206 protein-coding genes, 7 pseudogenes and 3 riboswitches are annotated in these 218,308 nt (G+C 41.6%); of the genes and pseudogenes, 129 read left to right on the top strand and 84 right to left on the bottom strand.

Translation table 11 applies throughout. From position 1 onward, the window contains the following. Positions 1–244: 244 nt before the first annotated feature. From ABID56_RS05000 to ABID56_RS04960, 9 genes are all read left to right on the top strand, one after another. Positions 245–592: a hypothetical protein gene (locus tag ABID56_RS05000; RefSeq protein ID WP_354219515.1), complete on the top strand. Its 348-nt coding sequence runs from the start codon at positions 245–247 to the stop codon at positions 590–592. A gap of 133 nt (positions 593–725) precedes the next feature. Further along, positions 726–834, top strand: a riboswitch (TPP riboswitch). 255 nt (positions 835–1,089) lie between these two features. Then, positions 1,090–1,195: riboswitch (TPP riboswitch) on the top strand. 37 nt (positions 1,196–1,232) lie between these two features. Further along, positions 1,233–1,919 (top strand): thiaminase II, encoded by a 687-nt coding sequence (gene tenA, locus ABID56_RS04995; protein WP_354219514.1) that lies wholly within the window; start codon positions 1,233–1,235, stop codon positions 1,917–1,919. Next, positions 1,916–2,716, top strand: a complete 801-nt coding sequence (gene thiD / locus ABID56_RS04990; protein WP_354219513.1) for a bifunctional hydroxymethylpyrimidine kinase/phosphomethylpyrimidine kinase — start codon at positions 1,916–1,918, stop codon at positions 2,714–2,716. Before tenA ends, thiD (ABID56_RS04990) begins: the two co-directional genes overlap by 4 nt. Beyond that, positions 2,713–3,453: a hydroxyethylthiazole kinase gene (thiM, locus tag ABID56_RS04985; protein WP_354219512.1), complete on the top strand. Its 741-nt coding sequence runs from the start codon at positions 2,713–2,715 to the stop codon at positions 3,451–3,453. The genes thiD (ABID56_RS04990) and thiM overlap by 4 nt, the downstream gene beginning before the upstream one ends. After that, on the top strand, positions 3,446–4,057 hold the full coding sequence (gene thiE, locus ABID56_RS04980) for a thiamine phosphate synthase (RefSeq protein ID WP_354219511.1): 612 nt from the start codon (positions 3,446–3,448) through the stop codon (positions 4,055–4,057). Before thiM ends, thiE begins: the two co-directional genes overlap by 8 nt. Positions 4,058–5,137: 1,080 nt before the next feature. Beyond that, on the top strand, positions 5,138–6,097 hold the full coding sequence (locus ABID56_RS04975) for an IS30 family transposase (protein WP_354219510.1): 960 nt from the start codon (positions 5,138–5,140) through the stop codon (positions 6,095–6,097). Between the two features lie 3 nt (positions 6,098–6,100). Further along, positions 6,101–7,273: a DCC1-like thiol-disulfide oxidoreductase family protein gene (locus ABID56_RS04970; protein WP_354219509.1), complete on the top strand. Its 1,173-nt coding sequence runs from the start codon at positions 6,101–6,103 to the stop codon at positions 7,271–7,273. 18 nt (positions 7,274–7,291) lie between these two features. After that, positions 7,292–8,401: a serine hydrolase gene (locus ABID56_RS04965; protein ID WP_354219508.1), complete on the top strand. Its 1,110-nt coding sequence runs from the start codon at positions 7,292–7,294 to the stop codon at positions 8,399–8,401. A gap of 60 nt (positions 8,402–8,461) precedes the next feature. After that, a complete protein-coding gene (locus ABID56_RS04960; RefSeq protein ID WP_354219507.1) occupies positions 8,462–9,139 on the top strand; it encodes a hypothetical protein in 678 nt (225 codons plus the stop codon). 841 nt (positions 9,140–9,980) lie between these two features. Here ABID56_RS04960 and ABID56_RS04955 read toward each other — a convergent pair. From ABID56_RS04955 to ABID56_RS04945, 3 genes are all read right to left on the bottom strand, one after another. Next, positions 9,981–11,159 (bottom strand): HNH endonuclease, encoded by a 1,179-nt coding sequence (locus ABID56_RS04955; RefSeq protein ID WP_354219506.1) that lies wholly within the window; start codon positions 11,157–11,159, stop codon positions 9,981–9,983. A gap of 589 nt (positions 11,160–11,748) precedes the next feature. Continuing rightward, positions 11,749–12,795, bottom strand: a complete 1,047-nt coding sequence (locus tag ABID56_RS04950; RefSeq protein WP_354219505.1) for a 5-methylcytosine restriction system specificity protein McrC — start codon at positions 12,793–12,795, stop codon at positions 11,749–11,751. After that, positions 12,782–14,884, bottom strand: coding sequence for a DUF8426 domain-containing protein (locus ABID56_RS04945; protein WP_354219504.1), 2,103 nt, complete (start codon positions 14,882–14,884; stop codon positions 12,782–12,784). The genes ABID56_RS04950 and ABID56_RS04945 overlap by 14 nt, the downstream gene beginning before the upstream one ends. Before the next feature lie 243 nt (positions 14,885–15,127). On the opposite strand from ABID56_RS04945, the gene ABID56_RS04940 reads away from it, so the two are divergent. Continuing rightward, positions 15,128–15,280, top strand: a complete 153-nt coding sequence (locus tag ABID56_RS04940; protein ID WP_354219503.1) for a small acid-soluble spore protein P — start codon at positions 15,128–15,130, stop codon at positions 15,278–15,280. Positions 15,281–15,401: 121 nt separating this feature from the next. On the opposite strand, the gene ABID56_RS04935 is transcribed toward ABID56_RS04940, so the two are convergent. The 3 genes and pseudogenes from ABID56_RS04935 to ABID56_RS04925 form a co-directional block, all read right to left on the bottom strand. Then, on the bottom strand, positions 15,402–16,415 hold the full coding sequence (locus ABID56_RS04935) for a hypothetical protein (RefSeq protein ID WP_354219502.1): 1,014 nt from the start codon (positions 16,413–16,415) through the stop codon (positions 15,402–15,404). Beyond that, positions 16,405–16,920: an RNA polymerase sigma factor gene (locus ABID56_RS04930; protein ID WP_354219501.1), complete on the bottom strand. Its 516-nt coding sequence runs from the start codon at positions 16,918–16,920 to the stop codon at positions 16,405–16,407. Before ABID56_RS04930 ends, ABID56_RS04935 begins: the two co-directional genes overlap by 11 nt. A gap of 114 nt (positions 16,921–17,034) precedes the next feature. Further along, positions 17,035–17,993, bottom strand: a pseudogene (locus ABID56_RS04925) (IS30 family transposase). Positions 17,994–18,169: 176 nt separating this feature from the next. On the opposite strand from ABID56_RS04925, the gene ABID56_RS04920 reads away from it, so the two are divergent. Continuing rightward, a complete protein-coding gene (locus tag ABID56_RS04920) occupies positions 18,170–19,252 on the top strand; it encodes a GGDEF domain-containing protein (protein ID WP_354219521.1) in 1,083 nt (360 codons plus the stop codon). A 223-nt stretch (positions 19,253–19,475) separates the two neighbouring features. Here ABID56_RS04920 and ABID56_RS04915 read toward each other — a convergent pair. Then, positions 19,476–19,782 (bottom strand): annotated as a pseudogene (locus ABID56_RS04915) (IS3 family transposase); the annotation flags it as partial. A 2-nt stretch (positions 19,783–19,784) separates the two neighbouring features. On the opposite strand from ABID56_RS04915, the pseudogene ABID56_RS04910 reads away from it, so the two are divergent. Then, positions 19,785–20,413 (top strand): annotated as a pseudogene (locus ABID56_RS04910) (IS3 family transposase); the annotation flags it as partial. Between the two features lie 124 nt (positions 20,414–20,537). Here ABID56_RS04910 and galE read toward each other — a convergent pair. Both galE and ABID56_RS04900 read right to left on the bottom strand, forming a co-directional pair. Then, complete coding sequence (gene galE, locus ABID56_RS04905; RefSeq protein WP_354219500.1) at positions 20,538–21,551, bottom strand: UDP-glucose 4-epimerase GalE; 1,014 nt, start codon at positions 21,549–21,551, stop codon at positions 20,538–20,540. Between the two features lie 127 nt (positions 21,552–21,678). Further along, positions 21,679–22,515 (bottom strand): glycoside hydrolase family 191 protein, encoded by an 837-nt coding sequence (locus ABID56_RS04900; RefSeq protein WP_354219499.1) that lies wholly within the window; start codon positions 22,513–22,515, stop codon positions 21,679–21,681. An 88-nt stretch (positions 22,516–22,603) separates the two neighbouring features. Here ABID56_RS04900 and ABID56_RS04895 point away from each other — a divergent pair, with 88 nt between their 5' ends. The 6 genes from ABID56_RS04895 to ABID56_RS04870 all read left to right on the top strand — a co-directional run bounded on the left by ABID56_RS04895 (position 22,604) and on the right by ABID56_RS04870 (position 30,857). Next, entirely contained in the window at positions 22,604–23,836 is a 1,233-nt protein-coding gene (locus tag ABID56_RS04895; protein ID WP_354219498.1) for a GAF domain-containing protein, read from the top strand. Further along, the gene (locus ABID56_RS04890) at positions 23,829–24,758 is read left to right on the top strand and encodes a tetratricopeptide repeat protein (protein ID WP_354219497.1); all 930 of its coding nucleotides are present in this window, start codon (positions 23,829–23,831) and stop codon (positions 24,756–24,758) included. Before ABID56_RS04895 ends, ABID56_RS04890 begins: the two co-directional genes overlap by 8 nt. A gap of 137 nt (positions 24,759–24,895) precedes the next feature. After that, a complete protein-coding gene (locus ABID56_RS04885) occupies positions 24,896–26,584 on the top strand; it encodes a DUF2194 domain-containing protein (protein WP_354219496.1) in 1,689 nt (562 codons plus the stop codon). Continuing rightward, positions 26,581–28,005, top strand: a complete 1,425-nt coding sequence (pelF, locus tag ABID56_RS04880) for a GT4 family glycosyltransferase PelF (RefSeq protein ID WP_354219495.1) — start codon at positions 26,581–26,583, stop codon at positions 28,003–28,005. Before ABID56_RS04885 ends, pelF begins: the two co-directional genes overlap by 4 nt. Continuing rightward, positions 27,986–29,455: an exopolysaccharide Pel transporter PelG gene (pelG, locus tag ABID56_RS04875; protein ID WP_354219494.1), complete on the top strand. Its 1,470-nt coding sequence runs from the start codon at positions 27,986–27,988 to the stop codon at positions 29,453–29,455. Before pelF ends, pelG begins: the two co-directional genes overlap by 20 nt. Before the next feature lie 352 nt (positions 29,456–29,807). Continuing rightward, entirely contained in the window at positions 29,808–30,857 is a 1,050-nt protein-coding gene (locus ABID56_RS04870; protein WP_354219493.1) for a 2,3-butanediol dehydrogenase, read from the top strand. Positions 30,858–31,455: 598 nt separating this feature from the next. On the opposite strand, the pseudogene ABID56_RS04865 reads toward ABID56_RS04870, so the two are convergent. Then, a pseudogene (locus ABID56_RS04865) lies at positions 31,456–31,955 on the bottom strand (transposase); the annotation flags it as partial. Between ABID56_RS04865 and ABID56_RS04860 the strand changes: the two are divergent. The 5 genes and pseudogenes from ABID56_RS04860 to ABID56_RS04840 all read left to right on the top strand — a co-directional run. After that, positions 31,939–32,613 (top strand): annotated as a pseudogene (locus ABID56_RS04860) (IS1595 family transposase); the annotation flags it as partial. The pseudogenes ABID56_RS04865 and ABID56_RS04860 sit on opposite strands and share 17 nt — an antisense overlap. Before the next feature lie 561 nt (positions 32,614–33,174). Further along, positions 33,175–34,116, top strand: a complete 942-nt coding sequence (locus ABID56_RS04855; RefSeq protein WP_354219492.1) for a metal ABC transporter solute-binding protein, Zn/Mn family — start codon at positions 33,175–33,177, stop codon at positions 34,114–34,116. A 1-nt stretch (position 34,117) separates the two neighbouring features. After that, complete coding sequence (locus ABID56_RS04850) at positions 34,118–34,876, top strand: metal ABC transporter ATP-binding protein (protein ID WP_354219491.1); 759 nt, start codon at positions 34,118–34,120, stop codon at positions 34,874–34,876. Next, positions 34,857–35,771, top strand: a complete 915-nt coding sequence (locus ABID56_RS04845) for a metal ABC transporter permease (protein WP_354219490.1) — start codon at positions 34,857–34,859, stop codon at positions 35,769–35,771. The genes ABID56_RS04850 and ABID56_RS04845 overlap by 20 nt, the downstream gene beginning before the upstream one ends. Next, on the top strand, positions 35,768–36,643 hold the full coding sequence (locus ABID56_RS04840; protein WP_354219489.1) for a metal ABC transporter permease: 876 nt from the start codon (positions 35,768–35,770) through the stop codon (positions 36,641–36,643). The genes ABID56_RS04845 and ABID56_RS04840 overlap by 4 nt, the downstream gene beginning before the upstream one ends. 355 nt (positions 36,644–36,998) lie before the next feature. Here the strand turns inward: ABID56_RS04840 and ABID56_RS04835 are convergent, their stop codons facing one another. Further along, positions 36,999–37,538 (bottom strand): hypothetical protein, encoded by a 540-nt coding sequence (locus tag ABID56_RS04835; protein WP_354219488.1) that lies wholly within the window; start codon positions 37,536–37,538, stop codon positions 36,999–37,001. A 251-nt stretch (positions 37,539–37,789) separates the two neighbouring features. Between ABID56_RS04835 and ABID56_RS04830 the strand changes: the two genes are divergently transcribed. The 4 genes from ABID56_RS04830 (at position 37,790) to ABID56_RS04815 (ending at position 40,872) form a co-directional block, all read left to right on the top strand. Continuing rightward, positions 37,790–38,338, top strand: a complete 549-nt coding sequence (locus ABID56_RS04830; RefSeq protein WP_354219487.1) for a phosphatase PAP2 family protein — start codon at positions 37,790–37,792, stop codon at positions 38,336–38,338. Further along, entirely contained in the window at positions 38,293–38,460 is a 168-nt protein-coding gene (locus tag ABID56_RS04825) for a phosphatase PAP2 family protein (protein ID WP_354219486.1), read from the top strand. The genes ABID56_RS04830 and ABID56_RS04825 overlap by 46 nt, the downstream gene beginning before the upstream one ends. A gap of 152 nt (positions 38,461–38,612) precedes the next feature. Further along, on the top strand, positions 38,613–39,485 hold the full coding sequence (locus tag ABID56_RS04820) for an EamA family transporter (protein ID WP_354219485.1): 873 nt from the start codon (positions 38,613–38,615) through the stop codon (positions 39,483–39,485). 64 nt (positions 39,486–39,549) lie between these two features. After that, positions 39,550–40,872: a DUF2254 domain-containing protein gene (locus ABID56_RS04815; RefSeq protein ID WP_354219484.1), complete on the top strand. Its 1,323-nt coding sequence runs from the start codon at positions 39,550–39,552 to the stop codon at positions 40,870–40,872. A gap of 167 nt (positions 40,873–41,039) precedes the next feature. Here the strand turns inward: ABID56_RS04815 and ABID56_RS04810 are convergent, their stop codons facing one another. After that, positions 41,040–41,429, bottom strand: coding sequence for a hypothetical protein (locus ABID56_RS04810; RefSeq protein ID WP_354219483.1), 390 nt, complete (start codon positions 41,427–41,429; stop codon positions 41,040–41,042). 223 nt (positions 41,430–41,652) lie between these two features. On the opposite strand from ABID56_RS04810, the gene wrbA reads away from it, so the two are divergent. Beyond that, a complete protein-coding gene (wrbA, locus tag ABID56_RS04805; protein ID WP_354219482.1) occupies positions 41,653–42,324 on the top strand; it encodes an NAD(P)H:quinone oxidoreductase in 672 nt (223 codons plus the stop codon). Positions 42,325–42,440: 116 nt separating this feature from the next. Here the strand turns inward: wrbA and ABID56_RS04800 are convergent, their stop codons facing one another. Continuing rightward, positions 42,441–44,090 (bottom strand): CoA-disulfide reductase, encoded by a 1,650-nt coding sequence (locus ABID56_RS04800; protein WP_354219481.1) that lies wholly within the window; start codon positions 44,088–44,090, stop codon positions 42,441–42,443. 243 nt (positions 44,091–44,333) lie between these two features. Here ABID56_RS04800 and ABID56_RS04795 point away from each other — a divergent pair, with 243 nt between their 5' ends. From ABID56_RS04795 to ABID56_RS04780, 4 genes are all read left to right on the top strand, one after another. Further along, positions 44,334–45,179, top strand: a complete 846-nt coding sequence (locus tag ABID56_RS04795) for a GOLPH3/VPS74 family protein (protein WP_354219480.1) — start codon at positions 44,334–44,336, stop codon at positions 45,177–45,179. A 21-nt stretch (positions 45,180–45,200) separates the two neighbouring features. After that, positions 45,201–46,043 carry a hypothetical protein gene (locus ABID56_RS04790; protein ID WP_354219479.1) on the top strand — a complete coding sequence of 281 codons (843 nt, stop codon included), beginning with the start codon at positions 45,201–45,203 and terminating at the stop codon, positions 46,041–46,043. Positions 46,044–46,118: 75 nt separating this feature from the next. Beyond that, complete coding sequence (locus ABID56_RS04785; protein WP_354219478.1) at positions 46,119–46,487, top strand: iron chaperone; 369 nt, start codon at positions 46,119–46,121, stop codon at positions 46,485–46,487. Between the two features lie 175 nt (positions 46,488–46,662). Continuing rightward, on the top strand, positions 46,663–47,400 hold the full coding sequence (locus tag ABID56_RS04780) for an SDR family NAD(P)-dependent oxidoreductase (RefSeq protein ID WP_354219477.1): 738 nt from the start codon (positions 46,663–46,665) through the stop codon (positions 47,398–47,400). Between the two features lie 74 nt (positions 47,401–47,474). On the opposite strand, the gene ABID56_RS04775 is transcribed toward ABID56_RS04780, so the two are convergent. The 4 genes from ABID56_RS04775 to ABID56_RS04760 all read right to left on the bottom strand — a co-directional run bounded on the left by ABID56_RS04775 (position 47,475) and on the right by ABID56_RS04760 (position 50,451). Further along, positions 47,475–48,131 carry a DUF4396 domain-containing protein gene (locus tag ABID56_RS04775; RefSeq protein WP_354219476.1) on the bottom strand — a complete coding sequence of 219 codons (657 nt, stop codon included), beginning with the start codon at positions 48,129–48,131 and terminating at the stop codon, positions 47,475–47,477. Positions 48,132–48,306: 175 nt separating this feature from the next. Next, a complete protein-coding gene (locus ABID56_RS04770) occupies positions 48,307–48,936 on the bottom strand; it encodes a DUF3784 domain-containing protein (RefSeq protein WP_354219475.1) in 630 nt (209 codons plus the stop codon). Positions 48,937–48,959: 23 nt separating this feature from the next. Then, a complete protein-coding gene (locus tag ABID56_RS04765; protein ID WP_354219474.1) occupies positions 48,960–49,397 on the bottom strand; it encodes an NUDIX hydrolase in 438 nt (145 codons plus the stop codon). A gap of 160 nt (positions 49,398–49,557) precedes the next feature. Then, complete coding sequence (locus ABID56_RS04760) at positions 49,558–50,451, bottom strand: fructose bisphosphate aldolase (RefSeq protein ID WP_354219473.1); 894 nt, start codon at positions 50,449–50,451, stop codon at positions 49,558–49,560. A gap of 247 nt (positions 50,452–50,698) precedes the next feature. Between ABID56_RS04760 and ABID56_RS04755 the strand changes: the two genes are divergently transcribed. The 10 genes from ABID56_RS04755 to ectB all read left to right on the top strand — a co-directional run bounded on the left by ABID56_RS04755 (position 50,699) and on the right by ectB (position 60,995). Beyond that, entirely contained in the window at positions 50,699–51,655 is a 957-nt protein-coding gene (locus ABID56_RS04755) for an ABC transporter ATP-binding protein (RefSeq protein ID WP_354219472.1), read from the top strand. Beyond that, positions 51,648–53,168 (top strand): ABC transporter permease/substrate-binding protein, encoded by a 1,521-nt coding sequence (locus tag ABID56_RS04750; protein WP_354219471.1) that lies wholly within the window; start codon positions 51,648–51,650, stop codon positions 53,166–53,168. The genes ABID56_RS04755 and ABID56_RS04750 overlap by 8 nt, the downstream gene beginning before the upstream one ends. A 14-nt stretch (positions 53,169–53,182) precedes the next feature. Beyond that, positions 53,183–53,674, top strand: coding sequence for a cupin domain-containing protein (locus ABID56_RS04745; RefSeq protein ID WP_354219470.1), 492 nt, complete (start codon positions 53,183–53,185; stop codon positions 53,672–53,674). A gap of 206 nt (positions 53,675–53,880) precedes the next feature. Next, positions 53,881–55,380, top strand: a complete 1,500-nt coding sequence (locus ABID56_RS04740) for a malate:quinone oxidoreductase (RefSeq protein ID WP_354219469.1) — start codon at positions 53,881–53,883, stop codon at positions 55,378–55,380. A gap of 291 nt (positions 55,381–55,671) precedes the next feature. Then, entirely contained in the window at positions 55,672–56,421 is a 750-nt protein-coding gene (locus tag ABID56_RS04735) for a methionine ABC transporter ATP-binding protein (protein ID WP_354219468.1), read from the top strand. Next, positions 56,414–57,076, top strand: a complete 663-nt coding sequence (locus ABID56_RS04730) for a methionine ABC transporter permease (RefSeq protein WP_354219520.1) — start codon at positions 56,414–56,416, stop codon at positions 57,074–57,076. The genes ABID56_RS04735 and ABID56_RS04730 overlap by 8 nt, the downstream gene beginning before the upstream one ends. Before the next feature lie 13 nt (positions 57,077–57,089). Next, positions 57,090–57,965 carry a MetQ/NlpA family ABC transporter substrate-binding protein gene (locus tag ABID56_RS04725; RefSeq protein ID WP_354219467.1) on the top strand — a complete coding sequence of 292 codons (876 nt, stop codon included), beginning with the start codon at positions 57,090–57,092 and terminating at the stop codon, positions 57,963–57,965. A gap of 187 nt (positions 57,966–58,152) precedes the next feature. After that, positions 58,153–58,851, top strand: coding sequence for a YybI family spore inner coat protein (locus ABID56_RS04720; RefSeq protein WP_354219466.1), 699 nt, complete (start codon positions 58,153–58,155; stop codon positions 58,849–58,851). A 255-nt stretch (positions 58,852–59,106) separates the two neighbouring features. Next, on the top strand, positions 59,107–59,640 hold the full coding sequence (gene ectA / locus ABID56_RS04715; RefSeq protein WP_354219465.1) for a diaminobutyrate acetyltransferase: 534 nt from the start codon (positions 59,107–59,109) through the stop codon (positions 59,638–59,640). A gap of 77 nt (positions 59,641–59,717) precedes the next feature. Further along, on the top strand, positions 59,718–60,995 hold the full coding sequence (gene ectB / locus ABID56_RS04710) for a diaminobutyrate--2-oxoglutarate transaminase (protein WP_354219464.1): 1,278 nt from the start codon (positions 59,718–59,720) through the stop codon (positions 60,993–60,995). Between the two features lie 21 nt (positions 60,996–61,016). Here ectB and ABID56_RS04705 read toward each other — a convergent pair whose 3' ends face one another. After that, entirely contained in the window at positions 61,017–61,916 is a 900-nt protein-coding gene (locus ABID56_RS04705) for a MerR family transcriptional regulator (RefSeq protein WP_354219463.1), read from the bottom strand. 361 nt (positions 61,917–62,277) lie between these two features. Further along, positions 62,278–62,907: an NUDIX hydrolase gene (locus ABID56_RS04700; protein WP_354219462.1), complete on the bottom strand. Its 630-nt coding sequence runs from the start codon at positions 62,905–62,907 to the stop codon at positions 62,278–62,280. Between the two features lie 391 nt (positions 62,908–63,298). Between ABID56_RS04700 and ABID56_RS04695 the strand changes: the two genes are divergently transcribed. The 3 genes from ABID56_RS04695 (at position 63,299) to ABID56_RS04685 (ending at position 66,934) form a co-directional block, all read left to right on the top strand. Then, positions 63,299–64,933 (top strand): BCCT family transporter, encoded by a 1,635-nt coding sequence (locus ABID56_RS04695; RefSeq protein ID WP_354219461.1) that lies wholly within the window; start codon positions 63,299–63,301, stop codon positions 64,931–64,933. A 189-nt stretch (positions 64,934–65,122) separates the two neighbouring features. Then, entirely contained in the window at positions 65,123–66,172 is a 1,050-nt protein-coding gene (locus tag ABID56_RS04690) for an SDR family oxidoreductase (RefSeq protein ID WP_354219460.1), read from the top strand. Positions 66,173–66,202: 30 nt separating this feature from the next. Continuing rightward, the gene (locus tag ABID56_RS04685) at positions 66,203–66,934 is read left to right on the top strand and encodes a GntR family transcriptional regulator (RefSeq protein WP_354219459.1); all 732 of its coding nucleotides are present in this window, start codon (positions 66,203–66,205) and stop codon (positions 66,932–66,934) included. A 46-nt stretch (positions 66,935–66,980) separates the two neighbouring features. Here the strand turns inward: ABID56_RS04685 and cshA are convergent, their stop codons facing one another. After that, positions 66,981–68,483, bottom strand: coding sequence for a degradosome RNA helicase CshA (cshA, locus tag ABID56_RS04680; RefSeq protein ID WP_354219458.1), 1,503 nt, complete (start codon positions 68,481–68,483; stop codon positions 66,981–66,983). A 431-nt stretch (positions 68,484–68,914) separates the two neighbouring features. On the opposite strand from cshA, the gene ABID56_RS04675 reads away from it, so the two are divergent. Beyond that, complete coding sequence (locus tag ABID56_RS04675; RefSeq protein ID WP_354219457.1) at positions 68,915–70,195, top strand: glucose-6-phosphate isomerase; 1,281 nt, start codon at positions 68,915–68,917, stop codon at positions 70,193–70,195. 591 nt (positions 70,196–70,786) lie between these two features. Here ABID56_RS04675 and ABID56_RS04670 read toward each other — a convergent pair. From ABID56_RS04670 to ABID56_RS04640, 7 genes are all read right to left on the bottom strand, one after another. Then, positions 70,787–72,406: a glycoside hydrolase family 13 protein gene (locus ABID56_RS04670; RefSeq protein WP_354219456.1), complete on the bottom strand. Its 1,620-nt coding sequence runs from the start codon at positions 72,404–72,406 to the stop codon at positions 70,787–70,789. Positions 72,407–72,419: 13 nt separating this feature from the next. Further along, entirely contained in the window at positions 72,420–73,442 is a 1,023-nt protein-coding gene (locus tag ABID56_RS04665; protein ID WP_354219455.1) for a LacI family DNA-binding transcriptional regulator, read from the bottom strand. A gap of 17 nt (positions 73,443–73,459) precedes the next feature. Next, positions 73,460–74,272: a carbohydrate ABC transporter permease gene (locus tag ABID56_RS04660; RefSeq protein WP_354219454.1), complete on the bottom strand. Its 813-nt coding sequence runs from the start codon at positions 74,270–74,272 to the stop codon at positions 73,460–73,462. Then, complete coding sequence (locus ABID56_RS04655) at positions 74,272–75,132, bottom strand: carbohydrate ABC transporter permease (RefSeq protein WP_354219453.1); 861 nt, start codon at positions 75,130–75,132, stop codon at positions 74,272–74,274. The genes ABID56_RS04660 and ABID56_RS04655 overlap by 1 nt, the downstream gene beginning before the upstream one ends. A gap of 82 nt (positions 75,133–75,214) precedes the next feature. Beyond that, complete coding sequence (locus ABID56_RS04650) at positions 75,215–76,516, bottom strand: ABC transporter substrate-binding protein (protein ID WP_354219452.1); 1,302 nt, start codon at positions 76,514–76,516, stop codon at positions 75,215–75,217. A gap of 187 nt (positions 76,517–76,703) precedes the next feature. After that, a complete protein-coding gene (locus ABID56_RS04645; protein ID WP_354219451.1) occupies positions 76,704–77,573 on the bottom strand; it encodes an ROK family protein in 870 nt (289 codons plus the stop codon). Between the two features lies 1 nt (position 77,574). Beyond that, the gene (locus tag ABID56_RS04640) at positions 77,575–79,182 is read right to left on the bottom strand and encodes an alpha-glucosidase (protein WP_354219450.1); all 1,608 of its coding nucleotides are present in this window, start codon (positions 79,180–79,182) and stop codon (positions 77,575–77,577) included. 339 nt (positions 79,183–79,521) lie between these two features. Between ABID56_RS04640 and ABID56_RS04635 the strand changes: the two genes are divergently transcribed. From ABID56_RS04635 to rlmN, 3 genes are all read left to right on the top strand, one after another. Beyond that, positions 79,522–80,688, top strand: coding sequence for a TraB/GumN family protein (locus tag ABID56_RS04635; RefSeq protein WP_354219449.1), 1,167 nt, complete (start codon positions 79,522–79,524; stop codon positions 80,686–80,688). A gap of 117 nt (positions 80,689–80,805) precedes the next feature. Beyond that, positions 80,806–81,864, top strand: coding sequence for a hypothetical protein (locus tag ABID56_RS04630; protein ID WP_354219448.1), 1,059 nt, complete (start codon positions 80,806–80,808; stop codon positions 81,862–81,864). Positions 81,865–81,951: 87 nt separating this feature from the next. Beyond that, positions 81,952–83,025: a dual-specificity RNA methyltransferase RlmN gene (gene rlmN / locus ABID56_RS04625; protein ID WP_354219447.1), complete on the top strand. Its 1,074-nt coding sequence runs from the start codon at positions 81,952–81,954 to the stop codon at positions 83,023–83,025. A gap of 262 nt (positions 83,026–83,287) precedes the next feature. Here rlmN and cudC read toward each other — a convergent pair whose 3' ends face one another. Beyond that, positions 83,288–83,845, bottom strand: a complete 558-nt coding sequence (gene cudC / locus ABID56_RS04620; protein WP_354219446.1) for a choline uptake/conversion transcriptional regulator CudC — start codon at positions 83,843–83,845, stop codon at positions 83,288–83,290. A 205-nt stretch (positions 83,846–84,050) separates the two neighbouring features. On the opposite strand from cudC, the gene ABID56_RS04615 reads away from it, so the two are divergent. Then, positions 84,051–84,389: a DUF4870 domain-containing protein gene (locus ABID56_RS04615; protein WP_354219445.1), complete on the top strand. Its 339-nt coding sequence runs from the start codon at positions 84,051–84,053 to the stop codon at positions 84,387–84,389. A gap of 6 nt (positions 84,390–84,395) precedes the next feature. Here ABID56_RS04615 and ABID56_RS04610 read toward each other — a convergent pair whose 3' ends face one another. The 4 genes from ABID56_RS04610 to ABID56_RS04595 form a co-directional block, all read right to left on the bottom strand. Further along, on the bottom strand, positions 84,396–85,103 hold the full coding sequence (locus ABID56_RS04610; RefSeq protein ID WP_354219444.1) for a hypothetical protein: 708 nt from the start codon (positions 85,101–85,103) through the stop codon (positions 84,396–84,398). Between the two features lie 63 nt (positions 85,104–85,166). Next, positions 85,167–85,886 (bottom strand): DUF421 domain-containing protein, encoded by a 720-nt coding sequence (locus tag ABID56_RS04605; protein WP_354219443.1) that lies wholly within the window; start codon positions 85,884–85,886, stop codon positions 85,167–85,169. A gap of 95 nt (positions 85,887–85,981) precedes the next feature. Then, entirely contained in the window at positions 85,982–87,223 is a 1,242-nt protein-coding gene (locus ABID56_RS04600) for an ABC transporter permease (RefSeq protein WP_354219442.1), read from the bottom strand. Next, the gene (locus tag ABID56_RS04595; protein WP_354219441.1) at positions 87,213–88,148 is read right to left on the bottom strand and encodes an ABC transporter ATP-binding protein; all 936 of its coding nucleotides are present in this window, start codon (positions 88,146–88,148) and stop codon (positions 87,213–87,215) included. Before ABID56_RS04595 ends, ABID56_RS04600 begins: the two co-directional genes overlap by 11 nt. Before the next feature lie 150 nt (positions 88,149–88,298). On the opposite strand from ABID56_RS04595, the gene ABID56_RS04590 reads away from it, so the two are divergent. From ABID56_RS04590 to ABID56_RS04570, 5 genes are all read left to right on the top strand, one after another. Further along, complete coding sequence (locus tag ABID56_RS04590; RefSeq protein ID WP_354219440.1) at positions 88,299–89,492, top strand: multidrug effflux MFS transporter; 1,194 nt, start codon at positions 88,299–88,301, stop codon at positions 89,490–89,492. A gap of 199 nt (positions 89,493–89,691) precedes the next feature. Then, a complete protein-coding gene (gene exaC, locus ABID56_RS04585) occupies positions 89,692–91,212 on the top strand; it encodes an acetaldehyde dehydrogenase ExaC (protein WP_354219439.1) in 1,521 nt (506 codons plus the stop codon). Between the two features lie 26 nt (positions 91,213–91,238). Then, positions 91,239–91,595: a DUF779 domain-containing protein gene (locus tag ABID56_RS04580; protein WP_354219438.1), complete on the top strand. Its 357-nt coding sequence runs from the start codon at positions 91,239–91,241 to the stop codon at positions 91,593–91,595. A 239-nt stretch (positions 91,596–91,834) separates the two neighbouring features. Beyond that, positions 91,835–92,152 carry an STAS/SEC14 domain-containing protein gene (locus ABID56_RS04575; protein ID WP_354219437.1) on the top strand — a complete coding sequence of 106 codons (318 nt, stop codon included), beginning with the start codon at positions 91,835–91,837 and terminating at the stop codon, positions 92,150–92,152. A 193-nt stretch (positions 92,153–92,345) separates the two neighbouring features. Then, complete coding sequence (locus ABID56_RS04570) at positions 92,346–93,053, top strand: DsbA family oxidoreductase (protein ID WP_354219436.1); 708 nt, start codon at positions 92,346–92,348, stop codon at positions 93,051–93,053. Positions 93,054–93,269: 216 nt separating this feature from the next. Here the strand turns inward: ABID56_RS04570 and ABID56_RS04565 are convergent, their stop codons facing one another. Together ABID56_RS04565 and ABID56_RS04560 are read right to left on the bottom strand one after the other, a co-directional pair. Further along, positions 93,270–93,905 (bottom strand): GDSL-type esterase/lipase family protein, encoded by a 636-nt coding sequence (locus ABID56_RS04565; protein ID WP_354219435.1) that lies wholly within the window; start codon positions 93,903–93,905, stop codon positions 93,270–93,272. 79 nt (positions 93,906–93,984) lie between these two features. Next, complete coding sequence (locus ABID56_RS04560) at positions 93,985–94,344, bottom strand: hypothetical protein (protein ID WP_354219434.1); 360 nt, start codon at positions 94,342–94,344, stop codon at positions 93,985–93,987. Positions 94,345–94,498: 154 nt separating this feature from the next. On the opposite strand from ABID56_RS04560, the gene ABID56_RS04555 reads away from it, so the two are divergent. Further along, the gene (locus ABID56_RS04555; RefSeq protein ID WP_354219433.1) at positions 94,499–94,738 is read left to right on the top strand and encodes a hypothetical protein; all 240 of its coding nucleotides are present in this window, start codon (positions 94,499–94,501) and stop codon (positions 94,736–94,738) included. 25 nt (positions 94,739–94,763) lie between these two features. Here the strand turns inward: ABID56_RS04555 and ABID56_RS04550 are convergent, their stop codons facing one another. Further along, positions 94,764–95,243, bottom strand: a complete 480-nt coding sequence (locus tag ABID56_RS04550) for a hypothetical protein (protein WP_354219432.1) — start codon at positions 95,241–95,243, stop codon at positions 94,764–94,766. Positions 95,244–95,579: 336 nt separating this feature from the next. Between ABID56_RS04550 and ABID56_RS04545 the strand changes: the two genes are divergently transcribed. The 4 genes from ABID56_RS04545 (at position 95,580) to ABID56_RS04530 (ending at position 99,505) form a co-directional block, all read left to right on the top strand. Further along, a complete protein-coding gene (locus tag ABID56_RS04545; RefSeq protein ID WP_354219431.1) occupies positions 95,580–96,527 on the top strand; it encodes an MBL fold metallo-hydrolase in 948 nt (315 codons plus the stop codon). Positions 96,528–96,669: 142 nt separating this feature from the next. Then, positions 96,670–97,929, top strand: coding sequence for a YeeE/YedE family protein (locus tag ABID56_RS04540; RefSeq protein WP_354219430.1), 1,260 nt, complete (start codon positions 96,670–96,672; stop codon positions 97,927–97,929). Between the two features lie 182 nt (positions 97,930–98,111). After that, the gene (locus ABID56_RS04535) at positions 98,112–99,185 is read left to right on the top strand and encodes an alanine racemase (protein WP_354219429.1); all 1,074 of its coding nucleotides are present in this window, start codon (positions 98,112–98,114) and stop codon (positions 99,183–99,185) included. A 68-nt stretch (positions 99,186–99,253) separates the two neighbouring features. After that, the gene (locus ABID56_RS04530) at positions 99,254–99,505 is read left to right on the top strand and encodes a hypothetical protein (protein WP_354219428.1); all 252 of its coding nucleotides are present in this window, start codon (positions 99,254–99,256) and stop codon (positions 99,503–99,505) included. Between the two features lie 38 nt (positions 99,506–99,543). Here the strand turns inward: ABID56_RS04530 and ABID56_RS04525 are convergent, their stop codons facing one another. Both ABID56_RS04525 and ABID56_RS04520 read right to left on the bottom strand, forming a co-directional pair. Next, a complete protein-coding gene (locus ABID56_RS04525; RefSeq protein ID WP_354219427.1) occupies positions 99,544–100,452 on the bottom strand; it encodes a pseudouridine-5'-phosphate glycosidase in 909 nt (302 codons plus the stop codon). Between the two features lies 1 nt (position 100,453). Beyond that, positions 100,454–101,545 (bottom strand): carbohydrate kinase, encoded by a 1,092-nt coding sequence (locus ABID56_RS04520; protein WP_354219426.1) that lies wholly within the window; start codon positions 101,543–101,545, stop codon positions 100,454–100,456. 230 nt (positions 101,546–101,775) lie between these two features. Here ABID56_RS04520 and ABID56_RS04515 point away from each other — a divergent pair, with 230 nt between their 5' ends. The 8 genes from ABID56_RS04515 (at position 101,776) to ABID56_RS04480 (ending at position 111,557) form a co-directional block, all read left to right on the top strand. Continuing rightward, entirely contained in the window at positions 101,776–103,365 is a 1,590-nt protein-coding gene (locus ABID56_RS04515; protein WP_354219425.1) for an ATP-binding protein, read from the top strand. A 2-nt stretch (positions 103,366–103,367) separates the two neighbouring features. Next, positions 103,368–104,048 (top strand): response regulator, encoded by a 681-nt coding sequence (locus tag ABID56_RS04510; protein WP_354219424.1) that lies wholly within the window; start codon positions 103,368–103,370, stop codon positions 104,046–104,048. Positions 104,049–104,220: 172 nt separating this feature from the next. Beyond that, positions 104,221–105,285 (top strand): tripartite tricarboxylate transporter substrate binding protein, encoded by a 1,065-nt coding sequence (locus tag ABID56_RS04505; protein ID WP_354219423.1) that lies wholly within the window; start codon positions 104,221–104,223, stop codon positions 105,283–105,285. Between the two features lie 76 nt (positions 105,286–105,361). Further along, a complete protein-coding gene (locus tag ABID56_RS04500; protein ID WP_354219422.1) occupies positions 105,362–105,820 on the top strand; it encodes a tripartite tricarboxylate transporter TctB family protein in 459 nt (152 codons plus the stop codon). 12 nt (positions 105,821–105,832) lie between these two features. Further along, positions 105,833–107,326: a tripartite tricarboxylate transporter permease gene (locus ABID56_RS04495; protein ID WP_354219421.1), complete on the top strand. Its 1,494-nt coding sequence runs from the start codon at positions 105,833–105,835 to the stop codon at positions 107,324–107,326. A gap of 12 nt (positions 107,327–107,338) precedes the next feature. After that, on the top strand, positions 107,339–108,742 hold the full coding sequence (locus ABID56_RS04490; protein ID WP_354219420.1) for an SLC13 family permease: 1,404 nt from the start codon (positions 107,339–107,341) through the stop codon (positions 108,740–108,742). Positions 108,743–109,272: 530 nt separating this feature from the next. Beyond that, entirely contained in the window at positions 109,273–110,796 is a 1,524-nt protein-coding gene (gene putP / locus ABID56_RS04485; protein WP_354219419.1) for a sodium/proline symporter PutP, read from the top strand. Positions 110,797–110,936: 140 nt separating this feature from the next. Then, on the top strand, positions 110,937–111,557 hold the full coding sequence (locus ABID56_RS04480; RefSeq protein WP_354219418.1) for a metal-dependent hydrolase: 621 nt from the start codon (positions 110,937–110,939) through the stop codon (positions 111,555–111,557). A 35-nt stretch (positions 111,558–111,592) separates the two neighbouring features. Here the strand turns inward: ABID56_RS04480 and ABID56_RS04475 are convergent, their stop codons facing one another. Next, positions 111,593–113,509, bottom strand: a complete 1,917-nt coding sequence (locus ABID56_RS04475) for a 3'-5' exonuclease (RefSeq protein ID WP_354219417.1) — start codon at positions 113,507–113,509, stop codon at positions 111,593–111,595. A 147-nt stretch (positions 113,510–113,656) separates the two neighbouring features. On the opposite strand from ABID56_RS04475, the gene ABID56_RS04470 reads away from it, so the two are divergent. The 3 genes from ABID56_RS04470 (at position 113,657) to ABID56_RS04460 (ending at position 118,469) form a co-directional block, all read left to right on the top strand. Beyond that, a complete protein-coding gene (locus ABID56_RS04470) occupies positions 113,657–114,067 on the top strand; it encodes a (deoxy)nucleoside triphosphate pyrophosphohydrolase (protein WP_354219416.1) in 411 nt (136 codons plus the stop codon). A 12-nt stretch (positions 114,068–114,079) separates the two neighbouring features. Then, positions 114,080–116,968 (top strand): DEAD/DEAH box helicase, encoded by a 2,889-nt coding sequence (locus ABID56_RS04465; RefSeq protein ID WP_354219415.1) that lies wholly within the window; start codon positions 114,080–114,082, stop codon positions 116,966–116,968. 649 nt (positions 116,969–117,617) lie between these two features. Then, positions 117,618–118,469 carry a patatin-like phospholipase family protein gene (locus ABID56_RS04460; RefSeq protein ID WP_354219414.1) on the top strand — a complete coding sequence of 284 codons (852 nt, stop codon included), beginning with the start codon at positions 117,618–117,620 and terminating at the stop codon, positions 118,467–118,469. Between the two features lie 35 nt (positions 118,470–118,504). On the opposite strand, the gene ABID56_RS04455 is transcribed toward ABID56_RS04460, so the two are convergent. Beyond that, positions 118,505–119,440 (bottom strand): NADP-dependent oxidoreductase, encoded by a 936-nt coding sequence (locus tag ABID56_RS04455; protein WP_354219413.1) that lies wholly within the window; start codon positions 119,438–119,440, stop codon positions 118,505–118,507. Between the two features lie 243 nt (positions 119,441–119,683). Between ABID56_RS04455 and ABID56_RS04450 the strand changes: the two genes are divergently transcribed. The 3 genes from ABID56_RS04450 (at position 119,684) to ABID56_RS04440 (ending at position 123,954) form a co-directional block, all read left to right on the top strand. Continuing rightward, a complete protein-coding gene (locus ABID56_RS04450; protein WP_354219412.1) occupies positions 119,684–120,619 on the top strand; it encodes an acetamidase/formamidase family protein in 936 nt (311 codons plus the stop codon). A gap of 515 nt (positions 120,620–121,134) precedes the next feature. Continuing rightward, on the top strand, positions 121,135–121,866 hold the full coding sequence (locus ABID56_RS04445) for a MerR family transcriptional regulator (RefSeq protein WP_354219519.1): 732 nt from the start codon (positions 121,135–121,137) through the stop codon (positions 121,864–121,866). A 474-nt stretch (positions 121,867–122,340) separates the two neighbouring features. Then, positions 122,341–123,954, top strand: coding sequence for a gamma-glutamyltransferase family protein (locus ABID56_RS04440; RefSeq protein ID WP_354219411.1), 1,614 nt, complete (start codon positions 122,341–122,343; stop codon positions 123,952–123,954). A 32-nt stretch (positions 123,955–123,986) separates the two neighbouring features. On the opposite strand, the gene ABID56_RS04435 is transcribed toward ABID56_RS04440, so the two are convergent. Further along, positions 123,987–124,436 (bottom strand): Lrp/AsnC family transcriptional regulator, encoded by a 450-nt coding sequence (locus tag ABID56_RS04435; RefSeq protein ID WP_354219410.1) that lies wholly within the window; start codon positions 124,434–124,436, stop codon positions 123,987–123,989. A gap of 134 nt (positions 124,437–124,570) precedes the next feature. Between ABID56_RS04435 and ABID56_RS04430 the strand changes: the two genes are divergently transcribed. The 3 genes from ABID56_RS04430 (at position 124,571) to ABID56_RS04420 (ending at position 126,308) form a co-directional block, all read left to right on the top strand. Further along, on the top strand, positions 124,571–125,131 hold the full coding sequence (locus ABID56_RS04430; RefSeq protein WP_377946417.1) for a chromate transporter: 561 nt from the start codon (positions 124,571–124,573) through the stop codon (positions 125,129–125,131). Beyond that, complete coding sequence (locus tag ABID56_RS04425; RefSeq protein WP_354219408.1) at positions 125,128–125,661, top strand: chromate transporter; 534 nt, start codon at positions 125,128–125,130, stop codon at positions 125,659–125,661. Before ABID56_RS04430 ends, ABID56_RS04425 begins: the two co-directional genes overlap by 4 nt. 488 nt (positions 125,662–126,149) lie before the next feature. Further along, positions 126,150–126,308, top strand: a complete 159-nt coding sequence (locus ABID56_RS04420; protein WP_354219407.1) for a hypothetical protein — start codon at positions 126,150–126,152, stop codon at positions 126,306–126,308. A gap of 310 nt (positions 126,309–126,618) precedes the next feature. Here ABID56_RS04420 and ABID56_RS04415 read toward each other — a convergent pair whose 3' ends face one another. Further along, the gene (locus ABID56_RS04415) at positions 126,619–127,518 is read right to left on the bottom strand and encodes a DMT family transporter (protein ID WP_354219406.1); all 900 of its coding nucleotides are present in this window, start codon (positions 127,516–127,518) and stop codon (positions 126,619–126,621) included. 18 nt (positions 127,519–127,536) lie between these two features. Beyond that, positions 127,537–128,136: a YczE/YyaS/YitT family protein gene (locus ABID56_RS04410; protein WP_354219405.1), complete on the bottom strand. Its 600-nt coding sequence runs from the start codon at positions 128,134–128,136 to the stop codon at positions 127,537–127,539. 420 nt (positions 128,137–128,556) lie between these two features. On the opposite strand from ABID56_RS04410, the gene ABID56_RS04405 reads away from it, so the two are divergent. The 4 genes from ABID56_RS04405 (at position 128,557) to ABID56_RS04390 (ending at position 129,962) form a co-directional block, all read left to right on the top strand. Continuing rightward, positions 128,557–129,036 (top strand): PaaI family thioesterase, encoded by a 480-nt coding sequence (locus ABID56_RS04405; protein WP_354219404.1) that lies wholly within the window; start codon positions 128,557–128,559, stop codon positions 129,034–129,036. A gap of 76 nt (positions 129,037–129,112) precedes the next feature. Further along, positions 129,113–129,352 carry a hypothetical protein gene (locus ABID56_RS04400; RefSeq protein WP_354219403.1) on the top strand — a complete coding sequence of 80 codons (240 nt, stop codon included), beginning with the start codon at positions 129,113–129,115 and terminating at the stop codon, positions 129,350–129,352. Further along, positions 129,322–129,666, top strand: a complete 345-nt coding sequence (locus ABID56_RS04395; protein WP_354219402.1) for a hypothetical protein — start codon at positions 129,322–129,324, stop codon at positions 129,664–129,666. Before ABID56_RS04400 ends, ABID56_RS04395 begins: the two co-directional genes overlap by 31 nt. A 38-nt stretch (positions 129,667–129,704) precedes the next feature. Continuing rightward, positions 129,705–129,962 (top strand): hypothetical protein, encoded by a 258-nt coding sequence (locus tag ABID56_RS04390; RefSeq protein ID WP_354219401.1) that lies wholly within the window; start codon positions 129,705–129,707, stop codon positions 129,960–129,962. 19 nt (positions 129,963–129,981) lie between these two features. On the opposite strand, the gene fni is transcribed toward ABID56_RS04390, so the two are convergent. The 8 genes from fni to ABID56_RS04350 are packed head-to-tail and all read right to left on the bottom strand — an operon-like array spanning position 129,982 to position 138,769. Continuing rightward, positions 129,982–131,007: a type 2 isopentenyl-diphosphate Delta-isomerase gene (gene fni, locus ABID56_RS04385; protein ID WP_354219400.1), complete on the bottom strand. Its 1,026-nt coding sequence runs from the start codon at positions 131,005–131,007 to the stop codon at positions 129,982–129,984. Next, entirely contained in the window at positions 131,004–132,494 is a 1,491-nt protein-coding gene (locus ABID56_RS04380) for a phytoene desaturase family protein (RefSeq protein ID WP_354219399.1), read from the bottom strand. The genes fni and ABID56_RS04380 overlap by 4 nt, the downstream gene beginning before the upstream one ends. After that, the gene (locus ABID56_RS04375; RefSeq protein ID WP_354219398.1) at positions 132,470–133,579 is read right to left on the bottom strand and encodes a glycosyltransferase family 2 protein; all 1,110 of its coding nucleotides are present in this window, start codon (positions 133,577–133,579) and stop codon (positions 132,470–132,472) included. The genes ABID56_RS04380 and ABID56_RS04375 overlap by 25 nt, the downstream gene beginning before the upstream one ends. Positions 133,580–133,598: 19 nt before the next feature. Further along, positions 133,599–134,270: a lysophospholipid acyltransferase family protein gene (locus ABID56_RS04370; RefSeq protein ID WP_354219397.1), complete on the bottom strand. Its 672-nt coding sequence runs from the start codon at positions 134,268–134,270 to the stop codon at positions 133,599–133,601. Continuing rightward, positions 134,254–134,958, bottom strand: coding sequence for a carotenoid biosynthesis protein (locus ABID56_RS04365; protein ID WP_354219396.1), 705 nt, complete (start codon positions 134,956–134,958; stop codon positions 134,254–134,256). Before ABID56_RS04365 ends, ABID56_RS04370 begins: the two co-directional genes overlap by 17 nt. A 10-nt stretch (positions 134,959–134,968) precedes the next feature. Further along, the gene (locus ABID56_RS04360) at positions 134,969–135,802 is read right to left on the bottom strand and encodes a phytoene/squalene synthase family protein (RefSeq protein WP_354219395.1); all 834 of its coding nucleotides are present in this window, start codon (positions 135,800–135,802) and stop codon (positions 134,969–134,971) included. Next, complete coding sequence (locus tag ABID56_RS04355; protein WP_354219394.1) at positions 135,799–137,256, bottom strand: phytoene desaturase family protein; 1,458 nt, start codon at positions 137,254–137,256, stop codon at positions 135,799–135,801. Before ABID56_RS04355 ends, ABID56_RS04360 begins: the two co-directional genes overlap by 4 nt. Continuing rightward, positions 137,246–138,769, bottom strand: coding sequence for a phytoene desaturase family protein (locus ABID56_RS04350; RefSeq protein ID WP_354219393.1), 1,524 nt, complete (start codon positions 138,767–138,769; stop codon positions 137,246–137,248). The genes ABID56_RS04355 and ABID56_RS04350 overlap by 11 nt, the downstream gene beginning before the upstream one ends. Before the next feature lie 665 nt (positions 138,770–139,434). On the opposite strand from ABID56_RS04350, the gene ABID56_RS04345 reads away from it, so the two are divergent. The 5 genes and pseudogenes from ABID56_RS04345 (at position 139,435) to ABID56_RS04325 (ending at position 142,954) form a co-directional block, all read left to right on the top strand. Continuing rightward, positions 139,435–140,346, top strand: coding sequence for an ABC transporter permease (locus ABID56_RS04345; protein ID WP_354219392.1), 912 nt, complete (start codon positions 139,435–139,437; stop codon positions 140,344–140,346). A 12-nt stretch (positions 140,347–140,358) separates the two neighbouring features. Then, positions 140,359–141,255 (top strand): ABC transporter permease, encoded by an 897-nt coding sequence (locus ABID56_RS04340; RefSeq protein WP_354219391.1) that lies wholly within the window; start codon positions 140,359–140,361, stop codon positions 141,253–141,255. 19 nt (positions 141,256–141,274) lie between these two features. Then, positions 141,275–141,454 (top strand): hypothetical protein, encoded by a 180-nt coding sequence (locus tag ABID56_RS04335; protein WP_377946414.1) that lies wholly within the window; start codon positions 141,275–141,277, stop codon positions 141,452–141,454. Between the two features lie 62 nt (positions 141,455–141,516). Further along, positions 141,517–142,014 (top strand): annotated as a pseudogene (locus ABID56_RS04330) (oligopeptide/dipeptide ABC transporter ATP-binding protein); the annotation flags it as partial. Next, complete coding sequence (locus ABID56_RS04325) at positions 141,977–142,954, top strand: ABC transporter ATP-binding protein (RefSeq protein ID WP_354219390.1); 978 nt, start codon at positions 141,977–141,979, stop codon at positions 142,952–142,954. The pseudogene ABID56_RS04330 and the gene ABID56_RS04325, both read left to right, overlap by 38 nt. A gap of 100 nt (positions 142,955–143,054) precedes the next feature. Here the strand turns inward: ABID56_RS04325 and ABID56_RS04320 are convergent, their stop codons facing one another. Beyond that, a complete protein-coding gene (locus tag ABID56_RS04320) occupies positions 143,055–143,903 on the bottom strand; it encodes a VOC family protein (RefSeq protein WP_354219389.1) in 849 nt (282 codons plus the stop codon). Positions 143,904–144,074: 171 nt separating this feature from the next. Between ABID56_RS04320 and ABID56_RS04315 the strand changes: the two genes are divergently transcribed. Further along, positions 144,075–145,067: an HNH endonuclease domain-containing protein gene (locus ABID56_RS04315; protein ID WP_354219388.1), complete on the top strand. Its 993-nt coding sequence runs from the start codon at positions 144,075–144,077 to the stop codon at positions 145,065–145,067. 23 nt (positions 145,068–145,090) lie between these two features. Here ABID56_RS04315 and ABID56_RS04310 read toward each other — a convergent pair whose 3' ends face one another. Continuing rightward, complete coding sequence (locus ABID56_RS04310) at positions 145,091–145,417, bottom strand: MazG nucleotide pyrophosphohydrolase domain-containing protein (protein ID WP_354219387.1); 327 nt, start codon at positions 145,415–145,417, stop codon at positions 145,091–145,093. A gap of 136 nt (positions 145,418–145,553) precedes the next feature. Here ABID56_RS04310 and ABID56_RS04305 point away from each other — a divergent pair, with 136 nt between their 5' ends. Further along, complete coding sequence (locus tag ABID56_RS04305) at positions 145,554–146,195, top strand: YusW family protein (RefSeq protein ID WP_354219386.1); 642 nt, start codon at positions 145,554–145,556, stop codon at positions 146,193–146,195. A 54-nt stretch (positions 146,196–146,249) separates the two neighbouring features. Continuing rightward, positions 146,250–146,945 carry an HAD family hydrolase gene (locus ABID56_RS04300; RefSeq protein ID WP_354219385.1) on the top strand — a complete coding sequence of 232 codons (696 nt, stop codon included), beginning with the start codon at positions 146,250–146,252 and terminating at the stop codon, positions 146,943–146,945. A gap of 38 nt (positions 146,946–146,983) precedes the next feature. On the opposite strand, the gene ABID56_RS04295 is transcribed toward ABID56_RS04300, so the two are convergent. Together ABID56_RS04295 and ABID56_RS04290 are read right to left on the bottom strand one after the other, a co-directional pair. Further along, positions 146,984–147,442: a nucleoside deaminase gene (locus tag ABID56_RS04295; protein WP_354219384.1), complete on the bottom strand. Its 459-nt coding sequence runs from the start codon at positions 147,440–147,442 to the stop codon at positions 146,984–146,986. A 366-nt stretch (positions 147,443–147,808) separates the two neighbouring features. After that, the gene (locus ABID56_RS04290; protein WP_354219383.1) at positions 147,809–148,240 is read right to left on the bottom strand and encodes a hypothetical protein; all 432 of its coding nucleotides are present in this window, start codon (positions 148,238–148,240) and stop codon (positions 147,809–147,811) included. 408 nt (positions 148,241–148,648) lie between these two features. On the opposite strand from ABID56_RS04290, the gene ABID56_RS04285 reads away from it, so the two are divergent. From ABID56_RS04285 to ABID56_RS04265, 5 genes are all read left to right on the top strand, one after another. After that, a complete protein-coding gene (locus ABID56_RS04285; RefSeq protein WP_354219382.1) occupies positions 148,649–150,031 on the top strand; it encodes an aspartate aminotransferase family protein in 1,383 nt (460 codons plus the stop codon). A gap of 15 nt (positions 150,032–150,046) precedes the next feature. After that, positions 150,047–150,904, top strand: a complete 858-nt coding sequence (locus ABID56_RS04280; protein WP_354219381.1) for a MurR/RpiR family transcriptional regulator — start codon at positions 150,047–150,049, stop codon at positions 150,902–150,904. Between the two features lie 684 nt (positions 150,905–151,588). Further along, a complete protein-coding gene (locus ABID56_RS04275) occupies positions 151,589–152,002 on the top strand; it encodes a RelA/SpoT-related domain-containing protein (RefSeq protein ID WP_354219380.1) in 414 nt (137 codons plus the stop codon). Position 152,003: 1 nt separating this feature from the next. After that, positions 152,004–152,405, top strand: a complete 402-nt coding sequence (locus tag ABID56_RS04270) for a hypothetical protein (protein WP_354219379.1) — start codon at positions 152,004–152,006, stop codon at positions 152,403–152,405. A gap of 34 nt (positions 152,406–152,439) precedes the next feature. Then, a complete protein-coding gene (locus ABID56_RS04265; protein WP_354219378.1) occupies positions 152,440–152,775 on the top strand; it encodes a type II toxin-antitoxin system antitoxin SocA domain-containing protein in 336 nt (111 codons plus the stop codon). Positions 152,776–153,037: 262 nt separating this feature from the next. On the opposite strand, the gene ABID56_RS04260 is transcribed toward ABID56_RS04265, so the two are convergent. From ABID56_RS04260 to ABID56_RS04250, 3 genes are all read right to left on the bottom strand, one after another. Continuing rightward, the gene (locus ABID56_RS04260; RefSeq protein WP_354219377.1) at positions 153,038–153,997 is read right to left on the bottom strand and encodes a glycine betaine ABC transporter substrate-binding protein; all 960 of its coding nucleotides are present in this window, start codon (positions 153,995–153,997) and stop codon (positions 153,038–153,040) included. A gap of 89 nt (positions 153,998–154,086) precedes the next feature. Then, on the bottom strand, positions 154,087–154,767 hold the full coding sequence (locus ABID56_RS04255; protein ID WP_354219376.1) for a cysteine hydrolase family protein: 681 nt from the start codon (positions 154,765–154,767) through the stop codon (positions 154,087–154,089). Beyond that, positions 154,757–155,314: a GbsR/MarR family transcriptional regulator gene (locus ABID56_RS04250; protein ID WP_354219375.1), complete on the bottom strand. Its 558-nt coding sequence runs from the start codon at positions 155,312–155,314 to the stop codon at positions 154,757–154,759. The genes ABID56_RS04255 and ABID56_RS04250 overlap by 11 nt, the downstream gene beginning before the upstream one ends. Before the next feature lie 249 nt (positions 155,315–155,563). Here ABID56_RS04250 and ABID56_RS04245 point away from each other — a divergent pair, with 249 nt between their 5' ends. The 4 genes from ABID56_RS04245 to ABID56_RS04230 all read left to right on the top strand — a co-directional run bounded on the left by ABID56_RS04245 (position 155,564) and on the right by ABID56_RS04230 (position 159,276). Beyond that, positions 155,564–157,267: a PrpR N-terminal domain-containing protein gene (locus tag ABID56_RS04245; RefSeq protein WP_354219374.1), complete on the top strand. Its 1,704-nt coding sequence runs from the start codon at positions 155,564–155,566 to the stop codon at positions 157,265–157,267. Between the two features lie 223 nt (positions 157,268–157,490). Then, positions 157,491–158,510: a sensor domain-containing phosphodiesterase gene (locus ABID56_RS04240; protein ID WP_354219373.1), complete on the top strand. Its 1,020-nt coding sequence runs from the start codon at positions 157,491–157,493 to the stop codon at positions 158,508–158,510. 21 nt (positions 158,511–158,531) lie between these two features. Further along, a complete protein-coding gene (locus ABID56_RS04235) occupies positions 158,532–158,966 on the top strand; it encodes an SRPBCC family protein (protein ID WP_354219372.1) in 435 nt (144 codons plus the stop codon). 19 nt (positions 158,967–158,985) lie between these two features. Further along, positions 158,986–159,276, top strand: a complete 291-nt coding sequence (locus tag ABID56_RS04230; RefSeq protein ID WP_354219371.1) for a 4a-hydroxytetrahydrobiopterin dehydratase — start codon at positions 158,986–158,988, stop codon at positions 159,274–159,276. Between the two features lie 226 nt (positions 159,277–159,502). Here the strand turns inward: ABID56_RS04230 and ABID56_RS04225 are convergent, their stop codons facing one another. After that, positions 159,503–160,855 (bottom strand): hypothetical protein, encoded by a 1,353-nt coding sequence (locus ABID56_RS04225; RefSeq protein WP_354219370.1) that lies wholly within the window; start codon positions 160,853–160,855, stop codon positions 159,503–159,505. A gap of 43 nt (positions 160,856–160,898) precedes the next feature. Then, the gene (locus ABID56_RS04220; RefSeq protein ID WP_354219369.1) at positions 160,899–161,366 is read right to left on the bottom strand and encodes an ASCH domain-containing protein; all 468 of its coding nucleotides are present in this window, start codon (positions 161,364–161,366) and stop codon (positions 160,899–160,901) included. 99 nt (positions 161,367–161,465) lie between these two features. Here ABID56_RS04220 and ABID56_RS04215 point away from each other — a divergent pair, with 99 nt between their 5' ends. Beyond that, the gene (locus tag ABID56_RS04215) at positions 161,466–161,849 is read left to right on the top strand and encodes a hypothetical protein (RefSeq protein WP_354219368.1); all 384 of its coding nucleotides are present in this window, start codon (positions 161,466–161,468) and stop codon (positions 161,847–161,849) included. Positions 161,850–162,153: 304 nt separating this feature from the next. Here the strand turns inward: ABID56_RS04215 and ABID56_RS04210 are convergent, their stop codons facing one another. After that, positions 162,154–162,984: a putative RNA methyltransferase gene (locus ABID56_RS04210; protein ID WP_354219367.1), complete on the bottom strand. Its 831-nt coding sequence runs from the start codon at positions 162,982–162,984 to the stop codon at positions 162,154–162,156. A gap of 217 nt (positions 162,985–163,201) precedes the next feature. Between ABID56_RS04210 and ABID56_RS04205 the strand changes: the two genes are divergently transcribed. The 4 genes from ABID56_RS04205 to ABID56_RS04190 all read left to right on the top strand — a co-directional run bounded on the left by ABID56_RS04205 (position 163,202) and on the right by ABID56_RS04190 (position 166,085). After that, positions 163,202–163,399 carry a hypothetical protein gene (locus ABID56_RS04205; RefSeq protein ID WP_354219366.1) on the top strand — a complete coding sequence of 66 codons (198 nt, stop codon included), beginning with the start codon at positions 163,202–163,204 and terminating at the stop codon, positions 163,397–163,399. A gap of 7 nt (positions 163,400–163,406) precedes the next feature. Then, positions 163,407–164,726: a M20 family metallo-hydrolase gene (locus tag ABID56_RS04200; protein ID WP_354219365.1), complete on the top strand. Its 1,320-nt coding sequence runs from the start codon at positions 163,407–163,409 to the stop codon at positions 164,724–164,726. Between the two features lie 311 nt (positions 164,727–165,037). Beyond that, complete coding sequence (gene queF / locus ABID56_RS04195; protein WP_167261178.1) at positions 165,038–165,445, top strand: preQ(1) synthase; 408 nt, start codon at positions 165,038–165,040, stop codon at positions 165,443–165,445. Beyond that, entirely contained in the window at positions 165,438–166,085 is a 648-nt protein-coding gene (locus ABID56_RS04190; RefSeq protein WP_354219518.1) for a queuosine precursor transporter, read from the top strand. Before queF ends, ABID56_RS04190 begins: the two co-directional genes overlap by 8 nt. 329 nt (positions 166,086–166,414) lie before the next feature. On the opposite strand, the gene pstB is transcribed toward ABID56_RS04190, so the two are convergent. The 4 genes from pstB to ABID56_RS04170 are packed head-to-tail and all read right to left on the bottom strand — an operon-like array spanning position 166,415 to position 170,070. Further along, a complete protein-coding gene (pstB, locus tag ABID56_RS04185; RefSeq protein ID WP_354219364.1) occupies positions 166,415–167,236 on the bottom strand; it encodes a phosphate ABC transporter ATP-binding protein PstB in 822 nt (273 codons plus the stop codon). Between the two features lie 16 nt (positions 167,237–167,252). Then, on the bottom strand, positions 167,253–168,101 hold the full coding sequence (gene pstA, locus ABID56_RS04180) for a phosphate ABC transporter permease PstA (protein ID WP_354219517.1): 849 nt from the start codon (positions 168,099–168,101) through the stop codon (positions 167,253–167,255). A gap of 19 nt (positions 168,102–168,120) precedes the next feature. Next, positions 168,121–169,065 carry a phosphate ABC transporter permease subunit PstC gene (gene pstC, locus ABID56_RS04175; RefSeq protein ID WP_377946406.1) on the bottom strand — a complete coding sequence of 315 codons (945 nt, stop codon included), beginning with the start codon at positions 169,063–169,065 and terminating at the stop codon, positions 168,121–168,123. Positions 169,066–169,095: 30 nt separating this feature from the next. Further along, a complete protein-coding gene (locus ABID56_RS04170) occupies positions 169,096–170,070 on the bottom strand; it encodes a PstS family phosphate ABC transporter substrate-binding protein (RefSeq protein WP_354219363.1) in 975 nt (324 codons plus the stop codon). Positions 170,071–170,198: 128 nt separating this feature from the next. On the opposite strand from ABID56_RS04170, the gene ABID56_RS04165 reads away from it, so the two are divergent. Then, positions 170,199–170,474, top strand: coding sequence for a hypothetical protein (locus ABID56_RS04165; RefSeq protein WP_354219362.1), 276 nt, complete (start codon positions 170,199–170,201; stop codon positions 170,472–170,474). Between the two features lie 127 nt (positions 170,475–170,601). Here ABID56_RS04165 and ABID56_RS04160 read toward each other — a convergent pair whose 3' ends face one another. Both ABID56_RS04160 and ABID56_RS04155 read right to left on the bottom strand, forming a co-directional pair. Beyond that, positions 170,602–170,919 carry a DMT family transporter gene (locus ABID56_RS04160; RefSeq protein ID WP_354219361.1) on the bottom strand — a complete coding sequence of 106 codons (318 nt, stop codon included), beginning with the start codon at positions 170,917–170,919 and terminating at the stop codon, positions 170,602–170,604. Continuing rightward, entirely contained in the window at positions 170,919–171,248 is a 330-nt protein-coding gene (locus tag ABID56_RS04155; protein ID WP_354219360.1) for a DMT family transporter, read from the bottom strand. The genes ABID56_RS04160 and ABID56_RS04155 overlap by 1 nt, the downstream gene beginning before the upstream one ends. 56 nt (positions 171,249–171,304) lie before the next feature. Then, positions 171,305–171,407: riboswitch (guanidine-I (ykkC/yxkD leader) on the bottom strand. 235 nt (positions 171,408–171,642) lie between these two features. Here ABID56_RS04155 and ABID56_RS04150 point away from each other — a divergent pair. After that, positions 171,643–172,446, top strand: a complete 804-nt coding sequence (locus tag ABID56_RS04150; protein ID WP_354219359.1) for an ion transporter — start codon at positions 171,643–171,645, stop codon at positions 172,444–172,446. A 234-nt stretch (positions 172,447–172,680) separates the two neighbouring features. Here the strand turns inward: ABID56_RS04150 and ABID56_RS04145 are convergent, their stop codons facing one another. From ABID56_RS04145 to ABID56_RS04105, 9 genes are all read right to left on the bottom strand, one after another. Beyond that, complete coding sequence (locus ABID56_RS04145; protein WP_354219358.1) at positions 172,681–173,301, bottom strand: spore coat protein; 621 nt, start codon at positions 173,299–173,301, stop codon at positions 172,681–172,683. A 75-nt stretch (positions 173,302–173,376) separates the two neighbouring features. Then, positions 173,377–173,859, bottom strand: a complete 483-nt coding sequence (locus tag ABID56_RS04140) for a GNAT family N-acetyltransferase (protein ID WP_354219357.1) — start codon at positions 173,857–173,859, stop codon at positions 173,377–173,379. A 155-nt stretch (positions 173,860–174,014) separates the two neighbouring features. After that, the gene (gene thiD, locus ABID56_RS04135; RefSeq protein ID WP_354219356.1) at positions 174,015–174,824 is read right to left on the bottom strand and encodes a bifunctional hydroxymethylpyrimidine kinase/phosphomethylpyrimidine kinase; all 810 of its coding nucleotides are present in this window, start codon (positions 174,822–174,824) and stop codon (positions 174,015–174,017) included. A gap of 72 nt (positions 174,825–174,896) precedes the next feature. Beyond that, positions 174,897–176,153, bottom strand: coding sequence for an MFS transporter (locus ABID56_RS04130; RefSeq protein WP_354219355.1), 1,257 nt, complete (start codon positions 176,151–176,153; stop codon positions 174,897–174,899). Between the two features lie 141 nt (positions 176,154–176,294). After that, positions 176,295–177,032: an ABC transporter ATP-binding protein gene (locus ABID56_RS04125; protein WP_354219354.1), complete on the bottom strand. Its 738-nt coding sequence runs from the start codon at positions 177,030–177,032 to the stop codon at positions 176,295–176,297. 3 nt (positions 177,033–177,035) lie between these two features. Continuing rightward, complete coding sequence (locus tag ABID56_RS04120) at positions 177,036–178,673, bottom strand: ABC transporter permease (protein ID WP_354219353.1); 1,638 nt, start codon at positions 178,671–178,673, stop codon at positions 177,036–177,038. A gap of 123 nt (positions 178,674–178,796) precedes the next feature. Next, positions 178,797–179,915 (bottom strand): Fe(3+) ABC transporter substrate-binding protein, encoded by a 1,119-nt coding sequence (locus tag ABID56_RS04115; protein ID WP_354219352.1) that lies wholly within the window; start codon positions 179,913–179,915, stop codon positions 178,797–178,799. A gap of 384 nt (positions 179,916–180,299) precedes the next feature. Continuing rightward, positions 180,300–181,241 carry a cysteine synthase A gene (gene cysK, locus ABID56_RS04110; protein ID WP_354219351.1) on the bottom strand — a complete coding sequence of 314 codons (942 nt, stop codon included), beginning with the start codon at positions 181,239–181,241 and terminating at the stop codon, positions 180,300–180,302. 78 nt (positions 181,242–181,319) lie between these two features. Further along, positions 181,320–183,311, bottom strand: a complete 1,992-nt coding sequence (locus ABID56_RS04105; RefSeq protein ID WP_354219350.1) for a PAS domain-containing protein — start codon at positions 183,309–183,311, stop codon at positions 181,320–181,322. Between the two features lie 97 nt (positions 183,312–183,408). Between ABID56_RS04105 and kynA the strand changes: the two genes are divergently transcribed. After that, positions 183,409–184,236 (top strand): tryptophan 2,3-dioxygenase, encoded by an 828-nt coding sequence (kynA, locus tag ABID56_RS04100; protein WP_354219349.1) that lies wholly within the window; start codon positions 183,409–183,411, stop codon positions 184,234–184,236. A gap of 186 nt (positions 184,237–184,422) precedes the next feature. On the opposite strand, the gene ABID56_RS04095 is transcribed toward kynA, so the two are convergent. Then, positions 184,423–185,472, bottom strand: coding sequence for an NAD(P)/FAD-dependent oxidoreductase (locus ABID56_RS04095; protein ID WP_354219348.1), 1,050 nt, complete (start codon positions 185,470–185,472; stop codon positions 184,423–184,425). Between the two features lie 234 nt (positions 185,473–185,706). On the opposite strand from ABID56_RS04095, the gene ABID56_RS04090 reads away from it, so the two are divergent. From ABID56_RS04090 to ABID56_RS04075, 4 genes are read left to right on the top strand one after another with little or no spacing between them, the layout of a single operon-like run. Then, positions 185,707–186,555 carry an ABC transporter ATP-binding protein gene (locus ABID56_RS04090; protein ID WP_354219347.1) on the top strand — a complete coding sequence of 283 codons (849 nt, stop codon included), beginning with the start codon at positions 185,707–185,709 and terminating at the stop codon, positions 186,553–186,555. Beyond that, positions 186,500–187,486 carry an iron-hydroxamate ABC transporter substrate-binding protein gene (locus ABID56_RS04085; protein ID WP_354219346.1) on the top strand — a complete coding sequence of 329 codons (987 nt, stop codon included), beginning with the start codon at positions 186,500–186,502 and terminating at the stop codon, positions 187,484–187,486. Before ABID56_RS04090 ends, ABID56_RS04085 begins: the two co-directional genes overlap by 56 nt. Positions 187,487–187,541: 55 nt before the next feature. Further along, positions 187,542–188,534 (top strand): FecCD family ABC transporter permease, encoded by a 993-nt coding sequence (locus tag ABID56_RS04080; protein ID WP_354219345.1) that lies wholly within the window; start codon positions 187,542–187,544, stop codon positions 188,532–188,534. Further along, a complete protein-coding gene (locus ABID56_RS04075) occupies positions 188,531–189,538 on the top strand; it encodes a FecCD family ABC transporter permease (protein WP_354219344.1) in 1,008 nt (335 codons plus the stop codon). The genes ABID56_RS04080 and ABID56_RS04075 overlap by 4 nt, the downstream gene beginning before the upstream one ends. 218 nt (positions 189,539–189,756) lie before the next feature. Here ABID56_RS04075 and kynB read toward each other — a convergent pair whose 3' ends face one another. Together kynB and kynU are read right to left on the bottom strand one after the other, a co-directional pair. Next, positions 189,757–190,371, bottom strand: a complete 615-nt coding sequence (gene kynB, locus ABID56_RS04070) for an arylformamidase (protein ID WP_354219343.1) — start codon at positions 190,369–190,371, stop codon at positions 189,757–189,759. A gap of 13 nt (positions 190,372–190,384) precedes the next feature. Then, on the bottom strand, positions 190,385–191,665 hold the full coding sequence (gene kynU, locus ABID56_RS04065; protein WP_354219342.1) for a kynureninase: 1,281 nt from the start codon (positions 191,663–191,665) through the stop codon (positions 190,385–190,387). A 90-nt stretch (positions 191,666–191,755) separates the two neighbouring features. Between kynU and ABID56_RS04060 the strand changes: the two genes are divergently transcribed. The 5 genes from ABID56_RS04060 to ABID56_RS04040 are packed head-to-tail and all read left to right on the top strand — an operon-like array spanning position 191,756 to position 196,520. After that, entirely contained in the window at positions 191,756–192,316 is a 561-nt protein-coding gene (locus ABID56_RS04060) for a flavin reductase family protein (RefSeq protein ID WP_354219341.1), read from the top strand. Positions 192,317–192,325: 9 nt separating this feature from the next. After that, complete coding sequence (locus ABID56_RS04055; RefSeq protein WP_354219340.1) at positions 192,326–192,916, top strand: anthranilate synthase component II; 591 nt, start codon at positions 192,326–192,328, stop codon at positions 192,914–192,916. Continuing rightward, a complete protein-coding gene (pabB, locus tag ABID56_RS04050) occupies positions 192,909–194,648 on the top strand; it encodes an aminodeoxychorismate synthase component I (RefSeq protein ID WP_354219339.1) in 1,740 nt (579 codons plus the stop codon). Before ABID56_RS04055 ends, pabB begins: the two co-directional genes overlap by 8 nt. A 12-nt stretch (positions 194,649–194,660) precedes the next feature. Next, complete coding sequence (locus ABID56_RS04045; RefSeq protein WP_354219338.1) at positions 194,661–195,686, top strand: threonine aldolase family protein; 1,026 nt, start codon at positions 194,661–194,663, stop codon at positions 195,684–195,686. A gap of 42 nt (positions 195,687–195,728) precedes the next feature. Continuing rightward, on the top strand, positions 195,729–196,520 hold the full coding sequence (locus ABID56_RS04040; protein ID WP_354219337.1) for a lytic transglycosylase domain-containing protein: 792 nt from the start codon (positions 195,729–195,731) through the stop codon (positions 196,518–196,520). A 41-nt stretch (positions 196,521–196,561) separates the two neighbouring features. On the opposite strand, the gene megL is transcribed toward ABID56_RS04040, so the two are convergent. Next, complete coding sequence (gene megL, locus ABID56_RS04035; RefSeq protein WP_354219336.1) at positions 196,562–197,737, bottom strand: methionine gamma-lyase; 1,176 nt, start codon at positions 197,735–197,737, stop codon at positions 196,562–196,564. 351 nt (positions 197,738–198,088) lie between these two features. Here megL and ABID56_RS04030 point away from each other — a divergent pair, with 351 nt between their 5' ends. Genes ABID56_RS04030 through ABID56_RS04020 form a run of 3 tightly spaced genes read left to right on the top strand, consistent with a single transcriptional unit; the run spans position 198,089 to position 201,050 of the window. After that, a complete protein-coding gene (locus tag ABID56_RS04030; protein ID WP_354219335.1) occupies positions 198,089–199,000 on the top strand; it encodes a F510_1955 family glycosylhydrolase in 912 nt (303 codons plus the stop codon). Continuing rightward, on the top strand, positions 199,001–200,380 hold the full coding sequence (locus ABID56_RS04025) for a sensor histidine kinase (protein WP_354219334.1): 1,380 nt from the start codon (positions 199,001–199,003) through the stop codon (positions 200,378–200,380). It abuts the gene before it with no gap. Between the two features lies 1 nt (position 200,381). After that, the gene (locus tag ABID56_RS04020; RefSeq protein ID WP_354219333.1) at positions 200,382–201,050 is read left to right on the top strand and encodes a response regulator transcription factor; all 669 of its coding nucleotides are present in this window, start codon (positions 200,382–200,384) and stop codon (positions 201,048–201,050) included. A 59-nt stretch (positions 201,051–201,109) separates the two neighbouring features. On the opposite strand, the gene ABID56_RS04015 is transcribed toward ABID56_RS04020, so the two are convergent. Both ABID56_RS04015 and ABID56_RS04010 read right to left on the bottom strand, forming a co-directional pair. Beyond that, positions 201,110–201,340 carry an SHOCT domain-containing protein gene (locus ABID56_RS04015; RefSeq protein WP_354219332.1) on the bottom strand — a complete coding sequence of 77 codons (231 nt, stop codon included), beginning with the start codon at positions 201,338–201,340 and terminating at the stop codon, positions 201,110–201,112. 19 nt (positions 201,341–201,359) lie between these two features. Beyond that, a complete protein-coding gene (locus ABID56_RS04010) occupies positions 201,360–202,856 on the bottom strand; it encodes a multicopper oxidase family protein (RefSeq protein WP_354219331.1) in 1,497 nt (498 codons plus the stop codon). Positions 202,857–202,990: 134 nt separating this feature from the next. Here ABID56_RS04010 and ABID56_RS04005 point away from each other — a divergent pair, with 134 nt between their 5' ends. Then, positions 202,991–203,335 (top strand): four-helix bundle copper-binding protein, encoded by a 345-nt coding sequence (locus tag ABID56_RS04005; protein WP_354219330.1) that lies wholly within the window; start codon positions 202,991–202,993, stop codon positions 203,333–203,335. An 82-nt stretch (positions 203,336–203,417) separates the two neighbouring features. On the opposite strand, the gene rarD is transcribed toward ABID56_RS04005, so the two are convergent. Then, on the bottom strand, positions 203,418–204,308 hold the full coding sequence (gene rarD / locus ABID56_RS04000; RefSeq protein WP_354219329.1) for an EamA family transporter RarD: 891 nt from the start codon (positions 204,306–204,308) through the stop codon (positions 203,418–203,420). 154 nt (positions 204,309–204,462) lie between these two features. Here rarD and ABID56_RS03995 point away from each other — a divergent pair, with 154 nt between their 5' ends. From ABID56_RS03995 to ABID56_RS03970, 6 genes are all read left to right on the top strand, one after another. Then, a complete protein-coding gene (locus ABID56_RS03995; RefSeq protein ID WP_354219328.1) occupies positions 204,463–204,753 on the top strand; it encodes a HesB/YadR/YfhF family protein in 291 nt (96 codons plus the stop codon). 14 nt (positions 204,754–204,767) lie between these two features. Next, positions 204,768–205,229, top strand: a complete 462-nt coding sequence (locus ABID56_RS03990) for a hypothetical protein (RefSeq protein ID WP_354219327.1) — start codon at positions 204,768–204,770, stop codon at positions 205,227–205,229. A 141-nt stretch (positions 205,230–205,370) separates the two neighbouring features. Continuing rightward, a complete protein-coding gene (locus ABID56_RS03985; RefSeq protein ID WP_354219326.1) occupies positions 205,371–206,375 on the top strand; it encodes an ArsR/SmtB family transcription factor in 1,005 nt (334 codons plus the stop codon). Positions 206,376–206,491: 116 nt separating this feature from the next. Further along, positions 206,492–207,616: an MFS transporter gene (locus ABID56_RS03980; protein ID WP_354219325.1), complete on the top strand. Its 1,125-nt coding sequence runs from the start codon at positions 206,492–206,494 to the stop codon at positions 207,614–207,616. Positions 207,617–207,708: 92 nt separating this feature from the next. Further along, positions 207,709–209,538 carry a translational GTPase TypA gene (gene typA, locus ABID56_RS03975; protein WP_354219324.1) on the top strand — a complete coding sequence of 610 codons (1,830 nt, stop codon included), beginning with the start codon at positions 207,709–207,711 and terminating at the stop codon, positions 209,536–209,538. Positions 209,539–210,347: 809 nt separating this feature from the next. After that, positions 210,348–212,087: an IS1182 family transposase gene (locus ABID56_RS03970; protein ID WP_354219323.1), complete on the top strand. Its 1,740-nt coding sequence runs from the start codon at positions 210,348–210,350 to the stop codon at positions 212,085–212,087. Here the strand turns inward: ABID56_RS03970 and ABID56_RS03965 are convergent. Further along, on the bottom strand, positions 212,046–213,806 hold the full coding sequence (locus ABID56_RS03965) for a glutathione ABC transporter substrate-binding protein (protein ID WP_354219322.1): 1,761 nt from the start codon (positions 213,804–213,806) through the stop codon (positions 212,046–212,048). The two genes, ABID56_RS03970 and ABID56_RS03965, sit on opposite strands and share 42 nt — an antisense overlap. 389 nt (positions 213,807–214,195) lie before the next feature. Here ABID56_RS03965 and ABID56_RS03960 point away from each other — a divergent pair, with 389 nt between their 5' ends. Genes ABID56_RS03960 through ABID56_RS03945 form a run of 4 tightly spaced genes read left to right on the top strand, consistent with a single transcriptional unit; the run spans position 214,196 to position 218,096 of the window. Beyond that, on the top strand, positions 214,196–215,092 hold the full coding sequence (locus ABID56_RS03960; RefSeq protein WP_354219321.1) for an ABC transporter permease: 897 nt from the start codon (positions 214,196–214,198) through the stop codon (positions 215,090–215,092). 18 nt (positions 215,093–215,110) lie between these two features. Further along, positions 215,111–216,034 carry an ABC transporter permease gene (locus ABID56_RS03955; RefSeq protein WP_354219320.1) on the top strand — a complete coding sequence of 308 codons (924 nt, stop codon included), beginning with the start codon at positions 215,111–215,113 and terminating at the stop codon, positions 216,032–216,034. Positions 216,035–216,058: 24 nt separating this feature from the next. Beyond that, positions 216,059–217,090, top strand: a complete 1,032-nt coding sequence (locus ABID56_RS03950; protein ID WP_354219319.1) for an ABC transporter ATP-binding protein — start codon at positions 216,059–216,061, stop codon at positions 217,088–217,090. Continuing rightward, complete coding sequence (locus tag ABID56_RS03945; RefSeq protein ID WP_354219318.1) at positions 217,059–218,096, top strand: ABC transporter ATP-binding protein; 1,038 nt, start codon at positions 217,059–217,061, stop codon at positions 218,094–218,096. The genes ABID56_RS03950 and ABID56_RS03945 overlap by 32 nt, the downstream gene beginning before the upstream one ends. A 65-nt stretch (positions 218,097–218,161) precedes the next feature. Here ABID56_RS03945 and ABID56_RS03940 read toward each other — a convergent pair. After that, a pseudogene (locus ABID56_RS03940) lies at positions 218,162–218,308 on the bottom strand (IS30 family transposase); the annotation flags it as partial.

Raw genomic sequence — 218,308 nt, 5'->3', positions numbered from 1 at the left:
GGCTTGGAGCATCTCATAAGCTACAGCTAATCTTAGATAACAAGCTAACGTTTCTACTAGACTAGGGTCATTTACACAAAATTATTGACACTCCCTAACGAATAGTAGGTGAACAAAATTTTATTGAGCAAATGAGTAATTTGATTCAAGGATTTATAGCGTTTATAAATAACTATAAAAAAAGGTGGGATTTTGAAATGAAATGGGAGAGTAAAGATTCAAACGACAAGTGGTTGTTTTAGGTATGTTCTCAGATCGTCTTCACATTAATCAATTAGGTAAAGATTTGGCCATTTATTCGATTGAATTATTAATTAAATTTTGCAACTCCAATTCACATCAACTGCATTACTGGAGGGTCGTTGGCGCTGAAAATGAAGAGTGGGAGGATTTTCTTGAACTTTTTGAGCAGGAAGACCCTTATCCCTTTGAATATGAATTAACGGAAGAACCTAACGGAGGTCAAGACCATATTATAGCGTGCTCTAGCTTTACAACTGAACATGATTTAATCACAAGTGTTCAAGGATATGGATTTGATAAAGAAAGTAAGAAGGTTTTATCTACGAATCTATTTAATATTATTAGATAGATTTTTAGAAATTTCAGATTCCAGCATTGCAATGACGAGCAAGCTGAGTGTAATATAGAAAATATTTCTCTTACAAAAGATGCATAACTTTCTGAACTTTGTTACACTATTATTATCCAAGTGAATAATGAAGTTCAACTACTAGGGGTGCCTGTTAAACGGGCTGAGAGGAAAGCTTTACTTTCCGACTCTTGGGACCTGATCTGGGTGATGCCAGCGTGGGGAAGTAGTCAACATAAAATTGACAAACCGGGTCCCATTTATTAAGGGATCCGGTTTTTTGTTTTCATTTTCCCATTATTCATGAGAAGAGGAGGGGGAATAGATGATGACCATGGTTGATTTGTTAGCTTTGAGAAGACTTAGAATATAGTTGCTTGTTTGGTAAGGGTGAATCTTACTTTTTTAAAGCATGCTATAAACTGAATTATTACCATTTCACTTGGATGTTAAAGATAATGGTAATTGAAGTGACCAACCGTTGTCATAAATGTATAAAACGTTGCTAGGGGCGCGAATATCATCGCTGAGATAAGGCAAAGCCTTAGTCCCTTTGAACCTGATTCGGGTCATACCGACGAAGGGAAGCACTCAAAATTTCGAGTGGTTTCCTGTATACAAAACAAGGAGGCTATTTTTTATGACTTTTACAGAAGAATTGAGAAGAGAAAACGATGATATATTTCAGGCGATTTTTGATCATCCGTTTGTTCGTGGACTTGGAGAAGGCGAGTTACCAGACGAAGCAGTTGCTCATTATGTGAAGGCGGACTATGAATATTTGAATACGTTCATGCAGCTATATGGAACGGCGGTATCTCAATCGAAAAAACGCGAGGATATTGCTTTTTTCCAGGCACAAATCGCTTTTGTACTTGGAGATGAGATCCATCCACACCATAACTTGTGTAACTATATTGGTGTGCCATACGAAGAACTTCAAGGCTTCCCGCTACCGCCTACGGCTGACCATTACCGTACACATATGAAAAGTGTCGCGACGGAAGGGCTTCTCGGTAAAACAATCGCAGCCATGCTACCATGTCCGTGGACGTATCAGGAAATCGGCCAGGAACTGAAGAAAGAATTCTCTCCGGAGCCTGATCATCCTTTTTATGAATGGATTGAATTTTATGCTGATGATTCGATTACTTACACGACTGACTACTTGTTGAAGCGTCTAAATGAAGAAGCTGAAGCAGCCTCTTCTGAGGATCGCAAGCTTATGAAAGATGCTTTTAGAAAGAGTTGTCAGCTGGAATATGCTTTCTGGGAGATGTCTTATACGATCGAAGGTTGGCCGGTTGGAGAGGGGGTGCTGAAATGAAGCCTTTTACAGCCCTTACGATTGCTGGTTCTGATTCTGGAGGAGGAGCTGGTATACAGGCAGATCTCAAAACATTTGAAGAATGGGAAGTGTATGGCATGTCTGTGCTCACCTCGCTAACAGCCCAGAATACGACAGGCGTTCAAGGTGTTCATCATGTTCCAGCGTTCTTTATTGAAACACAACTTACGGCCATTGAAGAAGATTTGCCTGTCGATGTCATCAAAACTGGAATGATAGCGACGTTAGAGACGGCAAAAATGATAGGGACATGGATCGCACGTCAGAATATTCCTTATGTCTGTGATCCAGTTATGGTGTCTGCCAGTGGTTACCCGCTCATGGAAGAAGAGACACGGGCTGCTTTATCTGAGTACCTGTTTCCTTATGCAACGGTCATCACACCGAATATACCTGAAGCGGAAACATTACTAGAGATGGAAATAAGCACAGAACGTGACATGGAAGAAGCAGCCCAGCGTTTGGTAAAAGAATTTGGAGCAGGTGGAGCACTTGTTAAAGGAGGTCATCTAGATGGAGAAGCGGTGGACGTATTATATGACGGAGAAGAAGTTAGAATGTATCGAGAGGATAAGATTCTGACAGAGAATACGCATGGTACTGGTTGCACGTATGCTTCGGCGATTGCGGCCAATCTGGCGATGAAACGAACACTTTCGGGTGCTGTCGAACAGGCAAAGCCCTTCATCACTGAAGCCATCCGTTATTCTTTTGATATTGGATCTGGGAAAGGTCCTACCAATCATTGGGCTTACAGAAAGGAGAGAGAACAATGAATCTTGAACAATTGAGGGAAGAACGCCCACTCGTTCATCACATCACGAATGAGGTAGTCATGAACTTTACTGCGAATGGTCTGCTCGCATTCGGTGGCAGTCCTGTTATGTCTAAGGAAAAAGAAGAGATTGAAGAAATGGCCGGTATCGCGAATGCCATCGTATTGAATATTGGTACCGTCAGGAAAGAGGATTTAGAAACTATGATTAAAGCAGGAAGAACTGCAAATAAAGCAGGGGTTCCTGTGCTTCTAGATCCTGTTGGTGCGGGTGCAACGACTTTCAGGAAACAGGCGGTTCAAAGGATTGTGAATGAAGTCGATATCTCTGTCGTGAAGGGGAATGCTGGAGAGATAGGTGCGCTTGCCGATATTCCTTTGAAGGTAAAAGGCGTGGATTCCGAAGAAGGTGGGGATGCAGAAGTCATTGCTTTAGAAGCGGCGAAGACTTTACAGACGAGGGTTGTAGTGACTGGAGAGACAGATGTCATTAGTGATGGAAAAGACTTCTTCACGTCTTCGCACGGAACACCACTCCTCGGTTACATTACAGGTGCAGGGTGTCTGCTCGGATCTCTGATAGCCGCCTGCATTTCTATTGAGGAAGAGAAAATAGAAGCAGTACAGTTCGCTATTAATTTCTACAATAAAGCTGCCGAACGTGCTGAGAAGAAAGCGGGAGGCCCTGGGACATTTATTCCTCACCTGCTAGATGAATTGGGGGAGACCGATGACTGACTTTCTGCACACGTATTTCATCATGGGCAGTCAGGATTGCAGGGAGGATCCGGAAATGGTGTTACAACAGGCGATTAATGGTGGCATTACAACCTTTCAATTCCGAGAAAAGGGTAAAAATGCGCTGAGTGGGCAGGCAAAGATAGAGCTTGGTCACCGTTTGCGAAGGATTTGTAAAGACTACGGCATCCCTTTCTTTGTAAATGATGATATTGAAATTGTTCGTGAATTGGAAGCAGACGGCGTTCATATTGGTCAGGACGACAGTGATATTAGGGAAATTCGGGAAATGTTTCCTGAGCTCCTAATAGGGCTATCCATTTCTACAACTGAAGAGCTTCATGTCAGTCGTTGGGATTTGGCTGACTACCTTGGTGTCGGTCCTGTGTTCAAAACTTCTTCAAAGGATGATGCGAAAGAAGTAATTGGCATCGAAGGTCTTCGTTTTATCCAAGAACAGGTGCCATTGCCTGTCGTCGCAATAGGGGGTATTGATGAATCGAATGCTCAGCAGGTGAGACAGACAGGTGCAGGGGTAAGTGTGATTTCAGCTATTTCAAGGAGTGAACAGCCGAATGAAACCGTTAAACGTTTGAAGAAATAGAGATGATATAGAGAATGTTCGTTGGTGAAATTTTAACATGGCATTCAATTTGATTTTGATGCGGTTGATTAACTGAACTCATCCAAAATCAACGATATTGATATTAATAGAGAAAATTTCTTAGACTCAATGTTATTTGCCCCTATTTGTAATATCGAAAGAGGAGACGAAATGGTACTTGTAGAAGAGGAAAGCAGTACGTCTACGAAATGATTGACCGTGAAGTTGTTAAGCCTAACGTATGTGAAAACGTTGAAGGGAAATAATACTAATCCTTGTCAGTTAAAATAGACTGGTGCAAGCTCGAGTTAATATCGGCTTCCCACCAGTCTATTTACTGTAATAATACTGGGTTAATTTTTGGAGTTTAGTGCAGTAAACATATGCTTCATCTTCATTACATTTTCAAAATTGGTTTAATGGTGCTTCTATTTGAGGAATCGGCAAATGCCTGGTTAATCTCCTCAGCAACCAAGTTCCCTTATGACAATGCCGTTGCTGAAACAACCTTCAAGGTAATCAAAATAGAGTTTGTATAAGGTACCGATTTTATTGAACGATAAGACAGTTGACCTTGAATTTTTTGATTTTGTGCACCGGTTCAATTATATCCTATCCATCAATCACTTAATTACTTATCACCTGTCACGTTCAAGTTGAAAGACCTTAACGTTTTTGTCTAGTTTAGTGTTAGCACACTAAACTATGTTAATGTATGAGAAAAGTTATTCAATCTACTTTCTGCTTGGTTAGTTTTTCTCTAAAAGTAGGTGCTCAACTTATAATGGACTTTTAGGAGAAATAGATAATTTATTGAGGGAGGAGAAATGGATATGAATACCAAAATTTATATATTTTTATTAGTTATTCTTGGAGTGAATATTTTGAGATATGGCACTTACATATTAGAAGGGGGTATCAGGATTTATGATACTTTTTTATTTTTAGTTAATCTTATAGCATTTATAACTGTTATTGTTTATACAACCCGGATTGTAAAATTAAGCGAGACACTATAAAAGGACATGTCATGATATACTCAACCCATAACCTACCAAAGTTAAGGAGAGTGTATCTGACATGTCCTACACCCATCTTACCAAAACCGAATTGGTATTCATAGAAGAATATCATGCATTTGGTCTATCAGGACGTAAAATTGCTAAGAAGTTAAAACGTGGTCATGAGAGCGTTTATCGCATCATCAGGAAACTGGCTGAAGGAATGACCGCAAAAGAGATTCATCTTCAATATCAAACGAACAAAGCCAACTGGGGTCGTCCCAAGATTGAACTACCTGATTCTGAAACAGATTACATCCAAGAAAAGGTTCGTTCTGGCTGGACGCCAGATGTCATTAAAGGCCGAAATGAAAAGCCTATTTCCTGCCGTATGCGTACCTTATATCGTCTGTTTCAATCAGGTGTATTTAACCAAGAAGACCTCCCTATGCAAGGCAAACGAAAACCCAACGGTCACCAAGAAAAGCGAGGGAAACAAAGCTTTAGACGCCGTATTGAAGATCGAGACCATGACTACCCCAACTACCATCAAGAATTCGGCCAATTAGAAGGTGACACCATCGTTGGCTACCAACACAAGAGTGCTGTTTTGACCTTGGTTGAGCGTTTAACCAAATGCATGATTGCGATTAAACCAGCAGGAAGAAAAGCATCCGACATTGAAACAAGCTTGAACCATTGGCTTAATCCGTTACCCAAACACTTATTCAAATCCATCATCTTTGACTATGGTAAGGAATTCTCTAATTGGAAGGCCATTAGTAACCAACATGACATTGATATTTATTTCGCGGACCCTGGAACACCGTCTCAAAGAGGGCTAAATGAGCATTCCAATGGCTTACTACGAAAGAATGGGTTGCCTAAAGAAACCGATTTTAACACCGTATCGCAACATCAAATAGCTGATTTTGTTCAAAGAAGAAACAACATACCAAGGAAATCCTTGAATTATCGAACGCCCATTGAGTGTTTCATGGCTCACGTCGATGACAGTATGTTGTCTCGCTTAATTTGACAAATGAATTTATATAATTTTAGTAGTTCTCTTGCTTATTTTGACGTAATTTACAATCTCGGAATAATTGTGGCTATTATCTATTTGTTAGGTTATAAGGGTCGAGTGGTATCTATAATAAATTATGTGTTTTATTTATCCTTATATAATAGAACAGTACACATAAGCGATGGTGGCGATAACTTACTGATCATTTGTATGTTTTTCCTATTGTTTGCTAATACTACTGCATACTTTTCTTTAGACTCAACCAAATACCATAAGAGCCTTGAAAAAAACAAGAGTAGTATTTTCAAAGATATATCTACGGTATTTCATAACTTCGCTATATTAGCATGTATCATCCAACTTTGTATTGTATATTTTTTCTCAGCTATATTTCAATTGATGGGTGAAGTGTGGCAAAATGGTACGGCAATTTACTACATTTCTCAAGTAAGTGAATTCAGTAGACCAGTCTTGCAAAACCTAACAGAGAATTATTTGTGGTTAACAATAATTGTAGGTTATTTAAGTATCCTGATAAAACTTGCTTTTCCCTTCTGTTTATTAAATAAAACTATCAAACCGTATATTGTTGTATCAATGGTTTTATTCCACGCTGGGATTGGAATCGGTATGGGACTCTTATCATTTTCTCTTGTAATGATTATGTTTGAATTATTGGTCTTTACAGATGCAGAGTATCTAGGTTTCAAATATAAACTAGAATACCGATATAGAAAAATTGCATTGTACACAAGAAGGAAAACAAGGCTGTTCGGAGCAAAGTATATGACCAAATTTCAAATCATCGTATTTTTCGATGGGTGGTGTCCAATGTGCCAACAAGTAATGAAGACAATAAATAAAATGGACCTATTTAACCTAGTGAAGTCAGCTAGCATCAGAAACCCACAAGTTCTAAAGGAATATCAATTAGTAAAAGAAGAAGTTGAAAGCAAAATGCACAGCAAATCTTTAAATGCGGGAGAAATGAAACGTGGCTTTGAATCAATACTACAGATTTCCACAAGATTAGCCCCCTTGTACGTATTCATTCCATTTCTAGTAATAGGCAAATATCTTGGATTGGGTGAACTAATATACGATTACATTGCAAAAAGAAGAATGATCGTACCAGTAAACCATTGTGATGAATCAGGGTGTGAAATCAACATTCAAAGAAAATATTAACAAGAGAGGATAGCAACGATGAACTTCTGGTTAATAGTGATTATAATTCTTATTCCAACAATATTCGCTGTTTTAGCAAAGACAATAAAATCATTCGATAACAAAAAAACTGAACACGATGTCTTGAAATTTATCAAAAACAATCCAGACAAAGCTTCCTTATTTGCTATCCAGAATAATAATGTCATTTTGGAATATCAAGCAGGTAAAAAAATGCCTTTAGCTAGTACCTTGAAAGTTATTATAGCTATCGAGTTTGCTAGACAAACAGATGCAAAAGAAATTGATCCTCAACATTTAGTACCTCTGAAAGACTTGGATAAATATTTTATCCCATACTCTGATGGAGGGGCACATAAGGATTGGATTAACTCGTTAGGAGAAGACAATCATAATAGTAAAGATAGAGTCACACTTCTACAAATAGCTAAAGGTATGATGCAATTTAGTTCAAATGCTAATACTGAGTTTCTTATTGGTGAGTTAGGTTTAAACAGAATAAACCATACTATTAAATCGCTATCCTTACACGAACATGATTCATTATTTCCGATTTCATCAGCTAACTTAATTTGTACGTATCTCCAATTGGAAAATGGTAATACATTTAATCAAGCATTAAAAAGAATTAAAGAAATGACTTGCGAAGAATATATTGAAAAAGCTACTAAAATCAATGAATTATTAGGATCAGATAAAGATAAAAGCTTAATTACAAAATTAAGTAGCAAAGATATCTTTAACACACAACTTCAAGTAGTTTTGTCTCAAAAACAGCCAAAATCTACAACACAGGAATATGCAACCCTAATGAATGCAATCAGAAAAAAAGAGATTTTGACAAGCAACGCACACGATACCTTATATGAAATCATGAATGTTGTTCCTAACAGCAATTCACCACTTGTCGATTTAGGTTTAAAAGGTGGCTCTTCAATATCAATTTTAACAACAGCTTTTTACTCAAAAGATAAATATGGAAACACAATTGATATGGCTATTTTCATTCATGACCCCTCTCGCTTAGAAATTCTATGGCTTAAGAATAAGTTTGATTTGTTTATAGGAAAGTTTACAACCAATAAGGATTTTCGGAGCGAAGTAATTAAAGCATTGATGGTTAAGTGAATGACATTCTTCGGTTCAATTTGTTCTGACATACATTTGTTTACATAGGGAGAGAGTTTATTGACATTATTTTTCCTTTTAAGCATCCTTATTATAGTGGCTACTCTATGTATAATACTCTTGCTGTATCCTTTTAACAGCAAGATAACTTGGATGGTTTACTGTTTATTTATTTTCTCTACAATAACATTTTTTTACTTGGTGCACGATTGGAGCAGTAGCAACTATACACTTAGAATAATAGCGATACTCCTCCCCACAATGTGCGTCATCGTATCATATCTTAAAAGAATTAAAAGGAAACCTTTTTTTTCACCTAATCCAAAAAAACTGGAAAAATTAGGGTTTGTAGCGCTTTGCACCCTAACTCTACTTCAGGTTATCAATAGTAGTTATTTGGTCAAACAGTCACTAACACCGACTTACCTTCATGAAGGAGTTGAAATCAGTTTCCCTTTGAAGGATGGGCTGTTTGTTGTGGCGCAAGGAGGAAATCACCCATTAATAAACCGACACTTTTCAGACTCATACCAGAAACATGCTCTAGATTTAGTTAAAATAAACAAATTAGGTTTTCGCAAGAATGCTTTGAAAAATCTCAGTGATCCTAGTGATTATGAAATATTTGATGAAACTCTCTATAGCTTCTTCTTTTGTAATATGGGGCTTATGTATTTCCAAAAAGGTGTCTTGATCATTTATTTCATCATCAGCATTACAGCCTTCGATTTTATTTAACTCTTAGGGATCCCAATCCCTTTCAAAATTTTTATAGTCCCTTATGACCTTACCTGTTAATTTTGTTAACTCCAATAAATATTCATAGAACCTTTTACCTTTTGTTGTACTAGTATCAGTCATAAAACCACCCCTTTAATTCAATTTCTTACAACCATTTTATAGCAATTTAATCAAAATTTAAAACCCTTCCCTTTTTTGATAAAGTTTACTTAAAACCTCTATTTAGTAATTTTAACTTGTTGATTATAATTTGGTTAAAGTCATTCTTAATAGTAATTTCTTTTGGACTCGCATTGCCTTTGCCAGTTCTATCAGTGCTTAATGTTTAAGTTAATCTGTTATTTTTATACTTTACATTCGGGTCATTGCAAACCTATACTTGGATCAGATTTTTGGTTGGTTTTTTCCACCGTATAGATTCCTCCCCCCTTATCAAAACCTATACACAACTCACCAAATGAGGAAGTCTAAAAAGGGCGGAAAGCCTAAAGTACCATAGCAACAAACAAAACCAAATTTGCCGAAGAGTCTGAAACATCCGTATGGTTAACTGATACAAGGATCGCACAAAGTCAAACAGCGGAATCCTTTAGGGCAAAAACAAAAATCAGATCATGATATGTAACACCTTGAAGATTATTCATAACACAAACAAATCCCGTACAACCATTTACGTCGTACGGGATTTGTTTCGCAGGGTTCGATTGTATCAGTGACCAATTTTACGCGAATCAGAAATTATTTATTCAACCTTCTTTTTTGTCTTTACTGTATTCAGATAATAAAAAAAGCGAACACCTTAGAATGTTTCTAAAATCTTTTCAATAGTAACTTGATGTCACTTTATTTTGTTAACCTTTACTTGGTTATCATTGATTCTGAAAATAAATTTATCTTCAGAATTATTGATTAATTCAACATTTCCATAGTGGAGTTGCCTGTGATGATTTGCGCAAAGAGTGAGCAAGTTATGAGTTGCTAATGAACCGACATGTAATTCTGATACTGGTATGACATGATGAGTTTCAATGTAGTATTCACCATTAGGTTTCTTAAATGAGTAAGGTTCAAACTCTAAAGCTTCACATATTTGACATTTAAAATTTGTTTTTCTTTTATATTGCTGTGCAATAATACCCCGTTCAATGTACTTACTAACCCATTCTTTAACTTCAGGGACAGCATTAATATATCTTTTTTCCAATTTAGAAATAGTATCTTCTAAGTCGATATTCGCATTATTATAATCGAAATTTCCATAATTTACCTCGCCCATTTCATCAAAAATAATATTAAAAGTGTCACCATTTAATGGAATGGAAGATGCTTGGAAGCCTTCTATCAGGTGCTTATCAGCTATATCTGATGATAAATTTAAATCTTCAAATAAAATAGGGTTATCTATTAGATTTTTAATATACTTAATTGGTACTCTGTATCTAGCTTTCTTTCCTTCGTTTTCATCAGACCAATAGGCCTCTTTTGTAGTAGTTTGCACGGAAGGTTGATCTAAAATTTCAACTAAAGCATAAATCCCTGGTTTTAGGCGCGCTCTGCCATCTAATTCTTTAATGGTTCTATTATCACGCCCGACCCTTATAACCCCTAATTGTCCCTTATTGAACCAATTTTTTTGCCAATCAGTGATAGAAAAAGTATCAAAAACTTCACCAGATTTTAGAAAATCATCTATTTTCCACCTTTTGGGATTACAAAAAAAGGTCCAATATCCTGTAGGTTCAGTTTTTTTTGACTTTTTATTTAATTCTTCTAACTTAGCCAATCGCACATTTTCATCAGTGGTAAAAGCATATGTGTCACCATTAACATTCCAAACTTTATCATGAAAGATACCGTTTATAACAGTTGCATATGGTACATATTTATAATTAAGATATCTCTTAAACCACTTTGCTGCAGATGGAATTGATGGAAACTCCTCTAATTCAGCTCCGTTTTTAAAAATAATCACTGGTTTATCAACTTTATTTGTTGCTATAGGTTTTCTTAAATTCATAAAAATCCTTTCCCTTATTAGTCTGACATGTATGTTTAACTTTTTTAATTAAACTATATCAAAATAATTGGAGCTGAAGTTATAAGTACTGGTGTGTAATGCAACACAAAAGTACAGAAGTTTACAACTAAAAAGTACGAAGATGAAGATTGAATACCTAAAAAACTGTGCAACCAAAACAAGTGTGTTTTTAGATGACTTGTTTAATTCTACTTGACGATTTCAACCACACTTCATCCATACAACAAAATCCTTAATTGTAAAATTAAGCGAGACACTATAAAAGGATATGTCATGATATACTCAACTGATAACCTACCAAAGTTAAAGAGATTGTATCTGACATGTCCTTCACCCATCTTACCAAAACCGAATTGGTATTCATAAATGTATATTTGATTTCAATAATTATTCAAGCCATACTTTGTTAATATTGATTTGTAAAACACACACTTACCAATCGTAATTATCAAAGAAACTAGATATGCTAAATACGATTTTGCCTATCCTTTTTGTGTTATATCCCATCCAGTAACTTAAAAAAATCGATGGCTAGGGCTTTGTAAACAGAAAAAAAAAGGCTTTTAAACTATTCCAAAAAATGATTCGCATATTCTAATAAGTTTTTCTTAATATCACTAAAATCCTGTTGTAAATCAAGAGAGACAACAAAAATTTGATTACCTTTAATGCTATAATTATGATTAGGTTGATCGACAGCAGTTGTTTTTGCATAAAGTAACATACCTGCAAGCGTTTCATCTGGTCCCTTTTTCCAATTATTTATATAAGTGAATATTTGATAAAGGTTACTAGACTTTTGTTTTGCAGTACCACCATCAAACCTTGCTACCATATTTTTAGTATAAAACTTCGCATCGACAATTAATGTTTTATTATCTTTTTGAAGCACAAGGTCTGTTTGCATGATTGGTAATGCTTCTGTAAATTCATCATCAACGTTCCACTGAATTTGAGGGCGTGACACCTTATATTCCGTTTCACGTTTAAAAAATGCATAAATAAACTTTTCATATAGTGATGATAGGCTTTGTTCATCCTGAATTTCCTTCATCTTTTGAGAATCAGTGCTTTCATCAAATATCAACTGTTCGTAAAGGAATCTGCATACGTCCACAATAAATTGATATCGAATATTTTGGCGATTATATCTAACATTTTTCCATAGATTCAGATCTAACTCTATTTCTGACACCTCTGAAAAATAGGGGAGAAAACCATAAAACAATCTACGTTTTTCTTGACTTAATTTTTTTGAACGCGATAGATAAATAAGTGTCGCTTTAATGATTTGATTCAACAATATATCTTCAGATAACTCATCATAAGCAATTGCGACTTTCTTATTTACCACTGCATTTTTCTTTATTGTAGAAGTGATATCAATTTTTCCTTTAATAACATTTGAAGTCTCTTCAACAGTCTTATACTCTTTGCTTAATCCTCCCTTAATTATTGCTGGTATCCCTATCGATAATATTTCTGCGTATAGATCTTTAACGTTCTCAAAATTTTCTACTCCCATTTGCTTATACTCAGAAAGATTTAAAGTTTGATAAGCATAGGAAAGCATATAATATATATTACGAATTGGAATATCATTATTTTGTTTCATCGTAACAACCTTTTAGTCGTTCAGCCCAAGCACTTGCCTTCTCTTCATCATCAAACCAATACTCAAATAACTGTGGAATAATTTCATATTCGATTACTTCCGCTAAATGTTTTACAGTATCTGTTTTATAAGCGTCACTCACAAAGTAGCTGTGTCCAATTTGGAAGCCCGTTCCTAGATCTTTAACAATTTCGTGATTTAGGTGCTTAATTTCATCAATTGTACGATTTAATGCTTCAGGATTTTCTGATTCTTTTACATAAGACTTAAATGTCTCATTTTCGAACGCTGGTTGAATTTCAAAAAAGGAAAATCTCCTTCTAAGTGCGTAGTCTAATAAAGCCAAGCTTCTATCTGCTGTGTTCATCATTCCAATGATATATAGGTTTGGTGGCACAAAAAAATATTCATTAGAATAAAGCAGGTTGATTTTTTCGCCTCGTTTATCAGATTCTATAAGCAACATTAATTCTCCAAATATTTTACTCATATTACCTCGATTAATTTCATCAATAATAAAGAAGTAGTTTCGATTTGGATCTCGTTCTGCTTTTCTAGCAAACTTTACAAACGGACCTTGTCTTAGCTCAAAACCATCTCCTTTATCCTTTGGACGAAAACCTTCAATAAAATCTTCATAGCTATAATTTTGATGGAATTGAAGCATATGAATACGCGTTTCGTCTCTTTCTTTCATCATTACATATGCTAAACGTTTTGCAATAAATGATTTCCCTACTCCAGGTGCACCTTTCAAAATAAGATTTTTCTTATTATTAAGTAAAGAATTTAAACGATCAAGCTCTTTCTCCTCAATAAAAACATTCGAAAGAAAATCACTCTTTGTAAAAGGTTCATTTATTTGTACGATAGGTTTAGATTCAATATAACGGATATAGTAATCAATTGAACTCCCTGATACACCTTTATATTTTTTATACGATTCATCTGATAATACGGTATCTTTCAGAAGTTTTAGCTGCTCAATATCTGTTTCACCGAATATTAGGGTGTCAAAATGGTTTTCAATATCTTTTAATGCACTTACTTTTTGCTTAACTGTTCGATCATTCAAGCTATCTCCTGTAAGAGTAGCTTGATTAGATAACCAATCTCGAAACTCATTTACTTCAGATTTTTTGGGGTCAATATAATCTTCGTTCATTGTTTGATCAATTTCTTTAATAAAATTTGGGTAAGGGTTTAGACATGTTAACGTTTTTTGAGGGAAAACTTGACTAACGTTCCACCCTCCAACTTGAAGCCAATCTACTTTTCTTCTATGTATATACTCTTTTCCTTTAACTTCAAAATAGTAATCCCCTGTAACAACTCCACGTGCTAAGATTTTTTGCATTCCTTCTTTAACATAAATAACATCGCCTACTTGAATTTCACGATAGAAGTCCCATACAGCCTTTGTATCATTGACAGGGCGAATTTCATCAGCTCTTTGCTCAGTAATTCTTTGTTCAATAGATTCCTTAGTATCGTAGTTCCCCAAATCCCCTAGATAATCCCAACCGATTGCAATCATATTTTCTTTATGGAACAAACTCCATAATCTAGAATTTTCACCAGGTGATATCACCCAATAATTAATGCTGGTATCAACTTGACCTTCTTGATTCACAATTTTCTTTTCTTTTTTAGGGTAAGTTAAATTAGGATTCTCATCATAATATAAGAAAATTAAATATGATCGCAAAAGAACGCCCCAGTCAGGTATACCTCCTATATTATCGGGTTTACTTCTTATACCTTGTTCATATTCATCCTTTGCATATCTCTTTCTAAACTGATTTCTAGTCGCACCAAACCTTTCTGGATATCGAGGTGTACTGCCAGCTATTAGCTTCTCAATATCTTGGTCCCTTTGTTCTGTCATTTGTTGATAGATATATTTAAATTCAGAAAATGATTGATAATTAAAGAAATTTTCTTTATAGCCACTAGCTAGTCCAAACTTTTCTAATAAGTGCCCAAGTCTTTCAAGGTATGGCGTGTACCAAAGTCCTGTTTTCTCACCTAAATTTTCAGTAACCCATGCTTTGTATTTTTCTCTTTGAGTATGCACAATATCACTCATGAAATCCCCCCAAAAATGTTTATATTTCCTTAAATTATAACACTGTACTAATTTAAAAATCCATTTAATTCCTTTTAATTTTGTATATCATTTATGATAGTGATGACAGAAATGATCACTATCACCAAAATAAATACACAGACACTAAGGAAGTCAATAACAGTAAGGGTTCACCTTTCAAACGTATAGATTCCATCCCCTTATCAAAACCTATACACAAATCACCAAAGGAGGCGATCATCAATGAGTGGAAAACCTAAAGGACCGAAACAACAGACAAAACCAAATTTACCCAAAAGCCCGAAACAGCCGTATGGTGAACCGATGCAAGGCTCACACAAAGTCAAACAACGGAATCATTCAGGGCAAAAACAAAAATCAGATCATGACATGTAACACCTTGAAAATTATTGATAACACAAAACAATCCCGTACAACCATTTACGTCGTACGGGATTTGTTTTGCGATTTCGATTGTGTCAGGTGACCAATTTAACATGAATCAGAAATTATTCGATCATGAATCTGACCCTAATGTGTCACCTGTGATTAACTCATATAATTCGTCTGACTCTGCCTCACCTAGTTCTGCGTGATCACCGTTGTCTGTGTTAATCACATCTATCCGATCTTGTTGAGGATGTATCCAAATTCTATACTCATCTAAAACGTAGTTCGGAGGATACTGCATGTTGACGCGAGTTGTTCCGTCCCATATCGCATCGTCTAAATGTTCTCTGATCTGTTGTGTCGTCTCTTCACCTAACGACGAGAGACCTTCAAACTCTTGGATTTGGTTTTGAAGAAATGAATGTTCATCTGCAGACCCTACTTCATACTTTTCAAATGATTCGGCTATTTGGATCATGTCATCACGCGAAACAGGCTCTTCGATCGAACGAATGCTGAGTTGAATCAGTAAATCATCGTACTCCCAGGCGATCATTTGTCCTGGTCGGTCATGTGACGTTTCATCATATTTAGCTTCAATGCCACCTTCGAGCATCACGCGTTCATCATAATCTTCAATTTCGTCGTACGAACCGTGCTCAGATTTACGTGAGAAGCTAACATCCATTTTCCTCACTGGATCTGTATGCGAAAAATAGACGACTTTGGGCAACAAGTAGTCAGGATTATCCTCCTGTGTATAGACAACTTCATCATCCTTGATTTCGCGAGCTCCGAAATAAAAATGGTCGTATTCCACTTCATGTATATCAAATGGCGCGTAAGTCGGTAAATAAAAGGCATGATCAAATTTTTCAAGTTCAGGAATTTCGACAGGTTCCTCATCCCCTGTAAAAATCGTATCCATATTCGGGAGAACCAAGATCATGAAAGCTAAAGCGATGACCGCAAATGAACCGCCAATTGCGACAAACGATTGGCGTTTACGTTTCCACTGGCTTTGTCGCTCATGCTTGTCGGCACCATCCATAATGGACTGATGAATGTCGTCTTTCTTACTTGGGTCTAATCGTTTACTCGGCATGGACTTCAAAAGCTCATCAAGATTTTTATTGTTCACGCGGATCACCTCCGATCTCATCTGCTAACTTTTGTTTCGCTCGGTGATATGTAGACCTGACTTTATTTTCTGTCCAATTAAGAACATCCGCCGCTTCTCTGACACTGAACTCTTTTATTCCTCTTAATATAAGAACATCTCTAAAAGCAGGCTTAAGCGATTGAATGGCTTGATAAACAGCTTGCTTTTCTTCATCTAATTCAAGCACATGTTCTGGCGTTCTCTCTGTTTTCGGCTCATGATGCGACTCAAACGGCATCATGCTTTTCCATTTAGGCCTTTGTCTTCTTCGGATTTCATCGATCGAAATATTCCGAGCAATACTGTACAGCCAGGTTTTCGGATTAGCGTCGCCATTAAAGGAATCCAAACCTTTATATGCCCGAATAAACACTTCCTGCAACAAATCCTCAACATCTGCTTTCCCAACCCTATAAAGCAAAAAATTATAGAGCTCATCACTATAACGTTCATACCAAACTGAGATTAATGTCGTTTTTTGCATGAGCTGTCCCCCGTTTTACGTTCTATATCATTAGACGAGTACGACTCCAAGATATCGCAACATTTAAAAAAATCCATGTTAATCATTGTATATTTTTTCAGATTGTTTCATTTGTCAAATTAAGCGAGACAACATACTGTCATCGACGTGATCCATGAAACACTCAATAGGCGTTCTATAATTCAAGGATTTCCTTGGTATGTTGTTTCTTCTTTGAACAACATCAGCTATTTGATGTTGCGATACGGTGTTAAAATCGGTTTCTTTAGGCAACCCATTCTTTCGTAGTAAGCCATTGGAATGCTCATTTAGCCCTCTTTGAGACGGTGTTCCAGGGTCCGCGAAATAAATATCAATGTCATGTTGGTTACTAATGGCCTTCCAATTAGAGAATTCCTTACCACAGTCAAAGATGATGGATTTGAATAAGTGTTTGAGTAACGGATTAAGCCAATGGTTAAGGGCTGTTTCAATGTCGGATGCTTTTCTTCCTGCTGGTTTAATCGCAATCATGCATTTGGTTAAACGCTCAACCAAGGTCAAAACAGCACTCTTGTGTTGGTAGCCAACGATGGTGTCACCTTCTAATTGGCCGAATTCTTGATGGTAGTTGGGGTAGTCATGGTCTCGATCTTCAATACGGCGTCTAAAGCTTTGTTTCCCTCGCTTTTCTTGGTGACCGTTGGGTTTTCGTTTGCCTTGCATAGGGAGGTCTTCTTGGTTAAATACACCTGATTGAAACAGACGATATAAGGTACGCATACGGCAGGAAATAGGCTTTTCATTTCGGCCTTTAATGACATCTGGCGTCCAGCCAGAACGAACTTTTCTTGGATGTAATCTGTTTCAGAATCAGGTAGTTCAATCTTGGGACGACCCCAGTTGGCTTTGTTCGTTTGATATTGAAGATGAATCTCTTTTGCGGTCATTCCTTCAGCCAGTTTCCTGATGATGCGATAAACGCTCTCATGACCACGTTTTAACTTCTTAGCAATTTTACGTCCTGATAGACCAAATGCATGATATTCTTCTATGAATACCAATTCGGTTTTGGTAAGATGGGTGTAGGACATATTAGATAAACTCTCCTATACTTTTAAACATGAGTTAGGGCATCTCCTTTATTAGTTGATTTGGTCGTTAACTATGAGGAAACCCTATTTCTTTCTTTGTTTGCAAGAGCTTTTACATAATCCTATTGATGGCACCTGTATGATGTATGTGTTTTACTAGTCTTATATTTTATGAGGTGATAATTTTGATTATTAAAGAATTAATATCCAATCTAGCAATATTAGTTACAACATTATTGCTTTACACACAAACAACAAGTAAAAAACCTCTTGAGACCTCATCCTTGGTTTCCAAAAAAATAATCGCAGGGTTTTTAGCAGGAGTATTAAGTAATGTTTTAATGCAATATAGCATGAATCTTGGCGAGACAATCGTTGACTTAAGACATGTACCATTAATCGTTGTTACTTATTACGGCGGTACTTTACCTGGAATCATTGCCATGTTCTTTATCATAATAGGGCGTTTTATGATTGGCGTTAACTCTTCTTCCCTGGCTGCTTTGATTATGATTATTCTTATTACATCTGTTACCGTTCTGTCTAAGCAAATGAATGTAAGAAAAAGCATGAAAATTTTTACTGCTCTAACGGCTTCTAATATCATCTTCACCGTGATCATCAGTTTTCTTATAAGAGATTTGAATACTATGTTAGTCTTGGCACCTTCCTTTTGGATTTTATCGTATACTGCAGGGTTCACTTCCTTCTATATCATCGAATACGTTCGAAAGAATCAAAGGGTGTTGGATTATTACAAGTCCGAAGCAACCACGGATGGGCTTACCGGCCTCAATAATGTCCGCAAGTTCGATGAGATATTCAATCAAGTCAGCTCACAAGCCAAACAAAAAAATGAACGGCTCTCTCTTCTGTTCATAGACATAGATCATTTCAAAACAGTCAACGATAATTACGGCCATAAAGAAGGGGATCAGGTACTCATTCAATTAGGAGAAATCCTTAAGAATACCGTACGCTCCTTTGATGTTGTCAGCCGGAATGGTGGTGAAGAATTTACGGTCATTCTTTTGGACTGCCCTACAGAACGGGCTGAACAGATCAGTGAAACCATTCGGAAAAACGTTGAAATGCATCCATTTTCCCTGACTACAGGAGAAACGATTCATGTTACTGTCTCCATCGGTTTAGCCAGTTATAGAGAGACTACGGAAAGTACAAATGAATTATTAAAAGATGCAGATGACGCCCTTTACGAAGCTAAGAAAGGAGGTAGGAACAGGGTTTGCATAGCTTAAATCCTCCTGTCTCTTGATAATCTGCAATAACGATCGATTAGAGTAATTTCTTCTCTACTCAACACGATTGAGTCCATATAATTGTGTAAAAAGAAAAAAGGGTCTCATCAACCTTGTGTTACAATGTTTTCAACCACGAAAAACCAACACAGGAGGTTTGATGATGCCCCAATTTAATTTTATTGTAACCTGGATCGTCAACACAAAACCAGACAATTTTGTTAAGGTGTTTCTGGTGATAAGCGGCCGGGATAAGGTAGTCTAACGTCCCGTGAATGCGGATGTTATTGTACCAGTGGACATAATCAAATAAGACGATTTCAACTCCTGAAGCGTCTCAAATGTTTCTCCATAGATGAATTCCGTTTTCAGCACCTTATAAGGTAGCTTCGGCAACGGCATTGTCATAAGGGCATCCTTTTTCACTCAAGTCTCCCTCGATGGAAGCAAACGCTTTCTAGACAAGGGCTGAATCTTTTTTTGGTGCCGGCACTGGAACTGATAATTTCCCGGTTATATAAATCGAGGATGGGTAAAGAACAATTTTAAAACGGTTCAAAAAGTGATGCAAACATACGAAATCCAGTGTCGCGTCAAAATAAAGCGACAAAAATATATTGCAGGGGAAAGTAAAATTGTCGTTCTAACTTATTAAAACAAGATTTTAAAGCTGATAAACCAAATGAAAAATGGGTAATAGATATAACGTACTTACCATACGGAACCAAGATGCTCTATTTATCGACAATCATGGATCTATATAATAATGAATTTCTCGCTTATACCATTAGCGATACTCAAACTGTTGAATTTGTTTTAGAAACGCTTCGCGATGCATGTGATGGTCGAGAAACGCATGACGTGATTTTGCACAGCGACCAAGGTTCACAGTATACATCATATGCTTATCAACCTTTAGCTAAAGAAAACGGCATTACCACAAGCATGTCCCGCAAAGGCAATTGCTTTGATAATGCCGTCATTGAATCCTTCCATTCCTCGCCAAAGTCGGAAGAATTCGCCACTCAGTTAAGAGCGACCCTTACACCATCTATTATAATAGAAAAAGTAGTAAATTACATGTATTATTACAATTATATACGACCATTTTCCAAATTAAGTTGCCATAGCCCTGTTGAATACAGGACTGCGGCAGCATAGGTGCTTTTTCTTGTCTTATTTCCCTGGGTCAGTTTAAACGTTTAGTTTGTCCAGTGGTGATTCTTTATGAATCGAATTAGAAGTGTTTAAGTTTATCCCAAAATTACAAAAAAATCAAGTTCCTTTAAAATGAGGTGTAGCCCTCAGGGTTATCTTGGCGCCATCTCCACGAATCTTTGCACATGTCGTAAATCGTTTTTTCTGCACGCCAACCGAGTTGGTTCTCTGCTTTGGTAGGGTCGGAGTAGCATTCGGCTATGTCTCCTGGTCGTCGCGCCATGATTTTATAAGGGATTGGAATACCAGTAGATTCTTCAAACGCTTGGACAAGTTGTAAAACACTGTAGCCTTCTCCGGTTCCGAGGTTATAAATGTTATAGCCTTTTTCAACTGTGATTTTTTCTAGTGCTTTCAAGTGACCGCGGGCCAGATCCACGACGTGTATATAATCCCTCACTCCAGTACCATCGATTGTAGGGTAATTGTCTCCGAACACAACTAATTCTTTATATTGCCCCATAGCGACGTCGGTGATGAAAGGCATGAGGTTATTTGGGATGCCATTTGGTGATTCTCCAATTTTCCCGCTTGGATGTGCTCCTATTGGGTTAAAATAGCGGAGGATAGAAATATTCCAGGTCAGATCCGATGTCCAAACGTCGTGCAGGATCTCTTCGATCATGAGTTTTGTTCTTCCATACGGATTAATCGCAGATGTCGGGAAGTCTTCGGTGATCGGATTTGATGTTGGTTTTCCGTAAACGGTGGCAGAAGAAGAGAATATGAAATTCTTCACATTGAAATGACTCATCACTTCGAGTAAGACTAGTGTCGCATTCAAATTGTTATTATAGTAACTCAATGGAAGGGACACTGATTCACTAACTGCCTTGAATCCTGCTAGGTGGACTACTGCTTCAATACTATGGTTCTTGAATACTTGTTCCAACTTGGAACGGTCCAGAAGATTGAATCTATAAAATGTTAGTGTTTTTCCTGTAATCTCCTCTACACGATTGAGCGATTCTTTCTTAGTACTAAATAAGTGATCGACAACGATGACGTCGTGTCCTTCGTTCAACATTTCCAAACAGAGATGACTCCCGATGAAACCTGCTCCTCCAGTAACTAATATCATTTTCACTCCTCCTTTTCATCCTATAGTTATATTACAAAAAAGAACTGATTTATGTTAATCTATAATTATAAATTGACACTAAATTATCTACAAAATAATCACCTGAGAACACTTTTATCAGTCTTTATTACCATTCATTGTAATTACTTTGGTTATGATAATGTTTGAACCTATTGGCTTCGGAAAATTCTGCACTTTTCTTTGGTTCCTCATGTGAAACGGTAAATACTTCCACTCCGTGCTGGTTGCGGATTTCTCTTAATTTATAAATCTGGTCGTGAACCCACTCATTATAGATAATAGAGGAGAAGTGGAATCCTTCCCACATGATGCCGTCTATATAAGGGGCTGTGCTTTTTGAAAGTGTATCGAATCCCCAGTTTTGGATAAGGGATAAATCCGGATGTTTATTTGTAATTGAAGTCATCCAAGTAACGAGACCTTCGCGTTGACTTTTAAGTACACTAGGGTTTTGGTGGTGTTCGTTATCGATGTTTCCGACTGTATCAAGGAAGGCGCCGTCGATCCCTTTATCGACAATCTGTTTCTCGACTTCATCAGCCAGAAGCTGCTGGTAATGTGATGAAGTGATGTCTGTTAGATAGGAGTTCCATTCTGAATAATAGATGCGTTCTCCATTCCGATAGAAAAAGTCATTGTCATTCAGTTGGTTGAAGAACGTTTTGTTCCAGGTATCCGCCTCCATCGTGTTGATGTACCCGTACACAATAGTGTCGCTTTCCTTTAGAGTTTGAATTTCCGATTCTGTATAGTAAACGGGTTCAATAATTACCATGTCATAATGCGTCATTTTTTCCAGTAATTCTGGAGTAGGGGGATCATAATAGATTTTATAATCGTACACGTTTTTCAAGGGAGACTCCTCCTTGGCAGACAAATGGACCGCGAAGAAGAGAGCACTTGTTATAAACAGAACGATAAGGAGATTTATTTTGTTTTTCATTATGTTTCCTCCTAACTATTTATTACTCCAATCATAACATATATAAAACAGAACATTAACGAAGAATTATACCGAAAGGAGGTCTTTTATGATTTATCGCCAAACGAGTACGATTAGAAAGATTCTAGAGGTGCTTATCGTATTCATAGGTCTTGGAGTTCTTGATCAGTATTTCGAGATGGAAATGAGGGAGTGGATACTTAATCCCTTCCTTTTAGCTCTTTTGCTCTTTTCTTTGCGTTACGGGTTGATGATAGGACTCCTGGGTTTCCTTTTCACTATAGTTTACTATTCCGTAGATACGGTGTGGAGCGGTGGAGACGTTTTTCTTTTATATTACGATAATACGTTGTTCACTGAAATTTTTTTCCTTCTAATTATCGTGGTCATCGGAGGGTTATATGGTACCTCATTCAAGGAGAGATATGACACTCTTAGTGATAAGAATGCAGAGATCAAAGAAGAGAACGAAGAAATCAAGGACGTTCTGGCACTAATGGAAGATTCTCAACGGTCTATGCAGAATCAAGTACTTGAAAGTGAATATACATTGAAACGTATTTATGAAGTAGGGAAAGCTCTGGATCAACCTACTCCCGACCTCGTCCGTAATGAGGCGATTTCTGTCATTTCGGACTTATTTGGGGCTGAGGAAATTGCTATCTATCACATGGACTCCTCCAGAATAGCGATGCGTCTAAAGGAACGCAAAGGGCCGGAAGAAGTTTTTCCACAGACTGTATTTATTAATGAAGATACTTTGATGTACCGTCGTCTTTTATCCAATAAGACTGTAACGATAAGGACTATCGACGATGAAGATGATGCACCGTTGTTGGCAGGTCCTATTATGTGGGGTAATGAAGTACAGGATATATTGATTATTAATGATTTAGAGTTCGATAGGATGACCCGTTACCAGATTCAGATTCTTTCGCTGATTTTAGATTGGCTCTCTAACCGAATTGAAAAGTCCCACGAATCGGTCATGAAGGAAGAAGAAATGGAAATGTTCCCAGGTACGCATATCTATTATAAGGACGCTTTCGATGAAAAAGTTGCTTTGCAGCAGCAACGAAAAGACGATTATGATGTTGATTTCAGTGTGATTCAGTTGAAATTTGAAGGATTCCACGGCATGTCAAAAATAGAAGCAGAAATAATTCTCCGTACGTATTTGAGAGAGCTAGATATTATTGGGTTCGATGAAAAAAATCAAGAGTTCTATTTCTTGCTTCCTGGGACACATCCGGAAGATGTTTCAATTGTTGAAGACCGAATTAGGAAAGCCCTCTACGAAAAGGGGGGCAATTATGTATAGTGAACTCATCCAACCGTTCTGGATTTTATTTGTATACCTCACTCATGGATTATTGGCTCTATTGTTGCTCATTTTAGTGAATAAACGTGTGGACAAAGAAGAGAAAGGAGTATTTACTTGGATCTTGATGATCAGTTTGTTTATTCCTCTAATAGCGGAAGTTTTCGGCTTGATGGCATGGTATATTGCCCAGAAAATAGGGGTGAATAATATGATGGATGATTACGATGAATACATTACATATAAGCCACTGATGCTTGATCGTCTAAAACACGAGGCAAGAATAAGTTATGATATTCTACCTCTTTCAGAATCACTCACTGATGGAGAAGCTATAGATCAACAGGAAACGGTTATGAGGTTGATTAGTTCAAATATAACGGAAAAAGGAAGGTACCTGAATCTTGGTCTGACGAATACCAATTCAGAGATGGTTCACTATGCCGCTGCAACCATTAATTTATTGGTAGATAAGCATGAAAAAGAACTCGCGCTTGCAAAAGAAAGGTATGTAGCGCACGATGCTGAAACCTTGGATGATCTGTTGAGCGCTTATGAGCGATTTATAAATAGTGGATTGCTTGAAGAATCCTCACAGAGGAAGCTAGAGCAGGAGTATCAAGAGCTTTTGAAAACGGAAGTGATTGGCGGTAATGAAGACCCCCGCATTTTACAGAAATTGGGCCAAATGTACTTATCTTGGAATGATGAGGTGAAAGGAGTAGAAATCATGGAAAAGCTCATTGCTCGTTTTCCAGAAGATCCCCAGGGTTACCTAACACTTATCCGTTATTATTATGAGAAGAAGGAATGGAAAAGACTTAGGGAAGTCCTTCTTTCTATGCGAAGGAAGGTTCCGATAGAAAAGATACCTAAAGAACAAAGGTATGTCCTTCAGCAGATGTGGGGAGATTTTTCATGAACAGATATATCGTGAGACTGAGTGTATTGTTATTTATAATGGTAATCGGATTGATTTTAATTTTACAATTGATACGGCTTGACGTTTTTCATCAATGGTTTCCTGTTACTTCCCCTCAAGTAGATGGGGTAGATACGATGACATCTTCGAAAGATATCGAGGCGGGCAACAAGATGAGAGTGCATCTGTATCAGAATGACAGTGAACTATCGAAAGGTTCCATCAGAAATATAGAACAGGCGCTGGAATACGCAAAAGTTCCTCATGAGCGGATTGACCGGAAACAAATAGAAAACCTAACTTCTTCTCCGTACTCGGTGCTCGTCCTTGCAGGAGAACATTCGGAACAATGGCCGAAAGAAGCGATTACAACTTTTGTGAAAGAAGGGGGAAGAGTGATGTTCGCCGGACGTTTTGTTGATGACAAATGGAATGATCTGCTTGGTATCAAAGAGAACAAAGGATTTAAGAATGGTTTAAAAGGTATCACATTTGAAAAGGAACTGTTTCCAGGTTACGTTGACCTTGATTCTTCTTCTACACTGTTAACACATAGTATCACAAGTGTGGAACTCGAGGAAGATGTGGAAGTGCCTTTGACTGTCGAAGAGGAACCATTGATATGGTTCAATGACGTGGGAAAAGGGAAAATTATGTTTTGGAACTCGACCGTAGTTACGAATAAAAGTGTGAGAGGACTTTTGCTCCATTCCATGTCATTGCTTCCACCATCGTTTGTAAGTACGCAGGCGAGTATCAAAGTCATGCACCTGGATGATTTCCCGGCACCCATTCCCTCTTCTACGACGGATAAGATCAATGAGGAGTACGGTTTATCCATTAAAGACTTTTATACCGATGTTTGGTGGGAAGATATGAAAGAACTGAAGAGTGAGTATGATTTCACGTATACCGGGTACTTGATCGGTACTTACAGGGAAGATAAAGAATTGACCGGAGAAAATCTAAAGAAAAACGTCAGGTATCCTATGCTTTATTTCGGTAGAAGTCTGCTGAATGGTGGCGGTGAAATCGGTCTGCATGGATACAACCACCAGTCTATGGTTACGAGGGAAGAGCCGATCGACCCGGAACTCGGGTACGTTCCCTGGGAAGACCAGAAGCAGATGGAAGATATGATAGGAGAAACGAAAAACTTATTCCAATACTATTTTCCTGAAGAAGCGTTGAGGAGCTATGTTCCACCTTCTAATGTACTCAATCGAACCGGGATTGCAGCTCTTGCTGAATCGCTACCTGAACTAAGAACGATTAGTTCGTTGTATACCGGCGGAGACAAGGGCAGTTATAAACAGGAATTCGAAATGGATAAACGATTCGAAGGTCTCTATCATTTTCCTAGAATTACGAGCGGGTATGTAGACAAGGAAGAACAATTTCTGATGACCGATGCTATCGCTAACATGGGGATATTCACCCATTTCATCCACCCAGATGATGTGCTGGATTCGCATCGTTCAAATGGACTAAAATGGGAGGATCTGTATGAAGACCTCCAAGGTTTAGGGAAGCACATGACGACCCATTACCCTTATCTTGAATCATTGACCCAGTCGAACGCTACGGAAAAAATGATTCAGTACCAAGAATCAGACATTTCCGTTTCCTATGAAGAGGACAACATTATAATCGCCGGGGAAAACATTCTTTCTCCAACTCATCTGTTCATCCGTGTTGAAGAAGGAAAATCGATTGAGGAAGGATCCCATTCGTTTGGAACAGTAGAAGAATACAGCGTTGGGCTTTATAAAATCACGATGCAAGAGCCACGAGCTGACATACCTTTGAAAGGAGGGGACCAATGAAAATAGGCATGGTTGTAGAGGGTAGCTATCCTTATGTAAGTGGAGGAGTGGCCAGTTGGGTTCAGACCGTGATGCAACGGATGCCAGAGCATGAGTTTGAAGTCATCACAATCACTCCAACCCCGATGACTGAAGAGGATTATCGGTACACCCTTCCGAACAATGTCAAAGGTATTACGAACTTGCCGCTGAACCTCGAACAGAAGAACAGGAAGAAGAGCCGGAAACCGATTACGGAAGAAGAACAGAGAGTTCTAACAGAATGGATGATGCTTGAAGAACCGAACTCTGCAGCCTTGGAGGTCATTAGAAGCAGAATAAGTAATTCGAAGGAATTCTTTTCCGAGCAGTTGTTTTGGCATCTTGTCCAGAACAGTTATAAAAAAGAAAAACAGTCCGCTTCGTTCATCGAATATTTCTATATGTGGAAGGGGATGTTCACACCAGTTATCGAGCTGATACAGTGCGAAGTTCCAGAGGTTGATCTGGTTCACTCCGTCTCCACCGGTTATGCCGGGCTACTTGCTGCGGTTATTAAGCTACAACAACGGATTCCTTATATATTGACTGAACATGGTATCTACTCTAGGGAACGTGAGGAAGAAATTTTGAAAGCTTCCTGGATTGCAGATTACTATAAACAGCGTTGGATACATTTTTTTCATCACTTGACTAAACAGGCCTATCGGGAAGCAGATGACATTATTACTTTGTTTGAGCGAAATAGTGAACTTCAGGCCCAAATAGGAGCACCTGAAGAGAAACTACATGTTATACCGAACGGCATTGATTATAAGAAGTTGTCAGAAGTAAAGAGACAGAAGACTTCGAAAGATAAACTAATAATGGGAGCGATTGTTCGCATTGTACCTATTAAAGACATAAAAACGATGATACATGCTGCGAAACTTCTCGATGACCGAGCGATTCCTTTTGAATTGTATATTATGGGGCCGCTTGATGAAGATGAAGAATATACGGAAGAGTGTTCTCTGTTGATTCAGCAGTTGGATTTAAAGGGGCGCGTGTATCTAACCGGGAAAGTCAATATTAGTGAATACTTACCAATCTTTGACGTGTGTTTGTTAACGAGTATTTCAGAGGGACAGCCACTGGCAGTGCTCGAGGGTATGGCTGCGGGTATCCCGTGGGTTGTTACTGATGTCGGGGCATGTTCTGAACTTATATACGGTGGAACTCACGACAGATTCGGTCCGGCGGGCTTCGTTGTTACACCGGTCAAACCAACACAAATTGCGGAGAGGTGTGAGTGGTTTTATCACAATCCGTCAGAAGCAGTGAAATTCGGAATGAATGGAAAAAAACGTGTAGAGGAATATTATCAAGTTGATCAATTCATCGACTTGTATGCTCAATTGTATAAGGAGAGGAGAGAAGAATATGGCAGGGATCGGTTTTAAATTACAAAGACTTTTTCAAGAAGATTATTTCTCCTCCCGATTCAAGGCATATGCGTTTGCCGGGCTCGTAACGGCTGGTCCATGGTTAATTGTCATCATCACGATTTCGCTTATTCAGTGGCTCACATCTTATTTAGTAGATATATCTAAGGATCAGCAGGAGCTTTTCACCCTTTCTGTTTCATATTGTTTCATATTTTCCCAAGTTATATTCGGTATTCAACAATTGGTCGTGACACGTTATGTGGCTGATTTGATTTATGAGAAACGGGCGAAGGAGATATTCTCTACGTTCATTGGAATGTCGAAAGGAACACTTTTGTTCGCAACCATTTTAGGGGGAGTTTTCTTCTTTCTTTCGAATCTCCCTTTTTACTTTAATGTTTTGATCTTTATTTTATTCGTGACAATTAATATGATTTGGGTTATGTTCCTGTTTTTGAGTGCTGCGAAAAACTATCAGGCTGTTGCCTATAGCTTCGTAACTGGAGCTCTCATCTCGCTTGGAATCGTTCTGTATCTCGGGTTCCATGTGGAACGTATCAATTTTAGTCCGTACAGCAGTAGCTTCTTTCTTCTCGCAGGGTTCACAGCAGGAATGATTGTGACACTCTTCGGTCTGTTGTTTGCAATGCTTTTGACATTCGGTTCAAGGCCCCGGGAGAACCAGTTCGGTTATCTGAGTTACTTTGATAAATTTCCGTCGCTGTTTTGGACGGGATTTCTATATAATTCAGGGATATGGGTTTGCAACTGGGTGATTTGGTTCGGAGAAGGACGGATGACTCTGCTCGACACTTTCGTTTATCACAGACTTTACGATACGGCTATCTTCTGGTCTTATCTGACGATCATACCGACGATGATTATCTTCGTCGTGTCAGTGGAAACACGGTTTTATGAACGGTATCGTATCTTTTATGGAAACGTGAACGAAGGGGGGACGTTGGCAGCAATCAAGAAATCGAAAGAAAGGATGCAACGTGTGCTGAAAGAAGAGGTGAAGCGTTTGTTCAGGAGCCAAGGAGCCATCTCCTTGCTTATAATTTTTAGTGTCGGATACATCACTACTATCTTTGGTGTCGAGGATCGTCTCATCACTATCTTCCGCTTTACGATTGTTGGTGCGTTTTCGAATGCGATGGTACTTGTGATTACCCTAATCCTCCTTTATTTCGAGGATCGGCGCGGGGCGATGTATACGTCCATCGCCTTTTTCGCGCTGAATCTTATGCTCTCGCTGTTATTCCTTCCTCTTGGACATGAAGGGTATGGGCTAAGTTTTTCCATAGGATCGACGTTCGCCTTTCTGTTCGCTCTTCTTCGGCTGATTGTGTTCATCGACAAGGTGGACTACCATGCTTTCTGCCGTCCGCATGACCTTGTGCAGAAAGAAACTTCTATTTTTTCGAAGGCAGGTCGCTGGTTAAACCAGCATACCTTCCTTTGATAATTCATAAATAGGGGATCCAATTTACACTTTTAAGAAGGGATGATGGAAGTTCATTCAATCTGACCACGTTGAGTATTGTCAGAAGCAAATATATCTAGAAAATATATTACGTATGTTTTCGATTTAGAGGGTAATGCCAGACGTTTGTTAAACTAATTCAGCTTGAACGGCCATTGAAAAGAAGAAACCAGTTTTCAGAGGTATATTAACAAAAATACAGTAAATAGAATATCTCTATAAGAACAATTAAATACAGACATTTTCATAGAAAGTTAACAATTTCTTTGACCTTAAAGGGTATACTCATTGTGTAAGCATAATATTTCAGTATATTTAGGAGGCAATGTTAATGAAGGCTGCAGTATGGTATGGCAAAAAAGATTTACGGGTAGAAGACCGGGAGTTAAAACCTCTTAAGCAAGATGAAGTGAAAGTACGTGTCGGTTGGGCTGGTATTTGCGGAAGTGACCTTCATGAATATGAGGAAGGTCCTGTTTTTATGCCGAACGAATCAAAAGACGAATTAACAGGTGAGCAAACGCCTTTAATAATGGGACATGAATTCGCTGGTATTGTTGAAGAAGTTGGTTCAGGAGTGAAAACAATTAAAGCAGGAGATCGTGTAGCGGTTAATCCAACTCTCACACATGGAAACAAACCAGAAAAGATGGATATTTATGATGGATTTAGCTTTATTGGTCTTCATGGTGATGGCGGTTTTACGAAATACGCAAACGTGCCAGAATCAAACGCGTATATTTTACCAGATTCACTTACTCTTCAAGATGGTGCACTCGTGGAACCAATGGCTGTCGCTGTTCAAGCAGTGAAAGAAGCAGATATGAAGTTTGGGGATACAGTGGCTGTTTTTGGAGCAGGGCCGATTGGATTAGTAACCATTTTAGCTGCTAAAGCTGCGGGTGCGACACGTATTATTGCTCTCGACCTTTCCGAAAAGCGTTTGGAGAAAGCGAAAGAGTTTGGGGCGACTGACCTTATTAACTCTGGAGAAACGAATCCAGTAGAAGCTATTCATGCTCTTGAGAAAGATGGAGTTGATATTTCTTTCGAAGTCGCAGGAGTAGCACCTACTTTTGAACAAGCTATTGCTGGAACGAAAGCGCGTGGAACAATGGTTATTGTTTCTATTTTTGCAAAATCAATCGATTGGAATCCAATGCAGTTAACAGGAAGTGGTGTGAAAGTAACATCAACAATTGCTTATTCACCGACTACTTTTCAACAAACCGTTGACCTGATGGGGACTGGACAATTAACGCCACGTGGTATTATTACTGATAAGATTCAACTAGATGATATTGTTGATCGAGGTTTTGAAGCTTTAGGTAATGATAAGTCTCAAGCGAAGATTTTAGTAGAGTTGAGTGGAGAAATGTAAATCTGAATAAACTTTAAATGATTGGATAGTTTATTTAATCTGTTTGTAAGCAGATTATAAGTTATATAAAAGCGATAAATAGCCCATAGTAGTCGTGTCATCATCGCGTTGTTAGATGATCTATGAAACTGCTATGGGCTATTTATAGTATGTAATATTCTTATAAAGGATAGAAAAAAAGGGGGTTGATTTGGATTAGCTGTCTAGCACCTCCATTTTTTTATGAATTTTTTCCAAGGCGTCATCTATTTGGGTTTTGTCAAATAAAGTGTGTAAGTGATTTTAATCCACTTGATCAGTTGAACTTCCTCATAGGTGTGAACTGATTCGATTGAACATGATGTGGGCAGTGATTATATGAGAAGATTGAGCCACAGCGGAGCTGCTTGCCATTGACCGCAGCGCCCGATTCTTAGGGTTCGGTGGAAGGGTTTGTGGCCCACCGTCCGAATCCTTAGAATCGCTTTGTCCGTGTAACCCTACCATTTAGGGAGCCCTTTGGCTTTATTTTTCGGCTTGCCTGCATAAAAACTACAACACGGACAATAAGCAAGGTCAATGGTGGCGTTCGTGATAGCTGCTTGATTTATAGTCTGAGTTAATAAATGTATTTTTGCATTCTCTCTTCGAGCCCTTCATTTACGAGTAATTGGTTCATGACGAATGACCAGTTTTGAATATGGCCACTCTTCCATTTACTTTCTAATTCCTTGATTCGTAAATACAAGACTTTTAATAGTGCGTTTTCATTAGGGAATGCCCCTTTTTGGGTCACTTTTCTGAAACTAGCATGGATGCTTCAACTGCATTTGTCGTATACATAACCTTGCAAATAGCACTTCCATATTCAAATAGCTGTTCAACATGGTGGAAATGTCTTGTCCAAACCTTGATGGCTCCAGGGTATGCTGTCCATTGTTGTTTAAACGACTCAAACGCACTATGGCATGCCTTAAGGTTTTGAGCACCATAGACTTTCTTTAACGAAGCAGTAAAGGCTTTATAGTCTTTACTAGGGAGATACTTGATGGAATTACGGATTAAATGAACCATACACCGTTGAACGGTCACATCAGGGAAGATAGCACGTGCCCCCTCGGAAAAGCATCGTTTACGAGAATATTTAATAGATGCTCTTACTGCGTCATCCATAAGAGGAACCGTACTGGATGAAATCTCTGAACGTAAAAATAAGGATGGTTATTGTTGCCCCGATTGCGAGTCAGAACATATTGTGCGTTTTGGGAAATACTCGACTATCGTAGACGGTGAAGAAGTGAGGAAACAACGTTATCGCTGTAAAGCCTGTCGAAAGACTTTTACTGACATCACCAATACGGCATTATATCGAACTCGTCATCTTTATCGTTGGATGAAGTTTATTGAATTTATGATAGAAGGTTATTCGCTTCGTAAATCAGCAGAGTTGATTGGTGGCGTTACTCATGTGACCTTGTTCTATTGGAGGCACAAACTCTTGTCGGCACTAAAACAAATGGAAAGTTCAAAATTCCAAGGTATCGTTGAAATGGACGAGACCTATTTCCTATACTCAGAAAAAGGACAAAGGAAGATTGCCGATAGAAAACCTCGCCAACGGGGTGGTTCCGCAAAGAAACGCGGCATCAGTAACGAACAGGTATGTGTCTTAGTTGCAAGAGACCGTGACAAGATGACCTTTTCCCAGACGTTAGGGATGGGACGATTAACAAAAGAGCAATTAGACAAAGCCATCGGGCATAAACTTTCCCGTGAAGTTGACGGTGATAAGAGATAACTGTTCTGGGCAGAAAATCTTACCGTGCTTTTTTGTGAATGAATGAGCGAGCGATTAAACACATTCTAAACAAAAGTTTGTGATTTTCATTTAAAAACTTGACAATTACTTGATCACATTATATCTTTTACCTACAGATAAAAAATTGCCTCTAGGCAAAATTTATAACCTTAGTAAAAGAATGAGCTTTTTTACTTATTCAAATATTTTAGGATAATGATAGGTTTTGGTATAAATAACCAATGATCTAAATTCAGCTAAAACAACACATATATTTACACCTAAAATAACTAAGAAGAATATTTTTTTAGTTAATTTTTTGCCCTCAGGCAATTTTTTTGTTCAAGGTTAAAGAAGTGATGCATAGAGATATAACTAATCAACTTTTTCTAAGTTGGATTGTTTTATATTTTGCCAAACGGAGGTGTTAATTGGTTTAGATTATAGAGATTGAAACGATTAAGGAAGAAAAATGACTAATGAGTTTCTCTGATAAAACAAATTAAAGTAAGCGAAAAACATAAAAAGTGGAGGAGAAAAATGGTGAAACAAAAAGTGTGGTTAGTAGGGTTAGTATGGTTATGTATTCTGATCGTGATGGCCGGTTGCAATCAGGAGCAGAGCGATAGTAATTCAGATGATGGAAAGGTTAATGTGGTAACAACCATTGCACAAATTGGAGAACCCTTATCAGTTATAGGGGGAGACCGAATAGAAGTAGAAAGCTTAATGGGGCCTGGAGTGGATCCACATGCTTACAATGCGACGCAAGGGGATATTGCAACGATTGAAGAAGCAGATATGGTTTTCTACAACGGGCTGGATTTAGAAGCGAATATGATTGAAATATTCAATGAAATAGGGGAGTCAAACCCTGTTCTAGCGATAGCAGAAACTGTGCCTGAAGAGGCTTTATTAGAAGAAACAGATGGAGCAGTTGACCCGCACATTTGGTTTGATTTGGAACTCTGGAAAGACGCTTTAGATTCTGCGGTTGAAGAATTAAAAGAGTATTCACCAGAAGATGCCGAGTATCTTGAAGAAAATAAGCAAGAATACTTTGCAAAAATAGATGAGGTAAAACAGGACGCAGAAAAGTTAAAAGATATTCCGGAAGACCAAAGAATTTTGGTAACAGCACATGATGCCTTCGGTTATTTCGGGGAAATGCATGATTTAGAAGTAGTTGGGCTTCAAGGGTTAAGTACGGAAGATGAGATAGGTGTCTCTGATATTAATGACACGATTGCGACTGTTGAAGAACATGAAGTGCCCGCCATTTTTGTTGAAACAAGTGTTAATCAGGATTCTATTCAGGCGGTTATTGAAGGAGCCGAAGACAAAGGGTTAGATCTAGAGTTGGGTGGTGAGCTCTTCTCTGATGCAATGGGAGAACCAGGAACTGAAGAAGGGACCTATTTAGGCATGTATCGCCACAATGTAAATACAATCTATGAAGCTTTGACTGAAGGGAATGATTAATATGACACAAGCCGTACTAAATGTGGAGAATTTGGCCGCTTCTTACAGGAAAGATACTGTCTTGTATGATGTGAATTTTGACATGAAAGGTGGCACATTGACTGGTGTGGTTGGTCCAAATGGTGCAGGAAAATCTACTCTATTAAAAACCATTTTGGGTCTTCACCCTTCATTAACGGGTTCGGTTAAATTCTTTGAACAACCATTAAAAAGAGTAAAAAAAAGAGTTGGTTATGTCCCTCAACGGGGTTCCGTTGATTGGGACTTTCCGACAGATGCTTTAGACGTTGTAACGATGGGACTATATGGGCAAATCGGGTGGCTAAGATGGCCATCTAATGCCCATAAAAATAAAGCATATGAGGCGCTCGATCGAATGGGAATGGCGGATTATGCACACCGTCAGATTAGTCAACTTTCAGGTGGACAGCAGCAACGTGTGTTCTTAGCACGTGCTCTAGTCCAAGAAGCAGATTTATACTTTATGGATGAACCAATGGCAGGCGTAGATGCAGCGACAGAACGAGCGATTATGGCTATGCTGAAAGAATTGAAAAACATGGGTAAGACGGTTATGGTCGTTCATCATGACCTACAAACCGTGAGAGATTATTTTGACCATGTTCTTTTATTAAATCGCACAATAGTTGAATATGGCAAGACGGAGCACATCTTTACAAGAGAGAACATTTCACAGACCTATGGCGGAAATATGCGCTGGATGGGAGAGGAGAATCATCATGTGGAGCATGCTCACTGAAAGTAATACACAATGGGTATTATTTAGCACGATGATTCTTGGGATTGCTGCAGGTGCAATAGGCTGTATAGCTTATTGGAAAAAACAAAGCTTGATGAGTGATTCTCTAGCGCATGCATCATTACCCGGAATTGTTATAGCTTTTCTTCTTCTTGGAGAAAAAAACTTTCTTGTATTGACCATTGGAGCAGCGATTAGTGCTTTGATTGGCGCAGTCTTTATCCAATGGGTGATTTCTACTACTAGAATAACGGAAGATACAATGATGGGAATCGTTCTATCCGTTTTTTATGGTTTAGGCATTATGCTTTTAACGATAGCCAATCGGGTTGGTGGTGGAGAACAGAGTGGTTTGGATACATTTATAGTCGGTCAGGCAGCAGCTATGGTCTACACGGATGTCATCACCATGCTAAGTCTGGCTATAGCCGTGATCCTCATTATAGTTGTTGGGTTTAAAGAATGGAAAATCTATCTTTTTGACCCTCAATTCGCTAGGGGAGAAGGGTTATCGCTCACTTTTATGAATGGACTGTATACACTCGCTCTTGTAACGACAATAGTCATTGGAATTCAGGCTGTTGGGGTCATTTTAATTGCTGCTTTACTCATCATTCCACCAGTTAGCGCTCGGTATTGGACACAGTATTTTAAAATGATGCTTTTATTATCAGGTTTATTCGGAGGTTTAGCGGGAGTGATTGGAACGCTTATTAGTACGTTTGGTAGCGGCCTTCCAACTGGACCATTTATCGTCGTTATCGCGACGACACTATTTGTGATATCACTTATTTTTGGTAAAGAAAAAGGTATTCTTATTAACTATATACAGTTTAAAGTGCATCAAAAACAGGTGAATCTTAATCAACTAGAAGAAAGGGGAGAAAGTCGATGACTCATGCAGCCTGGATCATAGTAACTGCTTCGTTAGTGGGGGTATCCTGTGGTTTGATGGGCGTTTTCTTGATACTTAGGAAAATGGCTATGATGGCTGATGCTATTAGTCATACGGTCCTACTAGGAATCGTTGTTGCTTTTCTAGTTACGCGGGAAATAAGTGGTCCTCCTATGCTTATTGGAGCTATATTGGCAGGGTTGCTCACGGCCTTTTTGGTACAATGGCTTCATTCCATGGATATCGAGCAGCACGCATCAATGGGGATTGTATTTACGACCTTATTTGCCGTTGGTGTCATCTTAATAGCGACTTCTGTCGGGAATGCCCATTTAGATATCAACCATTCTTTAATGGGTGAAATCGCGTTTATCCCTTTTAATACGACGGAGCTTCCTATTGTTGGTGAAATTCCAGAAGCGACCGCATTATTGATTTTTGCCTTCTTAATCGTGTTGCTCTTTATTGTTGGGTTTTATAAAGAGTGGAAAATCACATCATTTGATCCAGCGCTGGCGGCGAGTTTGGGTATCCCAGTGTTATTAATGCATTATCTTTATATGACCCTTGTATCAATTACGACTGTTGCTTCTTTTGATAGTGTAGGTGCTATTATGGTCGTTGCCATGCTCATCACCCCGGCTGCATCAGCTTATTTATGGACAGATAAACTTTCCATTATGCTGGTATTGAGTGGCCTTTTTGGCGTGATTTCTGCTGTGACTGGGTATTATATCGCTACTTGGATTGATACATCTATTTCGGGGGCGATGGCATTCGCAGCTGGATTGGTATTTTTGATTTGTTTTGTTTGCTCTCCTAAACATGGACTGTTATCAAAAGTGATTCGTCCAATAAAAAGTGAAGTATGACAATTTCATTCTAGGATAGTAATTTGACATTGATTATACCTGAATTGCAAATTCTAGGCATAGAACAGTGTGTTCTTGGAACTGGAGGCGCTACGATAGAGGCTTTGTCTATTATATTTATTCTTCCACCAGTTGTATTGCAAGGTATTTTATTCGTTAATAATAGACAAGGAGATTAGAAACTTGTATGAAGAGTTAAATAGCACTCCTAAATGGGGTGCTTTTTTAGTTTGTTGATCTTGAAGGGACATATCACCAATAGGAGCGGCTTTCTTATTTAAATATTAACTAAATAAGAAGTTATTAAAGATGACTTTCACTTGGAAGTTCTTTGTTATTGATCAATTACCAACGGCTAAATGTAATTTAATCCGATAAACAAAATTGCTGTAATAAAAATTAATAAGAAGGGATGCTTAAAAAAAGAAAAAATGACTTGGTTAGACTGTTGACGAATTGAATCCTCTGTTGTATATAAAACAAGAAATAGAATCATAGTTATAATAAATGCTATTATATTAATAATCGCATTGGGGCTAGTCGTAGCGACCATATCCCCAAGCATCGCTCCCATCATTCCTCCCATTAAACCGGAAAGCGCACCGTCAATGACGGCAGGCAAACCAATTGGAATTCCAGCTATAAACCCAACAGTCAATCCAATTATGATTGAATATATGGTTGACTCAAACAGATTCCCATGGTGGATCACCCCAAGAATTGTTCCCATTAAAATTCCCGCTGACATACCCAATGACATAGAAATCATCATTCCATTCATTTTTGTTACCCATTTTCGATAGTATGTTACCAAAGATATGGTTGCCACAATTTGAGTTATACATAATCCAATTATAAATAACAGTGTAAGCGACATGGTTTCAACCCCAATCATAATTTGTCCACTTTTTATTTTATTCACAGCTAATTGATAATATTAGGGTTTAATCCATTTAACTTTTCCGGATTTTAATTGCCATGTAGCGCCTTATCATAAGTGATGAGAAGTAAAGAATGAGGGTTTACAATTGATGAAGTAACTTGTTTAATTATTTTATCGCGCTATTAAAATGGTTGTGTATCTTACTACATTATTCGTAGAAATAAAGTTCGGTAAGCACAACAGTTCCTAAGGAGGCCCCCTAGATGCGTTTCAACTCGACTGACTTCCAAAACCTATCGAAAATGTCATTGGCCCTTATATTAATTAGATTAGTCGCATTATTCGTCTCGTTTTACATCCTTCTTTCGCTTGCAGATGATGTGTGGGAGGATGAAACGTTTCGGATTGATTCACTAGTGAATCAGTTTGTGGCGTCGTTTAATACGCCGTGGTTAACGCAAGTGATGGGGTATATAACTGAGACGGGGTCTGTCCCCTGGTTGATGGTGTCGACGATTTTAGTTGTTGTGTATTTACTATTGTTATCGGATAAAAGCTATTGGGTCGCGATGTTTTTAGTGATTAATATGCTTGGGGTCAGTGGTTTGACGAAAGGGCTCAAGCTGCTTTTCGAACGGCAGCGTCCTGAAGATATTGCGGCTTATGATGGCACGGGGTTTAGTTTCCCGAGTGGTCATACGACGGGAGCAATCACGTTTTATGGTTTTGTGATATATTTGGTCGTGATTAGCCGATTAAGCAAAGGGTGGAAGTGGGGATTAATGGATTTCTTGCGATATGGATTTTGTTAGTCGCCTTGAGTCGAGTGTTTGTTGGGGGGCATTATATCACGGATATTGTGGCAGGGTTAGCGATTGGCCTTGCATGGTTGCTTATTTGTATCGCAGCTTTGGAGCTGTTGAGACGCCGATAGATAAAAAATTAAATCGTTTAAAATTTTTTCGTTTAATAGCCTCTTAATCGTGGGAATAGGTTTGGCAGCTGGATGTCGAATTCATAACACGAGCTGGTCGTGAATAGGTTGTGGGAGACGGTTCAGCACGATAAATGATTAGGAGGGTAGCGATGCGATTTGCGGGTGTCGGGTTAGTGATGCTAGCCGCTATATGTTGGGGTGTAACAGGCGGAATTGCTGATATATTAATGTCTAAAGGGTGGAGTCCACTTGTCATTTCATTTTATCGAGGGGCGATAGGGCTTACCTTTTTCCTCGTATGGTTACTGTTTTTCATCAAACGTAATTGGATCATCTCACGTCGTTTCTTTGTTTGGTCCTTTTTAGCGGGTATTGGTGTGGCAGGTAACTTCACGTTTTATTTCTTCAGTATTCAAGCTTCGAGTATAGCGGTTGGTGCGACGTTAATGTACACCGCGCCTATCTTCGTATTGTTAGTGTCCTTTTTATTCAAATTAGAACAGTCCACATGGTTTAAGTGGGGTTGTATTGCCTTGGTCCTCGCCGGGATAGCTCTTCTAACAGGTGCTTACAAACCTGGTGCGATTTCTGTGAGTCTACTCGGTGTCTTAGCCGGGCTTGCCTCAGGTATCTCCTATGCGTTGTTTATTTTCGGGTTTAAAAATGCCGCGTCCTTCGGGAAATCGCCGCTCATTTTAACTTTCGCTTTCCTCTCATTTTGTTTTATTCTTTTCTTCTTTGTTGATCATGAAGAAGCTGCTGAAGTGGTATCGTCAAGTGATGTATGGTGGTTTATATTATTAGGCATCTTGGGTGCTGGTGTATCCTTTATCTTGTATTTAGTTGGCCTAAGAATGACGACTCCAACGACCGCGTCCATGGTGGCCATGTTAGAGCCTGTCGTCGCGTCGTTATTCGGCGTTGTTCTTCTAGGTGACCATTTAAGCCTCATCCAAGTTCTTGGTATGGCATTGATTCTAGTGACGATTTCGTTGCTTAGTTTGAAGCAGTCGGATGGATAATTGATGCAATTCACATGGCTGAGGCTGTATAATAACATCAAAATAACCAATAGGAGAGATAGTTATGAATACGATGCGAATGTGGGTGAATATGCGCGATAGTTTTTGGTTTCTACCGACCATTTATAGTTTGTTGGCGCTGATTGCCGTGAGTTGTTCTAATATCATTGATACCTTTTTGATTCCGATGATTAAAGATGTTATTCCATCGGGTTTATTTGTCAGTAGTAGTACAGCGTCGAGTTTATACAGTTCACTCATCACGGCGATTTTAACGATGATTACGATCAGTTTCTCAACGATTATGGTCGTCTTAACAACGTATTCAACACAATTTTCACCACGAACGTTACAAGATTTTATGAAAAGTCGCGTCACTCAACACGTATTAGGCTTCTTTTCGTTCGGTTTTATTTATACATTAATCAACCTATTAGTACTGGGAACGGATGGGCCTAAAGGGCTTGTCGGACCGTTTTCGACGGTGTTGATCGCGATTATTTCGCTTGGATTCTTTATTTTATTCATTCACCATTCGTCACGTTTTTTACAGGTGAATAATTTGATCGGCCAAATTCGCACGGATGCGTCTAAGCTTATTCAAAACACCTTTCGTGAAAAAGATTATACTGAAGCGACGGAATGGGATGAGGATGAGATTAATGCATGGAAACAAAATACCCCTCATGTCGTAAAAGCGAATGAATCAGGTTATTTACAAGGTGTCGAAATCGAAGGGCTGTTACAGTTCGCTAAACAACATAAACTGTTACTGTCGTCGGTGCATCAAGTCGGTGACTATGTCCAAAAGGGTGCACCAGCCTTTTATTATTGGAAGAAGGATGGAGAAGAAGCGGACGAGTCCGTTGAAGCGTGTACCCGCTATATTTTAGTCGGAAATGAACGGACAGACGTTCAAGATATCGAGTTTTCGGTCCAAAAACTGGTCGAAATAGCGGTGAAGTCGATATCACCAAGTATTAATGATCCTCATACGGCCGTAAACTGTATTAATCGAATCGGGTCGTTATTGTCAGAGCTTGCCTCTGTTCATCAGCCGATTCGTTACTATGCCGATCAAGACGGCGAGCTCAGATTTATGATGGAGCCGAAAAAATTCGAGGATTACTTGTACAAGAGCTTTTATCAGATTCGTTTGTATGGTAAAAAAGATTTAACTGTCATGGATGCGATGCTTCAAGCGCTTTACCGCATTGCGATCACGAATGAGGAACATATTAAGCAAGATACGTGGGCATTCGCAACCTATGTCATCGAATCGACCGATATAGATGAAATGCATCAGCTCGACTATGAACGGTTTTACGAAACATGCCATAAAATAGCCGATGTCTGTGATGAAGACCTGTCACCGCATTTAACGTAGGGTTGGGTTATGATGATAAAATAAGAACGGTGTAACATGGTAAAAGTAGTTAAATGGATCTTTCTTGATGCATTATTATGTAGAAATAAACCTGAATGATTTCCTGCTAGGACATATCATTCAGGTTTCGTTTGTATAATGTCGACCACTGAAGCAATATGACAGGATTAACCTTCTCTTAATCCTAAATACCTGATTTGTTTATGACCGACCTTCGCGATATAGATATCGCTTTTTTCTACCGTCTCATAGATTTTAGTGCCAACGTCTAATTGAGTAGCAGTGTAATTATCAAAATCAGCACGATCGTTAGTCTGTACTTTAATCTCGCCAATTTCATCGCCTAAAGTTAAGTCTTCTTCATTAACCCATTCAATATTTTCCGCGTTACTATATACAATATCGTCCAACATAAAAATGTCCGCATTTTCATTCTCTGCTAAAATCTCTTCAGGCGTTAGATTATCAATCACTGTCTCTTCTGATACTGTTTGATTGCTACAGCCTACCATGACGACTGATAACAATAAGACAACAGATAAGGTTTTTTTAACCATCACAACCTACTCCTTTTAGACAATAGACGCGGGGCAAAAGGTTATAGTTTCAGTTTATCATAATTTATTGACCTCAAGAGGGGTGAAGTCGCTCTGGAGACTGTTATCTTTAGGTTACACAAAAATAATTGTTACTTATTTCCTGAAAATCAAAGCATATATCTTGAATTTAAGATAATGAAATTGTTAAGATGGTATTTGTGTTAAGAAAGAAGGTGAAGGTATGGGATTGCTAGACCGATTATTTGGAAACAATAAAACAAAAGAAGAAACAAAGGAGAATGATACTATGTCTAACGTCAAATTAGCGATCGTATTTTACAGCATGAGTGGTACTAACTATCAATTAGCGAAATGGGCGAAAGAAGGCGCAGAAGAACAAGGTGCAGAAGTTAAAATTCTTAAAGTAGAAGAGCTTGCACCACAATCTGTGATTGAAGAAAACGAAGCATGGAAAGCAACAGTTGATGCAACATCAGATGTCCCAGTTGCGACATCAGACGATATTGAGTGGGCTGATGCGATTATCTTCAGTACACCAACACGTTTCGGTAACTTACCTTCACAAATGAAACAATTCTTAGATACACAAGGTGCGCTTTGGGCTAGCGGCAAGACAGTTAACAAAGTCGTCAGTGGTATGAGCTCAGCGCAAAACCCTCATGGTGGTCAAGAAGCAACAATCTTATCCCTATACACATCTATGATGCATTGGGGCGCGATCATTGCAGCACCTGGTTATTCAGACGGCTCAATCTTTGCTGCTGGCGGTAACCCGTACGGCACAAGCGTAACAGTCGATCAAGACGGTAACATTCAAGAAGATGCTGAAGCGGCTGTGAAGCACCAAGCGAAACGTACTGTTTCTATTGCAGAAGGCGTAAAAAACGTATAATCAATATGATGTTGAGAAAAGGTCCAATCCTACGGGGTTGGGCTTTTTTTGTGATTTTAAATAAAAATCCCCTGACCTTCTCAAAACAATTTGAAGAAGATTGGGGGGATAGGTGTTTATGATAAGTTATAAGCGATCGAATACGTTTTCCAACCGCCGTCTAAATTACGTGCTGTATATCCGTGGTTCGTTAAAATTTTCGTTGCTAGATAGCCGCGTAAGCCCGCTTGGCACATCGTATGAATGACGCGGTCTTGCGGAAGCTCATCGAGTCGATCTCTCAGTTCATCTAATGGAATATTAATCGCGCCAGGAACGGTGCCATGTTCGACTTCATCTGGCTCTCGAACATCGACTAAATAATCGCCTTGGCGAATGACGTTAGTAGCATCATGCCATTGGATTGTTTCAATGTCACCTTCCATAATGTTGGTCGCGACGTAGCCTAGCATGTTCACCGGGTCTTTGGCTGATGAGAACGGTGGTGCGTATGCCAATTCTAAGTCTGGTAAGTCCTTCACAGTCAATCCACCTTTGATCGCTGTTGCTAGCACGTCAATTCGTTTGTCGACACCTTCTTGCCCGACAATTTGAGCACCGTAGATATGACCGTCCTCTTGGTTGAATAGTAGCTTCATCACAAGTGGGGTCGCACCTGGATAGTAACCCGCGTGTGATCCTGGGTGAATGTGCACAGCTTGATAAGGCATATTCATGTGTTGTAAACGTTTTTCGTTAAGCCCTGTTGCCGCAACGGTGTAATCAAATACTTTCACGATGGACGTGCCGAGTGTACCGGGATACGTTTCGTTTTTGCCGTAAATATTATTTGCGACAATCCGACCTTGTCGGTTAGCAGGCCATGCGAGTGGCACCATAATCGGCTGGCCGGTTGAATAATCTTTGACTTCGACGGCATCCCCTAAGGCGTAAATGTGTTCATCGCTTGTTTGTAATTGATCGTTTACGATAATGCCACCGCGCTCGCCGACTGATAAACCAGCTTCGGATGCAAGATTGCTTTCCGGGCGTACGCCAATTGATAGAATGACCATATCAGTCGTGATTTTTTCGCTATCTTCTAAAATAATGGTTTGGCCGTTTTGTTCAAATTGTTGTACGCCATTTTCAAGGACAAGGTTAATCCCTTTATCGCGTAATTCTTGGTGAACGACGGCGGCCATTTCAGGGTCAATTGGTCCCATTACTTGAGATGCTTTCTCGAGAACTGTGACATCAATGCCACGGTCGACTAAGTTTTCTGCCATTTCAAGTCCGATGAAGCCGCCGCCAATGACTACGGCTTTGGATGGTTGGTTATGATCGACAAATCCTTTTATGCGATCTGTGTCTGGAATATTTCTTAAGGTGAAGATGTTCGCGTCCTCAATGCCTGGAATAGGCGGTACGATTGGTTTAGCACCTGGCGATAAGATGAGATAGTCATATGACTCTTCTGTAACCTCACCTGTTACCATATGTTTGGCTGATATCATTTGGTTCGTTCGGTCAATAGACGTGACTTCTGTTTGGTTGCGAATATCCAATTGATAACGTTGTGACATGCCTTCAACGGTTTGAACGAGTAGGTTGTCACGGTCTTGTATTGTTTCCCCGATGTAATAAGGCAAACCACAATTAGCGAATGAAATGTATTCGCCTCGCTCGAACACAATAATTTCACTCTCTTCATCCAAACGTCTTAAACGAGCAGCAGCTGTTGCGCCACCTGCGACGCCACCTACAATAACAATTTTGTTAGACATTGAGCATCCTCCTTGATTTGTGTTGATACCTTTAGCGTAACTTATATACCCATGCAGGTATATAAGTTCAGGGCAGAAAGTCGTGATAATTGTGTGACAAGTAAAATTCGGAAATGAATCACGTCCATATTTCCCGGGAAATGTTTCGACACAATACACCATTTTCTATAAACAGTTAAGTTTATTTCCAATTTGTGATAGTATAAAGATATAAGAATAGTTCGAAAATGGGGGGTGGTCTAGATGGAAAAAAACCGTAATCAAAAGAAAGTGGATGACGAAGAAGTGGATATTGACTTGAGTGACGAATTTAGGTTAGATAAGGATGATTGGATTGGTCGAAAGCATCCTGGGTTCGCAGGTGATAATCAAGTAGCGGGTGAAAAGGGCTCGACATACCAAAGGAGTGGTGGCATGCTTTTACCGGAACGATTAAGGTTATTAGCGACAAAAGCTGAAAAGGGAACGGTTCCAATGTCGATTGCCTCGCGTGTTAACTTAGGCCTTGCTGGATCGGTGTTAATGGAATTAGCCTTACGTGAAAAGGTGAAGCTCGGAAAGAAATCTAAATTGACCGTTATCGACTCAGAACCGACGGGTGTTGACTATCTAGATACCGCGCTTAGACAAATCGCTCATGCAGGCAAAGAACGGAAAGCGAAATATTGGGTGCAAAAGCTTGGGGGCAACCTATTGTTAGACCAAGTATCATCAAAGTTAGTAACGGACGGTGTTCTTCAAGATGATAGTTATCGTTGGTTAGGTTTAATAAAAGTACGACAATACCCGATTGTACAAATTGAAGACGTCATGAGCTTAAAAAAAGATGTGCGTGAAGCTGTTTTTACAGAAAATATTGATGACATCGAAGATCATCGAAGGTTAATGTTGCTTGGACTACTCAATACGTGTCAGCTAACACCGAAACTATTTTCGCGTGATGAACGAAAAGAAGCGAAGAAACGGATTAAAACGATTATGGAAAGTGACGCATTGGCGAAGTCGGTATCAGAAGCGGCGCAAGCGGTTGAAGCCGCTGTTATGGGGGCTACAGCAGGGGCAGTTGCAGCAAGTAGTGCGTCGTCGTAATAGGTTAAAGGGTGAGTAGAATTGAAAAAAGCGATAATCGTACTAGTGATAGGTGCTGTGTTGAGCGCTGTATCCATTCAGCCATTATATTTAATGGGGCAGGAAGTATGGTTACAGCAACAAGTGAATGCCAAGTACACGATCGAAACAGTTTATCACCCTGTTGATCAAACGACCGATGCATTTCACGATATGTTGTATTTACAAGATGGCCAGATGACTCCGTTTGCGAATATGAGTCGTGCGGTAGTCATAAATGGTGAGCGTGTTAACAGTTACGACGGATTCATGAACCACGTGAATGATGGTGAGGCAAACCAGTTATCCCGAACCGTGTCATTTTATGAAACAGATGTCACGATTCGGGATACATTTCATGATGTGAGTCGTGCTGATGTACGGGAAAAGGCGCAAGTTGATGTTATGATCAATGGTCACAATTACGCCGGTTCGTCAGAGCTAGAAATCCGACCGACGTATTTAGATAACAATCGATATCATGGCTACATTGGTATGTTAAAGATGACTGAACGTGCGACAGATGAAGAATCACTCGTTATCATTCAGCGTTTATTTGGCCACCCAAGAACAGTCGCAGAAGAAGAATATTCGTGGAAAGCAATCACGGTAAACGCAAATGGTGATGTTGAGACGGAAATTTTTACACGCGACGAGCTAGATAATCCAGCTTATCACGGTGACATGATTAATCAAGCGACAGTCTTGCCAATGTCATTAGGCTATCGTTCTAATGTGTTACACATGTATCCGACTTTGTTTTACCCATTTTTATATCCGTTTGGGACGATGCTGGTTGGTTCAGTCATGGTTGTCATTGGTATGAGGTTGTGGAAGACGCGTTAATGTTTTATAGTATATGACTAAAAGAATCGGTTCTAATTAAGTGTTAAAAAATGAGTCGTGGAAAAGGTGACGTTCATGGAAGTTTTCAAGGAATATTTAACAAAGGTTGATAACCGAGACCAACGTGAGCGCATGGAAACATTGTTCGGTTGGGTTCAGGACACATTCCCGCAACTTGAACCAGTCATTAAATGGAATCAACCGATGTTTCAAGATCATGGCACATTTATTATCGCGTTTAGCATGGCGAAGCATCATATGTCGGTTGCGCCGGAGCGTGAGGTGTTGGAGCGATTTTTAGGAGAGATAAAAGAATCGGGTTACGAGACGACGAAACAGCTGATTAAGATTAAATGGAAAGAGCCCATAGATTACGCCTTATTAGAGAGAATCATAGCATTCAATATTGAAGATAAGAAAGATTATGATAAATTTTGGCGATAGATGGTTAACTTCGATGCGAATTTTTCTACCTATTTAGACAAATTAGGCCAAAGTGTCTATATCATGGACGAATAACTAGGTAATAATGATTGTCGAACTAGATGCATTTGATATACTTAAAGTGTAAGAGGTGTTGATCACTTCTTTGAAAGATTCGACTAAGGAGGAATCGTCTATGGCTAAATTACAAGACAAGGTTGCGTTGATTACAGGTGGTGCATCAGGAATTGGTGCTGAAACAGCTCGTTTATTTGCGAAAGAAGGCGCCAAAGTAGTGATTGCTGACTTGGATGAAGAGAAAGGTCAAGCAGTGGTCGATGAGCTTAAAGGAAACGGTACTGAAGCAGCATTTCATCGTGTGAATACGACGAAAGAAGATGATGTTGTGTCGGCATTTGATGATGCAGCGAAAACATTTGGTCAAATTGATATCGTCTTTAACAATGCAGGTATTGGTTCACAAGGTCCAACGCATGATTTAGAGTACGATGATTGGCGCAAGACAGTTGGCGTGGATTTAGATGGCGTCTTTTTAGTAGCGCGTGAAGCGATTCGTAAAATGCGTGAATCAGGTGGCGGTACCATCGTCAATACGGCATCTATGTACGGTCACGTAGGCGCTCCGCAAACAGCTGCTTATAACGCGGCTAAAGGTGGTGTGGTTAACCTGACGCGTTCACTAGGTGTGGAATACGCTGAAGAAAACATCCGCATTAACGCCCTTTGCCCAGGTTTCGTGGATACGCCAATCTTACCGCCAGAAAGTAAAGAAGCGTTAGCTGAAGCGACGCCAGTTAAACGTTTAGGTCAGCCAGACGAAATTGCGAAATCTGTCTTATTCTTAGCAAGCGATGATTCTTCCTTCATGACAGGTGCTAGTTTAATCGTCGACGGCGGCGTGACAGCGCAATAAATCTAAAAAAGGGAAATCTCATGTCGTATGAGATTTCCCTTTTTATATGAGTTTTGATTCAGATGACTTCATTTCTACATTGCTTCTTTTATGCCTTTTTGAATAAGCCACCAATTAGCTGGATAACTGACTAAGAAACCAAGAATCATAGCAATTTGCATCATAAACCAAAAAGTCGGTTCTACTGGAGTTGGTGGATTTGAGAAAAGTAAATAATGAACAACTGCCATCCACCCGAACATACCAATTTGGAAAGTGACTACTGACCAAGTATCGGCTTTAATTGCTGATTTAAAGGCGTGGAATTTATGTTTGTTTTGTTGCATTGGATAAATAGCTAAAAATTGAAAGATAATGCCAAACAGATAAGCTAATATAAACTCAACTAAATAATGGGCGAATAGAGTCGACCCAGCAATGGTCATACCAGTCAATGCTACAATGGGAACACCTACGATGTCACCAAATGTACAACCGCCAGCACAATGACTAGCCGAAACAAATATCTTTGCTGATTGTTGACGTTCATCTTCTTGATTCGAGTCTTTCGCTTTTAATCGTCCCCACTTGAAATAGGTCCAGATCGCAAAAGGTCCAAAAAACCAGCCATTAATCGGCCAAATAATATTCATGATGGTCATCATTTGTGGATGTTTGTATACATCGAAGGCGATAATAATAAATGACACTATGCCAATAACTAAAGCAATCCATGAAATGGTTGTTAACATAAGAGTACATCCCTCCTCTTAATCGTGTTGTACCCTTTAGTAAATGAAACGAAACAGGGACGTTAAGCAAAAGTTATAGTTGTCAATCCAACGTTTCATACCATTTGCGAACCGTGTCGTCATCTTCATGATTAATAAATAATTGTTCATTTTCAGTAGCGACATAAAGAACAGGTTAGTGTTCGCCTCTTAGAAACAGTCTTGCAGATCCATATTGATCGACGCGAAAATGACCTTTTGCTAAGTTCTGAATCGCGAAACCATTCGTTCGAATTAATACATCTGGCATCTCCTCAAGCAACTGTACTTCTTCAATATCTGATTGTGACCATTCAACTCCATACAATCCAGAAACGGTAAACTGTTTGTCGGTGATGGTGACTTGATTTGGTTGAAAGGCCCAAATGGTGAGGCCTGTAATGCCAACGATTAACACCACAGCAACGCTTCCTGTAATCCAGTATCCTCGCTTGCGCTTCGATTCAATTTCATAGCGTTGAATCCAAACAATCCCAATTAAACTGTATAGTAATAATACGGAAAAACCAATTTCCATGCCATAGGGTATAGGTAAGAAGCTGACAATGAACGTCACGAATAAAATGATAAAAGTATGTAATAAGTAGCGTTTAATCGCATCTGTGTATCCGCTCTGGATCAGTTGCTGCTGTTCTTCTTTTGAACGATTGGCAAATCCACTAATTAGCGTGAAATCGTTTCGTTTATAAACGAGAAACGTTAATCCACCCATAATGATTAAGGTAAACCCCATAACGATACTATAAATAATCATGCCTTCTGACACGGTCGACCACCTCTTACGTTATTTTATTGAAAACCGACAATATCAAATGACCGATTATTTCTATAATTATCGATTGCTCGTTTGATATAAGGAATCGTATTGTCTGGTAGTTGATTTAGGGGGTGCCATGATAAGTCATCACATTTGTGTGGCTCCATGTTCGTGATCTCGCCTTCCCAATCTTCAGCCGATAAGAAAAAGTCAATGCGCTCGTCATCTGACTGGCGGTGCATCACCCCAACCATGGAAAAATCGTCATAAGGAATCGTGACGCCACCTTCTTCTAACACTTCTCGTTGTGCAGCTTGAATGACGTCTTCACCGCCATCTAAATGACCAGTTAATACACTGTAGTTGCCATCTTGATAACCTGTGTTATAACGTCTTAGTAAAAGCACGTGACCATCTTGAATTAAAAATACATGAACAGCTGCGAGTAACGTAAAACGATTTTTACTCATAAATATCACCTCGCTGGTTCTGGTGGCGTAGAGATTACAAGTTTAGACAATAGCTACTGGAGTAGGCATTTTGCGGATTTCAAACGTTTCTATTAAGGTGAAAACATATGACTAATAAAAAGGAAGCCATCATAAGAATGGCTTCCTTTTTTAATAGCTTTTATTTGTTTTTATTAACTGATGCATCATGGATAGAATTAACGGCTGCTTGTAGAGCTGCGTCAAACTGTTCTTTTGTTTGATTGACGTTTAGCTCTGTCACAAGGGCACGAGAGAAACTTGCGATTAAACCGATGTGGTCTTTAAGTCGTTTGTTTGCTTCTTCGCGTGAGTAACCACCTGATAGTGCCACAACGCGGACAACATTTGGATGGTCGATTAATTCTTTGTAATGGTTTGGTACTTCTGGGATTGTTAGCTTAAGCATGACGTATTGATCGTCGTTAAGTGCGTTTAGATGCTTAAGGATTTCGTCTTTCAAAATCTCTTCTGATTTTGCTTTGTCAGAGCTGTTAATGTCGACTTCTGGCTCGATAATTGGCACTAAGTCAGCTTCAATGATTTGTTTACCAATTTCGAACTGTTGGTCAACGACAGCTTTGATCGCTTCTTCGTTTGGTTCATGAACGACAGAACGCATTTTCGTACCGAAGATATTGCGCTCATTGGCACGGCGAAGTGTTTCGTCTAAGTCATGGATTGGCTTCATAAGTTGTACACCGTTTTCTTTGTCAGCTAGTCCTTTGTCGACTTTTAAGAACGGAACGATGCCTTGGCTTGCAAGGTAGTCAGCTGTGTATTGACCTTCGATTTCGCGGTCCATTGTCTGTTCGAATAGGATAGCACCAAGGATCTGCTCTGAGTTAAACGCTGGTGATGTGATGATGCGTGTACGCATTTGGTGTACTAAATCGAACATCTCATCTTCGTTTGAATATTGATCTTCTGTGACGCCATATCCTGCAAGTGCCTTAGGTGTACTGCCGCCACTTTGGTCAAGTGCTGCAATAAACCCTTGCCCGTTCTTCATTTTGTCAAAATGTTTTTGATTCATGATATTCACTCCTAAAAATACTTAATCTTGTCTCACGTAATTCCATTTTAACATTGAATGGCTTGAAATGGTACGAGAAAGCAACGAACTTTCGTCATATTCGATACTTTTTTCTATTAAGTGTTGCGAAATGCAAAAAAATGTTTCGTTTCATGGTGAATAAATAGGCTTAATTTGAGTTTCTTGATATGATTATAAATAGTTAAAATTTTATGACAGTATGTGGCTAAGGTAAGGGGGACATGGTGTGATTACGTTTGAGCATGTAACGAAACAGTTTGAAGACGGGACTGTCGCTGTTAAGGATATGAATTTTTCGATTGAAAAAGGCGAGTTTTTCGTCTTGATTGGCCCTAGTGGTTGTGGGAAGACGACGACGCTTAAAATGATGAATCGCCTGATTCCATTAACGAAAGGGACGATTTATGTCGATGAGAAGCGAATTAGTGATTATGAGATCAATGAATTACGTTGGAATATGGGGTATGTGTTGCAACAAATCGCGTTGTTTCCGCATATGACAATCGAGGAAAATATTGCGATTGTCCCAGAGTTAAAGCAGTGGAGTAAAAGTGATGTGCAGTCACGTGTTACGGAACTCCTGCAAATGGTCGGGCTTCATCCTGAAACATATCGTTATCGTTATCCGCATGAACTATCGGGCGGCGAGCAGCAAAGGGTTGGGGTTATTCGAGCTTTGGCGGCTGACCCTGATGTGATATTAATGGATGAGCCGTTTAGTGCGTTAGATCCAATTAGTCGAGATAAGTTGCAAAATGACTTAATTGACTTGCGCGAAAAGATTAATAAAACAATTATTTTCGTGACGCATGATATTCAAGAAGCGATGAAGCTAGGGGATCGGATTTGTTTGATGCAGGATGGTGAAATGGTGCAATTAGGCACACCGCATGAGTTGATTACGAATCCAGCGAATGAGTTTGTCGAACAATTCGTTGGTGCATCGTACGGGTTGCAAGCAGGTTTTGATTTGCGTGATGTGTTAGAGCCAGTGGAAATTAGTTATGATCCACCTCGTGTGATTGATGTCAGTGCCACGTTGGAAGAGACGTTAACAGCTTTGGCACAAGATGATTTAATTTATGTGCAAGAAGATGATGACACCATTGGCATGATTAATCGACAACAAATGATTGAATACGTATCAGCATCCCTAACAGAAGGAGGGGAGCGTGATGTCTGATTTATGGACGGTATTTCAAAATAGGCAAGGGGAACTGTGGCAAGCACTAATCGAACATATTCAAATCTCGTTCATTGCATTGTTTTTTGCTGTGCTTATTGCCGTGCCGCTCGGGATTTATTTAACCCGAAAAGGACGAATTGCAGAACCGATTATTGGGGTGGCAGCTGTCGCGCAAACGATTCCGTCATTGGCACTGCTTGGTTTGTTTATCCCGCTTTTCGGTATTGGTAAAGTCCCCGCGATTATTGCGCTCGTGTTGTATGCGTTACTTCCGGTGTTGCGGAATACATATACCGGGATTTTGGAAGTGGACCGTTCGTTAATTGAAGCGGCGACAGCGATGGGCATGAATACGAAGAAACGGCTTATGAAGGTCGAACTGCCCATTGCGATGCCGGTTATTATGGCAGGTATTCGAACGTCGATGGTGTTGATTGTCGGGACAACGACGATCGCGGCTTTAATCGGTGCGGGTGGCTTAGGTGACTTAATCTTGCTCGGGATTGACCGAAATAACACGGCATTAATTGTTTTCGGTGCGATTCCTGCGGCGTTATTAGCGCTTATCTTTGACCGTTTATTGCGTAAGATGGAAACTTTCTCGTTTAAGCAGTCGATTTTAACGATGGTCGTGATTGTGCTTATCTCGTTGTTATTTATTGTTGTGCCATATGTGACAGGAACTGATGATGACACGATTGTGATTGGCGGTAAGCTCGGGACAGAGCCAGAAATTTTGATTAATATGTACGAGCTATTAATTGAAGATGAGACGGATCTAAATGTCGAACTCGAGACAGGGTTAGGGAAAACATCATTCGTCTTTAATGCGCTTGAAACGGGAAGTATTGATGTATATCCTGAATTCACAGGAACAGCTTTGACGCAGTTTTTAGATGAAACAGCTGATAGTAATAATGCGGAAGTTGTATACAATCAAGCGCGAGCCGGTCTGTTAGAAGAGTATGACATGCGTTTTTTAGAACCGATGGCGTTTAACAATACGTACACGCTTGCGACGACGGAACAATTTGCGAGTGAATACAATTTAGAGACGATTTCAGATTTACAATCAGTCGAAAACGAGATCGACGCTGGCTTCACATTAGAATTTAGCGACCGTCAAGATGGTTACCTTGGTATTCAAGATGTGTACGGTCTTGAATTCCCGGATGTGACCACGATGGAACCACAGCTTCGTTATACCGCGATTGAAGAAGGCGATATTAATTTAATGGATGCGTATGCGACAGATGGCGAACTGCGACGTTATAATCTTGTCATGTTAGACGATGACCAAAATTTATTCCCGCCATATCAGGGAGCGCCGTTATTACGCGCCGAGACATTGGACAAACATCCTGAATTAGAAGAGGTTCTGAATCAACTTGGTGGTAAAATTTCAGGTGATCAAATGCGTGAAATGAACTATCAAGTAGGCGCTGAAGGACGAGCACCTGAAGAGGTTGCACGCGAGTATTTAGTAGAAGAAGGATTGTTAGATGAGTAAGAGGAGGTCGTGATATGAAACAATCAGCCCAAACAATTATTGATCAACTTGGATTAGAGCCTCACCCAGAAGGAGGCTTTTTCCGAGGGACGTATCAATCAGATTTAGTGACAGACGCCAGTGGTGCAGAACGATCGTTATATACGAGTATTTATTTCTTATTACGGTCACAAGACGTCTCCCATTTTCACCGATTGCAGTCTGATGAATTGTGGTACTTTCATGGCGGCAGTCCGTTGTATGTGCATACGATTAGTCCAGGCGGCGAGTATCAAAAGCATAAACTCGGTTTGGATTTGGAGAATGGGGAAACGCCGCAGTTATTAGTCCCGAAACATACCATTTTTGGCTCGTCAGTCGTTGAGGCCGACACCTATTCACTCGTCGGCTGTATGGTCGCGCCAGGGTTTGATTTTGCGGATTTTGAGTTGTTTGATGAAGAGGATTTGTTGGAGCAATACCCTGAACATGAAGACGTGATTAAGATGTTGACGCCGGATGAGTAATGAATTGTTTGTTTGGTGTGTCTAACGTGATTCCGGGCAGTTCAATTTAATTGAATGCGTCCGGAATTTTTTGTATCTATTATTTTGAGTGCAATACTCAGTTGAAATGAGGTTTTCTTACTTTTAAATCAACGAGAACTGTTATATAATAAGAAATAGAATTGTAGCGAAAAATGTAAAAAAACTTTAAGTATAGGAAGATCGACATGAGCCATGAGCAGAATAAAACAGACGTCATTTTAATCGGGGCAGGTATTATGAGTGCGACTCTAGGTACGATGTTAAAAGAATTGCAACCTGATTGGAATATTACAGTTTTTGAACAATTGGATAAGCCAGGTGATGAAAGCTCGAATGAATGGAATAATGCTGGAACGGGTCACGCTGCTTTATGTGAATTAAACTACACGAAAGAACAGGAAGACGGTTCTGTAGATATTCAAAAGGCCATTAATATTAATGAGCAGTTTCAGGTGTCGAAGCAGTTTTGGTCTTATTTAGTGAACCGACAGCTCATTGAACGTCCGGAAGAGTTCATTATGCCGCTACCGCATATGAGTATGGTGCGCGGGCGTGATAATATTGAGTTTTTACGCAAGCGTTATGAGAAAATGTCTAATCATCCGTTGTTTGATACGATGGAGTTTTCTGAAGACCCAGAGCAGTTAAAAGAATGGTTCCCGCTTATCATGGAAGGGCGTCAAGATCAAGAACCAATGGCTGCAACGAAGATCGACGGTGGCACGGATGTGAATTTCGGTGCGTTGACGCGTAAGTTGTTTGATCATTTAACAGACCAAGGTGTTGATGTGCAGTATCACCAAAACGTCGATGATTTGACTCAAAACGCTGATGGTTCTTGGGATGTGAAAGTGCGTCATCTAAGATCAGGAGATATTCAACATCATACAGCGAAGTTTGTGTTTATTGGTGCAGGTGGCGGAAGCTTACATTTATTACAAAAGTCGGGAATTCCTGAGAGTCGAGGGATTGGTGGCTTCCCTGTTAGTGGCCTATTCATGGCATGTAATAACCCTGAAGTGGTCGAGAAGCATTATGCGAAAGTTTATGGTAAAGCACCAGTAGGCGCACCTCCGATGTCAGTTCCGCATTTGGATACGCGGTTTATTAACAATGAGAAAACATTATTATTTGGACCATTCGCTGGTTTTTCACCACGTTTCTTAAAGACAGGTTCATTAACGGATTTAGTGACATCAGTTCGTCCAAGTAATATGATGACGATGTTGTCAGCGGGCGCGAAAGAGATGGGCTTAACGAAATATTTAGTCTCACAAGTGATGCAGTCGAAAGAACAGCGTATGGAAACGTTACGCGAATTCGTGCCTGATGCGAAAAGTGAAGACTGGGATATTGTCGTTGCCGGCCAACGCGTGCAAGTGATTAAAGATACAGAAGCGGGCGGAAAAGGAACGCTTCAATTCGGTACAGAAGTCGTTAGCTCACAAGATGGGACGATTTCCGCGTTATTAGGTGCTTCACCAGGCGCTTCAACTGCTGTCAACGTCATGTTAGAAGTGATGGAAAATTGCTTCCCTAGTTATATGGATCAGTGGGAGTCGAAGCTTAAAGAGATGATCCCATCATATGGATCGTCGTTACGTGATCAACCAGAGTTGATTCGTCATGTGCACGATAAAACTGGAGAAACACTCGGGTTAACGCAACCGAAGGCTTATTCATAACTTTTAATAACGAGTAACACTGAGCTTAAGAGAAGAAGCTCAGTGTTTTTTTATATCAATTACTCACTTATTAAATAAATCGCTTAAGTTTTGAGATAAATCGAAGGGGTTTTGAAATAACTAGCTCTAGTTATTTCAAAACTAAAGGCAGTTATTTCAAAACTAAAGGCAGTTATTTAAAAATTTAGCGCGGTGAATGATTAACGTTTTGTTAACTAATGACAATTCCGTGAACGTGAGTTATAATAAAGAAGTTCTGAATCACCTTTCATCTAAGAAAGGGGTTTTTTTATGATTACATTACATAATGTCAGCAAACGATTTGGATCGTTCGAAGCGATCGAATCGGTATCGTTAAGCATTAAATCAGGCGAAATTTACGGTATTATTGGTGCGAGTGGCGCTGGGAAATCGACGTTATTACGACTGATGAATTTCATCGAAAAACCTGATGCTGGAGACGTTATCATTGGTGATGAAACGTTAAATCACATGAGGGGCAAACGGATCCGACAAGTAAGACAATCAGTGGCGATGATTTTCCAAGGGTACAATTTAGTTGGTAATAAAACGGTATACGATAATGTCGCTGTGCCGTTAGAGTTGGCGAAAGTGCCGAAACACGATCATGAAGAACGTGTATTAGAAAGTTTGCGCTTCGTCGGACTTGAAACATTAAAAGATCAGTACCCTGGTCAATTAAGTGGCGGGCAAAAACAACGGGTCGCGATTGCGAGAGCGATTGTGAATCAACCGACTGTGCTTCTGTGCGATGAGCCCACGTCATCGCTCGATCCAAATACGACAGCAGAAGTGCTCGAAGTATTACAGCGGATAAATCGAGCGTTTGGCGTCACGATCGTCATTGTGAGTCACGAAATGGACGTCATCAAAAGCGTTTGTGAACGTGTCACAGTGATGGCGGGTGGTCGTGTTTATGACACAGTTGAAATCGAGCCGACAGGTGTAGGTAAGATGGAACAGAGCGCGGAAGGCTTTGTCGAGCGGTTGAAGTCGGGTGGTGAGCATCATGATACCTGATATTTTACTCGAATATCAAACCGAAATTTGGGTATCGATTGGCGAAACCTTTATTATGGTCGGTTTTGCGATTTTAGCAGCGTTATTAGTCGGTCTTCCGATTGGGACGTTTTTATTTTTGTGTCGCAAAGGGCAATTATTAGAAAACCAGGCCGTTTTCTCGTCATTAAACTTAATCGTCAATATCATCCGTTCGTTCCCGTTTCTACTACTTGTCATCTTTTTAATTCCGTTCACGCGGTTTGTGATGGGAACAGCCATTGGAACCGCAGCTGCGACAGTTCCGATGACGATCATTGCGATTGCCCATTACTCGCGTCTTGTCGAGCAGTCTTTGCTTGATGTTCCGAGAGGTGTGATCGAGGCAGCGGTTTCGATGGGAGCTTCTGTTAAAGATATTATTATTAAATTTCTATACGTCGAAGCTCGTTCGGCACTTGTCTTAAGTATGACAACATCGACGATTAGCTTTATATCGTATTCGACGATTATGGGTGTCGTCGGTGGCGGTGGTATCGGAGATTTCGCGATTCGCTATGGTTACCAACAATTTCAAACTGATTTGATGATTTATATTATCATTATTATGGTGATATTTGTGCAATTCATTCAATATGCTGGCATTACATTAGCAAGAAAAATAGACAAACGATAAGGGGAGATTGTAAATGAAAAAATGGTTAATGCTCATGATGGCTGTTTTAATCACGGTTTTAGTCGCTTGTGGCGGCGGTGATGATAGTGAAAACGCGGGCGAATCAGATAATGAATCAACGAATGAAGCTAGTAATGAATCGACTGACAACAATAATAGTGAAGAAGAAACGCAAACAATCAGAGTGGCATCTGTTGAATCACCGATGACAGATGTTGTTGAAATTGCCAAAGAGAATCTTGCAGAAGAAAACATTGAAGTTGAATTAGTTGAAATGGGCGATTACATTCAACCGAATGAAGCTTTAGCGAATGGAGAAGTCGATGCCAACTTCTCACAACACGTTCCATTCATGAAACAATATAACAACAATAAAGATGCGAACTTGACGGAAGTTCAGCCAATTTATTTTGCGAACTTTGGCCTTTATGCAAAAGAGTATGATAGTTTAGACGCTCTTCCAGATGATGCGACGATTGGTATTGCCAATGACCCGTCTAATATCGACCGCTCACTTCGTCTATTAGCATCCAATGACCTTATTGAAATGAAAGATACGGATAGTAATCAATACGGTTTAGATGATATTAAGGAAGATTCTCATAACTTTAGTTTCGAACAAGCGGGTATTGCAGCGTTAGCACGTTTATATGAAGACGTTGATGGTGTGATCTTGAACCCGACGCATGCGGGTAATATCGACTTAACACCAGCTGATGACGCGCTGGCGACTGAGGCAGAAGACAATAAATTTACGATTACATTAGTCGCGCGTGAAGATAATGCGGACTCAGAGTTAATTCAAAAATTAGCTGAGGCGATGACGAGCGAAGACGTTCGTGAATTTTTAGAAAATCGTGAAGGTGGCGCATCTGTCCCAGCCTTCTAAAAAGTGAATGGTTAGAAGTCCCTCTAGCATATAGTGTGCTAGAGGGATTTTTTATGTGGTGCTTGATTCAACTTTTGTCATAGTTGAACCAATCTTGTTTTAGCTTGAATCAAACTCAAAACGTGTTGCGCCAAAATGGTCGTTTGTTGCACCACATTTCAATCATAGACAAAAAGGAGCGGTCTGGATGAATGATGAAATCGTGACGATGACTTATGGGGATGTGACAGGGGATGGCATTCAAGATTGTGTGATGATTTGGGGGCGTCGACAAACGACAATCCCTTTTTGGAAAGATTTAACCTTAGTTGTCCAAGATGGTGTGACAGGGTATGTATATAGCACGCCATTAGACGATCATCATGGGTATGAACCTGTCCTATGGCTCGGTCGTCTAGCTGAAATGCAAGCAGAGCAGATTGTGGTGACCATTGCGACAGGGAGTAGTGGGGCAACGGTTAACGCTTATATTTACACGATTGATCAACACCATTTGCGACAGTTGTTTAGCAGTGATTACTACCAAAAAATGTACACATACCAAGTTCATTACCAAGATGATTATCGTGTTCATCTCACAAGTGATCGTAATAATTCGATTTATAGTATTGATTTATCTTTAAGGTCGAGCGAGTATTTAGATGATATTTATGACGCTGAAGGTCAATTGAAAAAGCCAGTTCAAGGTTGGGTGAATCCGATGAGTGGCTTTTATCCTGTTGATTATGATCGTGATGGTGTGTATGATTTATTAGTTTATCAACGGATTGCCGGGCTTTATAATGCAGATGCCCTCGGTTATGTGCAGAATGTGCTGGCGTGGAACGGCTCTATGTTTGAGTTGAATCAACAATTTGTATCTGTTTATGGTCACGATAAGGCATGATAACAGCTTTGGCGCTTTACTCAGGTGATGCGTCGATGAGAAGAAGGTCATCACGTAAATTTCCAGAAAAATCACTAAATCTTGAATAATTCTAAGCAATCGATACAATATGGTAGCATTTATTAAGTTCCTTAATGCAAGTTCGTCTCATCGACAATAAGTTAGATGAATGCTTGTTAATCACGTTTAAACCCGTTTGATTAAAAATGGTGCGCTCGTTATGATTAATTATGGAAACAATCGTTAACACCAATTTTGAAAGGAGTCGTTACCATTAACAATCAAACAGCAACACTGAATCCAACTGAGGCGCTAACGTTAGAAAAGCCAAGTGCTAAAGATGGATCAGCGATGTGGGAATTGGTAAACAAGTCATCTTTGGATCAAAACTCAGCTTATAAATATATTATGATGTGCGAATATTTCGCCGAAACATGTGTCGTTGCGAAAGAAGACGATCAAGTCGTCGGATTCGTAACAGCATTCATCCCCCCGGAAAGGCAAGATGTCGTGTTCGTTTGGCAAATTGGCGTCGATTCGTCGCAACGAGGTAAAGGACTGGCGTCTAAAATATTGAACGAATTAATTGAACGTGATGCTTGCCGTGACGTCCGCTATTTAGAAGCGACGGTTACTCCATCAAACGAAGCATCTCAAGCTTTATTTAAAAAATTTGCACGAGAGCATGATACAACATGCGAAGTCTCGGAATGCTTTCCTGAAGAACTATTCCCGAGTGATGAACATGAAGCGGAACTAAGCTTCTTAATCGGTCCGTTCGATAAGTAAAAAACAAGTATGAATCATTCGGTGTAAAGGATTATCTACTAATATACCCATATGGGTAAATTCAAGGAGGATAAACGTTGAAACAAACAGATTTGAACGTATTTGAACAATATGAATCAGAGGTGCGCAGTTATTGCCGTAGTTTTCCGACTGTATTTAACCGTGCTAAAGGATCGAAAATGTGGGATGAGCAAGGTCGTGAATATATTGACTTTTTCTCAGGTGCAGGTGCGTTAAATTACGGCCACAACAATGACCAAATGAAAGACGCACTCATCGATTACATTAAAGAAGATGGCATTACGCACTCGCTTGATAAAGCAACGACAGCAAAAGGTCAATTCATTGAAGCATTTAATGATATTATTTTGAAACCGCGTAACATGAATTATAAAATGATGTTCCCTGGCCCAACTGGTACTAACGCGGTCGAAAGTGCCCTTAAACTAGCGCGTAAAGTGACAGGACGTACGGATGTCATTAGCTTCACGAACGGTTTCCACGGTATGACGATTGGTTCGTTATCCGTAACAGGTAATGCGATGAAGCGTAAAGGGGCAGGTGTCCCACTTGAGCATGCGGTAACGATGCCATATGACCGTTTTGTCAGTGAAGATTTGGAGACGTTAGAGTATCTGGAACGTTTCTTAGAAAATGGTGGTAGTGGTGTTGATATCCCAGCTGCGATGATCGTTGAAACGGTACAAGGTGAAGGTGGTATTAATGCAGCCCGTTTCAAATGGTTGAAAAAACTAGATGAGATTTGTAAACGTTGGGACATTCTCTTAATTGTTGACGATATTCAAGCAGGGATCGGTCGAACAGGAACGTTCTTTAGTTTTGAAGAAGCAGGTATTGACCCGGATATCGTTTGCCTATCGAAATCCTTAAGTGGCTACGGTTTGCCTCTAGCGATTATGTTGAGTAAACCAGAGCTTGATGTTTGGAAACCAGGTGAACATAACGGAACATTCCGTGGTAATAACCATGCGTTTGTGACAGCAACAGCAGCGCTTGAATATTGGAAGAGCGACGATTTCGAAGCGTCGATTAAGCAAAAAGCAGACATGACGCATGACTTTTTACACCGATTAGTTGAGAACTATCCAGAGTTAAAAGGTACCGTCAAAGGTCGCGGTTTAATGGTCGGCATTGCTTGTGAAGACGACGGTGTAGCTGAGGAAGTTGCAGCAAAGGCATTTGAACTAGGGTTAATTATGGAAACGGCTGGTTCGAACGATGACGTGTTCAAATTATTCCCGGCGATGACGATTAGTGAAGATGAGTTAAAACAAGGCTTAGCGATTATTGAAGAAAGCGTGAAGAATGTTGTCAAAGAGCCTGTATTAAATTAAACATGAAAAAGGTCTGATGATTTACAAATCATCAGACCTTTTTTTGAGTGTGTCGTACCAATTTGTCCACGATTGATGATTTAAATCGTGGATGCGATTGGATGTGACAGTTAGCTCATGTGACGGAAGACCAACCCCGCCAATCGCAAATTCAATGTTCGGATAACGTTTGATGAATTGATCAAGCCAAAAATTGAGATCGTCATCATCATGGTTATCTGAATATGTTAATGATAAAGCGACTATTTTCACATCTTGCGAATCAAGCACATGGATCACGTGATCGTATGGCGTATTAGGACCTAAATAAAGTACTTCAAGACCTTGCTTTCGCAAAAACAAACTAAAGGTTAATAACCCGATGTGGTGGTGCTCCTTTTCTGGTGTGAAAGCAACCGCTTTTGGTAAATCTTTATTGATCGGAAGAATACGGAAAAATTCCATACACCGCTGCATAATAAATTCGGAAGCAAAATGTTCTTGCGCGACTGATAGATGCCCACGTTCCCACTCGTCGCCAATCTGATACAAAATCGGGACAAAGATATGATGGATCACGTCGTCGTAATCTAATTTTGAAAAAGCTAAATTAATCCGTTCGTTTGCTTCGGATGAGCGATAGTGCGTGAGGTGATTGTATAATAGTTGAATCTCTTCGGCATGCTCACCTTGGAAGTGATCGAAAGTGTGGGCGACTTGACCGTCTTGTTGATGCCACAATCTCACAGCATCACTAATTTTATAGTGTTCAAATTCCGTTTTATGTTTGAACCATTTTAATATATGAATATCATCATCGCTATACAGTCGATGCCCACCTTCGCTACGTGAAGGGTTAACGATGTGATAACGATTTTCCCAAGCACGAATCGTAACAGTAGGAATATCGGTTAATTCTGATGCCTTTTTAATAGTATACATGTTTATCACCTCACATTCATTATACACAAACTATACACAAAAAGATATTAATCGGTTTTTTTATACAAAAAACCGATTAAATAGACGTTTTGATCATTTATCTGAAAACTATTGTTGAAATATTGTATAAGTAGTGTATAATGTTATTAAAGTTATACAAAAATTATATCAAAAGGTGGTTGGTAATGAAAGGTTGAGATTATTTGTCTTTAAATGAAAAGGATTGAACAGAAGTTTTTAGGTGGCAAAGAAAGCGTGGTTGCGAATGGTGAATAGGCACACCATTCGCAACGGTCTAATCAAAGCAGTGATTGAGAAGAGATAGGTATGTAAAAGGTGCTCAGTATATGAGCGCCTTTTTTCATGTGTTCTCAGCCAAAATATGAATGAAATCTTTTAAAATCCGTGCTGTTAGTCCCCAAATGACACGATCTTCAAAGTAATAAAAATGTTCTTCAATTTGAAACGATTGTTTCGTGTACATCTTTTGGTTCGGGACGTGATGAAGTGGAAATGAGTCATCAGGTTCAATCGCCATATTCATATAATGGATTGTGGGTCCGTTTTGTAAAAAATGAGCGAGTGGAACTGTGAATACGTCAGCCACTTCATCAGGGTTAAGTGTAAACGACGACGTTGAAGGGGTTTTTAATAATCCGACGTAAGCATGGACTTTTAAGCCGAACGGCGTTTGTAACCAACCGAGAGATTGTGTGTAATCAACTTGTTCTTTACTGACCCCTAATTCCTCATGCAATTCACGCAACGCAGCTTCATTTGCATCGTCATCCTCATCATCAACTTGCCCGCCAGGAAAACAAACTTCCCCTGGCTGACGTCGCATAGATAATGATCTCACTTCGAATAATATATGTAATCCGTCTTCTTTTTGGATTAATGGTAATAAAACAGCCGTTTCTTTCGGTTTATACTGTCCGAGAGATTGTGGTTGGTGATGCTTTAAAATGTGATGGATTTGATCTGAATTCATGTCTAACTCACTCCTCCATATGAGCATTTTAGCATATTAAGGTTAAGATATATGGGAAAAGGTTTGATATTGAAGTATTCGATAGATATTTAGCGTACAAGTCCAAATAATCAAGGAAATAAATCGTGAGTCGACATCGTTCTAGTCGATTCAATTCGACTAAACTTGTCACCATATTGCCATTATGTTAAGGTTTTATACGTATGTCGCAAGTATATAAACATTATATTTGTCAAGTGTTGCCTGAATAGCTATTAAATATTTCACTATGTTTGCGAAAAATGTTTGATTTGGTGAAAACGGGGTATAAAAACATTATATATCATACGTTCTGCTTAGTATTTCGGTAATGATTTGACATGAATTCAACTATTCAAAGGAGGAGAAAAAGATGTCAGCGAAACCAAAAGGAATTACGTCCTTTAGTAAAGCTGTCAAGACACCAGCGTTTATAATTTCAATCATATTTGGTGCGTTATTTGTTTTGGCAGGTGGATTTTTACCTGATTTTGATACTTATATTAATAATGCTTACAATTGGATCATCGAATATCTCGGTTGGTCATTTATTTTAGGGGCAAGTGCCTTTATTATTGTGACTGTCTTCTTAATTTTAAGCCCGTTAGGTGAAATTAAGCTAGGTGAAGATGATGAAAAACCAATGTATTCAACGCCAGCGTGGTTTGCGATGTTATTCAGTGCTGGTATGGGTATTGGTTTACTCTTCTGGGGTGCATCAGAGCCGATTAACCATTATGATTGGCCTGCAAGTGGTGGTGAAGGTGGTACCGCTGCTGCCCTTCATGATGCGCTTCAATATTCATTCTTCCACTGGGGCTTACACCCATGGGCGATTTATACTGTTGTGGCATTATCACTAGCGTATTTCTCATATCGTAAGAATTTACCGATGTTATTAAGTTCTGCATTAGAGCCGTTAATTGGTCGAGACAATTTAAATGGTTTTTGGGGTAACACAGTTAACATTATTGGTGTATTTTCAACGCTATTCGGTATTTCGACATCACTCGGTTTAGGTGTTATGCAAATCGGTGGTGGTTTTGAGCGACTGTTTGGTATTCCAAACGAGACAGGTCTTTGGATGGTTATTATTGCTGTTGTGACAACGCTAGCTATCCTTTCAACGACAACAGGTATTGATAAAGGGATTAAGTGGTTAAGTCAGGCAAACTTAGGTGTTGCCGGCATGCTATTATTGTTCGTCTTTATCTTAGGTCCAACATTATTCATCTTAGAAGCAATGACACATAGCACGGGTGGTTATTTACAAAACCTATTCTCTATGTCATTCGGAATTGATGCAGCCGGTGAAGGCGCAGATGGCTGGTATGATGCGTGGACAATCTTCTATTGGGCATGGTGGATTGCTTGGGCACCATTCGTAGGTTCCTTTATTGCACGTGTTTCTAGAGGACGTACAATCCGTAGCTTTGCGATTGGTGTTATGTTAGTACCAACGGCTGTCAGTATTTTCTGGTTCAGTGTCTTTGGTGGTACAGCGCTTTATAACGAGCATTTCACGGACAATAGTATTATGGACGCCGTGATGCAAGATGAGGCGCAAGGGTTCTTCGCGATGTTGGAAGGCTTCCCGTTCTCATCTGTGTTAATCGTGATTGCGATGATCTCATTAACCGTGTTCTTCATCACGTCATCTGACTCCGGTACGTATGTTATTGGTATGTTAACGTCGAAAGGTAATATGAACCCACCGATTGGCTTACGTATTACATGGGGTATTATCGAAGGTTTATTCGCAGCTGTATTACTTGCTGCAGGAGGTCTTGAAGCCTTACAGACAGCTTCCTTAATTGGTGGCTTCCCGTTCATGGTTATCATGTTCCTCATGATGTACAGCTTGATTTATGCACTGTATCAAGAGCTTGATGATGGTTCCTTACCACGTGAGCGTCAACGTATATATCAAGCACTTGAAGACCTTAGCGACGAAAACAAAGTGGCAGATGATGTCATTACAGATGATTACGAACAATCAAACAAATAAAATGTAATCCATAGCCTCCTAGCAATGCTAGGGGGTTTTTGTTTTATTGTGTGAAAAAAAGCGTTATTATGTTATACAATGGTACTGTGGCAATCTAAAAATTTTGTTTATGGTTATAGATTTTTGTTTCATGACGATATACACTATGACTAGACCTTTAAAGGAATAAAGGAAGGTATGAGCAGTTTTATGAATATATTGATTACAGGAGCGACGGGCTTTTTAGGAACTCAGCTCGTGCAGACATTAACGAATGAACAACACCACGTCTATTTATTAGTTCGCAATCGACAAAAGCTAGATGCGTTATATAAGACGCTGCCATCTGATAAGCATGATTTGGTGCACGTCGTAGAAGGTAATTTATTAGACGACCAATTAGGTGTATCTCAAGATGATTTACATGTGTTAACAGACACTATTGATGTTATGTATCACACGGCGGCTTATTTATCATTTGATGAAGATGAGCGTGATCGTGTCTTTGATATTAACTTAGAGGGAACAAAACGGGCGCTAAACGTTGCAAAACTGATTAACGCTCAAACGTTTATCCACGTCAGTACAGCGTATACGTTAGGTGAAGCGACAACAGGTTATGAAACGCTTCATCCGACTGATGCTAATTTTGTAAATACATATGAAGAAAGTAAGTGTTACGCCGAACACGCTGTCATGAATGAACAAGACAAACTTAATGTCATGATCGTTCGTCCAGCTATTATTATCGGGGATTCAGAGACAGGTGAAGCCGACACAACATTTGGTCTATATGGTATTTTAAGAACGGTTTATTTATTGAAGAAGCGAGCGGCACGCCGTGCGGATTCACCTGTTTATCGTTTGCTTATTGAGCAGGACACGGTCTCAAACCTTGTTCCAGTTAATTTTGTCATAAATGTCTTACACGCTGCGTTGCATCATGGACAACCAGGAACGATTTATCATGCAACAAACCCGAACCCACCAACAAATGGTGAGATTTTTGCTGCGATAAGAGAAGGACTTGATTTTAATCAAGTTAATATTGTGTCGTATGATGAACAGGAAAATTTAACAGATGAAGAATTACGGTTGAATCAGCCATTAGAAGTGTTCAAGCAATATTTGAACCGATCTATTTTGTTTGACCGAACGAATGTAACCAGTTTATTAAAAGCCGCCAATAAGGTGGACCTCACAATGGATCACGCGATGCTTTTGCGCATTGTGCATGGATTTTTGAACGAGACATCATGATAATCAATTGAGAGATCATGGGGGAGTTATATGGATTTTCAAAAACAAGACGGGAAACCATTATATCAACAGATCGCAAGTTGGATGACGGACAATATCCATAATGGAAGATGGAAGTCAGGCCACCAGTTACCACCTGAACAAGAGCTAGCTGAGCAAGTGGATACGAGTCGTGGTACGTTAAGAAAAGCCATCAAAAAACTCGTAAAACAAGGGTTACTTGAACAACGTCAAGGGCACGGGACGTTTGTAAAGCAACAGAAGATTTCGTATCCGTTTGCCCAAGAACTCGTATCATTCGCAGAAGCGATGGATATGAAAGGGTATGCCTATGAAACGGATGTAATCACACAAAAAATGATGCAACCGACTGATTGGGTACAAAATCATTTAGAGATTGGCTTGTATGATTTAGTGTATTATATTAAACGAATTCGTCGGGTTGATAATGAGCCAGCGTTAATTATCGAAAACTGGATTGCAGCCGATCGTTGCCCAGGTATTAACCGTGATGATTTTGATCGTAATGGGTTGTTTAAATCCATTGAGTCTTATGCGACATCCTCGATTTCATACGGCGTTCGAAAATTTGCTGCGAAAGCATTAACAGGTGAGGAAGCCGACTTGTTACAGTTATCTGAAGGTGATCCGGCACTATATTTAGACCAACAAACCTACGATGCTGAGGACATTCCGTTAGAGTGTTCGCGCATCGTGTTGCGTTCAGATCAATATGAAGTGACATCAGTTTTATATCGTTAATAAAAATCCACGCTTAAGGGTTAGCCCTAAAGCGTGGATTGTTTTATTAAGAACGATTTTGGTTTTGTTGGTTGCGTTTTTGGCCGCCTTGTTTGTTGTTGCGATGTCGACGGTTGTCACGGTTTTGATTTTGGTTACGGTTGCGATTGCCGCCACCTTTATAGCCGCCACCTTGGCCACCACCGCGGCCGCGATTGCGGTTGTTGTGTTGACCTTTTGCTTTTTTCGCACGTAATGGTTCAACAGCTGTCAGTTTAACCGGCGTTTGGCTCGGTTCTTTCGTTAACAGTTTAATCGCTGATGATACGACGTCAACGGCTTCTTCTTCTGATAAGAGACGTTTTGCTGCTTCGCGGTAGTCGTCACCTTCGTTCGCCCAAATCGTTTGGCGTAGTTGTTCGACCGCACCTTCTTGTAGCCCTTCTAAAACAGCTTCATACGACGGGATCGGTTTCTTGTCGATTTGGCGTTTCGTCAATTTCTCGATTGATTTCAAATGATCCATTTCGCGTGGCGTGACAAACGTATAGGCACTACCTTTTTCACCAGCGCGCCCTGTACGTCCAATACGGTGGACATAACTTTCTGGGTCTTGTGGTAAGTCGAAGTTATAAACGTGTGTTACACCTGAAATGTCGAGTCCGCGTGCTGCTACGTCCGTCGCCACGAGAATGTCCGTTGCTTGGTCTTTGAAGCGACGAATCACTTTCTCGCGTTTCACTTGTGGAATATCACCATGAATGCCTTCAGCTGAATAACCACGCTTCATTAACCCTTCAACGAGTTCATCGACACGTTTCTTCGTACGACCGAAGACGATTGCTAAATCAGGCGATTCGATATCCAATGAACGGCAAAGGACGTCGAATTTTTGGTTTTCTTTAACGTCATAGTAGTACTGATCGATGTGGTCGACCGTTAGTTCCTTTGATTTCACGCGGACGATTTCAGGTTGTTGCATGAATTTTTCCGCTAGCAATTGAATGCGTTTTGGCATCGTCGCTGAGAAAAGTAACGTTTGGTGTTCTTGCGGAATTTCCGCTAAAATCGCTTCGATGTCTTCGATGAAGCCCATGTTTAACATTTCGTCAGCTTCGTCTAAGACAGCTGTTTCAATGTTGTTTAATTTAATCGTACGACGGCGAATATGGTCTAATAAACGCCCTGGTGTCGCCGCAATAATTTGTGGACGACGTTTTAACGCTTTAATTTGGCGATTAATGTCTTGACCACCGTATACAGGGACGGTTTTCACGCCTTTCGTTTGGCCGATGCGATTTAATTCTTCGCCGACTTGGATCGCTAACTCACGTGTTGGCGCGATAACGATGCCTTGAATATTTGGGTTGTTCGGATCGATTTTTTGTATCATCGGAACACCGAATGCGGCTGTTTTACCTGTTCCTGTTTGTGCTTGGCCGATCATGTCTTTACCGGCGATTGCAGTAGGGATAGCCTCTGCTTGGATCGGGGTCATCGTTTCAAACCCCATGTTTTCGACGGCTTTGAGCACGTCATTTTCAATGTTCAATTCACTAAATGTTTTCAAACTTGTTCCTCCTAAAAATGATTCTTTCTTATAGTTATCTTTAACAAAAAATAGGATTTCAATTTATTTTTTCGAAAAGGTTCGTGTGTGTTAAATGGCTCGGGGCTGCGGGGGTGGCGAGATGTTTTATCTAAATAGCTCTGTTAAAGTCATAACTAGGGTTGTCATAGCTTGTGATCACGATCATGATTTTAACAGAACCATCTAAATAAAAAACGCAGCCTATCCAAAATGAGGAAAAAAAGCGCCTTCCACCATTTAGTAGCTACGTAACTTTTCTTCATATCCAAACTTGTTAAGACGATTCATTATAACCTGATTGTGTGTAAAAAGTCAATTCAAACTACTTAAGTTGTTTCGTATAGGGCTCTATTTTGTGTGTATTTTTTGGTATAATGGTCGTAAATACAATGATAAAAAGGGGACAACTTATGATTAGCGTAACATATTCAGGTAATTTAAATCATGTCATAACAGATGAAAAATGGAACGAGCTACACACGATTCATCATCAATTATACCAAAAACAAGGGGCAGGTAGCGAGTTTTTAGGCTGGTTGGACTGGCCTAGTAACGCGAGTGAATCATGGCTTGGTCATATACAACAGACAGCTGAACGTATTCGTGAGCAAGCGGATGTTTTAATTGTGATCGGGATTGGTGGTTCATATTTAGGGGCAAAAGCCGTTATTGAAGCGTTAAGTCCTTATTTTCAGACAGAGAAGGAATTCGAAGTGATTTTTGCTGGACAGCATGTAAATGGGGCGTATTTAAAACAACTGATGCAGTATGTTGAAGGGCGTGACGTTGCGTTAAACGTCATATCGAAATCAGGGACGACGACAGAACCGGCGCTTGCGTTTCGATTTCTACAACAATATATGACTGATCGTTACGGAAGTGAAGCGGCTGAGCGTATTTACGTGACGACAGATGCGAATAAAGGGGCATTATTAGATTTAGCAAAGCAGAAAGGGTATCAGCGATTTGTCGTACCAGATGATGTCGGCGGCCGTTATTCAGTGCTAACGGCGGTTGGTTTATTGCCGATTGCTGCAGCAGGGTTTGATATTAAAGCGCTCGTTCAAGGAGCTCACGCAGCTGAGAATGAATTGAGTGATTTATCGAAAGACAACCCAGCGATTCAATACGCTGCGCTTCGCCATCATTTATATGAAGAAGGCTTCACGAATGAAGTGTTGGCCACGTTCGAACCGGCGCTTTCATATGTGCAAGAGTGGTGGAAGCAGTTATACGGTGAGAGTGAAGGAAAGGAGCAAAAAGGTATTTTCCCTGTATCAGTCACATACACGACTGATTTACATTCATTAGGCCAATACATCCAAGATGGTAAACGCAATTTGTTTGAAACGTTTATGATTTTAGATGAGGCGGATGATGATTTAGACGTGTTTGAAGCAACAGACGATGCTGATCAGCTGAATTATTTAGCAGGCACGTCGCTGCACGATTTTAATTTAGTCGCCTATGAAGGCACGTCCCAAGCACATTTGTCAGGTGGCGTACCACAAGTCGCGATCCGTTTGCCAAAACTGGATGAGTACCATTTAGGCTATTTCTTATATTTCTTCATGTTAAGCTGTGCTTACAGTGCTTATCAGTTAGACATTAACCCATTCGACCAACCAGGCGTCGAAGCGTATAAGACAAATATTTTCAAACTGCTTAAGAAGCCAGGGTTTGAGAGCTGAAACTAAAAGAGGTTGGGACAGAAGTATTTTCGATTGTACAAAAGACGAATGTTTGAGCAACATAACAGTTTAGCACTTAATTAAGCGGAATCAAAACACGTAGACGCCTGGTCGACTAAGTTCGGTCACGTCCTGCGCCTGCGAGTACTCGGCGCAGAATTAGTCAAGGAAGCTTATGAAATCAGCTTTTGTGACCAACGTCGACATTAGACCGTCCGGGTCGTCACGGGAATAGCACGAAGGCGCACAGGACGTGGGTCACTTCGGCGTTCGGACAGGACGTCCGGTACTTAGCCGAAGTTCCTTTGTCCCCCGAGGGATGCACCTGCGTCTTCTCGTATCGCTTCGAAGCAGGCTTCCTCGGTGCAAGTTGCAAGGAAGCATATTCGATGAGGTTGCCTGGCTCGAGCCGTGCCCCGGTAAAGGAAACACGGCGATTGCGCCAGCAGAGCAGATGTTGAGCTTATGTCACGAAGAACCAAGCGAAGTGTTTTGATGAAGCGTCATTCAAACAGGAAACCCGAACAATTTATTTTATTAAAATTGTTCGGGTTTTACTTTGTATGAGTTACTTTTGACTCAGCCTCTTTGTTATTGTAATCGATATAACCTTGCTTCGTATGGTTTGAATGTATTTGACATTTGATTCATATTACTTAGCAACAAGAGTGGTGTGTCGTATTGATTCAAAATGTCTGTTTCGACGTATTGTTCGCTGAGGTTTGTAATGATAAGAAATTGCTCATTACCAAGTGTACGCGTGTAAGCGAACAGATGCGGGTGATCCTCTAACATCAAATCATATTGGCCATAAATCAATGTATGATTTTCTTTTCTTAATTGGATCATACGTTGATAAAACGATAGAACAGAATTCGGGTCTTCTTGTTGCTCCGCTACATTAACCTTTACATAATTTGGGTTCACTTTTAACCACGGAGTTCCCGTCGTAAAACCAGCCTGCGCTTCATCACTCCATTGCATCGGCGTTCTTGCATGGTCGCGACTCGTAATATTAAGTGTTTCCAAGATAGTGTTTTCATCTACACCTTGTTGACGTTGCAAACGATAATAATTATGATCTTTGACGTCATTGAATTCATCAATAGAATGGAAATGGTTATTGGTCATGCCGATCTCTTGGCCTTGGTAGATAAAAGGTGTCCCTTTCATAAAGAAATACATCATGCCTAATGCTGTCGAACATTCATACCAATGAGTCTTGTCATTTCCCCAAGTTGATACAGCACGTGGAATGTCGTGATTTTCAATGAATAATGCATTCCAACCATCAGTTTCCAAAGTGTGCTGCCATCTGGTGAGCACTTCTTTAAGTTGTGGTACATCGACACCCGTTTTGCCGTCTTGGTCCCATAAGTCGAGGTGTTCGAACTGAAAAATCATACTAAATTTACCTTCACGTTCGCCAACCCAACGATGAATATCATCTGTGCCGACACCATTTGCTTCTGCTACAGTCATTACATCATAATGGGCGAGCGTATGGTCATAAAGCTCTTGTAGGTGGTCGTGGATGCCGTCATTATTCATCATATGTTCCCACGGCGGTTCTACGTCGCTTTTCGCATCAGGTAACCCTTCAGTTTTCTTCATATGCGTAATGGCATCAACTCGGAATCCGTCGATCCCTTTATCGAGCCACCAGTTCATCATGTCATAAATCGCTTGTCTCACGTCGCTATTTTCCCAATTCAAGTCTGGTTGTTTGCGGGAAAATAAGTGCAAATAATATTGATCGGTTAGCTCGTCATATTCCCAAGCGGGACCGCCGAAAATACTTTGCCAATTGTTTGGTTGATCAGCCCATATGTACCAATCGCGTTTCGGATTGTCCTTGCTTTGGCGTGATTCGATAAACCATGCGTGTTCATCGCTCGTATGATTGACGACTAAATCAATAATTAAACGCATGCCACGTCGGTGAGTTTCATCAAGTAAACGGTCGAAATCGTCCATCGTGCCGAACTCGGCTAAAATTGCTTGATAATGACTGATGTCATAACCGTTATCATCATTAGGTGATTCGTAAAACGGGGATACCCATATGACATCGATGCCTAGGTTTTGTAAGTAGTCGAGTTTTTCGATAATACCTTGTAAGTCACCGATGCCATCCCCATTAGAATCGTAAAAGCTTCGCGGATAGACTTGGTACGCGACAGCTTCTTTCCACCATATTGTCCCTTCCATGTGATCGTCCTTTCTAAGGTAGTTGTCGGCATGAACCGCGTTTGATTAATGTAGATGGTACAATAACATGTTGTTCCTCTGTATCAGGGTCGTTAATTTTATTAATTAATAACCGATTTGCTTCGTATCCTAAGTCATAAATCGAAATATCGACTGACGTTAACGGCGGTCTAAGATGTTCGGAAATCTTATGGTTGTTAAAGCTAACAATCGATAAGTCGTATGGCACGGATATAGCTAATTCTTCTAAATAACGAATCACTTCGTAGGCAACGAGGTCATCGTGTGTCACGATCGCTGTGGGTGGTTGATCCATATTCATTAAATTGAGCGTTGCATCACGGCTCAAACTCGCGGTTTCTTCTTCATTAATAAAATACTGTTCGTTAAATGGGATGCCAGCATCAGCTAACGCTTGTTGGTAACCCTTTAGACGATCTTGTGACACGATGTAGTCTAAGCCACCTCCGACAAAAGCAATCCGCTCGTGACCAAGTTCGATTAAGTAATGCACGGCTTCTTTTGCATTATCGACGTTATTGTTGTCGACATATGTGAATTGATCCGGGTTTTCGAATGGGCGTCCGACAATCGTGAATGGAATCGACGAATTGGCTAAATAATTCATCGTCGCGTCGTTTTGTCTAGAGTAAAGTAAGATGATGCCATCGACTCGTCTTCCTTGAACCATTGACACGACTTCATTATAAACTTCTTCTTCGTTAGCCCCTGTCGTTAAATAAAGTCCATATTGATTGTCGTGAGCCACAGAGGAAATACCGCGCAATACTTCAGGGAAGAACGGGTTTTGAAAGGATAATGTCGCTGAGTTGGCCATCACGACGCCTATCGTATTCGTTTTATTACTGACTAAATTCCGCGCTTGGAAGTTTGGGTAGTAGCCGAGTTCTTCCATGACATCACGGACGCGTTGTTTCGTTTCTTCTGTAATGCGTGAATTATTCGCAATCACTCGCGACACAGTAGAAGGCGAAACATTTGCTTTTTTAGCTACGTCTTTAATCGTTACGGCCACACGCGTCACTCCTCTAGTTATTTCACAGCACCTTCTGTTACCCCTTTAATAATCGCCCGTTGAGCAAAGAAGTAACCAATAATAACTGGCAAGATTGCTAGCGTTAAACCTGCCATTGCTAAATGCCATTGTGTCGTATATTGGCCGAAGAAGTAAAACATGCGAAGTGGGATCGTTTCACTTCCAGGGTTATTGATCACTAATGATGGCAGTAAATAGTCATTCCAAATCCAGATTGTATTTAAAATCCCGACGGTCACTGTAATCGGTTTAAGCATAGGGAAAACAATGTACCAAAAGATTTGGAATTTATTAGCCCCATCAATTCGTGCTGCTTCATCCAACGTTTCTGGTATATTATTTAACGCCCCGTGGTAAAGGAAAATCGATAAGCTCGAACCGAATCCGAGGTACATGAAAATCAATCCACCACGGTTTAATAAATCGACTTCACCGAATAATGAAACTAACGGAATCATAACAGATTGGAACGGAATGAGCATGGCTGAAATGAAAATGAATAAAATTACCGTACTCACTTTACTTTTCGTACGAGCTAGCGCATAAGCTGCCATTGCCGAGAAAAAGATAATGATCACAATACTTAACCCTGTGACTAATATCGAGTTAAATAGTGTTTGCATGAAGTTCATTTCTTGAAATGCTTCAACATAGTTGCTGAAGTCGAAAGAAGACGGTGGATTCAACGTCCCTTCAAACAGTTCCCGTTGTGATTTAAACGAGTTCACGAACATTAAATAAAACGGGGCTATCCAGATGAGTCCGAGTAAAATTCCGAGCAGTTCAACACGCCATTTCTTCCATTTCATTACATCTGCACCTCCCGTTTCTTATTAAAGTAAACTTGAACTAATGTAATCGTCGCGACAACGATGAAAAAGATAACCGCTTTAGACTGTGCATAGGCAAATGAATTTTGCACGAATGCGGTATTGTAAATTTCCATCGCTAACATTTCCGTCGAATTATACGGACCGCCGTCTGTTAAGGCTAAGTTTTGATCGTACAATTTGAATGTATTAGATAAAGTTAAAAACATACTGACCGTGAATGCCGGTGCAACGAGCGGAAATATGATGTGACGAAATCGTTGCCATGCTGTTGCGCCATCAATATGAGCGGCCTCGATTAGTTCTTTTGATACACCTTGTAAGTACGCGATATAAATAACCATGATGTAACCGGACATTTGCCAGCTCATCAAGATGACTAATCCCCAGAAACCAGTTGTCGTTGTCGATAGCCAGCCTTGCATCGCTTCGATCCCAAACGCTTGGCCGATGTTGGCAAACACACGGATGAAAATAAACTGCCAAATAAACCCGAGAATAAGGCCGCCAATTAAGTTCGGCATAAAGAAAACGGTCCGTAGTAAATTGTTCGTCTTAATTTTCGACGTCACAATTAATGCGAGCGATAAGCCGATGACATTGATTAAAATGACACTTGCGACTGAGAATTTGATCGTAAACCAAAGAGAATCGATGAATCGCTCATCTTGCAAGGCTTTGATATAGTTTTCGAACCCTACAAAATCACCTGTCTCGATTCCGTTCCATTCGGTGAACGAGTAATATGTACCAACACCTAGTGGTAAGATGACAACGGTGATCAGTGCAAACAGGACTGGTGTTAAAAATAGCCAATATGATACGTCTTTGATACGCACGTTGATCTCTCCCTTGTGTAACGCCTGAAAATGAAACAAAGTAGCAAAGCTGCTACTTTGTTTCGTGTCAGGCTGTAACCTATTATTCTGATCTAGAAGATTCCCATGCTTCTTGGGTTTCAGTTATAATCTCATCCCAACTTGCTTCGTCGCTGAGGTACTTCTGGATTTGTGCGCCCATTTGGTCTTCACCCCAACCTGTTGGGTAACCCATGAACACCCAACCGATTGTTTGATCGTTATTGGAGTATTCATAAATTGTACGAGATAATGGATCGCTAACGTCTTCTGCATTGTAACCTTCATAGGCTGGTAAGAAGTTAAAGTCATTTACGACAGCTTCTTTACCTGTTTCAGATGTGTATAGCCAATCTAAGAAATCTTTTGATGCTTGAACTTCTGCTTCGTCTTTGTTGCTGTTCACACCCCAATACATTGGTACACCGACAGGCATAACGTCTTCTTCATAACCTTCGACAGGAATTGGCATTAAGTCAATGTTTTCTGCCGCAAAGTCTGGCGCAATGCCTTCGATTGTTGGATACACCCAGTTACCTTGCTGGATAATCGCAACACGTTCAAGTGAGAATAATTCTTCTACTTGTTGTGAGTAGTTAAGGCTAACTGTTGGTTGAACAGAATACTCGTTTTGTAAATCAACGATCGACTTGAATGCATCACTATATTCGAAATCTACTGAATCAGCGTTATATGCATTCATCACGTTGTTATCGAATTCTGGTGCTAAGAACGTGTTAGATAAGTGTAAACCAGTTACCCATGTTTCAGAACCAGGGAAAGCGAATACGGCATCCAGACCGAGTTCGTCTTTTTGCGAGTCTAATGTTTCAACAGCTGATACGAGGTCGTCATAACTCTTGATCGATTCTGCATCAATACCAGCTTCTTCGAAAATACGTGTATTATAAATCAATCCGTAACCTTCTTGGTTGTAAGGTAAGCCGTAAACACCATCATTGACGGAAACACCTTCTAGTGTCCCTTGTAAGGCAGCGTCAGCAGCTTCAGTGTCTGATAAGTCTGCTAAGTAATCTTCCCAATCTTCTACGTCTTGCGGTCCACCGACGTTAAAAATCGACGGTTCGTTACCTGAATTAAAACGTGAACGAAGGGCTGAACCGTAATCTTCCCCACCACCAACTGTTGTGATGTTGATGTCGACATCTGGGTTTTCTTCTTCATAAGTACTTGCTAACTCTTCAAATTGCTCACGGAATTCAACTTTAAATTGAAAGACGTCAACTTCTGTTTTGGCATCGCTACCACCGTCAGCTGATTCGTCGTCTCCTCCGCAACCAGCGAGTAATCCACCAGTTAGCACTAATGTCCCCAATACGCTTGTGCTCCACTTTTTCCAATTCATTGAACAAAATCCCCCTAAAATGAATGATTGCGAAAACGTTTGCACAAATGGTCAAAAAAAAGATGCGAAAACGCTTTCATGTTTTGTAACTCATATAATAGCATAATGAAAACGTTTGCGCAACACCATTTATTAAAAAGATTTTCACATAAAAACGAGGCACGTACTCAAGCCTCGTTTGAGTGGTTTATACATCGAGAACGAGTGACGCTGCGCCGAGCATCCCTGCGTCGTTTTCGTATTGAGCTGTTGTGACGTGGATAGGGTTTAGCAAGTGATGGTTCAATTCGTCGTGTAAATAATCAAACCATTGATCTGCGGATTCAGAAACACCACCACCAATAACGACGGTATCCATATCAAAAATCGCTTGAAGGGAGCTAATCACAACAGCTAAATCGCTCGTAAATGCTTTAACAAGTGCTTCAGCTTCAGGGTCATCAGTTATATGTTCGAATAATGTTTCCGGTGTGTAAGTTAACCCTGCTTCTTCAATGCGTCGTTTTAACGCTGTGCCCGAAACGTACTGTTCAGCACAGCCGTTGTGACCACATGGGCATGGATGGCCGTGTGGATATAAGATCATATGGCCGATCTCAGCTGCTCCGCCATTTGGTCCGCCACTAACGACATAACCGTCTAAAATAACACCGCCACCTAGACCAGTACCAAGCGTTAAGCAAACGGAACGCTCTGAATCTTTAGCAGCACCAAGCTTAGCTTCGGCGAGCGCTGCGACATTGGCATCATTATCAACTTCGACTCGGCGATTAGTTGCAAGTTCGAGTTGTGTTTTAACTTCTGTATTCGACCAACCCGGTAATAGCTCTGTCGCATAGACGACGCGTCCGCGCTTCGAATCGACGAAACCGTGCGTACCAATGCCGATTCGTTCAATTTCAGGATGTTTTTCCAACACGTTTAAAATTTCGTTTTCTAATGTATCGTATAGTGGGAATGTTGTTGGGACTTTCGTGTCAAGATGGACCTTGTAATCGTCATCGATTATACCGAAGCGGATTTTGGTCCCGCCAATATCAACACCAAGGACTTTCATGTTATTCAACCTCCTTCATGTTTCGCAACACGATCGTTTCATACGGGCGCAATTGACTGTTAGATAATATACCATCATCGTAATTATGAATCATGATCTCCCCATTTGGGATCTCAGTAAGAGTGATCGTGTCGCTACTAAAATTGCAATAAACGGTCCAATTTTCATGACCATTGTTTCGCGTATAAGCGAAGAGCTGAGGGTGATCTCGTTCAAGTAATGTGAAATCCCCGTTTGTAACAATATCGTATTGTTTTCGCATCGCGATGAGTTGTTGATAATAAGAATATATCGATTGCTCACTGTTTTGGTCGTGTTTCACGTTAATCGTTTGATAGTTTGGATTAACTGCTAACCAAGGTGTCCCGGTGGTAAATCCAGCGTTTTCATCGTCAGACCATTGCATTGGCGTCCGCGCGTTATCACGACTGACGTGATGAATTTGGTCTAAAACCGTCGCTTCATCAATTCCAACCGTCCGTTTCTCGTCGTACATATTTAAGGTTTCGATGTCTCTATAGTCGTCAATGGATGAGAAGGAAACATTAGTCATCCCGATCTCTTCGCCTTGATAGACGTAAGGCGTTCCTTGCATCATATGGAGGCAAGTCGCAAGCATGGTTGCGGATTCGTAACGGTACGTTTGGTCATCCCCGAAGCGCGAGACGATTCTCGGTTGATCGTGATTGTTCCAATATAAACTGTTCCACCCTTTGTTATGCAAGGCGTGTTGCCATTTTTCTAGATTGTCCTTTAAATCGATTAAATTGAGTGGCTGGTAGTTAAACTTATCATCAGGTGCATGGTCTAAATCCATATGTTCAAACGTGAAAATCATGTTCACTTCATGGTTATCGGGGTTCGTATAGATTTGCGCGTCTTCAGGTGACGTGCCTGGCATTTCGCCGACTGTGACACAATCGTAGTGTTGGAGGACGTTGTCGTGCATCTCGCGCAAAAATTCATGAATCCTCGGACCGTTCATAAAGTACGGACTGCCGTCTCCGTTTTCCCCGTCAGGTAAGTCAGGGTGTTTGGAAATGAAATTAATGACATCCATGCGAAAGCCATCGACGCCTTTTTGAAGCCACCAGTGCATCATGTCGTAAATCGCTTGTCTAAGTTCAGGGTTCTCCCAATTGAGGTCGGGTTGTTTTTTGCTAAATAAGTGTAAGTAATACTGACCACGCGAGTCATCATATTCCCACGCAGATCCGCCGAAGATCGATCCCCAATTATTCGGTTGGTCACGCCATATGTAAAAGTCTGGTCGTTCTTCAAACCACGGATGTTCATCAGAGGTGTGATTCACGACTAAATCCATGACGAGTTTCATTCCGCGTCGATGCACTTCTTCAAGTAGTTGGTCGAAATCAGCCATTGTGCCAAAGTCGGAATGGATTTGGTAGTAATCCCGAATATCATACCCGTTATCATCATTCGGTGAGTTATAAACTGGACTGAGCCAAATGATGTCGATCCCGAGTGTCTTTAAATAATCGAGCTTTTGGATAATACCGGGAATATCACCGATTCCATCACCGTTTGAATCGTTGAAGCTTCGCGGGTAAATTTGATAAACCGTTGCTTGTTGCCACCATGTTGTCATAAGGTTTCTCCTTTCCTTTCTGTGGATGCGGTTTCATATTGGATTATTATATCATGTTTTAATGGATTGTCGATGAGGCAGTAACGTTAATTCGAGCAATTTAGGGGAGGATTCAAGCACATTTTAGAGAGATTCCTGCACTTTTGGCCATGATTCAGGCACATTTTAGAGAGATTCCTGCACTTTTGGATGTGATTCAGGCACTTTTAGACATGATTCCTGCACTTTGAGGTAGGGTGAATGTTTGTTTATGAAATGTAAGAAAATCGCTAACGAAATTAGCATAAAATAATGTTAAACTATAAGTTAGAGTTAAATTCGTGATAAAGGAAGTTAGGGATGACGGAACATAATATAACGCGTATTCAATTAGATGATAAAGAAGTCGTGCTCGTGGGTACAGCGCACGTGTCGAAGCAAAGCGCGGAGCAAGTTCGTGATGTGATTGAAGCGGAACAGCCGCAGTCAGTTTGTGTTGAGCTTGATGAACAGCGCTATCAATCGGTGCGTGACGGCAACAAGTGGAAGAACATGAACATTTTTAAAGTCGTCAAAGAGAAGAAGTCGACGCTTTTATTAATGAACATGATGATTTCATCGTTTCAAAACCGTGTGGCGAAGCAGTTCGGGATTAAGCCAGGACAAGAAATGGTGCAAGGGATTGAGTCGGCAGAAGAAGTCGGAGCAGAGTTAGTGTTAGCTGACCGTAATATCCAGACGACGTTTTCACGCGTTTGGCGAAGCATTGGCATGTCAGGCCGTGCGAAGTTAATGATGTCGGTGTTTTATAGTATCTTTAACCGTGAGACGATTTCAGAAGAAGAGCTTGAGAAGATGAAGCAACAAGATATGTTGAATTCAGTGATGCAGGAGTTTACTGAAGCGTTTCCGCGGTTGAAAAAACCGTTAATTGACGAGCGCGATCAATATTTAGCTGAGAAAATTAAGCAAGCACCGGGTGAGAAAGTGGTCGCTGTATTAGGTGCCGCGCACGTGCCGGGTGTGAAGCGGGAAATTCACCGCGAGCAAAGTCTTGATCAATTAACGACCGTGCCACCAAAATCAAAGGTACCGAAGATAATCGGTTGGGCGATTCCGTTAGTGATTGTGTCATTAATTTTATACACGTTCATGAACAATCCAGGGGCGGCGTATCAACAGACGTTAAGTTGGATTATTTGGAACGGGTCGTTATCTGCGATTGGTGCCGCGGTTGCGTTAGGGCACCCGCTTACCGTGATCACCGCATTTCTTGTTGCGCCGCTTAGCTCGCTGAACCCGATGCTTGCAGCAGGGTGGTTTGCTGGGTTGACGCAGACGTGGATTCGTAAGCCGAACGTGTCACATTTTGAGAATTTGTCAGAAGATGTTCAGTCGCTTAAAGGTTTTTGGCAAAACAAAGTGACGCGGATTTTATTAATCGTCGTGTTAACGAATATCGGTAGTTCGCTCGGTACATTTATTGGCGGCGCTGATGTCATTCGTGTCTTTTTAGAAAATTTATAAATGATCATGAAACATGTCGTGTTAATCGCGGCATGTTTTTTGTTGTGAAATTGAGTTGTTTTGTTATGATAGAATTTGGATTTATAGGGAAACGTTTGGGAGTAGAGGAGCCGGAAGATGAAACATAAAAGAAGACGAACGATTATTAAAATGGGGATATATATCGGTGTGATCGTGACGGTCGCGTTTTTAATTGGATTTTATTTGTTACAGCTCCGAATTGTTGCTTTTCAAGATGAGCAGGCTGATCGGGCGATTGAAAGTGTGCGAACGGCGATGACGTCATCACAAGAAGCGGCGGACACGATTGAACATATGATTGAACAACAGCTTTATACATCGTCTAAAGGGATTATGAATGACTTAAGAGGGCGTGAGTTGGACTCGATCAGTAAGAAAGAACTACGGCAATTAGCTGAGCGTTGGGAGGTAGAAGAGATTTCGCTTTGGCAACGTGAAGCGGACGATATTGTCGTGAAACAATCGACGGATGATTCGCAAATCGGGCTGTCCTCAAAAGATTGGGGTTATTGGTATACGGCGTTTGATCAATTGATGTCTGAGGAAGACGTGACAGTTGATGAAGGCTATGCGCGGGACAATTTTTGGGTCGGACCGATTTCACGAGCGGAATTATTTGATTATATTTACTATAAGTTTGCTTATTATTATGACGGGACGACGGATTTTATGGTGAATGCGTTTATAAAGGATGAAGATATTTATAATGTGACGTTTGAGTCGGGGCCGTCGGATATGATTTCGCAATTAGAGGAAAATCATGACGTGATTGAAGAGATTGCTGTCGTGAATGGACCGGCTTATTTGGCTGGGGATGACCATGAAGTGATCGAGCCAGCGACAGACATTCCTGTGTTGTACGGTCATATGACGCTTGATGTGTCAGGTGATGCAGGGCGAATTGAAGCGGCAGTGGAAGAAGGTGAGGTTCAGTCAGTCGAGTTTGAGCATGATGGTGCGTCTTACCGGAAGTTATTCCAGCCGTTAGAGCAAGATCGAGTCATAGTCATTGCATTGAATTTGGATACGGAAAATGAGTTCAAAGCACAATTCATGTGGCTTTACGTGGCGACTGGTGCATTAACGTTATTGCTAGTGGTGTTTGCTTTACGGTCTGTGGCGAAGAAAGTGGATTCGCCTAATAGCGAATCGTAGAATAATTGTCAATAGTTTTAGCTTGAATGAATGGCTTCTATCCCTTACGATATACAGAGTAACTAGGTTTGAAATGAGGTATTAAGTATGAAACCATCGATTTATGGTTTAACTCAAGAACAATTGCAAGATTGGTTAGTCGAAAACGGCGAAAAACGTTTCCGTGCTGATCAAGTTTGGGATTGGTTATATAGAAAGCGCGTTAAGTCGTTTGAGGAGATGAAAAACGTCAACCAAGCGACGATCGATTTGTTAAATGAACACTATCAGATCCAGTCGCTGTCGGAGACGATCAAACAAGAATCGGTTGACGGTACGGTGAAGTTTTTATTTGAATTACCAGACGGCAACCATATTGAAACCGTGTTGATGCGTTTTGATTATGGTTTATCTGTTTGTGTGACGACGCAGGTCGGCTGTAATATTGGTTGTTCGTTCTGCGCGAGCGGTATTTTGCGGAAGAACCGTGATTTATCGAGTGGTGAGATTGTCGAGCAAATTATGAACGTCCAACATGACTTAGATGCGCGTGGCGACGGAGAACGCGTTAGTCATATTGTCGTAATGGGTATTGGCGAGCCGTTTGATAACTACGATAACACGCTTGATTTTATCAAGGTTGTGAACGATCAAAAAGGCTTATCGATTGGTGCGCGTCACATTACGATTTCGACAAGTGGCATTGTGCCGAAAATGTATGAATTCGCTGATGAAGGCTTGCAAGTGAATTTAGCGTTGTCGTTGCACGCGCCGAACAATGACTTGCGTACGAACATCATGAAGATTAACCGTGCGTATCCGGTTGAGCAGTTGATGGACGCGGTTGACTATTATTTAGATAAGACGAATCGCCGGATTACGTTTGAGTATATTTTGCTGCATGATGTGAATGATCAGCGTGAGCAAGCGCTAGAGCTCGTGGAGTTGTTGAAAGATAAACGCCATTTATCGTACGTGAACTTGATTCCGTACAATCCAGTGGCAGACCACCCGTATGAGCGAAGCAGTAAGCAAAATATTTTAACGTTTTATGAGACGTTGCTTGAGAATAATATTAATTGCGGCGTGCGCGTGGAGCAAGGTAGCGATATTGATGCCGCGTGTGGTCAGTTAAGAAGTAAACAAATGAACAAGAAGCAAAAAGCGAAAACCAATGCCTAAAGATAGAAGGAAATCACCCAGCCGCGGCTGGGTGATTTTTTTGATCGAGCCTTCTGAACTTATTTCAAAACTTCCTTTATTTATTAAATAATTTCTTTAAGTTATTTCAAAAATCAGCGGATTTATTTAATAAATCCGGGCGACGCTTGATTTTATTTAATAAGTGGGATGAGTTATTTAATAAGTACACGAATTTATTTCATAAGTAAGGCGAGTTATTTAATAAATGCAAAAAACCGCCTGGCGGGGCGGTTTTTCCGGTTTAATCTTTATGTTGTTCGGGTGGTGGGAAGCATTCAAAGATTTTGCCATTTCGAATGCCTTCGACGAGTTGTGCGAGCCACTTGAAATAGGCTTTTGAGCTTTCAAGTTGGTCGTAAATCTCTTGGGCTTCAGCACGTACCTCATCTGACAGTGATTCATCATTAATCACATCGCGTAAAATCGGTTGCGCTTCCTCAACGGCTTTTAAGTTCAATTCATATTCGCGTTCCCATTTCTTCGTGAAAAATTTATTAAAAAAGTTAAAGAAATTTTTCTCTGCGACAAACGTCTGCTTCCGTGATCCACGTCTGAACGACTGTTTCACGATATCGTATTCTTGCAGTTTTTTAACACCGGTACTCATGCTCGGTTTACTCATTTGTAATTTTTCGCGCATTTCGTCTAACGTCATGCTATCTTCAAAATACATCGTTCCGTAGAGGTTACCAACACTGCGGGTGACACCATACAAGTCCATTGTTTCCCCGATCGACTCGATGACGAGATCCTTTGCTTGATCAACGGATTCGCGTGCTTGTTCATCGGATTGAGCCATGGAACAACCCCCTCATAATTAAGTTTATTAATTTTTTTCGTAACATACTTTATCTCATTTAACTATACCATATATGTGTCCATAAACAAATTGTTTTTGTACGGTTTTGGCGGGAAATTTGATCTATTGTTGCACCTGCCAAAAGACATGAATCGTGCAAGCATTGCATATCGTTTAATAATAATTCTTGTTAGGGGGGACGTAAATGTCAGATCAACAAAAGCAAGATATCGAGGATCATAAAGGTTTAGCGGTTGTTGCCTATATGATCTTTTTCATTCCATTATTAATCGCCAAACAATCATACTTTGCGATGTATCATGCCAACCAAGGTCTCGTGTTGTTGATTACAGCTGTTGTCGTAAATACAGCTGGTACTATCATCCCGGTTATTGGTTGGCTCTTTATTTTGCCGATTGGGAATTTATTCGTCTTTATATTATGGGTGATTGGAATCATTAATGCAGCAAAAGGAAAAATCGAACCGTTACCGCTTATCGGCCAGTTCGATTTAATTCTACGACCTGAAGAAGCCGATGAATAACTAAATTTAAAGTTTCAGGCTAATTTTGAAATCAAACTCCGGATGTTTATACAATACGTCAAAGCGATCGTCGTTTTCAAGATTGGCTTCTAAATCAACGGGAGCAAATAAAAAGAAATTGTTATCAAACATGACGTCAGCGCCGTAATAGTAACTGAGCCAGACGAGTTTCGAACAGTAAATGGCGTCATTTGGGTCATTTAACGGAACACTTGTTGTGAACGAAAATTCGGGTACAGCTTTATCTTGATTCAAATTCGACGTATACGCTCGTAAGTATTCTTTCGCATAGTCAGCTGCTGCGGCGCCTAGACGGGGGTCTTTCGGGCGAGCATGCATCACTTGTGTATGAATCGATAAAAAATTATCGATCGGTGCACGCCGTACTTGCGGGTAAGATGTGACAGCTTCAATTAAATGTGAGTCATCAATGACGATCGCCGAATGTCCGATATAACCAGGAGGGTAAACATCCCCGTAATTATCGCTAGCCACTAAAATATCCCCTGGTTTAAAGTCGCTAGGTCTTCTCGTCGCAACAGGTAGTGTGAAAGTTTGTTGTGAGCCATCGTCGAATGTACCGACAAGTGCGAGTGACTCCGTTGCCTCTCTCACATGCTCATCCTGTGGTGGGTAAGAGGCCAAAAGAGTGCCACCTTGAAAGAGGTCAATCGCCTTTAAACGAACGCCGTTAATGGTTGGATAGGATGTCATACGTAACACCTCATTTATTTAGGTTACTGTATTGTATCCATCAAGCACACCGACTGTGCATAGTTAATGCAAAATTGGCGGCGCAGACTGACTAGAATGATTTTGAGCCATAAATAGTGCTCCTTGTTGGTCGATTGTCGCATAAAAAATATCTTCTAAAGAAACCCCGCGTTGCTTCAGTTGTCCCATCAGCCAATCCTCGCTAACATTCAATTCCTTTAATACGTTGTGATAAATAACCCCTTCCACAATGACGGGTAAAGCTAGTTGCGCAGGCGGCCCCGCTAGTTGTAAATCGTCACGCGTCACGGTCGTTTGAGCGGATGTTTTTAATACACTAAGATGTCCACTTGGCTCGACAATCGCGGTCTTCACATCACGCAAGTCAAATATATCTTTTTCCCGCAGTAACTGGAGGACGTTATCTAACGTATAGCCGATCCGTCTCATATTTTGTTTAAGTAGTTCACCGTTTTGAATGACAACTGTCGGTTCGAACGTGATCAGCTTGCCGAATGGACGATACTTAAGCTTCAATGCGGTGATCAATTTTTGCAGTAAGGCGACGGAAACGATCGCGACAGCCGTATAAATATGACTAATCGATGGGTCTGCTAAATCAGCGCCGACAATCGAGCCTAATGAAATGATAATCAAAAAATCAAACACCGGTAACTCGCCGATCGTTCGCTTACCCATGAACAATGTCATAGCTAATAAGAGGGGTAAAATCGTGACGACACGACCCATGACGATGAGTGATTGTTGTAACGTTTCTGGCATCGTAAACTCTCCTAAACAAGACGTGTGCGCTTAGTATGTCTCATGATGTTCAAAACATAAAAAAACGGACGCGTATCTGCGCCCGTTTTCATAAATTATGCTCTTAGCCATTTCAAAATTTCTTGAGGTGTTGCGTTTTTACCGTAAATTAAAATACCGATTTTGAAGATCTTACCGGCCAGTTTCATACAGACCCAAATACTGACGATTAAAATCGCTAAGCCAATGATAATATCCATCCAAGGCCATTCATCGATAATCGCAAGGCGCATCATCAATATAGCAGGCGACGTAAACGGAATGTACGTGCCTACCTGTGCGGCTAAACCAGTTGGGTCAGACAAGACAGGGCCAATTAAGACAACCGGTAAAAATGGTAGCATCATGACCATACCTTGGAAGTTACTACTTGAATTCGCATCTTCTAACGTCGCACCGAGACCAACGAATAACGACGCGAAGAGTAAGTAACCTAAAATCGCGATGAGCACAAACAATAGGAGTTGTGGCGTCAGTAAGTAATCAATGATCGGGATATCATCGACTAAATAGACGGATAGCGGAATGATAAATACCATCCAAACTGTCACTTGAAATAGCCCAAGCCCGAAGTACCCGATAATTTTACCTTGCATGAGTTCAGCGGGTGTGACAGATGATAAAATAATTTCGGCGACTTTTTCTTTCTTCTCTTGTGACGCACTTTGGAAAATCATCATCCCTGTAATGACAATTGAAAATAACACAATCCCACCGAACATCGCTGGGATTCCATTTTTAAACGGGTCTTCTGCGAAACCAGCAGGAGAGTTACTTGTGACGTCAGACGAGCTCGGTTGATCAGCCATTTGGAACTGGACAGGTGTTGCGACTAAGTTCGCTTGTTCTTCAGTCAAATCAGCTTGTTGGATTTGTAACTGTTTAATGGGTTGCTCTAATGCTTGGATTTGAGCTGGGAAATTACCCCCAATATCACTTCCCGTTGCGTAATTGACGACACCGTTCTCAAGCGTCGCTTCGTTTAGAGCGACAAACGCGGCATTTCCTTCTTCTTGTAATGTGCCTCTAACATCCTCTAGACTGTCATCTGTTTCTGTGACATTCCAATTGAGAAAATCTTGTTGATTAACGACGGATTCAACTAACGAATACGCACCAATCGAGTCGTTCACATAAACTGTCGTTGCGTCGCTTCCTTCATCATCACTCATTAATAAACTGGGCACTGTCGCGAAAAAGATGAAGATGAGTGGTGTTAAAAAGAGTGAAATTAAAAATGATTTACTTTTGAGATTGCGTTTCAGTTCCCATTTACCGACCTTAAAACTATTCCGCATCTAAAACACCTTCCTTTGCTGCGATCGAGCGGCCGAGCGCCACATCGACGAAAATTTCGTGTAATGAGATTCGATCGACGAAGATTTCTTGCACGTCGAGATCACCCGGGATATTCGATAGCCAACCAGGCAATGTGACGTCACGATCGAGATATAAGACAGACGTTGAGCCATCTTGTTCGACCCGTGTGACGTCTTGAATCGCCTCGAGTGTGGCAACGTCATTGTCGCCGTAAATCGTACACTTAAAGTTCGCATACTCCGCTTTCACATCTTTCATCGCCCCATAAATAACTTGCTGGCCCTTGTTCATTAAAAACAGGCGGTCACACATTTCTTCGACGAGGTTCATCTGGTGCGAGCTGAGTAAGATCGCGGTTCCATTATCGGCTAGTTTTTTAATTTCGCGTTTAAACACATCTTGACTGACAGGGTCTAAACCAGAGAATGGTTCGTCTAAAATAAGCAGTTCTGGTTCATGAATGATTGACCCGATGAACTGGACTTTTTGACCCATCCCTTTCGATAATTCTTCCACAGAGACGTTTTCTTTACCTTCGAGATCGAATCGTTTTAAATAGTCGAGCGCCCGTTCTTTCGCGCGGTCGAGCGGGTAATCTTTTAATTCGGCGAAATAAAGTAAAATGTCCATTACTTTGACGTTTTTATATAACCCGCGTTCCTCTGGCAAATAGCCGATTTTGTGACGTGGAATCGTGTCTCCGTGATGGTTATGAAAGACGACCTCACCCCCGTCAGGGTACATAATCCCCATAATATTACGAATCGTCGTTGACTTCCCGGCTCCGTTTGGTCCTAAGACGGCCATAATCTCGCCTTTATGGACGTCGAAGGTAATGTCGTGGAGCACTTGTGTGTCTTTGAATGACTTTTGCAACTGCTTAACACTTAATACTTGTTCCAATTATCTCTCTCCCTTATAAAAATATAAGTTTCCCCATTGAAATTCTACTTTTTACTATATTTATCGTACCATATTTTGAAACCCTTTTTCTTTATATTTTGCAAAAATTGTTATATGATAGTCGTTGTGATGAAAGGGAGAGATATTAGTATGTCAGATCGTACAACGAATTGGAAACTACTATTAATGCTTGGAGCGTTCACAGCACTTGTGCCTCTGACGATTGATTTATATTTACCCGCTTTTCCGGAACTGTCGAATGATTTGAACAGCCCAGCGTCGCTTATTCAATTAAGTTTAACGACATCATTGCTCGGAATTGCGTTCGGTCAATTAACACTCGGGACGTTGAGTGATATATTTGGTCGAAAAAAACCGCTCATTATCTCGATCGCCGTTTATGTTCTGGCATCGATTGTCTGTGCTATAGCACCGAATGTTTGGGTGCTTATTATCGCGCGGTTCGTCCAAGGCTTTTCTGGAGCTGGTGGGATTGTCATTTCGCGGTCAATTATTCGTGATTTATATACTGGCACGCAGCTAACGAAAATGTTTTCATTGCTTGTGTTAGTCATGGGTCTCGCACCGATTTTAGCACCAATGATTGGCGGTCAAATATTATTATTTACAGGCTGGCGCGGCTTGTTTACGATATTGTCGATCGTGGGTATCGTCTTAACCTTTATTGCGATTTTCAGGTTAGTCGAATCATTACCACAAGAAAAACGATCAGATGGTAATATGAAGACGACGTTGAACATATTTGCTTCATTAATCAAAAATCGACGCTACATGGGCTTTGCGATGATACAAGGGTTTGCAGCGGCAGCGATGTTCTCCTATATTTCGGGGTCATCATTTATATTGCAAGATATCTTTAGTCTGTCACCCCAAACATATGCGATGATTTTCGGGATGAATGCGTTAGGGTTTATTTCGATGAGCCAAGTGGTGGGCCGTTTCTCCGGCGTGATATCAGAAGAAAAACTATTAATCGCAGGCTTTTTCGTTGCGCTCACTGGTGGGTCGATGCTCGTGCTCGCGTCACTATTAAATGGCGGGCTCATTATGGTGATTATCGGCTTGTTTTGTATCACATCAAGCACAGGATTAATTAACCCGACGAGTCTGTCATTAGCAATGCAAACGCAAGGCGATAATGCAGGAAGTGCTTCAGCTTTACTCGGTTTATTTCAGTTTATTTTTGGTGGATCTGCTGCCCCGATCGTCGGTATTTTTGGTACGGACGTCATTTTACCGCTTGCGGTTATTATTTTAACGAGCCAACTGTTATTGGTCGGCAGTTACCTAGCGTTCGTCAGACAACGACGCGTAACATCATAGGACATTGAAACCACAGTTTGACAGCTGTGGTTTTGTTTTAGGTGTTTTTGTTTGAAAATTACAATTTTTATGATAAAATATATATTAAGCTTGTGAGAGTGTCCTTTTGACAGTCATACATAATTGTGAAAGCGCATACATTACAAATGGCATGTCTTACAATCTAACAAAACAAATGATTTAGGGGAGGAATTCGTTAATGACGTATGCATTTCCAAACACAGATGGGGCAGTGATGCATTTTAAAAAGCGCTACGAGAACTTTATCGGCGGTGAATGGAAAGCGCCGGTGAATGGCAATTATTTTGATAACGTGACACCTGTTACAGGTCAAGCATTTTGTGAAATTCCGGCATCGACGAAAGAGGATGTTGATTTAGCGCTTGATGCAGCACATGCAGCAAAAGAATCATGGGGCCAAACATCCGTTGCTGAGCGGGCGAAAATTTTAAACAAGATCGCGGATCGAATTGAAGACAATTTAGAAATGTTAGCGGTCGCTGAAACGTGGGATAACGGCAAGGCGGTGCGAGAGACGTTGAACGCAGACCTGCCATTAGCAGCCGATCATTTCCGTTATTTCGCGGGGGCAATCCGTGCTCAAGAAGGGTCGATTGGTGAAATTAACCACGATACCGTCGCATATCATTTCCATGAGCCAATCGGTGTCGTCGGACAAATCATTCCGTGGAACTTCCCAATTTTAATGGCGACGTGGAAGCTAGCGCCAGCTCTTGCGACGGGTAACTGTGTTGTTTTGAAGCCAGCGGAACAGACGCCTGCGACGATATTGGTGTTGATGGAATTAATTGAGGATTTATTGCCAGCTGGTGTATTAAACGTCGTGAACGGCTTTGGTCTCGATACTGGTAAACCGTTAGCGTCGAGCGATCGAGTCGGTAAAGTGGCATTTACAGGTGAGACGACAACGGGCCGAATGATTATGCAGTACGCATCGCAAAATATTATTCCTGTCACATTAGAATTGGGTGGTAAATCACCGAATATTTTCTTCAAAGATGTCATGGATGAAGATGATGATTTCTTAGACAAAGCGATCGAAGGGTTAGTGATGTTTGCGCTAAACCAAGGGGAAGTCTGTACATGTCCGTCTCGTGCGCTTATTCATGAGGATATTTATGATGAATTTATGGAACGTGCGCTGAAACGTGTGAAAGAAATCGCGACAGGCAACCCGCTTGACCCGAATACGATGATGGGCGCGCAAGCTTCGAGGGAGCAGTTAGAGAAGATCTTGTCTTATTTAGATATTGGTAAACAAGAAGGCGCTGAATGTTTAGTCGGTGGTGAGCAAAACAAGAAAGACGGTGAGTTTGCGGAAGGTTACTACGTTGAGCCGACAGTGTTTAAAGGTGACAATAGCATGCGTATTTTCCAAGAAGAGATTTTTGGTCCAGTATTAGCTGTTACGACATTTAAGACAGATGAAGAAGCGCTCGAAATCGCGAATGACACATTGTACGGGTTAGGTGCAGGTGTATGGACACGAAATATTAATACGGCATATCGTTTCGGACGTGCGATTGAAGCAGGACGTGTATGGACGAATTGTTATCACGATTATCCAGCTCATGCCGCGTTCGGTGGCTATAAGATGTCCGGTATTGGCCGCGAAAATCATAAGATGATGCTCGAACATTACCAACAAACGAAGAATTTACTCGTGAGCTACACGCCACAGAAACTAGGATTCTTCTAAAATAGAGCGGAAAGGGGGTAAAGCGTATGGTCGAACGAGTCACAGCAACCGACGCCACGTTAGAATTGATCGATAAGATTAAAGCCGAACATGGTAATATTATGTTTCATCAATCGGGTGGCTGTTGTGATGGCAGTTCGCCGATGTGTTACCCTGAAGGCGATCTCATGATTGGCGATCAAGACGTTTATCTCGGCGATATTGGTGGCGCGCCGTTTTATATGCACAAAAGCCAATTCGACTATTGGAAGCATACCCAGCTCATCATCGATGTCGTCGATGGCCGCGGTGGCATGTTTTCACTAGAAGGTCGGCACGGTAAACGATTCCTGACCCGATCACGAGCGTTTACGGACGAAGAGAATAAACAATTGAATCGATAAGTGAAAAAGGATCAAGGCGTCTGACGCCTTGATCCTTTTTTCTGTTTTAGGGGGAGTGGTTTTGAAGTTATGAAATAAATCGTTCGATTTATTTCATAACTTCATTTATTTATTTCAAAAGTGGGCGGAGTTATTTAATAAATAGATATAAAAGATCAAAAAAATTTAAGAAAAAGGTTTTAAAAACATGAAAGGGGGTGTTTTAATTACACAAAAGTTATGCAATGAAGATAAAGAACATGTACAATGTGGATGTGATGGGGCGTCGTAAAGGAATTATTAAGATCGAATGGAAAGGGAATGTGTCGACTGAAGATATCCAGAGTGCCAACAAAGATATCGAAAAAGCAGTCAAACAGATGAATAAGGATACATTTGATGTCATGGTTGATATGGCTGGGGTTAAAGTCTTTGTGCAAGACGCGCAGCAAGAATTGGTGAAGCACCAACAATGGTTGTTAGATATCGGAATGAATCGCGCCGCTGTTATCGTCGAAAGTAATTTAGCGAAAATGCAGCTTAAACGGACGGCAAAAGAATCGAATCCTAACAACTAATTCCACTTTACTTCAAACGATGAAGCGTTATCGTTTTTACAAGCAAACTAAATTATACAGATATTAAACAAATGTTGCGCAGTGCTATTCGAGGCTGCGTACTTTTTTGTTTGTGTAAACATATGAGTTGATTTTTCCGGCCTGAATCCGTAATAATATGAACTGAATTAGCGTAAATGAGGAGGCTCATATTATGAAAGTCGAAATTTGGTCGGATGTCGTATGTCCGTTTTGTTATATAGGCAAACGTCGATTTGAAGCGGCGTTAGAACAATTTGAAGCACCAGAAAAGGTGTCTGTAGCGTTTAAAAGCTTCCAATTAGACCCAACTGTTCAGCCGGGACAGTATAACGATATTCATGAGATGTTAGCGACGAAATATCAAGTGCCATACGAACAAGGGCGCGAGATGAATCAGCAAATGGCTGAGCAAGCACGAGAAGTCGGATTGACATTCAACATGGATGCGATCATTCCAACGAACACGAAAGACGCGCAACGTTTGATTCAGTTTGCAAAACAAGAAGGTAAAGGTAATGAGCTGACGGATTCGCTTATGCAAGCCTATTTTACAGAAGGGTTAGACGTAAGTGATGAGACGGTGTTAGGAGATCGTGCAGAAGCGGTGGGGCTAAACCGCGATGAAGCGTTGAACGCCCTTCAATCCGGAGCGTTTAATGCGAATGTGAGTCGCGATATTCAAGATGCTGGCGATATCGGCGTGCAAGGTGTACCGTTCTTTGTGTTTAACGAAAAATATGCTGTCAGTGGTGCGCAACCAATCGACACCTTCACGCAAGTACTTGAAAAAGTGTACGAAGAAGAAAAACAAGAACCGAAGCTACAAATGATGAACACGCAATCGACAACAGAATATTGCGATGATGAGTCGTGTCAATAAGTGAATGGTGATCCGTGTAAATGAGCGGGTCACTTTTTTTAGGATGTTTTAAAGAATGGACCGCGTTCTAGTCGCCGCGTGATTTCCTATTAAATAGAGCATCTTATAAAAAATATGAGCGACCGTCGCGGTTAATAGAGCGACTGTCAGGTGATTAGAGCAACTGCGCCTTTTAATTGAGCGGTCTCGACGGGAATAGAGCGACTTCCATACATTTTAAAGCAACGGATTATACCCTGATTCGATAAGCGCTTGCGTGATCAACCGGTAACCTCGTCGGTTCGGATGGATGCCACCCCACGCTAGTGCGCGTCGGCCGTATTGGGTAAATGGTGACATTAAATCGACGTAGCGAACTACTGACGATGTCATCGACTGCAAAATGGCGTTAAACCGGTTGATCCAAAATGCGCTGTAAGGCAACTGTGGAAATGGGTTATACAACCCGATCAGTCTTATGAAGTAAGGGGTGGGGTGTAACGATTTCAGTAAATAGATCTCAAACAACAAATCCGTGATATGCTCATAAAATAACTGCTCTGCTCGTTCAAACGATACGGGGTTGAGGGTGTTTAAAAATTGTTGGTGCGCTTGTAGTAAGTCGTTGCCGCCGACGGTAATTGTGATAACGTGTGATTGTGCGACCCTCATCCGTAAATAGTCGTCGTTTAAAGCGGTGATTAAGTCACCACTCGTCATTCCTTTGCGTGCAACAACCTCTGTTCTGACAGGTTGCCGAAGCGTTTGGACGAGGTGGTTGCTGTAATCATAGACAAACCCTCGATGTAATAATGGTCCTAAACCTAATGTTAATGAATCACCTAAAGCACGGTAGTACACATCCTTGTTCATAAAAAACCCACCCTTTAATACGGCCTTATCACATTAGATGTACGATAAGGCCATTGTGTATGGGTGGGTGTTCGTATTTTTAATAAAAGAACGGAAACAAAATGCGGTTGATTAATCTGAATGGAAAACGTTGTCGTCTGAAGCGGCGGAATCGTCTAGGGTACCGTCCGGGTGATCCATACCCCGGCTGTCCCGGGTAACCTGGCCCATAGCCGTATCCTGACCCAGGGCCGTAGCCATAATTTGGATTATTTCGTTCGTCTTGCATGTTACCCATCTCACCCCACGGCAAAATAAGGATAACCCCGTCGTGATCGACATCATCAATAATACCATCAAACAATTGTCCATCCCCAGTTTCGAGATGGACAAAGTGCATATGATGATCGCGGCAAAAATCATGCATTTGTTCGTTATTAGGCTTCATATTCGAGTTCATTAAATCCCTCCTTAATCGTGACACTGATACTATATGCGGCCCATAACCTTTTGCGTGACTGAGACATTTGTCACATTTTAGTCATATTTTGTTTAACGAACGATAAAAGGTGGGTATGTCACTAGTAAGCAAACAACAATAGGAGGGTTTAACAATGGAAGATAAAAAGAAAGAATATGTTGAAAGACACGAAGACCCGAGTCGTACAGGCGCTACAGCGATTAAATCCATTACAGCAATCATTATAACGTTATTAATTCTAGGATTCTTCGTTTACTTTGTCTTCCCGATGTTCGGTGGCGGACAAGGTGGCGGTGGCAGCAGCCAAGGTTTTGACATTGAAATGAATGTAAGCCACGCCGAAGATAGTCATGTTGATCAATATGTAGCGTAATAAAAACACGCTGACCTATAGTTCGCTATAGAGTCAGCGTGTTTTTTAAGGATGTATAATATGTGGTTTCTTGGTTTCTGTGCTCGGATATATTCCAAGATGTTCGTTCGATGGCTCGTTTTAAAGCAAAATTGCTCGTCGGTACATTGATATACAATTCGGAAAACGTCCGATACGTTAATTGAAGCAGTTCTTCCAAAATGATTTGTAAAAAGGTCGTCGAATGATAGGGTTCGTTGATAAACGGCCCGACCACCCAAGCATCTGATTGACCTTCTTCGTAAAGTAAACCGACTAATCCAACCGTTTCTTTGTTTAAGTCAATCATCATGGCGCCGTGATGAATATAGTTGTTGTGGCGTTCGATCGCTTCTTTTAAATCGACAAATCCTTTTAAATGCGGTCGCCCAGCGTGATGTCGTTCGTGTTTAAGGCTTTGTTTGATCATGTCGTCGATCATATCATAGTCATTTCGTCCTGCCGGTCTAAGGTTGATAGGTCCCATGATGTGCCTCCTATACATTAGGTGTAGTCACATCATACCATTAAAATGCGTTTTATGCAGTAAATAAATAGGATAATTCCCATTTAACAAATATGAAAGCGCTATATAATTAACATATTTTAATTAATATTAACTTTTTTTAACATAAATCACGAATAATAAGATGAAAAATGCAATCCAAACAATTAAAAACCAATTACTGAATAAAAATGTTTCCATACTGAAACCTCCTAACTTACTTTATCTTGCCATAAACGACATTAAAATAGAAGGAATTACCGATAAGTGTCACGAAATAAATATAATATAACCAATTCCATCGAAAAGAGGGGTTCTATGCCAAAAGTTGAATTACTGGATGAAGATGTGTCATTAATAGATGTCTATGATTTAGGCTTACCGAATCGAACGGGGGCGTATGTGATACAGGATGATGAGCTGACAGTGATTGAAACGAGTGCGAGTCCATCCATTCCGCATTTGTTAGATGGGTTAAAAGCAATTGGCGAAAATCCCGAGCGCGTGCGGCATATTATCGTCACCCACGTGCACTTAGATCATGCAGGTGGTGTCGGGGTGTTGTTACAAAGCTGTCCAAATGCAACGGTCCACGTTCACCCGCGCGGGAAGCGTCATTTAGCTGATCCGACAAAACTCGTTCAAGGTGCTCGTGCAGTATACGGGGAGCAATTCGATGACCTTTTTGATCCAGTCGTCCCTGTCCCAGAAGATCGTTTAGTTGAACAACCCGATGGAAGTGACCTTCATATCGGGTCGCGGACACTGACCTTTTACGATACCCCGGGACATGCGAAACATCACGTGTCGATTCATGATTCAAAAGCCAATGCGATCTATACAGGCGATACGATTGGGGTGTATTATCCACACACATTACCATACGGTGAAATGTTAGTCTTGCCATCGACGTCGCCGAATCAATTTGATCCAAACGCCATGCTGGAGTCACTCAAACGGATTGAATCGCTCGGTGTCGATGCCATTCACTTTGGCCACTTCGGGCGGTCGACTGAGCCCGCCGTCGTTTATGACCAAATGTGCGATTGGTTGCCGTTATTTTTGGAGTTGAGTGAGGATGCGGTGAAGCGGGGTTCTAATGCGCCAGTTGAGTCAGTGCGGCAGGCGCTCTTTGATCGGGTTGCTAGTTATTTAGACGATATCGGCGTCCCGAGGGAGCATGATATTTATCCGTTATTAGAGATGGATATGAGGGTGTGTGCGATGGGATTGGTGGATTATCTAAAGAAAACAGAAGATCAATGACCTTTTATCTTCCGTCTTGATAAGGCGGGAGATTTTTTATGTAAAATCCAAGTTTTTTAATTGACGAAAGGCGTCTTTAGCGACTAAAGTAATCTATGTAATTATAATTCCGATTAAATTTATCAGAAAAGGAGTTTTTAAAGTGGCGACAAAAGTTCAGCCAGTGAGTGAAGTAAAAGATCCTGTGTCGGTTCCGAAAGACGAGGCAGGTTTAAATAAACCGCAAATGAAGTTGATTATAGCTGCGTTAATTGTAGCGGCGGGGTTAATGATTCATTTGATGGTGTCTTATAGTGGGGTGCAAGCGTTGTTGCTTGTGATTGGCCTACTGTTAGGTTATACGTTGTTTCATGCACGCTTTGGTTTTACGTCAGCTTTCCGTCGGTTTATGTCGGTTGGTAATGGAAAAGCGCTCCGTTCGCATATGGTCATGTTAGCAGTAGCGGTGACGTTGTTTGCGCCGATTTTGGCGTTTGGCCTTTCTTTTTTTGATACAGGAGTATCTGGGTATGTGGCGCCTGTCGGTGTTAGTGTAGTTGTCGGTGCCTTTTTATTCGGTGTCGGCATGCAGTTAGGTGGCGGTTGTGCATCGGGTACGCTTTACGCTGTTGGCGGCGGGCGTACAGTGATGATCGTGACGTTACTGTTCTTTATTGTTGGCTCGACGATTGGCGCGGCTCACTTGCCGTTTTGGACAGAAGATTTGCCAGCGTATCAACCGGTGTCACTCGCTGAGACGACTGGTTTCGGCTACGGTGGTGCGTGGTTGTTATCGATTGCGATTTTCGGCTTAGTCGCTTGGTTAACGCTTGTGATTGAGCGTCGTCGTAGTGCACCGAAAATGGCATCTGTTCCATCGACTAAGGGGTGGAAGCGTCTGTTTCGCGGGTCTTGGCCGTTGTTTGCGGCGGCGATTGCGCTTGCAGTATTAAACGCGCTAACGCTTATGACGCGTGGCTCGCCTTGGGGTGTGACGTCGGCTTTCGCGCTTTGGGGATCGAAAGTGGCGGATTTCTTTGGCATGGATGTGGCGAGCTGGGCGTACTGGCAAGGTGAGAGTGCGGCAGCGCTTGAGGCATCGATTTTGACGGATTCGACGACGGTGTTGAATTTTGGTGTCATCTTAGGTGCGTTTATCGCGTCTGCTGCGGGTGGTTTGTTTAAATTTACCCGCTTGACTAAAGGTAATGTGTCGGCTGCTGTGATCGGTGGTTTATTCATGGGTTACGGGGCGCGCCTAGCGTTCGGTTGTAATATCGGGGCGTACTTCGGTGGTATTGCATCGTTCAGCCTGCACGGTTATATTTGGGGCTTTATGGCACTTGCAGGAACGTTCTTAGCCCTGTATTTACGGCCATTGTTCGGCTTGTCTGTTCCAAAACCGAAAGATTCATTCTGTTAAATCAATCCCTTATGCGCGGTGATACGCATAAGGGATTTTTGATTCGATCAATATGTTACGTGATTCTGTCACATTGACTTAGGATTCTTGCAAAAGTAATGTGGAATCTATCACTTTATGGTATGATACTTGCACAATAATCGATAATGTGTATATGTTGGTAAATAAAGGGAGGCGTTCGGATGACGATCGATACACCGCAGTTATGTTTAGATTTGCCGACGATGGAGCGGAATGTAGAACGTTTGGCAGCGTTTGCGCGCGAGAATGACTTAACGTTTCGTCCGCATGTCAAAACGCATAAAAGTAAGCGGATTGCACGAATGCAAGTAGATGCTGGGGCGGTCGGTGTGACGGTCGCGACGTTGGATGAAGCAGTGGTCATGATTGAAGCGGGTGTGCCGTCTGTGATGATCGCCTATCCTGTGACGAAAGCGGTTAAAATCGAACGGTTAAAGGCGTTAACGAAGCGAGCGCACGTCATCGTGAGCGTGGATACAACGGTCGGCGCGGATTTGTTGAGTGAGGCGTTTTCGGATGCACCCATTGAGGTTTGGATGAAAGTGAATTCAGGTTTGAACCGTTGTGGGGTTGAGCCTGGCGATGAAGCGGTTGAACTTGCGCGGTACATAACGGATTTGCCTGGCTTACAATTAACAGGGATTTATACGCATGCTGGGCACGCATATGGTGCAGCGTCAGATGAAGAACGCCAAACGATTGCGCAAGCTGAGGCTGACAGTGTCGTGAGGAGCGCAGCAAAGTGTGAAGCAGCAGGAATCGCGATTAAGCACCGTAGTGTAGGGACGACGCCGACAGTTTTTGAAGCGGGGCGTTATGACGGTGTGACGGATATTCGCCCGGGGAATGCGATGTTTTACGATATGGTGCAAGTTGGACTTGGTGTTGTAGACGTGTCTGATTGTGCCGTCACCGTTAAAACGACAGTCGTATCGAAACAACACGGGCGACTCGTGATTGATGCGGGCAGTAAGGCGTTGTCGCTTGAAAAAGGCGCGCATGGTCATGCGTCGGTCGTTGGATTTGGTCGTGTTGTCGGTTATCCGGAATTGATTATTGATAAGGTGAGTGAAGAGCATGGCGTCATTCCGATCAAAGCGAATTGTCCGTTAGAGATTAATGATACGATTGACGTTATTCCAAACCATGCCTGTGTAACGGTCAATTTATTTGATCATTATGCTGTGTCAAATGGTGAATGGTGGCCAGTTGATGCTCGCGGAGGGTCGAAATAATTTTTGTCACGATGATTCATAAAAGGTCTGCTCGTATCGCATATTAAAGCGTAAGGAGGCGATCGTTTATGAGTGATCAAGAAAAGGCCAATGACGGTGTCAAACCTGAGATGATCGACCATGGTGTCATCGTAAAACCTAAAGGCGATCAGTGGCACGTCTATTTCGTCGGTGAAGAAGATGATTATGAAACGTTTGATACGGAGGAAGACGCGTTAAATCGAGCAGATGACATGTCAGATGAATACGAATCATTCGTTCAATTGCTCGACGAAGACGGCGATGTCGATGGGAATATGACGTATGATGATGTGCCATAAAAAAAGCAGTGGTAGCTGAACCACTGCTTTTCCTTATGTTAACTATGATAAGCGGCGGCGATTTGGCCTGCGACTTCTGCGTTGTGATAAACGAGTGCGAGGTTGGTCTCAAGGCTCTTACCGTCCGTTAGCGATTTAACGCGACTTAAAATAAACGGTGTTACATCTTTACCTGTCACATTGTCGGCTTTCGCTTCACTTAAAGCTTGTTCGATCACGCTTTCGATCTCGTTAAACGGAATTTCGGATGCTTTAGGGACAGGGTTTGCCACAACAGCCCCGCCGTCTAAGCCTAACTGCCACTTCGTTTGGAGTGTCTTCGCAACGTCTGCTGGGTTATCGATACTGAAATCGACGCCAAATTCGCTTTCGCGTGAATAGAATGACGGGAACGCGTTCGTCTTGTAGCCGACGACCGGTACGCCATGTGTTTCTAGATATTCAAGTGTTCGTCCGATATCTAGGATTGATTTCGCTCCAGCGCAAACAACGGCGACATTCGTTTGGGCGAGTTCTTGTAAGTCAGCTGATACGTCCCACGTATATTCGCCTTCGCGGTGGACACCACCAATACCGCCTGTTGCGAACACGCGAATGCCTGCTAAATTAGCCGCAATCATCGTACCGGCAACCGTCGTCGCACCCGTTTCTTGTTTCGCGATGATATGTGCGAAATCACGACGGCTCACTTTGTGAATGCCTTCTTCTGTCGCGAAGGTATATAATTCATCTTCGGTTAAACCGATTTTAATTTTGCCATCCATGAGGCCGATTGTGGCAGGTACAGCGCCTTGCTCGCGAATGATATTTTCAACTTTTTTCGCCATATCCATATTTTCTGGGTAGGGTAATCCGTGTGAAATGATCGTTGATTCTAGCGCGACGACGGGCTTGCCGCTTTCTAATGCATCGCGCACCTCATCTGTATAAGATAAAAATTGTTCCATCTTAATTCAACTCCTTCAATTTGTTATAGACCGTTTCGACGGATAAATCTTCTGCACAAGACTGTTCTGACTCTAAGGTGACAGTCGCGCAACCAAGTCCAAAACGACAAGATTCACTGAGTGACATTTGTTGGGTTTCTCCGTAAATTACACCTGAAGTAAAGGCGTCACCAGCCCCTGTAACATCCTTAACATCTACGGGTAATGCTTCGATAAAACCTGATTCCTCTTGGTTATAGTAATAAATACCTTTAGCGCCTAAGGTTAAGACAACCTGTTGGACACCTTGGTCGAGCAACTTCTGGCAAGCTACGGCGTAATCTTGTTCTTGATCAATTGTGACACCTGATAAGGTTTCAGCTTCCTCTTGATTAGGCAAGATTGTGTGTACGCCTATCAGATCTTTGGGTAGTTTTTCAGCCTTAATCGATGATACTGGGTCAACAAAAACCGTTAATTGCTGTTTAGCTGATTGTTCAATGACTTCTTGTAAGGCATCAGCAGCAATATTCGTATCAAGAAAAATCGCATTAGCTTGCTTTATATGAGACCATTTTTGTTGAATGAGCTGTTTTGTTAATGCATCGTAAATTGCCATGTCAGCCATTGAGACAACGAGTTCACCACTAGGATCAAGGAAAGCACTGTATGTTCCTGTTCGCTCTTGAGATAAGGTCATCATCATTTGCGTATCAATACCCAGTTTAAAAGATGCATCACGCAACCATTCGCCTTCTTTGTCCTGTCCGACAACAGTGGTCAAGCCAGGTCTTAGATTTAAGCGGGCTAAGTTTTCGGCAACATTACGAGCGACGCCACCTAATGATTCCTCGGTTTTTACAGGGTTTGATGACTGTAGCCGTACTGCTTGTAAGGCGTGGGCTTTACGGTCAACATTAGCACCCCCAACACAAGCAATCGTTTGTTCATCATTAAGGACGTATGCACGCCCTTTAATGCGCCCGGCTTCGATCAGCCGCTTAATATAATTGGCGACAGCTGGACGTGATAGCCCAATCTGATCAGCAAGTTCCTGTTGGGTAATATATGGATTGAATCGTATAATTTGTAGAATCTGTTCCTCTTTATCCACGGACTCACCTCCTTAAAATGAAAGCGTTTCACTATCTATAACAAAAGTTTAAAATATAAACATTTGTTTGTAAAGTGAAAAATATTTATGTTTTAAACTTTTATCAGTTAATAGAGTTTGAGTCAATCTATTTATTAGTCCATCAAAAAACGAGTTAACGAGTTTCCTATTGTCGCATCTTAATTTTAAGGATAAACTGAATGTGATTATAATTAAGGGAGCTAAGCTCTATGTTGAAAAAAGTATCACTCCGAACAAAAATATTAACGTCCGTTATTTCGCTGCTATTAATTGTGACAGTCTTTATTACAGGCGTTTACTCATACATAGAATGGAATCAGACAAAAGAACAAATGGGGCAGCGAGCGCTTGATGTTGCGACTTCTATCTCCTTAACACCAGAAATCATTGAAGCCTTTGATGATGAGAACCCATCTGAGACGATTCAACCAATAGCTGAGAGCATTCGTGAACAAGTCGGGGCAGAATTTATCGTCGTTGGAAACGAAAATAGTATTCGTTATTCTCATCCAATTGAAGAGCGAATTGGAAAACGCATGGTTGGTGGCGATAATGATCAAGCATTAATTGATGAAGAGTATTATACCTCAGAAGCAGTTGGTTCACTCGGGCCTTCGTTACGCGGGAAAGCGCCGATTTTTAACGAGCAAAATGAGGTGATTGGCCTTGTATCTGTTGGGTTTATGATTGAGGATATACGAAGTGCGATTTTCGATCGACTGCAAATCGTCTTTATCATTGCAGCTATTATTCTAGCTGTTGGTATAGTAGGAAGTATCGCCTTAACTAGGAGCATTCGTGATGATATTTTAGGACTGGAACCGCATGAGATTGTGAGTTTCTACCGCGAACGAAAAGCCGTATTACGTTCGGTGAAAGAAGGCATCATCGCAATAGATGGCGATGGCTATATTACGATTATGAACCATTCAGCGCGCGAAATGTTAGATCTAAATGAAGACATGAAATATCAACATATCAATGATATTCTACCCAATACAAAAATGCTAGATGTGCTTCATCAGGGCGAAGCAATGTATGACGATGAGATGATGTTAAAGGACCGAGTCTATATTGTAAATCGCATGCCAATTTTAGAAGATGGTGAAGTCGTAGGCGCTGTTGCGAGTTTCCGTGATCGAACAGAATTACAGGGTATGATTAATACGTTGTCAGAAGTGAAGCGGTATTCGGAGGATCTGAGAGCTCAAACACATGAGTACACGAATAAATTGCATGTGTTATCGGGTTTACTTCAACTAGGTCATTACGATGAAGCCATTAACATGATTCAAGAAGAGTCGAAACAGCATCACCAGCAAACGAAAACGTTATTTTCTAGCATTGAAGATCAAGCTATACAAGCCATTTTACTCGGAAAATTAGGCAAAGCATCAGAACAAAAAGTAAACTTAACTATTGATGCTGCAAGCGCGTGTGCTCCGTTACCAGCGCGAGTAAGTACGTCAAAGCTTGTGACGATCCTAGGTAATTTAATCGATAATGCCTTTGAAGCAGTCCAAAATCAAGAAGATGCTCAGGTGACTTTTTCCGTAATGGATTACGGTCGAGATGTGATTTTTGAAGTGAGTGATAATGGACTAGGTATTTCAACGGAAGATCAACAGACGATTTTCGATAAAGGGTATTCCACGAAAGGTTATGATTTTGATCGGGGTTATGGATTATCGGTTGTCGATGAAGTGGTTAATGAACTAGGTGGATCAATTGAGTTGTCGAGTCAAATCAGTCAAGGAACAGTCTTCACTGTTTATATTCCGAAAGAAAGCAGGTGTTGAATGTGACGTTAAAAATAGCCATTACAGAAGATGATTACCGTGTCGCTTCTATTCATGAGGGGTTCTTAGAGAAAGTGCCTGATTGTGAGGTTGCCTTCAAGGCGTTGACAGCAGAAGACACATTAATGAAATTGAACCATCATGATGTGGACCTAATATTGTTGGATATTTACATGCCTGATCGTTTGGGGACAGAGATCATAGCTGAAATAAAAACCATTCACCCTCATATTGGCATCATCATGATTAGTGCAGGAACTGATCGTGACATCGTCGAACAAGCCTTACAGAATGGTGTCTTTGATTATATTATTAAGCCGGTCACGATTGAACGATTTGTTGAAGCGGTTGAATCTTTTAAACAGTTTCGGGCTACATTAGACGAACGAGAAGAGGTTGACCAACGTTTCTTAGATGACTATTTCGGTCGACAAAAAGGCGGAAAAAATGAGTCCTTGCCAGAAAATACACCGAAAGGCATTGATCCATTAACACTTAAGAAGGTTCAAGACATTTTGCAAAAAGAAGTTGGGATCACAGCAGAAGAAATGGGCGAACAAATGGGTGCATCTCGAACGACAGCAAGACGATACTTAGAATATTTGATTTCAGAAAATGAATGCCAAGCAGAATTAGAATATGGAATTGTTGGTCGGCCAGAGCGACGCTACTACAAGAGCTGAGGATTAAACCTCGGCTCTTTTTTTACGAAACCGTGAACAAAATGAACAAAATACTAAAAATGAATCTAATGTCACTTATTTTGAAAACGGTTACATATTTAATTGTTTGAATTATCATAGAAATCACTCAAGAAATTATGACAATTCATTAAACATTTTAGGAGGTTTATTTATGAGGAAGGTTCTTGCAGGTTCACTATTTGCGCTTATGCTCGTTGTTTTAGCAGCATGCGGTGGGGGAGATAGTGAATCAACCGAAGGAAACGGAAGCAACGACGGGTCATCAGAGAACAGTGGTGACAATGGAGAATCAAGTTCAGAAAGCAGTTGGACACCAGAAAGCTCAATTGAAATTGTGGCACCAGCTGGAGCAGGCGGTGGCTGGGATACGACAGCTCGTATGACCGCGCAAACGCTTACAGAAGAAGGCATTATTGAACAAGACATGGGTGTTGTAAACAAACCAGGTGCAGGTGGTGCTGTTGGTTGGTCTTATATCGCAAACCAGAATAACCCACATAACATTTTCGTATCATCTTCACCATTACTATTAGTACCTTTAAACGGTCAATCAGAACATACTTATGAAGACTTTACACCGATCGCAAACGTGATTGCAGACTACGGTGCATTTGTGGCAGCTCCAGATGCTAAATGGGATACATTAGATGAGTTATTCCAAGACATGAAAGATGGAAATGCATCTGACATTACAGTTGTTGGTACATCTGCTCCTGGTAGTATGGACCATATTCAATTCATTCGTTTCGCACGTGCAGCAGGTGTTGACGTGTCAAACATCAGTTATGTATCTGACCCAGATGCAGGTGGTGTCACGCAAGTCATGAACGGCAGTGCTGATGTATTTTCAACAGGAATTGGTGATGTGACAGAGCAGATCCGTTCAGGTGACGTGAAACCATTAGCTGTTACATCTGAGGAGCGCTTAGACGGCGAAACTTTAGGAGAAATTCCAACAGCAAAAGAACAAGGTATTGACGAAACATTCGTTAACTGGAGAGGTTTCTTTGGCCCACCAGATATGACAGAAGCTCAAGTTACTTACTATGAAAACAAGTTAAAAGAAATGAGCGATTCAGAAGCCTTTGCTGATATTCGCGAAAACTACGCTTGGGATGAAATGTATATGGATAGTGAAGAGTATCAGACGTTCCTAGAAGAAGAAAATGAAGTATTTAAAGATATTTTAAGTGATCTAGGAATGTTAGAGGAATAATGAATGGTTTGGAAGTCAACGGATATTCCGTTGGCTTCTGATTATTTTTTGATCTATGCCAGAGGAGGTGTCATTGATGACCCGAAACGTTAACAGAATAATCGGCCTGATTTTAGCGTTGTTGGCTACAGGTTATTTATTGTTGAGTTATCAGTTACCAACATATGACTATATTCCAATTGATGCTGATGTGGTTCCGAAAGCTTTGGGTTGGTTGTTATTAGTTTTATCAGTCGTCTTATTCTTTTCAAAAGATCAGGACTCAGAAGAGCAGAAAGCCAAGCGTTATGTCGCAAAAAAAGATGTTAAAGCTATGGCCGGTGTTTTTGGGATCACTTTAATTTATATCATGCTACTTGAAGTGATTGGCTTTATTGTGATGACGAGTCTATTCGTCTTTTTCTGTTCACTCTTTTTAGGATACCGTCAACATGTCGTGAATGCGATTGTGTCGATTAGTTTTCCTATATTTATTTATAGTATTTTCGTCTTTTTACTCAATATTAATCTACCGCAAGGCATATTACCATTGTAAAGGAGGGGAAGCATGGGTAGTTTAGAAGGAATCTTAACTGGCTTTCAAGTAGCCATTAGTTTAGAAGGAATTATGTTTGTATTGCTCGGGGTTTTCGTCGGGACATTTATCGGAATGTTGCCCGGTTTAGGTCCAATTACGGCGATTGCCATTATGATACCCATTACATATGGAATGGACCCTGCATTAGCCCTCGTTATGATGGCTGGTGTTTACTATGGTGCTGTCTTCGGTGGATCAACTTCATCTATATTATTAAATGCACCAGGTATTTCAGGAACAGTAGCCTCGTCATTTGATGGTTATCCGATGGCGCAAAACGGTCAAGCAGGTAAAGCACTCGCGATTGCAGCGATTTCATCATTTATTGGTGGTACAATCAGTGTTGTTCTATTAATGGCTTTCGCTCCAATGCTTTCGAGTGTGGCTGTCTCGTTTGGTCCGCCAGCCTATTTTTCATTAATGTTACTCGGATTAACCGCTATTGCTAGTTTGTCAGAAGGGTCGACGTTAAAAGCGATGATTTCTGCTGTCGTTGGTTTTATGGTCGCAACGATTGGAATTGACCCACAGACAGGTACGGCTCGTTTTGACTTTGGTGCTCCACACTTATTAGATGGCATCGATTTCTTAGTCATTGCACTCGGTTTATTCGCGATTTCTGAGGTGGGTTATCTCGTAATTAATCGTTTCAAAGGTTCTTTCGCTAGTGCGAAGGAATTAGGCAGTTTAAAATTAACCAAACAAGATATGAAAGATATTAGTGGTCCTGCTGGTCGCCAATCGATTCTAGGATTTATTTTAGGGATTCTACCAGGTGCCGGGGCGACAATCGCGTCTTTTATCGGATATATTTCGGAGAAGCGGATTTCTAAAAATCCTGAGAAATTTGGTAAAGGCTATATCAAAGGTTTAGCTGGTCCAGAGACCGCAAATAATGCCGCGACAAGTGGTGCCTTCGTTCCATTATTAAGTTTAGGTATTCCAGGGTCAGGTACGACGGCTGTTATGCTAGGGGCTTTCTTAGTGCTAGGGATTCAACCTGGACCTATGTTAATGGGTGATCACCCTGATGTATTCTGGGGTGTCATTGCGAGTATGTACATTGGTAATGTGTTCTTATTAGTCTTAAACTTACCACTTATTCCGTACATTGCTCGAGTATTAACAACGCCTCGACCGCTCCTTATTTCACTGGTCATGATGTTCAGTCTAATCGGTGTTTATTCAATTAGTTTCAGTACATTTGACCTTTATTTATTACTTGGTTTTGGTGTGCTTGGTTTCTTGATGCGTATGTTTGCATTCCCAGCGCCACCATTTATTCTAGCGTTTATTCTAGGTGGCATGATGGAGCAATCCTTTAGACAGGCGATGACGAGTTCGCAAGGTAATCTATCTGTCTTCTTTACGAACAATATTTCATTAGCGCTAATTATTCTATCAGTGCTTTCATTCGCATTCCCGATTATTCAATCGATGCGTCAAAAGAAAAAACAAGCATAGAAGGTCGTTAATATGTTAAACATTTTAAAATCAAATCGTGCTGTATTGTTGATTTGGGCGGTGATGATCGGTGGGTTTGTTTTTGCAAAACTAACCGTTCTAGAACCACTTGCATCGAATCAACAATACACATTATTGGTTTTAGTGATTGCGATTTATTTATGGACTTTATCCACCATGCCCCAAGGTGCTTCCAGTATCTTTGTGCTAGCGCTCATGATTGCACTGGGTGTTGTTGATGAACCAGATCAGGCGTTTCAAGGTTTCTTGACGTCTGGTCTTTATTTTATTGTGCTTTTATCACTAATTAGCCAGGTACTCGTCACGGTTGGATTAGACCAAACGATCGCGAGTTGGTTCCAACGATTTAGTGGTGGTCATCTTGGGCGAATTATCATCAGTTTGCCTATACTGATGATTTTGCTGCCGATCTTTTTACCATCTGCAGTTGCACGGTATAAAATTTTAGCCCCGTTAATTACCAAAATGAACGAACTAAATGGGTTAGGGCATGATAGTTTGTTTCATAAATTTGGTTTGTTTGTGATTAGCTTTTTAAATCAAAAGGGAACGTTTATCGTTTTCACTGGAGGCGGTTTTTCCGTCATTGCTTATCAACTCATGGTGGAGTATGGTGTGGTAAACGTTCAGTGGTTAGAATGGATTGGAATCATGGCGCCGCCGTTGTTGGTGATGGCAGTGCTGTCTTCGATTGCCGTCTGGTTATATTTAAAGGCTAAAACAAATGCTCCTTATGAAATGACTGATACTAATTATAGATCAATTAATCAAACTGATGATAAGTATAATCGACACCCCCAGTTTAGGATCGTGGTGTTAGCTTTTGTGGCTATGGTTTCAGCATGGATTGTGACAGATCCCGAAGCTGTTCCAATTATCTTACCACCTATGGCGATGATCGTCTTTTTGGCTTTACCTAGTATTGGCTTAGTCGATAATCAGTTGATTCGCCAGTTTGATTGGGAAACGTTTTTACTGTTGGGCGCTTCATTTTCGTTAGGGTTTATAATGGCTGATAACGGGACAGCTGATGTCATTGCACAAGGCTTGTTACAGCTCGTCCCTAGTGATCTAAATAGTGTGCTGATGGTTGGCTTGATCGTGATATTCATCGTTTTATTACGGATGATGTTTACGAATGGCTCGTCTGCTATTGTCGTCATTTTCCCGATTGTGATGTCGTACGCAGATTTCGTGAACGTCAGTCATGTAGCGCTTGCTTTCCTGACGATGATGGTCGTTGGAGGAATGATTTTAATTCCAATCCATGCACCAACAACGTACTACGCGAGTTTAGCGGGTGTGTTTTCGAAAGGTGAGCAATGGGTAGTCGCGATGATTTCGACCAGTGTTACAAGTGTTGTCGCCATTATCGCAGCGTTTTTATATTGGTAGTAGGAGAGCCTCTCTAGTTTGGAGAGGTTCTTTTTTTATGGAAACATCTAAAATATAAAACGCTACATTTTATTTGTTAAGGTTGCTAGGATTCCTGCAATTTTGAGGGAGATTCCAGCACTTTTGAGGAAGATTCGCTCACTTTTGCGAGGGATTCCTGCAGTTTTGAGGGAGATTCCAGCACTTTTGAGATAGATTCCAGCACTTTTGCGGATGATTCTTTCAGTTTTAGGAAAGATTCTCTCAGTTTCGGGAGATTAGGTATTTTTTCGATTTTAGAAGGGAATTGTGTCGGGATGTCGAATATATAACATAACATGAACATGCTCGTCATAAGTTTGTATTAGCGTGAATGCCTTGGGGCTTGGTATGATAGTATTATGACGCATGAGTTCAAATTTAAACAAGGGGGAGATTTGGATGGAAGAGTACGGTATTTCGCTCGGAACGTATTTTTGGTTATTCGTGCCGATGTTGTTGGTTGTTGTTCTGTCGTTCATATCATGGATGAAAGGGCGTGACAGATCATAATGGATACAGCGACATTATTGACGTTTATTGTTTATCTCGTTGGGATGTTAGTGCTTGGGATTATTGGTTATCGTTTAACGAATAATCTATCGGATTACTTTTTAGGTGGGCGCAAATTAGGCCCAGGTGTTGCGGCGTTAAGTGCTGGCGCATCGGACATGAGTAGTTGGCTCATTCTCGGGTTGCCAGGGACGATTTATTTAAGCGGTCTTGGTGGCGCTTGGATTGCGGTTGGTTTATCAATCGGGGCGTATTTAAACTGGCAATTTATTGCGAAGAGATTGCGTATTTACACAGAAGTCTCCAATAACTCAATAACGATGCCGGATTTTTTGGAAAATCGCTTCCGTGACCATTCGCGTTTGCTTCGGAGTGCATCAGCTGCGGTTATATTGATCTTTTTCACTGTTTATGTCGCGTCAGGATTAGTTGGCGGTGCGGTCTTATTTAGTAATACATTCGGATATGATTATATGGTTGCGTTACTAATTGGTGGCGCTGTTATTATCGCATATACCTTCTTAGGTGGGTTTATTGCGGTAAGTTGGACGGACTTTATTCAAGGTATCATTATGTTTTTAGCGTTAATTGTATTGCCGTTTGTGGCAATCTCTGAATTAGGTGGCTGGAGTGAAACGATTCAAACGGTTGGCGAATTATCAGAGGGCAGTCACTTACAAATGGTTGAAGGCGTTGGTACATTAGCGATTATTTCCTCGCTTGCGTGGGGGCTTGGCTATTTCGGTCAGCCACATATTTTAGTCCGTTTTATGGCGATTCGGTCGCATAAGGATGTTCCGACGGCTCGTTTTATCGGCATGGGATGGATGGTTTTCTCCCTATTTGGTGCGATTTTCGTCGGTCTGGCTGGGTTTGCCTATCTCGGAACGGAGTCGGTGCAGTCAGAGTTGGCTGAGCGAGGGATAAGCGCATCGGTAGAAAATGGGGCGCTTATGTTAGCGAATGAAGAAGCGGTCTTTATTGCGATGTCGCAATTGTTGACGCACCCAGTTGTCGCAGGGGTCTTGCTGGCAGCGATTTTAGCAGCAATTATGAGTACCGTTGACTCGCAGCTACTTGTGTCATCATCCGCTGTGGCTGAGGACTTTTACAAAGGCTTCTTCCGCAAAAATGCCTCTAATAATGAGTTGATCTGGGTCGCGCGTATTTCGGTTATCATGATTGCGTTAATTGCCTTGATTATCGCAAGTGACGATGAAAGCCGTGTACTCGATCTCGTGGCTAACGCTTGGGCCGGTTTCGGGGCCTCATTCGGTCCGGTTGTTGTTCTTAGTTTGTTCTGGAAACGTTTAACGCGAAACGGTGCCTTAGCAGGTATCATTGTCGGCGCTGTCACCGTGTTAACATGGGATTACATTGATCCGTTTGACGGACTGTATTCGTTAGTGCCAGGTTTCTTATTTGCAACCGTCGCCGCTGTCTTAGTCAGTGTGAACGGCAAAGAACCTGAACAAGAGGTGCAGGATGAGTTTGACCAAGTGCAAGACGTGATTAATTCATAAATAGGATATCGATCGGCGGACACCTTATCGTAAGGGGTGTTCGTCGATTTTTTTGTGTCTAAAGGTGGATGGTACGAGAGGTGGCAAGGTTGGTATGATGATAATCGTCACTCACAACAAGAAAGGATCGAGGCATCATGATGGCACAAGGACACCAAGCGATGGGGCTAGCTTGGGGCGTGGCTGCGGTGACGTTTCAAAGCTGGTTACCCCTATCATTAAATAGCTTACCGGAAACATTATTATTTTTAGCTGTGGTCTTAATTGGCGCATTATTGCCGGATATTGATTCAAAACACTCTAAAATGGGGCGTTACGCGTATCCGATTTTCGCTGGAGTCGTCGCTTTAATCATTATAGGATCTGTCTGGCGTCCTGAGATATTAAGCGTTTTGACAGAGCAGAGCACGAGCTTTTTATTAATCGGAATGGGACTCATTTTACTTATGTTAACGTCACACCGAACGTGGACGCACTCGTTAGTTTTTGTCGTTATGGTGGGCGTGGTATTAACGATGCTACAGACCTCGATTAATATATCGGAAACGTTGCAATATGGCTTTTTAATAGGCGTCGTGTCGCATATATTTGGGGACTTCTTAACGAAGCAAGGCGTGCCATTGTTATACCCGATCAGTCAGAAGCGGTTTAAGTTTGTCGTCTCATTTAAAACAGGGTCGCTGGTTGAACAAGTCGTGGTCATCGGGTTGGTAGGCCTGTCTGTTTGGATGTTGGCGAGTTCTGTGATGCCATTAAATTAAAACCGGAACTTGCCTACGAGAGAACAAGTCCCGGCTTAACTCGATTGTTCATTTTGCGTGTTGGTTTGTTGGTTTTTCACCTCATCTAAATACTGCGTAAAAGCGGACTCTCCCGAATACGACAGGCATAAATACTTATGCGCCCGCGTCATCGCGATATAAAGTAAAGCGGCTTCACGTTGCGTGTCGTCTTCATAAATAAACGGCATCTGGTCAATATTCACGATAAAGACGGCTTGAAAATCGAGCCCTTTACTCGATTCGATCGTGCTAATTTTGACCTGGCCATCGTTTTTCTCGTATTGGCGTTTGCTCGACGGGTTTTCGCTAATCCAATAATGCGGGATGTCATGAGCTTTCAATTGGTGCTGGATCGTACCGATATAGTTTTCGCGCGACATCTTTTTCACCCGATACAAAATCACCATTTCATCAAACGGGACGTGGTGTTCGCGGTTTAGTTTATGAATGACTTGTGAGACGTGCGTCATTTCGTCCACGAACCGGTTCGCTTTATAAATATACGGCTCAGGCCCTTTGCGCGGCGTCGTTTTCGGCGCAATGATCTCCCCTTCGAATTCGTGCTCGGCAACTTTGTGTTGTAATTCCGAATTATGCCGGTAAAAATCCCAAGCAAACCGGACGATTTGCTGCGTATTACGGTAGTTAATCGATAAAATTTTTGACCGACCTTGGAAACTAAGCCCCGTATCCTCGACGTAACTGCGCTTCCGTTTATAAATATTTTGCGCCCGATCTTCAACGAGTAACAGTGATTGAGTCGCTGGATTAAGCAAATGACTAACGAGCGTAAGCCATTCTTGTTCAAAATCTTGCCCTTCGTCGATTAAAATCGCATCGTACTGTGCCGCTAATTGATTATTAGATTTGAGTGATTCGACGAGATTTGGGATTTGTTCGTCTTTTGCTTTAAATTTGTTATATAAAAATGAATGAAAATTATAGACTTCAATAGTGCCGAACGATTGTTTATCACCGCTTTCATCATCAAACAGTGACCCTTGATCGCCTTCGCTTTCCAATTCATTCACTTTCACGTCGATTTGTTGTTGTAAATAATTCGCAAGCGAAATGTTATAACAGAGAATGAGAATGTTCCAATCAGGATTTTCCCTCGCTAAAATCGCTGCTCGCGTCGCTAAGATTAAAGTCTTCCCGCTACCTGCAACGCCACGAATGAGACGATTTTTATCCCCTAAGTTTTTCGCATAATTTTCCTGGTGAATATCCATCGTTTTTAAGTTGTGCATCGACAGCAAAATTTGATCTTGATGCGGCGCCGGTTGTTTAAACTCGCCACTAATACGGACTTCTGGAAACAGCTTATGACGAATCGCATCGATATCAGCTTGTGGCAACGGCTCACGCAACCGGAAATTCACTTTGAACATGTTCATTAATTTTTCGATTAACACGGTTTCGGAAAAGTGACTATGGTCTGGATCAATTTCATCCCGCGCAAAACAAAACTGCGGATCGATCACGCTGTACAATTGCTCACGTGACATTTGTTCGGTATAAAGACGCGAAAAGACAGCCCCATAACCACACGGGAACTTCAAGTTATGCTGATTCTTCCCTTCCGTTTGTAGTAAATGGTTGTCTTTTTTGAGGTGATTCATTAAATGAAACGTGAATTCTTCCGCTTTTTTATACGGATTCTTTTCCATCGCCTGTTGCTGATTGCGCCCGAAAATCAACCACTCATCCTTATTCGCCTTCACAATCGTATTGAGCGTCCAATCCTTCACCTCAAGCACGACCACACCTAAATCAGGCCCGATAACGACAAAATCCGGCCGTCTTCCATGAATTTCAGGCTCATAATACACAATATAATCCTCTGGTAAATAATCCTTTAACGTACGAAACAAAATTCGCTCACCCGACGTTGCGGACGTCCGAATCGTTTCCGGTACCGTATGCGCCATAGCCGTCACCTTCGTATTGTTTGTTAGGGGTAGTTTAACATATTTTGGGGTTTGGGGTTACATGACGAGGTTTTAAATGATATTTTATTTTTAATATTTATATTTTGTTACAATGAAAGGAAACATTTTGTGATTCGGAGGTTGCGTATGAAAAAAGATATTTTCGTTGTGGGTGCAGTTATTATAAAAGATGGCAAAATACTTTGTGCTCAAAGAGGAAATAAATCGACCCTTGATTATAAATGGGAATTTCCTGGTGGCAAAGTGGAAGTAGATGAAACACCTCATGATGCACTTAAGCGCGAGATTGATGAAGAGTTTCAGTGTCAGATTAGCATTGGTGATCAAATAGAACATACAGTTTATGAGTACGATTTTGGAGTGATTCATTTAACGACTTATTACTGCAAATTAATAGACGGAGATCCTGTTTTAACGGAGCATGAAAAAATAAAATGGCTATTACCGAGTGAATTGTCACAGTTAGATTGGGCTCCAGCTGATATACCAGCTATTAAACAAATCGAAGGAGATTTTTCAGTAAATAACGAGTCATAGGGAGGTTATTATATGGAAAGTTTTGTGCAAGAATTAGAAAACTCCCTGAGGAAAGGATTTATTGATCGTTATGTGAAGAGTAGTGAAGCCTACAAACCTCAATTATTGATTAATGATCAACAAAACCGTCACACGGTTTTATCAGCCTTTCATGAAGAGTTAGAGAACTGTCATTCATTTATTTTCTCAGTTGCATTTATCACAGAGAGTGGACTAGCTACGTTAAAAGCATTACTGTATGACCTCAAGAAAAAGGGAGTCAAAGGTAAAATTTTGACATCAACATTTTTACATTTTAATCAACCAAATGTGTTTCGTGAATTATTAAAAGTGACAAATGTTGAAGTGCGTTTAACAGATGTAGAGGGTTTTCACGCAAAAGGATACATATTCGAACGAGATTCTTATCAGTCATTAATTATTGGAAGCTCTAATCTGACAGCGCATGCATTGAAAGTGAATCATGAATGGAATGTAAAGCTAACCTCACATGATAATGGTGAGTTGATCAATCATTTTAAAGAGCAATTTGAAGATGTTTGGGATCAGTCGCAGCCATTAACGTCTGAATGGATTGACCAGTATGAACAAATGTATCAGCCAACTGCTCAGGAACAATGGTCTGACAACGTCTTTGATTTCCCCGGAGAGTATCAATTTAATTCGCTAGAGAAAGCAGTGAATGTCACACCGAACAAAATGCAAGAAGCAGCTTTGCATGAAATAGAAGCGGTCAGAAGCCAGGGGCATGATAAAGGATTGGTTGTATCTGCTACCGGAACAGGTAAAACGTTTTTATCTGCGTTTGATGTCAGGCGCTATAAACCGAAACGGATGTTATTCATTGTTCACCGTGAGCAAATATTGAAAAAAGCATTAGAAGATTATAAGACGATTCTGGGTGGTAAAGATGATGATTACGGCATATTGTCTGGTTCAAGCAAGGATCTGAATGCTAGATATTTGTTTGCGACGATTCAATCAATATCTAAAGATGAAACACTGCAACAATTAGATCCAGAATTATTCGATTACATATTAGTTGATGAGGTCCACAAGGCAGGTGCTCAATCTTACCAAAAAGTGATTAATCATTTCGAACCACAATTTTTAATGGGTATGACTGCAACACCAGAACGTACGGATGATTTTAATATTTATGAGTTATTTGATTACAACATAGCTTATGAAATTCGTTTACAAGAAGCGATGGAAGAAGACATGCTTTCTCCGTTTCACTATTTTGGTGTGACAGACTTTGAAATAAATGGAGAAATAATTGATGACACAACAAAATTGTCGCAGTTAGTCACGAAAGAACGCGTTGATCACGTATTAGAGAAAATACATTATTACGGATATTCCGGTGATCGTGTTCAGGGCTTGATCTTTTGTAGTCAAAGAGAAGAAGCCAAGAAGTTATCGCAGTTGATCAATGAACGAGGCTACAGAACGGTTGCCCTAACAGGTGAAGACTCTCAGGATGTGAGATTAGAATATGTTAATAAACTAGAAAATGGCGAGCTTGATTATATCTTGACGGTCGACATTTTTAATGAAGGAATAGATATTCCATCGATCAATCAAGTGGTCATGTTACGACAAACTGAATCGAGCATTATTTTTGTTCAGCAATTAGGAAGAGGGCTAAGAAAACATGATTCAAAAGATTTTGTGACGGTGATTGATTTTATCGGTAATTACAAGAAAAACTATTTGATTCCTGTTGCTTTATCAGGTGATCATTCACAAAATAAAGATAATATTCGACGAAAAACGGTTGATACAAGTTATATCACAGGTGTATCAACGATAAATTTTGAAGAAGTTGCTAAGAAACACGTTTTTGATTCTATTAACAATGAAAACTTATCGCAGTTAAAAATTTTACGGGAAGAGTTTAAACAGCTTCAGTACAAGCTAGGTGAAATTCCTTATCTATATGATTTTTTAAATCATGAATCGATTGATCCAGAAGTAATTGTTGATAAATACGATAATTACTTTGAATTCTTGCACAAAGTTGGGGTGAAAGATTTACCGAGTGTTGGTCTACAAGAATATAAAATATTAACGATGCTATCCAAAGAAATATTAAATGGTAAACGAATGCATGAGATCGTTCTATTAGAGATGTTAATTAATCACAGTTCGGTTACAGAGGAGTCCTATAAGAGTAGGTTATCCAGTCTTGGATGTGAAATTGATGATAAGACGATTCAATCAGTGAAAAATATATTCACTTTATCTTTTTTCAAAGAGACTGACATGAAAAAGTATGGAGGAGAGTCATTAGTTTCAATTGAACAAAATGAAATATATTTAAACAATACCTTTGTTAAAGGACTAGAAGATGAATTCTTTAAATCATTAGTGTTAGACGTATTGGCCACAGCTAAAGAAAAAGCTGAGTCATACGATGATGATGAGCCGTTTACGCTTTATGAGAAATATTCTCGCAAAGATGCTTGTAAACTATTGGAATGGGATAAAGATGAAAGTTCAACGGTTTATGGGTATAAAGTAAAACATGGGACTTGTCCGATTTTTGTAACATACCATAAACAAGATGTTGAATCGAGTATTGATTACGGTGATGAGTTATTAAGTCCTGACGTTTTCAAATGGTACACCAGAAGTAATCGTTCATTAAAGTCACATGAGGTGCAGAATATTATTCATTCTCAAGATCATGGTATTGATATTCATATTTTCCTAAAGAAAGATGATGATGAAGGGAAAGACTTTTATTATCTAGGGCAGGCGACACCTGACAGAGAAACTGTAGAAGAAGATAAGATGTTGGATAAACACGGGAAGCAAATCCCTGTCGTCCATATGAACATGATGCTGGAACAACCTGTGGAATATCATTTATATAAGTATTTAACTGATGAATAAAATGTTTTTCGATTAATACAAATTCAAAGTACCACGACCTTCAAAAGCATCAACCAACTGTCTAAATTCGGAGACGGGGCTTTTGAAGCGACTTTGGTTTGTTATTGATTATGGACTGGTAACTTTTATTTGAAAAAGGAACAACTGAGGCGTATTATTATATTATAAAGAAAGTATACATTGGAATAAGATGATATGATATTGGGTGTGAAATTTATAGGAGGGGATTGAAGATGAAACCCTTGACCTTAGAAGAGTTGCGACGCCAAAGAAAAAAGAACTTAGAATTATATGGAGACACGATTAAAGAATTTGAACAAGAAGTCAAAAAAATCCTAGATATAATGAAGGTCGATTGCGTCCTAGAGACCCAGTTGAAGCTAAGATTTTAAAAAAACTTAAGGACAACAGAAAATGAATATTGAGCAAGCTAAATATTGATTTAAATTACTTAAAAACACAAAAGCTGAGCAAACGGGAACGACATGAATTAAATGAATGGTTTCAAAAATTGGGAATTGATTATTATGTTTGGTAATATTTGTTTGATGATGAATGAATTAATATAAGTTGACCACATTCCAATTTCGAATGTGGTCTTTTTCGTTAAAAATATCGAGGAGTTATTCTGACTAAAACGAGGGATACGATGAAACAAACAGGTTTAGTTCTAGAAGGTGGCGGCAGTCGCGGGGTTTATTCGGCTGGCGTGTTGCGTTATATGATGGAGCAGGATTGGTATTTGCCGTATACGATTGGTGTGTCGGCGGGGGCTTGTAATGGCTCGTCGTATGTGGCGAGGCAGTTGGACCGGAATCGTCGTGTGAATATTGATTTTGTGGACCATCCGGATTATTTGTCGCTTCGGAATTTGGTGCGGAAGCGGCAGTTGTTCGGGATGGATTTTTTGTTTGATACATTGCCGAATGAGTTAGCGCCATTTGATTATCAGACGTTTGACCAGGCAAAAGAGGATTTTGTTGTGGGTGTGACGGATTGTATGACAGGTGAGGCGTTGTATTACCGAAAGTCGGAATACCCTGATGACATGGTGACGTTGCTTCGGGCGTCGAGTTCCCTTCCGTTAGTGGCCCCTGTTGTCGAGTTTGAAGGGCGTTATTTAATGGATGGTGGGATTGCGGACCCGATTCCGCTTCGCCAGTCAGAACGCGATGGTAACACGAAGCATGTCGTGGTGCTAACGAAAGAACGTGGCTATTACAAAAAACCGCAATCGTTTCGTAGATGGATCCGGCGAAAATACCGGGATTATCCTGGATTGCTTGAGGCGTTGAATCGTCGTCATCACGTGTACAATGACACGCTTGATTATATTTATAAGGAAGAAGCTAAAGGGAATGTGTTTGTCATTAGTCCTTCGAGCGCACCAGAAGTTGGACGTGTCGAACGGAATAAGCAAAAACTGACGGCGCTTTACAATCAAGGCTATCACGATGCGGAAGTCCTCGCGCCGTCGTTAAGACAATTTTTAGAGCAATAATAAAACTGGATGAGTGCGCTCATCCAGTTTTTTGATTAATCGATATCTATTACAATTTTACCTTTGGCGTGGTGGGTTTCGCTTAGCGCGTGGGCGTCGCGAATGCCTTGTTCTGACAGTGGGTAATGATGGCCAATGACAGGTTTGATTTTTTCGTCTTCAAGCAGTTTTGCGATCGCGCGCATTTGCTCTCCGACGGGCTGTAACCAAACGAATCCGGCTTTGACGTTGTGTGCTTCGGCTTGGTTTTCATCAGGTGGTGTAGCGACGGATGCTAGCTTGCCGCTTTCTTTTAACACCTTATAGCTGTGTTCTTGAATTTCGCCGCCGAGCGTGTCGAGGACGAAATCGAAGTCTTCTAATACATCGGTGAAATCTTGTTTTTTGTAATTGACGACTTCATCAGCACCGAGTGAATAAAGAAATTCGACGTTGTGTGTGCTAGCTGTGGTTGCGACGTGGGCACCTGTTATTTTAGCGAGTTGGATCGCCATCGTGCCAACGCCACCAGCACCTGCGTGGATTAACACTTTATCACCTGGTTGGATATCGGCGAAATCGTATAAACATTGCCAAGCCGTCATCGTCGTCAGTGGTACGCCGGCTGCTTCTTGGAATGTAATGTTTTCAGGAATGTGTGCGAGTAAGTGTGCATCAACGGCTGTGTATTCCGCGTATGTGCCTTCGTTCGTTAATTCAGGGCGTGCAAACACGCGGTCACCAATTTGAAAATCGGTTACATCATCGGCGACTTCATCGACGACGCCTGCTGTGTCCCAACCTAAAATGACGGGGAATTCAAACGGGACCATGTCTTGTAAGTAACCAGCACGTAGCTTCCAATCGAGTGGGTTAATCGACGTCGCGTGCTGTTTCACGATCACTTGGCCAGATTCCGGCCTTGGTTTTTCGATCGTTTCTTCGATGAGCTGTTCCTGCCCGCCGTATTCATGTATTCTTATCGCTTGCATAATAGGGTCACTCTCCATTTTTATTTATAATCAGTTACTTATCTATTGTAAGTAAAATAAGTTGGGCGCGACAAATGATGTGCTTGGTTTGATTGGTGATCGACGATATATAGCTGATTGCGACGATTTATGGTAAAACTCGACGATATCGACATCCAGATCATCTTAAATTAAAAATTTTTAAAACATTTAACTAAAAATTTAGATCATTCTGTGCTATGATGCGTAAAAAGGAGTGATATTATGCACAATCATGATCATACGATTCATAAACATTGTCATCATACGGTATGGGATAACAGTTTGGAGCCGATTAAGTCGGTGAAGCCAGGTGAGAGTGTGCATTTCGAAGTGCACGACGCGTCTGGTGGACAATTGTCTGAGAAATCGACGTCGAGTGATGTGCCGAATTTAGATTTTAGCAAAGTAAATCCGGTGACGGGGCCTGTTTATGTGGAAGGCGCAGAACCGGGCGATACGCTTGAAGTGGAGATTGAGCATTTTGGTACGATGAGCTGGGGTTGGACGGCGATTATTCCGGGCTTTGGCTTATTGAATGAGCAATTTCCTGATCCACATTTGAAAATTTGGGATTTAAACAATCAAAATGTGGCGCAGTTTGCGGATGGCATCGAGATTCCGACGAAGCCGTTTCCGGGAACGATCGGTGTAGCGCTGCCTGAAGCGGGTGAGCATAGTGTCGTGCCGCCGCGTCAAAACGGGGGTAATATGGATATTCGTCATTTAACGAAAGGGACGCGTTTGTTTTTACCGGTGTGGGTCGCTGGAGCGCTCTTTTCAGTTGGTGACACGCACGCCGCGCAAGGTGACGGTGAAGTGTGCGGGACAGCGATTGAAGCCCCGATGGAAATTCAGCTTAAGTTCAAGCTACATAAGGGCAAGTCGATCCAAGAACCGCGTTTTATTACGCCAGGCCCACTGACGACAGGCTTAGATGAAAAAGGATATTACGTGACGACTGGTCATAGCGACGACCTCATGACGGCATCGAAAAAAGCGGTGGAGTATATGATTGAGCATCTCGGCGAAACATACGGACTGAGCGATCAGGATGCGTACGCTTTATCAAGTGTCGCAGTCGATTTGAAAATTAGCGAAATCGTCGATGTGCCGAATTATCTCGTCTCAGCTTATTTACCGCAAAAGATTTTTAAGTAATTAATGGTGAGAAGCCTGCTCCCGTAACGTTGTGGGGCAGGTTTTTTTAGTGTGAAAAATCGGTTTTACGGCGAAATTTGAGCGTTATACGGCGAAATTTGAGCGTTATACGGCGAAATCTCTTGAACATACGGCGAAAATCAAAGCAGATACGGCGCTTTTTTGGAATTATACGGCGAAAATCACGACGAATACGGCGAAATCCGACATTCAGATCATATCCACAAAGCTTTAGTAAAACATGAATCTATATAATGCGCCACTGTGCATAACCGGCGACTTGTCCACTGAAAAATTGTGGACAAAATAACTTTGTACACAACAATCTGTGTACAAATGTGCATAAGTGAGCGATTTCACAAGGTTTTTCCACGTTACATGCAGATTTATCCCAAAGTTGTACACAAGGTAAGGGGATTTTTCCCGAATCTATCCCCAATAAAATGAGAGGATTTCCACAAATCTGACTTGACTATCACGTTGCGTGAGGGATTATGCTACAGGAGAAGGAGTTGATCATCGTGAAAGTACAAGACGTCGCATCGTTAGTCGGCATTAGTGTGCGCACGCTGCATCACTATGATGAGATTGGGCTGTTGACGCCTGATAAAGATCCGCAAACGGGTTATCGTGACTATTCGGATGACGATTTGACGATGCTTCAGCACATTTTATTTTTTAAAGAGCTCGGGTTGCCGCTCAAAGATATTAAGGAAATCATCCACAACCCGGCCTATGATCAGCTCGAGGCGTTGCAGCTTCACCGTCAGATGTTGTTAAATAAACGAGCGCAACTCGATCGAATGTTGGAGACGGTGGATGGAGCAATCGAGGCGCAGAAGGGAGGCATAAGCGTGGCGAATGAAGAGAAATTTAAAGGATTTGATTTTAGTGTAAATCCTTACGAAGAGGAAGTGCGCGAACGTTGGGGTGATGCGAAGGTTGATGAAGCGCAGTCGAATGTCGCGCAAATGGATGAGTCGAAGCAGGAAGAGATGAATGCGATCTACCGTGAGTTAGCGACGATTCGCGACGTGGACCCAACGTCAACAGAGGCTCAAACCGCGATTAAAAAGTGGTATGATTTTTTAAATCACAACGTCGCGACGTACACGCCTGAGATGTTCAAAGGGCTGGGCATGATGTATGTCCAAGATGAGCGTTTTGAACAAAATATCGATCAATTCGGGGATGGTCTTGCCAAGTTTATGAGTGAGACGATGGCGAAATTTGCCGAACGACAGTAGTGGTCAACGCGTATAGCGAATAGGCCTCCTGCATACACTAAGGAAAAATAGGTGTTAGGAGGCATGCTATGGAGACGTGCCAATACTGCGACAAGCGTGCGGTCGGCAAATGCCGAACGTGTAATAAAGCGCTTTGTTCGAATTGTCGGGTGTCAAGTAACGGCGTCGGTTATTGTAATATTGAATGTATGAGATGAAGAAGAGTGGTGGGAGCCGCTCTTTTTTTGATGCAAGCGGGCCTGAGGTATCGCTGATTATGATGATTTATCGCCGATTTTTCGGAAATATCGTCGCAATTCTAGTTTTATCGTCGATCAAGAACATTTATCGTCGCAATTCAGAATATATCGTCGATCACCAGATTTATATAAAATAATTTTTTGTTCAAAAATACTCGATTATATTTACTTAATGTGATAGGATTAATAAAAATGTTTAATCATTGTTTAGTTAATGAAGGGAGTTAATGACAAAATGACAAAATATGATGCGCAATATTATCCGTATGCTTCTCGTCGAAATGTCGTTTATGGTCGTAACGGCATGGTGGCGACGTCGCAACCGCTCGCGGCACAGGCGGGGCGCGATATTTTAAAGCAAGGTGGTAACGCGATTGACGCAGCGATCGCAACTGCAGCCGCGCTTACCGTGTTAGAACCAACATCGAACGGCATTGGTTCGGATGCGTTCGCGCTTGTTTGGGTCGATGGTCAAATTCACGGCTTGAACGCAAGTGGCTATGCCCCGCAAAATATTTCCGTCGAGAAATTAAAAGAAGCGGGCTATGATGAAATGCCGACGTTCGGTAAAGTGCCGGTGACGGTGCCTGGTACGCCTGCAGCTTGGGCTGAATTGTCGGAAAAGTTCGGTAAATTGCCTTTAACGGACGTGATGGCGCCGGCGATTACATATGCTGAGGAAGGTTATCCGTTGTCACCGACGTTAGCATTCCACTGGCAAGCGGCTTACAACAAATTTACGAAGACGTTTGAAGACGATATTTTCAAGCATTGGTTTGACACCTTCGCGCCAGATGGACGTGCACCACAAGTGGGTGAGATGTGGTCATCGAAAGGTCACGCAGAAACACTACGCAAGATTGCCGAAACAAAAGCGGAGTCGTTTTACCGTGGTGAATTAGCTGATCAGATTGATGACTTTTTCAAACAACATGACGGCTATTTGACGAAGGATGACCTGGCGGGATATAAACCGCAATGGGTAGATCCGATTAAAGTGAATTATCGTGGTTATGATGTGTGGGAGATTCCGCCGAACGGGCAAGGATTAATCGCTCTCATTGCACTTAATATGCTAAAAGGCTATGAATTTAATGAAAAAGAAAGCGTCGAGACGTATCATAAACAAATCGAAGCGATGAAGCTCGCGTTCACTGACGGTCTCGAATATATTACGCAAAAAGATGAGATGGACGTGTCAGTGGAAGATTTATTGTCTGATGACTATGCGGAAAAACGCCGCGAACTTATCGGCGATGAAGCACTACAGCCTGAACCGGGTGAACCGCCGCGTGGTGGCACAGTTTATTTATCAACGGCTGATGGCGACGGTAATATGGTGTCGTTTATTCAAAGTAATTACATGGGCTTCGGCTCAGGGGTTGTCATTCCGGGGACAGGCATTGCCATGCAAAATCGTGGGCATACGTTCTCGTTTGATGAAAATCATGCGAATGTCCTTAAACCAGGGAAGCAGACGTTCCATACGATTATCCCAGGCTTTTTATCAAAAGGCGATCAGCCAGTGGGGCCATTCGGTGTGATGGGAGGCTTTATGCAACCGCAAGGCCACGCACAAGTCGTGATGAACACGGTCGATTTTCATCTGAATCCGCAGGCAGCGCTCGATGCACCGAGGTGGCAATGGGTCGAAGATAAGACGGTTAAAGTCGAGCCGTTGTTCCCAGACCATATCGCCCAAGCGTTACAGCGAAAAGGGCATAACATTCAAAAAACACTCTATCCATATGAGTTCGGGCGCGGGCAAATTATTTGGCGTGACCCAGAAACAGGCGTGTTAGCAGGCGGAACGGAGCACCGAACAGATGGCGATGTCGCCGCATGGTAATAAAAAAACAGGCTGATAGGTCAGCCTGTTTCTTATAATTTAAGACCTGTCCGGCTTTTGAAGCGGCGAAGTAAGATGTGGCTTTCAACGCGTGTAATGCCTTCAAGGGCGTACAGTTCTTCGTTAATGAATTTTTCAAGTGCTTGGAAATCTTCGACTAGGACGTGTGTATGTAATGTACTCGGCCCCGTCATTTGATAACAGCTCGCGACACTTGGGTGATCGGCTAATTTTTCAGCGACATAGACGAGTGAATTCGGCTCACAGTCCACGTTAAAGAAAGCAGACACGCCTTTGCCAACTTTTTCGGAGTTGATGACGACGCTGAATTTCTCGATGATGCCAGCTTCTTGCATTTGATTAATGCGATCGCGAACCGCAACACGGGATAAGCCGAGCTCCTTTGCTAGGTCAACGTAAGACATACGCCCGTTGTCACTTAAGATATTCAAAATTTTAAAATCTGTATCATTCAATTTCATTCTAAACACCACATTTCAATTGAGATTGTTAATTTAATTATAAAAGAAACGGCGCAAAATGTCATATCATAGCTGAAGTATAAATAATTCTGTTATTTTTTAATCGTTTTGAGTCGTCAGAAAGGGTGATGCACTTGAGTTTTGCTTTACAAAAAGACATCTTCATCGGCTTTTTTCGGGCTAGTATGTTAGGTTATGGTGGCGGCCCAGCGACGATTCCGCTCGTCCATAAAGAAGTTGTCGAGACTTACGGTTGGCTCGATGATGAAGAGTTTTCGGATATTTTGGCGATTGGTAATACACTGCCTGGCCCGATCATGACGAAGATGGCGGGTTATATCGGCTATCGTGTCGGCGGCTATGCGGGACTGACGTCAGCTCTGGCTGCAAGCGTGTTGCCGACGGTGCTCATTATGATTGCGCTTATTAGTGTGCTCATTAATTATCGTGATTCGCCTGTCGTGCAAGGTATGACGAATGCGATCGCGCCGGTTGTCGGGGTGATGTTGTTTATGCTCGCGTTCAATTTCTTGCGCCGGTCGCAAAGAGCTCTAGGTTGGCCAGTCGTGGTTGGGCTAAGTGTTGTCAGTTTAATTGCGTTTGAATTAATTGGGCTTCATCCGGCTATTTTGATTGCGGCACTCATTATTTATGCGCTCGTACGCCGGTCGCCGAAAGAAGGTGAGGCATCATGATCGAGTATTGGCATTTATTTTTAGCGTTTTTAATACCAGGGGTTGTTGGGTATGGTGGTGGCCCAGCCTCGATTCCGCTTATTGAGTATGAAGTCGTGCAGCGTTACGGCTGGATGACGACGCCTGAATTCGGTGAAGTGCTCGCGCTCGGCAATGCTTTGCCCGGGCCGATCGCGACGAAAATGGCAGGGTATATCGGTTATGAAGTTGGTGGCGTGTTCGGTGCTGTTGTCGCCATTGCTGCTACGGTGATTCCGTCCTTAGTCGCGATGATTATTTTATTAAAATTATTGATGCGATTTAAAAACTCACCGAAAGTGAAGCGGATGACGACATTAATCCGCCCAGCGATTGCCGTGCTACTCGGCGTGTTAGCGTACCAATTTTTCGCGACGTCTTATGAAGGAGCAGGGCTCGTCCAAACGATTCTGCTCGTCGTACTTAGTTTCTTAGCGCTCGAACGCTGGCACATTCATCCCGCGTTCGTTATTATCGGCGCGCTTTCGTATGGCGCTATCTTTTTATCATAATGGCATGACAAGCGAGGTTCCTCAATGTGAGGGATTTCGCTTTTTTTGTGGTCTTGGCCGTTTCGCCGTATGTGAAGCTGATTTCGCCGATAAAATCTGAATTATCGCCGTATCGACGCGTAAAATCGCCGTATAAGCAGCCGATTTCGCCGATAATAGGTGCAAATTTGCAGAATACACGATTATGTAAGTGAATGTTGCTGAATTTAAAAGTATAGATCTGTTGAATAAAACAAAATCTATTTGATGCTTAAATTTCCGCAAATATCTGCAAATTTGCCAAAATATCATTTGTGATAGCGCTTACACCGCCGTCGCGAGCGCGTTCTTGATACCATTAGCAAATTTGGAGGAATTGATAGCATGTGACAGGAATCAAAAGAATTTAAAAGAATGAGCTTTTTGACTTGAAATAAATAAGATATGTGCTACTATATAGTAGGAAATTATGAAATATCATAAAATTTACTGGAAAGGGGTAGATGAAGATGACAACATCTTTAATTCTTGTTTCAACGATTGTATTTTTCTTTTTAGCGACTGTATATTTTGTGGATAGTGTTGTGAATCGCATCAAGAAGAAAAAATCCGATCTACGCCTAGAGCCAGTTCATAATGACAATGAAATGGATCTAGCACATCGCTAAAAGAGTTAGATAGAGAACCTATTTCATACTATTCAAATAGATGAAACAACTGCTACCGGTTAGTCTGAGGACTGACCGGTTTATTTTTTGGTCAAAAAAAGAACACAACGGGCGAGCCCGTTGTGTCCAATTGAAAGATGGCGTGACCGAGATATCGTCGATTTCCCGATGATATCGCCGAACGCCAGGGTTTATCGCCGATTTCAAAGAAATATCGTCAATTCCTAAAATATATCGCCGAAATTCAAATTTTATCGTTGAACTCCGAAATATATCGTCGATCTGCCAATTTTATCGTCGAATTCACCGATCATCCGCGTTTGAACATCGACAATCTCACATTTGTCGCGATCAAAACGCCTGTAATGACGACTACACCGCCTGCGATTTGGGCGAGGCTTACGGTTTCGCCGAGGAAGATCATCGCGCCGATCGTCGTGAAAACGGGGAGTAAATTTAAAAACACACTCGATAATGATGGGCCGAGATTTTGCACGGCTGAATTCCAAAAATATAGAGCGATAACTGACGGGAAGATCCCGAGATAGAGCAGTCCTGATATGCTCTCGACATAAAATAGCTCAGCGCCGGGAAAAACGAATAACCACTCGATTGCGACGACCGGAATCATGACGAGTGCGCCGAGTCCAATCATCGCAAACATCGCGCCGTAGATTGGGTATTTATGGTTGTGTTGTTTGAGTAATAATGAATAAAATGCCCAAACAATCATCGCAAGCAACATCGTTAAGTCGCCGGGGTTAATTTGTAAGGCCAATAATCGCTCGATCGACCCTTCGATTAAAACCCAGACAGCCCCGACAAACGACAGCGCAACGCCGAAAATTTGCCGGTTAGACAGTCGTTCTTTTAAAAAGATATAGCCGACAATCATTGCGAATACTGGGGTTGTCGCCTCGACAATGCCGGCATTCGTTGACGTCGTGTAATTGAGCGATAAATAAATAAGGACGTTAAATGTTGTGATTCCGGTTAACGCAAACCCTAATAACGGTTTCCAGTCACGACGGAAGACATCAAAATATTGCCGGAATTGCTTTAAACCGAGTGGCGCGATCACTAAAAACGCAATCACGTTGCGGATGAAGGCGACCGTAATCGGGGGCAGCTCGGATACAGCTTTCCCGACGATTAAGTTTCCGGAAAACATCATCACAACTAATATAAGAAACATATAATATTTAACCATCATGTCATCTCCGCTCTACTAAGCGCGGTCGGTGTAAGGTTTGATTGACAAAAAGACGCGCTGATAAATTGGACTCTGAATGAAAGTGAAAATAAACGTAAAAATAAAAGCCGGTCCACCTAAAACAAGACCGACTAGCAACACGCCAGATTCGACGTAAATACGAATGAGCTGAATCGATTTGCCCGTCATGTCAGAAATCGATAGCATAAATCCGTCACGCGGGCCGAGGCCGATTTGAGCAGCCGAATATGTACCGCCACCGATTCCCATCGTGATAATCGCAAGCAGCATAATCATGATATCTCCGATTAAGTAGCCAGTTGTCGGAAACCATTGTAAGTATAAAAACATATCGACAAACACGCCGACTAAAAATGTATTCAAAAAGGTGCCGATGTTGATGTATTCACGTCTTGCGAAAAAGGTAAAGATAATAATCGTAAGACCAATAATGACGGTCCACGTCCCGACTGATAATCCGAATAAATCATAAAACGCAATCGTAAGAACGTCCCACGGGTGGATGCCGAGGTACTGAACTTGAATCGCTAAAGCAATGCCGTAAGAGAAAATCAATAATCCGATAAAAAAGATCGTAAACTGTTTGTAAACCATTGTATCTTGCCTTTCTGTTTATTCATTCTATAGATGTGACTGAGTTTTCATTCTTGCAGTTTTGCGTGAGATTCGTGCACTTTTCAGGATGATTCCAGCACTTTCGCGTGAGATTCGTGCACTTTTTAGGATGATTCCAGCACTTTTGCGTGAGATTCGTGCACTTTCGCGAGGGATTCCCGCAGTTTCGCGGGAGATTCACGCACTTTTGCTGAGGATTCCTGCAATTTTGGGGATGATTCCTGCACTTTCGCGAAGGATTCCCGCAGTTTCGTGGGAGATTCGTGCACTTTTCAGGATGATTCCAGCACTTTCACAAAAGATTCTTGCACTTTATGTGCTGGTGGGTGCATGATTTCTATTGTATCAGATTTCGTGTTAAGATTTTGAATAGAATGATAGAAAGGGTGTGGGTGAGTGATGAGTGAGATTAAACATGCGATTCAAGATTATTATCCGAGTGATTTGGCGCATTGTTTTGGTTGTGGGCGCAACAATGAGTTAGGGCATGGATTCCGTACAGGGTGGAATGGTGATGAGACGCTTACGGTGTATGAACCGCCTGAAGCATATACGGCGATTCCGGGGTATGTATACGGTGGATTGTTGGCGTCGTTAATTGATTGTCATGGGACAGGGTCCGCGTCGCTTGCGTTACATCGTAAACAAGGTCATGAACCTGAAGATGGCGTCGAGCCACCGCGGTTTGTCACGGCTGAACTGAACGTGCAATTTTTAAAACCGACACCGCAACACACTGAACTGCGTGTAACGGGTGAGGTGGAAGAAGTGCATCCGAAAAAATTCAATGTTCATACGGTCGTTTACGCTAATAATGATATCGTAGCAAAAGGATTAGTCGTCGCTGCGGTGATGCCAGATGGTTTCGGGAAGGCGTAACAAATTAAGCGCATAAATTCTCCTAATTGCAACAGATTAAGAATGATATCATATCTGATGCATATGGGGGATTGTCATGACAAAACAATCCTACTGGCAAGCGATTTTGCAACGAACCGATGAATTAACACAATTGATTAATGAGTATTGGCGTGCGTATTCATCGCTGTCATCTTGGCCTTTTTGGTTAAATATCGTGTTAATTATTACGCCATTAGTGATTTTATATTTTGCGATAGATCGGTCGCGTCTGTTTGAGATTATGTTTTCGGATTGCTCGTGCATATGTTATGGAATTATACGAGTAATTATTTAGAGATAAAAGTATTATATCGACATATGTATTTTCTGACGACGATGTTGCCGTCAGCCTTCACGATGGTGGCATCTGCCTTACCAGTTGGTTTTATGTTAGTCTATCAATATTGTACGAATCACGGCAAAAATTACTACATTTATATTACGGTTTTGAGCGCTATTTTCGCGTTTGTGTTAGCACCGATTGAATCGTGGCTTGGGTTGACGCATATGGCTGATCGCTTTCATTATGGGTATTTATTTGTCATTGACCTTGCGATTGCTTTTTCGACGTTTTGGTTTGTAAAATGGTTAAAAAGCGTCCGTAAGTAAAAAATCATATGCTTTGTACGGTCATTGGGGTGATGGTTATGGCGATTATGCTGACGTTAGTTAGTATTATTATAGCGGTTTTAGTTGTCGTCTATAGTGTGGATCGTTTGCGAGGTGTCTCGCGCCGTTATTTTAGTGTGTTTAACACGTTGTTTACGCTCGCGGTGATTGCGTATTTTTTAACCGAAAGTATGCAGCGTGATGGCTGGGCGTTCAATGGTCATATCATCGTGTTATTCGGAATAGCAATCGTCATGTTAGTCATAGATTATAAAATGCATCATCAAGAAGCGTGATCATCTCAACTGGAGGTGATCACGCTTTTTCAATACGGTCTGTCGTTTTAAGGTCGTCTAAATGGCTCGCGCCGATTCCGAACATGACCATTTGGAGTTCTAATTCTTTCACCTTCATCCATTCGATGACGTGTTCAGGCGATTCCACTGCTTCTTTCAAAATTTTCCGCGCAAACCCGACGTAATCGGCCCCTAATGCAATGGCTTTTGCTCCGTCTAATCCGTTGCGAATGCCGCCGCTTGCGATAAGCGGATGATCAGGTAACGCTTGGCGCACGTCGGTTAAACATTTAGCGGTCGGATTTCCCCAACTTGCGAACGCTTCAGCGGCTTGTTTTTTGATCGGTTCCTGTGAGCGCAGTTTTTCAACTTGGCTCCAAGACGTGCCGCCAGCGCCTGCAATGTCGATAAATGATACGCCAGCATCATATAACTGACGAGCGACGTCGCGGTCGATGCCGAAGCCGACTTCTTTCACGCCGACTGGGACAGATAGCGCGTCTACTAACGCTTCGATCTTTTCAAGTAATCCGGCGAAATTCGTGTCGCCGCCTGGTTGAATTATTTCTTGAATCGAGTTTAAGTGCAAGACTAATGCGTTCGCTTCAGTCAAATCGATAATCCGTTCGACGTCAGCGTGCGTGACGCCGTAATTGAGCTGAACGGCGCCTAAGTTCGCAATAATCGGGATGGACGGCGCGTGAGATCGTAATTGAAACGATGAACGGAAGTCTTCTTTTTCTAAAATAACCCGTGTCGACCCAAGCGCTAGTGCCCAACCTTGTTGTTCCGCGGCGATAGCTAAATGGCGATTAATCGATTCCGCCATCTCCGCACCACCTGTCATCGAGCTGACTAAAAACGGACTCGATAACGATTGGCCAACCAGCGATGTGCTTAAATCGATCGCGTCGAAATCAATCTCAGGTAACGCGTTATGCCTGAAGTAATATGCTTCAATCCCGCTTCGGTTAGTACCTAAAGACTCGTCGGAGAGGCTGTATGTGATATGTTCGCTTTTTCGTTTATGAATGTCGTCTGTCATGTTTTGGCCTCCTCTTGCATAATGGCTTCGGCTACTAATTTGCCAGAACGTGTAACGATCGGTGTGCCACCACCAGGGTGTGTCGATCCACCGACGAACCAAAGCCGGTCGATGTCGTTAGCCTTATTCGGTAATCGGAAAAAGGCTTGCTTAAACGAGTTCGAACTCGCGCCGTAGATCGCGCCTTGGTAAGCGCCGGTTTGCCAGTGTAAATCTTGCGGTGTCATCGCCTCGATATAATCGATGTGGTCACGCACGTTCGTTAACCCTTTCGTTTCTAATAAATCAAGAATGTGCTCGGTATAGGATTGTTTCTTGTCTTCCCAGTCGACCCCTTCCAACTGACTCGGTGCGTTAACTAAGACGAACAAATTGCTATGGTCAGCACTTGGCACGACGGAACCATCGTCATAACCACTAAAGCAAATATAAATCGTCGGATCATCAATCAGTTCCTTCGTTTTAAATAATTGATCGAATTCTTTTGCGTAATCCTCTGGAAAATAGACTTGATGATGTTGTAATTCGTCGTATCGGGTGTCTAACCCTAATAATAACGCAAAACCGGATAACGATGGTTCGGTTTTGTGGACTTTCGTCGCCCGTTCGGGGAAAAAGCGTTCGTAAACCGTCAATGCGTCCATGTTCGCGATGATGTGATCGGCATGCACGATATCTTGCGCGATTTCAACGCCTACAGCACGTCCGTTTTCGGTCACAATATTGGTGACTTCTTGGTTAAATGTGATGCTCACACCTAATTCTTCGGCAAGTTCGCGCATCGCATTAACCATTTGATACGTCCCGCCACGAACACTGTACACACCGAGTCCTGCTTCAATATAGGCCATCATCCCGTAGATTGCAGGCGCTTGATACGGCGACGAGCCAATGTAAGTCGCATATCGCCCGAACATATTTAAAATATACGGATGATTGAAATAACCTTTTAACCAATCTTGATACGTCGTCAGTGGCTTAATTCGCATAAATTGTTTGATTAACGTCAAGTCGAGCTTATCTTGCCACCGGTACATTAATCGATTCAAAAAATGATGTTCAGCAATCTCATAAAACGACTCGCTCCTCTGTAAAAACGCAGGGTACTGAGCAGCATCGTGTTCACTCACGTTTGCGATGGCGGCTTGTACACGTTCGGTATCAGGCGAAAACGGAATGCGCGTCCCGTCAGGAAAAATGTTCATCGTCCCGGCTGTAATTGGATAGAACTCGATGTAATCACTGATGTCACGGCCGCTTAAAGCGAAAACCTCCGAAAACATATGCGTCATCGTGATCGTACTCGGTCCTAAATCAAAATGGTACCCAGCAGCATGGCGTTGTTGTAATTTGCCACCTGCTTCGCTATTTTGCTCGATCACCTCGACGTCATAACCGTTTGAGGCTAACACAATCGCATTGGCTAATCCGCCGAGCCCTGCGCCGATAATAATCGCTTTTGTCATAAATAACGTCGTCCTTTCCATACGTAGCCTCGTTTACGAATCGATGTCCAAGCCGATTGGAGTAATAAAATCACCATGAGCAGCGCGCTTATCGCCATACCTAACCCGTGCCACTGCCGGACGCCACTCCACCAATCGACGAGTAGCTTTGTGATGATAGCGAGCCATAACGCACTCGCAGACAATAGACGCCACTCTGGCACCCATATCGTGACAAGCGGGAGGGTGTAGAGCAACGTGTACATGAAAACAACGACGATCATGAGTAGGTAATTACGGTTCAACCCTGTAAAAATATTTTTCATGTAACCTCGCCAAACATCACTCGCGTTATGATACATCCGCATCCAAACGTAACGGTCGATTTTGAGCAGTTGTGCGGGTTCGCTATGTTGTTTGACGCGTTTCATTAACGCCATGTCATCGACTATCGCGTCTTTAATCGATTCGTGCCCGCCGATACGGTTATATGTATGGTTTTCAACTGCGACGAAACCGCCGTGTGCTGCGGCGAATTTCGGATCGTTCGAGCGTGTAATTTGTCTTACTGGAAGATGACACAAAATCACAAACTGCATCATCGTCACGAGAAATCGTTCTAACTGTGTCTTAACGATTTGTTTCGGGAAACCGGAAATGATTCCGCGTTGTTGCGTGTGTAAATGGGGGGTTAGCGCTTCAAGTGCACGCTCGTCGAGTCGGACGTCTGCATCGATAAACAACAACCAATCGCCTTTTGCATGTTTGGCTAACTGGTGACACGCAAACACTTTGCCTTTCCAACCATCAGGGAGTTGCTCGCCTTGCCAAAAAGACAGTCTCTGATAACGTGCGCGTAAAGCTTTTAATTTAACGGCTGTGTCGTCAGTTGATTGATCATCTAATACAAACACTTCGACGGGTTGGACGGTTTGACGCTCAATCGATTGGATGCACGCCTCAATATTATCCGCTTCATTACGCGCCGGTATTAGCACAGACACCGTCTCGTTTGCGTGACTATCATCATGTCGCGCCCCCATTTTCGGATAAATCCGCATGTTATACATCACGAATCCGAGTTGCGCTAATAGCCAAATCGTGACGATCCATAATAGCGTAGTCATCCATGCATTCCTCCGCTTCTTATCGTAAAGACATGTACGGCGCGTCAAACGGTGCGTCCGGTTTGTCGATCAACGCCTTCACTTGTTTGTCCCGTTGTGCTTGTAACAACGCTTCACAATCCTTTGCGATGTCTAACTTTGATTGTGTCGTATTAATCAATTTCGCCGCACCGACGTCAATAGCGCCGATTGTTTTAGGGTGTTCGTAGTGATAGTAATGAAATGTGACAGGTTTCACCGCGGCCTTCTCAAATTGTTGGATTAAATAGCCGATACCTTTTTGAAACTGAAGCGGCGCTTGTGGGTGTTCGATGGCGCCTTGCGGAAACAGCCATATTTTTTTGCCCTGGGCGATAAGGTCTTGTGTATATAACAACGAGCGAACAACATCTTTCGGCTGATCGCGGTTCACGGAGTAAGCACCTAATTTTTGAAAAAAACGATACTCATTTAAACCAGATTCATTCATCATGATATAATGGTCGTTCTTCGAAAAACGCTCGGTTAATTGAAAGATAAGCAGCCCATCCCACCACGAGCTATGATTAGCAATATAAATCGTTGGCACTTCGGTTTTTTCATCGATATCACCAGTTATGCTGACCGTACTAAAGTGCTTACGAATTAAGTGATATTTTTGATAGAGATAAAATAATCGTTTAAACCCTAGGCGTTTATTGGCTTCGATCATAACGATACCATCCTTCTGCAAGCATAACGGCGACTGCGGTGACGATTAAGATACTAATAACACCTTCACGTGCTGTCAGGATGCCGAAAAATAACACGATGAGCTGAAAGAGCCAAACGCCACGCCGTCGGTCGCGCGCATTCATCGTCTGTTTCGGAATCATGAGACTGACGATAAACGCTAATACAAACCAAGCGATGAAATTCGTCAGAGGAATCCCGTAATAAGCGCCTGAATGCTCCCACCCCCAAAAGCCGAGCTCAATCGCTGCCGGGTCTAAGATCGCATCAATGACAAGCACCCAAAACCCGATTTGTAGTGAGCGGATGACACGGTTCGAACTCGTCGACAAAAATAGGCTGCTATAAATGACGCCAATCCACGCGAACCCGAGTGTAAACGGAACGCCTAGCACTAAAAATCCGAGTGTATCTGTGTACTCATACGTCCCAAACGGAAAGCCCGTCGCTACGCCGATTACTTCAACAGTATAGGTGAGAAGCCCGATTGCGAGGGCGGTTAAAATATTTCGCGTGCTCCAGTCATATAACGCAACAGTCGCGAGCGCAAACAAGATCAGAAAGATACTATTCGAAAAACTTAACCAATCCGGCACTTCCCAAAAAAACATCAGGACAAAACCGATACACGTCCAAATGACGAATGCCATGTAAGAGATTTGCTTCATCGTATCCATCCTATTCATTGATCACACGTAAGAAAAGGCTTGCTTTACGGTCGGCGCTTACAATCGCCCGTTCATGAAACACATGATAATCTTGCTCGCGAACGACTTCGATAATTTCACGGTAATACATTGCAGCGAGTCTGATTGCTAGAGCACTTTCGTCCGGGTATGTGTCGAGTCCGTCTAAGCCTTGCTCAAACCAGTCATCGGCTTGTGTAATTAACGCTTCAATCGCATCGACAAACGCTTCATTAACCACTTGATTATCAAAATCCTCTAGTGTATAGCCGTGTTTCTCTAGTATATCACGTGGTAAATAACGACGGTTTAACTGTTGATCTTCTCCGACATCACGAATAATATTGACGATCTGCATGCCTTTACCTAATGCGATGCCCGCCTCCGTCACCCGTTCAGACGGCGCATCGTGTAAGACAGGAAGGAGCATTTCACCGACAGAGCCTGCTACCCGATAACAATATTCCTCTAAGTCTTCCAAAGTGTCGTAATGCGTCTGCTCATAATCGAGTCGTTGTCCGGCAAACTGTGTGTAAAACGGATCTTTCGTCACGGAGAAATGATGAAACAAAAAGCGCAACGCAGGCCAAATAAAATGCCCCTCCGCGTCGTTTAAATGCGTGAACTTATTTTCCAATTCATCCAATGTATATGGCGACGTTTCCGGCTCATCAACGGCGTCGTCAATCATGCGACAAAACGAATAAATAATGAACACCGCTTCTTTTCGAGGGGACGGTAAATGTTTGAACGCGTGATAAAAACTAGATGAATCCTTTTTCATCATTTGTTCACACGCATCAGCAAAATCTTGACTCAGTATCATATGATCATCTCCTTTTTCTCCTCAAAATGATCCGCCAACAAACGTGCACCTTGCATCACGATCGGAATGCCCCCACCTGGGTGGACTGAAGCACCGACGGTATAAAGTCCTTTAATTGACGGATGCACAACTTGCGGACGAAAAGCTCCTGATTGTTTGAGGTGCGGGGCAATACCAAAGCTGCCCCCCATAAACAACCCACTTTGCTCGGCTTCTTGTGGTGTGCGGATTTTCTTCCATTTGATATGTTCTCGTAAATTCGGAAATGCTCTTGATTCAATTGTCTCTAATGCTTGGTCGACGAGTTGATCTTGTACATGATCCCAATCCATGTTTGGCGTAGCTGGAACAGGGATTAATAAATAGAGCACGCTTTTGTCTGGTGGTGCGGCGTTAGAATCTAAAGCAGTGGGATTAAAGACATAGGTTGAAAGGTCGTTTGATAGAGTATGTGTTTCAAATACCTCTTTCATATGCTTGTCAAACCTATTCGGTAAGAAAAATTGATGCGCCTGCCGATCAGAGAAGCGTTTATTCACCCCTAAATAAACGAGTAAGCAACCTGATGATGGCTGGTATGACGGTTGTTTTTTCGGTGGTTGGTCATCCACCAATTGATCGAGTAACGGGTAATCGCCGTTAAAGATCACGTGATCAAACGGCTCGAATTGCCCGTTTACTTGCACCCCTGTGACTTGGCGGTCTTGTTCATGAATGCGTTCAACCGTTGCGTTTGTGTGAATGCGTATCCCGTGATCGTAACACGCCTGCTCTAAGACCGGGATGAGCGCGTGATAACCCCCTTTCACATACCAAATGCCGTATGCGTGCTCGCTATAGGAAATTAACCCGTACAATGCAGGAACACGGTAGGGTGACCCGCCAATGTAAAGGCTTTGCAGCATATACGTTTGTTTCACTTTATCGTCTTTGAAGTAATGGGATAGAAACGTCGACAAAGATTGGTATGATTGGGATTTGAACACGAACTTTAAGTTTTGAAAGGTTAAGAAATCGCGCATCCGGTGAAAGGCGCGTGATAAAAATGCGTCGTACCCAAAATGATAGATGTCTTTCATATCCCTAATATATGATCTAAATGCATCGCCTGCACCTGGGGAGAAGGCATTCAATTCTTCCTGTTGCTTTAAGGGGTCGCGCCATTTCGTCATCTTCGTCCCGTCTTCAAAAAACAAATCGTATAACGGCTCGCACGGAATCAAGTCTAATGCGTCGCGGGGTACACCAGCTTCATCCAAAATCTCTCGTAACAAGTCAGGTAACAAGACGATCGTTGGGCCTTGGTCGATCGTGAATTCGCCGTTCGTTTCATATGTTAGACGACCCCCGAGATAATCGTTTTGTTCATAAATCGTCACGTTATAACCTTTGCGTGCTAAAAGCAAGGCGCTCACCATGCCACCGACACCAGCGCCGATTACACTAACTGTCATACGTCACACGTCCTTTAGGGATCAAGTTTTGTTCGTAACCACGTTGTGCGGTTAATAGATCAACACTAATCATCGCCGATTGAAAAATCGTCGGTAAGCCACTACCAGGATGTGTCCCGCCGCCGACTAAGAAACAATGATCCACATCTTCAAATTGATTGTGCGGTCGGAAAATCATCATTTGATCTAAACTGTGCGCTAAATTAAACGTCGCGCCTTGATAAACGTGATACGTGTCCTGCCAATCTGCTGGGGTAATAATATGTTCTGCTTCAATATAATCTTCTAAGTTATCGATACCAGACTCTTTGGCGACTGTTCGAATCATATCGTCGCGCAAATCTTGTTTGACTTCATTCCAATCTATGTTGGACGCGACGTTCGGTACAGGCATTAACATATAAAGTGCAGTTTTGCCAGGTGGTGCGAGCGTCGGGTCGATTTGACTCGGGTTATGCACATAGATCGACGGGTCATCAGACAAGATTTGGCGTTCTGTCATATCATCGACGTTACGTTTATAGTCCTCAGCGAATAACACCATATGATGCGGTAAGTCGATTGGGTGATCAATCCCGAGATAGACCATAAATGTCGAGCACGATAATTTTTTCTTGGCTAGCTTTTGCGGTTTGTATGTTGTTAAATCTTGTTCATCGAATAAATGATTGATCGCATAACCGAAATCGGCGTTAATCACGACGTCATCTGCCGTTTCCGTGCGACCGTCAGAGAGGACAACACCAGACGCGCTACCGTTTTCAACCATCACGCGTTCGACGGGTTCTTCGAGATGAATGCGGCCGCCGAATTCCTCAATTACTTCAGCCATCGCTTCACACACACGATTCACGCCACCGATCGGATGATACAACCCATAACGATGCTCCAAAAACGACAAAATCGTAAACGTCCCCGGACAATTCCACGGCGACATCCCGAGATATTTCGCCTGAAAAGAAAACGCCCACTTCAATCGTTCGTCGTTAAAATATTTACTCAAGCGCCCGTGCACCGTATCGAATGCGTTCAGTTTCGGGAGTGCGCGCACCATGTCTTTCGTGAAAAAATCCGTAAACGAACTAAACGGTTGGCGCAACAACTGAATCACACGGTCGAATTTTTTCCCTTCAACGTCTAAAAACTGACGGTAACCTGCTGCATCACCCGGGAATAACGATTCAATCTGCTCAGCTGTCGCCTCAACATCACGACTCGGTTGAAACGTCACATCGCCGAACTTCAACGTGTACAACGGATCAATTTCTCTCATGTCGACATAATCATATAAATTGCGGCCGACGCGTTCGAACACTTCCTCTAACACTTGAGGCATCATAAAAAACGTCGGCCCTAAATCAAATGAATAGTCACCTAGGTTAAGTTTCGACGTCCGCCCACCGACTTGTGGTTGTTTTTCATAAACATCAACGTCATAACCTTTCCGTGCTAACTGCATCGCTGCAGCTAATCCGCCCGGCCCAGCTCCGACAACAATCGTTTTTTTCGACATGCGCATCTCCCCTTTGTTACGACAAACAACGTTCTCAATGAATGTGTTTATTATAACTTTTTGTATAACTTTTGTATAGTTTTAAGGCTTGTTTCATGAAAAATATTCAAATAAAGTCGCGCTAAATGGTTGTTGTGCGTGGTGAATTTAGACAAAAATTGCAGCTAAGTGTGAAAGGTAGAGGATCTTAGGTGTGGAAGGTATGTCAGACTATACCCTTTTAATGAGTTATTAAACGGAACTAAAATTAGTGGATTCCAGCACTTTTTAGAGAGATTCATGCAGTTTTCGTAAGGATTCCGGCATTTTTCAGAGAGATTCATGCAGTTTCGATGAACGTTTGGTTAGGTTTATCTGGAACTTTATAACCAAATCAAAATGTTACTTAATGTCTAAATCGAACACATTTATGTAAGTTTACCGTGTATTACATCTTATTAATGATGCTATATAAAATTAATCGATTCATCATGTAAGTTAAAGATCCTGAAGTGTTGTTTTATCTTACGTATTGTTGTTATATAAGAAAAAATAATATCAAAATGAAAACGATATTAAATTTATTGTATTTTTAAGTAAATAAAATGTTAATTTTTGATTATTTATGTATATAATTAAGTGTATATTTAATTTTCAGAATAAAGGGAATTGAAAGGAAGTTTATTTTGGCTGGTTTAATACTTCGACGATTTATTCAGATGTTTTTTTTACTTATTGGGATTTCAATTATCGTTTTTCTGAGTATGCATTTAGCGCCGGGGGACCCAGCCAGAATTATTGGCGGTCCAACAGCGACAGACTCAGATATTCAACCTCTCGTTGTCCAATATTGGAACTACATAACAAACGTTTTCCAAGGTGATTTAGGTTACTCGTTCCAATCAGGACAATCAGTTAATGAAGCGATCGCAACACGTTTTCCGAATACATTAAACTTAGCCATTGCGAGTATCATCGTGGCGATTGTCGTTGGTGTGACGGCTGGAACTATTTCAGCACTAAAACAAAACTCGTGGTTGGACGTTTTTACAACGACTGGCGCTCTTGCTGGGATTTCGATTCCGAACTTTTGGTTAGGGACGTTACTCATTCTCTTATTTGCGGTGAACTTACAATGGCTTCCGGCTGGGGGATTGAGCGCACCTTTTTGGACAGTTACTGGTATGAAAGAACTGATATTACCCGCAATCACATTAGGCACGGGAGCAGCGGCATTAATCGCAAGGATGACCCGTTCGTCCATGTTAGAAGTCGTACGATCTGATTTCGTCCGAACAGCGCGGGCGAAAGGTGTTCGTGAGCGTGTCATTATCGGAATCCACTGTATGCGAAATGCGATGATACCTGTCATAACGGTAATCGGTATGAATTTCGGCTTTCTATTAGGTGGAACGATTATTGTTGAACAAGTTTTCGCCATTAATGGTGTCGGGCGATTGATGATTGACTCTATCGCAGACAGAGATTTCCCGATGGTGCAAGGATCCGTCTTACTCGTTGCTAGTTTATTCGTCGTTGTGAATTTAATCGTCGATATTATTTATATCTTCATTGATCCACGAATCAGTATTGACTAAAGGAGGGGCAACATGTCATCAGAAGTCGCGACTAACTCAGTGGACCTCAATCAGCTAGAAAAAGAAAGCTATTTTAAAAGTATTGCCAAACGACTCGTGAAAAATAAGTTGGCCGTAATCGGTTTAATTATTATTGCGATCCAAACGTTGCTAGCCGTTTTTGCTGAATTTATTACCGTGTACGACCCAGCAGAACAAGCCTTGACGAAACAAGAGTTACCCGTTGGTTCAGAAAGGCATTGGCTCGGGACCGACAATCTCGGACGCGATATGTGGAGTCGCATTGTGCACGGTGCAAGAATATCGATTTTAGTCGGAATAGGTGCCGTCGGTTTAGGGCTTGTCGGTGGTGTGTTACTCGGCATGATTGCTGGGTACTACAGGCGACTTGATAATCTCATTATGAGAATGATGGATTTATTGTTTGCCTTTCCTGGTATATTACTTGCGATGCTCGTCATTACGATTCTCGGGACAAGCCTAGTGAACGTCGTCATTGCGATTAGTATTTGGTCGATTCCCGTTTGTGCCAGAATCGTTCGCGGGAGCGTCTTGTCGGCCAAGAAAGAAGAATACATCTTAGCACAAAAATCACTCGGCTCAAGTCATTTGAGAATTATGTTTAAACATATTTTACCGAATATTACAGCGCCGATTATCGTGTTTGCGACGATGAGAATGGCGACCGCTATTCTATCGACGTCAGCATTAAGTTTCTTAGGCTTAGGTGCTCAACCACCAACACCTGAATGGGGCGCTATGATTGCCGCTGGTCAGGATTATATGTGGACATCACCGCATATGACCGTTGTTCCAGGAATAGCGATCATGCTAGTCGTATTCGCATTCAATGTCGTTGGTGATGGATTACGAGATGCTTTAGATCCGAATATGGATTTAAATCAATAAATTTGAAGGGGGAAGGAACATGAAAAAAGTACTGTTTTTGTTCATTTTATTAGTCGGTTTAGTATTAGCCGCATGTGGCGGAGGTCAAGAAGGATCTGATGGAGGGTCATCTGATAGCTCTGGAGAATCAGGTAACGAATCATCTGAAACTAGTGAAGGGGGGAGGCGATTCAACGGTCACGTACGCATCCACATCTGATGTGGTTGGACTGTCGCCTATCTTAACGAACGATAGTGTGTCGTCACGTGTTATTGAACAAATGTATGAAACATTTGTTAATTGCTGACGAGCCGACGACCGCTTTAGACGTGACGATTCAATCGCAAATTTTAGATCTATTAGACGATTTAAAAGATCAATACAATATGGGCGTCGTATTGATCACGCATGATATGGGCGTTGTGGCGGAAGTCGCTGATCGAGTGATGGTTATGTATGCAGGTGAAAAAATCGAAGAAGCGGATGTTGACAGTATATTCAACAACCCGCAGCACCCGTATACTAAAGGGTTGCTTAAATCAGTTCCAAACGTTGATGATAAGGAGCATAACTTAGATCCGATTCCAGGTCAGTTACCAGGTTTGAAAGATCGTTCAACAGCTTGCCCATTTGTGGCCCGTTGTGAATTTGCGATGGATAAATGTGCGACTGATTCACCTAAGACATTTGACGTAGGATTTCAACATACGGTGAGATGTTGGTTACAGGAGGAAGAAGACCATGAGCGAAACGAGTCAGCCAATATTACAACTGGATAACGTGAACAAACATTTCCCGATTCGTGGTGGATTTTTACGACGTGTTCAACATCAGGTCTTTGCTGTGAACAATATTTCGATAGACGTTGAAGCAGGCGATTCGGTTGGCATTGTCGGTGAGTCGGGATGTGGTAAATCGACGTTAGGCAAAACCATTCTTAATTTAGAAGAAGCAACGAGCGGTAATATTTATTTTAAAGGTCAGAATATCACGGATATGAAAGAAAAAGCCTTTAAAGAATTTAAGAAAAATATGCAAATCATCTTCCAGGACCCCTTCGCGTCATTAGACCCGCGCCAACGCGTCGGGGATACACTCGAAGAACCGTTTGTGATTCATACGGATTTATCAAAAGAAGAACGACAAGAGCGCGTGCTCGGGTTACTGCATGAAGTCGGCTTAAATGCATCGCATTATTACAATTACCCGCACCAATTTAGCGGCGGCCAACGCCAACGAATCGGAATTGCCCGGGCCATTGCGTTAAACCCTGAGTTAATTATATGTGATGAGGCAGTCTCAGCATTAGACGTATCAGTGCAAGCACAAGTGCTTAAATTATTACAAAATATACAAGATAAATACGAGCTAACCTATTTGTTTATTTCACACGATTTAGGCGTCGTTAGACATTTTTGTAATAAGATTTTAGTGATGTATTTAGGCCATATGGTTGAGTGGGCACCCATTGATGAACTATATGATAACCCATTACATCCATATACTGAAGCATTACTAAACGCTATTCCACGTCCAGTACCAGGGCGTAACCAAGAAAGAGTCAAGTTGGAAGGCGATTTGCCAAGTCCATCCGACCCACCACAAGGTTGCCCGTTTAATACGAGATGTCCCATTGCGACAGACGTATGTCGGGAAAAGATGCCCGAATGGGTCGAAGTGACAGACGATCATTTTGTTGCTTGTCATCACCGAACGTAATCGTTTGGAGGCATGATATATTGCTATGTTTACCCCCTTTTTTAAACATAGAGAAAAGGGCTCCCGTTGCGGGGGGGCTTTTTTTGGTCCAGGAAAAGCATTATACGTCTAGTCGTACTCGATTCCCTGATGGATCAACTGTGACGGTCGTATTCCCTTCATGTTCGATCGGTGCACCAAATGCTTCAAGTTGGTTTAACACGACTTGTTTGTCATCTTCACCATTTAGTTTTAGCGTGAATGATTTTAGACCTGGTGTCGTCTGAGAAGGTTTGTCTGCACCGACACCATTCCACGTATTAATAGCGATGTGATGGTGGTAATGGCCATCAGCGATAAATAAAGCTTGACCGCCGAAACGACAGACGATATCTAACCCTAATGCATCGGTATAAAACTGCTTCGTTTCATCGAGATCAGCGACATGTAAATGAATATGTCCCATGATAGTTTGCGTAGGTAACCCTTGCCAACCAGCTTCCGTCGCATGTGATAACACGTCACGCGCATCAAGCGGATCGACAGCCATCGCGACTTCACCATTTTCCCACGACCATTCAGATGGATCACGATCAGCGTACACTTCAATCCCATTGCCATCCGGGTCAGCGAAATAAATCGATTCACTTACCCAGTGGTCAGATGCCCCAATTTGGACATTTTGTTCGGCAATATGTTTGATGAAATCAGCTAAATCAGCCCGAGTCGGTAACAAAATGGCGAAATGATAAAGCCCTGCCGTACGACGCGTCTCACGCTTTGGGCTAGACAGTTGATGAATCGTTAAAATCGCCTGCTCCCCATCAGCGCTTAGTGCGACCGTTGATTCGTCTTGACTCAACACACGAAAACCGACCACTTGTTGGTAAAAAGCCGTCGACCGTTCTAAATCTGTTACGTTTATGTCAACATAACTGACATGCTTGACTGGTGCTTGATGAAATTGCATAAGGAGGCATCCCTTGAATTGTTACTTACTTTTATGTAAGTAGATTTAATATAGTAAGTTTAGGGAGTCAAATTATACTGACGGGGTATGGTTGGTATTGAACAATCGCCACTTGTTAAATCTTGTTATTTAAATCATTTGCTTGTAGAGTGGTGTTAAGGTGGTGATATTATGAGTCATAAGCTGAAAGTCGGTGAGCTGCGAGAAGAATATTTGATTGAGGAAGACATTTGGCGGGTGTTCACCGTTGTCCTTTCGAATAAGTCTGCTAAATCTGCTACATATAAATACGCCTTGATCAAAGCTATGATCGAAAACTTATACCAAGTCAATCACCATCACGAACTAAATTATGATCAATTGGCTTATAGCTTTGCGAAAATTTATTGGAACCTGATTATCCATCATGGTTTGGTTAAACAAAATAGTAGTGACCGTAGAGCAAGAGTTGTTACTGAAATGCTAGACTTCCAACACAAACACGGAATTCCAAGTGATTTTAGCTTTGATAAAATCAAGGCCTCATTGCAATTGAAATTAGTGTCCAAAATAAAATCAGTTATGAAAATCAACGTATTCGGCGCGCTTTATGGTGATACAAATGCGTTATTCTATGAATTTGACCATCGAACAGAGTATTTTAGGTTTCATTCAACCGTCCATGAATTCATGTTGAAATATCAGCGATTAATCGTTAATTTAACGAATTATCATATGGCTAAAATGATTGAGGAGTTAAACGAATATCCTTCCACGAGTTATTTGCTTGATAAAGTGGAGAGCATTGCTAAGCGCAGCTCCTTGAAGCCTTATGAAGAGGTATTGTTAAATTACTTTGAAGCAACATGTTTCTATTGCGGTAAAAGTTTAACGCGAGGTAATCGAGCTAGTCACGTCGACCATTTTATCCCGTGGTCCTTTGTTCAGTCGGATCAAATATGGAATTTGGTTATGGCGTGTGGCACGTGTAATATACAGAAGAAAGACAAATTGCCAAAGCGGGATTATCTTGACGACATTATTGCAAGGAACAACCAGCTACAAGAAGTAATCCAGGAGAAAGATCGCGATTCCAGCTTGCGTCATTATCATGATCAAAAGATTGTCTTATTGTACGATTATTCTATTAAAAATGGTTTCGATGATATATGGGTGCCGAACTAACACGTTTATGCTAAATAAGCGTGTTAGTTATCTTTGACTTCTTCTAAAAGAATCCTTTTATCAAATCCACCACGTTCTTTGGCTTTCGTTTGACGCATTTGTTCAACTCTCTCCATATCAGAATTGTTCACTTTAGCTAACGCATGAATAACCTCTAAAACATCTGCTAGTTCCTCTAATAAATCCTCCTGACCTTGAGCTTCGTGCACTTCATTAACTTCTTCATACAGTTTCTTTTTTAAGGCTTCTACATATTCATTTTCGTCTAATATGCGGGTGGAATACTGTTTTTCAGATTTTTCGATGATGGTTGGTATGTAATCACGAACTAACTTTTGATATGTTGGCATGGTCGTCACTCCTTGCGATATTTTACAACCATTGTAAGTCATTTAGTGGTTTGGTTCAATTTGCTTGATAAGTATAAATAGTAATGTTTTGGACACCCCAATACATAGAAGAACTAAATCATAAGGGGTGGTCTGAATGAGAGGATTTTGGATTATGTTTTTGAGTCTTGGGTTGATGTTGGCAGGGTGTGCGACGAATGATAACCCGGATAGTGATTTGGGGATGCAGGATCCCGTTGAAGATAATGAGGAGTTAACAAGTGAGGATGAGGATGGTCTAGCTGATGGTAATCAGATGACGGATGTGAATGATGGGCCTGATGAGTCGGGGGAAGATCCAGATAAGCCACAAGATCGTGATGAGACAGAGGGCGCTGATTATGAGGCTCAAAATGATGATATGCATGACAAGGTGAATGAGATGCGAGCTGAGCGAAATAGTGAGTTGTATCATGGGGTGATTGATTTTGAGTTGGAGATTGAGTTTTTTAATGATCAGGGAGAGTGGAATTTTGAATATGCGATGAGGCCGGATGGGAAGAAGGCTGAGATTGAAATTGATGAACAGTCTGAGCGGGATCGTAAAGGGCGTGTGGCGGTTGATCAGATTGAGGCGATGATTGATGATATTCAGCCGACGCCAGAGTTGTCTAAAGAAGAGGCGTTTCAGCGTGTTTATGATCATTTGAAAGTGATGGAAGAGGAAGTGCGTGAGATTGAGTTGGATGTGGATTTCGATAATGGGGATACGTTAGAAGTGGAACATACGTATCGTTAGGGCTACCTTTTACGTCTCCGTCGTGAAGTGTGCTAGAATGGGAAGAAAGGTTGAATGAACGGAGGCGTTATCGTGGCAGTCGTGACAGTTGATTTTGACGGAACATTGTATCAAGGTGATTCGTTTAAAGTGATGTTTCAAGTGGCGAAACAGGATTATGGTTTGAAAGAATGGTCAGTTGTTGGTGCTGGTTTAGTGAAGAGTGTCGCGTTAGGTTTGGTCAAAGGGAAAGAAGCGTTTAAGCATGAGTTTTTCCGCAGTTTTGCGCGGTCGTTTAAAGGCAAAACGCAAGAAGAATTGGCGGATTTCTTTGATAAATTAGCGCGGCATGATTTAGAGCGTGTGCATTATGAGTTAGTCGAGGTCGTGAAGCACCACCAAGCTCAAGGTGATGAGGTCGTTGTGCTATCGGGCGCGCTTATGCCCTTTTTAAAAGCGTTCACGCGTGAAGTTGGGTTGAATGATGTAGAAACGATCGGCACGCAGCTCGTGTTTGATGATCAAGGGTTGTGTAAAGGTCAGATAGGTCGGATTATTAATGGTGAGGAAAAAGTGACGCAGCTGAAGGCATGGTTAGATAAGCGCGGGAAGAGTGCTGATGACGAAACGCTTTATGCTTATGCGGATAGTGAATCGGATAAGCCGTTGTTTGAGTTTGTCGATTATCCTTATGTCGTCAATCCGGATGAGAAGATGAAAGAAATATCGGTGCAAAAGAGTTGGTTGTTTTTTGAGCCGAGTAATAAGTGATTATGGTGAAGCGGGCGCTCGAGGTGGCGCCCGTTTTCTTATTGGTTGTGGCGTTTTTTGTACATTTGCATTGGGTTGTGTGAATCGTCGGTTAACGGCATGTGGTGCATCGGGTAACTGCGTTCGGACGGGGCTTTTTGTAGATCGAGAGCGACTTGTTTTGATTTACCTAGGCCTGCGTCGACCGCGTCTTCGGCTGATTGAGCGTAATAGGTTGTTTGGATGCCGGCGTAAGACATAGCGGCGTAGCACATCGGGCATGGTTCGCCGCTTGCGTACATCGTCATGTCGGATAAATCATCGGTTTGGAGTTGTTTTTGGGCTTGGCGAATGGCGACCATTTCGGCGTGTCCGCTGACGTCGTGTCTGACGTGGAGTTGGTTGACGCCTTCAGCGATCACTTCGCCGTCTTTGATGAGGGCTGCGCCGAACGGTTGGCCACCTTCCTTCACGTTGTTGGCAGCTAGCTTAATCGTGTGCTCCATGAATTGATCCATTGTCGAGCCTCCTTGGTTGGTGAAGTTGGGTTTATTTTAACACATGAGGGTGGGAGTTGTGATTGTTGAATGAAGTTGCAAGATAAACTTTTAGAAGAGTAGTTTTTTCTGAGATGCTCAGTTTTGGTGACTAACCATAAAAATGTAGTGTGAAATGGATCTTAAAATGTATAACCATTTGATGTCCATTTTTCATGGTTATATCAGTGTTCGTGTGTATTTTGAGTAGTTATGGACATAGGAAAAAGAAATCCCATTCGCAAAGCTATAATAATTATTGCAGACCTACAAAGTGACGTGCAAAAACTAATGTAGGTTTGTTTTGAAAAATGTTTAATCTGCTTCAATTAACGCCTCTATGTTTGTTTAATAACTTTCAGCAATAGATATTAACCATGTTTTGTCTGCTTCATCGTTTGTGAACAGATATTTATAACTTTGCTTGTCGGAGTTTCTCCACTTTAATACATATTCTTTATCCATTGAAATCCAACTCATATCAGCTATTTCATCGTTTTCAATCTTTTCCGTGGGGCCATTATCAAACCTTGATGATGCAATCATAAAAGTAATGTTATGACGTTCCCTTTCGTAGAATACTTTTGTTACGGGGTGTGTGAAACCGTCATTATCGTACGTTATTTTTTCAATGATATATCCTTCTGGCATTACAGGCGTTTTAAATTCACCAATACTTTGTTCTGCGTCTTTTTGGTCTTCAAATGTAAGATGTTGCTCCCCACTACAAGCAACAAGAAGTATAATAAAGGAAAGCAATAGTACTATTTTATTTAACATCACCTCATGCCCCCTAACTTTCACTTCATCGCTTCTTCAACATGACTGTCTGTTAGTTAAATAACGTTTATTAACTTATTTTACCATGTAATGTCACTTATCCTAAAGCTCTCTCAATTATTTATATAATTGGTATTACAAATAACCTTATATTTTAGATTACATTCTTATATGAAAAAGTATGGATGCAGGTTGTAATTTTGTACTCTAAAATTGATCGATTGAGTTATTTTTTTCACAAACTGTCAGTCAGTGCAGTTATCTCAAAACTTAGCGGAATTATTTCAAAAATTAATTGCTTGAAATAAATTTTTCATAATCCCTTGAAAAGTTGTGTTCGATGAAATAAAATCATCATATATATAATAAAACGAAATGAATATTTCATAATGATAGAGGGTGTGAACAATGAATAGTGCACGTGTAGCACAAAGCATGAATTTTGAAGACAAAATCGCGGGTTCAGCGAGAGCGCATGAACAAGCGAGGCAGGTGATTCCAGGTGGTGTGACGGCGAATATTAAACATTTCGCGCCGCATCCGATCGTGATGGATCATGCGTCTGGTAGTCGTTTGACGGACGTTGATGGGAATAACTATATCGACTATTTGCTAAGCTATGGCGCGATGATTTTAGGTCACGGTCATGAACGTGTGAAAGAAGCGGTTTATGAGCAGATCGATCAGTGTGGGTCGTTTGTATTCGGCACGCCGCATCATTTGGAATACAAAATGGCGCAGAAACTCGTCGATATTTTCCCGAGCATGGATCAAGTACGTTTCACCAACTCAGGCTTAGAAGCGACGTTGCTTGCGATTCGTTTGGCGCAGGCGTACAACGATAAGCCGAAAATTGCCAAGTTTGAAGGGCATTATCACGGTGGTTACGACCAAGTGTTAGTGAGTGTGAATCCGAATATGGACGATGCTGGCGAGCATGCTGAGCCGAATTCGGTCGCAGAATCGAGTGGCATGTCAGAACAGGATTTAGATCAGACGGTGATTTTGCCGTTCAACGACTTAAAAGCAACGGAAGCGATTTTGCGTCAGCGTCAGGATGAGATTTCGGCGGTTATTTTAGAACCTGTTCAGAGCGGGTTTATTCCGGCTGATGAGACATTTATGAAAGGGTTGCGTGACATCACAGAAGAACTGGGCATCGTGCTTATTTTTGATGAAGTGAAAACGGGCTTTCGTCTAACGCTTGGTGGCGCCCAGCATCTGTATGACATTGAGCCAGATTTAACGGCGCTCGGTAAAGTGTTAGGCGGCGGATTCCCTGTCGGTGCGCTCGGTGGTCGTTATGACATCATGCAGTTAATGTCGCCTGAGCGTGGCGGTGATATTTTAACGTCAGGTGGTCAACAAGTGACAGACCGCGCGCTGTTCCATAGTGGGACGTATAATGGTCATCCGACTGTGTTAGCCGCTGGTTTGGCGACCATTGACTATTTAGAAGAACCAGGTGTCATGAGTGAGTTGCTTCGAAAAACTGAAAAGCTCCGTCATGGACTGGAAAATGTCTATCATCAGCACGGTTTATCGATGCAAACGGTTGGCTTAGGCACAATATTTAATATAATATTAACGAAGGATGTTGTACGCGATTATCGTAGTTTAACGACGGTTGATATGGAAACGCGTAAGCAAATTGATTATGAATTGCTCGATTTAGGAATCTATACGAAGCCTGGTAATCGTTATTCGATGAGTACGGCACATACTGATGAAGATATTGAAAAGACAATTGAGGCGCACTATATCGCGATTAATCGTGTGTTAAATCGATAGAAGGAGTTGAGTCATATGGCTGATTTATATGAAGTCATGTCGAGTAAACTACAAGATATGAGCAAATCTCAAAGGGCGATTGCACGGTATGTGATGAGCCATATGAACTCTGTTGCGTTTTTGACCGTTGGTGAGCTGGCGAAACAAGTCGGCGTGGGCGAGGCGACGGTGTATCGTTTCGCGACCTATTTAGGTTATAGCGGGTATCCTGAATTTCAAAAGGCGCTCCAAAACGCGATGAAAAAACAGTTAACAACTGTCGAGCAATTGCGCATTTCTGAAGATATTTATGATCGGGACACTCATGCGACGATGGAAATGTTTGAAGAGGAAGTCGAGCGTATTCGGGAAATGTCGCAGCAATTGAATATGGATGATTTTCAAGCGGCAGTGGACAAAATTGTTGGGGCGAAGCGGATTTTTATCGTGGCGAATCGAAGTGCCGTTGCGCTCGGATCGTTTTTAGAGTTTTATTTTGATGTGATGCTAGAGAATGCGGAATTGATTCGCAATCCGCACGGGATATCGGAGAAGTTATTTCGAATCGATGAAGATGATGTGGTGATTGGATTAAGTTTTTCACGGTATACACGGAGTACGGTAGAGGCGCTTTCATTTGCGCATGACAGAGGTACGCAAGTCGTGTCGATCACGGATAATCAATTATCACCGCTTGTGCCATATTCCGATATAGCTTTATATGCACGTAGTGATATGTCGTCCTTAATTGATTCATTTGTTGCGCCGTTAAGCTTGATTAACGCGTTGATTACAGCCGTCGGTCATGAGAAAAGCACAGAAATCGAGCAGCACCTAGAGGAATTAGAAAGTGTATGGGATCGATTTAATATTTTTAGTGATGATCTTGAGTGATGTAGGTGTTGGTTTGCGCAACGATGGGCGAGTTTGAGTCAAGGATGTTCGGAATTGAAGCAAGCGTCATTGAAGTTGATTCAAGCATGTTTGAGGTTGAATCAAGGATATGGGATTGTGATTCAAACTTGTGACAAAATGAAAGAAAAGATAGCGAATAGATAAAGAATCGTCAACCTCCAATTAGTCCACAAAGCTGATTGGGGGGTTTTTAAATCCTTAAAATAATGCGCTATTATTGAAAACATTCTTCTTTGTTTTGAATAGAATTTGAGCAGTCATTATTATATAATGAGGATTAATAGATATAATTTAATGAGAATGACTGCACATATCCCACATTTCAGTTAAAACCTTTCCTTAATGATTCCATTCTTTAATTTTTAATAATATAACTTGCAATTATCGAATTGATAATAGAGGTGGCTTAATTAGTCGCACGAGAATAAATATGATATACGTGACTATAAACGAATGTTTGATCATGATGCTTATAATGATGAATAGATTAGATCATTAGCTAGTCAGCAAGTATATAATTTAAAGAAAACAGTTGTTAGACATGTTACAACGGATATATATAAGAATGGGCAACATTTAATTAGTCAGGACTTTCTAAGCTATGTTGAAAGTTATAAGTGAGGACTTGATGATGTCTACTTCAATATTGTCTATGCGCTTGCAATGAATTATAATGTACCGATTGTAGGACGTGTTAAGAATAAACCATCTATCATTCACAAACTACTAAGAAAACGAAATGAAGACCAAGGTAATTATCCAATTAATAAATACTTAAATGATTTGTTAGGGTTCAGGGTTATTGATCAAAACTATCATGAAAATTTAAGTGATGCTATAAAGTATATTGAGCATTTAAAATCGAATGGTGTGCGTATAATAAATAAAGAACGACATACAAGCGATTATAAAGCCTACCACATTTATTTTATGGGTGAGTCGAATCACTGTTTTCCGATTGAACTACAAATTTGGGATTCTAAACATGAACAATCGAATATAAAGTCGCATGAAATGTATAAAAAGGTTTATACAAATTGGCTATCCAAATATCAGAGGAACGAAAGGAGGTATTGACATGTTTCATCATTTCATTTTACTGCAGAGTAATTTTAGTAAAGGAAAACGAGTTGCATTTCATCGAGTGTCAGATGATATAGAAGGGCTTAAGGAATTTAATCAGATGACTCACGACTTGAAGCATGGTTTTAATGAATTGTCATTTGGTTTTCATCATATTAAAACAAGCTCACAAGATTGGCAATCGGTTATTAAGTATGACCCTTTTTTTGAAGATGTTATACCGATTTCAAGTTTAAGTGTGTTTAAAAAGTATTTATTAGATGACGAAAAGGTCACTGTTTATGACATAGCCAATTTAATCGTTTCAAGAATAGAGTGTACCCATTTGAAGCTCCAAAAATTATTATACCTTTATTATATTGAATTTATTAAGAAGTATGACTACCCATCCTTTTGATGAGCAGTTTGTTGCATGCGAGAACGGCCCGGTTGTGAAGGAAATATATAACCAGTACCAGTCCGGTGATAGTGCGGATAGTAGAAGTATTATTCAAGAGGACAATACTGATCTTATATCAAGCGATGATGATTTTAAATTATCGGTTTATTCGAGGTTTGCTGAATTACCTAAATATAATAAGTATTTGGATGTTCTAGATGAAGTGTTGAATCAGTATGGTCAACTTAAAGCAAACGACTTAATTAAAATAACTCATAGATCTGGGGGAGCCTGGGATTTAACGTCTATAAATGGCTATAAATTAAATCGAGTGATTGATCCTCAATTAGTAATGAAAGGTGAGAGCGATAATAAGAGTATGAAATGAGTTGTTATGTCCTGCTATTCACACGTGAGACAACGTTTGAATAGCAGTTTTTTCTGTAAACATCTCCGCACCCAACTTATGAAATAACTACCCGTAGTTATTTCATAAGTCCGTGCACTTATTTAAAAACTAGCGCGACTTATCTCAAAACTAGCGGTAGTTATTTAATAAATCAAACGCACCCACCTAAAATGAAAGCCCTCCGCGTCACGCGGAGGGCTTCCTTACACTATATCAACAATTTAGGGGAATTGTTGCTCGCTTAGTTGTTGATCCATTCGTCGACTGTGTCGCGATTGTCTTCAATCCACTGTTCGGCTAGTTCTTCGTAGCTTGCGTCTTCGTTTTCAGCTTGTTGGATCATGTTTTCAAGTTCATCAACGCTGATTTCCCAGTTTGATAGAATATCATATGCTTCTGAGTATTGTGGTTGATCTTGAATGCCTTGATAAGATAAGACATATACGTTGTCATATTGGAAGTGACCTTCAGTGTCTTCTAGGAATTTAAGGTCGTGTTTCGCGAATACTGAGTGTGGTCTCCAACCAGTGAAGACAAAAGGCTCTTCATTTTGGATTTTTTGATCGACAGCACCTAACATTGCTGCTTCACTGCTTGGCAACAGTTCGAAACCATCAAGGTTATAATTTTCGTCATTCATCACGTCTTTAGACAGTTCAACAATGCCGGCACCTTCGCCAATTGTTAAGATCTCACCGCCGAATTCATCGCCGCGTCCTTCTAAATCACCGATTGTTTCGGCGTCAACATACTCTGGGACAACCCAACCAAGGGGGACTTCTTCGTAACTTGTTGATACTTTTTGTAGTTCGTCTTTGTAGTCAGACCATAAGGCTTCTTCAGTGTATGGTAACCAAGCGTCCATGAAGAAATGAATCTCTTCGTTCGCCATGCTTTCCCAAATCACTGGTTGATCGAGTAACGTGACTTCAACTTCATACCCAACTTCTTCTAGAATGCTTTTCGCAATCTGAGTTGGAGGAGCTGTACTTGACCAAGATGTTTGGCCAATGACGATTTCACCTTTTTCTACATTTTCTTCGCTATCTTCATTGCCACCTTCATTACCGCTGTTGTCCTCTGACTGTTCACTGTTGTCTTGTCCTTCAGCGTTTTCATTATTCCCTTCATCAGAAGAACCGCCACATGCAGCGAGTACTAACACTAATATTAGCGCTGCCATTGCTAAAAACTTCTTCATGCTTAAAATCTCCCTTTCTTTAATAGATTTTGTGATGTTACGAAGTGATTGAAACTAAGTGATTGTTTCTCTATATCAATCTACCGGTGTTAGACAGTAGTTGATGACGTTGGATTGGTGATTTCATTGAATTTTGCTTGCATCGTATCCGCTGTGAACTGCATTTGATCAACTTGGTCAGCTTGGAAATACTGATGCGCTTCACCATTTAATTTCTTCATCAATTCATCTGTACTGAAAATTTTCATATTATAAACCCAATTCGTCATAGTGAGCATCGCGGCTTGATGGGCGCCTTCGTTACTTGCGCCGCACATATCGTGAATTAGGTTGATTTGATAGTCGCGGAAGTACGCGTCGAATACAGACGTCATTAAGCAGCCATCTGTCACGACACCCGCGATATATAAATGCTCAACATTTAAGCTTTTTAGCATTAAATCGAGGCTCGTTTCGTAAAACGCGCTCCAACGATATTTATCGATGACGATGTCACTGTCTAGTGGTTGGATTTCATCAAAAATTTCGATTTGGTCGCTCGCGGCGTTATAAAAGTAAGGAGTCCCATCTTCGTTTAATGGTTCGCCTTTCGATAAGCCGGCGCCGTCGACACGATTGATTTGTCGTGTATAAATAACCGGGATGTCAGCCTCGCGAAAAGCTGGGATGATTTTTTTCGTGTTTTCAATAATCGAATCCATATCGTCTAAACCAAAGTTGGATTCTTTTTGTAAATCGATTAAAACTAAAGCGGATCGTTTATTCGTCATATGAGCTCTCCTTTTCGTCCTGTTTTGGAAGGTGATTGAAAATGTCGCCAGATTCAAGTGAATTGGCTAAACGCATGAGCCAGTCTAAATAATTGCGTGCGTCTTGAATCAATTCTAAATCGCGATTGGCGAGTTGTTCGGCTTCGTCGTCTGATGATGTTTCCGCGATTTCAGTGAATGTCGGTTCGGTTTGTTCAATCGCTTTATGGATTAAATTGCGTTCTGTTCGTAATGTTTTCACGAAGAAGGTTAAAAAGTTTCTTAAGAAATCTTTCTCGGCGATAAAATGGTCTTTGCGCTCGCCTTTTTTCCACACTTTCGTTACCATTTCGGTCTCCATCAGTTCGCGAATACCGTTACTCACGCTCGCTTTACTCATCGCGACTTGGTCTTTAATGTCATCAAGTGTTAAGGGCACATCGGAAAAGTATAATACGCCGTAAATACGGCCGACTGAAGCAGACACGCCGTAAACGGTCATGGACTGCGCGATCGCACTAATCATGACGTCTTCTGATTCATGGACGTTTTGTAAATCGTCACTCATGTTAAGCCCACCTTCCGTAAAGGTTATTAATTTGTTTAATCTATATAATATATTTTAAACAAATTAGAAATAATGTCAACAGGTCAGGAAACATGTCTAAGGTCGAAGAAAGGTCTAGACCTTTGTGTGACAAGGGGTAGGGAGGATTTAAGTTTTTGCTAGAAAAGCGTCGAAATTTGATTTACAATGTTGTATATTGCAATGTATAGGACTTTGTTATGAGAGTTTGAAGGATGAGGTGTTGTAATTTTGAGCACACATATAAAATTTATCGCACCATACCAATCAATGGTCCCGATTGTGGATGAGTGTCGCGATGAAATTGACGATATTGAAATTTCAATTGAAGTGGGAAATATGGAGGAAGGCGCAAAGATCGCTAAAGAAGCAGAACGCGATGGGTATGACATGATTGTTAGTCGTGGGGGAACCGCACAATTATTACGTCATGTCACACGGATTCCCGTCGTTGATGTCACAATGTCAGGTTACGACATCCTCCGCGTGTTAATGATGGGTGACGAGTTTAATCAGAAAAAAGCGCTCGTCGGATACCCGAATATGATGCGAGGCGCACAAGCGATTATTGACTTACTTGAACTGTCTGTCGATCTATTTACGATTGATTCAATTGATGAGATTGAGCAAACCGTGTATGAAATTCGTGAGTCAGGTTACGACGTTGTGATCGGTGACGTTGGGACGGTCGAATCAGCGAAGCGCCACGGATTAGAAGCGTTTTTAATTCAAACCGGACGTGAGACGATTTTGGAAGCGTTAGAAGAAGCGAAGGCCAGTGATGCTTTTTTTAAATGGAATTTTTCGCGGACAGATATGTTATCGAAAATTATTAAGTACCAAGACCGTGACGTTATGGTCATTGATGAGTATGGTCAGTCGTTGTTTGAAGCGTGGCATTCATTTGATGAGCGTCCGTTTACTGATGATGAATTAAGGCAGTTACCCCTTAATGTTGATTTCAAATATAAAGTGAACTGGCAATATTACACGCGTGGTAAACAACAAATCGACGTGAAAATAGAGCAATTTGTCCATGACGAGATATTCTATTTTCTATTACACGTGCATCAACACGATGACCTTTTAGCTCAACTCGATTGGGTCGAACAATTTAGCGTGAAACAAAAACCGACTGTGATTGCAGATAGTGAGCCAATGCAAGCAGTCATGCGTGTCATTCATAGTGGTGTCGAGAATCATCAATTGTTTTTCTTAGTTGGTGATGCTGGAACGGGTCGTGGTTTGTTAGCGCATTATATTCATCATTTAAGTTGGTCAGGTAAGACGTTGCTTGAAGTTGATTTGAGTCGGAGTCAGTTTGAATATTTAGATGAGTTATTATCGCCAGAGGTTGGCACGATTTATTTAAGACATCTAACACAGCTTCCGCCTGAACGGTATTACATGCTCGGTCGTTTTTTACGTAAGGCGATGGATACAGGGAAACACGTCGTTATTTCAGTGAATGAGTCAGTCGTGCATTGGTTTGATACACAATTGATTGATCAAAGCATTGAAGTGTTTATGCCACCGTTGAGTGATCGACCGGACGATTTTAAAGGGTTGGTGACGTTGTTTGCGGCGTATTTTCATCAACATTTCGGCACAAGTGTCGTCAAGATCCAAACCGATGTGATTGAAGAGCTGAAGAAGTATGAATGGCGTGGTCATGCGCGCGAATTGAAGTCGTTTTTGAAATCGGTCGTATTATCGGAGCGAGGTTATGTGTTAAAACATGAACACGTCAAAAAATATTTACAAGAAAAATACAGTACGCGAGCGTCGTCTGTTTTTCAATTAGAAGGCACATTGGACGATATTGAACATCAAGTCATTCAATCGGTATTAGAAGAAGAGGATTACAACCAATCGAAAGCAGCCAGACGATTAGGGATTAATCGTTCGACATTATGGCGCAAATTAAAACAATAATAGACGCGAATTAAGCGTTTTCATGACAAGAAAAACACGATACAATATAATCGTAAGAAAATTTAGATAGAAAAGCGCTTGACAACTTAAGAGGAGGCTCATAATGGGGGGGGACGAGACGCAAACGGTTGGGCTGGTGCCTGATGAGTTTGTGGAAGGCTATGAATACATAACAGAACATATTTGTGATGGAGCACCGCTCAAAGATATATAGAAGAAGCTCGTGAAGTTTTTTGAAGAACGTTTTGAATCTTCGAAGGCGACGATCATGTTATTAAATGAGACAGGTGAGTATTTTGTCGATGGCGTGACGTATAGCTTTCCTGAATCAGTGTTGAGGCAGTATTTCGGGACCGAATTGTATGATGGGGTTGGTGTTTGTGGTAATGCGGTTTGTCGTAAGGAATTGACTGTATTGCCGAACATTGACGAGGGCCCGAACTGGGATGCTTTACGTGATATGATGGATGGGCTGAGTTTGAAATCATGTTGGTCATTGCCTGTCATGCGTCATGAGAGTGATGAGGTCGTCGGTGTGTTAACGGTGTATTCTAGTGAAGTAAAAGAACCGACGCGAGCGGAATTAGAGATCGTCGAGTCTTATAAGGCTTTGTTAAGTTTAATTATGAACGATTATTATGAGCGTTATCGTGGGGAACGGGCGAATTTGCAAGCGGATGAAACATTGCCACCAGCGTCGTTATCAGAACGCGAAAAATATTTATTTATGATTCGACGTGGGATTGATGAAGGTCAGATCAGGCCACATTACCAGCCGATAATGAATCAAATGGGTGACGTGTACGGGTTTGAAGTGTTAGTGCGTTGGCCGCCCCCCGAGCGAGGCATTATTCCGCCGAACCATTTCATTCCGTTTGCTGAAGAGGAAGGGTTGATCGATGAGATTGATCAATATGTTGCGGAATATGCATGCCGCGAAATGAAGCGGGTAATGGATGAGACAGGCCAGCAATTCGTGTTAACGATTAACGTGTCGGCAAATCATATTGTAAAGCGACATTTTACAGATTGGAAGATTTGCGAGGCGATTGTCGGTTTGGCACATAGCTTAGGTTTGAAAGTCGTGGCTGAAGGCGTTGAAAAGCTAGAACAACTCAATGTGCTTCACCAAATGGATTGCGAATTGTATCAAGGGTATTATTATCAAAAACCGATCGATGTTGGAACGTTAGAGGACTATGTAACAACGGTCAACTGGGCGAAACATGAAGATTTGGCCTAAGTTGTTTGAGGAGGACGTATTGTGGATTTTTCGCGTGAAGTCGTAATTGATGCGCCAGTTGATGATGTGTTTCAAGTGGTGACGAAGTATGAATACATTGAACGTGTGAGCCATATTGTCGATGTGGATTTAGGTGATGCGGATGATTTAGCCGCTGGTGATACGATTTCGGAAACCCGTCAAGTTCGGCAAAATAAGGTAGAATCTACTTGGCATATTGATGATATGAAAGAAAGTAAGCTATTTGTTGTATCGAGTGAACAAAATCAATTACATTTAACGTATCGGTATGATTTCGCGGAGGTTGAAGAAGGGGCGCGTGTGACGTTGAGTGTCTCCATACAAACGCGTGGATTACGGAATAAGTTGATGAAACCGTTCATTAAGAAGATTATTGAAGGCGAAGATGGGGAACAGTTACAATATATTAAACAATATATAGAAGACATTAAATAAGTTGAAGGAGGATCTTACATTGGCTTTATTAAGTGAAGCGGAAGTGAATCAAGCTCTTGAACGGTTGCCTCATTGGCAATTAGAAGAAGGTAAAATGATTCGTCGTGACTATCAATTCGACGATTATTTAACAGGTGTTGATTTTGTACGGCAAATTGCGAACCAAGCCGAGGCGAAAGACCATCATCCATATGTGATCATTGACCATACGACGGTGACGATTAAATGGATGACCGTTGATCAAGGTGGTTTAACGCAGAAGGACACAGCCATGGCTGAATATTGCGATGAGTTGTTTGGAGTTAAATAAGTTATAGGAAAGCCCCCGCGCACGCTAAGGTGAATGCGCGGGGGTTTTGCGTTTTAAAGGTGACGCGCGCCGCAATTTTGAGATAAGTGCGTTCAGTTTTTAAATAAATTCGGGGATTTATTTAAAAAACTAAGCGGAGTTATTTCAAAAATCAAAGGATTTATCTCATAAGTCAGGCAAATGGTCAAAACCCGTCAGCCTTTCGAGGAAGGCTGACGGGTTTTCATCAAACGAACAACAGCGCAATCCCAATACCGACGGCGCCGAACAGCATGGTGTAGGCGAAGTTCCATAAGGTGAGCTGATAGGGGTTGCGTTTAAAATATTGATTGAGCATCGTAATCGGAATATTGAACGTCCCTGTCATATCATTCGCCACAACGGAAATGACCATGACGACGGATACGCTGAGCGGGCTGATCGTATCCGAAAATGGCGTGATGACGATGCCTTGTAAACTGAGTGTCACGAGCGGGTGGAATCCAGCAAACGCGAGCACGACCGCGCTTAAGAAAATCATGACGAATAACCATATTGGCTGTTCTTCAAGCCACGATAGTTGATTAAGAAGCGGCTCGAACACGCCGGTATCTTGCACGACTTCATTAAAGAAACCGATCGGCACGAGTAGCATGACGAAATTTTGCATCGTCCATAACTGTTGGTGCCACACTTCGCGATTATAGCGCAGGAATGTTTGTAATCTGTTGATCGCTAAAGCCCAAATGAGTGTGAACGGGACAATCGTTAAAATAATCGCATCAAAAAACTCAATCGCTAAGGTGGTGTGTGTTACAGCGGCTGTCGTGACGAACAACACGAGAAACAGCCCGAGCAAGCCGAGTTGTTTCCACGATTGCGTGTTGGTTGTAGCGTTAGGTTTATATTCAGCAGTCAACGAATATTTTCGGTACCGCGAAAAGCCTAAGCCGATATCAATCGCCGCCATCAAGAGCGAGAAGCCGAGTAAAACAGGAAGAAGCTCCAAATAATACGCGCCAGTGATCCCGACAACGAGGGCGATATACACCTCGATCGGACTCCATACATTCGCTGTCGCAAGCGGGCGTAATACCGCGCGTGTCGCCAACTGATGCGTTAATCGGTCGTTAAAATGTTTTGTTTTATCACGAACCATTTGATACGACAACGGGACCATCGATAGAAAAATAAACAACGTCAGCACGTAGCTCGTTAAGTACGATTTTACATAAAACGAACCGAGATGGTGCGTATTCGACTGCAACAATTGATAGATAGATTGGTCGAATTTGCCGACGATCATAAAGTGGTTAATGAATGGAATCAAATATAAAAGCGAGATTAACAGGCCCATCGACGTCATATAAGGTAGTAAATTGCTCATCGGCAAGTCGTAAAGTATGTATAATACAACACCGAGTGCACCGAAAATTAACCCGATGAGTTGATACGTCTTACTCGCCCCGTGAATCGACACAGCTACAGCGATCAGTCCGACAACCCCTTGAACCCACGTGACCACGTCATAGCTAGCGAATAAATTGATGATATATAATGTGACAAAAGATGTATATAAATAAAAACGTACGGTTAACATGGCAATTCATCCTTAAATAAAATAACCATGCAACGCTGCACGGTTATTGTTTATAAACGAGTTTGAATTGTTGGCAAACAACGGGTAGATCGTCTTCAAATGTTTCGCCAATCGATTCCATAGCACGAGTGAAAATCGCTTCATATTCATTGTACCAGTCGTCAAAGTCTTTCGTATTGCCGCTTTCTTGCTCAGCAATGTCTTCTGGAACAGCACGGAATGGAATAATATCAATATCTGTCACTTGAATAATGGCTTCAGGTTGACCGTCAAATGTCGTAATGACGTGAAAGCTACCTTCATCCGGAACAGACTCCTCATAATATTCAAACATACGATATAGCGCGCATGTAGCTGTTTTGTCACCTGATTTGACGAGGTCGAGAAATTGGCGTGCTGTCTTTTTATCATCGCCGAAGTACTCATCGCTATATGGCGTATCCTCATTCGCAAGTTCAGGGTGTTCGGTTACAAATTGCTTCCAAAATGGTTTCACTAAATCTTCATTCATCTTCATACCTCCGAAATGTTATGTATGTTACGTTATGTATTAGCATAGCATGTTTTAGCTGTTTTAACAGGATGAAACGCTTAAAAGGAGGACAAACAGTTGGTTTATAGTAAATTATTATTACGCTTATCCGCCTTATTCGCCGCAGTCGGTGCGATTCTCGGTTCGCATATGGCCGGGGCTGGTAGTTTAGCCTTCAGCACGATCCACGCGCATATTTTGCTCGTCGGTTGGCTGTCGTTGTTTGCTTGGTCGATGTTTTATAAAGTTTACGACCCAGTGCCATCATTACTCACGACAGCTCACGTATGGACGGGCATTATCGGCGCGTTTGGTTTAACGATCGGCATGTGGCTATATTACATGAATCCGATTGGCTTGCCAGAACCGCTCGTCACAGTGTTCTTTATCGTCGGCGGCACGATTTTACTCTTCAGCTTTATCTTATTCGTTTTCGTGACGTTTCGTAAAGTGGAAAACTAGATTGATTAAAGGCCTGCGCTTAGTATGCGCGGGCTTTTTTTGATTGGATTCCAGCACTTTGCGTCGGGATTCCGGCACTTTTCATTGGGATTCGAGCACTTTGCGTTAGGATTCCGGCACTTTTCATTGGGATTCGAGCACTTTGCGTCGGGATTCCGGCACTTTTCGTTGGGATTCGAGCACTTTGCGTCGGGATTCCAGCACTTTTCATTAGGATTCGAGCACTTTGCGTCGGGATTCCGGCACTTTTTATTGGGATTCGAGCACTTTGCGTTAGGATTCGAGCACTTTTAACGATTATTCGTCATTTTTTCGTACCGACTAGCAGTGTTAAGTCGAGTGTCACATGGTCGATGTAGCTGAGCTTTTCTAAATCCGCGTCTTGGGTCAGGGGCGTCATGTGAATCAAATCGTCAAACATTGCTTCTGATAAAGATTGCGTTTGATTGACGCGTTCTTCTTGTATGACGTGAAAGCACTCGCGAAAACGATTCACCGTCTCATCATTGGAATACGTGTTTTTATGTAACTGGTTGCGAATTTCTTTTAAATAATCGCTGTTTGGCACGACTTTGACGACGAGGCCATCATCTTTTAACACGCGCTCGAACTCGCTGTAATTCGATGGTGATAAAATATTTAACAACACATCGACTGATTCATTTTGCAAAGGGATATTGGCCAAATCTGCGACGATCCATTGTGCGTTGTCGTACGATTTGGCTGCATATTGTACGCCGTCTTTGGCTAAGTCGATGCCGATCGCTAACGCAGCATCAAGATGTTGCTGTAAAGCGTGAAGATGAGACCCTTCGCCTGAGCCAGCATCAAGCATGACATTTATGGATGTGTTGGCAAGTACTTGGCTGATCGCGTCTATTAACGGTTCATAAAAACCAGCTTGATTTAACCGTTGGCGCGCATCAAATAACGTCTTATCATAAATCGACGCATGTGATTGCTGTGCCATATTGAGGTAACCTTGTTTAGCTAAGTCGAATGCGTGGCCGTCCGAACACGTTAGTCGTGCGTTATCTTCCATAGAAAGCTGTTGATGACATAGCGGACAACGCCACATAGCGTCATGTGTTGCCAACCGATTAGCGGCGATTTGTTTTTTGCTTAACTTACCCAAATGAGTCACTCCTATAACATCCTGGTGGTCCTACTATAACGTGAATAGGCCAAAAAGTCACTTGTGCGAAAGTTTTGGCGATTTTGTCTTTCGCAACATGTTCTTTTATATTAAAGTGGTATATAACATAAGGCGTCGTGAGGTGACGGTGATATTTATTTGGGCCATGAGTATATGGGTTGTTGTGCTTGGACTGCTTATCATTCAGGATAAATTCATGAAAAAGTCTTACAGGCAAACGACGAAAAACTTGATTGCTAACAGCGGCTTTACAGTTGTGATGTTCGTCGGCACGCTGGATCTATTAATGACAAGAGGTTTGATGTGGGAAGTTTTGGTCGTTGGATTATTCATGTTAGCTGGGGTTGTCATGACTGTCATGTCGAGGAGAACGTATCGCGCAGATAGATATTAAAGGAGTGATGGGAATCGAAGATATGATCAAACAACAAGTTGAAACGTTTCGAAATCGTTTAATGGACGGACTTGATGAATCGCTTGATCATTCGGGCGTGAATAGTCGTCGCGTGGCTGAGAGGTTAACGGCGTTAGCTGAGATAGGCATGACGGAAGAAGGCGGGTGCCGACGCATTTCGTTTTCACAAGAAGAGAAGCAAGCGAAAGAATTAGTGAAACAATGGATGGAAGAAGACGGTTTGGACACCCATATTGACGGGGCTGGTAATGTGTTTGGCCGTGTTGAAGGTGAAACGGATGGGTCTGCGGTGGTTTCAGGGTCGCATTTAGATAGCGTCATGCACGGTGGGCACTTTGATGGGCCTTTAGGTGTGATAAGTGCGCTTGAAGTCGCTTCGGCTTGGAAAGACGCTGGTGTGAAGCCTGCTGTTCCATATAAAGTGGTTGTCTTTACCGATGAAGAAGGGGCACGCTTTAACGGCGGTTTGCTCGGGAGCCAATCGATTGTCGGGGAGTTGGACATGGATGAAGAAGTGAAGCGGGTTGATTTTAACGGCCGTGCGTTTACCGATGTTTTAGCTGATGTCGGCCTGACGCCAGAAGGTTTTCGAGAGGCGAAGCGTGATGTGAATGATATTAAAGCGTTTGTCGAAGTCCATATCGAACAAGGCAAGCAACTCGAAAAACGTGATTTACCTGTAGGTGTCGTGACAGGCATTGCTGGGCCGACGTGGTTAAGCGTGACGTTTTCTGGTGTGGCTGGCCATGCGGGTAATACCCCGATGGATGACCGCTATGACGCGTTAGTAGCAGCGAGCGAATTTATTTTAAATGTGAAAGATTTCCCTCAGCAAGTGAGCAATTCAAGTGTGGCGACGGTTGGGAAATTATCGGTTGACCCGAACGGCGTGAACGTCATTCCAGGTGAGGTCACATTGTCTGTTGATATACGTGATATCAAATTAGAATGGAAAGAAGAACTGTCGAAGCGGATCAAAGACTATGCCACAGAAGTAAGTGAAGCGCACGGCGTTACGGTGTCAGTAGAAGAGACGATGAATGTAGCGCCAGTTGAAGTGCCAGAACAGATGCAAGCTCAAGCAGGTGAAGCGATGCAAGAAACGTTAGGTGTCGAACCATATTATTTACCGAGCGGCGCAGGACACGATGCGATGATCTTAGGGCGGTATGTGCCAGTCGGCATGCTCTTCACCCAAAGCTTAGACGGCGTGAGCCACAACCCAGGCGAATGGTCCTCACTCGATGATTGCGTACAAACGATTCATGTGTTGAAGCGATTTGTAGAGAAAGTGATAGAATCGTAGAAAGGTCGCCGCGGCGACCTTTCTTCTTTTGGGCAGTGCTCCCAGGCGCTCATACGGCGATTTTGAGCGCTCATACAGCGATTTTTTCAGGTGATACAGCGAAAAAGTGATAGTATACAGCGACATTTTCACGCGATACAGCGATAATGGCAAAATATACGGCGAATATCATGGAACATACGGCGAAACATCGTTCAGCGGGTTCAGTTTGTCTTTATAAAATCATGGAAATCTGATAAAATATATATTTGTGCAAACGTATAGAGCAGTTCGCGAAATCCTGCTTCATCAAAACTAAGGAGATGAGACATATGTCAGAGAATTATTATTTACCACGATCTGGACCGATGCCACGGCCAGAAAGTGTGGAGCATGGGCGCGAGATTTTGAAAGAAGAAGCGTTTCCAGCTCCAAATGTTCAGACGGTTTCGTTTAATGCGTTGGAGTTTACGGCAGTATGTCCGAAAACGGGTCAACCGGATTTCGGGCGGGTCGAAATTTCGTACACACCGAATGAAAAGTGCATTGAATCGAAGTCGTTCAAGTTTTATTTGTGGTCATTCCGTGATCAAGGGGCCTTTTGCGAGTCATTAGCGGCGCAAATTGCCGACGATTTTGTCTATGCGATTGATCCACTTCACGTTGAAGTGACGGTGCATCAGTCAGCGCGCGGTGGCATCGAACTGTCGACTAAGGCGGTGCGTGATCGTGATGAGTAGAGACCAGAAACTCATATTGCTAAATATTATTTTTGCGACATCACTCGTGATTGCGAACGTGTTAGCGGGGAAATTGGTCGCGTTTAGTGAAACGTTCGTCGTTCCAGCGGCGGTCGTTGTGTATGCGGTATCGTTCTTAATTACCGATGTGATTCATGAAGAGTATGGCAAGCAACAAGCAAAACAGACGATTATATTCGGCTTTGTGGCACAAATTTTCGCGAGTATTATGATTTATTTCGGGCAACTATTACCTGTTGCACCGTTTGCACAAGAGTCACAAGCTGCTTATGAAACGTTGCTCGGGCAAAATGCTCGCTTTGTGTTAGCATCAGGCGCTGCGTATTTAACCTCTCAATTTGTCGATGTGTATGTGTTTTCCGCTGTGAAAAACATGACATCCAATCGCTTCAAATGGATGCGTAACAATTTGAGTACGGCGTCGTCGCAGTTTATCGATACAACGATTTTTATTACGATTGCTTTTGCGGGATCTGTTCCAAACTTATGGATGATGATCTTGAGTCAATATGTAGTTAAGTTGGCCATAGCAGCAATCGACACGCCGATTTTTTATCTGTTAACACGACAACATAAAATGAAACAATCGACTCGAGTCGAAGCAAAACAACCTGCCTAAGTGGCAGGTTGTTTTTTGATCGCGTTAAATTTATTAAATAATTCCACGATGTTATGAGATAAATCTTTGCACTTATTAAATAAATCGGTGTAGTTTTGAAATAAATGAGCTCATTTATTTCAAAACTAACGTGCATATGCCCCAAACGATACAAAAAGCCACCTAGCTAAGGGGGAAGCTAGGTGGATAACTTATAAAAAATCTATTAAAGGGGAAGGTTTACACAAGCAATTTGGCTTATATTTTTATCTTACTAATTCTTAAGGGATTTGTCTGTGAAAGAGCAGTGACGTTTCGATTACGTCTTTATGACTAATGTTACAAAAGTATTACCCAAAATGGCCATTAATATAATCATGTGTTCGCGAATCACTTGGTTCATGGAACATGGTGTGGGTGTCGTTAAATTCGACGACTTCACCATTTAAGAAGAACGCTGTTTGATCGGAAATACGACCGGCTTGTTGCATATTGTGTGTGACGATCACGATGCTGTAATCCTCTTTTAACTGTTGAATAAGCTCTTCGATTTTCGCTGTTGATACTGGATCGAGTGCTGAAGTCGGTTCATCCATTAAAATAACATCAGGTTCGATCGCGAGTGTGCGCGCAATACATAAACGCTGCTGTTGCCCGCCTGATAAGCCAAGTGCACTATCTTTTAGGCGATCTTTAACTTCATCCCAAAGATACGCGTCACGCAAGCTTTTCTCGACAATTTGGTTGAGGATTTTTTTATCTTTAATACCGTGAATTTTTGGTCCATAAGCGACATTCTCATAGATTGATTTCGGGAATGGATTCGGTTTTTGGAATACCATGCCGACGCGTGTGCGTAATTGTTCGGGATTATAGCTGTCTGCTAACATATTGTCATGCTTATAATAAATATCACCTGTCGTCGTGACAGACGGTGTTAAGTCGATCATACGATTAAGTGTTTTTAAAAATGTCGACTTACCACAACCTGATGGTCCAATGATCGCGGTGATGTTGTTTTGTTGGATCGTTAAATTAATTTGTTTCAAGGCTTGGGTTTGGTTATACCATAGGTTTAAGTCACGTACGTCAAACAGTGTTGACGCTTGTTCAGGTTGTTTCGATTCAATTGATGTGACTTTATTCTCGTTTGAAATAGCTGTTAAGGCCATGATGTCACCTCCTTCATTAAACGTGTTTTTGGAATTTATTTCGTATAATAATCGCTGTTAAATTCAGCGTAATGAGTATTGTCATTAATATAATAATCGTTGCTGCCGCTAAATTGGCGTATTCATCGACCAGGACTGAGTCGAGTGTCCAATAATAGATTTGAAGCGGTAGTGCCGTGAATTGGTCGTTAAACCCGTTCGGAAAAGGAATTAATAATGCCGGAATACCTAAAACGACTAATGGTGCCGTTTCGCCAATCGATCTTGAAACAGCAAGGATTGCTCCCGTTAAGATACCCGGTAACGCTGTCGGCAAAATAATACGTTGAATCGTTTGCCATGTCGTTGCACCTAATCCGTATGATGCTTCACTAATATCATTCGGAACAGATCGTAACGCTTCTTGTGAGGCGACAATGACAATTGGTAATACGAGCAATGATAATGTGAATCCGCCGGCTAATACAGTGTTACCTAAATCCATCAGTCGGGCAAAAATCGTTAACCCGAGAATGCCGTAAACAATTGACGGGACACCTGCTAGGTTACGAATATTCGTCTGAATGAAGCCGTTTAGTCGACTGTTTTTCGCGTATAACTCAAGGTATATCGCGGCGCCAACACCTATTGAAAGTGTGACGACAATCACGACCACCATGAGAAGTAATGTTCCTAAAATAGGTCCCATAATGCCAGCTTTGCTCGCTGTATTTGAAAGATGGCTCGTTATAAACTGCATATCGATCCACTGAATACCATCGATGGTGACTTGGGCCATTAAAATGATTAAGACAACGACGCCAAATAACGTAGCGCTCAGAAAGGCTCCTTTAGCCAATTGATTCAGTTTTAAGCGAAAGGTCATGTTTGATGCGAATTTCACGTTAATAAGCCTCCCTAAACCGTTTCGAAATGTAGCGTGCGAGTAAGTTCATCGCAAATGTCATAATAAATAATGTCATGGCAACCGCGTAAATACTGTAGTAAATCGGTGTACCCGCAGCAGCATCACCACTCGTCACCTCAACGATATAAGCGGTCATCGTTTGCATCGATTCTGTAATATCGAAGGTGAAATTTTTCGAGCTACCACTTGCTACGGTCACGATCATTGTTTCACCGATTGCTCGTGATACCGCGAGAACAAATGATGCAACGATACCCGATAAAGCGCCTGGAATAACGACTTTTATCGTCGTTTCAAGCTTCGTGGACCCTAGTGCCATCGCGCCTTCACGCATGGACTGAGGGACGGATGAAATCGCATCTTCAGAGAGTGACGCAACCATCGGAATAATCATAATCCCCATCACGATACCAGGGCTTAAAATATTCGTTGCTTCAATACTTGGCCAGATTGACCGTAAAACAGGTGTCACTAAGGTGAAGGCGAAAAAGCCGTATACCACAGTTGGCACACCTGCGAGCACTTCTAATACAGGTTTCAATACATTGCGAACGCGTGTTGATGCGTATTCGCTTAAATAAATCGCACTCATTAAGCCGATCGGTGCTGCCACAGCCATTGCGATCGCTGTCGATATCAATGTGCCATTCAACAATGGAAGCAACCCGAAGTCTGGGTTTTGACTTAATGGATTTAATTCCGTTGATGTGAAAAATTCTTTGAATGAGACAATATTAAAAAACGAAATCGTTTCTGCTAATAAGGTGTAAATAATCCCGATCGTTGTTAGGACCGAGATTAAAGCGCATCCTAACAACAATTTTGGGATCGTGCGGTTCATCCGTTGTTGTCTTTGTTTTGACTTCGATTGCTGTCTGATTCGTTGTTGAATGTTTAATGATTCTTTCGTCATTGAGTTCAAAACAAGTTCCTCCTGACCGACGTCACTCGATTATTCAGAACCAAGTTGTTCTAAATCTTGACGTAGTTGATCAATTTCTTCTTCTGGTAGTGGCGCGAAGCCCGTTTCACCAGCGATGTTAGATGATTCATCGACAACGTATTGTGCAAAATCTAATACTTGTGCTTTTTCTTGTGCATGATCTGTATTCAAGTACGTAAAGACTGGGCGTGTAAAGTTTTGGTACGGTCCGCTTTCGTCAATCGTGTCCAGTGACGGTGCGACGGGACCATCGCCAAAGTTAATGCTAACGGCGTTTAATTTATCTTGGTTGTTATCGTAATAACCAAATCCGAAAAAGCCGAGACTGTGTTTATCTTGAGAGACGAGTTGTACGAGTGTTGAGTATTCTTGTTGTAAGTCTGCATCTTCAGCTAAGTCTTGTTCATTTAAAATAGATTCATAGAAAAACTCATACGTGCCGTGGTTTTCGTTAGGACCATATAGATTGATCGGTTCGTTTGGCCAGTCGCTATTAATATCTGACCAGTTTTCGATATCGCCTTGTGCTGTGAAAATATCAATAACTTGTTCTTCCGTTAGTTCCGTTGCCCAGTCATTTTCAGGGTGAGCGACAATGGTTAATCCGTCTAATGCTAATTTAATTTCTTTATAGTTAATGCCTAATTCTTCTGCTTTATTGATTTCTTCTTCTTTAATTTTTCGAGACGCATCGTTGAAGTCTGTTCCGTCTTCAGCTAAAAATTTCTCAAATCCTGCGCTTGTGCCAGAGCGGCCAACTTCGACTGAAACATTGGACTGATCATTCACCATATAATTTTCCGCTAGACGAGACATAAGTGGGTAAACGGTACCTGACCCATCGACAACGACACGGCCGTCTAATTGTTCACCGTTATTTGATTCAGCGCTTGCGTTATCATCATTTGATTGACAAGCGGTAAGCAAACCTGCAAATACTAGAATCGTTGTAACTAATGCGACAAACTTAACTCTGTTGAACATGAAGAAATCCTCCCCTTGGGTTGTGTTTTGAATGTTACAGTTTCATCATAAACCGTGTTGTCCTAAATGTCTGTAAAGGGAAAGTAAAGATTGAGTAAAGGTTTTGTAAAGACGGTTCGAGGTTTGTTGTGACAGAGTTTATTCGCATTGAAATAGCGTGTTTGGATCATTTGTGTAATAATATAGATATTAACGAATCAAGAAATAAGGGGGGAAGTTTTTTGTTTGAATGGCTATTTTTACCATTAATTGTTGCTATCTCTTTGACTTATTACGCTCACAAAAATAAATTGAACCACCAGCAAAAACTAAAAGAATTAGATTTGGAAGAGAAACAGCTAGAGTTAGATATCATGAGAGAAAAAAATGGATCATTTAAGGATGGAGAAAAGGATCAAGAGTAAGGCGGAAAAGGCTTTCGGAGAATCGAAACATGAGAATAAAAGCAAAAGCTTGGGAGGCGCGCCCAAGCTTTTTTGTATAGACAGTCATGTTTATGGTTTGACCTGGTTCACTATGATCATGCTGGTGTTAGCCTGTTATCAATTTTAGTCCGACAGTCGATGCGATAATACAAAAAATAAACAATAAACGCAGGCGATTCGCGGGCTCGTTAAATAATAGAATGCCCATGATCGCGCTACCTGCAGCACCAATTCCGGTCCAAATCGCGTAGGCGACACTCATCGTAATACCTTCCATCGCAAATGACAATAACGCGAAACTGATAGAGAAAGCCCCGATCATAAAAACGACAGATTGCCAGTTTTGATAACGATTGATGAAGTTTATACCTAATACGCCCGTCATTTCGAATAAACCTGCGACAATAAGAGCGATCCAATGCATTACGTCTCACCTCGCTCTTCTGTGACGAATTTTAAGCCGATGATGCCAGTAACAAGAACGGCGATGAAGACCAGTTTGAGCAGTTGAAATGGTTCGCCGAAAAAGACCATGTCGACGATGACCGTGCCTGCTGTCCCGAGCCCTGCGAATACAGCATAAACCGTGCCGACTGGAAGATGTTTAGCGGCGAGAATTAAAAATAAAAAACTTAAAAATATAGCGATAATCGTTCCGCTCCATGTTAGTAGACTGTCGGCATAACTCAGGCCAATCACCCAAAACACTTCGAAAAATGCGCCCGCAACGACTTTTAACCAATGGATTGTCATTGTGCTAGCCCTCCTTCGTTAATCAAAAGGAAAGCCCGGAAGATGTTAGGTTCAACATCTCCCGGGCTTTTGTCCCTCCGTGTCACAGCGCATAGCTGTGTGTTTTCTCTTGGACCAGACCGACATAAGCTAAGCCGCGGAACCCTAGAAAACAACGTGTGTGTGGTTTTAATTAATTATTGTTCAATTGGCATTTTAACACGTTATATCATAAAAAGCCATGAATAGATTTTGATGCAACCCAAGATTGTCAGATAATCTACTAGCATTGTTAGACAATTGGTCAACATTGTCTAACAATCTTCAGGGAAAGAAGGTTGTGAACAGATTTTTTCATGGTGAATTATTTTGTGATAGAATTTATAAGGATGAGAGCGAAAATGGGGGAGCAGACATGAATCAGTTGCGACAGAAGAGTGCGCAGATTGTGAATCATAAAGTGTTTCAACCGACGATTATTACATTAATTATCATTAATGCGGTGATCGTTGGATTAGAAAGTTACCGCGGATTATATGATACATACGGTGAGTGGTTTGTCCGGGTTGATACGTTTGTGTTGATTATATTCTCACTAGAAATTGTATTGAAATTACTTGCGGCACGACCGACGACGAATTTTTTTAAAGATGGATGGAATGTGTTCGACTTTGTGATCGTTGCGTCAAGTTTTATCTTTATGGGCTCGCCGTTTGTAACCGTGTTACGTATATTGCGTGTTTTACGTGTGTTTCGGACGATTTCCGTTATTCCGTCGCTACGTAAAATTGTCAATGCACTCATTATGACATTGCCGTCGCTCGGGACGATCATGCTGTTACTCGGCATTATGTTTTACGTGTTTAGTGTGATGGGAACGTTTTTATTTAGAGATGTCGCGCCGGACTATTTCGGAACGATTGAAGAAACACTGCTCACCTTATTCCAAATTATTACGCTTGAGTCATGGGCGAGTGCGATCATGCGTCCAATTATGGATGAAATATGGTGGGCGTGGACGTATTTTGTCGCGTTTATTTTGGTCGGGACGTTTATCGTGCTGAACCTGTTTGTCGGTGTGATTGTGAATAACTTCGAGAAAGTAGAACAACTTGAAAACGGAGAAACGCCAGCTGAGGATGAATTAAAAGATGAAGTGAGTCAATTGCGCGGGGAAATTCAAGAATTGAAGCAAATCATCCGAGGTCAAAACAAGTAGAGAGTTTAGTTATTAAATAAGTCGCTTTATTTTTGAAATAACTAGGCCAAGTTATGAGATAATTTCAAGGAATTTTGAAATAACTGAAGCGAGCTGCTCTAGTTTTTAAATAATTAGCCGAAGTTATGAAATAAGTAAGGTGAGTTATTAAATAAATAACGGGAATTATTTAATAAATGGTGCAGACGAGATGATAAAAGCCGCTCTGGGTATCCAGAGCGGCTTCGTTATGATTTAATGCGGTTGGTTTGTATTCGTCATCGGGGCGTAGCTATTGAGTAGCTGATTCGTCGTGTCTTCATCAAACTGCGCAACTTGATAATAGCCTTTGTCGTTCTGATACAAGAACATTTCGTAAGCCATTTCTGAGAAATTCGGCACGCTATCCTGTAACACGCGGCGCATGACGGGGTTCGTCGCTTCTAATGCGGCGTTGTTAGCGGCTGTTGCGCAAGCCTTTAACTGCCCGAGCATAAAACCTGAATAGCATTCATCGTTCAATTGCTGCGGGTTTTGTTCAGGTTGCTTCGGCTGACTCGGTTGCAAGCCGTACGTCACATCATTTGAAATCTCCATATTATAGACAGCCGTTGGTTGAGCCGGTTTTTGGCCCGATTGATACGCATCGACCATCGTGTTATATGTTTCCGTTAAGTAATTGTACTGATTCGTTAAAATACCTTGAAGTTGCTGACACTGAATGTTCGGTTCATATAGTTTGTAATGCTCCATCGCACCGATCACCGTCGAGATCGCTTCATGTGCATCATAAATCGCATGCCCACCTTGGCTTAAATGAGTCGGTAACGTTCCAGATTCTTTCATTTGGCTGTTCGGGTTTGGTTGTTGTTGCATAAAAAAAATCCTCCTCCTAAACTGATTGACAGTTTTAGGGTCAGCCAAATTCATTAAAATATACATCCGGTTCAATCACGAATTGAATCGCTTCAAATACCACGCATCCATTGCATTATGATCAGACCCTTCGATCGGCTTAGGCAATGGTTCAAATCCTAATTTCTCATATAAACGATTCGCCGCTTCTAATTTCGTCGATGTCTCGAGATAACACGCGTCGTAGTGTTTATTCGCAAACGTAAGCGCGACATCCATCAATTGCCGCGCGAGACCACGACCTTGTGCTTCGGGCGCGACGTACAGTTTTTGCAATTCACAAATGCCGTTTTCTCGGTCAAATGGTCCTATGCCGACACCGCCGACCACTCGTCCATCACCGTTTTCAGCAACCCAATAGGCCGCATCGTCATCAGCTTCATAAAACTGCGTTAAGTTAGACAGCTGTGGGTCAACGTAGGCGGTGCCAGGAATATCAAGTCCATATGATTCCAATGACGATTTGATGATATGTTCAATCGTTTGATTATCTTTTGTTTCAATTTCGCGAATATGCATGAGCTCACCTCGATTGTGTCGTTATAAAAAAACGTACCAACAAGATCATCTTATCGGTACGTTTAGTGTTAGTTGTTTATATTTTTGACTAAGTGGCGTGAAAATTCAAGTGGTTTAAAAATTAAACTCAACCGCTTTTGTCCAAAAAGAGTCATTTACACTTGAATATGCGCATCACGATTAGCGTATTGATTCACGGGACCCACGTATTGGTTCAGCTTCCATGATGACTCAATCGCGTTCGTAATAAATTGTTTAGCAAAGTAAACGGCTTCTTCTGGCGTGCTGCCGTTTACAATCGCCGATGTGATTGCGGATGCAAACGTGCAACCCGCGCCGTGATTGTAAGGTGTATCAATAACATCATGTTCGATTAACGTGAATTCGTCGCCTGCATAATAAACGTCAACAGCGCGGTCACCTTCGACTTCGCTACCACCTTTAACGACGACGTGTTTCGCACCAAGTTCATAAATGCGTTGTGCAGCTTCTTTCATCTCATCAATCGTTGTTATATTTTTCATATCGGCGAGCTGGCCAGCTTCAAAAAGATTCGGTGTCGTGATTAACGCTTTCGGTACTAAAATGTCGCGTAATGCTTTCGCGTTTTCTGGGTAAACCGGTTCGTCTTGTCCTTTGCACGCTAAAACAGGATCGACTACAGCGTCGAGATTATATTTATCAATCGTGTCTGCGGCAAATTGAATAATATCAGTCGACGGAAGCATGCCTGTTTTCATAATATCAACACCAACACCATCTAAAATCGTTGATGTTTGGGCTTTGACCGTGTCCAAATCAATTGGATAAACGTCGTGTGCCCAATGATTGTGCGGGTTTTGCGCCACGATTGTTGTGAGCGCCGTCATACCGTACACACCGTTTTCTTGATACGTTTTCAAGTCAGCTTGAATGCCAGCGCCACCGCTCGTGTCTGATCCAGCTAAAACAAATACTTTTTTCATCGGAGATCCCTCCACCATATCGTAATCATTCCATATGCATTTTATCGTTATTTTGCCGTTTTGCCAACTCATTTAATGCGTCGTTTTGACTGTATCGCCGTGAACGATGTGCTCATCTTCAGAGTCGTGCACGTCACTTTGTTTCGATTTGGTTAAAAGTAACGCAATACCGCTTGCGACGAGCAAGGCACTTGTCACGAAAAAGACGCTCGAAATCCCGTAATAACCAGCAATGACACCACCCATAACAGGGCCGATCACATTGCCTAAAAAGCGTAAGCTCGTGTTATAACCGAGGACTTCACCTTGAATCGCAATCGGTGCAGCTTGCCGGATATAGGCCATACGAATCGGGATAATCCCGCCAAGGGTTAAACCGAGTAAGAACCGCACAATGACGAGTTGCCACACTTCAGTTACAAGTGCTCCCGGGAAGTAAACGATGCCGGCTAAAAAAACGAGTAAGATTAAGATTTTATCATAGCCGACTCTGTCAGCGATAATCCCCCAACGACGCGTCATCAGTAGATTCCCTAAACCTGTAATCGAAAAGGCGATCCCTGAAATGAACGCGAGGTTCGCAGGTCCGTTTAATTCCTCAACGTATAACGCCAAAATCGGCTGAACAGAAAAGTGGGCGATTTGAATAAACATTGATATGACAAGTACCGCTAACAACATGGGATGACGCACGATGTGTAAGAGTACTTCTTTTTTCGAATAACTTTGTTTTTCTTCTGCTTCGGCTTCTAAGCGGGTTTCTTTTAACGCAAATAACACGAGTAACGCTGCGATGAGTAAGGCACCTGAAATAATCTGGAACGCTTGGGCAAAGCCGATCCAGTCGGCTAACGAACCGCCGATTAATGGCCCCATTAACGTACCTGTCACAGTTCCTGTCTGTAATGTGCCCATGACCCGACCGGAAATATGTTTCGGTGTTTGCGTGGAAATAAGCGCTTGGGATGTCGAGATGAACCCAGCGAAAACACCCATCACGAGACGGAGTATAAACAGCTGAATAACCGAGTCGACAAAGCCCATCGTAAACACGCACACAGTTAGGCCAAACGCCATCACAACCAAAATCGGTTTACGACCGAATTTGTCACCAATTCGGCCCCAAATCGGTGAAAAAATAATAGCTGTTAGAAATGTAATCGCAAATGTCCAGCCAGCCCAATTTGTCACGTATTCTTCAGAAAAGTTGCCGAATGTATCAATGTAAAGCGATAAAAATGGCATCACCATTGTCATGCTGCCCGCAATAAAAAAGTTGGCAAACCACATGATTGCCAAATTCCGCTTCGCTAACTGATCTTGCTCCAATGTGTACCCTTCTTTCTCCTTAACCTTTCGCAATCCGATTATTTCGATACACTAAATATAGCAAACGATTCGTCAAATGTCGAGCCTTGTGTTTATTTAGTCTTACCCAAAAATAAAACGCCAAAACACGAGGTCTTGGCGTTACACACGCGATAATACGCGCGGTTTGACAGGCATTCGATCAGAAAAGTTACAGTCTGTTCCAAATATATCTTCTGGGGTTCCGGTTTCGACAATGTTCCCTTCACGTAATACGACGATCCGGTCTGCTAAGGCTTGTGAATCATCTTGGTCGTGTGTGACAAAAATCGACGTCACGCCAGCTGCTTTAATAATGCGGCGCAACTCTTCTCTAATACGAATTTGTAAGTCTGCATCAAGGTTACTGAATGGTTCATCGAATAAAAGGAGTTTCGGTTTAGGTGCGAGCGCGCGAGCTAGCGCCACACGTTGTTGTTGACCACCACTTAATTCAAACGGATAACGTTTACGGTAATCTTCTAGTCCAACGAGTTCTAACACTTCATGAATGCGTTCTTTTTTATCTTTACGCGGCCATTTTTGCAAGCCAAACTTCACATTATCTTGCACCGTCATATGCGGAAATAAGGCATAATCTTGGAACACCATGCCAATCCCGCGTTTTTCGGGCTGGGTGAACTGTGAGTTACTGCACATGCAGTGGTCGCCTACCATGATATTACCGTTCGTTGGCATCTCCAACCCAGCGATCAAACGTAAAATCGTACTTTTGCCACTGCCTGATTCACCTAAAATCGAAATAATTTCACCCTGGTCAATCGTCAGGTTAAAATCATTTATCGTATGATCTTTCGCTTGAGGGTACTTAAATGCCAAGTTTCGAATGTGTACAAACATTAATCAGGACTCCTTTTCTAAAACATGATGAAACACATAAATCGCAATGCCACTGACGAGAATAATGAGAAGCGACGGCATGGCCGAACGCTGAATCATTTCATCCGTTGCGTATTGGAATGCTTTCGTCGCTAACGTATCAAAATTAAACGGTCGTAAAATGAGTGTTAGCGGTAATTCTTTCATAATATCGATGAACGCGAGGATGAAACCACCAAAGATTGCCCCGCGAATCAGCTTCATATCGACTTTGAAAAACGATTTCGTCACGCTCATACCGAGCATACGCGATGCTTCTGTGAAGTTCGTGCCAATTCGTTCAAAGCCCGATTCTATAGAATTGTATCCGACTGCTAAATACCTAATAACATAAGCGAAAATCAACATCACGATGCTCGTGCTTAAAACGAGGGTCGGCTCAAACCCGAGCCATTCGTAAAAACCGAACAACTGTCGGTCAATGGCGGTGAACAATGTCACGACACCAACGGCAATAACCGCTCCAGGTATAGAATAACCTAAAATCGTCACTTTAGGAAAGGTTTTTGCAAGTAAGCCGCGATTGAGACGTGAGAAATTACTAATAACGACCGCCATCACAACAATTAAGATGGACGCGACAAAGGCAACGAAAACGGAATTGCCGATCAATGACCAAAAGTCTTGTTCGAAAAACTGCTCGTATGCCATCGTCGCCCAGTAAATGAGCTGAATCACTGGAATGATAAAGCCGAGTGAGAAAATCGTCATACAATAGGTGAAGACGAGCCATTTGGTTTTACCTTCTAAACGGGTTGGTTTTAATAATTTAACTTTGGTCGTCGTAAAACTATAACGGCGACGCCCGCGCATAATACGCTCAACGACCAAGATCGCTAAGACAATCAACATTAATGTCCCCGCTAATTTTATTGCTGAATTTAAATCACCCATTCCAAACCACGTTTGAAAAATTGCTGTCGTAAACGTCTGGATACCGTAATATTTCACCACGCCGTAATCGTTTAACACTTCCAAAATCACTAAGCTCACACCCGCAATCATCGCAGCGCGCGAGATAGGGAGGACGACACGGAAAAATGTCCGCCACGCATTACTCCCTAGCAATCTAGCATTTTCGACAAGCGCCGTTGACTGTCTCGCTAAAAACGCTTTCGTAATCGTGAAGACGTAAGGGAATAAGAAGATCGTTAAAATGAAAATAGCGCCAGGCATATTCATGATATTGAAATAATCTTGATTAACCGTGACGTCGAATTGATCGCGCAATGTCGTTTGAATGACACCCGTATAATTTAAAATGCCATGATACGTGTAAGCACCAATATAAGGGGGGATTGCTAATGGAAGAATCATACCCCATTGGAAAAAACGACGCATCGGAAAATCATAGGCTGAAATTAACCACGCTAAACTCGTCCCGATGATTAATGTGAAACCACCGACAAATACGACGAGCAACAGCGTGTTTTGGATATAGTTTTGTAACATATACTCTTGAATATGTTGCCAGTTATCGTTAGGCTCACTAAATAACTGTACGATAATCGATATATTCGGCAAAATGACAAATAAAGCAAAGACGATACTTAAAATTGTCCATATATTAGTATAAGTCTTAAGGGTGCGAAGCCATTTCAAATAGACACGTCCTTTTATAGTTTAACTGCCAACTTCTATCGTACATGATAGTGGCTCAAAAACAAAAGCAAGAAAACCGCCTCACGACATGAGACGGTTTATCGTTTGTTAAGTTGTCACAAATTACTTCCAGCCTACCTCATTGAAAATGCGTACGGCTTCAGCATTGTTTTCACCTAAAGTCGATAGGTTAATGTCTTGTGTTTCGAAGTCTCCCCATTGTTGTAACGTTTCAGCTGGTTCGACGTTTGGATTAACGGGATATTCATAGTTAGCACTTGCGAATTGTCCTTGGACATCTTCACTTGATAAATGTTCAATTAACGCGATTGCGTTTTCTTCGTTAGGCGCATTAGCCGCTAAGCCAGCACCACTGACGTTGACGTGCGCTCCAGTTGAGTCTTGGTTAGGGAAGAAGACACCTAATTGTTCAGCGACTTCGACTTCTTCTTCGTCATCTGAATTTAACATACCGCCAAGATAGTACGTGTTCATAATGGCAACGTCACCTTCACCAGCGACAACAGCTTTGGCTTGGTCACGGTCACCGCCTTGTGGTGAACGAGCTAAGTTATTCACAATACCTTCAGCCCAAGCTTTTGCGTCCTCACGACCATTTAATTCGATGAATGATGCTAATAATGACTGGTTATAAATATTTTCAGAAGAACGGATTAACACGCGATCTTCCCATTCTGGTTCCGCTAATGCTTGATAGGTTGATAAATCACTCTCGTCAACACGCTCTTTGTGATACGCGATGATACGTGCGCGTTGCGTTAAGCCGACCCATTCGTTGTCACGGTCACGTAAATTCTCTGGTACATTCTCATTAATCGTGTCGCTTTCGATTGGTTGAAGGAGACCTTGATCCTTCGCGCGGTGGAGGCGACCAGCGTCCGCTGTAAAGAAGATGTCAGCTTCTGATGCTTCACCCTCACGGTTCATGCGTTCGATTAATTCGTCAGCACTGCCGTTGATTACGTTGACTTCAATACCTGTTTCATCAGTGAAAGCACTGTAAATCTCATCGTCAACATCATAGTGACGACTTGTGTAAATGTTGACTTCACCAGCGTCTTCGGAACCGCTTGCTTCGTTGTTAGATGATTCGTCGTTTGCTGTTTCCTCTGATGAACCGTCGTTCTGACTCTCATCCGTTTCTTCGCCACCACAAGCAACTAAAATTAGTGCTGTGAGTGCGAATAATAAAGCTAAAATACCTGTTTTCTTGTTGAACATGTTAAGCACCCTTCCTTTTATTTCTAATTGAAAATGATTATCATCGCCACGATTTCTATTTTACTGAAAATCATTCTCAAGTCAATAGTTTTTGATAATCTTTTTTTGAAGGCTTTACTAAAGTCCGTTTTTGATATTGTGATCCGCTGCAGGTGGACGCTTCCGACGACCCGGACGGTCTAGTGTCAACGTTGGCCACAGGACGTGGCTGGTTTTGGTCGACCAGGAGTCGCCACCTTCGCTTCTCACAATTCAATAACTCAGTGCTACTATTATTTTAAAATCAACATTGAACATTAACAAAGCCTTTTTAAGAACATAAGAACACCTCTTGATTAACAAAAAAAACCTATTCTCAATTGGAATAGGCTTTGATCAATTCAATTATACTTGTTTATCAAAATCGAATAAGTCACCGGATAAGTAGCGTTCACCTGAGTCAGGGATGATCGCGACAACGACTTCACCCGGCTGCTTGCGTTTAGCCACTTCAATCGCGGCATAGGCTGAAGCCCCAGCGGAAGTCCCGACTAAAATGCCTTCCTCACGCGCGAGACGACGCGCTACGTCATACGCTTGATTGTCTTCGATTCGGAAAATCTCATCATAAACGTCTTGGTTCAATATGTCCGGCACGAAACCAGGGCTTGTGCCGACGAGCTTATGCTTGCCAGGTTGTCCGCCTGATAAAACAGGGGAGCCAGCTGGTTCGACGACGTGAACGGACATATCGTCATACACTTTTTTCAATTCTTCACCCGTACCTGTGATGGTACCGCCCGTGCCAGCTGTCGCGACGAAAGCGGATAAAGGTTTGCCTAGTTCATCCATTGCTTCGACAATTTCTTTCGCCGTCGTGTGACGGTGCGCATTGGAGTTGGCTTCATTTTCGAATTGCATTGGCATAAAGCTATTTGGAATTTCATCTAGCAATTCCTTTGCTCGTCTGATCGCACCAGGCATTTTCTCGTCACCAGGTGTTAGCTCAACGCGTGCACCGTATGCTTGTAATAAGTTAATGCGTTCTTTCGTCATTGTATCTGGCATGACGAGAATCGCATCATATCCACGGGCTGCAGCATTCATCGCCAAGCCAATCCCTGTATTACCACTCGTTGGCTCAATAATCGTAGAGCCTTCTTTAAGATGGCCCGACTTTTCCGCTTCGACCATCATGTTGTACGCGGCACGGTCTTTGACACTGCCGCTCGGGTTATAAAATTCCAACTTCAAATATATATCTGCACCGTCAGCAGGGTTAAGTTTATTTAATTTAACTAGCGGTGTATCGCCAATTAAATCGGCAATATTATTGACTATACGCATGCATGTCACATCCTTTGTTTAACTATTGTGCATTCCTTAGTTTAGCAATAGGTTTTTAAGACATTCAAGTTTTACGATTTATTGATGCCATTTAAAACCGATCGCTGTCGCATCATCTGAGTGGATTTGGTTTTCGGAAACATATTCAACAAATTTGAAATACTTATCAAACCCGTGTGGAACCTCGTTCGTATCGATTTGTTCATAAATGCCATCTGTCATTAAATAAAGGGCATCACCTGGATTAAGTGTCATTTGGTGTTCAGTAAACTCCATTTCTTCTTGTAACCCAATGAGTGGGCCAGGCACTTTTTCGCCGATCGTTTCACCGTCTTTTTCGTAGGCGAAAAAGTTAATGCCTGCTGCGACATACGTCATATCGCCTGTATTGAGATCAATGTCAGCGCAGAAGGCCGTTGCGAAATAGGCCGATGGGAAAATTGGTACGCACGCTTTGTTGACCCATTCGACTTTTTCTTTAACGGTTAAATTTTCCCGCGAGATTTGGTTGAATAGCAAGTTGATCGTACTCGTTTGAAGCGCGGTCGCCACGCCATGCCCCATCATATCGATTAGATAGATGAACAAGCGATTTTGGTTATGGTCAAAGTCATACCCGTAGCTATCACCGCTAACATAATTGCTCGCTTCGTGTAAAAACTGTAATGTGAATTGATCGTTTTGAATGTTTGGCTGTAATGACTCTTTTTGCAAACGCCCTGCATACTCGACATCTTTTTGTAATTGCAAACGATCGCGAATATCTTCACCGATCGCGACGATGCTTGATGGTGTGCCGTCAGCCCCGCGCAACGCTAAGAAATTCCATTGAAACGGTAAATATTCGTTTTCTTTTGAAATAAGTGTGCCTTCAAATGACAAATTACCTTGGTTAAATGTCGCGTCAATGATCGGCGATAACTCTTCTGTTTGAATGAGTTCAGTAATCGGTTTGTTCATTAGTTCGGTTAACGTATACCCCGAAAATGGTAACAGGCGGCTGTTAGCGTTGTGTATTTGCCCTTTATTATCAAGCATAATGATGAGTTCAGGTAACGCGTTAAATAGTCGGTCTTTTTCAAACAATTCTTTGACTAAGCCTTGTTCGATATGTTTGCGCTTCGTAATATCTTGCTGAATACCGATGAAATATGGAATGTCCCCGCTGTCGTCTGTGATTGGGTTAATAATTAATTCATTCCAGAAAGGCTCACCGTTTTTACGATAGTTTAATATTTCAGTATGGATGGGTGTTAAGTTTTGAATGCATGATCGTATGTAGTTAATCGTTCCTTGATCGGTGTCGTCGCCTTGTAGCATTTTGCAATTATACCCAATCACTTCGTCTGGCTCGTACCCGGTCAATTCAGTAAATGCTTGGTTGACGTATATAATCGGATTGTTTGGTTGTTTGGCATCAGTAATGACAATCGAAGACGATGAGTGTTCAATGCCTGCGGTTAAATAAGCATTTCGCTCAAGCAGTTCGTTAATCGACTTTTGTTGGTCGGTTAAGTCTTGAACTTTTTGTTTGACTTCGATTTCTGTCATCGCCCAGTTTGCGAGCTTTTCCAGTTGGTCAAATTGGTCTTCGGTTAGATGGTTAGGTTGGGAGTCTAAGACACATAATGAACCAATAATATGTCCGTCGCTTAAGCGTAATGGCGTACCAGCGTAGAAACGAATCAAGCCTTCAGTAACGAGTGGATTGTTTTTAAAACGTGAGTCTTCTAGAGCGTCTTCCACTTGGAAACGCTTGTTTTCAATAAATAAATATTGGCAAAACGATTTATCTCGTGTCGTGCCACCGTCTTTTTCTAATTGGTCAGGCAAGCCAATACATGATTTAAACCATTGCCAATCTGAATCGACGATGGTGATGAGAGCCATTTCTAAGCCGAACATACTTTTGGCGAGTTCGGTAATGTTATCGAACGGATCTTCTTGACAATCTAATTCTAAATTGAGTTGATGGATTGAACGCAGTCGGTCTATTTCTTGATTGATATCAGGATAAACGATTTTAGGCGACTGGAGATGTTCTTTCCATTCTGCAATTTTATCTTTCACACATTATTCCCCCAAAAAATATCTAAGTTTATTTTATCATAAAATGATGGGCGATACGTCGTTTATGTTAAGATTAAAAGAAAAAGGGGATTGAGCGATGAGTTACCGAGATGAGCAAGGCATTCATACCGATTTTAAAGAACGCATGACGTATAGTGATTACTTAGATTTGGACGCGATTTTGAACAGTCAAAACCGCTTGTCGGACCATCATGATGAAATGTTATTTATCGTCATTCATCAAGTGAGTGAATTGTGGATTAAGTTGACGCTTCACGAATTAGAAGCGGCCGTGCAGTCGATTCAAGAAGAAGACTATCAACCCGCGTTTAAAATGCTTGCGCGCGTGTCGAGTATTCAAAATCAAATCATTAAAGCGTGGGATGTTTTATCGACGATGACACCGAGTGAGTATTTAGGTTTCCGCGACTACTTAGGCAACGCATCAGGTTTTCAATCGTATCAGTATCGTTTAGTCGAATTCGCGCTAGGTTATAAAACACCGCATGTTTTGAAAATTTATGAAAAAGATCCCGAGTTGAAAGCGCGCTTACAAGAAGCTTACGAAGCACCTGGTTTGTATGATGTCGCGATTCAAGCCTTGGCGAAAGAAGGGTTCGAGATTGATCAATCCGTACTCGAACGCGATTTAACCGAAACATACGAAGCGAATGACAGCGTGGAACGAGCGTGGATTGAGGTGTACCGCGACCCTGAGCGCTACTGGAATTTATACCAACTCGCTGAAAAATTAGTAGATATCGAAGACTGGATGCAACAATGGCGCTTCCGTCACATGAAAACCGTCGAACGCATTATCGGTCACAAACAAGGCACAGGCGGCTCATCGGGCGTTGGCTATTTGAAGCAAGTGCTCGATCACTATTTTTTCCCAGAACTGTGGAATGTGCGGACGTCGTTGTAAGGTTTTTTCGCAAATTGGGAGAGTCATTTCGAGTTGATACGGCGAATTTTGGATGCGATACGGCGAAATTTTTGTCCGATATGGCGAAATCGCGCTCACATACGGCGAAAATCACAGTTTATACGGCGAACACACATATCATTCGATAATGAAAGACCCTCTAGTGCTCTAACTAGAGGGTCTTCGTTATGTTTGTAGCATTTGTTGTTTGATTTTTGCGTTTCGTTCATTGAAAACGTCGTTATGTGATGAAACCATGGCTTGTCCATTGGCGTCTGGCGAAATGAATTGTTTTGCTTGGTTGACGGCGTTGGCTGCGTCTTGAAATGCGCCAGCAATGAGATTCAGTTTACCATCATGTTTTAAAATATCTCCTGCAGCATAAACGCCGGGCACAGACGTTTCGCTCATTGCGTTCCCGTCGAGAAAGTAATCGTCTACCATGTCTAAATTCAATTCGCTGTTTTGAAGTAATTCCGCATCCATTTCGTAGCCATGATTGACGATGACTTCATCGACAGCCACTTGTTCGACTTCGTTTGTGTTTTGATTTAATACCTCGACGTATTCGATCATTTGTCGGTCCGGGCAGGGGACGAGGTTAGCGATGCATGAGTTGAATAAACATGTTGCATTGCTGTTCATCAATTGATCAACTTGCGCTTCGTGGCCCGATAAGTGATCTTTACGGCACGTGACGAACACCTTCTTGGCGATTGGTTCGAGTTCATTGGCCCAGTCTATCGCAGAATTGCCGCCGCCTGATATCATGACGGTTTTATTTTGGAATCGTTCCAATGATTGAACCGTATAATTCAAGTTCGATACCTCATAACGATCGGCATCTTTTACTTTAAGTTTTTGAGGTTTCAAAATTCCGCTACCGACAGCTACGATTACCGTTTTCGAGAAGTGCTCAACTCCTGAGCTGTCGTTTAAAATAAATAAATCATCATCCGTCTGTTTGATGGTCATGATTTTTTCGCCATGAACAACGGTCGGATTGAATGTTAACCCTTGTTCGATGAGTTGATGGATAAATTTCTCACCTGTAATGGGGGGTTGTCCCCCGACATCCCAAATCATTTTTTCAGGATAAACATTTACTTTCCCGCCTAACGTGTTTTGGTACTCGATGATTTTAGTCTTCATTCCGCGCAACCCACTGTAAAACGAAGCATATAAACCAGCCGGACCACCGCCGATAATTGTAACGTCATATAGTTCACGTGCCATTAAAGCTCACCTCTTATCAAATGTTGATAATCATTATCAATAAATCGTAACGGATAATAGAATGTTTTTCAACCTTTATCATTACTGTTATAAAAGGATTTTTGGTTATTTTATTTTATAACTAGAAGCCGAATTTAATTGAGAATGGGTGTTGACATTCGGTTTGAATGTGGTTTAATAGGGGATGTTATGATAGTGATAATCATTCTCAGCGAAGGTTAGGAGAGGTGTTCTGTGCGAGTGAGAGGCGAGCAGTTATTAGTCGGTTATGATGACAATACCGTGCTGGATCATTTAGATGTTCAAATCCCTGAAAGGCAAATAACAGCGATCATTGGGCCCAATGGTTGTGGTAAATCGACGTTACTAAAAGGGTTAACACGTATTTTGACGCCAAATTCAGGCCGTGTGTTGTTGGACGGGGAGGATATTAAAAAACAAAAAACGAAAGATGTTGCTAAAAAAATGGCGATCCTTCCTCAAAGCAACGATTATGCGAACGGGCTCACGGTAGGTGAACTCGTGTCTTATGGTCGTTTTCCATACCAAAAGGGATTTGGGCGTTTGAGTGACGATGATGTAGAGTCGATTGATCAAGCGATGAAATCGACTGGGGTTTTAGAGTTCAAACATCGCCCGGTTGATGCGTTGTCAGGTGGACAGCGACAACGGGTTTGGATTGCGATGGCGTTAGCGCAAGATACAGAGATGATTTTTCTCGATGAACCGACGACGTATTTAGACTTAGCTCATCAGCTAGAAGTATTGGAATTGCTGCAAAGCTTGAATCAACTAGAAGGTCGAACAATTGTGATGGTGCTTCACGATTTAAATCATGCAGCACGTTTTGCCGATTACATCATTTCGATGCGTGATGGCTCGATTGTAAAAGAAGGACGTTATGATGACGTAATACAAGCTGACGTTTTACGAGATGTATTTGATATCGATGCTATTGTTGGCCAAGATCCACGTACAGGAAAACCGATTTGCCTAACTTATAATTTAATAAAAGGGGAGAATACAGATGACAATCAAACGATTAATACCATTTCTCATGATCGCCGTGCTTTTGCTAATTAGTGCGTGCGGTAACAATAATGATGAGGAAGGTGCGAATGCTGAAGAATCGAATGAATCGAATACAGAAGAAACGAACGATGATGCAGATGAATCTAATCAAGAAGCGTCTAGCGAGATGAGAACGTATGAATCGGAAAATGGACCAGTTGAAGTACCAGCGAATCCAGAACGCGTCGTTGTCTTATCGACATATACAGGTAATGTGCTGTCCCTCGATACGAATGTTGTAGGTGCTGACGCTTATTCAATGAGTAATCCACGTTATGAAGAACATTTAGACGGTGCAGAAACAGTAACGTCTGAGGATTTAGAAAAAATTATTGAATTAGATCCGGATTTAATTATTGGATTGTCGAGCGAAAAGAATCTTGATCGACTACGCGAAATCGCGCCGACAGTCACTTATACGTATGGCAACCTAGGTTACTTAGAACAACACCGTGAAATTGCAAAACTATTGAACAAAGAAGAACAAGCGAATGAGTGGATTAATGATTTCAAAACGCGTGCACAAGAAGCTGGTGAGGAGATCAAGGCTGAAATTGGCGAAGATGCCACGGTGACCGTAATCGAAAATTTTGATAAACAGCTTTATGTCTTCGGTGATAACTGGGCGCGCGGAACAGAAATTTTGTATCAAGAGATGGGTCTGAAAATGCCTGAAAAAGTAAAAGAAATGGCGCTTGAAGATGGTTTCTACGCCTTGTCATTCGAAGCGTTACCGGAATATGCAGGCGATTACATTATTTTTAGTAAAAACTATGATTTAGATAACTCGTTTGAAGAGACAGAAACATTCCAAAACATTCCGGCTGTTAAAAATGACCGTGTCTTTGAAGCGGATGCGAAAGAATTTTATTTCAATGATCCGATTACACTTGAGTATCAGCTAGAATTTTTCAAAGATCATTTTTTAGGTGAAGATGAGTAAGTTATGAAGGCGGGTATGTTCCCGCCTTTTATTGATGATATAAAGGTTGATGGTTATGAGAGCGAGTTTCCCATACATATTTATTAGTTCTATTTTGCTCTTGCTAGTTATGCTTGTCGTGTCAATGGTGTTCGGTGCAATTGATACGACGATTAATGACGTATGGCTAGCTATTACGCAATCAAATCCTACTGGAGATGTGTTAATACTGCGAGAGCTTCGTTTACCAAGGGAAATAGGCGCGTTAATGGTTGGAGCGGCATTAGCTGTAGCGGGCGCGATCATGCAAGGGATGACGCGAAATCCGTTAGCAGATCCAGGGTTGCTTGGTTTAACAGCGGGTGCTAATGCAGCACTTGCAGTGACAATTGCTTTTATACCAGGAGCAAATTATTTTTGGATTATGATTGCTTGTTTTATCGGTTCAGCTGTCGGCGCGGTGCTTGTTTTCGGTATTAGTGCGTTGAATCCGCGTGGTTTTAACACATTTCGTATCGTGCTAGCGGGCGCTGCAGTGTCGGCATTTTTATACGCGATTGCTGAAGGAACAGGGATTTTGTTTCAAATATCAAAAGACGTATCGATGTGGACAGCAGGAGCCGTGATGGGGACGTCTTGGGGACAGTTGATGGTGTTAGCCCCGATCATCGGAATAGGGATGTTAGTTGCTTTGTTATTATCGCGCCAATTAACGGTGATGAGTTTGAGTGAAGATGTATCAGTCGGTCTCGGACAGAACTTGAGGTTGATTAAAACGTTATTGTTTATCGTTATTATTTTGTTGGCAGGCGGGGCCGTATCATTAGTCGGTAACTTGGCATTTGTCGGATTGATGGTGCCACATATGGTTCGTCCGCTCGTCGGTACCGATTATCGGTTTATTTTGCCGATGAGCGCAACAGTTGGAGGTATATTAATGTTAGGGGCGGACACGATTGCGCGCACGATTAACGCGCCTTACGAAACACCGCTTGCTGCTGTTGTCTCTTGCTTAGGGCTGCCGTTTTTCCTTTATGTTTTGAATAAAGGAGGGCGATCATTCTCATGATTCATCCAAGTCTTATTCGAAAACAACGTGTTTTGTTAGGTTTTTTTTCAACTGTTTTAATATTAACAGTTGTAATAGGTTTGCAATTAGGTGATTCAACTGTTGCATTTGAGCGAATTATCGCGACATTTATCGGTCAAGGAACATTTGAAGAGGAATTCGTGTTATTTTCGATTCGTCTGCCACGGATAGTAATCACTATTTTAGCAGGGGTTGCACTTGCTTTATCTGGCGCTATTCTCCAAGCTGTCACGAAAAATGATTTAGCAGATCCTGGCATCATTGGCATTAACTCAGGTGCTGGTGTTGCTGTTGCGATATACTTTTTATATTGTCCAATTGATTCAGGATCGTTTATTTTTATGCTACCCTTTGTGGCGTTTTTAGGCGCTTTTCTGACTGCCGGGATGATTTACGCGCTGTCTTACCGAAAACAATCAGGTATCGAACCTGTTCGTCTCGTCTTAACTGGTGTCGGCTTTTCGATGGCTTTTTCAGGTCTGATGGTCGTATTAATTAGTTCAGCTGAACGAGAAAAAGTCGATTTTATCGTTCAATGGATGGCTGGTGATATATGGGGGACGGATTGGCCTTTTGTATACATATTACTTCCATGGCTATTGTTTTTAGTGCCGGTTATTTTCTGGCTTGCGAATTCAATGAATATATTAAGTTTACACCAACAAGCATCTGTTGGTGTTGGCTTACGAATTGAAAAAGTGCGATTAATCCTGTTACTAATCGCTGTTGCATTAGCAGCGTCTGCTGTATCGGTGACAGGTGGCATTTCTTTTATTGGTTTACTCGCCCCGCATTTGGCGAAACAATTGGTTGGACCGCGCACACAATTATATTTACCTATTTGTTTAGTCATTGGCGGGTGGCTTTTATTAGTTGCGGATTTGATTGGTATGAACTTATTACAGGTCGGTAATGTGCCAGCAGGAATTGTCGTCGCCTTAATCGGTGCACCCTATTTTGTTTATTTGTTGATGAGAAAATAAGAGATTTTGCTAATTTAAGGGTTGATTCTCGAGTTGATACGGCGAATTTTGGATGCGATACGGCGAAATTCAAGCGTGATACGGCGAAATTTTGTCCGATACGGCGAAAATATAAGACAATACGGCGAAATCGCGCTCACATACGGCGAAAATCACAGTTTATACGGCGAAATCAAAATCCCGACCGCCCATCATGTGTTAGGGCGATCGGGATTTGTTTAAATCTCTTGCAGAATAGCGCGGACGGGGGACCCGTCGGCGCCTTCTAGTTTGAGGGGTAAGGCTGATAAGTGGTAAAGACCGGCTTCGACACCGTCGAGCGTGACGCCTTCTAAAATATGAATGTCGTTCGCTTCGAAGGCGTGGTGTGTATCGAGTGTTTTGCTGTCGAGCGGGTCGACAGAAGGGAGGTCCACACCGACGAGTTCGACACCGTGTTCATGGAAAAAGCTACCCAAGCGCGCGTCGAGCTCGGGAATCTCGGTCGGAAACGGCGCACCGTTTGGCCATGTGTCTGTTTTTAAAATAACGCGTCGTACGCCTTGTAAATCGATTAGTGCTAAATCTTCAGGTGTTATGCGCTGTTTCGTTGTGACGTCGACGACTAAGACGCGGCCGACGTATAAATCGATCGGCAATTGGTCGACGGTTAAGCCACTATTGTTAAAGTGAAACGGTGCATCAATATGAGTCGCGGTATGACAACTCGTCGTAAATTGCCCGATATTGACGGACCCTGTGTCAGCGATCGAAGCGGTCAGGTCATATGAAAATGGTTCGTCTTCTGGCCATGTAGGTGTGTCAGCGTTTAATGTGCGCGAAATATCGATCATAGCTAAATCCTCCTTACGCAATGACGTCGCGTTCGTTTTGGTATTGTTTATACGTTTCGTTCGTCATAATATCTTTTAAAATATGAACAGCGCGGTAAATGTCGTGATAAGACACGTAAAAGGCAACAGGTGCTAAGCGAATGACGTTAGGCGCGCGGAAGTCCGGTGTAATATCGTGATCTTTTAACGCTTTACAAATGCTCGCCGCTGCTTCGTGTTCTAAACAAATATGGCCGCCACGACGCTCGTCTTCGCGTGGATTACCAATCGTAAAGCCGAAGTCACTCAACTCCTGCTCGACTAAATACATAAAATAAGCTGTCGCCTGAAGCGATTTAGCACGCAACGCTTCGATGCCCGCTTCTTCAAATAAATCTAACGATCCGATTAACGGTGCAGTACTGAAGACGTGCGGTGTTCCGATTTGGAAAGCGCCCGCGTCTTGTGCTTTCGTAAAGGTGTGTTCCATGTCGAATTGTTTGTCTTTATCAGAACCGAACCAGCCCGTTAAGCCAGGGGTGCGGTCGAAATGGTTGTCGTGAACAAATAACCCGGCAACACCACCAGGACCACTATTGACGTATTTGTAATGACACCAATACGCAAAATCAACCCCATCCTCGTGAAAATGGTGTGGAATAGCTCCAACAGAATGGCAACCATCGAACCCAATCAAAATCCCTCTAGCGTGTGCTGCTTCTGTCAGTTTGCGAACATTGAGAAGCTGTCCGCTACGGTATAGCACGGTTGGCAGTACAATAAGTGCCACGTCATTGGTCATCGCCTCAATCACATCATCCTCATCAATCGTCCGACCATCGCGGCTTTCGACTTGGATTAAATGCTCATCTGGGTCATACCCGTGTAATCGCAATTGACTTTGCAGCGCATAAATGTCGGATGGGAAGTTCAGTTCATCGGCTAAAATTTTCGTACGCTCACCCTTAGGTTGATAAAAGGTACTGACGAGTTGGTGCAAATTCGTCGTTGTGGACCCGGTCACCATTACTTCTTCAGGCTTGCCGCCGACTAATGGGGCGATGCGGTCGCCTAACGTTTCGGATAGATAAAACCACGGGTGCTCGCCGTTCATCCAGCCGCCGATCGCCTCGTGTTTCCAAGCGTTCATCACATCTTGTAACGATTGTTCCGCTCGTTTCGGCATGAGGCCGAGCGAGTTGCCATCTAAATAAATATGGTCGTCACTTATATAAAATTCGTGTTTATAATCTTTTAATGGATCATTTGCGTCGAGTTCGTGCGCAAATGATTCAGTCGGTTTAAACATTGTCATCACTCCTTCATTTCAATATATCATAAAATGCGTTCGGGTGAGTGAATTTTCTGTTAAAATAGATGGAGACAAGCTTAGAGGAGGCCGAAAATGAGACAACCAACAGACAAAACGGTGATGCACAGTTATCCCGGTATGGTCGCGATCGTAACGGCGAGGCATAACGGACAAGATAATGTCATGGCTGCAGGATGGCATTCGTATATTTCGTTTGATCCCCCGATTTATGGTGTGGCGATCGGACGTGAACGCTATACATATGATTTAATCAAACAATCAGAGGCATTTGCGGTTCATTTTTTACCGATGGAACAGGCGACATTCATCCAACAATCAGGCAGTTTTAGCGGGAGTCACGTTAACAAATTTGACCTCGGTGGCATGGCTTTTGATCGCGGTCTGACCATTGATGCCCCGATACTACGGGATGCTTATGTCGCTTATGAGTGTCAGGTGATTGATGTGAATACATACGGGGATCACGATTGGTTTGTTGGTGATATCACGCAATTCTATCGTGACGATGACTTGTTTTTACCGAACGGATTGCCAAATGATTCGAAACTGACGATTCCGCTATACCTTGGGCGGTCGATGTATACGACGACTGGCGATCGCGTTGAGAAACGAGTCGACCGTGACGAAATGTGAGGGATGGCGATGATTGTCATGATCGACCACGACGATTCATTTACTTACAACATTGTCGACTATATGGCGCAAACGGGTGCGCGCGTTAAAGTTTTGCCCTATGATCAGGCGACGTTTGAAAACGTGTTAGCCCTTCAGCCTAAGATGGTTGTCTTATCCCCTGGTCCAGGCAACCCAAACGACGCACCAAAATCAGTAGCTTTATTACAAAAACTCGCTGGTCGCATTCCAGTGTTAGGCATTTGTTTAGGGTTTCAAATCGTCGTTCATGCGTTTGGTGGTCGGATCGGTCGAGCACGGATGCCGATGCACGGTAAACGTGAATGGATAAACCATGATGGCGACGGTATGTTTTCCGGGATCGATTCGCCGACACAGGTGACGCGATATCATTCATTAATAGCTGAAACTGAAGACATACCGTGTGATTTAAAGGTTACGAGTTGGACAGACGAAGGCGATGTGATGGGCGTTCGGCATAAACAGCACGCCATTGAAGCAGTGCAATTTCATCCTGAGGCGATTTTAACGACGCATGGCAAACAGATGATTCGAAATGCGATTCGAGACATGGCGCGGGGAGGTGCTCGTGTTGAATAAGACGCGTATGACATTCCATTTCAACCACCCGTGGCTTGAGCAATCAGCCTATGTATTTGAGGACCCTGTTGATGTTTTACAAGCTGACACGATTCATGACGTTCGTGACGTCTTAGACCGAGCAGAAGCTTACCAAAAGCAAGGGTATTACGTCGCGGGTTACGTCAGTTATGAAGCAGCTGAAGCATTTTATCCGCATTTGTCGTTTCATGAACTGGATGATGTACCATATTGCACATTTGCCGTCTTTAAAGAAGCAAAAGCTCCCGTGACGGCTAACCAACCCGACGCGTTTGTCGATGCTGATTTTCAACCTGATACGCCGAAACAAGCGTACTATCAGCGGATTCAAGCGATTCACGATTTAATCGCTCGTGGGGTGACATATCAAGTCAATTACACGATGCGCTTAATCGCTGAGTTGGCTGACGTCGATACAGGGCAATGGTACGAGCAGCTGCGCCAGTCTCAACGAGCGTCATTTACGGCTCACTTACAATTCGGCACATACGATATTATTTCCGTGTCACCTGAATTATTTTTTGCGTGGGACGGCGAGAAGATCGACACGCGACCGATGAAAGGGACGATTGGGCGCGGTCTCACGGTAGACCATGATGAAGCACTGAAACAACAATTAGCTTCATCTGAAAAAGATCAAGCAGAAAACGTGATGATCGTCGATTTGCTAAGAAATGACGTGACCCAAGTCGCGAAAACGGGCACGATCCGTGTGCCTGAGCTATTTACAGTTGAGACGTATCCGACGGTGCATCAAATGACGTCAACGGTCCAAGCCGAGACGAAAGCAGGCATGACGTTACGCGACATATTTGCTGCCCTTTTTCCGTGTGGCTCGATTACGGGCGCTCCGAAACAACGTACGATGGCTCACATTAACGAGTTAGAAACGAGTGCACGTGGTGTTTATTGTGGCGCGATCGGTATGTTGACCCCTGATAGGCAGGCAATCTTTAATGTGCCGATTAGAACCGTTGTCTGGGATCGCGACACAGGGCGAGCGGTGTACGGTGTTGGCGGTGGCGTCACTTGGGATTCATCAGCGGACGGGGAATATGAGGAAACGGTGGCGAAAGCACGCGTTTTACACCGAAAAGCACCCGATTTTCAGTTGTTAGAAACGATGCGTTTAAGTGATGGTGATATTTGGTTAGAAGACGAACACGTAAGCCGTTTACGCGCATCGGCCCATTATTTTCAAATCGAGGTGAGTGAGGCGACCGTTTTAGCGACGTTAAATGAAGTAAAACGAGAATCAGAAGGGTTGTATAAATTACGTTTGTTAGTCGATCAAAATGGTGCGGTCGATATTCAAAAAACACCGATTAGCGAATCACCGACTACGATGTCAGCGGTGTTGGCGGACAGCGCGATCGATTCACACAATCCTTTTTTGTACCATAAAACGACGCATCGCGATGTCTACACGTCATTAGCGAAACACGATGGCCGTGCTCATGACACGTTGTTGTGGAATGAATACGGTGACGTGACGGAATTTACAACAGGAAATGTTGCCTATCAACTGGGTGATGAATGGTACACACCACCTGTAACAGACGGCTTATTGCCGGGAACTTATCGTGATACATTAGTGGCGACAGGTGTTTTAAACGAACGATCGTTAAAACGACATGAGATTGATCACATTAACCAATTCGCCTACTTAAACAGTGTGCGCGGATGGGTGACGATCGATTTATTACATTAGGAGGCGAATAGCATGATAGATTTACGAAGCGATACCGTGACCAAACCGACACAGGCGATGCGTGAGGCGAGTTTTCACGCGGAAGTCGGTGACGATGTGTATGAAGAAGATCCGACTGTGACCTTATTAGAAGAGAAAGCAGCTGATATGTTAGGGAAAGAAGCGGCTTTATTTGTCACAAGCGGGGTGCAAGGCAATCAAATTGCGGTGTTAACGCACACGCAGCCTGGGCAAGAAATTTTGTTAGAAGAAGAAGCGCACGTTTTTTATTACGAGGGGGCTGCGATTTCGGCTTTTGCGGGTGTCCAACCACGTACGATTAATGGAATGCGAGGCGCCATGGCACCAGCCGATGTCGAAGCGGCCATTCGCCCTGAAGACGTGCATTTACCTGAAACGGGCCTTATTTTACTCGAAAACACCCACAACCGAGCAGGTGGGGCTGTCGTACCCCTCGAGACGATGAAGGCGACGTATGAACTCGCGCAAGCGCATGATATTCCAGTTCATTTAGACGGCGCACGTTTGTTTAATGCCGAGGCAGCATCAGGTGTGTCGGTGAAAACGTATGCTGAACAAGCTGATACGGTGCAAATTTGTTTATCGAAAGGGCTTGGCGCACCAGTTGGTTCGATTATTGCTGGGTCTAAAGCGTTTATTAAACAAGCGCGCAAATGGCGTAAACGATTAGGCGGTGGCTTGCGTCAAGTCGGTGTCATTGCGGCGCCAGCGATGATTGCTTTAACAGAGATGTCGAAACGGTTAGGCGACGATCACAATAACGCAGCAAAGTTAGCCAGAGGTGTAGAGGAAGCAGGCTTTGACCTCAAATATCCCGTTGAAACGAACATCGTCATTATGGATGTGGCGCGGGCAGGTATAAGTGGTGCTGAAATGATGGAACGTTTAGCAGACAATGGCATTAAAGCGGTTCAATTCGGCCCGACGCTCGTTCGGTTTGTCACTCATTATGACGTGAATGAACGGGATATCGACGACACGATCCAAGTGCTGAAAAATATCAAAAATATGCTATAATAGAATAAGAGATTTTTCGACACATTTAGAGGAGTGGACGGTATGGTCGATTCACGTATGTTTGAAGCCGTGTTAGGGTATCAACGTGCCTTGCAAAATAGCCCATTTAAAACGGATCAAAACAATCAATCGAATTCGTTGTTAAATGGTGATTCGTTTCAGCAGTTGCTAAGTGCTAATATGATGCCGAGTATGTCGAGTGGTAATCAGTTCAGTAACAGTTCGATGGCTGAGATGCTGATGCCGTTTGGGAGCTCTAGTTCGTCATCGAGTGGTGCAGGGTCTATGTTTAATATGATGATGCCGAACGCAATGTCTGGTAATACGTCTATGGCAGGTATGATGCCGAGTAGCCTTTTAAACGGCGATTTTATGACAGACATGTTTTCGTCCCAAACCGATCAGATTAAACAAGCGTTAGTCGATGCGAGTGGTGAAGATGTTTCGGTTGATGCGAGCGAGATCGGGTCATCTCAGTTTGATGACATTATTCAAAGCGTGGCAGATAAGTTTAACTTAGATCAGGATTTAATTAAATCGGTCATTAACGCCGAATCTAGTTTCAACCCATCTGCTGTCAGTGACGCTGGAGCGCAGGGACTTATGCAATTAATGCCTCAAACCGCTGAAGCCTTAGGGGTGACGAATCCGTTCGACGCCCAGCAAAACATTGAAGGCGGTGCGCGTTACTTACGCGATATGCTTAATCGGTACGACGGCAATTTAGAAAATGCTCTAGCTGCTTATAATGCTGGCCCAGGAAATGTTGATTACTATGGTGGCGTGCCTCCATTTGCTGAGACACAAAACTACGTGAATAAAATTTTAGGATAAGACAAAAGCCATCACCTAATGGGCAGGTGATGGCTTTTGTCTTACATTTGTTCAAGCGCTTGGTTCAAGTCTTCCCAAATATCTTCCCAAGCTTCTAGGCCACATGACATTCGAATTAGTGAATCGGTAATCCCCATATGTTGCCGGCTTTCTTCCGGTACGACCGAATGCGTCATTGTTGCTGGATGTTGGATGAGCGATTCCGCATCGCCTAAACTAACTGCTAATTTAATAAACGATAGTTTGTTTAAAAAGGCTTGAGCTTCCGCTTTGCCACCTTCTAATTCAAATGAAATCACGCCAGCACCGAGTTTCATTTGTTTTTGAGCAATGTGATAGTGTTCGTGGTCAGGATCGAACGGATAATAAACGCTTTTTACTTTCGGGTGCGCTTTTAGTTTAGCGACGATTTTTTCGGCGTTATCGGAATGGCGATCCATTCGTATTGGTAATGTTTTTAACCCACGTAGCAGTAACCATGCGTCAAATGGCGCCATAATGCCACCGATATCTTTTTGCGTCGTCATGGCCACTTCTGAAATAAATTCTTCCTTTCCAACGAGTAGTCCGCCGACGACATCGCCGTGGCCACCGATATACTTCGTGGCACTGTGCAGGACAATATCACAGCCTAAATCGATCGGGCGTTGTAAATACGGTGATGAAAACGTATTATCGACGACAACAGGAATGTCGTATTCTTTCGCCACACGAGCGACCATCTCAAGGTCAATCATTTTCATTGTTGGATTAATCGGCGTTTCGATATAAATGACGGTTGTATTGTCTTGAATCATTTGGCGCAAGACAGTTTCTGATTCCATAAAACTAAAATCGGATTGGATATTATATTTGTCTCGCATAATATCGAGTAGGCCAAATGTGCAACCGTAAATACCACGTGAGCATAAAATATGATCATTCGCTTTTGTTAAGGCGATGAGTGTGGCAGACACAGCAGCCATACCGGATGCAAAGGCGAGGCCTGCTTCAGCGTTTTCTAACTTGGCAATTCGTTCTTCGAGATGTTTCACAGTCGGGTTACCGAGTCGTGAATAAATAAATCCGCTATCCTCACCTGCAAAACGTGCTTCCCCTTGTTCAGCATTGGCGAACGTATACGTTGATGTTTGATAGATTGGCGTTGCTAGACTGTCATAATGATCCTTAGAATCATACGCATGATGGATTGCATCTGTTTCAAATCGATTCGTCATCGAAAAACTCCCCCTTATATATCCTTTTAGGTAAAGTATAACATAAAATATGAAAGCGCTTTCGATAATTTCGAGAAAAATTTCCTAAATTAAATATGAGCCGAAGTTTTTAAATAAGTGCTTTAATTTTTGAAATAAATGCACGATGTTTTGAAATAAATCGGCCGATTTATTTCAAAACTAAGGGGCCCAATTTAACTTATTGAATAAATCAGAGGGTTTATTTAATAAGTTAGAGCATTTTTCTAATGTAATACGACTTAAGTTCATCGTCTGCACAAACTTTTTGCATAAATTCTTGATAACTTAGTGATATAATGTGATGCGAAAATAGAATGCGGAGGGATGATTGTGCGAATTTGGTTCATTGCTATTATAGGTTTTTCGCTTTTAGTGGGTTGTACAAACGATGGTGCACATTCTCAGTTCACGAGAGAATTAGAAGGCGATCAGCTAACTCATGTTCATGGTATGGGTTATGAGGAAAAAAGTGGTCGATTGTTATTCGGAACTCACCATGGCCTTAGAATATATGAAGATGATACTTGGTATGAAACAACAGATAATATTCATGATTACATGGGATTTAGTGTGATTGATGAGGGGTTTTACACATCTGGTCATCCTAATTTACAATCCGATTTGCCTAATCCACTAGGAGTACAAAAAAGTAGTGATGGTGGCGAATCATTGAATGAGGTTGATTTCTTAGGTGAAACTGATTTCCATTATTTAGCTGCTGGATATGAAAGTCATGATATCTTTTTATATAATTCTGAAGCTAATTCAAAATTAGAAAAAGGTTTTTACTTAAGTGAGGATAATGGTGATACGTGGGAAGTGATTGAGGCTGAACAAGTTAAAGGGGAATTAGTCAAATTAGCCATTCACCCTACCGATAGTGAACAATTAGCGATTGCGACGACTCAAGGTATTTATTTATCTAAAGACCGAGGGGGTAGCTTCCGGCTCATCACTGATCAAGGACAAGGTATGAGTGTCCATTTTACACCTGATACGCTGTATTATGCAGCATATCAAGAAGGAGATGATGCATCACTTATCGCTTATGATCTAGATACGGGAGATATGGTGGCAAAATCTTTGCCTGATTTAGAAGGAGATGCCCCAAAATATATTGCGAGAAACCCTGATCAACCAGCTGAGTACGCGATTTATACGCATGTCAATGAAGCGGTTTATATAAGTCAAGATAACACGGAATCGTGGGAAAAACTGTCTGAAAGCGGACGTATTCAGTAAATGATGAAAAAGCTTTCGTTTCGAATTGGCATGCTGTTCTTTGTGTTAATTTTGATTATTGAATCGTTATTATTTGTGACACTCTATACGAATTTAGCGAACCAACAAGTTGATGAGGTCATGAGTAATTTATTAGCGCGTGGCAACACGCATCGCGATGTTTTAGAAGATCATTATGATCAATCAACGATAGAACATGTTGCTACTATGGAATCGTCATCTCAGTTTATCGTTGTGATTACAGACAACAATGGAGAGGTTATCGCCCGATCAAATGATTTAAATGAAGAACTCGAAGGACTGATTCAACAATCAATGAATCTGTCTGTTCGACAAGAAGGAGAAATGATCGAAGACGATTGGCGCCATGAAAACTACATTGCATCCAGCAGTCCAATAAACGTGGCGGACAACACAGAAGGCTATGTCATGATGTTTGCTGAGACAAGCAATGTTAAACAAGTTTTGTCGGAATTAGCAAATCAATTTAAATGGGCAAGTATATTGACTTTGATTCTAACGATTGTCACAATTTTGATTTTGTCTAAATTCATGACAACCCCGTTAATAAGGATTAAAGAAGCAACAGAACAAATTAATAAAGGCGAAAAGCAAATTCATTTAAATACATCGCGTCAAGATGAACTCGGGAGTTTAGCACGGTCCATTACCGACATGTCGAACGAGTTAGATCAATTAAAAAGCGAACGAAGTGAATTTTTATCTAACATATCACATGAACTTAGAACACCCTTAACATATATCAAAGGGTATGCTGATATTATTAATAGGCCCAATACTTCATTTGATGACCGAAAAAAATATAGCTTAATCATTAAAGAGGAATCAGAACAATTATCGATTTTGATTAAAAATTTATTTGATTTAGCAAAAGTCGATCAAAACAAATTTATGATTAACCAAGAATGGGTTTCGCTATGTGAACTTATACAAGATGTGATGGCTCGACTGACACCGGCTTTTAATGATAAACAGTTGACCGTCGAATCCGATTGCTCTGATGAGTTAATGGCTTATGTAGACCCACCACGTATTCGACAAGTTTTACTGAATATTTTAGATAATGCTAGAAAATTTTCGAATGAAGGTGGCAAGGTTTCGCTTAACGTTACCACTGAGGAAAATACGATTATAATCAAGATTGTTGATGAAGGTGAAGGTGTGCCAGTGGAAGAGTTGCCTTACGTATTTGACCGATTGTATCGAGTGGAAAAATCACGGTCACGTCTTAGTGGTGGATCGGGTGTTGGACTAACGATTACAAAGGAAATTATTGAGTCGCACGGTGGAACTATTGAAATGGATAGCGAACTTGGAAATGGAACGACGGTGACAGTGAGTTTGCCAAAGGGTGATTGAAATGAAGCGTGTATTAATCGTTGATGATGAACAGCGGATGCTCGATTTAATAGAAGTCTATTTGCAAACATACGAATATACTTGTTTTAAAGCGTTAAATGGATCCGAGGCGTTAAACTATTTAGATGAGGAATCGATTGATATTATTTTGTTAGATGTGATGATGCCTGATATAAGTGGCTTTGATTTATCTCAAAGGATCCGAACGATTTCAGACATCCCGATTATTATGCTAACAGCACGTGATGAACAAGAAGACATTCTTAAAGGATTCGATGTAGGGGCTGATGATTACATCACGAAACCATTTAATGATTTGGAGTTAGTGGCTAGAATGGAAGCGTTACTGAAGCGGACACAACCTCAAAACGTATTAAAAATGAACGGTTTAGTGTGGAATCATGAAACATATGAATTGTCATATAAAGGTGAGATCATTAAGCTAACGCGAAAAGAGTTTGAAATGATTGGATTACTTCTTAAACATCCGAATCAAGTATTTGAACGTGAACGATTAATTGATTTGATTTGGGGATTCAATTCAGACGTTGAAGGTCGAACGATTGATTCTCATGTTAGAAACATTCGCGATAAAATAAGACAAACAGATTTCCCAGTTGATCAACACCTTAAAACCGTATGGGGTGTCGGTTATAAATGGGAAAGGTGATGAGAGTGCAACCTAGGTTGATCTGAAAGTTAAAGAGGTGGCACTTAAGCGCCACCTTTTTAACTTTCAATTTTCTTTTTCAAGCGCTCATATTCCTCTTCTGTAATTTCCCCTTTAGCTAAGCGTGTTTTTAAAACGTCTAATGAGTCTTTGTTTTGGGTGGTTTGATTTTCATTTGAGCTCTTAAACATCCAAAGGAAAATGAGCACTATTAAGACAATGATAATTATCATAATTGAACCAAACATAAAGCTTCCGAAAAAATTGCCTCCCATCTGACCATTCATCATATGAAAAACTCCTTTCGATTTATTGAACAAAGGGAGAATAAACCCCTTTGTAGTCCACGATCGTCATCATGCCTAATTCTGCGTGGTTATTATCATGACAATGAAATAACCATTCTCCTTGATTATCTGCTTTGAAATAAATGGTGTAAGTGTCACCTGGTTTAACGTTAATTAAGTCTCTAAGGGCGGGTTGATTGAGTGCTTGACCGTTTTTGGATTGAACTTGAAAACGGTGACCGTGTAAATGCATAGGATGGTTGAATCGACCATTGTTTTCGATTGTTACTTTAACAATATCCCCTTCTTTTACTTCAATAGGTGGTGTTTCGGGATACTGTTGATTATTTATTTGAAAGACCATTCCTTGTCCCATATTCATTCCATGGTCTAGTGACATATTGTAGTTCACATCAACTGTTTCAGGTGTTTGTTGGAATATAAGGTTCTTGCTCCCGATAAGTGGCGTATTATCTTCAGAGTTGGTAGTAGTACTTGGTTTTGCAGAGCCGATATTCGCTTGATCAGGACTATTGACGACTGGAATCTCTAAGTTTGAACCGTTAGATAACGTGTTTGTGTTCGTTATAAACCACGGTTTAGATTGGTTGTTCGTGACTATTAAATCCACTCTTTCCCCGGGTGCAATCTCGACTTGATTACGATCTTGACCTGTGTCAATTGTGGTAGATGCGTCGCGTGCTATGACGTTCACTTTTCCTTCGTGAAACAATAACGTTTGAACTTGGTAGCCAGCATTAATGATTCTTATACGAGCTTGACCATCTTGTTCAATGACAACGGGTTCGATGCTACCACCTGTTTTTCCGTTGACAGAATACAGATCATATAACTGTTTCGTATCCGCTTCACCGTCACCCGACATACCACCCATCATCATATTAGGCATGCTGGTTAGTTGGTTTTGTCCGTCAATGTTCCATTCGTCTAAAATGAGCGTTTGATCGTTGTCATGTGTTGGTCCATCTCGTTCTTCAACGATTAATGAACCATACAATCCTTTATCAACTTGGTATGCACTATCCTGGTGCGAATGATACCAATAAGTACCTGGGTCATCAGCAACAAATTCATATGTGTAGCTTTCCCCTGGCTGCACAGCTTTTTGTGTTAAGTCTGGAACACCATCCATAACATTAGGGAGGACGACGCCGTGCCAGTGAATCGTAACAGGTTCGCTAAGCTCGTTTTTAAGCTTAACGCTTAAAACATCGCCTTCGGTCACACGTAAGGGCTCACCAGGAACTGTGCCATTATATGTCCATGCATTAACCTTATTGTTTTCATCTAGTTGCCATTGTTCTTCTTGTGCTATGAGTGTGTATTCCTTTTTATTTTTGTTTTCAAAATTTTGTTGCTCATATAGAGCTTCAATGTTGGTTTCGCCATTCGTTACACTCAAAGAGCCATTGTTTGGCGTCATGAACCATTGATAACTAGTATATGAAACAAGTAATAAAATAAAGATTAAACCAAATCCTATTATTTTTTTATACATGAAATGTTCCTCCTTTCTTCTATAACTAAAATAACCTAATGGTTTGCAGTTTTTGTGCAATTTTATCGTTGATTGTATGAAATATACAATGGCAGGTTATATTAATCGTGACATATGAAAAAGGAGGCATTAGAATGGGCGTATTATCAACATCCCCGACAAACATGGACGCATGTATTGAAGCGTGTCAAAAGTGTTTACGAGCTTGTGAGGAGTGTCTGACGGCTTGTTTGCAAGAGCCAGATGTTCAATCACGAATCAACTGTATTAGAACGTTGCACGATTGTGCAGAAATTTGTGGTCAAACAACACAATATATGGCGCGGAATAGTTCATTTTCGGTGACGCTTTGCGGCGTGTGCGCGCAAGTGTGTGAACAGTGTGCTGTTGAGTGTGAAAAAATGCAAGATGACCATTGTCAACAATGCGCACAAATTTGTCGTGAATGTGCTCAAGCATGCCGACAAATGGCAGGTTAATTTGAATGTCAAAAGGCGAAGAGCGTCAAAGGAGATGATCCGATGCGCCTTCGCCTTTTTTAAAATAAATTAACTCTATTGATCAACCGGTTTGTCGTAAAAACTTCACGCGTTCGTACGTGTATAAAATTAGCCCGATCCAAATGAGGATAAACGTCACAGCGTGAACAGTTGTAAATGGTTCGTTGTATAAGAAAACGCCAATCAATAGCATGAGCGTTGGCGCGAGGTATTGTAGAAAGCCAATCAACGATAATGGAATCCGTTTAGCCCCTTGTGCGAAAAGCAAAAGTGGGATGGCGGTCGCAATACCAGCGCCGATTAAAATAAGCGTCGTCCACCATGAACTGCCTAAAGCACCACCGCCAGTCGATTCAAGACTTGCGATATAAATAAAGGCAATCGGTGCGACAATCATCGTCTCAATCGCTAAGCCAAATATTGCGTTCAATTGCACGACTTTTTTCAATAAACCATAAATGCCGAACGTCATCGCCAGCGCTAACGCCGCCCAAGGGAATGACCCTAAATTAACCGTCATATAACTGACACCGATAAATGCCAGTGCGATCGCGACCCACTGAATACGACTAAAACGTTCTTTTAAGAAAATAAGGCCAAATAATATGCTGATTAACGGATTAATATAATAACCAAGACTCGCGTCGAGTACGTGATCTGAGTTAACTGCCCATATGTATGTCACCCAATTCAAACTAATCACGATCCCGGCTGCGCTAATCCCGAGTGCTGTTTTCATATTGGTAAAAAGTGATTTCACTTCGGCTACGAATAAGTGCCACCGTCGTATCAACACGATAAACATCACCATAAAGATCAACGACCAAAAAATACGGTGCGCTAAAATTTCCCATGCAGGGACGTGTTCGATTAATTTCCAATAAAGCGGCAGGAAGCCCCAAAGTAAATAAGCGAACGTCGCATAAAGGATTCCGATACGTTCTTCTGTCATGTTGTCACCCCTGACGACATCATTTTAACGCGTTAAGGCGTTCATGAAATTTTACGATACCCGAAACAATTTTGCAATAGATTTAAGGGAAATAATTTGTTGTTTTCGCCTCTTTTCGATACACTAAAAGTAGCAGACGATGAGGGGGTTTAGCATGAACATCAACATTACCGACGAAGCAGTGAACTGGTTTAAAAACGAAATGGATTTAGAAGAAGGCGATGCGATTCAGTTTTATCCGAAATACGGTGGTGACAGCCCATTCCAATCCGGCTTTTCGATTGGCATGGCGATTGGCAGTGCTAATGAACCACAGGTGACGACAGAAAAGCAAGGTATCTCTTTTCAAATTGACGAAAAAGACATTTGGTTTTTTGATGAAAAAGATTTATATGTTGGGTTAAAAGATGGCGAAGTCGCTTATTCTGATGAATCATTGAATTAAGAAAGGGAGATCACATGACGTGGACGCGAGAAGCAGCGTATGACGTGTTGAAAACGGTTTATACTGACGATGTCATGCAACAAGAGAAGCGGCGTGTATTCAAATTATTATACAATCAGCTGTACGAACGTCTAGATGATTTGGCGATTAATCAAGCCATTTCCGAACAAGCAGAAAAACAGTTATATTTGTTCAAAAACTTTACCTTTATGCCAGGGGATAATATTTTTCAATCGATGCGTTATATGTTTTTAATCGCACGTGGGGAAAAAGAAATCGACCGGAAAACGACACGCGACCATTTAGACCGGATTTATAAGGCCTTGTATCAACCGGCAGGACTCAAAAACCCGGTGATTCCGGATCATTTTTGGGAAACACCAATCGGCATAGCTTGTCGCATTGCAGAAGACGGTATCGAAGCCGTTTACCCTGTGTTAGACGAGTTAAATGAGACGAGCACTCCTTCATCGTAAGGGGTGTTTTTTTGTGGGATCAACTCATTAAAACTTAACTTTCGATGAATATCAAATAACATATTTGACTTTTATAACATACAGTTGCAGTTGTAGTATGATTATACATTCGATTAATGACGAAAAGGAGTTTCGATTATCATGAAATATAGTGTAACATTTTTACCGATGAACGATTTTATGCTGTTTATGTATCGTATTACGAATGCAGGGCGTGAGGAGGTTGATGACCGATTAAAGTCGATTATCCAAAATAACAACGTAGAAAAATGGTTGCGCGATGTTAACGCCACACTTCCGCAAGCGACGATTGATGAGTTGAGAGTGTTTTTCCAAGAAGATAGTAGAATCGCATTGTCGATTATGCCTGAGTTGTATCAACGGGATGCTCTCACGTCTGTTGACCAGTTAATTGATGCTATTAACGAACTCGATGAACATGCGATTCGATACGCGATTACGACGCCAGGATTTATTGGTGAGGGACTAGAATTTGAAACACATGAAAAGCGAATTCAACAATTGGCCGTGCCCGAGTCAGAAAAATGGAAATTGCTTTATTTTGTGGACCATATAGACGAATTAAAAAGACGACTAACGGCTCTGTTCCACGACGTATGGACCTATTATGCCCCCCATCAAGCGTTAATCAATGAAGCAGGTAATGAGGCAAAGCAAACGTTTCAAAAGGAAGAATACCGGCAATTTGCGACTGAATTAGCTGAAGAATATGTGAACGAAGGTGGCGATAAATCGTTAGTCGTGATGCCGTCTTATAGTTCTAATTTAGGTTTCAGCGTGATGGAACAAGACAACGTCGTTTTATTAACAGTTGGTATGCAAAGATATCACGTGATTCGCAAGTTCCATGACGATAAAGAAGTGTTGGAGTTATTAAAAATATTAACGGATGAGAGACGTTTTCAAATGCTTCGGCTACTCAAAAAACGTCCTCATTATGGCTATGAAATCGCACAAGCATTAGGCGTTTCCAATTCAACGGTCTCGCACCATTTATCGTTATTACTCAATCTAGGCTTTGTTAAATCAGACCGTGATGAAAATAAAGTGTATTACACGTTGAATCAGGCGGAATTGCGTCAAGTGGTAGAAGCATTAAATCAATTATTTTTAGGTGACGAATAAGGAGATAGGGACATGAGTGACCAACATGCTGTTTCGTTAATGCGCAATAAGTTGTTCATTCTTTTTTCTTAACGTTATTAGCCTCAACATTAAGTGTTTCGTTTTATTTATTTACGGTGAACTGGTATGTCGTCGATGAATTGCAGCTAGAAGCGAAACTTGGCCTCGTGTTTTTTGCCAGTTCCATGCCCCGTCTACTGTTTATGTTAATAGGTGGGGCGATTGCCGATCGGGTTAATAAAGCGACCATTATGCTGTTATCGGATTTAACGAAAGGACTTCTGCTCATAGCTGTGGTTGCTTTGTTGTTTGTTGATTTATTTTCGATTGCCGTATTAATTGGATTGTCGTTTGTGTTCGGGTTGTTGGATGCATTTTTCTGGCCAGCAAGTTCGTCATTGATGCCGAGTTTAGTCGACCGCGACCAATTAACGCGTGCTAATTCGATTGTTCAAACGACGCAACGTGCCTCGACGATTGTAGGGCCATTGTTGGCAGGGCTTATTATTGGTATTGGATCATATGAAATCATGTTTGCGTGCGTCAGTGTTATGCTTCTGTTAGCCGCAGGGGTTGATATCATCATTCGGAAGCATGTTACCATTCATGATGGCCAAACGGATGAGAGAGCATCTATATGGCACAATATTAAAGATGGTTTTCGTTATTTAAAGCAGTCACCGTTTATGATTGCGCTTATGTTGTCATCGGTTGCGTTGAATTTGTTTTTGAGTGGCCCGATGCAAGTCGGTTTACCTATTTTCGCTCATGATATCTTAGATGGCGACGAATTCACGTATAGCTTGTTAAGTGGCACTTTAGGCGTTGGAACGCTACTGAGGGCTTTGTTAATCGGATTTTTAAATGTAAACCGGAAACGAGGAATCGTAGCGTTAATTGGTCTGATGAGTCTTGGCGTATTTATGGTGTCCTTTAGCTTAACGACGGTTTTAATCGTGAGCTTGATTTTTATTAGTTTGATCGGTTTCGTGATATCAATCATTGACGTTCCGATTATTTCGGCGATTCAAGCGAATACGGAGTCGCAATATATTGGGCGTATCATGAGCTTAATGTCCTTTGCGTCAATGGGGCTTATTCCTGTCTCCTATTTGCTAACATCACTCATGATTTCAATCGGATTTGCTATTGATACGATATTATTGTTAAGCTCAATATGTCTCATTGTCGTTGGAATCTGTGTATTGTTATTTGCAAGATCAATTCGTACAGTTGACTAATCCTCTCGTAACGTTTAAAGCTATACAGATAACGGGAACTGATATATAATGACTAAGGTAGGAAATTTATCGAAAAGAAATGGAGCGTTTTTATGCAAGAGCAAAAAGATATTCGTAACATCGCCATTATCGCGCACGTCGACCATGGTAAGACAACATTAGTGGACCAAATGTTGCACTATTCTGGCACGTTTCGTGATAATGAGAACATTGATGAGCGTGCGATGGATACGGATGATTTAGAAAAAGAGCGAGGCATTACGATTCTCGCTAAAAATACCGCGATTAATTACGGTGATACGCGGGTTAATATTTTAGATACACCGGGTCACGCTGACTTCGGCGGTGAAGTTGAGCGAATTATGACTATGGTAGACGGCGTTATGCTCGTCGTCGATGCTTACGAAGGGTGCATGCCACAGACGCGTTTCGTACTCAAGAAAGCATTAGAACAAAACTTGAAGCCAATGGTCGTACTCAATAAAATTGACCGCCCGAGTGCTCGTCCTGAAGAAGTCGTTGATGAAGTATTAGACTTATTTATTGAATTAGGCGCAGACGATGAACAACTTGAATTCCCAGTTGCCTATGCATCAGCCATTCAAGGGACGTCTGGCTATGAACCAGATGACCAAAAGGAAACAATGGAGCCGGTGTTTGAAACGATTTTAGATTATATTCCAGCACCGAAACCACTTGCGGATGAACCGTTACAGTTCCAAGTGACACTACTTGATTATAACGATTTCGTCGGACGTATTGGTGTTGGCCGTGTTTACCGTGGTCGCATGAAAGTCGGCGATCAAGTCGCGCTCATGAAGAAAGACGGTTCTGTGAAAAATCAGCGTATCAATAAATTATTCGGTTTTATTGGCTTAAAACGAATTGAAATTGAAGAAGCTGAAGCGGGTGACATTGTCGCGATCGCAGGACTCGAAGACATTAACGTCGGTGAAACGGTGTGTGATGTGAATCATCACGATCAATTGCCAATTCTTCGTATTGATGAGCCAACACTGCAAATGAAGTTTGTCACGAACAATAGCCCATTTGCAGGTAAAGAAGGTAAGCATGTCACGTCCCGTAAAATCGAGGAGCGTTTATTAACACAACTTGAAACAGACGTCAGTTTACGTGTTGAAGAGACAGAATCACCAGATGCTTGGATTGTATCTGGTCGTGGTGAGCTTCACTTATCAATTTTAATCGAAAACATGCGCCGTGAAGGTTACGAATTACAAATTTCAAAACCACAAGTCATCATTCAAGAAATTGACGGTGTGAAATGTGAACCTTATGAGCACGTGCAAGTCGACGTACCTGAAGATTATACCGGACCTGTTATGGAATCACTTGGTGCACGTAAAGGTGAAATGGTCGATATGATTAACCAAGGTAATGGCCAAGTTCGAATCGAATTTAAAGTGCCATCTCGTGGTTTAATCGGTTACTCAACGGAATTCATGTCCCAAACACGTGGTTATGGTATCCTGAACCATTCTTTCGATTCTTACGAGCCTCTTGCTCAAGGGTCAGTTGGTGGTCGTCGTCAAGGTGTGCTTGTCTCACAAGAAAAAGGAAAAGCAACACCATACAGTATTATGAACTTAGAAGACCGTGGAACGATTTTCGTTGAACCAAACACAGAAGTTTACGAAGGTATGATTGTCGGTGAGCATAATCGCGATAATGATTTAACCGTCAATATAACGAAAGCAAAAGAACTGACCAACGTTCGTTCAGCAACGAAGGACAATACAGTTACGCTAAAAGGTACTCGTAAATTAACGTTAGAAGAAGCGATTGAGTATTTAGATGATGATGAATACTGCGAAGTCACACCAGAATCGATTCGCTTACGCAAGAAGATCTTGCATAAAGGTGAACGTGAACGTGAAGAGAAACGTAAAACAGGGAAATAGAAGTTAAGTATAAAGCATCGATGAGGACTCATTTTATTGAGTTCACATCGATGCTTATTTATTGTGGTGCATATGCACGAAGATTCTTTGTTTTGGTGGTATAAAACAAGGATAACAAATAGGGAGTTTGCGTGCTTTTTGTTTCATCAAAACGCTTAGTTGGTGTTAGGTGAGGAGCTTAGGTGGTGACGCCTGGTCGACTAAAAGCGGTCACGTCCTGCGCCTGCGAGTACTCGGCGCAGAATTAGTCAAGGAAGCTTATGAAATCAGCTTTTGTGACCAACGTCGACATTAGACCGTCCGGGTCGTCACGGGAACAGCACGCGTCTCGAGACCCCACAGGCCATGCTTTTCGGCCGAGGGATGCACCTGCGTCTTCTCGTAACGCTTCGAAGCAGGCTTCCTCGGTGCAAGTAGCAGAGAAGCTTATTCGATGTAGTTGCCTGGCTCGAGCCGTGCCCCTGCATAGAAAACACTGCGAAAAAACGAACGTAGTGAGATTGAGCAGATGTTGCACTTGTGCCCTATAGGTGCAAGCATCCACCGTAAGCGGATCGCCTGACGCCAACGGCCGCCATCAAACCCTCACGTTGAATTGTGTCTCTACCCCAACAAATATTGTAGAGCCAATATTTTGAGCCAAAAAAAGAGGCTGGGACAAAACCCAGTGATTGAAATGAAAAATCGTGGAAGACATCAATTTTGATGTCTTCCACGATTTTTTTATGTTTTTTAACATTTTAGATAAACAAAAAGGATCCCCTTTGATAGAATTAAAGTACCAGCAATAACCCCAAAGGAGGATCCTTATGTTTAAACATTATAACATGAATCAAGTCGTTTTGCCTTTAGATTTAGAAATAAAATTAGATCAAGATGATATTGCTTTCGCTGTGAATAATTTAGTCGAACAAATCCCAGAAGAAGCATACGCCAGCTTCTCTCATGATACGGGATGCCCCGCTTATCACCCTAAAATGATGATGAAAATTATCTTATGTGCCTACACCCAATCGATTTTCTCAGGAAGAAAAATTGAAGCATTGCTTAAAGACAGCATTAGAATGATGTGGTTGGCGCAAGGTTATGAGCCGAGTTATCGAACGATTAACCGTTTTCGCGTTCAGCCTCAAGTTCAAGAATTACTACGTCAATGTTTTGTCCAATTCCGTTGTCAGCTTGTTGAACAAAACATGATTGAAGAAGAAGCCATTTTCATTGACGGAACTAAGATTGAAGCCAACGCGAATAAATTTACGTTCGTTTGGCGTAAATCCACTGAAAATTACAGTAAGCAGTTAGTTGAGAAATCTCACACCATGTACAACGAGCTACTAGAAAATGAAATCATACCTGGAATCGAACGTGAAAGTTCGGATGAACTTACGACTAAAGAACTTCAATCTATCGCGCAGCAGTTAGAAGAGCAAGTCAATGATTACGATCAAAAAATTAACGAGAGTGATCAAGGGTCTGAACGAAAACAACTTCGATCAGAGCGTAAACAACCTAAACAATACCTTAAACAATTTAAGAACTTCGTTAAACGCAAGGAAAAATATCAAAAGGATATTGAGATATTAGGAGAACGTAATAGCTATTCCAAAACAGACCATGATGCGACGTTTATGCGGATGAAAGATGACTACATGATGAATGGGCAACTTAAACCAGGTTATAATATTCAACTGGCGACTGAAGGACAATTCGCGCTTGCGTATGATGTGTTCCCTAACCCTACAGATACACGTACATTACGTCCTTTCTTAGACCTTATTGAAAACTATTATTTCACTCTACCTGAATACATTGTCGCTGATGCAGGATACGGAAGTGAACAGAATTACGCTGATGTCATTGAAAATCGATTACGCACTCCCCTTATTACCTATAATCAATATCGGAAAGAGAAAACAAGAAAGTACAAACATGATCCGTTCAATTTTTATAACTGGGATTACGATGAAGAACAAGATGCGTTCACTTGTCCAAATAATAAACAATTAACGTACCGTTATAATTCACATCGAACCGATCGAGATGGGTTCACAAGAACCTTTAAAGTTTATGAATGCGAGGATTGTACAGGGTGTCCTCTACGTTCATCATGTACTAAAGCTAAAGAAGGCAATCATCGTCGGATTTTCTATAATCAAAAATGGGAAGAACAAAAAGCATATACGAGAGAAAAGCTTTCGGATGAAAAAACTGGTGAACTGTATGGGAAGCGAAAGATTGATGTTGAACCAGTTTTTGGATTTCTGAAGGCTAATTTGTGTTTCTCTCGCATGTCCGTCAGGGGCAAAGAGAAGGTGAAAAATGAATTAGGGTTTGCCTTCATGGCAGTGAACTTAAGAAAGTTCACTGCCATGAACACCCCAACAAGCTTAAAATATGATGATTCAAGCAAGAAAAAGGCACCAAACCATATATTTTTTATGGTTGGTGCCTTTTTTACGTTATTTTTAGCTAGTTATGTCCCAGCCTCTTTTTATGAAGTTGATGAATTAGTTAGTAATTTCAACGTTCTTAAGCTGATGGATACCTAATGGGTCAACTGAGTAGTTTTCTACATTCTCGCCGACACCTTTAAGGTGGTCAGAGTGGTGAATGTAAACCATTGGTGCTAAATCAGCTAGAAGTTCTTGTGCTTCTGAGTAAATTTCAGCACGTGCTTCTTGGTCTGTTTCGCGACGACCTTCGTCTAGTAGTTGGTCAAGTTCTTCATTTTCGATGAATGAACGGTTACCTGTTGAACCAACTGCGCTTGAGTGGAATAGAGCGTATAGACCATAGTCAGCGTCAGCTGTAACAGTAGACCAACCTAGCACGAACATGTCGTGCTCACCATTCGCTGTACGCTCTAAGTAAGTACCCCATTCAAGTTCTTCAATTTCAACATCGATGTTGTACTCACTTAATTTGTCTTGTACGTAAACAGCTGTTTCAACACGAGATTCGTTGTCGTTTGTCCAAAGTGTTGTTTCGAAACCGTCTTCATAACCAGCTTCGTTTAGCAATTGTTGCGCACGGTCTGGTTCAAATCCTAAACCTTCAACGCTATCGTCATAACCGAATACGCCAGGCGCTAGTGGACCAGTCGCAACTGTACCATTACCTTGGTAAATACCTTCGATAATCTCTTCTTGGTTAATCGCTAAGTTAATTGCTTGACGAACTTTCTTGTTATCAAATGGTTCTTTTTGCATGTTAAAGCCGATATAAGAAAGGCTTACTGATGGTACTTGTTCGACACGAATACCTTCTGTACTTTCAACACCAGCTTTTTGTGTTGGTGTGATATCCGCAACATGTGAATCACCAGTTTCTAGCTCAGCCATACGAGCACCAGGTTCTGGAACAACTTTGAATGTAACGCTATCAAGTGTTGCATTGTCGCCCCAGTAATCTTCATAACGAGTTAGTGTTGTAGATTCACCAGACGTACGTGAATCGAATTGGTAATAACCTGTACCGTAAGGATTTTCTTGTACGTGTGTACCTACGAATTCAGTGATTTGACTTGAAACGTCTTCAAACTCACTGCCGCCTTCAGCACGTAGTTCATAATATTCCTCAACTGACATGTCTAGTTCAGCTTCAGATAGTGCGTTTTCGTAGTCAGCTGTAATAACTTCTTCACTGATCATACCACCAGCATCGTGTGCTAAGTGTGAAAGAAGTGGTGCGAATGGATACTCAGTTGTGATGTGAACTTCATAGTCCCCTTCAACTGATACGTCTGTAATCATTTCATAAAGGAAAGTACGTGGTGACGCCATTGCTGGGTCAAGTACACGCTCAAGGTTTGCTTTTACAGCTGATGCTGTAAATTCAGTACCGTCATGGAACATAACGCCTTCACGTAGTGTGAATGCCCAAGTTGTGTCGTCAACTTGTTCCCAATCTGTTGCAAGACCTTCTACGATTTCCATGTCGTTATTTTGTTTTACTAATGTTTCGTAAATGTTACTACGAACGTTACTAGATGGAACGTCATTGTTACCGTGTGGGTCTAGTGAAACAATGTCTGCTGCCATTGCAATTTCTAAGTTGTTACCGTCTGATCCGGAAGCTTCTTCACCATCACTGCTTCCTTCATCACTGTTTTCGTCGTCACTACCTTCGCCTTCATTGTTCTGCTCTTCGCCAGAACCTTCATCGCCAGATCCGCCTTCATCGTCGGAACTGCCGCCAGCACAAGCTGCTAAGAATAATGATAGAACGAGCATCGCAGCGACAAGCCAAAGTGTTTTGTTTGACTTCATGCTTGTGTTACCCCCTTGAAAATATTTATTAGTTGAGACGTACCTAAAAAAATAGGTGTGCTCACAAACATAATATAAACCATTTTCAAACTATTAGCAAGGTTGAATTTAGTCTAAAATGTTATTTCACATACAATAAGAAGTATAATTATAGTGTAATAAATGGGATTTTTGAATAAAATCGTTGTTGTAATACAATTCTGAATAGACTTAATTCAAGATTAATTGTTGTAATGTTGAAAATCAACGTTTATGATAAATGAAGTAACTAGACTCGCCAACATTCCATTTTTCATTGACTAGCACAAGGGAAGCGCTTACAAAACGGCTGTAATCGTTTTAGTTTTATTTTTTGAAAATTGTTTAATTTAAAAAAGGGGGTAACTATAGTGTCAAATCAACAAGCAGAGGCAGCGACGACACAACCAAAAGTTGAAAATCCACGCGTTAAAGCGATTAAAGACTTTTACCGTCGTCTAAAGAAAAACGTACCTGCCTTAATCGGATTTTACACGATTTTGTTTTTAGTCATTTTTGCATTTGTCGGACCATGGATATTACAAACTGATCCAACAGAAACAGATGTTATTAACAAGTTTGCTGGACCATCAGCTGAGCATTGGTTCGGGACTGATCATTTAGGACGAGATATTTTCACCCGAATTGTTCATGGTATGAAGTTAACATTGGGCATTGGTTTTGCATCAGTGTTTATGGGAGCTGCCATGGGTATTCCTATTGGTATCATTGCTGGTTATTATGGCGGTAAAATTGACGCCGTTATTATGCGTTTAATTGATATTTTACTCGCATTCCCTGGTATTCTATTAGCGCTAGCCATTGTCAGTATTTTAGGTGGTAACTTAATCAACGTAACGATTGCCGTTGCGATTTATGCTGTTCCAGGATTTGCGCGTATTATTCGTGGTTCTACTCTCGCAGCGAAAAACCTTGAATATGTGGATGCGATTAAAGCGCTAGGTGCTGGAGATGGACGAATTATTTTCAAGCATATCCTTCCTAACGTTTTATCACCTGTTATCGTTAATGCGACACTCTACATTGCAACAGCGATTTTAACAGCAGCGGGTCTATCATTCTTAGGTATGGGTGCGCAACCGCCTCGTCCAGAATGGGGTGCTATGTTAAATGATGGACGCAGTTACATGCGTAACGCAGGGCATATTGCGTTCTTCCCAGGTATGGCCATTGTTATTGTTGTGTTAGCATTTAATATTTTTGGTGACGGTTTACGTGACGCGTTAGACCCGAAAATGAAAAAATAGGAAAGAGGTGCAAACAAGATGACTGTATATATAATTCGTCGAGTGTTGCAGCTGATTCCGGTATTACTCGGTGTATCAATCTTAGTGTTCTCGTTAATGCACCTAACACCGGGTAACCCGGCTCAGTTGATGGCTGGTGAAAACGCACCACCTGAAACAATCGAACAAATAGAAGAAAGTCTAGGGTTAAATGATCCACTCCCTGTTCAATATTGGGATTATATTTCTGGTGTCGTTCAAGGTGATTTAGGGACATCAATGCGTTATAACACACCAGTTGCGGAAGAAGTGTTCCCACGCTTCATGATCACATTAGAATTGTCGATCTATTCAACGATTCTGAGTATTTTTATGGGACTAATAGCAGGTATCGTTTCTGCAGTCCGTCAATATTCCGTTGCGGACATTACGATTATGATCGTTGCATTATTCGGACTGTCGATGCCGAACTTCTGGTTAGGTTTAATGTTAATTCAATGGTTCGCCGTTAATCTCGGTTGGTTCCCGCCAACAGGTTGGGAAGGGGCTTCGAGCATTGTCTTACCAGTTATTTCACTCGGTACAGCCGGTGCCGCAATCATTGCACGTATGACGCGTTCGAGTATGTTGGATGTTATTTCACAAGATTATATCCGAACAGCTCGCGCGAAAGGTGTTAAGCAACGTGTTATTATATATAAACACGCTCTTAAAAACGCCCTCATTCCAGTTGTTACTGTAGCTGGTTTACAGTTCGGTGCGTTATTAGCAGGTGCTGTTTTAACCGAATCTGTTTTTGCGATTAACGGTATGGGACGTTTACTAGTTGATTCGATCACACAACGTGACTTCCCAGTTGTACAAGCATGTATTCTAATCATTGCCGTCGTATTCGTACTCGTAAACTTAGTTGTCGATATTTCATACAAATTCCTTAACAAGCGAATTGACCTTAACGATTAATGAAAGAAAGCGAGGTGTTACAACATGAGTCAAGAAACGATTTTAGAAGTAAAAGATTTGAGAACGTCCTTCTTCGTTGAAGGAAATGAAGTCAAAGCCGTCGATGGTGTGACATTTGACGTTCCTAAAGGTAAAACATTAGGAATCGTAGGTGAATCAGGTTCAGGTAAAAGTATTAGTGCGTTATCGATTCTGCAACTGATTGATTCGCCAGGTAAAATCGTCGGAGGCGAGATTAATTTTAAAGGTGATAATTTACTAAAATATAATGATAATCAAATGCGTAAAATACGTGGTAACCAAATTTCGATGATCTTCCAAGAGCCGATGACATCATTAAACCCGGTTTATACAGTCGGACAGCAGCTACGTGAAGCGCTTAAGATTCACCGTGGTTTAGGTAAGGAAGCAGGGACTGAGAAAGCTGTTGAATTACTTGAACTTGTAGGTATCCCATCACCTCGTAGCCGTGTGACACAATATCCATTTGAATTATCAGGTGGTATGCGTCAACGTGTCATGATTGCGATGGCGCTTGCGTGTGACCCGGAATTATTGGTTGCAGACGAACCAACGACCGCATTAGACGTAACCATTCAAGCACAGATTTTAGAGCTTTTAAAAGAACTGCAAGATGAGTTTCATATGTCGATTATTATGATTACCCACGATTTAGGCGTTGTAGCAGAAACGTGTGATTACGTGGCTGTTATGTACTGCGGTAAAGTTGTGGAGTATGCAGACGTTAATACACTATTTAAAAATCCAAGACATCCATACACGGTTGGCTTGTTAAATTCATTGCCACGTAGTGATGTCGACCAAGAAGAATTAGAGCCTATCAAAGGGACAGTGCCAGCACCACATGAGATGCCTAAAGGGTGTCGATTTGCGCCACGTTGCCCATTCGCAACGGACTTATGTCATGAAAAACTTCCGGCCTTAGAAGATATTGGCGAGGAAGAACAAATTCGTTGCTGGATTTATACCGATGAATGGGACGGCGATCCGGAGGTGAAAGTATATGAGCCAGAACAAAGAACTTCTGAAGATTAAAAACTTAAAACAATACTTCCCGATCAAAGGTGGTGTGTTCGGCCGTACAGTGAATCACGTTAAAGCGGTCGACGACATTTCCTTTACGATCTATGAAGGTGAAACAGTTAGTCTTGTTGGAGAGTCTGGTTGTGGTAAATCAACGACTGGACGTGCGATTTTACGTTTAGATGACCCGACAGCTGGTGAGGTAGAGTTCGATAATACAGACTTATTATCGCTTAACAAAAAAGAAATGCGTCAAATGCGTAAAGACTTACAAATTATTTTCCAAGACCCTTACGCATCACTTAATCCCCGTATGACCGTTCGCCAATCGTTGAACGAAGCGATGGAAATTCAAAACGTGGTACCGCAAGACCAGCGTAATGATCGGATCGCCGAGTTAATGGAAACAGTCGGACTGCAGCCGCACCAGGCAGACCGTTTCCCACACGAATTCTCAGGTGGTCAACGTCAGCGTATCGGTATTGCTCGTGCGCTATCGGTTAATCCGAAGTTAATCGTTTGCGACGAAGCGGTATCTGCCTTAGACGTGTCGATTCAAGCGCAAGTATTAAACTTGCTTAAGAAATTCCAAGAAGAGATGAATTTAACGTATTTATTCATCGCGCACGACTTAGGTGTTGTACGCCACATTTCTGACCGAATCATCGTGATGTATCTCGGTAAGATTGTGGAGATGGGTGATACGAAGTCGATTTTCGAAAACCCTCAACACCCGTATACGAAAGCATTGTTATCAGCGATTCCAGTACCGGATCCAGAGAAGAAAATCGATCGTATTTTCTTACAAGGTGATGTGCCTTCACCAATGGATCCACCACAAGGTTGCCGCTTCCATACGCGGTGCCCGTTCGCGACAGAAAAATGTGCTCAAGAAGCGCCTGAACTACGCGAAGAAGATTACATGGAAAATGGCCACGTAGCTGCGTGCCATTACATGAAAGATATCGAAACAGGCGCGCACCAACCAACAAAAGATACAACAAGTGTACGTGCTTAAATAATTAAGAGCAGGAAATAATACTTTCCTGCTCTTATTTTTATGTTTTTACTTGTGACAGTTTGTCAATTTAAGTGCAACAGTTCTTCTTGAAAAGCTTCGTGTGTCGATTTCCAATTCAAACATTTTCTTGGTCTATGATTGATTAAGTCCAGAGCTTTGTCTAAATCTGAATCATCAATCTTAGCTAAATCCGTTTTCTTAGGGAAAAA

The organism is Alkalibacillus flavidus, assembly GCF_040545925.1.
Lineage (GTDB): Bacteria > Bacillota > Bacilli > Bacillales > Alkalibacillaceae > Alkalibacillus > Alkalibacillus flavidus.
The sequence above is the reverse complement of the archived record's forward strand: the minus strand, read 5'-3'. Positions and strand labels throughout refer to the sequence as shown.

Bases quoted from the DNA above. Each gene is read 5' to 3' on its own strand.
- ABID56_RS05000 (WP_354219515.1), top strand. From the start codon at position 245: ATGTTCTCAGATCGTCTTCACATTAATCAATTAGGTAAAGATTTGGCC.
- tenA (WP_354219514.1), top strand. From the start codon at position 1,233: ATGACTTTTACAGAAGAATTGAGAAGAGAAAACGATGATATATTTCAG.
- thiD (WP_354219513.1), top strand. From the start codon at position 1,916: ATGAAGCCTTTTACAGCCCTTACGATTGCTGGTTCTGATTCTGGAGGA.
- thiM (WP_354219512.1), top strand. From the start codon at position 2,713: ATGAATCTTGAACAATTGAGGGAAGAACGCCCACTCGTTCATCACATC.
- thiE (WP_354219511.1), top strand. From the start codon at position 3,446: ATGACTGACTTTCTGCACACGTATTTCATCATGGGCAGTCAGGATTGC.
- ABID56_RS04975 (WP_354219510.1), top strand. From the start codon at position 5,138: ATGTCCTACACCCATCTTACCAAAACCGAATTGGTATTCATAGAAGAA.
- ABID56_RS04970 (WP_354219509.1), top strand. From the start codon at position 6,101: ATGAATTTATATAATTTTAGTAGTTCTCTTGCTTATTTTGACGTAATT.
- ABID56_RS04965 (WP_354219508.1), top strand. From the start codon at position 7,292: ATGAACTTCTGGTTAATAGTGATTATAATTCTTATTCCAACAATATTC.
- ABID56_RS04955 (WP_354219506.1), bottom strand. From the start codon at position 11,159: ATGAATTTAAGAAAACCTATAGCAACAAATAAAGTTGATAAACCAGTG.
- ABID56_RS04950 (WP_354219505.1), bottom strand. From the start codon at position 12,795: ATGAAACAAAATAATGATATTCCAATTCGTAATATATATTATATGCTT.
- ABID56_RS04945 (WP_354219504.1), bottom strand. From the start codon at position 14,884: ATGAGTGATATTGTGCATACTCAAAGAGAAAAATACAAAGCATGGGTT.
- ABID56_RS04940 (WP_354219503.1), top strand. From the start codon at position 15,128: ATGAGTGGAAAACCTAAAGGACCGAAACAACAGACAAAACCAAATTTA.
- ABID56_RS04930 (WP_354219501.1), bottom strand. From the start codon at position 16,920: ATGCAAAAAACGACATTAATCTCAGTTTGGTATGAACGTTATAGTGAT.
- galE (WP_354219500.1), bottom strand. From the start codon at position 21,551: ATGATATTAGTTACTGGAGGAGCAGGTTTCATCGGGAGTCATCTCTGT.
- ABID56_RS04900 (WP_354219499.1), bottom strand. From the start codon at position 22,515: ATGAAAAACAAAATAAATCTCCTTATCGTTCTGTTTATAACAAGTGCT.
- ABID56_RS04895 (WP_354219498.1), top strand. From the start codon at position 22,604: ATGATTTATCGCCAAACGAGTACGATTAGAAAGATTCTAGAGGTGCTT.
- ABID56_RS04890 (WP_354219497.1), top strand. From the start codon at position 23,829: ATGTATAGTGAACTCATCCAACCGTTCTGGATTTTATTTGTATACCTC.
- ABID56_RS04885 (WP_354219496.1), top strand. From the start codon at position 24,896: ATGACATCTTCGAAAGATATCGAGGCGGGCAACAAGATGAGAGTGCAT.
- pelF (WP_354219495.1), top strand. From the start codon at position 26,581: ATGAAAATAGGCATGGTTGTAGAGGGTAGCTATCCTTATGTAAGTGGA.
- pelG (WP_354219494.1), top strand. From the start codon at position 27,986: ATGGCAGGGATCGGTTTTAAATTACAAAGACTTTTTCAAGAAGATTAT.
- ABID56_RS04870 (WP_354219493.1), top strand. From the start codon at position 29,808: ATGAAGGCTGCAGTATGGTATGGCAAAAAAGATTTACGGGTAGAAGAC.
- ABID56_RS04855 (WP_354219492.1), top strand. From the start codon at position 33,175: ATGGTGAAACAAAAAGTGTGGTTAGTAGGGTTAGTATGGTTATGTATT.
- ABID56_RS04850 (WP_354219491.1), top strand. From the start codon at position 34,118: ATGACACAAGCCGTACTAAATGTGGAGAATTTGGCCGCTTCTTACAGG.
- ABID56_RS04845 (WP_354219490.1), top strand. From the start codon at position 34,857: ATGTGGAGCATGCTCACTGAAAGTAATACACAATGGGTATTATTTAGC.
- ABID56_RS04840 (WP_354219489.1), top strand. From the start codon at position 35,768: ATGACTCATGCAGCCTGGATCATAGTAACTGCTTCGTTAGTGGGGGTA.
- ABID56_RS04835 (WP_354219488.1), bottom strand. From the start codon at position 37,538: ATGATTGGGGTTGAAACCATGTCGCTTACACTGTTATTTATAATTGGA.
- ABID56_RS04830 (WP_354219487.1), top strand. From the start codon at position 37,790: ATGCGTTTCAACTCGACTGACTTCCAAAACCTATCGAAAATGTCATTG.
- ABID56_RS04820 (WP_354219485.1), top strand. From the start codon at position 38,613: ATGCGATTTGCGGGTGTCGGGTTAGTGATGCTAGCCGCTATATGTTGG.
- ABID56_RS04815 (WP_354219484.1), top strand. From the start codon at position 39,550: ATGAATACGATGCGAATGTGGGTGAATATGCGCGATAGTTTTTGGTTT.
- ABID56_RS04810 (WP_354219483.1), bottom strand. From the start codon at position 41,429: ATGGTTAAAAAAACCTTATCTGTTGTCTTATTGTTATCAGTCGTCATG.
- wrbA (WP_354219482.1), top strand. From the start codon at position 41,653: ATGGGATTGCTAGACCGATTATTTGGAAACAATAAAACAAAAGAAGAA.
- ABID56_RS04800 (WP_354219481.1), bottom strand. From the start codon at position 44,090: ATGTCTAACAAAATTGTTATTGTAGGTGGCGTCGCAGGTGGCGCAACA.
- ABID56_RS04795 (WP_354219480.1), top strand. From the start codon at position 44,334: ATGGAAAAAAACCGTAATCAAAAGAAAGTGGATGACGAAGAAGTGGAT.
- ABID56_RS04785 (WP_354219478.1), top strand. From the start codon at position 46,119: ATGGAAGTTTTCAAGGAATATTTAACAAAGGTTGATAACCGAGACCAA.
- ABID56_RS04780 (WP_354219477.1), top strand. From the start codon at position 46,663: ATGGCTAAATTACAAGACAAGGTTGCGTTGATTACAGGTGGTGCATCA.
- ABID56_RS04775 (WP_354219476.1), bottom strand. From the start codon at position 48,131: ATGTTAACAACCATTTCATGGATTGCTTTAGTTATTGGCATAGTGTCA.
- ABID56_RS04765 (WP_354219474.1), bottom strand. From the start codon at position 49,397: ATGAGTAAAAATCGTTTTACGTTACTCGCAGCTGTTCATGTATTTTTA.
- ABID56_RS04760 (WP_354219473.1), bottom strand. From the start codon at position 50,451: ATGAATCAAAAACATTTTGACAAAATGAAGAACGGGCAAGGGTTTATT.
- ABID56_RS04750 (WP_354219471.1), top strand. From the start codon at position 51,648: ATGTCTGATTTATGGACGGTATTTCAAAATAGGCAAGGGGAACTGTGG.
- ABID56_RS04745 (WP_354219470.1), top strand. From the start codon at position 53,183: ATGAAACAATCAGCCCAAACAATTATTGATCAACTTGGATTAGAGCCT.
- ABID56_RS04740 (WP_354219469.1), top strand. From the start codon at position 53,881: ATGAGCCATGAGCAGAATAAAACAGACGTCATTTTAATCGGGGCAGGT.
- ABID56_RS04735 (WP_354219468.1), top strand. From the start codon at position 55,672: ATGATTACATTACATAATGTCAGCAAACGATTTGGATCGTTCGAAGCG.
- ABID56_RS04725 (WP_354219467.1), top strand. From the start codon at position 57,090: ATGAAAAAATGGTTAATGCTCATGATGGCTGTTTTAATCACGGTTTTA.
- ABID56_RS04720 (WP_354219466.1), top strand. From the start codon at position 58,153: ATGAATGATGAAATCGTGACGATGACTTATGGGGATGTGACAGGGGAT.
- ABID56_RS04705 (WP_354219463.1), bottom strand. From the start codon at position 61,916: ATGTATACTATTAAAAAGGCATCAGAATTAACCGATATTCCTACTGTT.
- ABID56_RS04700 (WP_354219462.1), bottom strand. From the start codon at position 62,907: ATGAATTCAGATCAAATCCATCACATTTTAAAGCATCACCAACCACAA.
- ABID56_RS04695 (WP_354219461.1), top strand. From the start codon at position 63,299: ATGTCAGCGAAACCAAAAGGAATTACGTCCTTTAGTAAAGCTGTCAAG.
- ABID56_RS04690 (WP_354219460.1), top strand. From the start codon at position 65,123: ATGAATATATTGATTACAGGAGCGACGGGCTTTTTAGGAACTCAGCTC.
- ABID56_RS04685 (WP_354219459.1), top strand. From the start codon at position 66,203: ATGGATTTTCAAAAACAAGACGGGAAACCATTATATCAACAGATCGCA.
- ABID56_RS04675 (WP_354219457.1), top strand. From the start codon at position 68,915: ATGATTAGCGTAACATATTCAGGTAATTTAAATCATGTCATAACAGAT.
- ABID56_RS04670 (WP_354219456.1), bottom strand. From the start codon at position 72,406: ATGGAAGGGACAATATGGTGGAAAGAAGCTGTCGCGTACCAAGTCTAT.
- ABID56_RS04660 (WP_354219454.1), bottom strand. From the start codon at position 74,272: ATGAAATGGAAGAAATGGCGTGTTGAACTGCTCGGAATTTTACTCGGA.
- ABID56_RS04650 (WP_354219452.1), bottom strand. From the start codon at position 76,516: ATGAATTGGAAAAAGTGGAGCACAAGCGTATTGGGGACATTAGTGCTA.
- ABID56_RS04645 (WP_354219451.1), bottom strand. From the start codon at position 77,573: ATGAAAGTCCTTGGTGTTGATATTGGCGGGACCAAAATCCGCTTCGGT.
- ABID56_RS04640 (WP_354219450.1), bottom strand. From the start codon at position 79,182: ATGACAACATGGTGGCAACAAGCAACGGTTTATCAAATTTACCCGCGA.
- ABID56_RS04635 (WP_354219449.1), top strand. From the start codon at position 79,522: ATGACGGAACATAATATAACGCGTATTCAATTAGATGATAAAGAAGTC.
- ABID56_RS04630 (WP_354219448.1), top strand. From the start codon at position 80,806: ATGAAACATAAAAGAAGACGAACGATTATTAAAATGGGGATATATATC.
- rlmN (WP_354219447.1), top strand. From the start codon at position 81,952: ATGAAACCATCGATTTATGGTTTAACTCAAGAACAATTGCAAGATTGG.
- cudC (WP_354219446.1), bottom strand. From the start codon at position 83,845: ATGGCTCAATCCGATGAACAAGCACGCGAATCCGTTGATCAAGCAAAG.
- ABID56_RS04615 (WP_354219445.1), top strand. From the start codon at position 84,051: ATGTCAGATCAACAAAAGCAAGATATCGAGGATCATAAAGGTTTAGCG.
- ABID56_RS04610 (WP_354219444.1), bottom strand. From the start codon at position 85,103: ATGACATCCTATCCAACCATTAACGGCGTTCGTTTAAAGGCGATTGAC.
- ABID56_RS04605 (WP_354219443.1), bottom strand. From the start codon at position 85,886: ATGCCAGAAACGTTACAACAATCACTCATCGTCATGGGTCGTGTCGTC.
- ABID56_RS04600 (WP_354219442.1), bottom strand. From the start codon at position 87,223: ATGCGGAATAGTTTTAAGGTCGGTAAATGGGAACTGAAACGCAATCTC.
- ABID56_RS04590 (WP_354219440.1), top strand. From the start codon at position 88,299: ATGTCAGATCGTACAACGAATTGGAAACTACTATTAATGCTTGGAGCG.
- exaC (WP_354219439.1), top strand. From the start codon at position 89,692: ATGACGTATGCATTTCCAAACACAGATGGGGCAGTGATGCATTTTAAA.
- ABID56_RS04580 (WP_354219438.1), top strand. From the start codon at position 91,239: ATGGTCGAACGAGTCACAGCAACCGACGCCACGTTAGAATTGATCGAT.
- ABID56_RS04575 (WP_354219437.1), top strand. From the start codon at position 91,835: ATGTACAATGTGGATGTGATGGGGCGTCGTAAAGGAATTATTAAGATC.
- ABID56_RS04570 (WP_354219436.1), top strand. From the start codon at position 92,346: ATGAAAGTCGAAATTTGGTCGGATGTCGTATGTCCGTTTTGTTATATA.
- ABID56_RS04565 (WP_354219435.1), bottom strand. From the start codon at position 93,905: ATGAACAAGGATGTGTACTACCGTGCTTTAGGTGATTCATTAACATTA.
- ABID56_RS04560 (WP_354219434.1), bottom strand. From the start codon at position 94,344: ATGAACTCGAATATGAAGCCTAATAACGAACAAATGCATGATTTTTGC.
- ABID56_RS04555 (WP_354219433.1), top strand. From the start codon at position 94,499: ATGGAAGATAAAAAGAAAGAATATGTTGAAAGACACGAAGACCCGAGT.
- ABID56_RS04550 (WP_354219432.1), bottom strand. From the start codon at position 95,243: ATGGGACCTATCAACCTTAGACCGGCAGGACGAAATGACTATGATATG.
- ABID56_RS04545 (WP_354219431.1), top strand. From the start codon at position 95,580: ATGCCAAAAGTTGAATTACTGGATGAAGATGTGTCATTAATAGATGTC.
- ABID56_RS04535 (WP_354219429.1), top strand. From the start codon at position 98,112: ATGACGATCGATACACCGCAGTTATGTTTAGATTTGCCGACGATGGAG.
- ABID56_RS04530 (WP_354219428.1), top strand. From the start codon at position 99,254: ATGAGTGATCAAGAAAAGGCCAATGACGGTGTCAAACCTGAGATGATC.
- ABID56_RS04525 (WP_354219427.1), bottom strand. From the start codon at position 100,452: ATGGAACAATTTTTATCTTATACAGATGAGGTGCGCGATGCATTAGAA.
- ABID56_RS04515 (WP_354219425.1), top strand. From the start codon at position 101,776: ATGTTGAAAAAAGTATCACTCCGAACAAAAATATTAACGTCCGTTATT.
- ABID56_RS04505 (WP_354219423.1), top strand. From the start codon at position 104,221: ATGAGGAAGGTTCTTGCAGGTTCACTATTTGCGCTTATGCTCGTTGTT.
- ABID56_RS04500 (WP_354219422.1), top strand. From the start codon at position 105,362: ATGACCCGAAACGTTAACAGAATAATCGGCCTGATTTTAGCGTTGTTG.
- ABID56_RS04495 (WP_354219421.1), top strand. From the start codon at position 105,833: ATGGGTAGTTTAGAAGGAATCTTAACTGGCTTTCAAGTAGCCATTAGT.
- ABID56_RS04490 (WP_354219420.1), top strand. From the start codon at position 107,339: ATGTTAAACATTTTAAAATCAAATCGTGCTGTATTGTTGATTTGGGCG.
- putP (WP_354219419.1), top strand. From the start codon at position 109,273: ATGGATACAGCGACATTATTGACGTTTATTGTTTATCTCGTTGGGATG.
- ABID56_RS04480 (WP_354219418.1), top strand. From the start codon at position 110,937: ATGGCACAAGGACACCAAGCGATGGGGCTAGCTTGGGGCGTGGCTGCG.
- ABID56_RS04475 (WP_354219417.1), bottom strand. From the start codon at position 113,509: ATGGCGCATACGGTACCGGAAACGATTCGGACGTCCGCAACGTCGGGT.
- ABID56_RS04470 (WP_354219416.1), top strand. From the start codon at position 113,657: ATGAAAAAAGATATTTTCGTTGTGGGTGCAGTTATTATAAAAGATGGC.
- ABID56_RS04465 (WP_354219415.1), top strand. From the start codon at position 114,080: ATGGAAAGTTTTGTGCAAGAATTAGAAAACTCCCTGAGGAAAGGATTT.
- ABID56_RS04460 (WP_354219414.1), top strand. From the start codon at position 117,618: ATGAAACAAACAGGTTTAGTTCTAGAAGGTGGCGGCAGTCGCGGGGTT.
- ABID56_RS04455 (WP_354219413.1), bottom strand. From the start codon at position 119,440: ATGCAAGCGATAAGAATACATGAATACGGCGGGCAGGAACAGCTCATC.
- ABID56_RS04450 (WP_354219412.1), top strand. From the start codon at position 119,684: ATGCACAATCATGATCATACGATTCATAAACATTGTCATCATACGGTA.
- ABID56_RS04440 (WP_354219411.1), top strand. From the start codon at position 122,341: ATGACAAAATATGATGCGCAATATTATCCGTATGCTTCTCGTCGAAAT.
- ABID56_RS04435 (WP_354219410.1), bottom strand. From the start codon at position 124,436: ATGAAATTGAATGATACAGATTTTAAAATTTTGAATATCTTAAGTGAC.
- ABID56_RS04425 (WP_354219408.1), top strand. From the start codon at position 125,128: ATGATCGAGTATTGGCATTTATTTTTAGCGTTTTTAATACCAGGGGTT.
- ABID56_RS04420 (WP_354219407.1), top strand. From the start codon at position 126,150: ATGACAACATCTTTAATTCTTGTTTCAACGATTGTATTTTTCTTTTTA.
- ABID56_RS04415 (WP_354219406.1), bottom strand. From the start codon at position 127,518: ATGGTTAAATATTATATGTTTCTTATATTAGTTGTGATGATGTTTTCC.
- ABID56_RS04410 (WP_354219405.1), bottom strand. From the start codon at position 128,136: ATGGTTTACAAACAGTTTACGATCTTTTTTATCGGATTATTGATTTTC.
- ABID56_RS04405 (WP_354219404.1), top strand. From the start codon at position 128,557: ATGAGTGAGATTAAACATGCGATTCAAGATTATTATCCGAGTGATTTG.
- ABID56_RS04400 (WP_354219403.1), top strand. From the start codon at position 129,113: ATGACAAAACAATCCTACTGGCAAGCGATTTTGCAACGAACCGATGAA.
- ABID56_RS04395 (WP_354219402.1), top strand. From the start codon at position 129,322: ATGTTATGGAATTATACGAGTAATTATTTAGAGATAAAAGTATTATAT.
- ABID56_RS04390 (WP_354219401.1), top strand. From the start codon at position 129,705: ATGGCGATTATGCTGACGTTAGTTAGTATTATTATAGCGGTTTTAGTT.
- fni (WP_354219400.1), bottom strand. From the start codon at position 131,007: ATGACAGACGACATTCATAAACGAAAAAGCGAACATATCACATACAGC.
- ABID56_RS04380 (WP_354219399.1), bottom strand. From the start codon at position 132,494: ATGGAAAGGACGACGTTATTTATGACAAAAGCGATTATTATCGGCGCA.
- ABID56_RS04375 (WP_354219398.1), bottom strand. From the start codon at position 133,579: ATGACTACGCTATTATGGATCGTCACGATTTGGCTATTAGCGCAACTC.
- ABID56_RS04370 (WP_354219397.1), bottom strand. From the start codon at position 134,270: ATGATCGAAGCCAATAAACGCCTAGGGTTTAAACGATTATTTTATCTC.
- ABID56_RS04365 (WP_354219396.1), bottom strand. From the start codon at position 134,958: ATGAAGCAAATCTCTTACATGGCATTCGTCATTTGGACGTGTATCGGT.
- ABID56_RS04360 (WP_354219395.1), bottom strand. From the start codon at position 135,802: ATGATACTGAGTCAAGATTTTGCTGATGCGTGTGAACAAATGATGAAA.
- ABID56_RS04355 (WP_354219394.1), bottom strand. From the start codon at position 137,256: ATGACAGTTAGTGTAATCGGCGCTGGTGTCGGTGGCATGGTGAGCGCC.
- ABID56_RS04350 (WP_354219393.1), bottom strand. From the start codon at position 138,769: ATGTCGAAAAAAACGATTGTTGTCGGAGCTGGGCCGGGCGGATTAGCT.
- ABID56_RS04340 (WP_354219391.1), top strand. From the start codon at position 140,359: ATGTCATCAGAAGTCGCGACTAACTCAGTGGACCTCAATCAGCTAGAA.
- ABID56_RS04335 (WP_377946414.1), top strand. From the start codon at position 141,275: ATGAAAAAAGTACTGTTTTTGTTCATTTTATTAGTCGGTTTAGTATTA.
- ABID56_RS04325 (WP_354219390.1), top strand. From the start codon at position 141,977: ATGAGCGAAACGAGTCAGCCAATATTACAACTGGATAACGTGAACAAA.
- ABID56_RS04320 (WP_354219389.1), bottom strand. From the start codon at position 143,903: ATGCAATTTCATCAAGCACCAGTCAAGCATGTCAGTTATGTTGACATA.
- ABID56_RS04315 (WP_354219388.1), top strand. From the start codon at position 144,075: ATGAGTCATAAGCTGAAAGTCGGTGAGCTGCGAGAAGAATATTTGATT.
- ABID56_RS04310 (WP_354219387.1), bottom strand. From the start codon at position 145,417: ATGCCAACATATCAAAAGTTAGTTCGTGATTACATACCAACCATCATC.
- ABID56_RS04305 (WP_354219386.1), top strand. From the start codon at position 145,554: ATGAGAGGATTTTGGATTATGTTTTTGAGTCTTGGGTTGATGTTGGCA.
- ABID56_RS04300 (WP_354219385.1), top strand. From the start codon at position 146,250: ATGAACGGAGGCGTTATCGTGGCAGTCGTGACAGTTGATTTTGACGGA.
- ABID56_RS04295 (WP_354219384.1), bottom strand. From the start codon at position 147,442: ATGGATCAATTCATGGAGCACACGATTAAGCTAGCTGCCAACAACGTG.
- ABID56_RS04290 (WP_354219383.1), bottom strand. From the start codon at position 148,240: ATGTTAAATAAAATAGTACTATTGCTTTCCTTTATTATACTTCTTGTT.
- ABID56_RS04285 (WP_354219382.1), top strand. From the start codon at position 148,649: ATGAATAGTGCACGTGTAGCACAAAGCATGAATTTTGAAGACAAAATC.
- ABID56_RS04280 (WP_354219381.1), top strand. From the start codon at position 150,047: ATGGCTGATTTATATGAAGTCATGTCGAGTAAACTACAAGATATGAGC.
- ABID56_RS04275 (WP_354219380.1), top strand. From the start codon at position 151,589: ATGAATTATAATGTACCGATTGTAGGACGTGTTAAGAATAAACCATCT.
- ABID56_RS04270 (WP_354219379.1), top strand. From the start codon at position 152,004: ATGTTTCATCATTTCATTTTACTGCAGAGTAATTTTAGTAAAGGAAAA.
- ABID56_RS04260 (WP_354219377.1), bottom strand. From the start codon at position 153,997: ATGAAGAAGTTTTTAGCAATGGCAGCGCTAATATTAGTGTTAGTACTC.
- ABID56_RS04255 (WP_354219376.1), bottom strand. From the start codon at position 154,767: ATGACGAATAAACGATCCGCTTTAGTTTTAATCGATTTACAAAAAGAA.
- ABID56_RS04250 (WP_354219375.1), bottom strand. From the start codon at position 155,314: ATGAGTGACGATTTACAAAACGTCCATGAATCAGAAGACGTCATGATT.
- ABID56_RS04225 (WP_354219370.1), bottom strand. From the start codon at position 160,855: ATGTTAACCGTACGTTTTTATTTATATACATCTTTTGTCACATTATAT.
- ABID56_RS04220 (WP_354219369.1), bottom strand. From the start codon at position 161,366: ATGAATGAAGATTTAGTGAAACCATTTTGGAAGCAATTTGTAACCGAA.
- ABID56_RS04205 (WP_354219366.1), top strand. From the start codon at position 163,202: ATGAAAAAGTCTTACAGGCAAACGACGAAAAACTTGATTGCTAACAGC.
- ABID56_RS04200 (WP_354219365.1), top strand. From the start codon at position 163,407: ATGGGAATCGAAGATATGATCAAACAACAAGTTGAAACGTTTCGAAAT.
- queF (WP_167261178.1), top strand. From the start codon at position 165,038: ATGTCAGAGAATTATTATTTACCACGATCTGGACCGATGCCACGGCCA.
- ABID56_RS04190 (WP_354219518.1), top strand. From the start codon at position 165,438: ATGAGTAGAGACCAGAAACTCATATTGCTAAATATTATTTTTGCGACA.
- pstB (WP_354219364.1), bottom strand. From the start codon at position 167,236: ATGGCCTTAACAGCTATTTCAAACGAGAATAAAGTCACATCAATTGAA.
- pstA (WP_354219517.1), bottom strand. From the start codon at position 168,101: ATGACCTTTCGCTTAAAACTGAATCAATTGGCTAAAGGAGCCTTTCTG.
- ABID56_RS04170 (WP_354219363.1), bottom strand. From the start codon at position 170,070: ATGTTCAACAGAGTTAAGTTTGTCGCATTAGTTACAACGATTCTAGTA.
- ABID56_RS04160 (WP_354219361.1), bottom strand. From the start codon at position 170,919: ATGCATTGGATCGCTCTTATTGTCGCAGGTTTATTCGAAATGACGGGC.
- ABID56_RS04155 (WP_354219360.1), bottom strand. From the start codon at position 171,248: ATGACAATCCATTGGTTAAAAGTCGTTGCGGGCGCATTTTTCGAAGTG.
- ABID56_RS04150 (WP_354219359.1), top strand. From the start codon at position 171,643: ATGAATCAGTTGCGACAGAAGAGTGCGCAGATTGTGAATCATAAAGTG.
- ABID56_RS04145 (WP_354219358.1), bottom strand. From the start codon at position 173,301: ATGCAACAACAACCAAACCCGAACAGCCAAATGAAAGAATCTGGAACG.
- ABID56_RS04140 (WP_354219357.1), bottom strand. From the start codon at position 173,859: ATGCATATTCGCGAAATTGAAACAAAAGATAATCAAACGATTGAACAT.
- thiD (WP_354219356.1), bottom strand. From the start codon at position 174,824: ATGAAAAAAGTATTTGTTTTAGCTGGATCAGACACGAGCGGTGGCGCT.
- ABID56_RS04125 (WP_354219354.1), bottom strand. From the start codon at position 177,032: ATGTTTGTACACATTCGAAACTTGGCATTTAAGTACCCTCAAGCGAAA.
- ABID56_RS04115 (WP_354219352.1), bottom strand. From the start codon at position 179,915: ATGTTCAACAAGAAAACAGGTATTTTAGCTTTATTATTCGCACTCACA.
- cysK (WP_354219351.1), bottom strand. From the start codon at position 181,241: ATGCGTATAGTCAATAATATTGCCGATTTAATTGGCGATACACCGCTA.
- kynA (WP_354219349.1), top strand. From the start codon at position 183,409: ATGAGTTACCGAGATGAGCAAGGCATTCATACCGATTTTAAAGAACGC.
- ABID56_RS04095 (WP_354219348.1), bottom strand. From the start codon at position 185,472: ATGGCACGTGAACTATATGACGTTACAATTATCGGCGGTGGTCCGGCT.
- ABID56_RS04085 (WP_354219346.1), top strand. From the start codon at position 186,500: ATGACAATCAAACGATTAATACCATTTCTCATGATCGCCGTGCTTTTG.
- ABID56_RS04080 (WP_354219345.1), top strand. From the start codon at position 187,542: ATGAGAGCGAGTTTCCCATACATATTTATTAGTTCTATTTTGCTCTTG.
- ABID56_RS04075 (WP_354219344.1), top strand. From the start codon at position 188,531: ATGATTCATCCAAGTCTTATTCGAAAACAACGTGTTTTGTTAGGTTTT.
- kynB (WP_354219343.1), bottom strand. From the start codon at position 190,371: ATGATCGATATTTCGCGCACATTAAACGCTGACACACCTACATGGCCA.
- kynU (WP_354219342.1), bottom strand. From the start codon at position 191,665: ATGACAATGTTTAAACCGACTGAATCATTTGCGCACGAACTCGACGCA.
- ABID56_RS04060 (WP_354219341.1), top strand. From the start codon at position 191,756: ATGAGACAACCAACAGACAAAACGGTGATGCACAGTTATCCCGGTATG.
- ABID56_RS04055 (WP_354219340.1), top strand. From the start codon at position 192,326: ATGATTGTCATGATCGACCACGACGATTCATTTACTTACAACATTGTC.
- ABID56_RS04045 (WP_354219338.1), top strand. From the start codon at position 194,661: ATGATAGATTTACGAAGCGATACCGTGACCAAACCGACACAGGCGATG.
- ABID56_RS04040 (WP_354219337.1), top strand. From the start codon at position 195,729: ATGGTCGATTCACGTATGTTTGAAGCCGTGTTAGGGTATCAACGTGCC.
- megL (WP_354219336.1), bottom strand. From the start codon at position 197,737: ATGACGAATCGATTTGAAACAGATGCAATCCATCATGCGTATGATTCT.
- ABID56_RS04025 (WP_354219334.1), top strand. From the start codon at position 199,001: ATGATGAAAAAGCTTTCGTTTCGAATTGGCATGCTGTTCTTTGTGTTA.
- ABID56_RS04020 (WP_354219333.1), top strand. From the start codon at position 200,382: ATGAAGCGTGTATTAATCGTTGATGATGAACAGCGGATGCTCGATTTA.
- ABID56_RS04015 (WP_354219332.1), bottom strand. From the start codon at position 201,340: ATGATGAATGGTCAGATGGGAGGCAATTTTTTCGGAAGCTTTATGTTT.
- ABID56_RS04010 (WP_354219331.1), bottom strand. From the start codon at position 202,856: ATGTATAAAAAAATAATAGGATTTGGTTTAATCTTTATTTTATTACTT.
- ABID56_RS04005 (WP_354219330.1), top strand. From the start codon at position 202,991: ATGGGCGTATTATCAACATCCCCGACAAACATGGACGCATGTATTGAA.
- rarD (WP_354219329.1), bottom strand. From the start codon at position 204,308: ATGACAGAAGAACGTATCGGAATCCTTTATGCGACGTTCGCTTATTTA.
- ABID56_RS03995 (WP_354219328.1), top strand. From the start codon at position 204,463: ATGAACATCAACATTACCGACGAAGCAGTGAACTGGTTTAAAAACGAA.
- ABID56_RS03990 (WP_354219327.1), top strand. From the start codon at position 204,768: ATGACGTGGACGCGAGAAGCAGCGTATGACGTGTTGAAAACGGTTTAT.
- ABID56_RS03985 (WP_354219326.1), top strand. From the start codon at position 205,371: ATGAAATATAGTGTAACATTTTTACCGATGAACGATTTTATGCTGTTT.
- typA (WP_354219324.1), top strand. From the start codon at position 207,709: ATGCAAGAGCAAAAAGATATTCGTAACATCGCCATTATCGCGCACGTC.
- ABID56_RS03970 (WP_354219323.1), top strand. From the start codon at position 210,348: ATGTTTAAACATTATAACATGAATCAAGTCGTTTTGCCTTTAGATTTA.
- ABID56_RS03965 (WP_354219322.1), bottom strand. From the start codon at position 213,806: ATGAAGTCAAACAAAACACTTTGGCTTGTCGCTGCGATGCTCGTTCTA.
- ABID56_RS03955 (WP_354219320.1), top strand. From the start codon at position 215,111: ATGACTGTATATATAATTCGTCGAGTGTTGCAGCTGATTCCGGTATTA.
- ABID56_RS03950 (WP_354219319.1), top strand. From the start codon at position 216,059: ATGAGTCAAGAAACGATTTTAGAAGTAAAAGATTTGAGAACGTCCTTC.
- ABID56_RS03945 (WP_354219318.1), top strand. From the start codon at position 217,059: ATGAGCCAGAACAAAGAACTTCTGAAGATTAAAAACTTAAAACAATAC.